This window comes from Mycobacterium sp. NGS40 (assembly GCF_059812735.1).
Map to the genome: position 1 here is coordinate 112,801 of NZ_JCALDG010000003.1, position 226,796 is coordinate 339,596.

Annotated in this window: 216 protein-coding genes, 5 pseudogenes and 1 riboswitch (2 of these 222 only partly in view); of the genes and pseudogenes, 129 read left to right on the forward strand and 92 right to left on the reverse strand. The window is 65.9% G+C overall.

Annotation, left to right across the window (positions count from 1 at the left end; all coding sequences use genetic code 11):
- Both AC5Y5O_RS06230 and AC5Y5O_RS06235 read right to left on the reverse strand, forming a co-directional pair.
- Positions 1–296 carry the start of a DUF2254 domain-containing protein gene (locus tag AC5Y5O_RS06230; RefSeq protein WP_096283551.1) on the reverse strand. The gene continues 1,021 nt to the left of window position 1, outside the view, so 296 of the gene's 1,317 nt are visible here — the first part of the coding sequence; its start codon is at positions 294–296; the stop codon falls past the left edge of the window.
- The gene (locus AC5Y5O_RS06235) at positions 293–463 is read right to left on the reverse strand and encodes a hypothetical protein (RefSeq protein WP_165796268.1); all 171 of its coding nucleotides are present in this window, start codon (positions 461–463) and stop codon (positions 293–295) included. Before AC5Y5O_RS06235 ends, AC5Y5O_RS06230 begins: the two co-directional genes overlap by 4 nt.
- 117 nt (positions 464–580) lie before the next feature.
- Between AC5Y5O_RS06235 and AC5Y5O_RS06240 the strand changes: the two genes are divergently transcribed.
- Positions 581–910 carry a hypothetical protein gene (locus AC5Y5O_RS06240; RefSeq protein WP_500024259.1) on the forward strand — a complete coding sequence of 110 codons (330 nt, stop codon included), beginning with the start codon at positions 581–583 and terminating at the stop codon, positions 908–910.
- 55 nt (positions 911–965) lie between these two features.
- Here the strand turns inward: AC5Y5O_RS06240 and AC5Y5O_RS06245 are convergent, their stop codons facing one another.
- Both AC5Y5O_RS06245 and AC5Y5O_RS06250 read right to left on the reverse strand, forming a co-directional pair.
- Entirely contained in the window at positions 966–1,805 is an 840-nt protein-coding gene (locus AC5Y5O_RS06245) for an SDR family oxidoreductase (protein WP_096283555.1), read from the reverse strand.
- Between the two features lie 41 nt (positions 1,806–1,846).
- Positions 1,847–3,148 carry a calcium:cation antiporter family protein gene (locus AC5Y5O_RS06250; RefSeq protein ID WP_500024260.1) on the reverse strand — a complete coding sequence of 434 codons (1,302 nt, stop codon included), beginning with the start codon at positions 3,146–3,148 and terminating at the stop codon, positions 1,847–1,849.
- A gap of 246 nt (positions 3,149–3,394) precedes the next feature.
- On the opposite strand from AC5Y5O_RS06250, the gene AC5Y5O_RS06255 reads away from it, so the two are divergent.
- Positions 3,395–4,003: a class I SAM-dependent methyltransferase gene (locus tag AC5Y5O_RS06255; protein WP_096283557.1), complete on the forward strand. Its 609-nt coding sequence runs from the start codon at positions 3,395–3,397 to the stop codon at positions 4,001–4,003.
- Here AC5Y5O_RS06255 and AC5Y5O_RS06260 read toward each other — a convergent pair.
- From AC5Y5O_RS06260 to AC5Y5O_RS06270, 3 genes are read right to left on the reverse strand one after another with little or no spacing between them, the layout of a single operon-like run.
- On the reverse strand, positions 4,000–4,818 hold the full coding sequence (locus AC5Y5O_RS06260; protein WP_500024261.1) for an SDR family NAD(P)-dependent oxidoreductase: 819 nt from the start codon (positions 4,816–4,818) through the stop codon (positions 4,000–4,002). The genes AC5Y5O_RS06255 and AC5Y5O_RS06260 overlap by 4 nt on opposite strands.
- A 9-nt stretch (positions 4,819–4,827) precedes the next feature.
- Entirely contained in the window at positions 4,828–5,238 is a 411-nt protein-coding gene (locus AC5Y5O_RS06265) for a nuclear transport factor 2 family protein (RefSeq protein ID WP_500024262.1), read from the reverse strand.
- Positions 5,239–5,245: 7 nt separating this feature from the next.
- Positions 5,246–6,289: a zinc-binding dehydrogenase gene (locus AC5Y5O_RS06270; protein ID WP_096283563.1), complete on the reverse strand. Its 1,044-nt coding sequence runs from the start codon at positions 6,287–6,289 to the stop codon at positions 5,246–5,248.
- Positions 6,290–6,385: 96 nt separating this feature from the next.
- Here AC5Y5O_RS06270 and AC5Y5O_RS06275 point away from each other — a divergent pair, with 96 nt between their 5' ends.
- Entirely contained in the window at positions 6,386–7,300 is a 915-nt protein-coding gene (locus tag AC5Y5O_RS06275; RefSeq protein ID WP_500024442.1) for an IclR family transcriptional regulator, read from the forward strand.
- 2 nt (positions 7,301–7,302) lie between these two features.
- Here the strand turns inward: AC5Y5O_RS06275 and AC5Y5O_RS06280 are convergent, their stop codons facing one another.
- Positions 7,303–7,878, reverse strand: a complete 576-nt coding sequence (locus AC5Y5O_RS06280; protein WP_500024264.1) for a carboxymuconolactone decarboxylase family protein — start codon at positions 7,876–7,878, stop codon at positions 7,303–7,305.
- 131 nt (positions 7,879–8,009) lie between these two features.
- On the opposite strand from AC5Y5O_RS06280, the gene AC5Y5O_RS06285 reads away from it, so the two are divergent.
- The 3 genes from AC5Y5O_RS06285 (at position 8,010) to AC5Y5O_RS06295 (ending at position 11,279) form a co-directional block, all read left to right on the forward strand.
- Positions 8,010–9,008, forward strand: coding sequence for a LysR family transcriptional regulator (locus AC5Y5O_RS06285; protein ID WP_500024266.1), 999 nt, complete (start codon positions 8,010–8,012; stop codon positions 9,006–9,008).
- 65 nt (positions 9,009–9,073) lie between these two features.
- Positions 9,074–10,462, forward strand: coding sequence for an MmgE/PrpD family protein (locus AC5Y5O_RS06290; RefSeq protein ID WP_096283571.1), 1,389 nt, complete (start codon positions 9,074–9,076; stop codon positions 10,460–10,462).
- Between the two features lie 52 nt (positions 10,463–10,514).
- Positions 10,515–11,279: a DUF2127 domain-containing protein gene (locus tag AC5Y5O_RS06295; RefSeq protein WP_096283572.1), complete on the forward strand. Its 765-nt coding sequence runs from the start codon at positions 10,515–10,517 to the stop codon at positions 11,277–11,279.
- Positions 11,280–11,282: 3 nt separating this feature from the next.
- On the opposite strand, the gene AC5Y5O_RS06300 is transcribed toward AC5Y5O_RS06295, so the two are convergent.
- Positions 11,283–11,888, reverse strand: a complete 606-nt coding sequence (locus tag AC5Y5O_RS06300) for a PaaI family thioesterase (RefSeq protein WP_096283573.1) — start codon at positions 11,886–11,888, stop codon at positions 11,283–11,285.
- A 600-nt stretch (positions 11,889–12,488) separates the two neighbouring features.
- On the opposite strand from AC5Y5O_RS06300, the gene AC5Y5O_RS06305 reads away from it, so the two are divergent.
- Positions 12,489–13,244, forward strand: coding sequence for a 5'-methylthioadenosine/adenosylhomocysteine nucleosidase (locus tag AC5Y5O_RS06305; RefSeq protein ID WP_500024269.1), 756 nt, complete (start codon positions 12,489–12,491; stop codon positions 13,242–13,244).
- Here AC5Y5O_RS06305 and AC5Y5O_RS06310 read toward each other — a convergent pair.
- On the reverse strand, positions 13,198–13,839 hold the full coding sequence (locus tag AC5Y5O_RS06310) for a CGNR zinc finger domain-containing protein (protein WP_243393726.1): 642 nt from the start codon (positions 13,837–13,839) through the stop codon (positions 13,198–13,200). The genes AC5Y5O_RS06305 and AC5Y5O_RS06310 overlap by 47 nt on opposite strands.
- 85 nt (positions 13,840–13,924) lie before the next feature.
- Here AC5Y5O_RS06310 and AC5Y5O_RS06315 point away from each other — a divergent pair, with 85 nt between their 5' ends.
- Both AC5Y5O_RS06315 and AC5Y5O_RS06320 read left to right on the forward strand, forming a co-directional pair.
- A complete protein-coding gene (locus AC5Y5O_RS06315) occupies positions 13,925–14,617 on the forward strand; it encodes an SDR family oxidoreductase (RefSeq protein ID WP_096283576.1) in 693 nt (230 codons plus the stop codon).
- A gap of 70 nt (positions 14,618–14,687) precedes the next feature.
- Complete coding sequence (locus tag AC5Y5O_RS06320; RefSeq protein ID WP_096283578.1) at positions 14,688–15,146, forward strand: SRPBCC family protein; 459 nt, start codon at positions 14,688–14,690, stop codon at positions 15,144–15,146.
- A gap of 23 nt (positions 15,147–15,169) precedes the next feature.
- Here the strand turns inward: AC5Y5O_RS06320 and AC5Y5O_RS06325 are convergent, their stop codons facing one another.
- From AC5Y5O_RS06325 to AC5Y5O_RS06335, 3 genes and pseudogenes are all read right to left on the reverse strand, one after another.
- Positions 15,170–15,901, reverse strand: coding sequence for a class I SAM-dependent methyltransferase (locus AC5Y5O_RS06325; protein WP_096283580.1), 732 nt, complete (start codon positions 15,899–15,901; stop codon positions 15,170–15,172).
- 124 nt (positions 15,902–16,025) lie between these two features.
- Positions 16,026–17,406: pseudogene (gene lipJ, locus AC5Y5O_RS06330) on the reverse strand (bifunctional lipase/adenylate cyclase LipJ).
- Between the two features lie 20 nt (positions 17,407–17,426).
- On the reverse strand, positions 17,427–18,038 hold the full coding sequence (locus AC5Y5O_RS06335) for a TetR/AcrR family transcriptional regulator (RefSeq protein WP_096283584.1): 612 nt from the start codon (positions 18,036–18,038) through the stop codon (positions 17,427–17,429).
- A 90-nt stretch (positions 18,039–18,128) separates the two neighbouring features.
- Here AC5Y5O_RS06335 and AC5Y5O_RS06340 point away from each other — a divergent pair, with 90 nt between their 5' ends.
- Entirely contained in the window at positions 18,129–19,097 is a 969-nt protein-coding gene (locus AC5Y5O_RS06340) for an oxygenase MpaB family protein (protein ID WP_096283586.1), read from the forward strand.
- Here AC5Y5O_RS06340 and AC5Y5O_RS06345 read toward each other — a convergent pair.
- Positions 19,094–20,083: an amidohydrolase family protein gene (locus AC5Y5O_RS06345; RefSeq protein WP_096283588.1), complete on the reverse strand. Its 990-nt coding sequence runs from the start codon at positions 20,081–20,083 to the stop codon at positions 19,094–19,096. The two genes, AC5Y5O_RS06340 and AC5Y5O_RS06345, sit on opposite strands and share 4 nt — an antisense overlap.
- A 212-nt stretch (positions 20,084–20,295) precedes the next feature.
- On the opposite strand from AC5Y5O_RS06345, the gene AC5Y5O_RS06350 reads away from it, so the two are divergent.
- The 3 genes from AC5Y5O_RS06350 to AC5Y5O_RS06360 all read left to right on the forward strand — a co-directional run bounded on the left by AC5Y5O_RS06350 (position 20,296) and on the right by AC5Y5O_RS06360 (position 23,694).
- The gene (locus tag AC5Y5O_RS06350; protein ID WP_096283590.1) at positions 20,296–21,087 is read left to right on the forward strand and encodes an SDR family oxidoreductase; all 792 of its coding nucleotides are present in this window, start codon (positions 20,296–20,298) and stop codon (positions 21,085–21,087) included.
- A gap of 116 nt (positions 21,088–21,203) precedes the next feature.
- On the forward strand, positions 21,204–22,295 hold the full coding sequence (locus AC5Y5O_RS06355) for an acyl-CoA synthetase family protein (protein WP_096283592.1): 1,092 nt from the start codon (positions 21,204–21,206) through the stop codon (positions 22,293–22,295).
- Between the two features lie 22 nt (positions 22,296–22,317).
- Positions 22,318–23,694 carry an aldehyde dehydrogenase family protein gene (locus AC5Y5O_RS06360; protein ID WP_500024275.1) on the forward strand — a complete coding sequence of 459 codons (1,377 nt, stop codon included), beginning with the start codon at positions 22,318–22,320 and terminating at the stop codon, positions 23,692–23,694.
- Here the strand turns inward: AC5Y5O_RS06360 and rpsR are convergent.
- Genes rpsR through rpmB form a run of 4 tightly spaced genes read right to left on the reverse strand, consistent with a single transcriptional unit; the run spans position 23,691 to position 24,646 of the window.
- Positions 23,691–23,939 (reverse strand): 30S ribosomal protein S18, encoded by a 249-nt coding sequence (gene rpsR, locus AC5Y5O_RS06365; RefSeq protein WP_096283596.1) that lies wholly within the window; start codon positions 23,937–23,939, stop codon positions 23,691–23,693. The genes AC5Y5O_RS06360 and rpsR overlap by 4 nt on opposite strands.
- Positions 23,940–24,245 (reverse strand): 30S ribosomal protein S14, encoded by a 306-nt coding sequence (gene rpsN / locus AC5Y5O_RS06370; RefSeq protein ID WP_096283598.1) that lies wholly within the window; start codon positions 24,243–24,245, stop codon positions 23,940–23,942. It abuts the gene before it with no gap.
- Positions 24,246–24,410: a 50S ribosomal protein L33 gene (gene rpmG / locus AC5Y5O_RS06375; protein ID WP_096283600.1), complete on the reverse strand. Its 165-nt coding sequence runs from the start codon at positions 24,408–24,410 to the stop codon at positions 24,246–24,248.
- Positions 24,410–24,646, reverse strand: a complete 237-nt coding sequence (rpmB, locus tag AC5Y5O_RS06380) for a 50S ribosomal protein L28 (protein WP_096283602.1) — start codon at positions 24,644–24,646, stop codon at positions 24,410–24,412. Before rpmB ends, rpmG begins: the two co-directional genes overlap by 1 nt.
- Before the next feature lie 111 nt (positions 24,647–24,757).
- On the opposite strand from rpmB, the gene mrf reads away from it, so the two are divergent.
- The 3 genes from mrf (at position 24,758) to AC5Y5O_RS06395 (ending at position 28,545) form a co-directional block, all read left to right on the forward strand.
- On the forward strand, positions 24,758–25,951 hold the full coding sequence (gene mrf, locus AC5Y5O_RS06385; protein WP_096283604.1) for a ribosome hibernation factor-recruiting GTPase MRF: 1,194 nt from the start codon (positions 24,758–24,760) through the stop codon (positions 25,949–25,951).
- A gap of 129 nt (positions 25,952–26,080) precedes the next feature.
- Positions 26,081–26,989, forward strand: a complete 909-nt coding sequence (locus AC5Y5O_RS06390) for an SDR family NAD(P)-dependent oxidoreductase (RefSeq protein WP_500024279.1) — start codon at positions 26,081–26,083, stop codon at positions 26,987–26,989.
- Positions 26,986–28,545 (forward strand): AMP-binding protein, encoded by a 1,560-nt coding sequence (locus AC5Y5O_RS06395; protein ID WP_096283606.1) that lies wholly within the window; start codon positions 26,986–26,988, stop codon positions 28,543–28,545. The genes AC5Y5O_RS06390 and AC5Y5O_RS06395 overlap by 4 nt, the downstream gene beginning before the upstream one ends.
- Here the strand turns inward: AC5Y5O_RS06395 and AC5Y5O_RS06400 are convergent.
- Together AC5Y5O_RS06400 and AC5Y5O_RS06405 are read right to left on the reverse strand one after the other, a co-directional pair.
- Positions 28,542–33,398: a cation-translocating P-type ATPase gene (locus AC5Y5O_RS06400; RefSeq protein ID WP_500024282.1), complete on the reverse strand. Its 4,857-nt coding sequence runs from the start codon at positions 33,396–33,398 to the stop codon at positions 28,542–28,544. The genes AC5Y5O_RS06395 and AC5Y5O_RS06400 overlap by 4 nt on opposite strands.
- 160 nt (positions 33,399–33,558) lie before the next feature.
- On the reverse strand, positions 33,559–34,587 hold the full coding sequence (locus AC5Y5O_RS06405; RefSeq protein ID WP_096283610.1) for a sigma-70 family RNA polymerase sigma factor: 1,029 nt from the start codon (positions 34,585–34,587) through the stop codon (positions 33,559–33,561).
- A gap of 173 nt (positions 34,588–34,760) precedes the next feature.
- On the opposite strand from AC5Y5O_RS06405, the gene AC5Y5O_RS06410 reads away from it, so the two are divergent.
- Both AC5Y5O_RS06410 and AC5Y5O_RS06415 read left to right on the forward strand, forming a co-directional pair.
- Positions 34,761–35,525: an SDR family NAD(P)-dependent oxidoreductase gene (locus AC5Y5O_RS06410; protein WP_096283612.1), complete on the forward strand. Its 765-nt coding sequence runs from the start codon at positions 34,761–34,763 to the stop codon at positions 35,523–35,525.
- A 26-nt stretch (positions 35,526–35,551) separates the two neighbouring features.
- Positions 35,552–36,289: a DUF899 domain-containing protein gene (locus tag AC5Y5O_RS06415; protein WP_096283614.1), complete on the forward strand. Its 738-nt coding sequence runs from the start codon at positions 35,552–35,554 to the stop codon at positions 36,287–36,289.
- A gap of 99 nt (positions 36,290–36,388) precedes the next feature.
- Here the strand turns inward: AC5Y5O_RS06415 and AC5Y5O_RS06420 are convergent, their stop codons facing one another.
- Positions 36,389–36,613, reverse strand: coding sequence for a hypothetical protein (locus AC5Y5O_RS06420; protein ID WP_036465859.1), 225 nt, complete (start codon positions 36,611–36,613; stop codon positions 36,389–36,391).
- Positions 36,614–36,656: 43 nt separating this feature from the next.
- A complete protein-coding gene (locus tag AC5Y5O_RS06425; protein WP_096283616.1) occupies positions 36,657–37,028 on the reverse strand; it encodes a nuclear transport factor 2 family protein in 372 nt (123 codons plus the stop codon).
- Between the two features lie 66 nt (positions 37,029–37,094).
- Between AC5Y5O_RS06425 and AC5Y5O_RS06430 the strand changes: the two genes are divergently transcribed.
- On the forward strand, positions 37,095–37,580 hold the full coding sequence (locus AC5Y5O_RS06430) for an SRPBCC family protein (RefSeq protein ID WP_096283618.1): 486 nt from the start codon (positions 37,095–37,097) through the stop codon (positions 37,578–37,580).
- Here AC5Y5O_RS06430 and AC5Y5O_RS06435 read toward each other — a convergent pair.
- From AC5Y5O_RS06435 to AC5Y5O_RS06460, 6 genes are read right to left on the reverse strand one after another with little or no spacing between them, the layout of a single operon-like run.
- A complete protein-coding gene (locus AC5Y5O_RS06435; RefSeq protein WP_279304242.1) occupies positions 37,577–38,737 on the reverse strand; it encodes an NDMA-dependent alcohol dehydrogenase in 1,161 nt (386 codons plus the stop codon). The two genes, AC5Y5O_RS06430 and AC5Y5O_RS06435, sit on opposite strands and share 4 nt — an antisense overlap.
- A 28-nt stretch (positions 38,738–38,765) precedes the next feature.
- Complete coding sequence (locus AC5Y5O_RS06440; protein WP_096283622.1) at positions 38,766–40,241, reverse strand: AMP-binding protein; 1,476 nt, start codon at positions 40,239–40,241, stop codon at positions 38,766–38,768.
- Positions 40,241–41,020 carry an SDR family NAD(P)-dependent oxidoreductase gene (locus tag AC5Y5O_RS06445; RefSeq protein ID WP_207768430.1) on the reverse strand — a complete coding sequence of 260 codons (780 nt, stop codon included), beginning with the start codon at positions 41,018–41,020 and terminating at the stop codon, positions 40,241–40,243. The genes AC5Y5O_RS06440 and AC5Y5O_RS06445 overlap by 1 nt, the downstream gene beginning before the upstream one ends.
- Positions 41,013–42,611 carry an AMP-binding protein gene (locus tag AC5Y5O_RS06450; protein ID WP_500024287.1) on the reverse strand — a complete coding sequence of 533 codons (1,599 nt, stop codon included), beginning with the start codon at positions 42,609–42,611 and terminating at the stop codon, positions 41,013–41,015. Before AC5Y5O_RS06450 ends, AC5Y5O_RS06445 begins: the two co-directional genes overlap by 8 nt.
- A gap of 1 nt (position 42,612) precedes the next feature.
- Complete coding sequence (locus tag AC5Y5O_RS06455; protein ID WP_096283628.1) at positions 42,613–43,362, reverse strand: GntR family transcriptional regulator; 750 nt, start codon at positions 43,360–43,362, stop codon at positions 42,613–42,615.
- Entirely contained in the window at positions 43,362–44,966 is a 1,605-nt protein-coding gene (locus AC5Y5O_RS06460; RefSeq protein ID WP_096283630.1) for a Vgb family protein, read from the reverse strand. Before AC5Y5O_RS06460 ends, AC5Y5O_RS06455 begins: the two co-directional genes overlap by 1 nt.
- Before the next feature lie 229 nt (positions 44,967–45,195).
- On the opposite strand from AC5Y5O_RS06460, the gene AC5Y5O_RS06465 reads away from it, so the two are divergent.
- The 8 genes from AC5Y5O_RS06465 (at position 45,196) to AC5Y5O_RS06500 (ending at position 56,979) form a co-directional block, all read left to right on the forward strand.
- Positions 45,196–46,053: an SDR family NAD(P)-dependent oxidoreductase gene (locus AC5Y5O_RS06465; protein ID WP_096283632.1), complete on the forward strand. Its 858-nt coding sequence runs from the start codon at positions 45,196–45,198 to the stop codon at positions 46,051–46,053.
- On the forward strand, positions 46,053–47,444 hold the full coding sequence (locus AC5Y5O_RS06470) for an aromatic ring-hydroxylating oxygenase subunit alpha (RefSeq protein ID WP_500024290.1): 1,392 nt from the start codon (positions 46,053–46,055) through the stop codon (positions 47,442–47,444). The genes AC5Y5O_RS06465 and AC5Y5O_RS06470 overlap by 1 nt, the downstream gene beginning before the upstream one ends.
- Positions 47,441–49,309 (forward strand): flavin-containing monooxygenase, encoded by a 1,869-nt coding sequence (locus tag AC5Y5O_RS06475; protein ID WP_096283636.1) that lies wholly within the window; start codon positions 47,441–47,443, stop codon positions 49,307–49,309. The genes AC5Y5O_RS06470 and AC5Y5O_RS06475 overlap by 4 nt, the downstream gene beginning before the upstream one ends.
- Entirely contained in the window at positions 49,306–50,241 is a 936-nt protein-coding gene (locus AC5Y5O_RS06480) for an SDR family NAD(P)-dependent oxidoreductase (protein ID WP_096283638.1), read from the forward strand. The genes AC5Y5O_RS06475 and AC5Y5O_RS06480 overlap by 4 nt, the downstream gene beginning before the upstream one ends.
- A gap of 128 nt (positions 50,242–50,369) precedes the next feature.
- Positions 50,370–51,512 carry a CaiB/BaiF CoA transferase family protein gene (locus AC5Y5O_RS06485; RefSeq protein ID WP_500024444.1) on the forward strand — a complete coding sequence of 381 codons (1,143 nt, stop codon included), beginning with the start codon at positions 50,370–50,372 and terminating at the stop codon, positions 51,510–51,512.
- A gap of 44 nt (positions 51,513–51,556) precedes the next feature.
- A complete protein-coding gene (locus AC5Y5O_RS06490; protein ID WP_500024292.1) occupies positions 51,557–53,269 on the forward strand; it encodes a thiamine pyrophosphate-binding protein in 1,713 nt (570 codons plus the stop codon).
- 29 nt (positions 53,270–53,298) lie between these two features.
- Positions 53,299–54,720, forward strand: coding sequence for an aldehyde dehydrogenase family protein (locus AC5Y5O_RS06495; protein WP_500024294.1), 1,422 nt, complete (start codon positions 53,299–53,301; stop codon positions 54,718–54,720).
- Between the two features lie 273 nt (positions 54,721–54,993).
- Positions 54,994–56,979 carry an acyltransferase family protein gene (locus tag AC5Y5O_RS06500; RefSeq protein WP_500024446.1) on the forward strand — a complete coding sequence of 662 codons (1,986 nt, stop codon included), beginning with the start codon at positions 54,994–54,996 and terminating at the stop codon, positions 56,977–56,979.
- 4 nt (positions 56,980–56,983) lie between these two features.
- On the opposite strand, the gene AC5Y5O_RS06505 is transcribed toward AC5Y5O_RS06500, so the two are convergent.
- The gene (locus AC5Y5O_RS06505) at positions 56,984–57,643 is read right to left on the reverse strand and encodes an O-methyltransferase (protein ID WP_096283646.1); all 660 of its coding nucleotides are present in this window, start codon (positions 57,641–57,643) and stop codon (positions 56,984–56,986) included.
- A 137-nt stretch (positions 57,644–57,780) separates the two neighbouring features.
- Positions 57,781–58,002: riboswitch (M-box (ykoK) riboswitch) on the forward strand.
- Positions 58,003–58,265: 263 nt separating this feature from the next.
- Here AC5Y5O_RS06505 and AC5Y5O_RS06510 point away from each other — a divergent pair.
- Complete coding sequence (locus tag AC5Y5O_RS06510; protein ID WP_500024297.1) at positions 58,266–58,481, forward strand: hypothetical protein; 216 nt, start codon at positions 58,266–58,268, stop codon at positions 58,479–58,481.
- A gap of 108 nt (positions 58,482–58,589) precedes the next feature.
- Positions 58,590–60,224 carry an NRAMP family divalent metal transporter gene (locus AC5Y5O_RS06515; RefSeq protein ID WP_500024299.1) on the forward strand — a complete coding sequence of 545 codons (1,635 nt, stop codon included), beginning with the start codon at positions 58,590–58,592 and terminating at the stop codon, positions 60,222–60,224.
- A 3-nt stretch (positions 60,225–60,227) separates the two neighbouring features.
- Here AC5Y5O_RS06515 and AC5Y5O_RS06520 read toward each other — a convergent pair whose 3' ends face one another.
- The gene (locus AC5Y5O_RS06520; RefSeq protein ID WP_500024301.1) at positions 60,228–61,181 is read right to left on the reverse strand and encodes an NADP-dependent oxidoreductase; all 954 of its coding nucleotides are present in this window, start codon (positions 61,179–61,181) and stop codon (positions 60,228–60,230) included.
- Positions 61,182–61,299: 118 nt separating this feature from the next.
- On the opposite strand from AC5Y5O_RS06520, the gene AC5Y5O_RS06525 reads away from it, so the two are divergent.
- Positions 61,300–61,887 (forward strand): hypothetical protein, encoded by a 588-nt coding sequence (locus tag AC5Y5O_RS06525; protein ID WP_243393728.1) that lies wholly within the window; start codon positions 61,300–61,302, stop codon positions 61,885–61,887.
- A gap of 9 nt (positions 61,888–61,896) precedes the next feature.
- On the opposite strand, the gene car is transcribed toward AC5Y5O_RS06525, so the two are convergent.
- Together car and AC5Y5O_RS06535 are read right to left on the reverse strand one after the other, a co-directional pair.
- The gene (gene car, locus AC5Y5O_RS06530; protein ID WP_500024303.1) at positions 61,897–65,466 is read right to left on the reverse strand and encodes a carboxylic acid reductase; all 3,570 of its coding nucleotides are present in this window, start codon (positions 65,464–65,466) and stop codon (positions 61,897–61,899) included.
- Positions 65,467–65,593: 127 nt separating this feature from the next.
- Complete coding sequence (locus tag AC5Y5O_RS06535; RefSeq protein WP_096283653.1) at positions 65,594–66,349, reverse strand: L,D-transpeptidase; 756 nt, start codon at positions 66,347–66,349, stop codon at positions 65,594–65,596.
- Positions 66,350–66,538: 189 nt separating this feature from the next.
- Here AC5Y5O_RS06535 and AC5Y5O_RS06540 point away from each other — a divergent pair, with 189 nt between their 5' ends.
- Positions 66,539–67,471 carry a LysR family transcriptional regulator gene (locus AC5Y5O_RS06540; RefSeq protein ID WP_096283655.1) on the forward strand — a complete coding sequence of 311 codons (933 nt, stop codon included), beginning with the start codon at positions 66,539–66,541 and terminating at the stop codon, positions 67,469–67,471.
- On the opposite strand, the gene oxc is transcribed toward AC5Y5O_RS06540, so the two are convergent.
- A complete protein-coding gene (oxc, locus tag AC5Y5O_RS06545) occupies positions 67,455–69,203 on the reverse strand; it encodes an oxalyl-CoA decarboxylase (RefSeq protein WP_500024306.1) in 1,749 nt (582 codons plus the stop codon). The two genes, AC5Y5O_RS06540 and oxc, sit on opposite strands and share 17 nt — an antisense overlap.
- Positions 69,204–69,433: 230 nt before the next feature.
- Here oxc and AC5Y5O_RS06550 point away from each other — a divergent pair, with 230 nt between their 5' ends.
- Complete coding sequence (locus AC5Y5O_RS06550; RefSeq protein WP_096283659.1) at positions 69,434–71,020, forward strand: FadD7 family fatty acid--CoA ligase; 1,587 nt, start codon at positions 69,434–69,436, stop codon at positions 71,018–71,020.
- Positions 71,021–71,039: 19 nt separating this feature from the next.
- On the opposite strand, the gene AC5Y5O_RS06555 is transcribed toward AC5Y5O_RS06550, so the two are convergent.
- From AC5Y5O_RS06555 to AC5Y5O_RS06565, 3 genes are all read right to left on the reverse strand, one after another.
- The gene (locus AC5Y5O_RS06555) at positions 71,040–71,510 is read right to left on the reverse strand and encodes a DUF2231 domain-containing protein (protein WP_096283661.1); all 471 of its coding nucleotides are present in this window, start codon (positions 71,508–71,510) and stop codon (positions 71,040–71,042) included.
- A gap of 43 nt (positions 71,511–71,553) precedes the next feature.
- On the reverse strand, positions 71,554–73,731 hold the full coding sequence (locus AC5Y5O_RS06560) for an elongation factor G-like protein EF-G2 (protein WP_096283663.1): 2,178 nt from the start codon (positions 73,729–73,731) through the stop codon (positions 71,554–71,556).
- 133 nt (positions 73,732–73,864) lie between these two features.
- Entirely contained in the window at positions 73,865–74,281 is a 417-nt protein-coding gene (locus tag AC5Y5O_RS06565) for a TIGR03668 family PPOX class F420-dependent oxidoreductase (protein ID WP_096283665.1), read from the reverse strand.
- Between the two features lie 157 nt (positions 74,282–74,438).
- On the opposite strand from AC5Y5O_RS06565, the gene AC5Y5O_RS06570 reads away from it, so the two are divergent.
- The 4 genes from AC5Y5O_RS06570 to AC5Y5O_RS06585 all read left to right on the forward strand — a co-directional run bounded on the left by AC5Y5O_RS06570 (position 74,439) and on the right by AC5Y5O_RS06585 (position 79,542).
- Complete coding sequence (locus tag AC5Y5O_RS06570; RefSeq protein ID WP_096283667.1) at positions 74,439–75,497, forward strand: S1C family serine protease; 1,059 nt, start codon at positions 74,439–74,441, stop codon at positions 75,495–75,497.
- 110 nt (positions 75,498–75,607) lie between these two features.
- Positions 75,608–77,392, forward strand: a complete 1,785-nt coding sequence (gene treS / locus AC5Y5O_RS06575) for a maltose alpha-D-glucosyltransferase (protein ID WP_096290791.1) — start codon at positions 75,608–75,610, stop codon at positions 77,390–77,392.
- Positions 77,389–78,741, forward strand: coding sequence for a maltokinase N-terminal cap-like domain-containing protein (locus AC5Y5O_RS06580; protein WP_096283669.1), 1,353 nt, complete (start codon positions 77,389–77,391; stop codon positions 78,739–78,741). Before treS ends, AC5Y5O_RS06580 begins: the two co-directional genes overlap by 4 nt.
- A gap of 102 nt (positions 78,742–78,843) precedes the next feature.
- Positions 78,844–79,542, forward strand: coding sequence for a YoaK family protein (locus AC5Y5O_RS06585; protein ID WP_096290792.1), 699 nt, complete (start codon positions 78,844–78,846; stop codon positions 79,540–79,542).
- A gap of 58 nt (positions 79,543–79,600) precedes the next feature.
- Here the strand turns inward: AC5Y5O_RS06585 and ag85C are convergent, their stop codons facing one another.
- The 5 genes from ag85C to AC5Y5O_RS06610 form a co-directional block, all read right to left on the reverse strand.
- A complete protein-coding gene (gene ag85C / locus AC5Y5O_RS06590; RefSeq protein WP_096283671.1) occupies positions 79,601–80,620 on the reverse strand; it encodes a diacylglycerol acyltransferase/mycolyltransferase Ag85C in 1,020 nt (339 codons plus the stop codon).
- A 220-nt stretch (positions 80,621–80,840) separates the two neighbouring features.
- Positions 80,841–81,668 (reverse strand): ABC transporter permease, encoded by an 828-nt coding sequence (locus AC5Y5O_RS06595; RefSeq protein ID WP_165796270.1) that lies wholly within the window; start codon positions 81,666–81,668, stop codon positions 80,841–80,843.
- Complete coding sequence (locus AC5Y5O_RS06600; protein WP_500024312.1) at positions 81,658–82,491, reverse strand: ATP-binding cassette domain-containing protein; 834 nt, start codon at positions 82,489–82,491, stop codon at positions 81,658–81,660. Before AC5Y5O_RS06600 ends, AC5Y5O_RS06595 begins: the two co-directional genes overlap by 11 nt.
- The gene (locus AC5Y5O_RS06605) at positions 82,488–82,943 is read right to left on the reverse strand and encodes a MarR family winged helix-turn-helix transcriptional regulator (RefSeq protein WP_096283675.1); all 456 of its coding nucleotides are present in this window, start codon (positions 82,941–82,943) and stop codon (positions 82,488–82,490) included. Before AC5Y5O_RS06605 ends, AC5Y5O_RS06600 begins: the two co-directional genes overlap by 4 nt.
- Before the next feature lie 58 nt (positions 82,944–83,001).
- Positions 83,002–83,499 (reverse strand): metallophosphoesterase family protein, encoded by a 498-nt coding sequence (locus AC5Y5O_RS06610; protein ID WP_096283677.1) that lies wholly within the window; start codon positions 83,497–83,499, stop codon positions 83,002–83,004.
- A gap of 35 nt (positions 83,500–83,534) precedes the next feature.
- On the opposite strand from AC5Y5O_RS06610, the gene AC5Y5O_RS06615 reads away from it, so the two are divergent.
- On the forward strand, positions 83,535–83,990 hold the full coding sequence (locus AC5Y5O_RS06615) for a MaoC family dehydratase (protein ID WP_096283679.1): 456 nt from the start codon (positions 83,535–83,537) through the stop codon (positions 83,988–83,990).
- A gap of 25 nt (positions 83,991–84,015) precedes the next feature.
- Here the strand turns inward: AC5Y5O_RS06615 and AC5Y5O_RS06620 are convergent, their stop codons facing one another.
- The 3 genes from AC5Y5O_RS06620 to AC5Y5O_RS06630 form a co-directional block, all read right to left on the reverse strand.
- Positions 84,016–85,308: an acyl-CoA dehydrogenase family protein gene (locus AC5Y5O_RS06620; RefSeq protein ID WP_207768438.1), complete on the reverse strand. Its 1,293-nt coding sequence runs from the start codon at positions 85,306–85,308 to the stop codon at positions 84,016–84,018.
- A gap of 128 nt (positions 85,309–85,436) precedes the next feature.
- Positions 85,437–86,138 carry a GAF and ANTAR domain-containing protein gene (locus tag AC5Y5O_RS06625; protein ID WP_096283682.1) on the reverse strand — a complete coding sequence of 234 codons (702 nt, stop codon included), beginning with the start codon at positions 86,136–86,138 and terminating at the stop codon, positions 85,437–85,439.
- Positions 86,139–86,253: 115 nt separating this feature from the next.
- Positions 86,254–87,342, reverse strand: a complete 1,089-nt coding sequence (locus AC5Y5O_RS06630) for a F420-dependent hydroxymycolic acid dehydrogenase (protein WP_096283684.1) — start codon at positions 87,340–87,342, stop codon at positions 86,254–86,256.
- Positions 87,343–87,531: 189 nt separating this feature from the next.
- Here AC5Y5O_RS06630 and AC5Y5O_RS06635 point away from each other — a divergent pair, with 189 nt between their 5' ends.
- Positions 87,532–88,137: a GNAT family N-acetyltransferase gene (locus AC5Y5O_RS06635; protein WP_096283686.1), complete on the forward strand. Its 606-nt coding sequence runs from the start codon at positions 87,532–87,534 to the stop codon at positions 88,135–88,137.
- Positions 88,138–88,140: 3 nt separating this feature from the next.
- Here the strand turns inward: AC5Y5O_RS06635 and AC5Y5O_RS06640 are convergent, their stop codons facing one another.
- A complete protein-coding gene (locus tag AC5Y5O_RS06640; RefSeq protein ID WP_096283688.1) occupies positions 88,141–88,815 on the reverse strand; it encodes a TetR family transcriptional regulator in 675 nt (224 codons plus the stop codon).
- A 69-nt stretch (positions 88,816–88,884) separates the two neighbouring features.
- Here AC5Y5O_RS06640 and AC5Y5O_RS06645 point away from each other — a divergent pair, with 69 nt between their 5' ends.
- The 4 genes from AC5Y5O_RS06645 (at position 88,885) to AC5Y5O_RS06660 (ending at position 92,802) form a co-directional block, all read left to right on the forward strand.
- Positions 88,885–90,003 (forward strand): ferredoxin reductase, encoded by a 1,119-nt coding sequence (locus tag AC5Y5O_RS06645; protein ID WP_500024316.1) that lies wholly within the window; start codon positions 88,885–88,887, stop codon positions 90,001–90,003.
- An 81-nt stretch (positions 90,004–90,084) separates the two neighbouring features.
- Positions 90,085–91,206 (forward strand): fatty acid desaturase family protein, encoded by a 1,122-nt coding sequence (locus AC5Y5O_RS06650; protein WP_096283692.1) that lies wholly within the window; start codon positions 90,085–90,087, stop codon positions 91,204–91,206.
- Between the two features lie 22 nt (positions 91,207–91,228).
- Positions 91,229–91,753, forward strand: a complete 525-nt coding sequence (locus tag AC5Y5O_RS06655) for an SRPBCC family protein (RefSeq protein ID WP_207768432.1) — start codon at positions 91,229–91,231, stop codon at positions 91,751–91,753.
- Positions 91,753–92,802: an LLM class flavin-dependent oxidoreductase gene (locus AC5Y5O_RS06660; RefSeq protein ID WP_096283693.1), complete on the forward strand. Its 1,050-nt coding sequence runs from the start codon at positions 91,753–91,755 to the stop codon at positions 92,800–92,802. The genes AC5Y5O_RS06655 and AC5Y5O_RS06660 overlap by 1 nt, the downstream gene beginning before the upstream one ends.
- A 71-nt stretch (positions 92,803–92,873) precedes the next feature.
- On the opposite strand, the gene AC5Y5O_RS06665 is transcribed toward AC5Y5O_RS06660, so the two are convergent.
- Complete coding sequence (locus AC5Y5O_RS06665; protein ID WP_096283695.1) at positions 92,874–93,977, reverse strand: DUF1214 domain-containing protein; 1,104 nt, start codon at positions 93,975–93,977, stop codon at positions 92,874–92,876.
- Positions 93,974–94,573, reverse strand: a complete 600-nt coding sequence (locus AC5Y5O_RS06670; protein ID WP_500024320.1) for a TetR/AcrR family transcriptional regulator — start codon at positions 94,571–94,573, stop codon at positions 93,974–93,976. Before AC5Y5O_RS06670 ends, AC5Y5O_RS06665 begins: the two co-directional genes overlap by 4 nt.
- A 28-nt stretch (positions 94,574–94,601) precedes the next feature.
- On the opposite strand from AC5Y5O_RS06670, the gene AC5Y5O_RS06675 reads away from it, so the two are divergent.
- Together AC5Y5O_RS06675 and AC5Y5O_RS06680 are read left to right on the forward strand one after the other, a co-directional pair.
- Positions 94,602–95,837, forward strand: coding sequence for a sulfotransferase family protein (locus AC5Y5O_RS06675; RefSeq protein ID WP_500024322.1), 1,236 nt, complete (start codon positions 94,602–94,604; stop codon positions 95,835–95,837).
- Positions 95,838–95,861: 24 nt separating this feature from the next.
- Positions 95,862–96,746 (forward strand): alpha/beta fold hydrolase, encoded by an 885-nt coding sequence (locus AC5Y5O_RS06680; RefSeq protein ID WP_096283701.1) that lies wholly within the window; start codon positions 95,862–95,864, stop codon positions 96,744–96,746.
- 1 nt (position 96,747) lies between these two features.
- Here AC5Y5O_RS06680 and AC5Y5O_RS06685 read toward each other — a convergent pair whose 3' ends face one another.
- Positions 96,748–96,960: a TOBE domain-containing protein gene (locus AC5Y5O_RS06685; RefSeq protein ID WP_096283703.1), complete on the reverse strand. Its 213-nt coding sequence runs from the start codon at positions 96,958–96,960 to the stop codon at positions 96,748–96,750.
- Between the two features lie 16 nt (positions 96,961–96,976).
- Entirely contained in the window at positions 96,977–97,594 is a 618-nt protein-coding gene (locus AC5Y5O_RS06690) for a TetR/AcrR family transcriptional regulator (RefSeq protein WP_096283705.1), read from the reverse strand.
- A gap of 129 nt (positions 97,595–97,723) precedes the next feature.
- On the opposite strand from AC5Y5O_RS06690, the gene AC5Y5O_RS06695 reads away from it, so the two are divergent.
- Positions 97,724–99,049 carry a cytochrome P450 gene (locus tag AC5Y5O_RS06695; RefSeq protein WP_096283707.1) on the forward strand — a complete coding sequence of 442 codons (1,326 nt, stop codon included), beginning with the start codon at positions 97,724–97,726 and terminating at the stop codon, positions 99,047–99,049.
- On the opposite strand, the gene msrA is transcribed toward AC5Y5O_RS06695, so the two are convergent.
- Complete coding sequence (gene msrA / locus AC5Y5O_RS06700) at positions 99,046–99,558, reverse strand: peptide-methionine (S)-S-oxide reductase MsrA (protein ID WP_096283709.1); 513 nt, start codon at positions 99,556–99,558, stop codon at positions 99,046–99,048. The two genes, AC5Y5O_RS06695 and msrA, sit on opposite strands and share 4 nt — an antisense overlap.
- A 128-nt stretch (positions 99,559–99,686) precedes the next feature.
- Between msrA and AC5Y5O_RS06705 the strand changes: the two genes are divergently transcribed.
- From AC5Y5O_RS06705 to AC5Y5O_RS06720, 4 genes are read left to right on the forward strand one after another with little or no spacing between them, the layout of a single operon-like run.
- Entirely contained in the window at positions 99,687–100,193 is a 507-nt protein-coding gene (locus AC5Y5O_RS06705) for a nuclear transport factor 2 family protein (protein WP_096283711.1), read from the forward strand.
- Positions 100,190–101,215, forward strand: a complete 1,026-nt coding sequence (locus AC5Y5O_RS06710) for an NAD-dependent epimerase/dehydratase family protein (RefSeq protein ID WP_500024326.1) — start codon at positions 100,190–100,192, stop codon at positions 101,213–101,215. Before AC5Y5O_RS06705 ends, AC5Y5O_RS06710 begins: the two co-directional genes overlap by 4 nt.
- A 10-nt stretch (positions 101,216–101,225) precedes the next feature.
- A complete protein-coding gene (locus tag AC5Y5O_RS06715; protein ID WP_096283715.1) occupies positions 101,226–102,065 on the forward strand; it encodes a class I SAM-dependent methyltransferase in 840 nt (279 codons plus the stop codon).
- A 42-nt stretch (positions 102,066–102,107) separates the two neighbouring features.
- Positions 102,108–102,488: a DUF427 domain-containing protein gene (locus tag AC5Y5O_RS06720; protein WP_096283717.1), complete on the forward strand. Its 381-nt coding sequence runs from the start codon at positions 102,108–102,110 to the stop codon at positions 102,486–102,488.
- A gap of 1 nt (position 102,489) precedes the next feature.
- Here the strand turns inward: AC5Y5O_RS06720 and AC5Y5O_RS06725 are convergent, their stop codons facing one another.
- Positions 102,490–102,879, reverse strand: a complete 390-nt coding sequence (locus AC5Y5O_RS06725) for a nuclear transport factor 2 family protein (protein ID WP_096283719.1) — start codon at positions 102,877–102,879, stop codon at positions 102,490–102,492.
- Positions 102,880–102,940: 61 nt separating this feature from the next.
- On the opposite strand from AC5Y5O_RS06725, the gene AC5Y5O_RS06730 reads away from it, so the two are divergent.
- Together AC5Y5O_RS06730 and AC5Y5O_RS06735 are read left to right on the forward strand one after the other, a co-directional pair.
- The gene (locus AC5Y5O_RS06730; RefSeq protein WP_096283721.1) at positions 102,941–103,852 is read left to right on the forward strand and encodes a DNA-3-methyladenine glycosylase family protein; all 912 of its coding nucleotides are present in this window, start codon (positions 102,941–102,943) and stop codon (positions 103,850–103,852) included.
- 74 nt (positions 103,853–103,926) lie between these two features.
- Positions 103,927–104,478: a Dps family protein gene (locus AC5Y5O_RS06735; RefSeq protein ID WP_096283723.1), complete on the forward strand. Its 552-nt coding sequence runs from the start codon at positions 103,927–103,929 to the stop codon at positions 104,476–104,478.
- Positions 104,479–104,480: 2 nt separating this feature from the next.
- On the opposite strand, the gene AC5Y5O_RS06740 is transcribed toward AC5Y5O_RS06735, so the two are convergent.
- Complete coding sequence (locus tag AC5Y5O_RS06740) at positions 104,481–105,917, reverse strand: chloride channel protein (protein ID WP_096283725.1); 1,437 nt, start codon at positions 105,915–105,917, stop codon at positions 104,481–104,483.
- A 78-nt stretch (positions 105,918–105,995) separates the two neighbouring features.
- Between AC5Y5O_RS06740 and AC5Y5O_RS06745 the strand changes: the two genes are divergently transcribed.
- From AC5Y5O_RS06745 to AC5Y5O_RS06785, 9 genes are all read left to right on the forward strand, one after another.
- Positions 105,996–106,979: a pirin family protein gene (locus AC5Y5O_RS06745; protein WP_096283727.1), complete on the forward strand. Its 984-nt coding sequence runs from the start codon at positions 105,996–105,998 to the stop codon at positions 106,977–106,979.
- Between the two features lie 2 nt (positions 106,980–106,981).
- Positions 106,982–107,617, forward strand: a complete 636-nt coding sequence (locus tag AC5Y5O_RS06750) for a TetR/AcrR family transcriptional regulator (protein ID WP_096283729.1) — start codon at positions 106,982–106,984, stop codon at positions 107,615–107,617.
- A 76-nt stretch (positions 107,618–107,693) separates the two neighbouring features.
- The gene (locus AC5Y5O_RS06755) at positions 107,694–108,647 is read left to right on the forward strand and encodes a class I SAM-dependent methyltransferase (protein WP_096283731.1); all 954 of its coding nucleotides are present in this window, start codon (positions 107,694–107,696) and stop codon (positions 108,645–108,647) included.
- 30 nt (positions 108,648–108,677) lie between these two features.
- Positions 108,678–109,619, forward strand: coding sequence for a class I SAM-dependent methyltransferase (locus AC5Y5O_RS06760; RefSeq protein WP_096283733.1), 942 nt, complete (start codon positions 108,678–108,680; stop codon positions 109,617–109,619).
- A gap of 24 nt (positions 109,620–109,643) precedes the next feature.
- Positions 109,644–110,579 (forward strand): class I SAM-dependent methyltransferase, encoded by a 936-nt coding sequence (locus AC5Y5O_RS06765; RefSeq protein ID WP_096283735.1) that lies wholly within the window; start codon positions 109,644–109,646, stop codon positions 110,577–110,579.
- A complete protein-coding gene (locus AC5Y5O_RS06770; RefSeq protein WP_096283737.1) occupies positions 110,579–111,496 on the forward strand; it encodes an SAM-dependent methyltransferase in 918 nt (305 codons plus the stop codon). Before AC5Y5O_RS06765 ends, AC5Y5O_RS06770 begins: the two co-directional genes overlap by 1 nt.
- A gap of 183 nt (positions 111,497–111,679) precedes the next feature.
- Complete coding sequence (locus AC5Y5O_RS06775; RefSeq protein ID WP_096290795.1) at positions 111,680–113,119, forward strand: aldehyde dehydrogenase family protein; 1,440 nt, start codon at positions 111,680–111,682, stop codon at positions 113,117–113,119.
- 54 nt (positions 113,120–113,173) lie between these two features.
- Positions 113,174–114,037: an SDR family oxidoreductase gene (locus AC5Y5O_RS06780; protein ID WP_096283738.1), complete on the forward strand. Its 864-nt coding sequence runs from the start codon at positions 113,174–113,176 to the stop codon at positions 114,035–114,037.
- Between the two features lie 152 nt (positions 114,038–114,189).
- On the forward strand, positions 114,190–115,056 hold the full coding sequence (locus tag AC5Y5O_RS06785; RefSeq protein WP_096283740.1) for a cyclopropane mycolic acid synthase family methyltransferase: 867 nt from the start codon (positions 114,190–114,192) through the stop codon (positions 115,054–115,056).
- On the opposite strand, the gene AC5Y5O_RS06790 is transcribed toward AC5Y5O_RS06785, so the two are convergent.
- Both AC5Y5O_RS06790 and AC5Y5O_RS06795 read right to left on the reverse strand, forming a co-directional pair.
- Positions 115,057–115,890, reverse strand: a complete 834-nt coding sequence (locus tag AC5Y5O_RS06790; protein ID WP_500024334.1) for a tyrosine-protein phosphatase — start codon at positions 115,888–115,890, stop codon at positions 115,057–115,059. It lies immediately after the preceding gene.
- Positions 115,883–117,103 carry an acyl-CoA dehydrogenase family protein gene (locus AC5Y5O_RS06795; protein WP_096290796.1) on the reverse strand — a complete coding sequence of 407 codons (1,221 nt, stop codon included), beginning with the start codon at positions 117,101–117,103 and terminating at the stop codon, positions 115,883–115,885. Before AC5Y5O_RS06795 ends, AC5Y5O_RS06790 begins: the two co-directional genes overlap by 8 nt.
- A 193-nt stretch (positions 117,104–117,296) precedes the next feature.
- Here AC5Y5O_RS06795 and AC5Y5O_RS06800 point away from each other — a divergent pair, with 193 nt between their 5' ends.
- The 4 genes from AC5Y5O_RS06800 to AC5Y5O_RS06815 all read left to right on the forward strand — a co-directional run bounded on the left by AC5Y5O_RS06800 (position 117,297) and on the right by AC5Y5O_RS06815 (position 120,707).
- Entirely contained in the window at positions 117,297–117,767 is a 471-nt protein-coding gene (locus AC5Y5O_RS06800) for a nuclear transport factor 2 family protein (RefSeq protein ID WP_096283744.1), read from the forward strand.
- 73 nt (positions 117,768–117,840) lie between these two features.
- The gene (locus AC5Y5O_RS06805; protein ID WP_096283746.1) at positions 117,841–118,950 is read left to right on the forward strand and encodes a Re/Si-specific NAD(P)(+) transhydrogenase subunit alpha; all 1,110 of its coding nucleotides are present in this window, start codon (positions 117,841–117,843) and stop codon (positions 118,948–118,950) included.
- The gene (locus AC5Y5O_RS06810; protein ID WP_096283748.1) at positions 118,951–119,286 is read left to right on the forward strand and encodes an NAD(P) transhydrogenase subunit alpha part 2; all 336 of its coding nucleotides are present in this window, start codon (positions 118,951–118,953) and stop codon (positions 119,284–119,286) included.
- Entirely contained in the window at positions 119,283–120,707 is a 1,425-nt protein-coding gene (locus AC5Y5O_RS06815) for an NAD(P)(+) transhydrogenase (Re/Si-specific) subunit beta (RefSeq protein WP_096283749.1), read from the forward strand. Before AC5Y5O_RS06810 ends, AC5Y5O_RS06815 begins: the two co-directional genes overlap by 4 nt.
- On the opposite strand, the gene AC5Y5O_RS06820 is transcribed toward AC5Y5O_RS06815, so the two are convergent.
- Positions 120,694–121,314: a TetR/AcrR family transcriptional regulator gene (locus AC5Y5O_RS06820; protein WP_096290797.1), complete on the reverse strand. Its 621-nt coding sequence runs from the start codon at positions 121,312–121,314 to the stop codon at positions 120,694–120,696. The two genes, AC5Y5O_RS06815 and AC5Y5O_RS06820, sit on opposite strands and share 14 nt — an antisense overlap.
- 70 nt (positions 121,315–121,384) lie before the next feature.
- Between AC5Y5O_RS06820 and AC5Y5O_RS06825 the strand changes: the two genes are divergently transcribed.
- A complete protein-coding gene (locus AC5Y5O_RS06825) occupies positions 121,385–122,614 on the forward strand; it encodes a cytochrome P450 (protein WP_500024338.1) in 1,230 nt (409 codons plus the stop codon).
- A 291-nt stretch (positions 122,615–122,905) separates the two neighbouring features.
- Here the strand turns inward: AC5Y5O_RS06825 and AC5Y5O_RS06830 are convergent, their stop codons facing one another.
- A complete protein-coding gene (locus AC5Y5O_RS06830; RefSeq protein WP_090598460.1) occupies positions 122,906–123,031 on the reverse strand; it encodes a hypothetical protein in 126 nt (41 codons plus the stop codon).
- Between the two features lie 172 nt (positions 123,032–123,203).
- On the opposite strand from AC5Y5O_RS06830, the gene AC5Y5O_RS06835 reads away from it, so the two are divergent.
- From AC5Y5O_RS06835 to AC5Y5O_RS06845, 3 genes are all read left to right on the forward strand, one after another.
- Entirely contained in the window at positions 123,204–123,839 is a 636-nt protein-coding gene (locus tag AC5Y5O_RS06835) for a TetR/AcrR family transcriptional regulator (RefSeq protein WP_096283751.1), read from the forward strand.
- Positions 123,840–123,928: 89 nt separating this feature from the next.
- On the forward strand, positions 123,929–125,221 hold the full coding sequence (locus AC5Y5O_RS06840) for an acyltransferase family protein (RefSeq protein WP_096283753.1): 1,293 nt from the start codon (positions 123,929–123,931) through the stop codon (positions 125,219–125,221).
- Positions 125,218–125,691 (forward strand): hypothetical protein, encoded by a 474-nt coding sequence (locus AC5Y5O_RS06845; RefSeq protein ID WP_096283755.1) that lies wholly within the window; start codon positions 125,218–125,220, stop codon positions 125,689–125,691. The genes AC5Y5O_RS06840 and AC5Y5O_RS06845 overlap by 4 nt, the downstream gene beginning before the upstream one ends.
- Here AC5Y5O_RS06845 and AC5Y5O_RS06850 read toward each other — a convergent pair.
- The 4 genes from AC5Y5O_RS06850 to AC5Y5O_RS06865 are packed head-to-tail and all read right to left on the reverse strand — an operon-like array spanning position 125,688 to position 128,779.
- A complete protein-coding gene (locus AC5Y5O_RS06850; protein WP_096283757.1) occupies positions 125,688–126,350 on the reverse strand; it encodes a response regulator in 663 nt (220 codons plus the stop codon). The two genes, AC5Y5O_RS06845 and AC5Y5O_RS06850, sit on opposite strands and share 4 nt — an antisense overlap.
- Positions 126,347–127,489, reverse strand: coding sequence for a MacS family sensor histidine kinase (gene macS / locus AC5Y5O_RS06855; protein WP_165796271.1), 1,143 nt, complete (start codon positions 127,487–127,489; stop codon positions 126,347–126,349). The genes AC5Y5O_RS06850 and macS overlap by 4 nt, the downstream gene beginning before the upstream one ends.
- Before the next feature lie 48 nt (positions 127,490–127,537).
- Positions 127,538–127,828, reverse strand: coding sequence for a YiaA/YiaB family inner membrane protein (locus AC5Y5O_RS06860; RefSeq protein WP_096283761.1), 291 nt, complete (start codon positions 127,826–127,828; stop codon positions 127,538–127,540).
- A 48-nt stretch (positions 127,829–127,876) separates the two neighbouring features.
- Entirely contained in the window at positions 127,877–128,779 is a 903-nt protein-coding gene (locus tag AC5Y5O_RS06865; RefSeq protein WP_096290799.1) for an alpha/beta hydrolase, read from the reverse strand.
- Between the two features lie 183 nt (positions 128,780–128,962).
- Here AC5Y5O_RS06865 and AC5Y5O_RS06870 point away from each other — a divergent pair, with 183 nt between their 5' ends.
- From AC5Y5O_RS06870 to AC5Y5O_RS06880, 3 genes are read left to right on the forward strand one after another with little or no spacing between them, the layout of a single operon-like run.
- Positions 128,963–130,063, forward strand: coding sequence for an NAD(P)H-dependent amine dehydrogenase family protein (locus AC5Y5O_RS06870; protein WP_096283763.1), 1,101 nt, complete (start codon positions 128,963–128,965; stop codon positions 130,061–130,063).
- A 16-nt stretch (positions 130,064–130,079) separates the two neighbouring features.
- On the forward strand, positions 130,080–130,823 hold the full coding sequence (locus tag AC5Y5O_RS06875; RefSeq protein WP_096283765.1) for a glucose 1-dehydrogenase: 744 nt from the start codon (positions 130,080–130,082) through the stop codon (positions 130,821–130,823).
- 25 nt (positions 130,824–130,848) lie between these two features.
- A complete protein-coding gene (locus tag AC5Y5O_RS06880) occupies positions 130,849–132,198 on the forward strand; it encodes an FAD-binding oxidoreductase (protein WP_500024344.1) in 1,350 nt (449 codons plus the stop codon).
- Between the two features lie 6 nt (positions 132,199–132,204).
- Here AC5Y5O_RS06880 and AC5Y5O_RS06885 read toward each other — a convergent pair whose 3' ends face one another.
- The 4 genes from AC5Y5O_RS06885 to AC5Y5O_RS06900 are packed head-to-tail and all read right to left on the reverse strand — an operon-like array spanning position 132,205 to position 134,996.
- Positions 132,205–132,756, reverse strand: a complete 552-nt coding sequence (locus tag AC5Y5O_RS06885; RefSeq protein ID WP_096283769.1) for a TetR/AcrR family transcriptional regulator — start codon at positions 132,754–132,756, stop codon at positions 132,205–132,207.
- Positions 132,757–132,803: 47 nt separating this feature from the next.
- On the reverse strand, positions 132,804–133,625 hold the full coding sequence (locus tag AC5Y5O_RS06890) for a thioesterase family protein (RefSeq protein WP_096283771.1): 822 nt from the start codon (positions 133,623–133,625) through the stop codon (positions 132,804–132,806).
- A gap of 20 nt (positions 133,626–133,645) precedes the next feature.
- Positions 133,646–134,464, reverse strand: a complete 819-nt coding sequence (locus AC5Y5O_RS06895) for an SMP-30/gluconolactonase/LRE family protein (RefSeq protein ID WP_096283773.1) — start codon at positions 134,462–134,464, stop codon at positions 133,646–133,648.
- A gap of 55 nt (positions 134,465–134,519) precedes the next feature.
- A complete protein-coding gene (locus AC5Y5O_RS06900; RefSeq protein WP_096283775.1) occupies positions 134,520–134,996 on the reverse strand; it encodes an SRPBCC family protein in 477 nt (158 codons plus the stop codon).
- A 143-nt stretch (positions 134,997–135,139) separates the two neighbouring features.
- Between AC5Y5O_RS06900 and AC5Y5O_RS06905 the strand changes: the two genes are divergently transcribed.
- The 4 genes from AC5Y5O_RS06905 (at position 135,140) to AC5Y5O_RS06920 (ending at position 138,950) form a co-directional block, all read left to right on the forward strand.
- Positions 135,140–136,024, forward strand: coding sequence for an acyl-CoA thioesterase (locus AC5Y5O_RS06905; protein ID WP_500024347.1), 885 nt, complete (start codon positions 135,140–135,142; stop codon positions 136,022–136,024).
- Between the two features lie 15 nt (positions 136,025–136,039).
- Positions 136,040–136,954, forward strand: coding sequence for an LLM class F420-dependent oxidoreductase (locus AC5Y5O_RS06910; RefSeq protein ID WP_096283779.1), 915 nt, complete (start codon positions 136,040–136,042; stop codon positions 136,952–136,954).
- On the forward strand, positions 136,954–138,135 hold the full coding sequence (locus AC5Y5O_RS06915; protein ID WP_096283781.1) for an acyl-CoA dehydrogenase family protein: 1,182 nt from the start codon (positions 136,954–136,956) through the stop codon (positions 138,133–138,135). Before AC5Y5O_RS06910 ends, AC5Y5O_RS06915 begins: the two co-directional genes overlap by 1 nt.
- 83 nt (positions 138,136–138,218) lie before the next feature.
- Positions 138,219–138,950, forward strand: a complete 732-nt coding sequence (locus tag AC5Y5O_RS06920; protein WP_096290800.1) for a ZIP family metal transporter — start codon at positions 138,219–138,221, stop codon at positions 138,948–138,950.
- On the opposite strand, the gene AC5Y5O_RS06925 is transcribed toward AC5Y5O_RS06920, so the two are convergent.
- A complete protein-coding gene (locus AC5Y5O_RS06925; RefSeq protein WP_096283783.1) occupies positions 138,919–139,608 on the reverse strand; it encodes a DUF427 domain-containing protein in 690 nt (229 codons plus the stop codon). The genes AC5Y5O_RS06920 and AC5Y5O_RS06925 overlap by 32 nt on opposite strands.
- 113 nt (positions 139,609–139,721) lie before the next feature.
- Between AC5Y5O_RS06925 and AC5Y5O_RS06930 the strand changes: the two genes are divergently transcribed.
- The 13 genes from AC5Y5O_RS06930 (at position 139,722) to AC5Y5O_RS06990 (ending at position 151,130) form a co-directional block, all read left to right on the forward strand.
- A complete protein-coding gene (locus tag AC5Y5O_RS06930; RefSeq protein ID WP_500024351.1) occupies positions 139,722–140,891 on the forward strand; it encodes a CaiB/BaiF CoA transferase family protein in 1,170 nt (389 codons plus the stop codon).
- Positions 140,892–141,055: 164 nt separating this feature from the next.
- Positions 141,056–141,631 carry a hypothetical protein gene (locus AC5Y5O_RS06935; RefSeq protein WP_500024353.1) on the forward strand — a complete coding sequence of 192 codons (576 nt, stop codon included), beginning with the start codon at positions 141,056–141,058 and terminating at the stop codon, positions 141,629–141,631.
- Complete coding sequence (locus tag AC5Y5O_RS06940) at positions 141,631–142,335, forward strand: NIPSNAP family protein (RefSeq protein WP_500024355.1); 705 nt, start codon at positions 141,631–141,633, stop codon at positions 142,333–142,335. The genes AC5Y5O_RS06935 and AC5Y5O_RS06940 overlap by 1 nt, the downstream gene beginning before the upstream one ends.
- 47 nt (positions 142,336–142,382) lie before the next feature.
- Positions 142,383–143,558: a cytochrome P450 gene (locus AC5Y5O_RS06945; protein ID WP_096290801.1), complete on the forward strand. Its 1,176-nt coding sequence runs from the start codon at positions 142,383–142,385 to the stop codon at positions 143,556–143,558.
- Between the two features lies 1 nt (position 143,559).
- Positions 143,560–144,528, forward strand: coding sequence for a zinc-binding dehydrogenase (locus AC5Y5O_RS06950; RefSeq protein ID WP_500024357.1), 969 nt, complete (start codon positions 143,560–143,562; stop codon positions 144,526–144,528).
- Entirely contained in the window at positions 144,525–145,271 is a 747-nt protein-coding gene (locus AC5Y5O_RS06955; protein ID WP_500024359.1) for an HpcH/HpaI aldolase family protein, read from the forward strand. Before AC5Y5O_RS06950 ends, AC5Y5O_RS06955 begins: the two co-directional genes overlap by 4 nt.
- Positions 145,268–145,672, forward strand: a complete 405-nt coding sequence (locus AC5Y5O_RS06960) for a nuclear transport factor 2 family protein (protein WP_500024361.1) — start codon at positions 145,268–145,270, stop codon at positions 145,670–145,672. The genes AC5Y5O_RS06955 and AC5Y5O_RS06960 overlap by 4 nt, the downstream gene beginning before the upstream one ends.
- Positions 145,669–146,391: an SDR family NAD(P)-dependent oxidoreductase gene (locus AC5Y5O_RS06965; RefSeq protein ID WP_500024363.1), complete on the forward strand. Its 723-nt coding sequence runs from the start codon at positions 145,669–145,671 to the stop codon at positions 146,389–146,391. The genes AC5Y5O_RS06960 and AC5Y5O_RS06965 overlap by 4 nt, the downstream gene beginning before the upstream one ends.
- A complete protein-coding gene (locus AC5Y5O_RS06970; protein WP_096283797.1) occupies positions 146,373–147,902 on the forward strand; it encodes a flavin-containing monooxygenase in 1,530 nt (509 codons plus the stop codon). The genes AC5Y5O_RS06965 and AC5Y5O_RS06970 overlap by 19 nt, the downstream gene beginning before the upstream one ends.
- On the forward strand, positions 147,899–148,822 hold the full coding sequence (locus AC5Y5O_RS06975; RefSeq protein WP_500024366.1) for an alpha/beta hydrolase: 924 nt from the start codon (positions 147,899–147,901) through the stop codon (positions 148,820–148,822). Before AC5Y5O_RS06970 ends, AC5Y5O_RS06975 begins: the two co-directional genes overlap by 4 nt.
- Before the next feature lie 78 nt (positions 148,823–148,900).
- Positions 148,901–150,094: an enolase C-terminal domain-like protein gene (locus AC5Y5O_RS06980; protein WP_500024368.1), complete on the forward strand. Its 1,194-nt coding sequence runs from the start codon at positions 148,901–148,903 to the stop codon at positions 150,092–150,094.
- Positions 150,095–150,172: 78 nt separating this feature from the next.
- On the forward strand, positions 150,173–150,637 hold the full coding sequence (locus AC5Y5O_RS06985; RefSeq protein WP_096283803.1) for an acyl-CoA thioesterase: 465 nt from the start codon (positions 150,173–150,175) through the stop codon (positions 150,635–150,637).
- A 52-nt stretch (positions 150,638–150,689) separates the two neighbouring features.
- Positions 150,690–151,130 (forward strand): SRPBCC family protein, encoded by a 441-nt coding sequence (locus AC5Y5O_RS06990; RefSeq protein WP_500024371.1) that lies wholly within the window; start codon positions 150,690–150,692, stop codon positions 151,128–151,130.
- Between the two features lie 84 nt (positions 151,131–151,214).
- Here the strand turns inward: AC5Y5O_RS06990 and AC5Y5O_RS06995 are convergent, their stop codons facing one another.
- Positions 151,215–151,910, reverse strand: coding sequence for a GntR family transcriptional regulator (locus AC5Y5O_RS06995; RefSeq protein ID WP_207768433.1), 696 nt, complete (start codon positions 151,908–151,910; stop codon positions 151,215–151,217).
- Between the two features lie 159 nt (positions 151,911–152,069).
- Here AC5Y5O_RS06995 and fadD5 point away from each other — a divergent pair, with 159 nt between their 5' ends.
- The 14 genes from fadD5 (at position 152,070) to AC5Y5O_RS07065 (ending at position 167,693) form a co-directional block, all read left to right on the forward strand.
- Entirely contained in the window at positions 152,070–153,716 is a 1,647-nt protein-coding gene (fadD5, locus tag AC5Y5O_RS07000) for a fatty-acid--CoA ligase FadD5 (protein WP_500024373.1), read from the forward strand.
- Positions 153,717–153,937: 221 nt separating this feature from the next.
- On the forward strand, positions 153,938–154,756 hold the full coding sequence (locus AC5Y5O_RS07005) for an MlaE family ABC transporter permease (protein ID WP_500024375.1): 819 nt from the start codon (positions 153,938–153,940) through the stop codon (positions 154,754–154,756).
- A gap of 13 nt (positions 154,757–154,769) precedes the next feature.
- Positions 154,770–155,639, forward strand: a complete 870-nt coding sequence (locus tag AC5Y5O_RS07010; RefSeq protein WP_096283811.1) for an MlaE family ABC transporter permease — start codon at positions 154,770–154,772, stop codon at positions 155,637–155,639.
- Positions 155,640–155,644: 5 nt separating this feature from the next.
- Positions 155,645–156,946: an MCE family protein gene (locus tag AC5Y5O_RS07015; RefSeq protein ID WP_096283813.1), complete on the forward strand. Its 1,302-nt coding sequence runs from the start codon at positions 155,645–155,647 to the stop codon at positions 156,944–156,946.
- A complete protein-coding gene (locus tag AC5Y5O_RS07020; protein WP_096283815.1) occupies positions 156,943–157,983 on the forward strand; it encodes a virulence factor Mce family protein in 1,041 nt (346 codons plus the stop codon). The genes AC5Y5O_RS07015 and AC5Y5O_RS07020 overlap by 4 nt, the downstream gene beginning before the upstream one ends.
- Positions 157,980–159,569: a virulence factor Mce family protein gene (locus tag AC5Y5O_RS07025; protein ID WP_096283817.1), complete on the forward strand. Its 1,590-nt coding sequence runs from the start codon at positions 157,980–157,982 to the stop codon at positions 159,567–159,569. The genes AC5Y5O_RS07020 and AC5Y5O_RS07025 overlap by 4 nt, the downstream gene beginning before the upstream one ends.
- Positions 159,566–161,179, forward strand: coding sequence for a virulence factor Mce family protein (locus AC5Y5O_RS07030; protein ID WP_096283819.1), 1,614 nt, complete (start codon positions 159,566–159,568; stop codon positions 161,177–161,179). Before AC5Y5O_RS07025 ends, AC5Y5O_RS07030 begins: the two co-directional genes overlap by 4 nt.
- Before the next feature lie 41 nt (positions 161,180–161,220).
- Positions 161,221–162,339: a virulence factor Mce family protein gene (locus AC5Y5O_RS07035; RefSeq protein WP_096283821.1), complete on the forward strand. Its 1,119-nt coding sequence runs from the start codon at positions 161,221–161,223 to the stop codon at positions 162,337–162,339.
- Positions 162,333–163,883, forward strand: coding sequence for a virulence factor Mce family protein (locus AC5Y5O_RS07040; protein WP_096283823.1), 1,551 nt, complete (start codon positions 162,333–162,335; stop codon positions 163,881–163,883). The genes AC5Y5O_RS07035 and AC5Y5O_RS07040 overlap by 7 nt, the downstream gene beginning before the upstream one ends.
- Positions 163,853–164,743, forward strand: a complete 891-nt coding sequence (locus AC5Y5O_RS07045) for an Rv1363c family protein (protein ID WP_500024377.1) — start codon at positions 163,853–163,855, stop codon at positions 164,741–164,743. Before AC5Y5O_RS07040 ends, AC5Y5O_RS07045 begins: the two co-directional genes overlap by 31 nt.
- A complete protein-coding gene (locus AC5Y5O_RS07050; protein ID WP_096283827.1) occupies positions 164,740–165,708 on the forward strand; it encodes an RDD family protein in 969 nt (322 codons plus the stop codon). Before AC5Y5O_RS07045 ends, AC5Y5O_RS07050 begins: the two co-directional genes overlap by 4 nt.
- Positions 165,705–166,262, forward strand: coding sequence for an Rv1363c family protein (locus tag AC5Y5O_RS07055; protein WP_165796274.1), 558 nt, complete (start codon positions 165,705–165,707; stop codon positions 166,260–166,262). The genes AC5Y5O_RS07050 and AC5Y5O_RS07055 overlap by 4 nt, the downstream gene beginning before the upstream one ends.
- Positions 166,229–166,954: a mammalian cell entry protein gene (locus tag AC5Y5O_RS07060; protein WP_096283829.1), complete on the forward strand. Its 726-nt coding sequence runs from the start codon at positions 166,229–166,231 to the stop codon at positions 166,952–166,954. Before AC5Y5O_RS07055 ends, AC5Y5O_RS07060 begins: the two co-directional genes overlap by 34 nt.
- Before the next feature lie 37 nt (positions 166,955–166,991).
- Positions 166,992–167,693: a YoaK family protein gene (locus tag AC5Y5O_RS07065; protein ID WP_500024380.1), complete on the forward strand. Its 702-nt coding sequence runs from the start codon at positions 166,992–166,994 to the stop codon at positions 167,691–167,693.
- Here the strand turns inward: AC5Y5O_RS07065 and AC5Y5O_RS07070 are convergent.
- From AC5Y5O_RS07070 to AC5Y5O_RS07085, 4 genes are all read right to left on the reverse strand, one after another.
- Complete coding sequence (locus AC5Y5O_RS07070; RefSeq protein WP_096283833.1) at positions 167,690–168,796, reverse strand: phosphodiester glycosidase family protein; 1,107 nt, start codon at positions 168,794–168,796, stop codon at positions 167,690–167,692. The genes AC5Y5O_RS07065 and AC5Y5O_RS07070 overlap by 4 nt on opposite strands.
- A gap of 79 nt (positions 168,797–168,875) precedes the next feature.
- Positions 168,876–170,300 (reverse strand): YhgE/Pip domain-containing protein, encoded by a 1,425-nt coding sequence (locus tag AC5Y5O_RS07075; protein ID WP_096283835.1) that lies wholly within the window; start codon positions 170,298–170,300, stop codon positions 168,876–168,878.
- 34 nt (positions 170,301–170,334) lie between these two features.
- Positions 170,335–171,054, reverse strand: a complete 720-nt coding sequence (locus AC5Y5O_RS07080) for a pirin family protein (protein ID WP_096283837.1) — start codon at positions 171,052–171,054, stop codon at positions 170,335–170,337.
- Positions 171,055–171,067: 13 nt separating this feature from the next.
- Entirely contained in the window at positions 171,068–171,931 is an 864-nt protein-coding gene (locus AC5Y5O_RS07085; RefSeq protein ID WP_500024383.1) for a MarR family transcriptional regulator, read from the reverse strand.
- 63 nt (positions 171,932–171,994) lie between these two features.
- Between AC5Y5O_RS07085 and AC5Y5O_RS07090 the strand changes: the two genes are divergently transcribed.
- Positions 171,995–173,134 carry an NAD(P)H-dependent amine dehydrogenase family protein gene (locus AC5Y5O_RS07090; protein WP_112741646.1) on the forward strand — a complete coding sequence of 380 codons (1,140 nt, stop codon included), beginning with the start codon at positions 171,995–171,997 and terminating at the stop codon, positions 173,132–173,134.
- Positions 173,135–173,219: 85 nt separating this feature from the next.
- On the opposite strand, the pseudogene AC5Y5O_RS07095 reads toward AC5Y5O_RS07090, so the two are convergent.
- The 4 genes and pseudogenes from AC5Y5O_RS07095 to acuR all read right to left on the reverse strand — a co-directional run.
- Positions 173,220–173,468: pseudogene (locus AC5Y5O_RS07095) on the reverse strand (hypothetical protein); the annotation flags it as partial.
- Between the two features lie 343 nt (positions 173,469–173,811).
- Entirely contained in the window at positions 173,812–174,453 is a 642-nt protein-coding gene (locus AC5Y5O_RS07100) for an SDR family oxidoreductase (RefSeq protein ID WP_016343728.1), read from the reverse strand.
- A gap of 208 nt (positions 174,454–174,661) precedes the next feature.
- Positions 174,662–175,645 (reverse strand): acrylyl-CoA reductase (NADPH), encoded by a 984-nt coding sequence (acuI, locus tag AC5Y5O_RS07105; protein ID WP_041927776.1) that lies wholly within the window; start codon positions 175,643–175,645, stop codon positions 174,662–174,664.
- A 14-nt stretch (positions 175,646–175,659) separates the two neighbouring features.
- Positions 175,660–176,292 (reverse strand): acrylate utilization transcriptional regulator AcuR, encoded by a 633-nt coding sequence (acuR, locus tag AC5Y5O_RS07110; RefSeq protein ID WP_016343726.1) that lies wholly within the window; start codon positions 176,290–176,292, stop codon positions 175,660–175,662.
- A 181-nt stretch (positions 176,293–176,473) separates the two neighbouring features.
- Between acuR and AC5Y5O_RS07115 the strand changes: the two genes are divergently transcribed.
- Entirely contained in the window at positions 176,474–177,055 is a 582-nt protein-coding gene (locus AC5Y5O_RS07115) for a TetR/AcrR family transcriptional regulator (protein ID WP_055576391.1), read from the forward strand.
- A 143-nt stretch (positions 177,056–177,198) separates the two neighbouring features.
- Entirely contained in the window at positions 177,199–177,894 is a 696-nt protein-coding gene (locus tag AC5Y5O_RS07120) for a cysteine hydrolase family protein (protein ID WP_226069240.1), read from the forward strand.
- Between the two features lie 75 nt (positions 177,895–177,969).
- Here AC5Y5O_RS07120 and AC5Y5O_RS07125 read toward each other — a convergent pair whose 3' ends face one another.
- Together AC5Y5O_RS07125 and AC5Y5O_RS07130 are read right to left on the reverse strand one after the other, a co-directional pair.
- Positions 177,970–178,197: an anti-sigma factor family protein gene (locus tag AC5Y5O_RS07125; protein WP_016343723.1), complete on the reverse strand. Its 228-nt coding sequence runs from the start codon at positions 178,195–178,197 to the stop codon at positions 177,970–177,972.
- A gap of 365 nt (positions 178,198–178,562) precedes the next feature.
- Entirely contained in the window at positions 178,563–179,045 is a 483-nt protein-coding gene (locus AC5Y5O_RS07130) for a YkgB family protein (RefSeq protein WP_041928033.1), read from the reverse strand.
- Positions 179,046–180,307: 1,262 nt separating this feature from the next.
- On the opposite strand from AC5Y5O_RS07130, the gene AC5Y5O_RS07135 reads away from it, so the two are divergent.
- From AC5Y5O_RS07135 to AC5Y5O_RS07150, 4 genes are all read left to right on the forward strand, one after another.
- Positions 180,308–181,792 carry an aldehyde dehydrogenase family protein gene (locus AC5Y5O_RS07135; protein ID WP_016343721.1) on the forward strand — a complete coding sequence of 495 codons (1,485 nt, stop codon included), beginning with the start codon at positions 180,308–180,310 and terminating at the stop codon, positions 181,790–181,792.
- A gap of 61 nt (positions 181,793–181,853) precedes the next feature.
- On the forward strand, positions 181,854–182,978 hold the full coding sequence (locus AC5Y5O_RS07140) for an alkene reductase (protein ID WP_016343720.1): 1,125 nt from the start codon (positions 181,854–181,856) through the stop codon (positions 182,976–182,978).
- Positions 182,979–183,367: 389 nt separating this feature from the next.
- Positions 183,368–183,715: an ArsR/SmtB family transcription factor gene (locus AC5Y5O_RS07145; protein WP_196760141.1), complete on the forward strand. Its 348-nt coding sequence runs from the start codon at positions 183,368–183,370 to the stop codon at positions 183,713–183,715.
- 316 nt (positions 183,716–184,031) lie between these two features.
- Entirely contained in the window at positions 184,032–184,817 is a 786-nt protein-coding gene (locus tag AC5Y5O_RS07150) for an HAD-IIA family hydrolase (RefSeq protein ID WP_165756133.1), read from the forward strand.
- A 1,474-nt stretch (positions 184,818–186,291) separates the two neighbouring features.
- Here AC5Y5O_RS07150 and AC5Y5O_RS07155 read toward each other — a convergent pair.
- Both AC5Y5O_RS07155 and AC5Y5O_RS07160 read right to left on the reverse strand, forming a co-directional pair.
- The gene (locus AC5Y5O_RS07155) at positions 186,292–187,134 is read right to left on the reverse strand and encodes an LLM class F420-dependent oxidoreductase (protein WP_232341735.1); all 843 of its coding nucleotides are present in this window, start codon (positions 187,132–187,134) and stop codon (positions 186,292–186,294) included.
- Between the two features lie 103 nt (positions 187,135–187,237).
- On the reverse strand, positions 187,238–187,984 hold the full coding sequence (locus AC5Y5O_RS07160; protein ID WP_087139732.1) for an SDR family NAD(P)-dependent oxidoreductase: 747 nt from the start codon (positions 187,982–187,984) through the stop codon (positions 187,238–187,240).
- A 313-nt stretch (positions 187,985–188,297) separates the two neighbouring features.
- On the opposite strand from AC5Y5O_RS07160, the gene AC5Y5O_RS07165 reads away from it, so the two are divergent.
- Positions 188,298–189,551: a bifunctional alpha/beta hydrolase/OsmC family protein gene (locus tag AC5Y5O_RS07165; RefSeq protein ID WP_016343715.1), complete on the forward strand. Its 1,254-nt coding sequence runs from the start codon at positions 188,298–188,300 to the stop codon at positions 189,549–189,551.
- An 864-nt stretch (positions 189,552–190,415) separates the two neighbouring features.
- On the opposite strand, the gene AC5Y5O_RS07170 is transcribed toward AC5Y5O_RS07165, so the two are convergent.
- The 4 genes from AC5Y5O_RS07170 to AC5Y5O_RS07185 all read right to left on the reverse strand — a co-directional run bounded on the left by AC5Y5O_RS07170 (position 190,416) and on the right by AC5Y5O_RS07185 (position 194,098).
- Positions 190,416–190,649, reverse strand: coding sequence for an anti-sigma factor family protein (locus tag AC5Y5O_RS07170; RefSeq protein ID WP_016343713.1), 234 nt, complete (start codon positions 190,647–190,649; stop codon positions 190,416–190,418).
- Positions 190,646–191,287, reverse strand: a complete 642-nt coding sequence (locus AC5Y5O_RS07175) for an RNA polymerase sigma factor (protein WP_016343712.1) — start codon at positions 191,285–191,287, stop codon at positions 190,646–190,648. Before AC5Y5O_RS07175 ends, AC5Y5O_RS07170 begins: the two co-directional genes overlap by 4 nt.
- 883 nt (positions 191,288–192,170) lie before the next feature.
- Positions 192,171–192,899: a creatininase family protein gene (locus AC5Y5O_RS07180; RefSeq protein WP_016343711.1), complete on the reverse strand. Its 729-nt coding sequence runs from the start codon at positions 192,897–192,899 to the stop codon at positions 192,171–192,173.
- Positions 192,896–194,098, reverse strand: a complete 1,203-nt coding sequence (locus AC5Y5O_RS07185; RefSeq protein WP_016343710.1) for an NsdA family TPR-like regulatory protein — start codon at positions 194,096–194,098, stop codon at positions 192,896–192,898. The genes AC5Y5O_RS07180 and AC5Y5O_RS07185 overlap by 4 nt, the downstream gene beginning before the upstream one ends.
- Positions 194,099–194,265: 167 nt before the next feature.
- On the opposite strand from AC5Y5O_RS07185, the gene AC5Y5O_RS07190 reads away from it, so the two are divergent.
- The 4 genes and pseudogenes from AC5Y5O_RS07190 to AC5Y5O_RS07205 all read left to right on the forward strand — a co-directional run bounded on the left by AC5Y5O_RS07190 (position 194,266) and on the right by AC5Y5O_RS07205 (position 197,788).
- Positions 194,266–194,607, forward strand: coding sequence for an SCO3933 family regulatory protein (locus AC5Y5O_RS07190; protein WP_016343709.1), 342 nt, complete (start codon positions 194,266–194,268; stop codon positions 194,605–194,607).
- 97 nt (positions 194,608–194,704) lie between these two features.
- Positions 194,705–196,151: pseudogene (locus tag AC5Y5O_RS07195) on the forward strand (FtsK/SpoIIIE domain-containing protein).
- Complete coding sequence (locus AC5Y5O_RS07200) at positions 196,144–197,634, forward strand: replication initiator (protein ID WP_016343707.1); 1,491 nt, start codon at positions 196,144–196,146, stop codon at positions 197,632–197,634. Before AC5Y5O_RS07195 ends, AC5Y5O_RS07200 begins: the two are co-directional and overlap by 8 nt.
- The gene (locus AC5Y5O_RS07205) at positions 197,627–197,788 is read left to right on the forward strand and encodes a hypothetical protein (protein WP_016343706.1); all 162 of its coding nucleotides are present in this window, start codon (positions 197,627–197,629) and stop codon (positions 197,786–197,788) included. Before AC5Y5O_RS07200 ends, AC5Y5O_RS07205 begins: the two co-directional genes overlap by 8 nt.
- A 319-nt stretch (positions 197,789–198,107) precedes the next feature.
- Here AC5Y5O_RS07205 and AC5Y5O_RS07210 read toward each other — a convergent pair whose 3' ends face one another.
- Complete coding sequence (locus AC5Y5O_RS07210) at positions 198,108–200,720, reverse strand: S8 family peptidase (protein ID WP_054585411.1); 2,613 nt, start codon at positions 200,718–200,720, stop codon at positions 198,108–198,110.
- A complete protein-coding gene (locus AC5Y5O_RS07215; RefSeq protein WP_041928031.1) occupies positions 200,717–201,673 on the reverse strand; it encodes an AAA family ATPase in 957 nt (318 codons plus the stop codon). Before AC5Y5O_RS07215 ends, AC5Y5O_RS07210 begins: the two co-directional genes overlap by 4 nt.
- A 641-nt stretch (positions 201,674–202,314) precedes the next feature.
- On the opposite strand from AC5Y5O_RS07215, the gene AC5Y5O_RS07220 reads away from it, so the two are divergent.
- Positions 202,315–203,085, forward strand: coding sequence for a GNAT family N-acetyltransferase (locus tag AC5Y5O_RS07220; RefSeq protein WP_226057913.1), 771 nt, complete (start codon positions 202,315–202,317; stop codon positions 203,083–203,085).
- A 164-nt stretch (positions 203,086–203,249) separates the two neighbouring features.
- On the opposite strand, the gene AC5Y5O_RS07225 is transcribed toward AC5Y5O_RS07220, so the two are convergent.
- The 3 genes and pseudogenes from AC5Y5O_RS07225 to AC5Y5O_RS07235 all read right to left on the reverse strand — a co-directional run bounded on the left by AC5Y5O_RS07225 (position 203,250) and on the right by AC5Y5O_RS07235 (position 206,764).
- Positions 203,250–204,689, reverse strand: a complete 1,440-nt coding sequence (locus tag AC5Y5O_RS07225) for a recombinase family protein (RefSeq protein WP_016343703.1) — start codon at positions 204,687–204,689, stop codon at positions 203,250–203,252.
- Positions 204,690–204,710: 21 nt separating this feature from the next.
- A pseudogene (locus tag AC5Y5O_RS07230) lies at positions 204,711–205,715 on the reverse strand (HNH endonuclease signature motif containing protein); the annotation flags it as partial.
- Between the two features lie 116 nt (positions 205,716–205,831).
- Complete coding sequence (locus AC5Y5O_RS07235; protein ID WP_500024388.1) at positions 205,832–206,764, reverse strand: DMT family transporter; 933 nt, start codon at positions 206,762–206,764, stop codon at positions 205,832–205,834.
- Between the two features lie 171 nt (positions 206,765–206,935).
- Here AC5Y5O_RS07235 and AC5Y5O_RS07240 point away from each other — a divergent pair, with 171 nt between their 5' ends.
- Positions 206,936–207,787, forward strand: coding sequence for a LysR family transcriptional regulator (locus tag AC5Y5O_RS07240; protein ID WP_500024390.1), 852 nt, complete (start codon positions 206,936–206,938; stop codon positions 207,785–207,787).
- A 9-nt stretch (positions 207,788–207,796) separates the two neighbouring features.
- Here AC5Y5O_RS07240 and AC5Y5O_RS07245 read toward each other — a convergent pair whose 3' ends face one another.
- Positions 207,797–209,215, reverse strand: coding sequence for an alpha/beta hydrolase domain-containing protein (locus tag AC5Y5O_RS07245; protein ID WP_500024392.1), 1,419 nt, complete (start codon positions 209,213–209,215; stop codon positions 207,797–207,799).
- A gap of 33 nt (positions 209,216–209,248) precedes the next feature.
- A pseudogene (locus tag AC5Y5O_RS07250) lies at positions 209,249–210,380 on the reverse strand (sigma-70 family RNA polymerase sigma factor).
- On the opposite strand from AC5Y5O_RS07250, the gene AC5Y5O_RS07255 reads away from it, so the two are divergent.
- The 4 genes from AC5Y5O_RS07255 (at position 210,379) to AC5Y5O_RS07270 (ending at position 214,664) form a co-directional block, all read left to right on the forward strand.
- On the forward strand, positions 210,379–211,167 hold the full coding sequence (locus tag AC5Y5O_RS07255) for an alpha/beta hydrolase (protein ID WP_500024453.1): 789 nt from the start codon (positions 210,379–210,381) through the stop codon (positions 211,165–211,167). The pseudogene AC5Y5O_RS07250 and the gene AC5Y5O_RS07255 sit on opposite strands and share 2 nt — an antisense overlap.
- A gap of 145 nt (positions 211,168–211,312) precedes the next feature.
- Entirely contained in the window at positions 211,313–212,062 is a 750-nt protein-coding gene (locus AC5Y5O_RS07260; RefSeq protein ID WP_096283853.1) for a DUF2786 domain-containing protein, read from the forward strand.
- Entirely contained in the window at positions 212,059–212,580 is a 522-nt protein-coding gene (locus AC5Y5O_RS07265) for a TIGR04338 family metallohydrolase (protein WP_096283855.1), read from the forward strand. Before AC5Y5O_RS07260 ends, AC5Y5O_RS07265 begins: the two co-directional genes overlap by 4 nt.
- Positions 212,568–214,664 (forward strand): beta-glucosidase, encoded by a 2,097-nt coding sequence (locus AC5Y5O_RS07270; RefSeq protein ID WP_207768434.1) that lies wholly within the window; start codon positions 212,568–212,570, stop codon positions 214,662–214,664. The genes AC5Y5O_RS07265 and AC5Y5O_RS07270 overlap by 13 nt, the downstream gene beginning before the upstream one ends.
- A gap of 35 nt (positions 214,665–214,699) precedes the next feature.
- Here the strand turns inward: AC5Y5O_RS07270 and mymT are convergent, their stop codons facing one another.
- Positions 214,700–214,855: a copper-binding metallothionein MymT gene (gene mymT / locus AC5Y5O_RS07275; protein WP_085222450.1), complete on the reverse strand. Its 156-nt coding sequence runs from the start codon at positions 214,853–214,855 to the stop codon at positions 214,700–214,702.
- A 200-nt stretch (positions 214,856–215,055) separates the two neighbouring features.
- Between mymT and AC5Y5O_RS07280 the strand changes: the two genes are divergently transcribed.
- Positions 215,056–215,721 carry an O-methyltransferase gene (locus AC5Y5O_RS07280; protein ID WP_096283857.1) on the forward strand — a complete coding sequence of 222 codons (666 nt, stop codon included), beginning with the start codon at positions 215,056–215,058 and terminating at the stop codon, positions 215,719–215,721.
- A 16-nt stretch (positions 215,722–215,737) separates the two neighbouring features.
- On the opposite strand, the gene ilvD is transcribed toward AC5Y5O_RS07280, so the two are convergent.
- A complete protein-coding gene (gene ilvD, locus AC5Y5O_RS07285) occupies positions 215,738–217,450 on the reverse strand; it encodes a dihydroxy-acid dehydratase (RefSeq protein ID WP_096283859.1) in 1,713 nt (570 codons plus the stop codon).
- A gap of 99 nt (positions 217,451–217,549) precedes the next feature.
- On the opposite strand from ilvD, the gene ricR reads away from it, so the two are divergent.
- The 3 genes from ricR (at position 217,550) to AC5Y5O_RS07300 (ending at position 220,353) form a co-directional block, all read left to right on the forward strand.
- A complete protein-coding gene (ricR, locus tag AC5Y5O_RS07290; protein WP_096283861.1) occupies positions 217,550–217,840 on the forward strand; it encodes a copper-sensing transcriptional repressor RicR in 291 nt (96 codons plus the stop codon).
- Positions 217,841–217,980: 140 nt separating this feature from the next.
- Entirely contained in the window at positions 217,981–219,225 is a 1,245-nt protein-coding gene (locus AC5Y5O_RS07295) for an MFS transporter (RefSeq protein WP_096283863.1), read from the forward strand.
- 117 nt (positions 219,226–219,342) lie between these two features.
- On the forward strand, positions 219,343–220,353 hold the full coding sequence (locus tag AC5Y5O_RS07300; protein ID WP_096283865.1) for a L,D-transpeptidase: 1,011 nt from the start codon (positions 219,343–219,345) through the stop codon (positions 220,351–220,353).
- On the opposite strand, the gene AC5Y5O_RS07305 is transcribed toward AC5Y5O_RS07300, so the two are convergent.
- Complete coding sequence (locus AC5Y5O_RS07305; RefSeq protein ID WP_243393729.1) at positions 220,350–221,390, reverse strand: carbon-nitrogen hydrolase family protein; 1,041 nt, start codon at positions 221,388–221,390, stop codon at positions 220,350–220,352. The genes AC5Y5O_RS07300 and AC5Y5O_RS07305 overlap by 4 nt on opposite strands.
- 463 nt (positions 221,391–221,853) lie before the next feature.
- Here AC5Y5O_RS07305 and AC5Y5O_RS07310 point away from each other — a divergent pair, with 463 nt between their 5' ends.
- The 5 genes from AC5Y5O_RS07310 to AC5Y5O_RS07330 all read left to right on the forward strand — a co-directional run.
- Positions 221,854–222,168, forward strand: a complete 315-nt coding sequence (locus AC5Y5O_RS07310) for a DUF485 domain-containing protein (protein WP_243393738.1) — start codon at positions 221,854–221,856, stop codon at positions 222,166–222,168.
- Positions 222,165–223,799, forward strand: a complete 1,635-nt coding sequence (locus AC5Y5O_RS07315) for a monocarboxylic acid transporter (protein WP_096283867.1) — start codon at positions 222,165–222,167, stop codon at positions 223,797–223,799. Before AC5Y5O_RS07310 ends, AC5Y5O_RS07315 begins: the two co-directional genes overlap by 4 nt.
- A gap of 23 nt (positions 223,800–223,822) precedes the next feature.
- Positions 223,823–224,629 (forward strand): TrmB family transcriptional regulator, encoded by an 807-nt coding sequence (locus AC5Y5O_RS07320; protein ID WP_096283869.1) that lies wholly within the window; start codon positions 223,823–223,825, stop codon positions 224,627–224,629.
- An 80-nt stretch (positions 224,630–224,709) separates the two neighbouring features.
- Entirely contained in the window at positions 224,710–225,285 is a 576-nt protein-coding gene (locus AC5Y5O_RS07325) for a TetR/AcrR family transcriptional regulator (protein WP_096290807.1), read from the forward strand.
- Positions 225,286–225,304: 19 nt separating this feature from the next.
- Positions 225,305–226,796 carry the 5' portion of a molybdopterin-dependent oxidoreductase gene (locus AC5Y5O_RS07330; RefSeq protein ID WP_500024399.1) on the forward strand. 746 nt of this gene lie beyond the right edge of the window, so the window shows 1,492 of its 2,238 coding nt (coding positions 1–1,492); it begins with the start codon at positions 225,305–225,307; its stop codon lies beyond the right edge, outside the window.

Below are 226,796 nucleotides of genomic sequence, written 5' to 3' on the forward strand. Positions count from 1 at the left end.
AGCAGGCGCGGGGAGAACTGGCTGCTGGCTAACTGCAATGTCACCACGGTCAGTGAAAATGTCAGCGACGTGACGGTGACCAGCGAGGTGGAGAGCGCGTCGAGCAGCGTGCGGGCCGCCCCGGCATCACCACCGAACAACGCATCGTTCAACCAGGGCGGCAGCGACCGACTCCACTGGGACTCCAGCCGGGGCAGCAGTACTCCCGCTGCCACTGCCGCGACGACTCCCAGGCATGGCAACGGCCACAATTGGGTGCGCAGGGTATCCCGCGCGGACGCGACCGCGTTTCTCATCGGCGGCCGTGCAGTTTCTCGTACGAGGGCATGTCCGGCGAATCGATACCGTCGCGGTCGACGATACCCAGTGCGGACTGCAGGGTCGATGCTCGGCTGGTCTCCGAGCCCAGCCGGCGTGGTCCCGCGGTCGGTGCGCCATCACGGTCGGTTGGCTGTGGGGCCATGGAGCGCAGACTCCCTGAGAAATATGTGTGGATAGTGAGCCCTTGTTTACAGCGTCGGCAGACGGCTATGCAACCAGGGAACTGCACATCCATCACCGCACTAGGAGGTGCTTCGCCATGTTTGTCATCATCGGGTTGATCGCCTTGGCTGCCGCGACAGTCGTCGGCGTCGCCGGGGTGCTGGCCAATGCGGGATCGGCCCATTTGCTTACCGATCACTTCACACTGCTGGGCTACCACGTCACCGGGTCGACCGGCACGCTGTTTCTCTACGGAATTGTCGTCGGTGCGGTGGCCGCGATCGGACTCGCGGTGCTGCTGGCCGGCGCCCGCGGTAGCACCGGTCGTAGCCGCGCCGCCGGCTCTGGTCGGCACCGTTTTTCCTTGCTGGGGCGCCGAGCCGCGGGAAGCCACACTGGCATGTTTCGCCACGCCGCCCGACACTGATCGCGCGCGGTACTGGCGCAGTGCTGGCAGCACGTGACTTTCGGCGAAATGAGCGTCAGCAGCTGCCGGCGGACACCCGGGCCCGCTCGGTCATCGAGGCGATCACCCCGCCGTCGTTGAGGATGTCGGTACCGGTGAGGTAGCCCGCTCTGGCACTGGCACAGAAGGCGAGTAGCTCGGCCATCTCCTCCGGCTTGCCCCACCGCGGGACGGCGGCATTGGCCACCATCGCCCCGGCCCCAGCCTGTTCCTCGAGCCGGCCCATCTCGGTGTCGATGGACCCCGGAGACACCGAGACGATGCGCAATCCGCGCGCGTTGAAGCGCTCGGCCTGAGACTGGCTGTACCACTTCACGAAACTCTTGCTCAACGCGTACGCGTAGCCGGATCGAGCTTCCTCCGGTATCGGGTCACACGCCGCCATCATCGCGTCCCAGAAGCCGCCGCCGTCCTCGAGCGCCGACGAGAACTGGGTCGTCGGAATCATTTCCGCGGGCAGCATGTGGGCCGCCATCGATGCCACATTGACGATCGCAGCCCCTTCGGCTGCGGTGGCATAGAAAGTCTCGTTGACGTTGACGGTGCCGATTGCATTGGTGCGCATCACGTACTCGGCGGAGCCCATGCTCGGGCTCACGCCCGCGGTGTGGATCACGGAGGAGAGGGTGCCGAGGCCGTTCGCGGTGTCGAGCAGTTCGCTGACGGCATCCCGGTCTGTCACGTCGCAATTGATCGCGGTAACGGTGACCCCGAGGTCTTGGAGGGTGGCGGCCGCATTATCGAGCCGGTCCTGCCTGATGTCGCAGAGGACCAGCGTGTGGTCGGCGCCGACAATTTTTGCGGTGGCCAGACCCATGCCGCCCGCGCCGCCCGTGATCACCGAGACTCGATTCATACCGCGACGTTATACGCAGCCCTTCGAGCCACGATCGCGTCCTACGTCGGGAGCGCCGCTTCCTCTGCCAGGTGGTGCGGATGACCGGAGTGCCGGACGGCCGTTCCGAGGAAAGGCGCCTTCAGCGTGGCCGTCAGGTAGCGGCGGTTGACGACCAGTCCGCCGACGGCGATCGCGGCGTAGACACCGCACAGCACCAGGCGCTCCGGGGTGGAGGTGAGCGGGAATTGGACGATGAACAACCCCAGTAGCGTCCAGGCGGCGGCGCGGCGGAAGCGCAGCGCCAGGATCACCGCGACGCCCATCAACGTCTGGCTGGCGGTCAGCAAGACTTCCTCGACCTGGCGGGAGTCGAGCTCCAGGGAGAAGCCGCCGCCGCCCAGCAGGTGGGCCACCGGCAGCGATCCGATCAGCAGCGTCCACTGGTTGACCTTGGACGAGATCAGCGTGGCGATGGCCGCGGTGCCCTTGCCGCGGCTGGCGAAGATCGTCGCGATGATGAACTCGGGTGCCTCGGAGGCCAACGGAGCGAGCCATTGCACCAGCAGGAATCGGTCGATGCCCAGCTCGGTGCCGGCCGAGACCAGATTGTCGGCAAAGGGCTTGGCGCACAGCAGGATCACGGCGCCGGACACCGCGAACAGGCTGACGACGATGATGCGGCGGGTCCGGTCCGAGAGCTCACCGAGAGCGGCGGCGGTACCGACCAGATCGGGCTCTTCGACGTCGCCGTGGCTGACCTTGTACAGGTAGAAGCCGAACCAGGCGAGCAGTGCCAGCCCCATCGCGAGATGGATCTCGCCGCCGACCGGGATCGCGAACGCGGCCAGTCCGGCGATCAGCAGGAATCCGAGTTCGACGCGATTGCCGGGCTCAAGCGTCAGGCCGGTGCTCTTGCCGGCACCGACCCGGCGCGCCGCGACGACGCTGACCAGCACCACGACCGGCCACCCCAGGCCCATCAACAGCCGATTGGATCCGGTCATATTGGCCGCCGCGTACTGCGTGTATTCCGGGTTGTGACCGGACACAAACGCGTAGTAGAGGTCCACCGCGTATTCGGGCAGCACAGCGACCAGAGCGAGCACCGCGATCGCCAGGCCGCCGGAGACGTCGATCTGCGCGGCCTCGGCGGCCCAGGCCAGCAGGAAACTGGCCGAGACCACCGCGGCGCCGAAGATCAGCAGGGCGACAACCGGGTCCGGATGCAGGCCGACGATCCGGACCACGACCGCGGGGGCAACGAAGATGCCGGTGATCAACGTCGAACGGAGGAGCGTCCGCCGCGGCGATCGTGCCGCCGCCGTCGGAGTCGAGCCGGCGGGCCTGTCAGTGGCGAGCATCGTCGTCCTTCGCTCGGGCTTCATCGCAATCTGGCTCGCGGCCATGGCTTGACCTGCGCGCCAAAGTTACCCTGCCTACCCTTATCCAGCAACGTTATGAGAGTGCCAATCGATGCCGATCGCTCGCCTATATTTGCTGGATAGAGGCATCAATCTAAATTGTTAGGCTCGACTAACTTCAGATTGTGGCAAATCGATCTAGTGCTCTTACGGGAACTCTTTGGGCGGTGGGCTAGGTTCGGGGGAGTGTCTGGTGCGTCTGTACGGCAGCCGTGGAACATCAACATCCACTACGACGCATTGCTGGAGTCGGGGGTTCCGCGTGACGCCCGCCGGGTCCTCGATGTCGGATGTGGCGACGGCTTCCTCGCCGCGCGGCTGGCCCGCCGAGTCCCTGAGGTCACCGCGCTGGATGTCGATGCTCCCGTGCTGCGCCGTGCCCAGGCCCGGTTCGCCGCGGCGCCGGTCCAATGGATGCACGGTGACGTGATGACGGCGGACCTGCCCGGCTTCGATGCGGTGGTGTCCAACGCCGCACTACATCATCTGGGCGACACCGGTCCGGCACTGCACCGGTTCGCCGACCTCATGCGCCCCGGCGGCACGCTGGGCTTGGTCGCGTTCGTGCGGCCGTCGCCGCGAAACGGCGTGTGGCACCTGACGTCGTGGGTGGCGTGCGCGGTTGTGAATCGCGTCAGGGGCAAGTGGGAGCACACCGCGCCGATCAACTGGCCGCCGTCGGCAACGCTGCGTCGGCTTCGGGCCGACGCCCGCACGGCGCTGCCCGGGGCGACGGTTCGCCGGCTGCTCTACGGTCGCGTGCTGATCACCTGGGTCAAACCCGTGGGCAGTTAACGATCCGGCCCCATCGCCGCGGCCGCGGCCGCCGTGAACATTTCGACGGCCTGCTTGCGGGTCAAGGACGCCATGAATTGTGCGGCGGCCTTCATGACGTCACCTGCCAGCAAGGTCGGGCCGTTGGCCAGGTTGTCGAAGGCCTCCGCGATGATGTCGTCGACCGAGGCGGCACCCGCGGGCACCTCGTCTGGCGAACCGATGTTGCCGCGACTGTATTCGAGTTCCCGCAAGGCGGGAGTGTTGGTCTTGCCGAGAATAAGTCCCAGGACGTCGACGCCCTTGTCGTGCAACTCGGCCCAGAGCGCTTCGGCGAAAACCATGTCGAACGCCTTCGTCGCACCATAGGCAACCATGTTGGGTCCGCCGGCCAATCCCGCGCCAGACCCGAAGATGACGATGCCGCCGCTGCCCCGCTCGACCATCGCCGGGGCGAAGTGATGGCACAGCTGCATCGGCACCATGCAGTTCCGGTAGACCATCGCCTCGGCGGCACCGATCGGATTGTCAAGGAATGGCTGGTAATTGGGATCCGCGCCGGCGCAGTACACCAAGAAACCGATCTCCAGGTCTCGGGTGGCTTCGGCCACTTTGGCGGCCGCGCCCGAATCCGCGAGATCGACTGCGAGAGTGCGGGTTTGGACATGGGACTCGGATTCGATCGCGGCGGCAACCTGATCGAGCACCGCTTGGCGGCGCGCAAGGAGTACGACGTTGACGCCGCGTTCGGCCAGTCCTGCGGCGAATGCCGCACCCACGCCGTCGGAGGCGCCGGCGACCAGCGCCCACGGGCCGTACTTCGCGGCGAATGTCATGAGCGCTCCCTACGGGCCGAACGTTGTGATGCGAACCTGCGTGAACCGGCGTCGTGCAATGCGCCAGCCATCGGCGGTCCGGACGATCTCGTCGTCGTAGAAGCCCCATGCGTTGACGCCGGATTGGTTGTCGCCGAACATGATTACCGCATCGATGTAGGTGCGGGCCGATGCCTTGTCACCGTCGAGTGTGACTGCAAGATTGGACAGACGATGCAGGGTGTGGCCCGCCAAGGCGTGCGTGGTGTCCATGAACTCGGTCACTTCGTCCACGCCGTGCCAGGTGCCGATCTCGCCATAGTCGAGCTCGCAGTTGTCGGTGAAGACGGTGCGAAACAGCGGCCAGTCGCGGCGATCGATCCCGGTGGCGTAGCGCACCAATAGATCGCAGATGTCCTGACGGTCTTCTCGTTCGGTCACGCCTGCCTCAATTCGGGTCTCCGTTCGGGTGGACCACGATGCGCGGCGGCCCGTCGGATCGGCGGGCGAGGTCCAGCGCGTCGGGTACGTCGTCGAGGCCGATGACCTTCCCGATGCTGGGGAGCGGATCCAGCGTGCCCGCCGCGACGGCCTCGAGGGTTCCGTACCAGTCCTGGGGATGCGGGCCGCCGCCGAATTGGATTGTGACGCCTTGGCGGGTCGCGGTGGTGATGTCCAGGGTGTCTCCGGTGTACCAGCCGCCCGCACAGTAGATGCGGGTCATCATCTCGGCGGACTCGACGATGTTCTGAATCAGGCCGGCGGCGCCCACACATTCGAATACCACAGCCGGCCCGGGCAATCCGCGCTCGCCGCGAGCCTCTCGGAATGCGTCCACCCATGACTTCTCCGCGGGGTCGACGACCACGTGCGCGCCGAAGCGGGCTCGGGCGAGTTCGCGGCGGTCGGCCTTGAAGTCGGCCACGATGATCGGTTCGACGCCGCGGGACGTCAGGGCGGCAACGGCCGACAGGCCGATCGCCCCAGCACCGACGACGACGGCGACCTCGCCCGGCTGGATGTCTGCCGATCGCACATAGAACTCGCCGACCGCGAAGGCGTCGACCAGCGCGACAGCGTCGCTGGCGACGTCACCGGAGACGGCCTTGGCCGCCGCCTCTGAAACCACCAGCAGCTCACCGAAACTCCCTGGTGCCTCGGGGTGTTGGCCGATGATCCGCACTCCGCCGGCGCCACCGTCGACCAGGCGTATCGGTATCGAGGTCACCCGGGTGCCCACGGCGAACTGATCCGAGCAGCCGGGTCCGTGCCCGATGACCTCGCCGACGAATTCGTGACCGAGCACGATGTCGCGATCGGTGTCGTACAACGAGCGTCCGGTCGGATCGTCGATGGCGAGCTCGGGGTGGTCCATGAAGTGCACATCCGAGGCGCAGATCGCGGTGCTCAACGTGCGCAGCAGCAGTTCACCGGGCCCGGGCTCGGGGTCGGCCGTCTCGCGGACCGTCAGCCGACCGTCTCTCAAAACCACAGCGCGCAAAGCGTCTACCTATTTTCTCGAATAATCGAGTTAATCTGTCGAATGTTCGCTATAACTGTAGGAATTCGGTCGCAAAGGAGTCAAGCCATTCGCGGATCCACCTCGGCGCCGACCGCGCGGGTACTCGATGTCGTCGAGTTGCTGGCACGGTCCGGAAACACGCGGATGCGTTTCTCCGACATCGTGCGTGAACTCGGTCTGACGCAGGGCACGGTGCACGCGATCCTCAAGACACTGTGCGATCGCGGCTGGGCGAGCCGCGACCCCGTCGCCAAGACCTTCTCGCTGGGCCCGGCGCTCGCCGTCGTGGGTGCGCGAATGGATACCGCTCGGCCGCTCGCGCACGCCGCGCGGTCGGCGGCGCTGCGAATTTCCCGCGAGGTCGGCTACGCCGGCTCGGTGGTCGAGCGGTTCGGTGACTCGTTGGTAGTCACGGCTTTTGAGGGCGATCCCGCCACCCAGCCGGCGGGGATACCGGGCGACCGAATCCCCTACGCGCCGCCGTTCGGCGTCGCGTTCGCCGCCTGGGACACCGACGAGGAACAGCGCGCGTGGATTCGCCGCGGCGCGGGCAGCAACGCCGATCGCGTCCAGCGCCTGGAACACGTCTTGGCGCACACCCGCGAGCGTGGGTTCGACGTCGACTGGACAACGCCCGCGCTGGCGCAGGCCGTCCAGGTGGTCGGCACGCTGGACAGCGACGAGATGCCGACCCCGGTGCGCCATATCCTCGACCAGCTGCTCGTCGAGTTCACCACGATCGGCTTCCTGTCCGACGACAACCCCGGTCGCCGCAAACAGCCCGTCGTGACCATCGCCGCACCGGTTTTCGACCACCGCGGCCACGTCGCCATGATGCTCGCCGTGCACCCACTGTCTCCGCTGAGCGCGCGACAGATCCAGGTCATCGGCAACAAGCTCACCGCGGAGACCACGGCGATCAGCGAAGCCCAGCAACATCCGCCGGTCGTGGACCTTGAGGAGCGTCGTACCGCGCGGTAGTTTCAGGCCGTTTCGTCGCGGCCCGGCACTCCGGCGTCGAACGCGTTGAGCGTGACGGCGACCATCGAGAAACAGCCCACCAGAAATACGATCTCGGCCGCCCCGTGCTCACCGAAACATCCGACGGCGACGCGATAAGTGGTCTCGGGCAGGGCGCCGCCGCGGCTGAGGGCGGCGGCCATGTCGTAGGCGACCCGCTCGTCGTGGGTCAGATCGGCGGGGCGTTCGCCGGCGGCGATGGTAGCGACCTTGTCCTCGGGCAGCCCGGCGCGATCGGCGAAGTACTCATGCCCGTAGATCGCATAACGCGCCTTGAACTTCGCGACGGTGACCAGGATGACGAGTTGATGGACCCGGCCCGGCAGCCGGCCATGCTCCCAGAGTGATCTGTTGAATGCCCAAGCCGGCGAGCCGAATTGGGGATAGTGCAGCCAGCCGTTGAACGGACCGATCAGCGCACCGTCGTTGCGATGGGCGACGAGTTCACCGAAGTCGCTGTCGATCGCGGCTCGCATGTCGGCGTACAGCAGCTGCTGTGCGCCGGTCAAACCGGTCGGCGGCAATGGGGCAAGGCGCACGGCTTTCTCCTCACGCGATCGCACTGACTGAGTCCAGTGAAGTGCCGGCACGCGTCCGCGTCCACGACCGGGTTGCGACCACTGCTAAGTTCCGCTTTCTACCGCAGGTCAAGCCCGCTTAAGCTCATTTCATGGAACTGCGGCAGTTGCGCTACTTCGTGGCGGTTGCCGAAGAGTTGCACTTCGGACGCGCTGCAAAACGTATCCACATCTCGGGACCGGCGCTGTCGCAACAGATCATCACGCTGGAGCGAGAGATTGGAGCCGAACTTTTCGTGCGCGACCGGCGCAGCGTCCGGTTGAGCGAGGCCGGACGCGCCCTACTGCCCGATGCGCGCAGGATGCTGGCCCTGGCCGATGACGCCAGGCGTCGGGTGCAACGGGCGGCCGCCGACAGCGTTCCGGTGCGGCTGGGCTACGTCAGCTGGCTGCCGGACGACCTCACCGCGGTACTGGGGGCAGCCATATCCCTGCGACTCGACGAGTGGGTGCTGCCATCGCACGTGCAGGCCGATCGAGTTGCAGAGGGTGCCTTGGATATCGCGCTGACCTGGGTGACCGCCCAGCAGGCAAGTGAGCGCGGACTCACGACATATCTGGTGCGCGCCGAACCACTGCCCGCGGTACTGCCCGGGGTGAGCTCGGCTGAACCCATTGCAGCGCAACAGCTTACAGTTCTCATCGACGCCGACGAGTCGGCCTGGTCGTCGTGGAACCGCTTCGCCGGGGAGTTCGCGGACGCAACCGGTGCGCGCATCGTGCGCATCGACGACGGCGGTGTCACCGGGGATGCGTACTACGCCCATGTGCGCCGGATTGCCGCGCCAATTCTCGCGTCGCCCAAGCGGCACACCGCGGTGCCGCCGCCAAGTCTGGGGCAGCGCCCGGTCACCGATCCGGTGCCGCTTTGGACATGGTCACTCGTGCGCCGGGAGAACGACGACCGGGCCGGGGTCATGCGGGTGGTCGAGGCACTGCTGACAGTGGCGCAGAGAAGCAGCTGGCGCACCCCTCCTGCGCAACGATGGTGGATTCCCGCCGACGATCCACACCGCGGCGTGCTCGACGGTTCTGAGCGGCGGCAGGAAGCCACGCCGAACACACCTAAGCGACTGGTCCTGGACGGCTGATCCGGGCCGCGCTTGAGTGAGAGGCAGCAGCGGAAGGACGAAAAGCCATGGCACATCGGTATGTTGTGGACGAACTGGCCGAGTTCGTCGTCGGCGCCACGCAGTCGGATCTCAGTACGCATCCGCGGGAATTGCTCAAACGCAACGTGCTGGACAGCATCGCCTGCGCGATCGGTTCGCTCGACGGTGAACTGATCCCGGCGATCCGGGAGCACGCCGGCCAGTTCAGCGGCGGCACCTCGGCGACGCTCGTCGGTGGCGGCCGCGCCTCGGTGGACCAGGCCGCCTTCTTCAACACCGTGCTGGTGCGCTACCCCGACCTGCTCGACACGTATCTGACCATGGGCGGCCTATGCCACCCGGCCGACAACTTCGGTGCGGTCCTGGCGGTAGCCGAGCACGTCGACGCCACCGGGGCCGACTTCCTGCTCGCCCTCGCGGTCGCTTACGAGGTCCAATGTCGTTTCAGCGCACAAGTTCCGGTGATGGCACGTGGCCTCAACCATGCGCTGCAGCTGGCGATGTCGGTCGCGGCCGGATCGGCGAAGTTGCTGGGGCTGGACGCGCAGCGCACCGCGCACGCCATCGCGGCCGCCACGGCCGACAATGTCTCCCTGGCCGTGGTGCACGCCGAACCGGTCTCGAACTGGAAGGGCATCTCCCCGGCCGTCACCGCCATGCGCGCGGTCTACACCACGATATTGGCCAGCCGTGGGATCACCGGGCCCAAGTCGTTGTTCGAAGGCCCGAACGGGCTCGTCCAACTCTTCGATCAGTCAATCGATTTCAACACCGCCGACCGCGGACTGACGGCGGTCGAACAGACCTATCTCAAGCAGTACTGCGCACTGATCCACGGACAGGCCATCATCGATGCGCTCTTGGCGATCCGGGCGGACAACAAGCTGCGCGGCGACGACGTCGCGCGGGTGACGATCGAGGTGTTTCAGACCGCCTACGACATCGCCGGTGGGGGAGCATACGGCGACAAGGATCATCCGCGGACCAAGGAGCAGGCGGACTACAACCTCAAGTACCTCAGTGCCGTAGCACTGCTCGACGGAGGAGTGGGTCCCGAACAGCTTGAGAACGAACGTGTTCTGCGCGGGGACGTGCAGGAGCTGCTGGCGCGAGTGGATGTCGTCGCGGCGGCCGACCTGACCGCGGACTATCCGCGCCGCACCGCGACGCGCGTACATGTCCATACCCGGGACGGACGGGAATTCAGCCGCGAGGAAAGCGATTACGAGGGATCACCGACCCGGCCGATGACGTGGCAGCGCGTGGTGGACAAGTTCGGATGGCTCGCCGAACCGTTCTGCGAACCCGCGCTACAGACCGACATCGTCACCGCCGTCGACCATATCGACGACATCGCCATCGCCGGGCTCACCGAACTGCTCGGCACGGTGAGTCCGGTAGCGCAACATTCGCGCAGCCGGCCGCGGTTCTGACATCTGTGCGCGCCCTCTTGCATCGTCTGCTGCCCGCGTTGAATGATCGGCCATGCGCAAAGATCGCGGCATCAACCGCTGGGAGTTGGTCACCTGCGCGCTCGCAGGCCATGTGACGTACGCGCCCGAGGAGCAGGGGCTTGCCGACCGGCTCAGTGGCATGACCGGACTCGGCGAAGTGTGGCGGTGCCTGCGCTGCGGGGAGTTCGTCGTCGGCGAGCCTCATGGCCGGGGCCACGCCGAGGACGCGCCGATGATCATGCGTGGCAAGGCTTTACGGCAGGCGATCATCATTCGTGCCCTCGCGGTTGAGCGCGTGTTCCGGGCGGTGGTGATCGCGCTCGCGGCGTACGCGGTGTGGACGTTCCGCGGCGCACGGGGATCCATCCAGGCCACCCTCGATCGCGACCTGCCGATTTTTCGGGCCGCCGGATTCAGGGTCGACCAAATGACGCTCGTGCACGAGCTGGAAAAGGCGTTGGCCGCCAAACCTTCCACGTTGGCGCTGCTGACCCTGATGCTGACCGCCTACGCCCTGGTCGAGATGCTCGAGGCCGTCGGCCTGTGGTTACTCAAGCGCTGGGGCGAATACTTCGCGGTGATCGCCACCTCGGTGTTCTTGCCGTTGGAGATCCATGACCTGGCCAAGGGCATCACGATGACGCGGGTGGTCACCTTCAGCATCAACATCCTGGCGGTGATCTACCTGGTGGTCTCCAAACGACTGTTCGGCGTGCGCGGCGGTCGCAGGGCCTACGACGAGGAACGACGCGGCGAGCAGCTCCTCGACGTCGAGCGGGCCGCTATGACGACGTGATGGTCACGCCCTGGGGGTGATGAAAATGCCCTCGGCTTCCACGGTGACACCGTCCGCGTCGGCGATGTGGCCGACGGAGAACGTCTTAACCCCTTCGATGCGGTCGACGTGTGCTTCGGCCCGCAGCAGACGACCGAGCGCGGTGCGGCGCCGGTAACGCAAAGTCAGAGTGCCGGTATAGGCGGGGCGGCCCAACTTGTGCGCCGTCGCCCCCAGCACGTGGTCGAGGATCAGGGCGGACACCCCGCCGTGCACGTGCTCCGGTGGGCCTTCGTAGGCCGCTCCGAGATTGAACTCCGACCACACCAGTCCGTCGGCCTCGTGATGCAGCACCAGCGGTGGGGCGACCGCGTTGCGCAGACCGACCACCGCATTTCCCCATGCGACGGTGTCGCCGTCCGGCGTGGTGTGGACGCCGAAGGTCCCCGGCCGCACCGATGCACTCAATTCGTCTGCGGCCCTGTCAATTTTGGCCTTTGCCGCCGCGACGGTCGCGGGGTCCGCTTCGGTCCGAATGCTGAGATCGACGAGCCGGCGCACCGATTCGGCCAGCGGGCCGTAAATCGATTCGAGCCGGCGGTAGTCAATGCAGAGCATCTCGTCAGACATATAGGAAACCTAACAGTCCGCTGGCGGCATGCCGCCGGCGGATGTGGCAGACTGGACCTGCCCAGCGTTGGGCTTAGGGGATTTCCCTTGTGGCAGCGGCATTTTCGCCGGCGTGAAGCTAACCGTTATCGTCGGGGAACACGATGGGCGTGGGCTCCCGCGTTTCTGCGCCGCAGACCGGATTAGTGCTGGTCACGGGCGTGGTGAGCGGGAATAGATGCCGTGGAATGTGCGCTACCACACAAGCCGGATTATCACCGCGTTTACCCGCTTGCTGCACACTTGTAAAACAGCTGGGGTGAAATTGACGAGTCGGCTGACTAGGCCGGCGAAGGAGGGGTCGAGACTGTGCCTACACTGCAGACCTTGATCAACCAGAGCTCCACCAACCTCGAGGTAGTTGCCCCGATCAAAGCCCGCGCCTGCGACGCACTGAATCTTGTGCTGAGGAACAGGTCGCGCGGGCAGGCAGATGGCTCCCGCGTCATGCGCAGGGGCGCGGAGCGCTGCTGACCCCCTGACCGGGCCGATACAATCGCCGACGGTGCCAGAGCCAATGGCCGGCGATTGGAGTTTCGAGTTGTCCCCCAACCCAGCGCGGTGACGGTCGGCGTCATCTGTGCAATCCCGCAAGAGTGGGCTTATCTGCGCAGTGCGTTGTCCGGGGCGCGGCGCGAACAGGTCGCACAGGTCACCTTCGACACCGGCGAACTCGGTGCACAGCGGGTGGTGTTGGCCGCAGCCGGCATGGGCAAGGTCAACACCGGTCTGGTGGCGACGTTGCTGGCTGATCGATTTCGTTGCCACACAATCGTTTTCACGGGTGTAGCGGGCGGACTGGATATACGGCTGCACATCGGTGACATCGTTATCGCCGACCGGGTGGTGCAGCACGACTTCGGGGTCATCGAAAACGGGCGACTGGAGCCCTACCAACCGGGGCACGTCCCGTTCATCAACGCGACCGAGCGTTTCGGCTACCCGGTAGAACCCGAACTCTTCGATCGCGTTACCCGTCGTCTCGAGGGATTCACCCTTCCGGTGCTGCCACCGGCGGCGGGCGGCACCGGTACGCCGCCGCAGATCAGCTACGGCACTGTCTTGACCGGCGACCAGTACCTGCATTGTGAGTCCACCCGCGACCGGCTGCACGAGGATTTCGGTGGCCTGGCCATCGACATGGAGGGCGGCGCGCTGGCCCAGGTCTGCGAGGCATTCGGGATCCCCTGGCTGGTGATTCGCGCGTTGTCCGACCTGGCCGGCGCCGACTCCGGCGCCGACTTCAACCAGTTCGTGCAGCAGGTCGCGATCAGCTCGGCTCGGGTCCTGCTGCATCTGTTGCCGGCGCTGGACTGAGCCGGTCGTCCTGCGCGGCGCGCTCGCGTTCGCGCCGCCGCGCCCGCGAGGCCCGCAGGTTGGCGACGTTGCCGCACGTCTTGGCATTGCACCAGACGCCGCTGTTGTTCTTCGAGCGGTCATAGAAGGTCGACGCGCACGGTTGGTGATGGCATTTCTTGAGGCGCCGCCAGGTGCCGTCGCGTTGGCCCAGCAAGATCTCGCCCCACAATGCCGAGGCCAGCCAGCGCCAGCCGCTGCCCGCGGGTTCCAATCGGACATCGCCGGTCTCGGACACCGCGAAGGACGCCGAGGTCGCCGTCATGCCCGCCCCGGCCGCTGCTTCGCCGCGCACCAGCTGCGCGATCACCTCGCGCAATGCGCGAAGCTTCGGCAGGTCCGCGTCCGTGATGGCAGGCGGGTCGGCGGGCACGCCGCGGACCTGTGACCAGGTCCGTACCGCGCCGCCCACCCAGTCCCGCGCGAGCGTGGCGTCGTCGAGTAGATCCGGGCTGTCGCGCTTCACGTCGATGGTGTTGAGGAAGTCCTGGACCAGGCCGAGGCCGCCGGGTGCGGTCGCGAGTTCGTACCGGTGTGACGCAGACCATGAAGACATAACCAAATGCTACTTGACTATGTCGATAGCGGCAATTACTTTGACAGGGACAAAGCTATTTCACCTCAGTCAAGGAGTACGGATCATGGTCAACATCGAAGGCTCGACGGTCGTGGTAACCGGCGGACAGCGCGGACTCGGCAAGGCCATCGTGGACGAGTTCCTGCGTCGCGGTGCGGCCAAGGTCTACGCCACTGCACGCACACCCAAGCCCAGCACCGACCCTCGTGTCGTAAGTGTCGCGCTCGACGTTACCAAGTCGGATTCGGTTGCGGCGCTGGCGATTACCGCCGCCGACGCCGACATCGTGGTCAACAACGCCGGGATCCTCGGTGCGGCGAAGCTGCTGACCAGTGACGTCGACGAAGTCCGCGAAGTGTTCGAGACCAACTACTTCGGTGCGCTGCGGGTGGCCCAGGCGTTCGCCCCGATCCTGGCCGAAAATGGCGGCGGAGCGCTGGCGGATATCAGCTCCGTGTTGGCCTGGGTGGGCGGCTTCGGTGGCTATGGCGACTCCAAGGCCGCGATCTGGTCGCTGACCAACTCGCTGCGGGTCGAGCTCGAGAAGCAGGGCACCCTGGTCACCTCGGTGCACCTGGCCTACACCGACACCGACATGACCACGGGGTTCGACGTGCCGAAGAACGACCCGCAGGACGTCGCCAGGCAAATCGTCGACGGCATCCGGGACGGCGAGGCCGAGGTGCTGGCCGACGAGCAAACCCGTCAGGCCAAGACGGCTCTCTCGGGACCGGCCGAGTTACTGCGCATCGGCTGATCATCAGCCGGTTTGGGGGTCGGCACGATGCCGGCCCCCATTGCCGTACGCAACGTGTTTGGATTGGCGTATGGCTGATACCGATCCCGAAGGCATTGTCAGCGCCACCCGCGTCATCTCGGCCAGCGCCGAGCGCATCTTCGAACTGATCGCCGAGCCAACCAGTCAGCCCAGCTGGGACGGCAACAACAACCTCGCCTCGGCGCCGCCCGGGCAGCGCGTCCGTGCGGTCGGTGACGTGTTCAAGATGACGCTGACCAACGGTGCCGTGCGGGAGAACCACGTTGTGGAGTTCATCGAAGGCACCAAGATCGCTTGGCGCCCAGCCGAACCCGGAAAGCAACCGCCCGGTCATCTGTGGCGCTGGGAGCTCAGCGAGATCAACTCCACGCTGACCAACGTCACCCACACCTACGACTTCACCGCGCTGGCCGACCCGAAGCGGCTGGAGAAGGCGCATTCGACGACGTCGGAGATGCTGCGCGATTCGATGGACAAGCTCGCGATGCTCGCGCAGCGCCTCGGGTAGCGTCCGGCTTGCCGGACTGAACCTCAGCCGTTTTTGGCGCGCACCCACTGGAGCGTGCCGACGTTTTTGACGCGCACGCTCACGAAGCCGTTGTCTTCGAGAATGTCGCCGATTTCGTCTTCGCCGAAGATGTGCGCGCCGATGTTGGGCAGCAGCCGCCACGCCCGTGCGGCACGCCCCGCGGTCGGGACCATGATGGCCAGCCGTCCGCCGGGTCGCAGCACTCGCGCCATCTCGGCCAGCGCGGCCGCCGGATCTGGAACCAATTGCAGTACCGCCATCGAGACCACCGCGTCGACGGTGTCGTCGCGCAGCGGAAGCCGTTGTGCGTCAGCCCTTATGAAGCCGACGTGCGGGCCTGCCTCGTTGCGCACGGCCCGGGCCAGCATCGCCTCGGAAATGTCGACGCCCAAGGCCAGTCCGTCCTTGCCGGCCGCGCGCGCCAGCGACGCGGTGACGGTGCCCGGCCCGGAGCCCACATCCAGCGCGGTTCCGCCCGGCGGGATGTCCAGCCAGTCGGCCGGGTGCTGCAGCGCGGCGATCAGCCGTCGGGAGAAAGCCTGCGCGTTGTCGTAAAGCATCGAGCCGATGGGCGATGCCCACGCCGCCTGGATCGGGCCGGTGTTCTTCGGGATGTCTTCGTCGCCGAGCAGATCGAGGTACCCCTTGCTGGCATCCGGAATCGCCGGCGGATCGGCAAGCAAATCCAGCGCACGGCGCAACGCGGGCGGAAGCGAGACGTGCACGTCGGTCATGCGTACTCCTTCGATCAAATGTCAAGCTGTACGCCGAAATCCGGGAGCCGCGACGCTGACAGCTTCCCCAACGCAGCCTACGCGCGGGCGCCCGGAGCCTCGACTCGCCGAGTGGTGGCGTTCGTCAGCGCTTGACGACCGCGTGCTCGCTTACCAAGGCGTACAACCGCCACTGGCCCGGCACGCCTTTGAGCGCGGTCTCGCCGCGGTCGGTGAACCTGTGCCGTGAGCCGGTGACGATGTCGCGCAGCGTCGACGACACCAAGACCTCGCTCGGGCCTTGCCTGGGCGGCGACCCGGGCGCAAATGTGCACCGCCATGCCGGCGATGTCGTCCTTGACGGCGCCGCCGCGCACCTCCACCTCACCCGCGTGGATGCCCGCGCGCACCTCGATGCCCAGCACCCGAACCGCGTCGACGATGGCGTCCGCGCACGCGATCGCCGCGCTCGGGCTGCTGAACGTGGCGACGAATCCGTCTCCGGCCGTGTTGACTTCGCGCCCGGAGAAGCGCTGCAGTTCCCGGCGCACGATGGCGTCGTGGTTGTCCAGCAGGTCGCGCCATCGATCGTCACCGAGCAGGGCGGCCCGCTCGGTCGAACTGACGATGTCGGTGAACACGATCGTGGTCAGCAGGCGTTCGGCGTCCGAGCCGCCGCGCAGGCCGGTGATGAACTCCTCGATCTCGTCGAGCATCGGAGCCGTGTTGCCGGTCCAGTACAGGGCATCTTCACCCGGTAACTCCACCAGGCGCGACCCGGCGATGTGCTCGGCCATGTAGTGCGCGTGGCCGATCGGGCTGAACTCCGGATTGTCGCGGTGCAGGATCAACGTCGGCGTGGCGATGCGAGGCAGGATGTCGCGCACGTCGGAGCGCCGGATGGTCTCGATGACCACGCGCGCCATGCTCGGGGATGCGGCGCGGTTTCCGGACTGGTCCCACCACGCGCGGAATGCGTCGTCGCCGGCGACCGAGGGCGCGATGATGCCCAGCATGTCGAAGCCCTGCTCGACGGCGTCCGGTTCGACCCCGACCGTCGTGTACGGCGTTGCCTCGACCTCGTCGGTGCCGATCGGGTAGTCAGGACCACGCATCGTCCTTGCCGCGCCGTTGAAGATCACCAGGTTGCAAACCCGATCGGGGAATTCGGCGGCGAGCACCAGTCCGGCCAACGAGGTGAAGCCCGGGGCGAAAACCGTCGCCCGCTCGCACCCCGCCGCGTCCATCACCGCGATCGCGTCCTGTGCCCAGGACCTGGGCCCGATCATGTCCAACGAGGGAACCCGCGACGACATGCCGATCCCACGCTGGTCGAACCGGATCACCCGGCTGAAGGATGCCAGCCGTCGATGAAAGCGGTACATCGACGGCTCACTGTCGACGCAGTCAATCGGAATGAGGGGGCCCGGCAGCACCAGCAAGTCGATCGGGCCATCGCCGAAGACCTGATAGGCGATGTCGAGTTCGCCGCAACTGGCGTACCGGGTCCGCGGAACCGGCGCCACGCCACCAGGTTAATGCAGGGCTACGACAAATCCGGGGCCGAGCCGCCGATGATGGGCACCAGGTACCGTCCGGCGTACTCCCGAACGGCGGTGTGGTCCGAGATGTCGAGCCGATCGGTGGGGAAGACGATGATCCCCAGCGCCACCCGCAGCAGCACGTCGGCGATGTTGGCCAGGTCGGCATCGGGAATGTCCGCGCCGCATCGGCGCAACGTGCGGGCGATCCCGGCGGCGAACTGGCTGATCGGGAAGACATGCGACCGCGAGAACAACCCGAACAGCTCGGGTTCGCTTTCCACGATGCGTGAGTACAGCGGGGAGTCCTGGACCAGCCGTACGCCCAGCGTGAACGCCTCGACAACTGCTTCGGCCGGAGTGCAGCCCGCGGTGGCCCGGTCCAAGGTCGCGAAGAACATCTCGCCCTCGCGGCGGACCACCTGTTCGACCAGGTCGTCCTTGGTGGGAAAACGCCGATAGAGGGTGCTGCGGCTGACTCCGGCCCGGGTGGCGACGTCCTCCATGTTCGCGCGGCGCACGCCGTAGGTCTCGAAGACCGCGCGCGCGGTGTCCAGGATGGTGTCGTCCGTGTCGCTGATGTCGACGAGGGTGCCGTCAAGGCTGTGTTTCCGCATGGACGACGACCTCCTCGGCAATGTTGGTGCCAGAATGCTACGTTGAAACAAAGATACAGTTTTGTGTCACTGATTCACGGGAGGTTGGGCATGACCGCCCAGAAGGACCAGTTGGCCGGCCCGACGGCCGGCGCCCGTTTCGACATCGGTGTTCGCGAAGCCGTCCCGGTGCTGGTCGAGGGACCGGTCGACGACGAGATCGCCGAGACCGCGCCGCGGCTGGGGCCCGATTCCCTGATCTGGAAGTTCTATGGCGATCACCGCACCCAATTCTTCGGGTTCCAGCGCGTCGCGGGTGTGGAGAACTGCATCGAGCAGCTTGCCCAGGGAGTGCTCGATCACTCGGTGATCTTCAGCGACACCTTGGGCCGCGCCAAGCGAACCGCGCCGCCGTTGATGAAGACCGTCTACTCCGACGATCCTTACGAGTGGGGTCGCAAGGTCCGCGACTTCCACAAATCGATCAAGGGCACCATCAGCGACGGCTCGCGCTACCACGCGCTCAACCCCGAGTTGTTCTATTGGGCGCACGCGACTTTCGTCGACCAGGTCATCTACAACACCGACACGTTCATCCGGCGGCTGTCGGAGGCGGAGAAGCAACGGATCTTCGACGAGGGCAAGGTCTGGTACAGCCTCTACGGCGTCAGCGGGCGCGGCCAGCCGCAGACCTATGCCGACTTCGTCAGCTATTGGGACGACATGCTCGAGCGGTTCGTGCCGCACAAGACCGTCCTGTACGGCACCGGCTACATCCGCAAAGGGATTCCGGGACCGCGTTGGATGCCCAAGGGCATCTGGAAGGTCTTGTCCGCGCCGCTGAACGCCTACACCCGTCTCGTCCTGGTCGGAACCATGCCGCCACAAATGCGCGAGGTGTGCCAGCTCGAATGGGATGCCAAGAAGGAGAAGCGGTTTCAGCGCTTTGCGGCGGTCGTGCGTGCGCTCAATCCGGTGCTCAACCGGTTTCCGCTCTGGTTCCTGTACACGCCGTGGGCGGTGACGGCGTGGCGGCGGGCGGGCGTCGATCCGCGCCGGCTGCACAACCGCGCCGGCTAGGTGATTCGCAGCAGCCGTTCGGCATTGCCGTGTGCGATCTTCTCGCGGTCGGCGCGCGCCAGCGTCGTCTGTTCGAATCCCTGGACGGCGTCGTAAGAGGATTCGTAGGGGTAGTCGATGGAGAACATCAACGCGTCGGCCCCGACCTCCAGCACGGCTCCGAGCATCACCGCCGGTGAAAACACGCCACTGTTGGTGAAGACGACGTTGGTGCCGAGGTACTCCGAGGGCGCGCGCCGCAGCGTGCTGGTCTCCGAGAGCGATGTCGAGGCGAAGCGGGAGTCGATGCGGCTGCGCTGGAACGGCAGAAACTCGCCCAGGTGCCCCAGGATCATCGTCGCCGCGGGATGGCGGTCGAATACGCCGCTGAACAGAATCCGCAGCGCATGCCCGCTGACCTCGGCGGCCCAGCTCCAGGTTGCACCGTACAGCTCGGGTCGCCCCTCGATGACCTGCCAGTGATCAGCCGGCGGTGCGCCGGGGTGCAAATACAGTGGCACGCCAAGAGATTCGACCGCCGCCCACAGCTCGTCGTATTCGGGCGCATCCAGGTAGCGACCGCCGGGTCCGGTGATGCAGTCGTTGACCAGCGCGCCGCAGAATCCGTCCTGGGTGACGGCGTGTTCCAGTTCAGTCACCGCCGCGGCGGGATCCTGCAAGGGCAACGCCGCGAATCCGCGGAAGCGGTCCGGATTTTCACCGATGGCCTTCGCCAGGTAATCGTTGGCGAAGCGCGCGTTGTCACGGGCATGTTCGGCGTCGATGTCGACCTGCAGACCGGGAGACGTCAGCGAGAGCACCTGGATGTCGATGCCGGCATCGTCCATCTCGGCCAGCCGGTGTTCGGCGAAGTCGGGGAGCCGCAGTTCGCAGCGCCGGGCCCATTCCGTCGTCATGCGCTTCTGCAGCTGCTGATGCTCCGTGGTGGGCTGACGCTCGGCCAGCTCGGGGATGAAAAATGCTTCCTCCAAGGCGATGTAGCGCATCGGCGTTCCTCACTGTCGGATTACTCTGTCTCCGTTCGACTCTGCACTCCGGCCAGCTATTTGTGAAATGAATATCCTGCATAGCGAGTATGTCTACGGCGCATACTGGGCGAGTTGGTCTGAAGGGTGGTGACTCCGGCGGAAACTCGTGGTTACCTCGAGGCATATCGAGGCATCCCGCTACGTCAGCCCGAGCGTGAGGAGCACAACCGATGGAAATGACGGGTAATACCGTTCTGGTCACAGGCGGCGGCAGCGGAATCGGCCGCGGTTTGGCGGAGTCGTTCCATCGGCTCGGCAACCAGGTAGTGATCGCGGGCCGCCGTCGCCAGCTGCTGCAGACCGTCGTCGAGGCCAATCCCGGCATCGGCTACCTGTCACTGGATCAATCCGACGCGGCCGACGTGAGGCGCTTTGCCGTCGAGCTGACGGACCGCTATCCCGACTTCAACGTCTTGGTCAACAACGCCGGCACGCAGCGCGTCGAGGACCTAACCGCCAGCAACGTCGGCCTGGCGGAGCAGAGCATCGCGATCAACCTGCTCGGCCCGATCCGGCTCACCTCTGCATTGCTCCCGGCGCTCCTCAGAAAGCCGCGCGCCACGATCCTCAACGTGACGTCCGGGCTGGCCTTCATGCCCAGCGCGCTCACACCGACCTATTGCGCCTCCAAGGCCGCGTTGCACTCCTACACGCAGTCGCTGCGTTTCCAGCTTCGTGACACCGCGATCCAGGTCATCGAGATCATTCCGCCGCATGTGCAGACCGCGCTGCAGGGCGACGAGCGCGGATTCGACCCGAGAGCGATGCCGCTGGACGACTATGTCGCGGAGACGATGTCGCTGCTACGGACGGAACCCCTGGCCGACGAGATCGTCGTGGAGCGTGTCAAGAATTTCCGCTACGCCGAACGCGACGGCACCTACCGCGACATCTATCCGGCCTTCAACGAGGCGATGACGGCCTGGCTGCGCAGTGCGAGCACCACCCAGGGTGCCCGCTGAAAACCTTACGGCCACACGGAATTCGCCGCGCCATGGGCTAACGTTCAGTGTTTGTATGCCCGGTGAGGTCCGAGCCTGCGTGGCGGGCGGAACCGGCATAAGACAGGATCGAGGGCATGGCCGATATCGACTTCTCGTTGTTGGACGTCCCGAGATCGGCACCGATCGACGACCCCGAGGCTTACCTGCGCGCGGCGATCGCGTGGCACTTCGGTGCGGACACCGGCTCCGCGTTTTGGCTGCGGACCGCCGAGACACTGGACTTCGACCCGTTGACGGACGTCAAGACCTTCACCGATTTGCGATTGTTCCCCAACCTGCTCAGCGAATTGCGCAATGTTCCGGTCGAGGATCTGATCCCGCGGGGATACGGCGCCCCGCCGCCGGTGCCGCAGGTTTTCGAATCCGGCGGGACCACCGGGGCTCCGAAACGTACTGCGCAGCTTCCCGATTGGGTCGCACAAGTCATCGAATGGCAAACCGAGGACTTCGCCACCGGCGGCTTCCAGCGGGGCCGGGGCTTCCTGTGCCTGATGCCGAGCGGTCCGCACGGCGTGGGCTTTTTCTCGCGGCTGGTCGCCGAGCGGCTCGGCTCGGCGTTTCACGCGATCGACATCGATCCCCGCTGGGTGAAGAAGATCGCCGCGCGCAATGCCGCCGGAGAAGTCGCGGCCTACGTCGACCACGTCCTCGAGCAGGCGGTTCACGTGCTGCAGACGCAGCACGTCGCGAACCTGCACGCCACTCCGCCGTTACTGGAGGCGATTGCCCGCAACGACGACCTGGTGGACTTGGTGAACGCCAAGATCCGCTATCTGTTGCTCAGCGGCGCGCACGTGGACGCGGACACGCTGGACCTGTTGCGCGACATCTTCCCCGAGACGACGATCACGATGGCGTTCGGCAGCACGATGATTCTGTCGCAGGCCGTCACCCGGACCGACGGCGACGCATTCGTCTTCGATCCGCGGACACCGTACGTCGTGTTCTGGGTGATCGATCCCGACACCGGAGAGCAGGTGCCCTACGGCGAACTGGGACAGGTGGTGATGAACCACATCAGCAAGGGCATGTTCCTGCCGAACAACCTGGAACGTGACATGGCGATCCGGATGCCCGGGCCCGCGGGCCAACTCAGCGATTCGGTCAGCGCGGTACGGCCGGTCGCCACTTTCGAGGGCGAGGCCGTCATCGAGGGCGTGTACTGAGGTGTCCGGTGAAACCCCAAGTGTGACAGCCGATTTAGTGCTACTCGACGCGCTCGGGCCTAGCGGCGAGTACCGGACCCGCAACCGTGAGATAGTGGCCACCACCGCAGGGGTGCCGGTCGCCGAACTGAGTTTGGTGCCAGCACTCTACGTGTCGCGCGCCATCGGCGCGCAGCGCAAGGTCGCGCCGCTGCCGGTCGCGGAGCGGGAAAAGGCATTGGCCGCCGCGGCCGACATCTTCCGGACCGCGCAGATCGGCGGCCTGGGCTTCGACGCCTATGTCGAACTGGCCAGCCGGATTTCGGGCGTACCGATCATGGTCACCCGGACCGGGGCCCGCAACGTCGCGGACGCCGTCGCGCACGCCTTCGATGCGGTGCGCCCGGCCCAGCCGATCGGCGCGGCCCGCGACTGGCGCGAAGAACGCACCCGTGCCGGCAGTGCGGTCTGGACACGGCGTGGCGAGATATTCGCGGTGCACGCCGCGGGAAACGGCCCGGGCGTGCACGGCCTGTGGCCCCAAGCGCTCGCCCTGGGCTACCGGGTCGCGGTGCGCCCGTCGCGGCGCGAACCGTTCACCGGGCATCGACTGGTTAGTGCCTTGCGCCAGGCTGGATTTCGGCCCGAGGATGCCGTCTTCCTGCCCACCGATCACGGCGGAGCCGACGAGATCATCCGCTGCGCCGACCTCGCGATGGTGTACGGCGGCCAGGACGTCGTCGACAAGTACGCCGTCGATCCGACGGTGATGGTGAACGGACCGGGCCGGGCGAAGATCCTGATCACCGCCGATCGCGATTGGCGTGACTACCTCGACCTGATCGTCGACTCGATCGCGAATCTCGGTGGTATGGCGTGTGTCAACACCACCGCCGTGCTCTACGAGGGCGACCCCGCCCCGCTGGCCGCCGCGATTGCTGACCGGTTAGCGGCGATCGAGCCACTGCCCACCGAGGACGAGCGGGCGATCCTGCCCACCCAGCCCGTAGACAAGGCGCAGGCGTTGGCCGGCTATCTGGCCACCAAGGCCGCCGGCACCACCGCGCTGCTCGGCGCCGACCAGGTCGTCGCCGCGTTGGGTGACGGCTATGCCGCGCTGCGCCCGGCCGTACATCTGCTGGCCGAGCCCGATGTCGACAAGCTCAACGTCGAACTGGCGTTCCCCTGCGTGTGGGTGTCGCCGTGGTCGCGCGCCGACGGCCTGACGCCACTGCGACAATCGTTGGTAATCAACGTAATTACCGGTGACGATGACCTGATCGACGACGTGCTGGCTGACCCCACCATCGGCAATGTCTACCGCGGTAACCACCCGACCTTCTACAGCGCGCCCGAGATCCCGCACGACGGATTCCTGGCCGACGTGTTGATGCGCAACAAGGGTTTCATCCGGGACTAGCGCTCGGCGATGTAAGGCAGCAGCGCCATCTCGCGGGCATTACGGATCGCGGTGGCCACCTGACGCTGCTGGCGCACCGTCAGGCCGGTAACGCGACGGGACCGGATTCGGCCCCGTTCGGAGAGGAACATCTTCAGCGTCGAAACATCTTTGTAGTCAACGTATTTGATACCGAGGCCGCTGAGCAGGTTCTTCTTCTTCTCGACCGGCTGGGTACGGCTTGGCCGGATCTTCTTGGCGGTCATCTACCAACTGGCCTTTCGTACGCCGGGAAGTTGCCCCTCGTGTGCCAGCTCGCGCACCCGCACCCGGGACAGGCCGAACTTGCGCAGGTGCCCGCGGGGACGACCGTCGACCGAGTCGCGATTGCGTACCCGCACCGCGCTGGCGTCGCGAGGCTGGCGGGCCAGTGCCCGTTGCGCGGCCAGCCGCTGTTCGGGAGTGCTTGCCGCAGAGCGGATGATCTGCTTGAGCATGGCGCGGCGCTCCGCGTAGCGGGCCACGATCGCGCGGCGCTGGTCATTCTTGGCGATCTTGGATTTCTTGGCCATTCAGCGTTCCTCCCGGAACTCGACGTGGCGGCGGATGACCGGGTCGTACTTGCGTAGCGTGAGCCGGTCGGGATCGTTGCGCCGGTTCTTGCGGGTGATGTAGGTGTAGCCGGTGCCGGCCGTGGAGCGCAGCTTGACGATGGGGCGAATCTCATTGCGCGCCATCAGATTCGCTGACCTTCGCGGCGCAGTCGCGCGACGACGGCCTCGATGCCGTCGCGGTCGACGACCTTGATGCCCTTAGCGCTGACTCGTAGCGTGATACGCCGGCCCTCCGAGGGCAGGTAATAGGTCCTGGTCTGGATGTTGGGCGACCACCGCCGCGAGGTACGGCGATGCGAGTGTGACACCGCGTTGCCGAAACTCACTGTGCGGCCGGTGACCTGACAATGCTTGGACATCACGCCTCCTCTCTGACGGTCGCCTTATTGAAAATCATTTTCGACAACGTCTGCTCGGCACTGTACCGTGGCGCAGGCGTTATTGAAAATCATTTGCAATAAGGAGTTGGGATGCGGACCCCGGTAGTGCTGGTTGCGGGTCAGGGCGACACCGACGCGGTGGCGGGGGCGTTCCTGCGCCGGCCTGCGACGGTGGTCGTCGAGCACCGGTTCGACGGCCACGTGGTGCGGCGCACGACGGCCATGTTGTGCAAGGGCGAGTTGACCACCGCCGAGGAAGCATTGGAGCTGGCGCACGGCTGCGTGTCCTGTACCGTCCGCAACGACCTGCTGATACTGCTGCGCAAGCTGGCCCGTCACGCCGGAGTCGAGCGCATCGTCGTGCATCTGTCGCAGTGGCTGGAACCCGAACCCATCTGCGTCGCGATCAACCACGTCCGGGTGCGTGTCGGCCCCGGCTACGCCGACGGCCCGGCAGCCCTGGACGTGGCGATCGCCGGGGTGGTGACGTGTATCGACGCCCACAGCTGGCTTTCCCGCGCGCTGGGCGAGGCCGTGCTGCGCGACGGTCGCACGATGGCCCAGGTCGTCGTCGGCCAGGCGGAGTTTGCCGACCTTTTGGTGCTGACGCGTCCGGAGCCCGTGACGCTGGCCGTGCTGCGCAGGTTGGCTCCGCGGGCGCGGATCACGGTGGGGCTCGAGCGCGTCGACATGGCGCTGGCGAACCTGGAGGACGACTCGCGACGGGGGCGCAGCGATCATCCGCATGGTTGGCTGCTGGCCGGCCGGCCGCCGCTGGGCGCCGAGGGAATGGTGCGAATCGTCGAGTTCAACGCCCGCCGCCCGTTTCACCCCGAGCGCTTGCACGCCGCCGTGGATCTGCTGTTGACCGGGGTGGTGCGCACCCGCGGCCGGCTCTGGCTGGCCAGCCGCCCCGACCAGGTCATGTGGATGGAGTCCGCCGGCGGCGGATTGCGGGTCGCCGGTGCGGGGAAATGGCTGGCGGCCATGACCGCGCAGGAGGCTGCCAAAGTCGACGCCGAACGGCGACTGTTCGCCGAGTTGCAGTGGGAATACCGCTTCGGTGATCGGCACACGGCGATGACCGTGCTGGTCTGCGGCGCAGAGCCGCCCGATCTTCTCGATGCCTTGCACGGGGCGCTGCTCACCGACGCGGAGATGGCGCAACCGCGCGAGTGGGGCGGCTACCCGGACCCGTTCGGCGACTGGCATGCGGACCCCTGCGACGAGTCCTCCCCGGGCTCCGAAGAAGTCGTGAGCGACGCCGACCGCCGGGAGTCGTGAACTCACACCTTCAGCCGGTACCGGGGTTCGCCCGGTGCGGGCGGTCTGGTAGCTGTAGGTTACGAGTCGCAAAGCGTTGGGAAAGCAGCGCTGCACCAGGACTCGGCACGCCATCTCGGTGAATGCGGTGTGAAGGTGAACTTGTTAAGCCAGGCCATTAAGACGGCGACGGACCGATTGGCCAACCCGGCGCGGGTGGGGGACCCCGACAAGCTGCGCGCCGCGGTTTCGGGCAAGACGGTGCTCGTCACCGGCGCTTCCTATGGGATCGGGGAGGCGACTGCCCGCAAGCTGGCCGCGGCCGGGGCGACGGTGCTGGTCGTCGCCCGCTCGGCGGAACGGCTCGACGACCTCGCCGCGGCGATCAACGCCGGCGGCGGGCATGCCTTCGCCTACCCGACGGACCTGAGCGACGAGGACGCCGTCCACGGACTGACCAAGCAGATCACCGAGAATCACGGCCCGCTCGACATCGTCGTCAGCAATGCGGGTAAATCGCTGCGCCGTTCGCTGCATCAGCAGTACGACCGCCCGCACGATTTCCAGCGCACCATCGACATCAACTACCTGGGGCCGATCTGGCTGCTGCTGGGTCTGCTGCCGGCCATGCGGGAAAACGGTGGCGGCCTCGTGGTGAATGTGTCGAGTGTCGGCGTGCGCGTGGTGCCGGGGCCGCAATGGGGCGCGTATCAGGCGTCCAAGGGCGCCTTCGATCGCTGGCTGCGCAGCGTGGCGCCGGAACTGCACGCCGACGGGGTGGACGTCACATCGGTGTACTTCGCCCTGGTTCGAACCCGGATGATCGCCCCGACGCCGATCCTGGGCCGTCTTCCCGGTCTGTCGCCCGGGCAGGCCGCCGACGCCATCGCCAAGGCGATCATCGAGCGCCCGCGCACCAACGAGCCGCCCTGGGTGTTTCCGGCCGAGCTGGTCTCGGTGCTGCTGGCAGGTCCCGCCGATTGGGCGGCCCGCGTGTGGCATCGTTCGCTGGCCAGCCGGTTTTTCGCCGACTCGCTCGGGCGAAAGGACCAGGGATGACCGACGGTGTGGTCGCCACGACGGCCCGGGCCCTGGTGTCGTCGCGGCTGCTCAGTGTGCCCACCCCGATCGCGGCGCTGCGGTTGATCCGCGAGCTGTATCGCGGCGGCACCAACCTGTCCACGCTGGTGGCCGTCGCGGCGGCGCGCTGGCCGGAGCGCACGGCGATCATCGACGACGACGGGGCGCTGAGCTACCGAGAACTGCAGTCCAAGACCGAGGCACTCGCGCACGAGCTCGTCCGCGACGGTGCCGGGCCGGGCGAGGCCGTGGGGATCATGTGCCGCAACGGCCGTGACTTCGCGGCGTCCGTGTTCGCCGCGTCCCTGGTCGGAGCCGACGTGGTGCTGGTGAACACGGAGTTTCGCAGCACGGCTCTCGCGGGTGCGCTGAGTTCGCATCAGGTCAGAAACATGTTCTGCGACAACGAGTTCACCGAACGAGTCGCCGAGGCCGCACCGTCGGTGGGTGTGATCGACCCGGCGACAGTGCCGACTCGGCCGGGCGCGCGGCGTCCACGCGTCGTCGAGTCCGGGCGGTTGATTCTGCTGACCTCGGGTACCACCGGTGTGCCCAAAGGTGTTCCGCGGATGCCGCGGATGAGTTCGGGCATCGGCGTCGGCATGACGATTCTCGAGCGCACCGGGCTGCGCGTCGGGTCGCGAATCGCGGTGGCGGTGCCGATGTTTCATGGCCTTGGCCTGGGCATGCTGATGCTCGCGGTCAGCCTGGGCGGCACGGTCCTGACGCGTCGGCGCTTCGATGCCGAGGCGACGTTGGCCCAGGCATCCCTGCAGCGCGCCGACGCGCTCAGCGTGGTCCCGATCATGCTGGCGCGCATCCTGGACTTGCCCAACCGGGTCCGGATGCGAAACCCGTTGTCGCTGCGGGTCGTGATATCCAGCGGCGATCGCCTCGACCCGAGCCTCGCGCGGCGGTTCATGGACACCTACGGCGAGATTCTCTACAACGGCTACGGTTCCACCGAGGTGGGGATCGGCGCCCTGGCAACACCTTTCGAACTGCGCCACGCCCCGGACACGGTGGGACGGCCCGTCGCGGGCTGCCCGGTTCGCATCTTCGACAAAAACGGCCGAGCGGTCGGGCCGCGGGTGACCGGCCGCATCTTCGTGGGCGGCGAACTGACGACCAAGGGCTACATCGGCGGCGCCGACAAGACCGTCATCGATCAGATGACCAGCACCGGCGATATGGGCTATCTGGACAACGCGGGCCGACTGTACATCGTCGGCCGCGAGGACGACATGATCGTGTCGGGCGGTGAGAACGTGTATCCGCGTGCGCTGGAAAACGCGCTCGCCGCGCACCCCGACGTCGCCGAGAATGCGGTCGTCGGGGTGCCCGACGAACAATTCGGCCGCCGGCTTGCGGCGTTCATCGTCGCCCGCGCCCAGCGTCAGATCGACGTGACGGCGTTACGGGAATACTTGAAGGACAAAGTTTCTCGTTTCGAACAGCCCAGAGACATCCACGTCGTCGACAGCATTCCGCGTAATCCCGCCGGCAAGGTCATCCGAAAGGAACTGGCGACCTAGGCCTGCGGTTCGTCTTCGTCCTGGCCGTCGGGCTGGATGACACCGATGGCCTTGTTCAGCCAGTTGGGCGCCAGCCACGAAATCGCGGTGGCACCGGCCGTGGCTCCCATCACGCCCGACCAGGCGACCGGTCCCAGCGGTGTGCACCCGAAGAATTGGCTGACCACCGGGGTTTGCACGATGCCGACCAGCACCCCGGCGCTGCCCAGTGCGGTCGCCACGACGAGCGGGCTGTGCTGGCGCGTCAGCAGTGTCTGGGCCAGCTGCGTGGTCACCAGTGCGGTCAAACCCATTGTCGCCGTCCGGCGTTCACTTCCAGGGGTCCACCGCCCGATCGTCCAGGCGGCTGTCGCGCCGGCAGCCGTCACGACACCGCGGGTGACGATCTGGCGCATCAGTGGCGCGTCGAGCGACGGCGTGGGCCCGGTCAGCACCGCGAGTCGGTGTGCGGCGCGCGCCTTTTCGGCCTGCTCTTCGGATTCGTACTCGGTCTCGTCGGGCTCGACGTACTGCGATGTGACGGCAACCGCGAGTGCGGGGAACATGTCGGTGAGCAGGTTCACCAACAACAGCTGACGGGTTCCCACCGGCGCGCGGCCCTGGCCGAACGCCGTACCGATGATGGTGAAAAGTACCTCGCCGACGTTGCCGCCGACCAGGATCGTGACAGCGTCGCGAACGCCGGCCCACATGCTGCGGCCCTCCACCAGCGCGTCGAGCAGCACCGACAGATCGCGATCGGTCAGGACGATGTCCGCGGCGCTACGAGCGGCCGACGAACCGCGGCCGCTCACGCCGATGCCCACGTCGGCCATCCGGATGGCGGCGGCATCGTTGGCACCGTCGCCGACCATTGCCGTCACCCGCCCGCAGCGCTGCAGCGCGGCCACGATCTGCACCTTCTGCTCGGGGCTGACGCGGGCGAACACCTGGACGTTGGAAACGACCTTGGCGGCGGCGTCCTCGTCCAGACCGGCCAGCTCGGCACCGGTGATGACCCGCGCGTCCGCCGGCAGTCCCAGCTGCCGGGCGATCGCCCGTGCGGTGATCGGGTGGTCTCCGGTGATCAGCACCACGTCGCGGCCGGCCGCCTCCAGCGCCTCGATCAACGGGCGCGACGATGCGCGCGCGGTGTCGGCCAGACCGACGTAGCCCAACAACTCCAGGTCCTGCGCGGTGGCATCGACGGCTTCGACGTCGGTGTCTTTGTCGTGGGTGGTCCCGTTGGGCCAGGGGCGTCGCGCCACCGCCAACACCCGCAATCCCCGCTCGGCGAGGCTGTGCACCACCGACTCGGCGTGTGCACGGTCGGCCTCCGGGTCGGCGAAACGGCAGCGGGGCAGCACCACTTCGGGCGCGCCCTTGAGCATCAGCACCGGTTTGTCGGCGTCCGCGCTCAGGGTGCCGATCGCGGCGGCATAGCCACGACTTGACTCGAACGGCACCTCGGCCAGCAGCTGCCAGCCCGAATTGTTCTTGGTGAGAAGGAAGCTCGCCGCGGTGACGATCGCCTCGTCGGTGGCGTGCGCGTGGCCCTGACCGTCTTGGGGCTGGGGGGACGCCCAGGCCGCCGCCCGCAGGACCGCGGCCGAGCGCGGATCCTCGGCTTCGGGGAAGGGATCGCCCGGTCGAGCATCGTGCGGCATCGCGCACAGCACACGCAGCCGGTTCTCGGTGAGCGTGCCGGTCTTGTCGAAACACACGGTGTCCACCCGGCCCAGCGCCTCGATTGTGCGCGGCGAGCGGACCAGCACCCCATGCGACGTCAGCCGCTGGGCGGCCGCGAGCTGGGACAACGTGGCCACCAGCGGCAGACCCTCCGGCACGGCGGCCACCGCGATCGCGACGCCGTCGGCGACGGCCTGGCGCAGCGAGGCGCGGCGCAGCAACGCCAGCGCGGTCACCGCGGCACCGCCGGTCAGGGTCAACGGCAGCACCTTGGACGTGAGCTCGCGCAGCCGGGCCTGGACCCCGGCCGCCGTCTCGACGTCGGCAACCGCCGAAATCGCCCGGTGCGCAGCGGTATTGACGCCGGTGGCCACGACGATCGCGCGAGCGCGGCCCGCGACTATCGTGCTGCCCTCGAACAGCATGCTCGCGCGCTCGGGGTCGTTGACGGCAACGGGTTCCACCTGCTTGTCCACCGGCAGCGACTCCCCGGTGAGCAGCGACTCGTCGACCTCGAGGTCCTCGGCCACCAGCAGGCGCGCATCGGCCGGAACCACCTCCGGGGCGGCCAGGTCGATGACGTCGCCGGGCCGCAGCGACTTGGCGGACACCGTGACCGTGCGGGTGGCGTTCTGGGCCGCCTCCAGGCGACGGCGGGTGGTGGCCACCGCGGGGACCGCGACCCGGCGCACCAGCTGGTCCTGCTCGGCGAACAGCTCGGCGGCCGCCGCCTCGGCCCGCAAGCGTTGTGCCCCACCGGTTATCGCGTTGGCCGTCATGACGCCGCCGACCAGCAGGGCGTCGATGTTGCTGCCGACGATGGCCGATGCGGCGGCTCCCACCGCCAGAATCGGGGTCAGCGGATCGGAGAGCTCGACGCGCGTCGCCGCGGCCAACCGCGCCAGGTTGTGCAGCGGGGCGCGCAGGCCGGCGAAGGGTGGGCTGTAGGACAGGTCGTCGAGGCGGCGACGCCACGATGGGGTCAGCGTTTCGACGGCCAACGGTCGCGACCCGCCGGCCAGCCGCGAGTACACGATCTCCGGGTCCAGCGCGTGCCAGGCGGTGAGCGGTTGCGGGGTCGGGTCGGGTAGACGCAAAACCCGGCTGGCCGAGAAGGTTCCGGCCACCAGCGCGGTGACCGCGGCGGCGTTGACCGGGTTGAGCCAGCGGCGGAAGCTGGCCGGGTTTTTGGGCCGCTCCTGCTCGCTGCCGGTGACCAGCAGCAGCCCGGCCAGCGTGGTGCCGCCCTGGGCAAGGTGAATCGCCGACTCGCTGGCCCCGCGGGCCACCGGAATCGCGGACAGGATCCGCACCGCGTCGGCCAGGTCGGTGCCGGTGATGATGTCCGCGGTCCACGGTGTGGCGGCGCGTGGATCATCAAGTGCCACACCAACATCGGCGATCGCCAAGGCGGCCAGCGTGTCGGTCGACGCGAAGTCGCGGTGCACCGCGGTGATCAGCAGCACCGGGCCGCGATCGGCTCGCAGGTCACGTACCACGGTCAGCAGCGGGGTGCCGGGCGGATGCGTCGCAGCCACGCTCGCGGTCAGATCCTCGGTGCCGGCCACGTGCCGCAAGACCACTCGGGCCCCGGTCCGGTTCGCCGTCTGCAGCAACGGGATCGCGTACGGGTCGACTTCCCAACCGACTTCGACCCTGCCGACGCATTCGCCGTCGACCATCAGGTCGGCGCTCTCGAGGCCCTGCGCCGGGGTGGCCGACGGCCCTTGCACCGGAACCCATCTCAGATGTGCACCGGTGGCGGGCAACTCGTCGGGATCGGGTTCGGGCGCCTCTTCACCGTGTAGCAGCGCGTCGGCGACTTCGTAGACCCGGTCGTCGTCCCAGCCGGGTGCCTCTCCGATCGACTTCAATACGGCGCGGTGGTCACCGCGCAGCGCCGCACCGTCGATGACGACCACCTTCACCCGGTCCAACCGGCGCAACGCACCGGGGTCGAGGACCAGCTGTCCGTCGTTGGCGAGCCCGCGACCCAGCGTCGAGGCGAACGCTTGGCGACCCATGTGCGCGGCGCGGGGTACCCCGGCCTCGATCGCGGCGGCCGCGTCTTCGGTGCCACCGCCGGCCACCAGCGCACTGGCCGCGGCGATCAACGAGCCGTTGGCCGCCGATTCGACATAGGCCTCCACCGGCCCGGCCATCGAGCCCTTCTCGGTGTCCATCGCGGCGTCGATGGCCCCGCCGACCACCACGTGCGAGGCTTCGCCCGCCGCCGCGGCGGCCCAGCTGTGCCGGGGCAGGTGCGACTTGGGTCCGGCCGAGGAGATGACCGGAACCACCGGAGCCTGCGGTCGCTCGGGAGAGGCCAGCTGCGGCTCCCGCTCCCGCCACACCCGACGGTGTGCCGCCGCCTCGGTGATCTGCAGGGTCCGCTGGGTCATATCGAGCAGCGGGGTGCCGAACGACTGGGTGAGGCCGTGCGCCGCCGCGGTGGTGGCGGCGAGCACGATGTCGGTGCCCACCCGCCCCAGCCGCGACTCCAGCACCGACACCATGCGCGGTTGATGGTTGATCAGGGCGGCCGCCGCCCGGGTGGTTTGCGGCGCCGCGGGCAGCCGGGTCACCCAGCCGGTGACGGCGGCCGTCATCGCGACCATGTCCATGGCCGCCGAGGTGAGCGGCACCAGAATCGCCAGCGGGTTACCCGGGTCCGCGAACGGCGCGGAAATCGGTACGTCGGACTTCGTGGAAGCCAGGTCGGCGGCAATGGCCGCCACCGTCGAGCGCACCTCGTCGAGGACGGCGTCGTAGTCCTCGGCGTCGTCGGAGAGTTCGAAAACCAGTCGGCCCAGCGATCCCTCGACATGGGCTTCGGCCACGCCCGGAATCCGGCGAACCGGTTCCTCGACGACCGCGGAGTACTCATACCAGCGCGAGAAGGGCAGCAGCGGATCCAGGTCCAGATGTACTCGCCGACCGCTCTGCCAGCGCACCGGCGGCGTGATGGGGGCGGGAGATCCGTTCGGCGAGGGGTTGATCCCGAGCGCCCGGGTGGTGGAGTCGGCCATCGACTGCACCACGGGCCCGGCAAGTTCGACGACCGGGCTCGCCAAGAGCTGCACCGCCCCCGCGGCGCCGGCGGCAGTGGACACGCCGGCTTTCACCAGCTGGGCTGCTCCGTCGGTGAGACCAGCGACCACGCTGGTTACACCCGGAATCTTCATTCGGTCATCCTTCAAATGCGTTCGTCGCGCTAATAATCCTGGGGTGCTGGGGACCTGTCCACATCTGCGGGCGACGGCAGGCCGTGCGATGACACCAACGGGTCTGGTGGGTGGGGATTCGCTGGGTTAACAGCGGGTGTAATCGCGTCCCCTGGGAAGTTTACCGGCTGGATGGCAAATCAAACGTCGCGAACAATGCCGGGTCGAGAAAAACGGTGATGGCGGCGATTCGGCCGGACGCCGCCGTGATGACGTGAATCGAATGGGCCCGCATAACGCCGTCGTCGGCGCGGCGGTACTCGGCCACGGCGGGTTGGGCATTCGCGGCAGTCCGGACCATCACAATGTCGCCGGGCGTCGTAAAGGCGCGTGCGGCAAGGAATTCCATCACGGTGTCGCGGCCGGTGAACCACACTGGCATCGGCGGCATTTCGAGTTTCACGTCGGCTTGCAGCAGCTCGGTCAGCGCGGCCATGTCGGCGTTTTCGAATGCCGCACAGTAACGGTCGAGCAATTCGCGGCGTTGGACATCGTCGGGCTCGGCCGCGTCGTCCTCGGACGGGGAGACCTCGGCGAGGCGGGCCCGCGCCCGCTGCAGCGCGCTGTTGACCGAGGCCGGGGTGGTTTCCAGGAGTTCGGCAACCTCGGCGGCGCTGAACTGCACCACGTCGCGCAGTATCAGGACGGCCCGCTGTCGCGCGGGGAGTTCCTGCAGCGCCGTCATCACGGCCAGCCGCACACTGTGCCGCGCCGTCACGGTGTCTTCCGGGGTCGCGAACGCACGAGTGTCCGGGATCGGCTCCAGCCACTGATGGGCGCCGGCCCCGGCGTCGAGATCGGCGTCCGGGTCGACCGAGCTGTCGCCCAGGCCGGCCGGCAGGACGCGCCGGGCGCGATTCTCCAGCGCGCGCAGGCATGCGGTGGTGGCGATCCGGTACAGCCAGGTGCGCAGCGCGGCGCGCTCCTCGAACGCCTGATAACCACGCCAGCCGCGCAGGTAGGTCTCCTGGACGAGGTCTTCGGCGTCGTGCACCGAGCCGAGCATCCGGTAGCAGTGCGCGATCAACTCGCTGCGATACGGGGCCGCGTGCTCGATGAAATCTTCCTGAGCCGGCACGGTCGCACTCCTATATCTCGCCGGGTGGGCCGAAACCCTACTCCTTCTGTAGAGACGTCGAGCCGGCGAAATTCATCGGTGTCGCGGCGATGAATTCGGTCGATGCGCCGTATCTGGACTAGTGGATGTCTAGCCACGCCGGCGTGATCTCCACGAACGTGCGGCCAGCCGCACACTCAAGCCCCAACGTGCGGCCAGCCGCACACTCGAGCGCCGGCAGCGACAGTTAGGAAGCGAGAACGGACATGAATAACCAAACCCACGCCGGCGACCTTGCCGGCAGCACCGCGATCGTCACCGGGGCGAGCCGGGGATTCGGTCGCGCCATCGCGACCGCGCTGACCGGGGCCGGTGTCGAGGTGGTCGGCGTCGCACGCACGGCCGCGCTGCTCGACGAGGTCCGTGGGCAACTCGGCGACTCCTTCGTCCCGGTGGTCGCCGACGCCGCCGATCCGGCCACGGCGAGTGCGCTCATCGACAAGTACACGCCCCGCACGCTGGTGTTGTGCGCCGGGTCTGCCCCGCGGATGAGCCCGTTGCAGGAACACAGCTGGGAAACCTTCAGCGCCAACTGGAATGTGGATGTCGCACAAGCGTTTCACTGGACCCGTTACGCGCTGCAGCGCCCGCTGGCGCCGGGCAGCTCGGTCATCCTGATGTCCAGCGGCGCCGCGGTCAACGGGTCGCCACTGTCGGGCGGATACGCGGGCGCGAAATCGACCGTCAAATTCATCGGCAGCTATGCCGCTGGGGAGTCGGACCGGGCCGGGCTGGGGATCACTTTCGTTTCGGTGCTGCCGCGCCTGACGGCGGCCACCGAGCTGGGCGCCGCGGCCGCGGCGGCTTACGCCGAGCGGCAAGGCGTCGATCTCGACACCTTCGTCGCATCGACCGGACCCGCGCTGACCGCCGAGCTGGTCGGCACGTCGGTATCGGCGATCGCCGGTGCCGGGCCCGGACAGCACGGCGCCTATCTGCTCACCGCGTCGGGATTGTCGTCCCTGTCCTGACACCAAATCGAAAGGCGGACAACGCAATGCACACACCACCAATCGTGTCGGCCCAGGAGTGGGAGGCCGAGCATCAACGACTGCTGGTCAAGGAGAAGGAGGTGCTGCGGGCCCACGATGCACTGGCGGCGATGCGACGGCGCATGCCCTGGCTGGCCGTGCAGGCGCGGTATCAATTTGACGGGCCCGACGGCATGGTGAACTTGCCGGCGCTCTTCGCAGGCCGGCGTCAGCTCGTCGTCTATCGCGCCTTCTTCGGACCCGACGTGCACGGTTGGCCCGACCATGCCTGCCGCGGCTGCTCGATGATCGCCGACCATATCGGGAACCTTGCTCATCTCAACGCCCGCGACACCACCCTGGTGTTCGTGTCGCGGGCACCCCAGCCCGACATCGAGCGCCTCAAGGAGCGGATGGGCTGGCAGATGCCGTGGTACACGATCACCGACAGCTTTGACGTCGACTTCGGTGTCCACGAATGGCACGGCACAAACGCGTTCGTCCATGAACGCGACCGGGTCTTCCGCACCTACTTCATCAACAACCGGGGCGACGAGGTGCTGGGCAATACGTGGAGCTTCCTGGACATGACGGCGCTCGGGCGCCAGGAGGCGTGGGAGGATTCGCCGCCGGGCTACCCGCAGTCGGCACCCTACGAGTGGTGGGACTGGCACGACGCCTACGGGCAGCACCAACCGTCGCGATGGTTCGGCGAACCCGATCCCAACGATCCCACCGATCAGCGGCCGCCGCGCGGCGACTAAACGGGTCCCCGAATTGCCCGGAATTAGTGCGAATAACACGAATGCGCGGTAGCCGTCCAACGGCTACTCGCGCATTATTTTCCGACGCGTGAATTCGTTCTACAAAATTCGGTGGTGCGCCCTGTCGACCTGGTACCCGGCCGGGAACGATTTCTCGATGACCTGCAGCTGGTGGTCCACCCGGGACTCCAGTTCGAGAACGACACAGCTATCGCCGAGGGATTTTGATTCGAGAACGATGTACCGCTGGCCACAATCGGTGATCGGGTCGCCCGAGTGCAATTTCTCGACCGCAACCGACTCCGGAGTTGCATCTGCCTCCATCCATGACACGTTAGGTCAATTCCGCGAATCAGGGAATAGACCGCTACGTGACGTCGGCGTGGCGCTGCTTGAAATAGACGCTGACCCGAGAGATCAGGCCGTCGTTGTCTTGCTCGAACAGGATGCACTCGGGCCACGTCGTCGCGACGTCATCGATCTCGAATGTCTCGGACAACTCGGCGTAGGACACCCGGGAGTCGACGTGGGAGACCCGCGCAACGTGTAACCGATGGCCCGCGAGATTGGTGCATACCTTGCGCAAGTAGGCGACGTAGTGCGCCTTGCCTTCAATGACATCGCAGAACGGGCCCTCCCGGGTCAGTCCTTCGTCGGCGATCGTGTCGGCCAGTCCCTGCCAGTCGTGAGCGGCCAGGCATTCCAGGTAGCGCTCGACCACTTGACCGTGCGTGCTCATGTCGCCTCCGCTCGCTGCTTGGGTCCACGGTAAGCGCGCCGCGGTGGCAGGGCTAGGTTCTTCGGTATGAGTTTGTGGACCGCGCACTCCGAACACGCGCTGTCAGAAGATGTGCCCGCCCCGCCGGATGCGGTGCGCGACTTCTACGTGGATTTGGACAGCGTCAAACTCGTGCACCCGCTGATCGTGTCGGTGGAGTCACTCGAGCGCAGCGAAACGCCGGATGGCTACCGGCAGACCTACCGGGTGGTCGATCGAATTCCGTTGGGGCCCTTCACCAAGGAGATTACTTACCAGGCGTGCCTGCACGTCCGCCATAGCGGCTACGTGCTCACCGAGGCCGATCAATCCCCGGGGGTGCGCCTGCGCGGAATGGTGAGCTTCGAGCCGATCCAGGAGCCGATAGTCGGCACCCGGCTCACCGAGCGGATCCGGATATCGGCGCCCCGGTTACTGGCCCCGATCACCCGGCGCGAGGGCGTCAAGGCGCACCGCAAGATGCTGGCCGGCATCCGGGAGCATTTCGAATCCGCCCGAGCGACGGAGGGTTAGACGCCGGCGAAGTCGATCACGCCGCGAATGTTGCGGCCCTCGCGCAGATCCGTCATCGCCTCGTTGATCTCGTCGAGTTGATAGTGCCGGGTGACCAACTCGTCGAGCTTCACCGCGCCGGCCTGGTACATCGACAACAGCAGCGGCACACTGGTGCGCGGATTCATGCCGCCGTACAGCGCTCCTTTGAGTTGCTTGGCCGAGAGCACCATCTCCTGCAGGACCAGCGGAACCATCGCCTCGGTGTACGGGGTGATGCCGGTGACCACGCAGGTCCCACCCTTGCGAAGCAACCTCATGGCCATGGGGATCAGCTCCACGTGCAGAACGCCGGGGGTCAAGACGACGCGGTCGGCCATCACACCTGCGGTGATGTCGCTCACCAGGGGTGTCGCCTCCTCGGCGGAGGCGGCGGCATGCGTGGCACCGAAGATCTTCGCCGAATCCCGCTTGTATTCAACGGGATCCACTGCGACGACATATTTCGCGCCGGCGGCGCGCGCTCCCTGCAGGGCGTTCATCCCGACGCCACCGGTGCCGATGACCACCACGGTGTCACCGGGTTGGGTGCCGGCCGTCACCGTCGCGGAGCCCCAGCCGGTGCTGACGCCGCACGATACGAGCGAGGCGGCATGGAAGGGGACCGCGTCGTCGATCTTGATGACGGATCTCTCCGTCAGGACCGCGTACTCGGCGAACGTGCCGAGTTGACCGTAGGCCATCAGGTTTTCGTCGCCGAGATGCCGGCGGCAGGTTCCGTCGGTCGGCATCTCTCGGGAGAACAGACTTGCGCCGGCATCGCAGATGTAGCTCTGCCCGTTCACACAGAACCGGCAATCCCCGCACGCGGGAATGAACGACATCGCCACCCGATCGCCCGGCCGCACCGTTGTCACGCCCGGTCCGACTTCTTCGATGACACCGGCGCCCTCGTGACCGCCGATCATCGGGAACCAGTCCGGCTCCGGAATTCCCGTCGCGGCCCGCACCTCGGCGGTCGGCAACACGTCGCCGGTGTACAGATGGTCGTCGGAGTGGCAGATTCCGGCGACGGCCATCCGCACCAGGACTTCACCGGCGCGGGGCGGGTCAAGCTCGATCTCGCTGATCTCCCAGTCCTGGCCGACTCCGCGAATCACAGCGGCACGACACTTCATTGTGTTCTCCTTGATCTTTCGTTGCGGCTTACTGCGCCAGGCTGGCGCGCAGTTCCCGCTTGAGCACCTTGCCGTAGCTGTTTTTCGGTAGCTCGTCGACGAATTCGTAACGCTTGGGCCGCTTGAAGCGGGCGATGCGCCGCAATAGATGTGCGTCCAAGGCCGCCGGGTCGACCGCACCGACGATGAACGCGACCACCACCTCGCCCCACTCGGCGTCGGGTGTGCCGACCACGCACGCCTCAGCGACGCCGGGGTGCTCGAGCAGCATCTCCTCCACCTCGCGGGGGTAGATGTTGCTTCCGCCGCTGATGACAACATCTTTCGACCGATCGCGCAGCGTCAGAAAACCGCGCGCGTCGAATGAACCCATGTCGCCGGTGTAGAGCCAGCCGTCTTTGAGCGTGGCGTCGGTCGCGTCGGGATTGCGCCAGTATCCGGACATGACAGCGTCGCCGCGGCAGACGATTTCGCCGATTTCGCCGAGTGGGGCCGGGTCGCCGTCCGCGCGCAGCACCGCGACCTCCATCCCCGACCGCGCATAGCCGACCGAACCCAGAATCGCGTCATCGTCGCAATCGTGATCGGGACCGCGTAACCCGGTGATCGTCATCGGGGATTCGCCCTGTCCGTAGATCTGCGCGAAGATCGGGCCGAATGCCGTGATCGCCCTGCGCAGGCTTTCGACGTACATGGGCCCGCCGCCGTAGATGATCATCTTGAGATTGGCCGGGCGGCCGCGGCCCGTATCGACCAGTCGTTGCACCATCGTCGGAGCCAGAAACGCACTGACGGCCGGGTGGTGTTCGCAGAGATCGAGGAACTCCGCGGGGTCGTAGGAACCCGATTCGGGCACCACCTGGCGGGCAGCGCGCAGCACGTACGGCAGGACATAGAGGCCGGAGCCGTGCGACATCGGCGCAGCGTGCACGAGGCTGCAGTCCTCGTCGACAGCGTCGATGTCGGCGAGGTGTGCGACGGACATCGCCGTGAGGTTGCGGTGCGACAGCATCGCCCCCTTGGATCGCCCGGTGGTGCCGCTGGTATAGAACAGCCACGCCAATGCGGCCGGGTCGGTGTGCGGCGGCGGCGCCGACGGACTGGCTCTGAACCGTCGTGAATAGTCCTCGGAATCAATGATTTCCGTGCGCGTGGTGGTGATTGGCGCGAGGTCGGCGCCGATCTTGGTGGAGGCGAACACCTGCGCGACGCCCGCATCCTGGAAAATTTGCGCCATCTCGAGCGGATGCAGCTTGAAGTTGACCGGGACGACGACGCATTCGGCGGCCCAGATCGCGAACATCAATTCGATGATCTCGGGGCAGTTGTGGGTCGCGATCGCGATTCGCGCATCCGCGCCGTGCTGCTGCCGGATCGACGCCGCCAGCCGTAACACCCGGTCGCGCAGCTCAATCCAGGTGTGGATCCGGCGGCTTCCGTAGTACACGGCGCCGCGATCGGGGAACCGGCTCGCAGCCTGATCGAGCAGCGCGAACAGGTTCATTAATCGGTCCACCGTGATTCCAGCGCGAAGTCCGACAGATACTTCGTCGAACTCCACCCGCCGTCCACGACGATCGTCTGGCCGTTGATGAAACTTCCGCCCGGCGAGCACAGGAAGGCCACGGTGCTGGCGATGTCGTCGATGCGGCCCAACCGCTGATGCGGGGTCATCTCGGTGTTGATTTTGCGGAATCGCTCGTCCCGCAACCGCTTCTCGACCATCGGTGTCACCGTCACCCCGGGCGCTACGGCGTTGCAGCGGATGCCCGACGCGCCGTACTGGCAGGCGATGTGGGTGGTCAGCGCGGTCAGCCCGCCCTTGGCGGCGGAGTAGGCGCCGCCGCGCAGGCCACCGACGACGGCGAATGTCGATGTCACGTTGATGATCGCCGAGCCCGGTGCCATGTGCGGCAGCACCTCGCGTGCGAGTCGAAACGGTGCCCGCAACATCAAACCCAAGAAGTAGTCCAGGGTTTCGTCGTCGGTCTCGTGCAGCGGTTTGGGGCTGCCCACTCCGGCGTTGTTGATCAGGAAGTCGATGTGACCCCAGCGCCGCACCGCGAGATCCACGATGCGTCGCGGTGCGTCATCGTCGGTCAAGTCGACCGCGAGCGTGGCTACCCGACCCGGATCGTTGATCGTCCTTTCGAGCGCGGCGAGCCGATCCGGGTCGCGGCCTGTGCCCAGGATCGCCATGCCCATCTCGGCGAGTTTCGTCGCGCAGCCCGACCCGATACCGCTGCTGGCTCCCGTGACGATTGCGACCTGCATCTCACTCATCCTCGGTTCCCGCCGCGGTCAAAGACGCTCGGATCTGATGCTTGAGGACCTTGCCCGCGTCGTTTTTCGGCAGGGCATCGGTGATCACGACCTGCTCCGGTGCCTTGAACTTGGCGACACCCTTGCTCACCAGCAGCGCAAGCAGGCTCGCGACGTCCGGGGCGGCGGTGTCGGCGGGAACGATCACCGCGCACGCCCGCTCGCCGGTGCGCTCGTCGGGCAGCCCGACGACCGCGATCTCGGCGATGCCGGGGTGGTCGGCGAGCAGGTCCTCGACCTCCTTGGCCGAGATGTTCTCGCCGCTGCGGATGATGACATCCTTGGCTCGGCCGGTCACGACCAGGTACCGGTCGTCTACCCAGCGCCCGAGGTCCCCGGTGCGGAAAAAGCCTGCGGCATCGAAGGAGTCGTCGCGCCCGTGGCGGTAACCGGTCAGCATCTGCGGTCCGCGCACGCAGATTTCCCCGTCACCGGCAGGTGCGGACTGGTGCGCGACGAGCTTGATCCGCGCGATCCCGGCTCTGCCATCGGTGTCCGCCGCGTAGTCGGCTTCGTCGGCCCCCGGAGCGCCGACCGTCGTGACGGGCACTTCCGTGCACCCGTACACCCGGGTCACCACGGCACGACTGAAATACGTCGCGGCACGGCGGATCAGCGCCGGCGACACCGACGCGCCACCGCAGATGAACACCTTCAAGTCGGGCAGCCGGGTCCCGGCTTGCTCGGCGGCAGACAACAGTTGCTGCAGAAATGGCGTGGCCCCGGCCATGTGGGTACATCGCTCGGCGTCCATCAGGGCGACGGCCTCCGACGATTCCCACCGGTCCATCAGCACCGCGGTCGTCCCCAGCAGGAGCGGGCATTCGAAGGCATAGATAGAGCCACCGATATGAGCGATCGGCGACGGGACCAGGAACGTGTCGCCCGGCGCGATCATCCAGTGGTCACGGATCTGACAGATCAGGGCGTGGATCGAATTATGAGTGTGCAGGACGCCTTTCGGGCGGGTCGTGGTGCCGGAGGTGTAGAGGATCATGCGCACCGAATCGGGATCCAGTTCGGGAAGCACCACATCCCGTGCCGGCTGCTCCGCCAGCAGGTCCGCGTAGGGAGTGTGCGAACGGCCGGCGCCGCGGACCACAACCACGGCCGGCGCCGGACTCATCGCGGCCGTCACCCGGTCGAGCATCGCCGCGTAGTCATGCCCGCCATATTGACCCGGGACGAAAATCATTGCGGCATCCGCGTCTTCGAGGATGAAAAGCAGATCGTGGTCGCGCAACGACGGCAGGATCGGGTTCACCACCATCCCGGCCAGCGTCGCGGCCAGATAGATGACAGCGGCCTCATGCCAATTCGGCAGCATGAACGACACGACGCTGCCCGTCGGCATCCGCGACAGCAGAGCGGTTGCCAACGCGCCGGCCTGCGTGTAAAGCGCGACACAATCCATCCGGACGTCCTTGTCCACCAAAACTATTCGCTGCGGCGATATTTCGGCGGCGGTGCGCAGCGAATCGGCCAGCGTGGTGCGCACCCAGAGCCCGCGGCGGTATGCCTCGGTGGTGTCCTGCGGGGCCCGCGCGGTCACCTCAACCGGCCTGACCAGCGACGCGACGCATGGTCATCGCGTACCGAAACCTCGACGACAGGTGAGTGTTGATCGTCACCTGAGCCACCTCGCCGTCTGAGGTCGTGTAGGTGCGGCGCATCTGTAGTGCAGCCGTCCCCGCTTCGACGCCCAGGCCGTCGGCCAGTTCCGGCGATAGCAAGACGGCGGCGATCTCCTGATGCAACGCGGCGACACTGACGCCGAACAGATCCTCGATCAGCGGGAAAATAGGGCCGGCATGGCGCTGCAGCAGCCTGCCGACCGCGGCGAAACCGCGGTTGATGTAGTACTCGGTTCGGCACATCGGCACCGGTGCGCCGTCGGCTTGCCGATAGCCGCGTACCGATAGCCACTGGGTGCCGGTCTCGAGTCCGGTCGCAGCGGCCAGCTCCTCGTCGATCGTCACCATCGCGTTGGATTCGATGGTCAGTTGCGCGCCGGCCGCGAACGCGAGGAGATCGTCGATCGACATCGCGTCCTGGGCATAGGAACTCGATGCCGGCCGGGGCACTACCCGAGTGCCGGCCCGCGGCCGGGATGCGACCAGATTGTCCTCGCGCAGTCGGCGCAGTGCTTCGCGGACGGTGTAGCGGCTGACCGCGAAGCGCTCGCACAGTTGGTGTTCGGTCGGCAGCTGCGAGCCCACCGGGTAGACGCCGTCGACGATCTCCTTGCGCAGCGTGCGTGCAATCTGTAAGTAGCGGTGGTCACCCGCGATGATCTGGGGCATCAGCCGCCGTCCTTGCGCAGTGCCAGCACGCTGCCGTCGCCGTCGGCCGAGAGGTAGATCGTCCCGTCGGCCGCGGCGGTGATCCCGGCGAACGGGCCCTGCGGTCCGGAAAACGGCGGCATGCCTAGCAACGGCTTGGGCGTGACGCCGGGCGGCGGACCGACCGGCAGCCCGGATGCGATCGTGCGCCGTGCGCTACTGGTCAGATCGAACGCGATCAACTCCTTAGCGCCGGCATCGACGACGTAGAGAACTCCGCCATGTATCAGAATGCCTTGCGGGCGTTGTAGATCCGTGACAACGGTATCGATTTTCGACCCGCTCACCCTGACCACTCGGCCCGCACCTGCCTCGGCGACCAGACAAGTCCCGTCGGCATCGATCGTGACGCCGACCGGCTCACGCAGGTCGGTGGCCAGCGCCTCGATACCGCCGGACCGCAGCGACAGCAACCGGCCGGTACCGAGCTCCGCAAACACCACACCGTCGGGGCTCATCGCGACACCGTAGAGCTGATCGAAACCGTCTGCCAGCAACTCGGATTCGTTCGTCTCGGGCCGGTAGACGCTGACCTGACCGCCGGAGGTCGTGACGACGAACTCGCCGGGCCCGCTGGCGACAACGCCGCGCAGGAATCCGGGATAGCCGGGGCTGAACAGCATGCCCGCGGTCTGCAATGACCCGTCGGGCAGCGCGACGTAAAAGTATGTGCCGTCGGCGATGTAGAGCTGTCCGTCGTATCCGACCGCGAGGTCCAGCGGCCAGTTGAGTCCGCCGGCCAACACGGATCTCGTGGTGCCATGCGGCGATATCTCGGTGATCTCGCCGGTGAAGTTGGAGACGAACAGCTGCTCGCCGACGAAGGTGCAGTTGTCCAGGCCGGGATTCAACTGGGCGAGCAGTTGCCGTTCCCCGTTGCGGGGATCGATGCGCAGCACCTGACCGCTGGCGACCTGGGTGGAAACGATATGGCCCTGCGCGTCGAATTTGACCGAATCGGGCACGCCGAGATCGCTCGCGACACATTGTGGTTCGCCGCCGTCGGGGTCGATGCGCCAGATTTCATTGGCGCCCATCACCGGGAAATACAGCAGGCCGTCCGGGCCGACCTCCATCGCGTTGGGGGAGGGCACGTTCTCCAACAGCACCCGGGGCGGTCCGCCCGCCAGGTCGAACTCCAGCAGCCGTCCGCCCGCACGGCATTCACCGATGAACAACCGGCCCCGGTGAAAGGTGATGCCATTGGCCGACGGCACGTCGTCACGCAGCACCCGCGTGCGGCCACTGGTGTCGCGCACGCTGACCCGGCCGTCCATCACCTCGGTCGCATACAGGTTGCCGTTGGCGTCGAATGCGACGTCGTCGGGCGCCACGATGTCGCCGCCCTTGGGGCTGGCGGTCACAAGCTCCCCGGTGCGGTGATCCAGCGCGCTGATCTGACTGCCGGTGACTTGGGCGATGTAGATGCGACCGTCCGGGCCGGTCCGCAACCCGTTGGCGCCGAACAACCGACTGGGCGCGGTGACTCGTTCGAGCTCCCAACCTTCGGCGACGTCCACCGGGTGCGTCGCCGGGTACCGCGAGGTGCGCGTTGAGATCGCCATTGACTCGCCGAGATCCTTCCGTCAGCCGTTGGGGCTGGACGTTATCAACTCGTCTTAGTCCAGACAATAGCCGCGTAAGCGTCCCGGCTCGACCTTGACAGCCAAGTCTGCCGATCGGAATAGTGTTCTCCAACGGGCAGAATCCGATGTTTTGTCCGGACAAATCGAGTGTGAGATCCGGCTGCGGACGATGACGACAGGACACGTCCAAGGCGGGCGAAAGCAGGTCATGGACGATCTTCTGGGGCGCCTCTTGGGATTGGAAGGCCGCGTCGTGGTGGTTTCCGGTGCCGGCGGCGGCGGCATCGGCACGACCGTCACGACCATGGCCGCCCGGGCCGGCGCCACCGTGATCGCGGTCAGCCGGTCGAAGGAAAACCTTGACGAGCACGTCTCGCCGCTGGCGGCCCAGGGGCTGCCCGTGGTGCCCGTCGCGGCCGACGCGGCCAGCGACGAGGGCATCGCCACGGTGATCGATCACGCGCGCCGCGCCGAGGGCAGCCTGTATGGGCTGGTCAACGTCGCCGGCGGCGCGCAGCCGTCGACGTGGATGCCGTCGACGCGGGTGACGCGCAGCGATTGGCGCAAGATCTTCGCCGACAATCTCGAAACGGCGTTCTTCATGAGCCAGGCCGTGGCGCGCGAACTAGTCGCGCAGCGACGGCCGGGGTCGATCGTGTCGATCTCCTCGATCAGCGGCATGAACACCGCTCCGTTTCACATCGCCTACGGGACGGCCAAGGCCGCGATCGTCGCGATGACCCGGACCATGGCCGTCGAGTTGGCGGACTCGGGAATCCGGGTGAACGCGGTGGCACCCGGCGTCACCGAGACCGCCGCGTCGCGCACTTATGTCGATGAGGACCCCGAGCGGGACCGGCAGGCAATCGCGATGGGCCGGCGTGGCCGGCCCGAAGAGCAGGCCGCCGCCGTCCTGTTCCTGCTGTCCGAGATGTCGAGCTATATCACCGGTCAGACGCTGCTGGTCGACGGCGGCCTGGACCTCAAGTGGACCCATCTCGGCGCCGACAACACGTCGCTGTTCCTCAAGGACGAATCCTTCCGCGCCGAGATTAGGAGGATGTGATGACCGACCTGGCCAAAGACACTGTGGCCGAAGAACTTTCGACACCGATGACCATCGGCGTCGAGGCATACATCTCCGAGGACTATGCCCGCGCCGAGCGTGATAAGTTGTGGCGCCGGGTCTGGCAGCAGGCCGGCCGCGTCGAAGAGTTGCCCGAGGTGGGCAGTTACCTCACCTACGACATCCTTGACGACTCGATCATCGTGGTGCGCACCGGGAGCGACGAGTTCCACGCCCACCATAACGTCTGCATGCACCGTGGCCGCCGGCTGATCGACACCCCAGAGGGCGCCAAGAACGCCTGCGCTCGCACCCGAAAGTCGTTCGTCTGCGGCTTCCACGGCTGGACCTATGGCCTCGACGGCGCGTGCACGCATATCCGCGAACAGCAGGACTGGCAGGAAGCGCTCACGCCCGACAACACCCACCTGCGGCCGGTCCGGGTCGACACCTGGGGCGGCTGGTTGTGGATCAACATGGATCCCGACTGCGAGCCGCTGGCTGACTACCTGTTTCCGGCCGCGAAGATCCTCGACCCGTTCGGCCTGGAAAACATGCGCTACAAATGGCGCAAGTGGGTGGAATTCGACTGCAACTGGAAGGTCGCGCTGGAGGCGTTCAACGAGACCTACCACGTCTACACCACGCATCCCGAGTTCAACCAGTTCGGCGAGTTCAAGGGCTGGGCGAAAGCACAAGGCAAGCACAGCAACATCGGCTATGACGCCCCGGACGACCTCGCGGCGACCAAGTCCAAAATCCGCCTCGGCACCGGCGCCGATCCCCGGGTGTCAACGGCGCAGATGCAGATCTACACGATGGAGGAAACCAACACCTCCACCACCGAGACGCTGGTGAACGCCGCCAAACGGCTGGTCGACGAACTGCCCGAGGGCACCCCGGCCGACAAGGTCCTCGAACATTGGCTGGCTTCGGCGCGCCGCGACGACGAGGCCCGAGGCGTGATCTGGCCGACGATTCCGTCCGACATCCTCGGACAGGCCGGCACCGCGTGGCAGATCTTCCCGAACTTCCAGATCGGGCAGGGCCTGACGGTCGCGCTGTGCTACGGCGCACGGCCGCACCCCAGCTACCACCCGGACAAGTGCATCTTTGAGGTGTCGGTCTTCGAGCTCTACCCGAAAGGTCAAGAGCCGCAGACGCAGTGGGAGTACACACCGGTCGGCGACCCGAGATGGCGGTCGGTGCTTCCGCAGGACTTCGCCAATATGGCCGCCGTCCAGCAGGGCATGAAATCGCTGGGCTTCCCGGGCACCAAGCCCAACCCATACCGGGAACGCAGCACGGTCAATCTGCACTATCAATTGTCGAGGTACATGGGTGCCGGTGAGCCCCAGGAGCTTTCAGGTAAGGAGCGCCCACGGGCATGACCCCCGGCACGGAAGAGCACCAAGACGGTTGCGGGCCCACCGAGGTGCCGCAGGACGTCGACATCGACGCGACGCGGGCCAAGTACGCCCAGGAGCGCGAGAAGCGCCTGCGCACCGACGGCGGCGCGCAGTATCTCGAACTCGACGACGACCTGGCGGACCTCTACGAGGTAGACCCGTACACCCCGGTGGCCGACCGCCCCCCGATCGATGCGGACATCGAGGTCGTGGTGCTCGGCGGCGGCTTTGCCGGGTTATTATCCGGCGCTTACCTGAAAAAGGCAGGCGTGCAAGATGTTCGGGTCATCGATATGGCCGGGGACTTCGGCGGTGTGTGGTACTGGAACCGCTTCCCCGGCATTCAGTGCGACAATGACGCCTACTGCTACGTCCCGATGCTTGAGGAACTCGACTTCCTGCCGAGCAAGAAGTTCGCCGACGGCGCCGAGATCTTTGGGCATTGCCAGGCCATGGGCAAACACTTCGACCTCTACGACGGCGCGATCTTCTCCACCCAGGTCGAGACCATGCGCTGGAACGAGGAGACCAAGCGCTGGCGGCTGACCACCAACCGCGGTGACGACATCCGCGCGCGGTTCGTGGTGATGGCGCAGGGCTCGTACAACAAGCCGAAGTTGCCCGGCATCCCCGGCATCAAGGAGTACCTGGCCGCAGGCGGCCACGCATTCCATTCGGCACGCTGGGACTACGACTACACCGGGGGCGATGCCAACGGTGGTCTGCACAAGCTCGCCGACAAGCGTGTGGCACTCATCGGCACCGGTGCCACCGGCGTTCAGCTGGTGCCGCATCTCGGCCGGGATGCCAAGCAACTGTTCGTGTTCCAGCGCACCCCGTCGTCGGTGGACATGCGCGCCAACACGCCCACCGATCCGGCCTGGGCGGCGACCCTGCAGCCCGGTTGGCAGGAGGAGCGTAAGCGCAATTTCCACAACTGGTCACCGTTTGTCGGGGTGGTCTTCGGCGAACCGGATTTAGTGTGTGACTTCTGGACCGAATTGGGCCGCAACATGACCGCGCGGATTGCCGCCAGCCCGGATCCCGCCTCGCTCGGGATCGAGGAGATCATGCGCATCCGGGAGGAAGAGGACTACAAGATCATGGAGCGGCTGCGGAACCGCGTGGCCGCGCTGGTTGACGATCCCGACACCGCCGAGGCGCTCAAGCCGTACTACCGCTTCATGTGCAAGCGGCCGTGTTCGAGCGAGACGTACCTGCCGGCGTTCAACCTGCCCAATGTCACGTTGGTGGACGTGTCGGAATCCAAGGGCGTGGAGCGTCTGACGGAGAAGGGCATTGTCGCGAACGGTGTTGAGTACGAGGTCGATTGCGTCGTGTTCGCCAGTGGGTTCGAGATCTCCACGGAGATTAGTCGCCGCTTCGCGGTCGACATCATCGAGGGCCGCGACGGGCTGTCGCTGTTCGATTACTGGCGCGACAGGTACCAGACGCTGCACGGCATGACCACTCGCGGATTCCCCAACCAGTTCTTCACCGGTTTCATCCAGGGCGGCGTTTCGGCCAACACCACCGCGATGTTCGAGCAACAGGCCGAGCACATTGCTTACATCATCGCCGAGGCGCAGAAACGCGGCGCTACCACCGTCGAACCTAGTCAAGAGGGCCAAGACGGTTGGGTCAATACGGTCGGTGAACTCGCGATCGACAACTCCGCTTTCGAGATGGCCTGCACGCCTGGTTATTACAACAACGAGGGTCAGGGTGGCGCCAAGGACAATGGTGCGTTCCTCGGTGATTTCTACTCGCCGGGTTTCTATGCCTTCGGCGAGCTGATCGCCGAGTGGCGCAACGAGGGTGATCTAGCAGGTCTCGAGCTTTCATGAGCGAGTTGCGATTCGACGACCGCGTGGCCGTGGTGACCGGAGCAGGCCGCGGGTTGGGCCGCGCCTACGCGCAACTGCTGGCCGCGCGCGGAGCGAAGGTGGTGGTCAACGACGCCGGTGGCAGCCTCGACGGCGCGGGGGTCGATGCCGGTCCGGCCGAACGGGTGGTAGAAGAGATCACCGCGGTCGGGGGAACGGCAGTCGCGTGCAGCGCGTCGGTTGCGACCCGAGAAGGCGGCGAGGTGATCATCGCGACCGCGCTCGAAAACTATGGCCGCATCGATGTTTTGGTGCACAACGCCGGCAACGTCCGGCGCGATTCGCTGAAGGAGATGAGCTACGAGGACTTCGACGCCGTCCTCGACGTGCATCTGCGCGGCGCGTTCCACGTGGTGCGGCCGGCGTTTCCGCTCATGTGCGCGGCGGGCTACGGCCGCATCGTGCTGACGTCGTCGATCGGGGGCCTGTACGGAAACCACAAGGTGGCCAACTATGCCGCCGCCAAGGCTGGGGTCATCGGATTGTCCAACGTCGCCGCGCTGGAGGGCGCCGCCGAGGGCGTGCGGTGCAACGTGATCGTGCCGGCCGCGGTGACACGCATGGCCGAGGGTATCGACACCTCGGCCTATCCACCGATGGGTGCGGAACTTGTTGCACCCGTGGTGGGTTGGCTTGCGCACGAGTCGTGCTCGGTGACCGGTGAACTGTTCATCGCGCTGGCGGGGCGGGTGGCCCGCGCGGTCATCGCGGAAAGCCCGGGCGTATGCCGGCCAGCATGGACGATCGAGGACGTCGGGAGCCATCTGGACGCGATCCGTTACGTCGAAGCGCCGCTGATCTTTCCGGTCGCTCCGGACGGCCACAACGAGCACATTCGCTACAGCTTCGACCTGGCTCAGAGGTCAAACGACCAAGGAGCGCTCCATGGCTAACCCGACGGGCCCACCGCCGCGTCGAGCGTGTGGCTTAGGTACACAATGCGGCTGGTTTTCGGGCATACGGCCCACACTCGGCGAGATAAGACACCAGGGAGCGCTTCGTGGCTAGCCCGACGGGCCCGATGACCGGGGTGCGCGTGGTCGATCTCACCGCAATGGTGATGGGACCCTACTGCACGCAGATATTGGCGGACATGGGTGCCGATGTCATCAAAGTCGAACCACCCCAAGGGGATAACACCCGCTACATCTCGGTGGGGCCGGCGCCCGGCATGAGCGGGGTATTCGTCAATGTCAACCGCGGCAAGCGCAGCGTCGTGCTGGACCTGCAGACCGAGGCGGGAGCTGATGCGCTGCGCACTCTCGTCGAGACCGCTGACGTATTCATCCACTCGATGCGCGCCAAGGCAATCGCGAAGCTCGGCTTCGGCTACGACGATGTCGCGGCGATCAATCCCGCGATTATCTACACCAATTGCTATGGGTATGGGCGACGCGGACCCGATCGCGACCGTCCCGCCTACGACGACACGATTCAGGCCGAATGCGGTCTGCCCGCGGTGCAGGAGCAATTGACCGGTGAGGCCGATTACGTCGGCACCATCATGGCCGACAAGATCGCCGGGCTGACGGCGCTGTACGCGACGACGATGGCGTTGTTCCACCGCGAGCGCACCGGACAGGGCCAAGAGGTCGAGGTCGCCATGTTCGAAACCATGGCCGCTTTCATGCTCGTCGAACACGCCAACGGTGCCATGTTCGACCCACCGCTGGGGCCGGCGGTGTATCCGCGCACCGTGGCGCCCAACCGCCGCCCGTATCGCACCAGCGATGGCTATATCGCCGCATTGATCTACAACGACAAACACTGGAACGCGTTCATGCAGGCCGTGCAGCCGCCGTGGGCCAGCGAGCTGTATTCGACGCTGGAACAACGTGCTCGCGAGATCGACACCATCTACGGGCTGGTCGCCGAGACGATGAAAGAGCGTTCCACCGCGGAGTGGCTGACGTTGTTGCGCCGACTCGAGATACCGGCCGCGCCACTGAACACCCCGGGCGCGCTCTTCGACGATCCGCATCTGGCCGCCGTCGGCATGTTCGAGACGGTGGACACCCCGCATGGGCCGGTGCGTTTCCCGGGCGTGCCCACCTGGTTCTCCCAGACGCCGGGTCGCGTCGCGGGGCCCGCGCCGGAGCTCGGCGCCCACACCGAAGAAGTGCTCGCCGAAATCGGCCTGGCCGTCGACGCGAACCAGGGATAGTGCTTAGTCAACGAAATGTGTTGCCAACAGAGGAGTTTCCAACGATGACCGTCCCCGTTTACCAGCGGATCCTCGACCTGTTCGAGGTCGAGGGCGTCAACACCCTGTTCGGCATCCCGGACCCGAACTTCGTCCACATGTTCGCCGAGGCGGACGCGCGCGGGTGGTCGGTGGTAGCCCCGCATCACGAACTGAGCGCGGGATTCATGGCCGAGGCGGCGTCGCGGATGACGGGTAACCCCGGACTGTGCATCGGCACCCTCGGCCCGGGCATGGCCAACATCGCCGGAGCGATCCAGTGTGCGCTCGTGGAGAATTCGCCGGTGATCTTCCTCGGCGGCCAGCGGGCCCGCGTCACCGAGCGCCGGGTGCGCCGCGGCCGCATCCAATTCGTGCAACAGGAGCCGCTTTTCGCCGCCTCCGTGAAGTACAGCAGCGCGATCGAATACGCCGACCAGACCGACGAGATCATTCACGAGGCCATCCGCAAGGCGATGTCCGGCACCCCGGGTCCGACCTACGTCGAGTTCCCCTCGCACGTCATCCTCGAGGAGCTCGACGTCGCCGAAGCGCCACCGCCCAGTACCTACCGGCTGGTCAACCAGGGCGCCGGCACCCGCGAGGTTATCGAGGCCGTCAAGCTGATCCGCGAGGCCAGGAGCCCGGTCCTGTTGGTCGGCCACGCCGTGCACACCACCCGTACTCAACAACAGGTCAGGGAGCTGGCCGAGCTGATGGCCTGCCCGGTGATCCAGACCTCCGGGGGCACCTCGTTCATTCCGGGACTGCAGGAGCGGACGTTCCCCTACTTGTTCTCCCCCGCGGCCAACGACGCCGTCGAGGAATCCGACCTGTGCGTCGCGCTGGGTACCGAACTCGGTGAGCCGATGCACTACGGCCGCACCCAGCACTGGGCGGGCAACGATGCGAGCCGCAAATGGGTTCTGGTCGAGCAGGATCCGACCGCCATCGGCGTCAACCGCCCGGTCGACGTGGCGCTGGTCGGCGATCTGCGCGGTGTCGTGCCGCAACTGGTCTCCGCACTCAAGGACGCTGCGCGCAAACCCGCACCCACGCTGGCGGCCCTGATCGAAAAAGATGCGAAAGAGCTTGCGGACGTGGCGGAATCGGCACCGTCTGGACGTTCGCCGATCCACCCGGCGCGCTACGTCGTCGAGGCCACCAAGGCGTTCAACGAACTCGAGGATGGCATCATGGTGCGCGACGGCGGCGCGACCGTGATCTTTCAGTGGACCTACTCGCAGTCCAAGCCGCGCGACGTCATCTGGAACCAGAACTTCGGCCACCTCGGCACCGGATTGCCCTACGCGATCGGAGCGTCCGTCGCCGAGGGCGGTAAGCGACCGGTGATGCTGCTGACCAGCGACTCCGCGTTCCTCTTCCATATAGCCGAGTTGGAAACCGCTGCGCGGCAGAACCTTCCACTGGTATGCGTGGTGGGCGTAGACCACCAGTGGGGCTTGGAAGTGGGCGTGTACAAGCGCACCTTCGCCCAGCCGTCGCCGCAGCCCGGCGTGCACTGGAGCAAGGATGTCCGGATGGACAAGGTCGCCGAGGGCTTCGGCTGCCACGGTGAGTACGTGGAGAAGGAATCCGAGATCGGCCCTGCGATCGCTCGCGCCTACGCCAGTGGCAAAGTCGGTGTTGTGCACGTGTGCATCGACCCCAAGGCCAACTCCGAGGAGATGCCCAAGTACGACCGATTCCGGACCTGGTATGCCGAAGGCACTCAGTAAGCGCACTTCGCCGAGAAAGGGATGATGTCATGCGCGAATACCTGAACTTCTACATCGACGGCAAGTGGGTTGAGCCGTTGGCGCCCAATCCGTTTGACGTGGAAAACCCGGCAACCGAGCAGGTGTCCGGCCAGATCTCGCTGGGTACGGCGGCCGACGTCGACGTGGCGGTCCTGGCCGCGCGGCACGCCTTCGCGAGCTGGTCGCAAAGCAGCCGCGAACAGCGGCTGGACCTGTTGCGGGCCATCCTCGCCGAATACCAGAAGCGCTCGAGCGACCTCGCCGAGGCGGTCACCGAGGAAATCGGCGCGCCGGCGACGCTGGCCGCGGGGCCACAGGTCTTCCTCGGGATCGGACACCTGAACACGGCCATCGAGGCGTTAAAGCACTTCGCGTTCGAGGAACAAAAAGGGGCCAGCCTGATCACCAAGGAGCCGATCGGCGTCTGCGGACTGATCACGCCCTGGAACTGGCCGATAAACCAGGTCGCCGTCAAGGTGTACCCGGCGCTGGCGACCGGCTGCACCGTCGTCTTGAAACCGTCTGAGGTAGCACCGTATTCGCCGTACATCTTCGCCGAGATCCTTGATGCCGCGGGCGTGCCGCCCGGGGTGTTCAACCTGATCAACGGCGACGGTGCGGGCGTGGGCGTCGCCCTGGCCAGCCATCCCGACATCGACATGGTGTCGTTCACCGGATCCACCCGCGCCGGTATCGAGGTGGCCAAGCTCGCCGCCCCGACCGTCAAACGAGTGACCCAGGAGCTGGGTGGCAAGAGCCCCAACATCGTGCTCGACGACAGCGGCTTCGCCGACGGTGTCCGCGCCGGTGTGGCCAACATGATGCCGAACTCCGGGCAGAGCTGTAACGCACCGACGCGCATGCTGGTGCCCAACTCGCGTATGGCCGAAGCGATCTCCATCGCGCGGGAGGCCGCTGAGCAGGTCACGGTGGGCCATCCAGATGCAGGGACGACGATCGGGCCGGTGGCGTCGAAGACTCAGTTCGACAAGGTACAACGGCTGATCCAGCGGGGCGTCGACGAGGGCGCGACCGTGGTGGTGGGAGGCCCGGGCCGGCCGGACGGGCTGGACCAGGGTTACTACGTCAAGCCGACGGTTTTCGCGCACGTCACCAACGACATGACGATCGCACGCGAAGAGATCTTCGGGCCGGTGCTGTGCATTCTCGGTTACGACGACCTGGACCAGGCCGTCGAGATCGCCAACGACACCGAATACGGGCTGGCGGGATTCGTCTCAGGAGCCGACCTCGACAAGGCACGTGACGTCGCCCGCAAGATTCGCGCCGGTTGGGTGACAATCAACCACGCCTTCGACATGAACGCGCCCTTCGGCGGCTACAAGCGCAGCGGCAACGGCCGTGAGTGGAGCGAGTTCGGCTTCCACGAGTACCTGGAAGTCAAGAGCACCCTGGGCTATTCCCCCTAGAAGGCCCCTGACAAGGCCTAACACTCTAGGCCGAAAACCGCGCACACCACCGCCGAAATCCGGCGCGTGTCTGCGCCGTATCCGACGCGGTCGCCCCTAAGCTTGCTGAAATCAAGAGGAGGGGCACGACGTATCGGCAGCAACTACCGCGCCGGGCACCGCAGTGGTCAGGGCGCGTTAAAAGCGGGCACTGAGCCGGACGGAACTGACTCCGCACCGGCAAGTTCTGCTGGGCAGAAGCGGTGGGTAGACCCCGTACGTCGTGTCGGCCGGCTGGCGATATGGGATAAACCCGAGCAGCGCAGCGGCATTCCCGCACTCGACGGACTGCGCGCGGTAGCGGTCGCCCTGGTGCTCGCGGACCACGGTGGCATCCCCGGCGTGAGCGGCGGGTTTCTGGGCGTCGACGTCTTCTTCGTGCTCAGCGGATTCCTGATCACCTCGTTATTGCTCGACGAGCTCGGGCGTACCGGCCGCATCGACCTCACCGGGTTCTGGATTCGCCGGGCCCGCCGGCTGCTTCCGGCGCTGGTGTTGATGGTGCTGGCCGTCGGCGCGGCCCGCGAACTGCTTCCCGCTCAAGCTCTTACCGGGTTACGCGACGACGCGATCGCGGCGTTCTTATGGGTGGCGAACTGGCGTTTCGTCGCGCAGAAAACCGACTACTTCACCCAGGGTGCGCCGCCGTCGCCGCTGCAGCACGCCTGGTCGCTCGGCGTCGAGGAGCAGTACTACTTCGTCTGGCCGGTCCTGCTGATCGTGGTCACCCTGCTGCTGGCCGCGCGGGCCAAGCGCTACTTCATGCGGGCCACGGTCGGCGATGTGCGCTTCGCCATCTTCCTGATCGCCACGCTGGGTGCGCTGGCTTCCGCGGCGGCAGCGATCGTGTTCGTCTCCGGCGCCACGCGTGATCGCATCTACTTCGGCACCGACACGCGCGCGCAGGCGTTGCTGGTCGGTTCCGCGGCGGCGGCTCTGCTGGTGCGGGATTGGCCGTCGTTGAACCGCGGCTGGTGCATGATCCGCAGTCGCTGGGGGCGGCGGGTCGCCCGGTTGCTGCCGATGATCGGAGTGGCGGGCCTGGCGGCGGCGGCGCACTTCGCGACGGGCACTGTCGGTGATTTCCGGCACGGCTTGCTGATCGGTGTCGCGATCGCGGCGGTCTTCGTGGTCGCCCCGGTGGCGTTGGAGCAGCGCGGCCTGGTCGCCCGCATTCTCGCCGCGCCACCACTGGTCTGGCTGGGCACCATCTCCTACGGCATCTATCTTTGGCATTGGCCAATCTTTCTGGCGCTCAACGGCGAGCGCACCGGATGGTCGGGGCTGCCGTTGTTCGCCGCCCGGTGCGGGCTCACGCTGGCGGTGGCCGCCGCGTCGTATTGGCTGATCGAACAACCCGTCCGGCGCTGGCGACCGGCCCGGGTGGCGCTGCTGCCACTGGCCGCTGCCACCGTGGCCAGCGCCGCGGCGATCACGCTGCTGCTGATTCCGGTCGGCACCGGAACCGGTCTGCGCGAGACCGGCCTGCCCCCGGGCGTTTCGGCGGTCGCCGCGGTGTCGAACGCCCCGCCGGGTGGCAGCCGTCCGGTCGGGCCGCGAAACCCCAACCGGCCGTTCACCGTTTCGGTCTTCGGTGATTCGATCGGGTGGACCTGGATGCACTTCCTGCCCCCGACACCCGGATTCGCGTTCCTCGACCACACGGTCATCGGGTGCAGCCTGGTTCGCGGCACGCCATACCGGTACATCGGCCAGACCCTGGATCAGCGAGCCGAATGCGATACGTGGCCGAGTAGATGGGCAGCGCAGATCAGTCAGGACCAGCCGGACATCGCGCTCCTGATCGTCGGTCGCTGGGAGACCGTGGACCGGGTCAACGAGGGGCAGTGGACCCACATCGGTGACCCGACATTCGACGCGTATCTCAACGCCGAGCTGGAGCGAGCACTCAATATCGTGAGCGCCAGCGGGGTTCGGGTAGTGGTTGCCACGGTGCCGTACAGCCGGGGCGGCGAGAAGCCGGACGGCCGCTTGTATCCCGAGGACCAGCCGGACCGAGTCAATCAGTGGAATGCCATGCTGCGCAAAACCGTTGCGCAGCACAGCGGCGTTGAGATCCTTGACCTGAACAAAAAGCTTTGCCCCGACGGCGTTTACACCGCCAAGGTCGACGGCATCAAGGTGCGCAGTGACGGTGTGCACTTGACCCCGGAAGGGGTCAAGTGGCTGACGCCGTGGCTCGAAGAGTCGTTGCGGTAGGCGCTTAATCGTTGGTTCGGCAGCTGACTTCCATGCTGTCGCTTTCCCGGACCAGGAAATTGAAGCTGGTGTAGCCGTTAACGGGGTCGCGCACGCGGTCGAGATACGGCGCCATGTCGGGCGCGCTGGCGTTGTCGGCGATCACCAAAGCGCCTGTGGTGAGCCGGGGTTCGAGCAATTTGAGCACCGGAAGATAGAGATCCTTCCAGCCGTCCAGCAAGACGAATTCGATCGGCCCGTCTTGGTCCACCAGCGTGGTCAACGCATCGCCTTCGAGAATGGTGATCACGTCGTCCAAGCCGGTCTCGGCGAACGTCTTCTTCGCGGCGGCAATCTTGCTGGCGCTGAGCTCCGTGGTCACCACGCGCCCCACGCCGTTGTCGCGGACGGCCGCCGCGAGATGAATGGCCGAGATACCGAACGACATTCCGAACTCGACCACCGTTATCGGACGGGTCGCGCGAACCAGTGCGTACAGCAGCCGGCCGGCGTCCGGCGTCACCGGGATGTAGAACTCGCTCATCGCCTCGGTGCGTTCGGCGGTGGTCATCGGGCGCTCGAGCTGACCTTGCCGCTCACGCAGCAGTGACATCTGGTTCTTCGTCTCTGTGTACATCCGGTCGAGCACGCTCTCGACGCGAGGGTCTTGCAAGGTTGTCGCCATGCCCTCGAGGGTATGCCTCGGCGACTTTTGCCCGGGCGGTGACCGCATGCTCCGGCGTGTGACCCAGAACACGGATCGTCGCAGTTGCGACAAAAGGGGTTTGACGAGCAGCGGGTGGCAGTGCCAGCATGGTTGGGCAAGCACCTCGGTAGGTGAGGCGTCTGCACGGACACAGGCCACTGACCCCGAACGTCGAGAGACGCCCCGGGTCAGGACAGCTCTTCCCGGACACAAGGGTTGAGCCCAAGTGGCTTCTGGACGAGGAGCGATCGCAAGCGCGGCGAAGCGCAGCGGGTCGCGACCATCGGTCGATCCAGATACGCCGTGCAGTGCCGAAGCTCCGACGAGAGGGGTGCGGCCGGCGGGCTCATGGCCCGGCATTCGTACCTCTCCCGCGTGTGAAACGTGGACACCCGCGCGTGTCATGGCCGTGAGGAGGTGAGGGCGAGATGAGTCCCGGCGATAGTTGCTATCCGAAATCCATCTTGAACCGATCCGGTTCCGGCATTTCTTTCTGCTGACGCAGCTCAAATTGGCTGTTCCGCAACCGTATTGACGGCGGCGAATGCGGGATGTATTTGGCGTGCCGGCGATCCGATCGGGCTTCCGACAGGGGAAGACCATGACTTTTGTTGTTGCGGACCGTATTCGCGGTCTTGGAAGGTTGCGCGGACGGTCGATGCTGCGTGCGGGTCGGCTGCTGACAAACAGGTTGTGCGCCATGCACATCCCGACGCCCGAAGAGCGGGCGAACCTGTATGTGTCGCTGACACCGATCGCCGTGCTCTCGTCCGCGCCCGGCGGACAGTCACCGGGCGGTGGGAAAGACCACCGGTGATGTGTTCCGCCAGCGGTCCCCAGCGGCGGGCGGGGGGTTGGTAGCCCGCCGCTGGGGCGCGTCGAACACCCGACTTTTGTAGCCCGACTTCGAGATAGCGAGAACGACATGACGTTGACTTCCACCCGTCCGCAGGCCGCGCTGGATTCCGCGCACACCGGCGACATCGTCGGAGCGTTCGGCCGCATCAAGCGCGATGACGCCGGTGCGTTGGGCGGCCGGTGGCGGCGGTTACGCACCCTGCTGGTGATCACCGGACCCGGATTGATCGTCATGGTGGGCGACAACGACGCCGGCGGCGTCGCGACGTACGCGCAAGCGGGCCAGGACTACGGGATGAACCTGTTGTGGACGTTGGCTTTGCTGATTCCGGTGCTGTACGTGAACCAGGAGATGGTGCTGCGCCTGGGTGCGGTAGCGCGAGTCGGTCACGCACGCCTGATCTTTGAGCGTTTCGGAAAGTTTTGGGGCGCATTCAGCGTCGGCGATCTGCTGGTCCTGAACGCCCTGACGATCGTCACCGAATTCATCGGTGTCGCCCTGGCGTTGGGATTCCTGGGCTGTCCGAAGATCGTCGCGATCCCCGCCGCCGCGGTACTACTGTTCGCCGTGGTCGCCGGCGGCTCGTTCCGGCGCTGGGAAGGGCTGATGTTCCTGCTGATCGCCGTGAACGTTGTGATGCTCCCGATGGTGCTGATGGTGCATCCGAGTCCGAAAGTGGCTGTCGGCGGTCTTGTTCCACAGTTCCCGGGCGGACTGAACGCAGGCGTCCTGCTGTTGATCATCGCGATCGTGGGGACCACGGTGGCGCCATGGCAGCTGTTCTTCCAACAGTCCAACGTGGTTGACAAGCGCATCACGGCACGCTGGATTCCCTATGCACGAGCGGATTTGATCATCGGTATCGTCGTGGTCATTGTCGGTGCGACGGCGTTGATGGCAGTCACCGCCTTTGGTCTGACCGCAACCGGCAGCTTCACCGATGCCGGTGCGGTCGCAAAAGGGCTGCGCCACCCCGTCGGCGTGCTGTTCGCGATCATTCTTCTCGATGGCTCGTTGATCGGTGCCAATGCGATCGGGCTGGCCACCACCTATGCCATCGGCGACGCGATGGGCAAGCGGCATTCGCTGCACTGGAAAATCAGCGAGGCGCCATTATTTTACGGAGGGTATGCCCTGCTGCTCGGGGCGTCGGCCGCGGTGGCGTTCAGTCCGGATCACATCCTCGGGCTGGTTACCCAGGGTGTGCAGGCGCTGGCCGGCATCCTGTTACCGTCGGCGACCGTGTTCCTGGTCTTGCTCTGCAATGATCGGGCGATCCTGGGACCGTGGGTAAACACGTTGCGGCAGAACGTCGTTGCCTGGGCCATCGTGTGGGCACTGGTGCTGCTGTCGCTGGCGCTGACGGCGGCCACGTTCTTCCCGGATCTGTCCACGGCAGCTCTCGAGGCAGGGCTGGCGGCCGGTGCGGCGGTCGGCGTGGTGTGCGGCGCGGTGGCGATCATCGGCGACCAGTGGTACAGCGACACTCGCGCGGCCAAACTGGCCTCGCCAGTAGGTCGTGCCGAAAGCCGGGCCCTGCGTCGGCAGGAACAGCAGTCTTGGCTTACGCCAGAGCTGAGCTCTCTTGCCCGCCCCGCTCTTTCGCCGATTCGCCGGACCGGGCTGTTGATCCTGCGCGGTTACCTGGTGCTGGCCGTCATATTCGTGATCGTCAAGATCGTGGAGGTTGGCGTCGGCTGACAACTACGGCGAACCATTGGGCAGCAGAACGATTTTGCCGTGTGTGTGCCGGCGCTCGAGTTCCTCGAAGGCGTCAGCCACCCGATCCATCGGGAACGTCGCCGCGATGTCGAAATCGACGGCGCCGCCGGCGACGAGATCGGCGACCTCGGTGAGCACTTCCGCAGTCGACGCGTCGGTGCTGCCTTCGGTCTTGGCGCCGACTTCGCCGGCCTTCTGGAAGGAGATGATCGTGTCGATGCGTTGCGGTGACACCCCGAGATCCACGGCGAGCTGGACGTAATCCGGGCCGAATAGGTCGATGAACGCGTCGATCCCGTTAGGCGCCGCCTCGCGCAGCCGCTCGGCCAACACTTGAAAATCACCGCCGTAGCCGATCGGAACGACGCCGTGCGCCCGCAGCCATTCGGCGTTGCCCTCGCCGGCGATGCCGAGCACGCGCGCCTGGTGCCGGACCAACAGCTGGACGACGAGACTGCCGACACCGCCGGCCGCCGCCGACACGGCGACGGTCTCGCCCGGCTGCGGTGCGACCGCGCGCACAGCAGCGTAGGCGGTCGCACCGACGACATAGAGCGAACCCGCTGCCTCCCAACTCAATTGCGCAGGCTTGCGGATCAACTGATCCACCCCGACGGCGGTGTGGGTGGCATGGCTCGATCGCCGGAAGCTGAACCCCAGCACCTCGTCGCCCACGGTGAACTCGGTGACCCCCGGACCGGTTGCCGTTACGACACCGGCGAGGTCGCTGCCTTGCCCGGACGGAAACGTGGCGGGGAACATCTCGTGCATCGCGCCCGATCGGATCGCGGCCTCGCCGGGATTGATGCCGGCGGCGCGAACCTCGACAACGACTTCACCCTGTCCGGGTGCCGGCATGTCGATATCTTCCACGTACAGCACGTCACGGCCCCCGTACCGGTCGAACCGTACCGCCCGCGCCACCGTAGCCGTCATCTCGATCTCCTCACCCAGTTGAATCGAAACCTGCGCCCGGCCCCTGGCCAGGATAGGCCCCTGCCGACTGGGCGTATGTTCATATGCGCCCACCCTGTTCTCGACCGAAAGGATGCCCATGCGACGCGCGCGTAGGACTGTCACCGGTTGGGTAGCCATCACCATGGTGGTCGGCATCGCGATCACCGGCTGCGGCAAGACGTCGGCCCCGCCATCCGGGAGCGGCACTACGTCGGCACCCAGCACCCCGGCGGGACCGCCCCCGGATTACAGTGCGTTGCTGATCCAGCCCGGTGACATCGGCGGAGATTTCACCGCGCCGCAACCCCCGGTGCTGAATTCCAACAACACGACCGGCGTTGCCCAGCTGTTCGTCAACGCGGACAACAGCCGGCGTATCGGGGACACCATCCTGGTCGTCGCCGATCCCTCGATCGCGGCCGCCGCCCTGGAGAACACCAAGACGAATTACGCGAAGAAGGTCACCGGCCCGTGGCAGCCCGTCGACGTCGGCACTAACGGCGCGATGATCTCGGGCGCGTCGCCGGATAACTCGCAGGCGATCGCGGTGTTGTTGTTCACCGAGGGCAGGGCGCTGGTCAACCTGGAATTCGACAGCGCTCCCAACGACCCAGTCGACCCGGCGGTTGCCACCGACGTCGGCCGCAAGCAAGCCGCGGCGGTCAAGAACGGTTTGCACGGTTAGCTTTTCGGGCTACACCAGCCCGAGCAGGCGCAGATCCGCGACGTATTTTTCGATCAGCCCCTCCGACAAGTGCGGAATGTCTTTGTCCGCACCGATTTTCGCTGCCCGCACCGCACCGCGGAACACATCCGTTGGCGCCGGCGCCCCACGCAGCGGTGCCTCGGGCTTGCGGTAGACGTCGAGCAACGCAAGCACCGAGTGCTGACGCTGTTTGTCCGGCAGCGCCCGCAGCGCCGTTTCGAAACGCCCGAACCATTCGTCATGGTCGTCGATGCGACGGATGTCGTTGCCACCGGCGATCAGCCAGTCCACGAAGACGTCCAGCGAGATGCCGTCGTCGTGCGGGTTCATCACGTCGAAGGACCGGTACTCTCCGGCCGCTGCCGTCTGCTCGCCCAGCGTGGTCACCGACTCGGCCACGAAGTCGGCCGGCAGACCGTCGTAGTGCGCCACCGCCCGGTTTCCTTGCGGGTCGGTCTGATAGAACGACGACGGCGCGATACCGGTCACCAGCAAGCTGAAGATCAACCGGGTGAACGCATCCGGGACATTGAGCTGGCCCGCGTACTGGCTGTGCGCGAGGATCATGTCGGACCGGAATACCGTGGCCGGCAACCCGCACAGGTCGTGCGCCTCCCGCAACAGCACCTCGCCGCCCCACTTGCTGTTCGCGTACCCGTTCGCATAACTGTCGTCGACGGGACGTACCGGGCTGACGGCGCGGATGTCGCCGTCCTCGGCGAACACGCTGGGATCCACCGACATGGCCACCGCAACGGTCGACATGTATGTGACCGGCTTGATGCGTGTCGTGATTGCCAGCCGGATCAATTCGGCGGTGCCCACGACATTCGGGCCGAACAGCTGGTCGTACGGCAGGACGTGGTTGACCAGTGCCGCGGGGTGCACGATCATTTCGACGTCTTGGGCGAGGCGCAGCCAAGTCGCTTGGTCCAAACCAAGATTCGGTTCGGAGATGTCGCCGACGATGACTTCGAGATGATCGGCGGCCAGCGTTCGGTACCGCTTCAGTAGTCCCGGATCACCACTGTCGAAAACAGCCTCCAGGCGTTTGGCGGCGGCTTCGGTGTCGGTGCCGCGGATGACGGTGATGAGCTTTCCGCCTCTATCGGCAAGCCGCTCAAGCCATTCCAAGGTGAGGAAGCGACCCAGATAGCCGTTGGCGCCGGTGAGCAGCACCGTATGCGGCGTGCCGGTGGCGTGCGGCAGCTTTGGGGCCGCGTTCAGGGTGGCGGCGTCGATGAACTTGTCGAGAGTGAGTTCGGACGCGCGAACTTCGCTGGCGCCGCGGCCATGCACGGTCGAGAAGGTGGGTCGCTTGGCGCCGGATTCACGTTCGGATTCCACATATTCCGCGAGTTGACGCAAGTCGGACGCCGGGCTGATGATCTGCCCCACCGGCACTTGCACATCGAAGATGTCCTGCAGCAGGTTAGAGAAGGTCAGGGCGGACAGCGAGTCACCGCCCAGCTCCAGGAACTGGGTATGCGGTTGCGGCGGACCGCCGGGCAGGCCCAGTAACGCCTGGGCGGCGCGCGTCAGCGTGTCGATGACCGGGCGGTCCGCCGCGCCTTCGCGCAGCGCGCGCAGCTCGGCGGTGCGGGTGGCGGCGAGCTCGGAGTAGAGGTCTTCCAGTCGTGCGCCGTAGTGTTCTTTCAGCTTGGGGCGCAGCAACTTTCCCACCCCCGACAGCAGTCCGTTGTCCTCGCTGAACGGCTCGGAGTCGACCAGGAAGTCGGCGGGCACTTCATAGGATTGCAGCTCGGCGAGTTTGGCGGTGCGGCGCAGGGATTCGTTCAGCGCTGCCTTGAGGCCGTCCGGATCGCCGGCGAATCGTTGCTCGGCTTCCCGGGTCGGGACCACGACCGCCACCAGGTAAGGCCGTTCGCTGTTGCCGTACACGAAGATCTGCCGCACCAGCGCGGCGCTGCTGAAGACGGCTTCCAGGCGTGCCACCGCGACGAATTCGCCTTGCGCCAACTTCAATACGTTGTTGCGGCGGTCGACGTAGACCAGACGATCCGGTCCGACTTCGGCCATCACGTCACCGGTGCGGTAGTAGCCGTCGGGGTCGAACGCATTCGCCGTCACATCGGGGCGTTTGAAATACCCGCCGAACGCGGTCTGCGACTTCACCAGCAGCTCGCCGCGCGGGTACGGCTTGTCGGTGTGGAAATAACCCAGCTCGGGCACGTCGATCAGTTTGTAGTCGAGGATCGGCGGCCGGCTCACCACACCGTCCTTGAATACCATCCCCACCTCGGTCAAGCCGTAGCCGTCGAGCACGTGGGTGTCCAAACACGATTCGATGAAGGTCTTCATCTCGGCGGCCAGCGGTGCGGTGGTGGAGAAGGCGGTGATCACGCGACCGCCCAGAAGTTGTTCGCGCAGTTCGGCTTTCGCCGCCGCGTCAGCAGCCTCGGGTTCGGCACCCTGACCGATCAGGCGCTCCACCGCGCTCTGGTAACGCTGGAAGAGCATCTCGACCACCCGCGGCACCATGCCCATCTCCGTCGGGCGCACCAGGTTCCAGTCGTCGAACAATGTGGAGAGGTCACTCTCCGGCACGAAATAGCTGGTGCCACCGGCTTGGAACGACGACGACAGCGGTATCCGTCCGCCCACGTGGTTCAGCGGCATGAAGTTGACGTTGAACACCGGTACATCAGCGAATTCGGGGTAGAGCTCGTTGGTCCACAGCTTCAAGATCATGCGCTCGGTGTACATCGCCCCTTTGGGCAGGCCGGTGCTGCCCGAGGTGTACATGATCATGGCCAGCCGCTCGTCGGTTTCGCCGGTGTAGGACGGCTCCGGTGGCAATGCACGGCCACGCTCGACCAATTCGTCGAAGGTCTCGACGGTGACCGCCATGCCGGCCTCGGCCAATTTCGCCTGCGCGCGCAGGAAGTTCTCCCGCTGATCGTCGATGTCCGCCTGATAGTCGAAGACCACCAGACGCCGCAACGATGTGCTGCCCAGCGCGGCCTCGACGGCGAGGTCCAGATACTCCGCCCCGGCGGCCAGCACCTGGGGTTCGATTTCGGTGACGATCGGCTGAAGCCGCGTCGCCGTTGCGTTGTGCTGCAGCGGCACCGCCACCAGGCCCAGGTAGCCGGTCACCAGGTCGAGCGTCAAGTACTCGGGGCTCGCGAAACCGAGAGTCGCGACCACGTCCCCCGGCGCCACCGGGGTGGCCTCGTCGCGCCGCCACGCCGTGGCGACGGCGCGCACGTTGGCCCACAGATCGCGGTAGCTGATCGTGTCGAATCGGGGGAGCAGCCGAGTGGTGGTGCGGCCGGTCGTAGGATCGGTGCTCAGCTCGCGAGCGCGCCATCCCAATGCGGGACGGTCGCCGTAGCCTTCGACGAACGTCTCCAGGATCTGCGGAAGCCGAAGACCGGGCCGGCGGGCCGCGGCCTGCAGCGCGAGATCCGGCCTGGCGTATTGATATTGCTCGTCGGTCGCCACCACACGCCTGATGCGCTCGGCCACTCGTTCTCGTGGGGTGGTCGTCACACTCGCGCTGGTGCCGTTGTCGCGCTTCGCATCAATAGTCATGACCAGCCCCAGGCTCTCGTTCGGACGACTCTCTAGCGCAAACCGTCGGCCCGCTACGAGTCTTCCACCCGGTCACTGTGACCGTGGCCACACCCAGCTCGAGGCCCTCCACCGGGGCCCGAAATGGTTACGCGACGACCTGAATGGGATCGCCGACGTTGACGTTGTTGAAGTACCACGCGGCGTTGTCCGGGCTCAGGTTGATGCATCCGTGGCTGACGTTGGCGTGGCCCTGCGAGTCGACGGACCAGGGTGCCGAGTGCACGTACACACCGCTCCAGGTGACGCGGACCGCGTACTGGGCGGTGATCTTGTATCCCTCGGGCGAACTCAGCGGGATACCGATCGTCCGCGAGTCCATCACGACGCTGCGTTGTTTCTCGAGGGCGGTGAAGTTACCGATCGGCGTCGGGCGGCTGGGCTTACCCATCGAGGCGGGCATCGTGCGCAGAATTTCCCCGTCCCTGCTCACGGTGAAGGTGTGCGCGGAGAGGCTGGCCACCCCCAGGAATGCGTCACCGGTGTCGAAGCCCGTTGTCAGCTCCTGCACGCCCACCGAAACGTGGCTGTGGGCAGGCCAATACTGGTTCGGAACCCATTGCACGACGTTGTTTTCGGGCCACTCGAAGTGTCCGGTGATGTTGCTAGGGGAGGCCACGTGGATGGAGCGTTCCACGGCGGACCGGTCGGTCACCGGCGCGGTGAATTTCACGACGACCGGGTGTGCAATTCCCACCACCGCGCCGTCGGCCGGCAAAATCGAGGCAATTGCGGGGGTTGGTGCCGGTACCGGGACCGAGGCGACCGCGTGGGAACCGGATCCCAACACGCCAAAGCCCGTGATCGCGACCATAACAAATAGATAACGAACCCCACGACGCATGGCGTCAACCCTCCGAGATGGTGCGATCAACACGACGATATTCTACTGGCAGTCTGATCATTACGGTTTTTAGCAAACAATGACACTCCGCCCGGTCTCCACGGTAACGATCGGATCAACGGATGAGTTCGATCGGCGGCGACCGGCTGACCTCAGCGGAATCGGCGCCGCCGAACCGAGGAGGTGCGAGTGCTCTTTCGTCAGCTGGAGTACTTCGTCGCGGTCGCCCAGGAGCGCCACTTCGCTCGGGCCGCCGAGAAGTGTTACGTGTCGCAGCCCGCGCTGTCCGCCGCGATTGCCAAGCTGGAACGTGAATTGAACGTCACGCTGATCAATCGCGGACACAGCTTCGAAGGCCTCACCCCCGAAGGGGAGCGACTGGTCGTGTGGGCCAAACGGATTCTGGCCGAGCACGACGCATTCAAGGCCGAGGTAGATGCGGTGCGATCGGGAATTACCGGAACGCTTCGGCTGGGCGCTGTGCCCACCGCATCGACAACGGCGTCACTGGTGCTGTCTGCCTTCTGCTCGGCTCATCCATTGGTCAAGGTGCACATCAATTCCCGGCTGGCCGCCACTGAACTGTACCGGCGCTTGCGGGAATTCGAGCTCGACGCCGCGATCGTGCACGCATCACACGATGATGCCCACGAGGTGGACCTGGTGCCGCTATATACCGAGCGCTACGTGCTGCTGTCGCCGGCGGATATGTTGCCGTCCGGCGCATCGACGTTGCGGTGGCCGGATGCCGCGCAGTTGCCGCTGGCCTTGCTCACCGCGGACATGCGGGACCGGCAAATCATCGACGAGGCGTTCGCCGGGCACGGCATCACCGTCACTCCGCAAGTCGAAACCGACTCGGTGGCTTCGCTACTCGCACAGGTCGCCTCCGGCAACTGGGCATGCATCGTTCCGCACACCTGGCTGTGGACATCGCCGCTGGGCGGCGAGATTCGTGCGGTCGAAATGGTCGATCCGGCAGTCAAGGCCGAGATCACGTTGGCCACCAATGCCTCCGGGCCCGGGTCGCCGGTCGCCAGGGCGCTCGTCGCCTGCGCGCATGAGCTTTCGCTGGACGAGTTCTTCAACGCCCAACTGATTGGGGTCACCCGTCGGCGCTGACCTTCCGGTTGGCCGCGCTGGTCGGGTTGAGACTCGCCAGGTGTCCGCTCTCCACCCCGGCCGCCGGGTCGAGTTCGCAGTCGATCAGCGACGGCCCGTTCGACGCGAGCGCCTCCGTGAGCGCCGACTGCAGCTCGGCCGGAGTGGTGACATGATATCCCTTGCCGCCGAACGCTTCTGCCAGTAGCTCATGACGTGCACCGGCGTTGAGCACGGTGGGGGCGGGGCTGTCGCCGGTAGGCTCTTCATCGCCGCGGTACACGCCGCCGTTGTTGAGGATGACGACTGTTACCGGCAGCCGGTAGCGGCAGATCGTCTCGATCTCCATGCCGCTGAACCCGAATGCGCTGTCGCCCTCGATCGCGACGACGGGCCGGCCCGTCTCGACGGCGGCGGCGATCGCGTAGCCCATGCCGATGCCCATCACGCCCCAGGTCCCGGTGTCCAGGCGGTGCCGCGGCAGCTCCATCTCGATCACGTTGCGGGCCAGGTCCAGCGCATTGGCCCCCTCATTGACCACATAGACATCCGGATTCGCTTGCAGCACTGAACGAATCGCGCCGAGTGCGTTGTAAAACCGCATCGGGTGCGGATTCTCGGCGAGCCGCTCGCTCATCTTGGCATCGTTTCGGGCTCGGCGATCGGCCAGCTCGTCGGTCCATTCCGTCGGCACCGTGATCGGCCGGGTGGCCAGACCGTCGCGCAATGCAAACATCACCGAACCGATGTCGCCGGCCAGCGGTGCCACGATCGGCTGGTTGCTGTCGAACTCCGACGCCGCGATGTCGATCTGCACGAACTTGGCGTCGGCGGCCCACTGCGGCGATTCGCCATGGCCGAGCAGCCAATTCAGCCGCGCGCCGACCAGCAACACCGCATCGGCGCGGGCGATGGCCAGCGAGCGTGCGGCCGCCGCGGACTGGCGATGCGAATCCGGCAATAGGCCCTTGGCCATCGACATGGGCAGGAACGGAATTCCGGTGGATTCGACGAAGTCCCGGATCACGCCGTCGGCCTGCGCGTACGCGGCGCCCTTACCGAGCACTATCAGCGGCCGGCGCGCCCGCGCCAGCACGTCCAGCGCACGATCGACCGCCTCCGGGGCGGGCAGCTGGCGCGGTGCGGGATCGATGACCCGCCAGACGCTTTCGGCCCCCTCGGCAGCGTCCATGGCCTGCCCCAGCACCGCGCCCGGGATGTCGAGGTAGACACCGCCCGGCCGGCCCGAGACCGCGGTGCGGATCGCGCGTGCGATCGCGAGCCCGATGTCCTCGACCCGCTCGACGCGGTAGGCCGCCTTCACGAAAGGCCGCGCGGCGTTGAGCTGATCCAGGTCCTGATAGTCGCCGCGCTGCAAGTCGACCAGCGCTCGATTGCTCGAACCCGAGATCTGGATCATCGGGAAGCAGTTCGTGGTCGCGTTGGCCAAAGCGGGCAGACCGTTGAGAAACCCGGGCCCGGAGGTCGTCAGGCACACGCCCGGGCGGCCGGTGAGAAACCCGGCCGCCGCGGCGGCGTTGCCGGCGGAAGTCTCCTGCCGGAAACCGATGTACCGCATGCCACAGGCCTGCGCGACCCGGGCAAGGTCGGTGATCGGGATGCCGACGATTCCATAGATCGTGTTGATGTCATTGGCCTTAAGGGCATCGACGACGAGGTGGAAGCCGTCGGTCAGGGCGGCGTCCGCCGCCTCGTCCGGCGCAGCGGCCGATGATGCCGAAAGTGTGGTCATTGCCCGACTCCTCGCGTGTCCATGCCTGTCATCCATCACTGTGGTCCGGGTCCCCGCCGCTGTCCAAGACCAAGCCGCTATGCAGCGATTCACGGTGATTATCGACCGCTGCTCAGCCAATCGATAGCCGCGGATTATCGATCGTGAGCTGAACAGTATTGGACGAACAGGGAGGTTTCTCTGCATCGTGCAATCAGGTGCTGATACACATGCGAGAAAGCGGAAGGACTATGGCGATGTCTGACTTGATCACCCCGGCGGCGGGGTTGACCGACGAATCCCCGAGCATCGCCGATCTGGTGGCGGCGGCCGCAATCCGGGAGCCGGAGGCGACGGCGCTCGTCGTCACTCCCGATCGCAGGCCGGTCAGCTACGGCGAGCTGGTGCGACTGGTCGACGACTTGGCCGGACAGCTCAAGGACGGCGGCCTGCGGCCGGGGGACCGGATCGCGCTGCGCTCAGGCAGCAACGCCGAATTCGTCGTGGGTTTGTTGGCGGCGTCCCGCGCTGGGCTGATCGCGGTGCCGCTGGACCCGGCGTTGCCCGTCGGTGACCAGCGTGCCCGCAGTGAGGTCGCCGGCGCGGGTGTGGTGCTTGTCGACGGCGAGGGTCCCGGTGACAAGGAGGAGCCGGGATTGGTGTGGTGGACGTTCGCGGTGACCGTCGGCGCTGACGGCGCCGCGTCGTCGGTCGACCTGGACGCGCCCGCGGCACCGAACCCGGACGCGGCGGTGCCCGAGGGCCTCCGCGACGACGACGCGATGATCATGTTCACCGGCGGCACCACCGGGATGCCGAAGATGGTCCCGTGGACACACACGAACATCGCCAGCTCGGTGCGGGCCATCATCGCCGCCTATCAGCTGGGCCCGGCGGATGCGACGGTCGCGGTGATGCCGCTCTACCACGGCCACGGTCTGATCGCCGCGCTGCTGTCGACGCTGGCATCCGGTGGGACCGTGCTGTTGCCCGCGCGAGGGAAGTTCTCGGCGCACACCTTCTGGGACGACATCAACGCCGTCGGGGCCACCTGGTACACCGCGGTTCCGACCATTCACCAGATCCTGTTGGAGCGCGCCAAGACGCAGCGACCGGAACGCGGAGGGGTCGCGCTGCACTTCATCCGCAGCTGCAGCGCTCCGCTCACCACGGAAACGGCTCAGGCCCTGCAAGACACCTTCGGCGCCAGCGTGGTATGCGCGTTCGGGATGACCGAAGGCACCCATCAGGTCGCCACCACTGACATCGAGCAAGACCAAAACCCCGCCGAGACAACAGGTCTCGTCGGAAAGTCAACCAGCCCGGAGATCCGGATCGCCGGGCCCGGCGGTGAATCGCTGCCGCCCGAGGCCGTCGGCGAGGTCTGGCTTCGTGGCCCGACCGTGGTGCGCGGCTACCTCGGCGACCCGGCGATCACCGCCGCCAACTTCACCGACGGCTGGCTGCGCACCGGCGACCTCGGGTCGCTGTCCCCCGCGGGTGACCTGAGCATTCGCGGGCGGATCAAGGAACTGATCAACCGGGGCGGCGAGAAGATTTCGCCGGAACGCGTCGAGGGCGTGCTGGCCAGCCACCCCGGCATCCTGGAGGTGGCCGTGCTCGGGCTGCCGGACACGATGTACGGCGAGACGGTGGCCGCGGTGATCGTCGCGCGGGGCACGACTGCGCCCAGCCCCGAGGAGCTGACGGAATTCTGCCGTGACCGGCTGGCGCCCTACGAGGTGCCGGCCACCTTCCTGCACACCGGCGAACTGCCGCATACCGCCAAGGGTTCGCTGGATCGGCGGGCCGTGGCCCGGCAGTTTGGCGGAGTCTGAGAAAGGCTGTGCGCCAACCTCACTGGCCCGACGTCACGTTCCCCCACGCGGCGCGCGCACCCGAATCACCGACCCGGTAGGTCTGCACCAGGGTGGCCACCGCCGCGATGACCACCAGCGCCCCGACCGCGGCGTGCAGGGTGAGTTTCATGTCCACACCGTGCGCCTCACGCACGTGCAGCACGGCCAGCGCCGTGACCGTCGCCGCCAGTGCCGCGACGATGTAGATCAGGGTGGAGCCGAGTTGCTCGTGGTTGGTGAGCACCGGCGTCTGAGCACCGACGCGAGCCGACAGCCAGACGCCCGCGGTGGTCGTCAACGGGGTCAGGACGAGCGTGCCCACCGCCAGCAACAGAACCAGCCAGATCAGCCGGCGCCGCGCGGCGGGCCACACCACGCACAGGATCGCCAGAACCGCCGCCAGCGGAGCCAGGACAACGACGAAATGATTGAGCAGGATATGGGCAGGAAGCCCATTGAACGTTGACATACGCGAATCCGGGGCTCCCAATCTGGCTGTTTATCAAGTGCTTTCAAACAGTAGCCTTCGCTCGGGTCGCAGCGGACTCCGGCATCGGTTCGTAGCGGGCAAACGTGCGGGTGAACGACGCTGCGCCGTGCGCCAGCGAACGCAGATCGATCGCGTATCGGGTCAGTTCGACCGCGGGGACCTCGGCGCGCACCAGCGTGCGGTCCTGGCCCGCGGTGTCGGTTCCCAGCACGCGACCGCGCCGGCCGGACAAGTCTCCCATCACCGCGCCGACGAAATCGTCGGGCACCAGCACCGCGATCTCGTCGATCGGCTCGAGCAGTGCGATTTTCGTCGCGGCGGCGGCCTCCCGCAGCGCCAGGGAACCCGCCATCTGGAACGCGAAGTCCGACGAGTCCACGCTGTGGGCCTTGCCGTCGAGCAGGGTGACTCGGATGTCGACCACCGGATATCCCGCGTGCACGCCCTTTTCCATCTGCGCGCGGACTCCCTTCTCCACGCTCGGGATGAATTGTCGCGGGACCGCCCCGCCGACCACCTTGTCGACGAACTCGAATCCGGAGCCTTCCGGCAGCGGCTCCACCTCGATGTCACACACCGCGTATTGGCCGTGACCGCCGGACTGCTTGACGTGGCGACCGTGGCCTTTTGCCTTGCCGCCGAACGTCTCCCGCAGCGGGACGCGCAGTTCCACCGCGTCCACGGTGACGCCGTAGCGGCTGGCCAGTGCCTCGAGCACGACGCCGGCGTGGGCCTCACCCATGCACCACAGCACGATCTGGTGTGTTTCCTGATTCTGCTCGATCCGCAGGGTCGGGTCCTCGGCGGCCAACCGGCCCAGCCCGACCGACAGCTTGTCCTCGTCGGTCTTGGCATGGGCCGCAATGGCGATCGGCAGCAGCGGTTCGGGCATCGCCCACGGTTTGAGCACCAGGGGCGCGGCCTTGTCGGACAGGGTGTCGCCGGTCTCGGCACGGCTGAGCTTGCCGATCGCGCAGATGTCGCCGGCCACCACCTCGGGTGCGGGTCGCTGCTGCTTGCCCAGCGGGAAGGACAGCACCCCGATGCGTTCGTCTTCGTCGTGGTCGGGGTGGGTGCGGCCGCGGGAGCCGTTGCCGTTGGTCTGCCCGAAGAAGGCCGAAAAATGGCCCGACACATGCACCGTCGTGTCGGGCCGGATGGTCCCGGAAAACACCCGGACCAGACTCACCCTGCCGACGTAGGGGTCAGACGTCGTCTTCACCACCTCTGCCAACAACGGCGCTGCCGCGTCGCACGCCAGCTCGGCGTGCGGAGCGCCATGCGGCGTAAACACCTCCGGCATCCGATGTTCCATCGGGGACGGGAACCCACGGGTAGCGACCTCGAGCAGTTCCAGGGTGCCGACGCCGGTGCCGCTGCAGACCGGGATCACCGGGAAGAACGACCCGCGGGCGACCGCGCGCTCCAGGTCGTCGATCAGCACGGCCTCGTCGATCGCCGCACCGCCGAGGTAGCGCTCCATCAGGGACTCGTCCTCGGATTCCTCGATGATGCCCTCGATCAGCGTGCCGCGCGCGTCCTCGATCCGGTCGGCGTCGCCGGGATCGGGCGCCTCGATGGTCCGGGTGCGACCGGAGTATCGGTAGCGCTGCTGCGACAGCAGGCCGATCAAGCCTTCGCAGGCCGGCGAGCCGATCGGCAGGTAGAGCGGTAAAACCTTGTCGCCGAACGCGTTTTGGGCGGCCTGCAGCGCTTCCAGGTAGTTGGCGCGGGCATGGTCGAGCTTGGTGATCACCACGGCGCGGGGCATGCCGACCTGGCTGCACTCCTGCCACAGCGACTTGGTCGGTTCGTCAATGCCGTCGCAGCCCTCGTTGGCCGCGATCACGAACAATGCGCAATCCGCGGCACGCAATCCGGCGCGCAGCTCGCCGACGAAGTCGGCGTAGCCGGGCGTGTCGACCAGGTTGATCTTGATGCCGCCGTGCGCCAGCGAGGCCACCGCGACGCCCACCGACCGCTGTTGGCGGATCTCGGCGTCGTCGTAGTCGCAGACGGTGCTGCCGTCGGTCACCGATCCCGCCCTGGTCAGCACGCCGCCCGCGACGAGCAGGGCCTCGACCAGCGTCGTCTTGCCGCCGCCCGAGGGGCCCACCAGAACGACGTTGCGGACATCGCCGGGACAGTTGGCGGTGGGAGCTGCTCCCGTGCCCACCGAAGCGTTCGCCTTGTCCGCCATGACCTTCCTCCAGTCCGCTCGGTCCGGCACGGTGTGTCCTAGCTCACACAACGTATTCAGGCAACCTTTCTCCCAACTGCCGCCCAATACAAGGCCACGGGCCGGCCACAATTGCCCGCTGCGACGCGCCGGGTCAGGCGTGCCAGCTCGACCAGCGGTGCACCGTGATCTCGATGACTGGGCCGTTGAGCGAAACCGATTGGTACTGAGGGTATTTGGCGCGCAACAGCCGGTAGCCGGTGTGCAGTGCCGCGCCGTCGGTATGGATGCGAGCCTCGCCGTCGGCCCGGACCCACCACAACTGCGTCCACTCGTCGGCGTAATGGTCAACGAGCAGGCTGACCTGCGCGTTGCTCGCGATGTTGGCCAGCCGGCGCAGCCGCTGCGTGCTCTTGGGTTTCGCGTCGATCGCGGTGTAGACCATGTCGCTGACGCCTTCATGGACCGCGAAGACAACCGGCACCAGGTGCGGTTTTCCGTCGGCCGAACTGGTCGCCAGCCGCGCCACCGGGGACCGCGTGAACCGAGCTTTGGGGTCGGATTCGCCCACTGAACCAGCTTAGAGCCAGCTAACGGGCGTAAAAGCCGATCAGCGTTCCGTGCGCCCTGAACTAGCTACCTGCATTACGGTGAGGTACACAAAATGTGCGGTCCAGACGTGGAGGCTGGGCCGCTTCTGGTTCGCACCCCAATCAGGGAGGTACGGGATGAGCAAAGGGCACCCCCGCTCGGTCTGGTGGTCATGGCTGGTCAGTGTGCTGGCTGTGGTGGGACTGGGTCTGGGCCTGAACACGGTGCCGGCAGCTGCATCGCCGTCAACCCTGGCGTCCGACCGCGTCCCCGACGCACCGATGTTCCCGCTGGACATCGCCGGCCAGGTCGGACCCGCGGTCGTCAACATCAGCACCCGGTTCGGCTACAACAACGCGATCGGGGCCGGAACCGGAATCGTCATCGATCCCGGTGGTGTAGTGCTCACCAACAACCACGTGATCTCGGCTGCCACTGACATCTCCGCGTTCGATGTCGGCAATGGCCAGACCTACGGTGTCGACGTGATCGGCTACTCCCGCACCGCCGATATCGCGGTGCTGCAGCTGCGGGGGGCCGGCGGCCTGCCTGCCGCCGCAATCGGTGGCGGCGTCGGGGTCGGCGAGCCGGTGACCGCGCTCGGCAACACCCACGGACAGGGCGGAGCGCCGAGCGTGGTGCCCGGACGCGTCGTCGCGCTCAACCAGACCGTCTCGGCCACCGACACCCTGACCGGCGCCGACGAGACGCTGGGTGGACTGATCCAGGCCGACACCGCGATCAAGCCCGGCGACTCGGGTGGGCCGCTGGTCAACAACGCCGGGCAGGTGGTCGGCGTGGACACCGCCGCCACCGACAGCTACAAGATGTCCGGCGGACAAGGCTTCGCGATCCCGATCGGTCACGCGATGGGCGTCGCCAACCAGATCCGCTCCGGCGCCGGGTCCAACACCGTGCACATCGGGCCCACGGCCTTCATCGGCATGGGCGTTGCGGAAAACGGCGGCAACGGTGCCCGGGTCCAACGCCTGGTCGACGGCGGTCCCGCCGCGGGGAGTGGCATTGCGCCCGGTGACATCATCACCGCGGTGGACAATGTGCCGATCAACGGTCCCACCGCGATGACCGACGTCCTGGTCCCGCATCACCCCGGGGACGTGATCACGCTGCACTGGAACTCCGGCGGCGCTCCCCGCAGCGGGCCTGTGACGCTGGGCGACGGGCCTCCGGCCTGATCGGGAAGCGCCCAAATGCCTGACCGGAGGCCAATTCGGTTGCTGGGAGGGCAGATTAGCGAGGTGGTTCCGATCTGCTCGCCTCGGGTACACGTGGCATCGTGGAATTGATGAACGACGCAAACGACGCCTCGAAGAAGGATTCGGAGCACGATCCCGCGGGAGGCAGCCACGTCGAGGGGGGTGTCGTCGAACACCCCAACGCCGAGGACTTCGAGATCGCGGCCTCGCTGCCGGCCGATCCGACCTGGTTCAAGCACGCGGTCTTCTACGAGGTGCTGGTTCGGGCGTTCCTGGACGGCAACGCGGACGGGTCCGGCGATCTGCGCGGGCTGCTGCAGCGCCTGGACTATTTGCAGTGGCTGGGGATCGACTGCATCTGGCTGCCGCCGTTCTACGACTCGCCGCTGCGCGACGGTGGTTATGACATTCGTGACTTCTACAAGGTGCTGCCCGAGTTCGGCGACGTCGATGACTTCGTGGCGTTGCTCAACGCGGCACACGAGCGGGGGATCCGGGTCATCACCGATTTGGTGATGAACCACACTTCGGATTCGCACCCGTGGTTTCAGGAGTCCCGCCACGACCCGGACGGCCCGTATGGCGACTTCTACGTGTGGAGCGATACCAGCGAGAAATACACCGACGCGCGCATCATCTTCATCGATACCGAGGAGTCGAACTGGACGTTCGACCCGGTCCGCAAGCAGTTCTACTGGCACCGGTTCTTCTCGCATCAGCCGGACCTGAACTACGACAACCCGGCCGTGCAAGAGGCGATGATCGACGTGCTGCGGTTCTGGCTGGATCTGGGTATCGACGGGTTCCGGCTGGATGCGGTGCCGTACCTCTTCGAGCGTGAGGGCACCAACTGCGAGAATCTGCCGGAGACCCACGCCTTCCTGCGGCGAGTCCGCAAGGTCATCGACGACGAGTTCCCGGGCCGGGTGTTGCTGGCCGAGGCCAATCAGTGGCCCGCCGACGTCGTGGAGTACTTCGGTGACCCCAGCACCGGGGGCGACGAATGCCACATGGCGTTCCACTTCCCGCTGATGCCGCGCATCTTCATGGCGGTGCGGCGCGAGTCGCGGTTCCCGATCTCGGAGATCCTGGCCCAGACGCCCGAGATCCCGGACATGGCGCAGTGGGGGATCTTCCTGCGTAACCACGACGAGCTGACGCTGGAGATGGTCAGCGACGAAGAGCGCGACTACATGTACTCCGAGTACGCCAAGGACCCGCGGATGAAGGCCAACGTGGGAATCCGCCGCCGGCTGGCGCCGCTGCTGGACAACGACCGCAACCAGATCGAGCTGTTCACCGGGCTGCTGCTGTCGCTGCCCGGCTCACCGGTGCTGTACTACGGCGACGAGATCGGCATGGGCGACGTCATCTGGCTCGGTGACCGCGACGGCGTGCGCACCCCGATGCAGTGGACCCCGGACCGCAACGCCGGCTTCTCCAAGGCCAATCCCGGCCGGCTTTATTTGCCGCCGAGTCAGGACTCGGTCTACGGCTATCAGGCCGTCAACGTCGAGGCGCAGCGCGACACCTCGACGTCACTGCTCAACTTCACCCGCATGATGCTGTCGGTGCGGCGCCGCCACGACGCGTTCGCGATCGGATCGTTCGAGGAACTCGGCGGCTCAAATCCGTCGGTGCTGGCGTTTCTGCGTCAAGCACCCGACGACGGAGACATCGTGCTATGCGTCAACAACCTCTCGCGGTTTCCGCAGCCGATCGAGTTGAACCTGCAACATTGGAGCGGCCACACGCCGATCGAACTCACCGGCCAAGTGGAGTTTCCGCGGATCGGACATCTGCCCTATTTGCTGACACTGCCGGGACATGGGTTCTACTGGTTCCAGCTGTGCGCATCGGAGGAGAACTCATGAGTCAGTCAGCCAAGCTGCCCTGGACCGAATGGCTGCCGCAGCAACGTTGGTACGCCGGGCGCAATCGTCAGCTGATCCGCGCCGAGGCCGGGCTGGTCGTTGCGTTGCGCGACAATCTCGAGCTGGTGCTGGTCGACGCCACCTACGCCAGCGGCCCCGCGGAGCGCTATCAGGTGCTGGTCGGGTGGGACGCCGAGCCGGTCACCGAGTACAACACGGTGGCCACCATCGGCTCGGCCGGCGACCGGACCGGTTACGACGCGCTGTATGGAACCGACGGTCCGCGGTTCCTGCTGTCGCTGATCGACCAGTCCGCGGCGCGCGACGCGGATGGCACCGAAGTGGTGTTTCGCAAAGAGCCCGATGCCACGCTTCCGCTGGAGGCGTGGCCGCGGGTCGCCGACGCCGAGCAGTCGAACACCAGCGTGATCTTCGATCGGGACGCGATCTTCAAGGTCTTTCGTCGGGTCAGCAGCGGCATCAACCCCGACATCGAGCTGAACCGGGTGCTGGGCCGCGCCGGCAACCCGAACGTGGCCCGGCTGTTAGGCACCTACGAGATTGCCGGGGACGACGGCGCCGAGGACACGGCATGGCCGCTGGGCATGGTCACCGAGTTCGAGGCCAACGCCGCCGAGGGCTGGGCCATGGCCACGGCCAGCGTCCGCGACCTGTTCGCCGAGGGTGACCTGTATGCCCACGAGGTCGGCGGCGACTTCGCCGGTGAGTCCTACCGGCTCGGGGAGGCCGTCGCGTCCGTGCACGCCACCCTCGCCGAAACCCTGGGCACCGCGCAGACCACCTTCCCGGTGGACAACGTGCTGGCCCGGTTGGCGTCGACGGCGGCGCTGGTGCCCGAGCTGGAAGAGTACGCGGCGACGGTCGAGGAGCGCTTCGGCAAGCTGGCCGGCGAGACGATCACCGTCCAGCGCGTGCACGGTGACCTGCACCTGGGGCAGGTGCTGCGCACCCCGGAGAGCTGGGTGCTGATCGACTTCGAGGGTGAGCCCGGCCAGCCACTGGACGAGCGACGGGCCCCGGATTCGCCGCTGCGCGACGTGGCCGGTGTACTGCGGTCGTACGAGTACGCCGCCTACGGGCCGCTGGTGGACCACGAGGGCGACAAGCAGCTGGCGGCGCGCGCCCGCGAATGGGTCGAGCGCAACCGCGCCGCCTTCTGCGACGGCTATGCGGCCGCGTCGGGAACCGACCCGCGTGATTCGGCGCGGCTGCTGGCCGCATATGAACTCGACAAGGCCGTGTACGAGGCCGGCTATGAGGCGCGGCACCGGCCGGGATGGCTGCCCATCCCGCTGCGGTCCATCGCCCGGCTGACAGCGGCCGATTGATTTTCGGCGTCGCATGTGTCGGGCAGGCCCGATACATGCGTTTCCTATGCGTTTCCAATGCGATCCGTGCGCGCGTCGACGAGCTCTGCTTGCATGGTTTCCGTGGCGAATGAAATCTTCAACAGCGAGACACGGCTGTCCTGGGTCTTAGGGGCGCTGGCGGGTGTGCTGGGTGCGACCTCCTTTCTTCATTCCGCCGGATACTTGGTGACCTTCATGACGGGCAACGCCCAACGTGCTCCGCTCGGGTTCTTCCGCGGCGAGGTGTGGCCTTCGGTGGCCGCGATGCTGCTGATCCTGTGCTTCGTTGCCGGGGTGGTGATCGCATCGGCCTGCCGCCGGCATTTCTGGGTGGCGCACCCACACGGACCGACCGTGCTGACCACCTTCAGTCTGATCGCCGCCACCTTGGTCGACGTAATCGATGAGGGCTGGAGTGAAAGCGATGTGGACTTCCCGCCAATCGCGCTGATGGCGTTCGGCATCGGCGCTTTGAACACTTCTTTCGTCAAGAACGGCGAGGTGTCGGTGCCCTTGAGCTACGTGACCGGCACGCTGGTCAAGATGGGCCAGGGCATCGAGCGACACATCGCCGGTGGTCGGGCTGCCGACTGGCTGGGTTACTTTCTGCTGTTCGCCAGCATCGTCCTAGGCGCCACGCTGGGCGGCTTCATCGGTTCGGTCGTCAACGGCACCGCGATGCTGGTGGCCGCCACCGCCGTGTGCGCTTTGACCACCGTCTACACCTATTTCCATCAGGACCGCCAGGAAGAGCTGAGAAAAAAGGACGCCAAGGAATAAGTGGCCTCGGCAGCAGCACTGATTGGTGCGGCTGCTGCCGAGGCCGACTTTGCCATGCTCAGCCGGCGGGAGCGGCGGCCGGGGCAGGTGGTGCAGCAGCGGGCGAGTTGAGCACCTGCAGCATGTCGGGCTTCATCGCCATCAGCTGCTGGTTCCAGTAGGGCCACGAGTGAGTTCCGTTGGCAGGGAAGTTGAACACACCGTTGCGTCCACCCGCTGCCACGTAGTTGTTCTGGAACTGCTCGTTGGTGCGCAGCGTCAGGCCCTCGAGGAACTTCGCCGGCATGTTGTCGCCGCCGAGGTCGCTCGGTGTGCCGTTACCGCAGTACACCCAGACCCGGGTGTTGTTGGCGACCAGCCGCGGGATCTGCAGCATCGGGTCGTTGCGCTTCCACGCCGGGTCGGTCGACGGACCCCACATGCTGTTGGCGCTGTAGCCGCCCGAGTCGCTCATCGCCAAGCCGATCAGCGTCGGCCACCAGCCGTCGGAGGGGTTGAGGAAGCCGGAAAGCGAAGCGGCGTAGGGGAACTGCTGCGGGTAGTAGGCGGCCAGGATCATCGCGGAGCCACCCGACATCGACAATCCCACCGCGGCGTTGCCGAACGGCGACACCTGCTTGTTGGCCTGCAACCACAGCGGCATCTCCTGGGTCAGGAAGGTCTCCCACTTGTAGGTGTAGTTCTGGCCGTTGCTTGCCGACGGCTGGTACCAGTTGCTGTAGAAGCTGGACTGGCCGCCGACAGGCATGATCACCGAAATGCCGGACTGGTAGAACTCCTCGAACGCCGGGGTGTTGATGTCCCAGCCGTTGAAGTCATCCTGCGCCCGCAGCCCGTCGAGCAGGTAGACCGCGTGCGGTCCGCCGCCCTGGAACTGGACCTTGATGTTGCGCCCCATCGACGGTGATGGAATCTGCAGGGTCTCCACTGGAAGACCCGGCTTCGAGAACGCCCCCGCAGTCGCCGAGCCGCCGACCACAGCGACCAGACCGGACAACAGGGCAGCGCTTACAACCGCGATCGCCAGTCGGCGCGGCAGAAATGTCGCAGCGCCACGCAACTTCCCAACGAATGTCATAGCGATAACCCATCCCAACTCTCATCTGCCGCGTCGCGCGGTGGAATCTGTTCTCGGGGAGTGAAACACAGACGTGGGATTCGAATCGCCTGTCACGGCCGGGCCCGCAGATCGCGGTTGGCTAACGATTCAGAGTCGCCGAGTTATCATCTCGTTAGGGTCACGATCGATCCTCGAACCGTGCCACCCTCTTGCGACGCGACCGCGTATGCGCTACCGCCTAGGCGACCAAGCGGCGCAAAAGTGTTGAGGCCGTGGCAATTCCAAGCAGCGCCGCCACGACCAGCACGACGAAGTCCAACAAGTTCAGCGGGGTGCCGATCAACAGCCCGCGCAACGCGTCGACCTCGTAACTCAGCGGGTTGACGGTGCTCAGCACACGCAGCCACGACGGCATCACATCGACCGGGTACAGCGCGTTGGACGCGAAGAACAACGGCATCGTGATGGCCTGTCCGATACCCATCAGGCGATCGCGATTGCGGACCAGTCCGGCCAGCGTCATCGACAGGCAGGCGAAGAACGCCGCGCCGAGCATCACGGTGACCATGGCCGCCAGGATGCGCAGCGGGTTGACGGTCAGACCGACGCGCATCAGGTAAGCCAACGCCAGCACCCCGACGACTTGGGCGACCGAGCGCACACCGGCCGCGAACGCTTTGCCGGTGATCAACGACGCCGCCGGCGCCGGCGTCACCATCAGTTTGGACAGCACGCCGGCGTCGCGGTCCCAAATGATCTGGATGCCATAGAAGATCGAGATGAACAGCGCCGACTGCGCGATGATGCCCGGGGCCAGGAAGGCCTGGTAGGACACCGATCCGGTGTTGATGACGCGCAACTTGCTGAAGGTGGTCCCGAAGATCAGCAACCACAGCGCCGGTTGCACCATCCGGGTGACGAGCTCGGTGCGGTCGTGCCGCAGCTTCTGCAGTTCGACGATCGCGAACGCGCCGACGCGCCCGAAGGTCGCGCTGACCCGCTGCCATCCGCGCGGTGCGCGCACCAGCGTGGTGGCCGGGAGTTCGCAGGTGTGATCAACTGGCACGGCTGGCAACCTCTCTGCTGGAACGGATTTCGCGGAAGTCCGACTTGGATACTGCCGAGGACGCGGAGTCGCCGCGCAGGTCCGTGGACGCAAAGTGGCGGAAGACGTCCTCGAGCGTCGCGCCGGGCGACACCTTCGACTTCAGCTCAGTGGGTGTGCCCACGGCGCGCAGGACGCCGCGATGCATCAGCGCGACGCGATCGCACAAGGCGTCGGCTTCCTCCATGTAGTGCGTGGTCAGCAGCACGGTCATGCCGAACTGGGCCTGCATGCTCTGCACCTGGTTCCACACGCCGTCGCGCGCGATCGGGTCCAACCCCACGGTCGGCTCGTCGAGCACCAGCAGCGACGGGCGATTGACCAAGGCCTGTGCCACTTCCAGGCGGCGCACCATGCCGCCGGAATAGGTGCCGGCCAGCCGGTCGGCCACATCGAGTAGTTCCATCGCGTCCAGCGCCTGACCGACCCGGTCGGCCCGCTCGCCGCGCGGTACCCCGTAGAGCCGGGCGAACCATTCCACGTTCTGTCGGCCGGTCAATGCGGGTTCGATCGAAAGTTGTTGCGGGACATAACCGATATTGCTGCGGATGTCGACGGTATCGCGCCGGGAGTCCATCCCGAAGATGCGCAACTCGCCGTGCTGCACGGGGGTTAGCGTGGTGAGCATCCGCACCAGCGTCGTCTTACCCGCGCCGTTGGGTCCCAGCAGGCCCATCGTCTCGCCGGGCCGCACCTTGAGTGTCAGGTCGTCGACGGCGGTGAAGTGGCCGTAGTGGAAGGTCAGGTGCCGGCAGTCGATCGCCATCGGTAATTTCGTCATCATTTCTCCTGTAATCTGCGGGCCACCATGTCGAGAACCTCCAACCCCTTTGTCAGAGAATCGATTTGGTCTTCATTGAGCCCACCCAGCACTTCGGACAGCAGCGCGCGCCGGACGGCACGCGATGCGTCGACTATCTGCTGGGTGGGCTCGGCGAGTCGTAGTTGACAGACGCGGCGGTCGGTCTCGTCGACGGTCCGGATCAGCGAACCGTTGGACACCAGCTTGGAAACCATCGTCGAGGCGGTGTTGGGGACCAACCCGAGTTCGGTCGCCGCCGCGCGGACCGAGATACCCGGGCGGCGTCCGACCAGCCAGAGCAGCTCCGACTGAGCCTCGGTGAACCGGGCGGAGTCCAGCCCCCGCCCGGCGGATCTGCGCAGCTGGCGGCGGAATCGGCCGACAACGCCGAATACTTCGCCGACCAGGTCGGGGTGCGATCTCAGTGCTTGCATATATACCTCTGTTTACGAGCTATATATGTGTGCGGGCTGTGCAGGGCCTTTATCTGGGCTACTTCTCGAGGTGGTGCAGCATGACCTCGGTCACTGCTCCGTGGTCGATGCTGGTCGTCATGTAGCTGCAGAACGGCTGGCGGCGTCGATCCGTCGGCGAGCCCGGGTTGAGCAGGCGCAGGCCGGACGGGGCCGTCGTATCCCAGGGAATGTGGCTGTGCCCGAATACCAGTACGTCGGTGTCCGGATAGAGCCGCGACATCCGGGCCTCGCGGCCGGACGCCGCACCGGTTTCGTGCACGACCGTGAATCGCACGCCTGCCAGCGTCACGTCCGCTCGCTCGGGCAGCCGCGCCCGCAACCGCGGCCCGTCGTTGTTGCCCCAGCAGCCGACCAGGCGCGCGGCCCTGGATTCCAGCTCGTCGAGCAATTCGAGCGCGATCCAGTCACCGGCGTGGATGACGACATCGGCCTGCTCGACCTCCTGCCACACCCGGGCCGGCAGATCGCGGGCGCGTTTCGGCACATGGGTATCGGCAATCAGCAGCAGCCTCACGAGTTCTATGCTTACCCGCGAGCAGAGGAGAAAGCATGCGTACCTTCGAGTCAGTCGCCGACCTCGCCGCCGCCGCGGGAGAGACCATCGGGCAAAGCGAATGGGTCACCATCACTCAGGAAGACGTCAACCTCTTCGCCGACGCGACCGGTGATCACCAGTGGATCCACGTCGACCCGGAACGCGCGGCCGCCGGTCCCTTCGGCAAGACCATCGCCCACGGCTACCTGACGCTGTCGCTGCTACCGCGGATGCAACACGACATGTACACCGTCAAGGGCATCAAGCTCGCAATCAACTACGGCCTGAACAAGGTTCGCTTTCCCGCCCCGGTGCCGGTGGGGTCGAAGGTACGGGCGACCAGTTCGCTGGTCTCGGTCGAGGACGTCGGCGGCGGCGCCGTGCAGGCGATCGTGTCCACCACCGTCGAGATCGACGGGTCGCCGAAGCCGGCCTGTGTGGCCGAAAGCATCGTTCGCTACATTTCCTGACGTCTGCTCGGCCGGAAAGTATGCGTCAGAACTCGGCGATCGCGTGCTCCAGTCGTTCGGCTAGCCGGGCCTCGGCTTCGGCGCGCCGGGTCGGTATGTGAGCCGACGGGAAAGGCGTTGTCACAGGCTGGTATTCACGCAGCGTGCGGCGGGCCACGGTCATCTTGTGCAGCTCGGTAGCGCCGTCGGCGATGCCCAGCGACTCGGCGGCCACCAGCATCTTGACGAACGGCATCTCGTCGGAGACCCCGAGAGCGCCATGCAGGTGCAGCGCGCGCTGCGCGACGTCGTGCAGCACCTGGGGCATCGCCACCTTCACCGCGGCGATGTCGCGGCGCACCTTCTGGTAGTCGTGATGCTTGTCGATCAGCCAGGCGGTGCGCAGCACCAGCAGCCTGAACTGCTCGATCTGGATCCAGCTGTCGGCGATCTTCTCCTGGGTCATCTGAAAGTCGCTGAGATGGCCATGCCGGGTCTTGCGTGACACGGCGCGCTCGCACATCATGTCGAAAGCCTTGCGCGCCAACGCGATTGTGCGCATCGCATGGTGGACCCGGCCGCCACCGAGGCGGGTCTGCGCGATCATGAACGCCGATCCTTCACCGCCGAGCACGTGATCGGCCGGCACCCGGACATCGTTGTAGCGGACGTAGCCGTGCGAACCGTGTTTCGATTCGCCGCCCACCCCGACGTTGCGGATGATCTCGATCCCCGGCGTCTCGCCCGGAACGATGAACAGTGACATCTTGTCGTAGGTCCGGGCGTCGGGCTTGGTGACGGCCATGACGATGAAGAACGACGCATGCTTGGCGTTGGAGGAGAACCACTTCTCGCCGTTGATCACCCAGTCGTCACCGTCGCGGGTGGCGCTCGTGACGAACATCCCGGGATCGGAGCCGCCCTGCGGTTCGGTCATCGAATAACACGAGGAGATCTCGCCGTCGAGCAGTGGCTGCAGATAACGCGCCTTCTGCTCGTCGGTGCCGAACAGCGCCAGGATTTCGGCGTTGCCGGAATCCGGCGCCTGGCAGCCGAACACGGATGGCGCCCAGCGGGAGCGTCCGAGGATTTCGTTGAGCAGCGCGAGCTTGACCTGGCCGAAGCCCTGGCCGCCGAGTTCGGGGCCCAGATGCGCCGCCCACAGGCCTTGATCCTTCACCTGTTGCTGCAACGGCCGCAGGATGGCCATCATCTCGGCGTTCTTCTTGTCGTACGGATCAAGGGCGACCAGATCGAGCGGTTCCAGCTCGTCGACCATGAATTTCTCGACCCAGTCCAGCTTCGCCTGGTATTCCGGGTCCGTTTCGAAGTCCCACACCGTGGCCACCCATCCCCCGGCGCACCGTCGCACCGGCATCTCAGCTAAAACCCGCAACGAGCTACCTCATCGTAGATGCGGTCCGTCGTACGGGCGTCAAGGGAGGCCGGTGGTCGCGCCGGCCGAACTCAGTCGCCGACGCCGCGGGTTTCTATGACCCGATCCGCGATGTCGACGAGTTTTGTTTGTTGCTCCTGAGATAGCAGCCGCAGCATGTCGAAGGCGCGTACGTCATCCACGTCGTAGCGTTCCATGATGATGCCCTTCGCCTGGCCAATGCGATCTCTGGACGACAGTGCTGATTGCATGTGTTCGCCGTGCCGCTCGGCCAAGATCGCCGCCGCGGCATGCGCGGCCAGCACCGATCCAATGGTTTCCGCTTCGGTGTCCCATACCCCCGCCTCGAAACCGAACAAGTTCAGCGCGCCGGCCGTGCGGTCCGCCGTGTACAGCTTGAATGACAGGCCGCTGAGGACACCGAGCTGCACGGCGGCCGGTGCGTATCGAGGCCACCGTGTCTCGCTACGGAGATCGTCGGCGCGAACAATCGTTTCTTGAAGAGCCGCCTCGGCGCAGGGTCCTTCGCCGAAATCTTGCTGGAGTTTGTCGAGCTGTCCAGCCAGGCCATCGGTGTCGGCAAGGGACTCGAACTCCCCGGCCTTCTTCACCAGCAACACTCCGGCGACGTCGGCTCCCGGAATCAACTCCACCGCTGCCTCGGTGACATCCCGGAGCACCTGGTCGAGTGCGCGCGGTGTGGCAATTGCGCGGGCCAGCTCGGCCATGCGGACGGCCAGCTCATGCCTTTCGTTCTGCTGCGAAGGATCCATGAGATCGCATTCTGCACGATCTGGCGCGCGGCCTGTACCCAGCGTTGGCCGCACGAACCGGCGGAAAGCGCAATGCGTTGCGCCACAGCGTAACGAAGCGATGCGATGAAAGCAGCTAGTGCAGCTTGGGCAGGACGTAGTCGCGATAGAAGTTGATCGCGGCGATGGGGTCGCCCTGTGGGAAGTGCAGAAACGGGATGGCCCCACCGTCGAGAACCCACTGCACGGCGGTGACGTGCGTGGCGGGGTCGGTGCCGACCGTCCAGTTGGCCAGCACTTTCTCGATCGGGTTCGCCTCGGCGGCACGCTGAATCTCGACCGGATTGGGTTGGTCGGCGGCCCCGGCGGTAAATCGCCACAAGGCAGCCGTGCGGGCGGCTTCTTCGGCATCGCCGACGACGGCGAATAACTCGGCTCGCTTGCCCAACGTCGCGGGATCGCGCCCGGCGGCGTGGGCACCGTCGTTCAGCGCGGCCAGCAGCTTCGGATTGATCAGATCGCGGGATTGAGTGATCCAGCCGTCGCCATATTGCCCTGCCAACCGTGCGCTTTTGGGTCCGCTGGCGGCGACGAAGATAGGCGGCGGGTTCGGTGGTATGTCGTAGAGCTTCAGCGAGTTGGTGTGAAAGTAGCGGCCCGCGAACGAGATTCGCTCGCCAGACCAAAGCTGGCGGATCAGTTGGATCGCCTCGACCAGCCGGTCGTGACGCTCGGGGTATTTGCCCCACATGTTGGTGGCGGCCTGCTCGTTGAGCCGCTCGCCGGTCCCGACGCCCAAGAACACCCGGCCCGGACTCAGGATCGCCAGCGACGCGAACGCCTGCGCCACCGTTGCCGGGTGGTAGCGGTAGGTCGGACACGTGACGCCGGTGCCGAAGGAGATATGGCTGGTGCTGTTGCCCACCAGCGCCAGCGTCAGCCACGGGAACATCGAGTGGCCCTCGTTGTCTTGCCACGGCTGGATATGGTCGCTGGCCCAGACGTATTGGAAGCCCGCCTTTTCGGCGGCCTGGGCCTGCAGCACCAGCTGGTCGGTGCGAAATTGCTCGTGCGACAGCGTGATTCCCACGCCCTTGGTCACCGGCGGCGGATTACTGGGAGAACCACGATGTTCGCTCGAGCATCCACCGGCCAATGCGCCGGCGCCGAGCACCCCCACGCCGGTGGCGATCTGCCCGAATGTCCGACGTGAGAGTCCGGTCATCGCACTAAAGTACCCCTCGTCTGCACCGTCACACCCGTGCTGTTGGGGCGGTGCTGCTGTGCCGGCTCGCGTCCGCGATCGGCGTGCTGTGGCTTTCGATCCTCGTGGTGCCGTCGCGGCGGTCACGGGCTTCACCATGATGTTCCAGGGGCCGTCGTCCTGGGCAGGTTTTGCCATTAGCCTGGCGTGATGGCCCCCCAGGCACGTCCGGCGCGCAAAGCCGATCTCCGCGAGTTGTCCGCCACGTTGAGCCGTGCCTTCTTCGACGATCCGGTGATGGCCTGGATATTTCCCAACAGCATGACCCGGACCACGCATCTGATGCGGATGTTCACCGCCATGACCCGCCACCATCATCTGCCCCAGGGTGGCGTCGAGGTGGCCGACGACGGATCCGGCATCGGCGCGGCTGCCCTGTGGGATCCGCCGGGTCACTGGCAGGAATCCCGCCGGGCCCAGTTCGCGATGACGCCGGCCTTCTTGAGAGTGTTCGGGTTGCGGACCGGGATGGCACGCGACATCCAGGAAATGATGAAGCGCGAGCATCCCGAAGAGCCGCACTGGTATCTGGCCGCGATCGGCAGCGATCCGACGGTCCGCGGCCAGGGCTACGGCCAGGCGTTGATGCGGTCGCGGCTGGACCGCTGTGATGCCGAGCACTGCCCGGCCTATCTCGAGTCGAGTAAGCCCGAAAACGTGCCGTACTACCTGCGTTTCGGCTTTGAGGTCACCCAGGAAATGCCCTTGCCGGGCGGCGGCCCACCGCTGTGGGCGATGTGGCGTGAACCCCGCTAGAGGTCAAGGGTTGCTTCGCCAGCCGGCGATGCCGATGGCGATCATGCGCAACTGTTTGACCGCGATCCGCCGGATGTCTTCGAGCGCCTCGGCGGTCTGGGCGTCTTCGATCGCCTCGGCGATCACGATCATCGAGTTGACGAACAGGGTCGCCAGCACGTTGAGGTCTTCTGTGCTCCACGCGTTGAGGCCCGGGAAGCGGGCCAGGTCGGTGGCCAACTCCGAGGTGATCAGCCGGATCTCGGTGCGGATCGCGTAGCGCAGCACGCTGAGCCCGCTGTTGCGCTCGCGGCCGATCAGACGCCAGTGCTCGCGGCGGTCGGCGACGCTGGCGATCAGGATCTCGACGGACGACTCGATCACCCGGTTCGGGTCGAGCTTGCCGGCGCGCGCGTCGCGCAGGGTGTCGCGCAAACTCCGGAACGACTCGTCGATCAGCACCAGCCCGAGCGCTTCCATCGACTCGAAGTGCCGATAGAAGGCCGCGGGCACGATACCGACCTCGCGGGTGACCTCACGCAGGCTCAGGGCCGAAAAGCTGCGGTCTTGCAGCAGCTTGAGTGCTGCGGCGATGATGGCGCGCCGAGTGGCCTCCTTGCGCTCTTCGCGTGAGGGGCTTTCTCGGGAACGCTCGCGGCCCGAACGGTGCGGCCGTGAGCTAGGAGTACGACCGTTCACTGTGTGAAGCCTACCACAGAGCTGCGGAAACCCTTGACTAGCTGCACCCATACGTCGCACGGTGTACATATGTTCACTCAAAGAAGTCAGACCTCGCGTCGGAACTTCGCCAAGACTTTCCGGAACCGCATCCTCGGTTCCGACCTGGTTGAACTGCTTACCGGCCCGCACGGTGTCGACCGCTACACCGAGCTGGTAGACCCAACCTGGACCCAGGGCGAAGCCCGCGCCAAGATCATCGACGTGCGGCGTACCACGCCGCGCAGCGTCACGCTCACCCTCGCCCCGAACGAGAGCTTCACCGCCAACCACACCGTCAAGGCCGGTCAGTACGTCAACGTCGCCGTCGAAATCGACGGCCGCCGGCACACCCGCTGCTATTCCCCGGCCAATGTCGAAGGCAGCGAAACCCTCGAGTTGACCGTCGGCCGTCATGACGGCGGGTTGGTCTCGAACTTCCTGTACGAACAGGCCCGCCGCGGCATGGTGGTCGGGCTCAGTGGTGTCGGCGGGGACTTCGTCCTGCCGGCGCTGGGCTCCTCCGAAAGGCCGCGGCGGATCCTCCTGATCTCCGGCGGCAGTGGCATCACGCCCGTCATGGCGATGCTGCGCACCCTGGTGGCCGAGGGGCACTTGCAAAACCAGGGGGCGGAAATCGCGTTCGTCCACTACGCGCGCACGCCTGCGGAGGCCTGCTACCGCGAGGAGTTGGCCGCGATGCCCGGGGTCCGGGTGTTGCACGGGTTCACCCGTTCGGGTTCGGGCGAGCTCGACGGACGCTTCGGGCCGCAGCATCTGGCCGCCGCGATGCCCGACCCGGATGCGGTATTCGTCTGCGGCCCAACGGCTTTGGTCGAAGCTGTCCGCGAGCATTGCGACACCGTGTACACCGAGAGCTTCGTGCCGCCGGCGATCACGGCTCCGTCGAACCCGTCGGGCGGACGAATCACGTTCGCGGACAGCGGAGTTGACGTCGTCGACGACGGTCGCTCGCTGCTCGAGCAGGCCGAATCGGCCGGCCTGACGCCGGAGAACGGATGCCGGATGGGCATCTGCCACACCTGCACCCGCCGGAAGGTCTCCGGCACCGTGCGCAGCCTGACCACCGGCGCGGTCTCGACCGCTCCGGACGAAAACATCCAGATCTGCGTGTCCGTCCCCGTCGGGGACGTCGACCTCGCGCTTTAAGGCGATCGCAAGCCCGGCGAAGCCGAGCGCAGCGGGTCGCCGCCAATTACACACAGAACGTAAACGATTGGAGGAGGAGCTATGTCACACGACAAGATCACCCTTACCCCTGAGCAGGCCAACGAACTCGGCCGTGAACTCGACGCCATCCGGGATCGCGTGATGGCGGACCTCGGCGCGGCGGACGCCGACTACATCCGTCGCGTCATCAAGACTCAGCGGGCGCTGGAAGTCGGCGGGCGCGCTCTGCTGTTCCTGCCGCCGGCCTGGCTGCTGGGCACCGCGATGCTGGGCGTTGCGAAAATCCTGGACAACATGGAGATCGGCCACAACATCATGCACGGCCAGTACGACTGGATGCGCGACCCGAATATCTCCGGGCGCTCGTTCGAGTGGGACACCGCGTGCCCGGCCGATCAGTGGCGGCATTCGCACAATTACATGCACCACACCCACACCAACATCGTCGGGATGGACCGCGACATCGGTTACGGCATCATCCGGATGAGCGAAGACCAGAAATGGACGCCCTACTTCATCGGTAACCCGCTGTATGCGTTCCTGCTGATGGTGCTGTTCCAGTACGGCGTCGCGCTGCACGAGCTGGAGACCGAAAAGATCCGCTCCGGCGAGATCCGGGTCTGGGACAAAAAGGACACCCTCAAGGAGATCTGGAAGAAGACCAAGCGCCAGACCCTCAAGGACTACGTCGCGTTCCCGCTGCTGGCCGGCCCGTTCGCGCCGTTCGTCTTCACCGGCAACATGACGGCCAACCTGATGCGCAACGTGTGGTCGTACATGATCATCTTCTGCGGCCACTTCCCAGACGGTACTCAGGAATTCACCGTCGAAGAGACCACGGACGAGTCGCGCGGCCAGTGGTACTTCCGCCAGGTGCTGGGTTCGGCAAACCTGACCGGTGGCAAGATCTTTCACCTGCTGTCCGGCAACCTGTCGCACCAGATCGAGCACCACTTGTTTCCCGACATGCCGGCGCGCCGGTATGCCGACATCGCGCCCGAGGTGCAAGAGATCTGTGAGCGCTACGGGATCCCCTACAACAAGGGGCCGTTGCTGCAGCAGTTCGGCACCGTGGTGCGCAAGATCGTCCGGCTGACCTTCCCGGACCCGGGCAAGCTGACGTCGTTGCTGCCGAAGATCAAGGCCGACAAGCCGGCCGACCGCGAGCCCGTCGCGGCCTGAGTCCCGCCCCGGGTGGGGGACAATGGGCGGCGTGGAGTGGACCGGAGCACGTTACGCCGACAAGCCGACCGTGGAAGTTTCGACGTGGATTGACGCCGATCCGGCCCGGGTCTGGAATCTGGTCTCGGATATCAAGCTGATGCCGACCCTGAGCAACGAGCTGCAGTCCGTGGAGTGGGCCGGCGGCGCCGACCGGCCGAAGGTGGGTGCCCGCTTCGTCGGCCACAACCAGCACGACGCGTTCGGCGAATGGAGCACCACCTCGCACATCGTCGTCTGCGAACAGCACCGGGAATTCGCGTGGGCCGTCGGCGATGCCGGGCATCCGTCAGCGATCTGGCGGTTCCGGCTGGAGCCCCGGGACGGCGGCACCAGCCTGAACTACTGGATGCAGATGGGACCAGGACGCTCGGGGCTTTCGGTGGCGATCGACTCCATGCCGGACAAAGAGGAAAAGATCGTGTTCGTCCGGATGCGCGAATTCGAGACCGCGATCGGCAAGACCCTGGCAGCAATCAAGAGGCTGGCCGAACACGGGGTGCGCTGATGCGCACCGCGACCACGGTCGAGTTGTCCGGCGGCAGCGACCAAGCCGGCCAGGTGGTGACGCTGGCCGTCGAAGCCGAAAAGCTGGGGCTCGACGTGTGCTGGGTGGCCGAGGCGTGGGGTGCCGATGCTGCGTCGGCGCTGGGCTACCTCGCGGCGCGCACCGACACGATGCTGCTCGGCTCCGGCATCATGCAGGTCGGCACCCGGTCGCCGGTGCTGGTCGCGCAGACCGCGATCACGCTGTCCAACCTGTCCAACGGGCGTTTCCTGCTGGGGCTGGGCGCTTCCGGGCCCCAGGTGATCGAGGGCCTGCACGGCGTCTCGTTCCGCCGGCCGCTGGCCCGCCTCGCCGAGACCGTCGACATCGTCCGGCAGGTGTTCGCCGGGGGCAAAATCTCTTACTCCGGCAACGAGTTTCAGATCCCTCGCCCCGGTGAGGCGGTCCCGATGCGGGTGTCGAACGCGCCACAGCACGCCATCCCGATCTACCTGGCCACGCTGTCGCCGGCGATGCTGCGGCTGACCGGACAGATCGCCGACGGCTGGCTGGGCACCAGTTTCGTGCCCGAGGGCGCCGCCGAGGCGTACTTCGCCCACCTCGACGAGGGCCTCACGGGTGCCGGTCGCACCCGCGCGGACATCGACGTCTGTCAGGGTGCCGAGGTCGCGTTCGCGGCCGACGAGGGCGAGCTGAGCGGCATGGTCGCCAGCCGCAAGAAGGAACTCGCGTTCAGCCTCGGCGGCATGGGGTCGTCCAGCACGAACTTCTACAACCAGGCCTACAGCCGGCAGGGCTGGGCCGGGGTCGCCGCTGCCGTGCGTGAGCGCTGGCAGGCCGGCGACCGCGACGGCGCCGCGGCGCTGGTGAGCGACGACATGGTGCTGGGCACCACGCTGATCGGCACCGAGCAGATGGTCCGCGCGCGCCTGGCGGTATGGCGCGATGCCGGCGTCGACACCGTGCGACTCTATCCGGCCGGCGACACGCTGGATGCCAAGCTGACGACGCTGGGCCGCGCGATCGAACTGGTCCGCGAGGTGGGTTGATTCAGTCCGAGCGTGGGGCCTATGGACGAATTCCGGCGGTTTGGGGTACTCAGGGCCCACACTCGGCGGGGTTAGGTGGTGGCGGTCGGTGCGTCGATGGCCTTGACGAGTTGCACCTCGGGCCGCTGCGGCACCCCGTCGGACAGGAACCACCGGAACGCCAGGTTGCCGAGTGGATAGCCCAGCGTCGTCAGTGAATTCGGGTGAGCCAGGATCTCTTTGGACAATACGATCGTCACGGAGCCGTCGCTGTTGAGCGCGGCGCTGTGGTTGTTGAGCGACGAGCGGGCGCCCTCGTCGCCGTAGGTGGCCATGAACTGGTTCCACACCACCAGGTTCCAGAACCGGCATGACGGCGGTCGATGCGTGATGACCAACGCCTCGTCGTCGTCGAGCACGAAACTGCCGTACGCATAGCAGGCGTCGCGGGCCGACCAGCCGAAGTTGGCATCGGGAACCTGATAGGGATCGGCGAATTGGTTTGCGGCGTGCGCGGTTTCGTGGCCCAGCCCGTGTTGGTCGTCCACCCGTGTCCCGACGGCCAACGGCACGATGGCGAACATGGTGCGCATCCAGGCCGCGGCCGCGCGCAGACTGGCTGCCGTCTCGGCGTCGCCATGCCGGATCGGCTCCGGCTCGTCGAGTGCCTCGATCTGCCATGTCACCGGGCGGCCGGTGGACGGGTCGGCCTGGTAATCGCGGGTCATCAGCACCACCGCGTCGGGTGTCGCCGGGAAATCGAAGGCGAAGTTGCCGTCGGCGTCGATGTCGAGATCGGTGTCGCGGACGATCGCGACGATGCGGTCCGACCACGCGCCCGGTGCGGGTTCGTTGTAGGCGGTCACCGAAAAGTACACGCTGTCACCCTTATTACCGCTGATGCGATACCGCCGCTTCTCATCGACCGGGCAGATGAAGTAATACGCGTCGGTGTTGTCGCCGCCCCAACGGCGATCGCGACGGAACGGGGTGTTGACGGCGACGAACTGCGGACGACCGGGCTCGGGGAACAGGTAGGTGTCGAAGGCGACGCCCAACGTGGTGGCCAGCATGCGATAACCGTCGGCAATGTGACGGTCGTCGGTCACCGCGCGGTCGCCCTCCAGAAAGGAGCGGTCGAGGTCACCGATGGTGGCCAGCAGCTCTTTCCACGCGGCTGTCGATTCGTGCGTCATGCGCTGATTCCTTTCAGGAGCAACGTGGTGGTGCGGTCCACCCAGGCGTCCGCACGTTCGGGGTCGAATTCGTCAGGGCGGGTGAGCAGGCCCATCAGGGTGATGCCGGCGATGGCATCTGTTATCTGGGAGGCGAGTTCGGAAGCCGTTGCGTCGCTGCGCACTTCGCCGCGAGCCGCGGCGCGTTCGAGCGACTCGCCGAGACCGCCGCCGGTGATGCCGGCGAAGCGTTTCAGCAGCGCCGAATGCAGGGTCGGATCGGCCGCCATCTCGCCGACCAGGCCGGGCAAGGCGGCCCGGGCGGCCGGTGTGGTCAGGAAAACCATTGCGCGACGGACCATTTCGCGCAGGTCATCGGGCAGCGAACCGGTTTCGGGGATCTCGGTGGCGGCGCCGATCGGGAACACCGCCTCGTGCACCAGATGCGCCTTGCTGGGCCAGCGGCGATAGATCGCGGGCTTGCTGGTGCCGGCGCGTTCCGCGATGGCCGAGACCAACAGTCCCGGATATCCGGTCTCGGCCAGCAGCTCGACGGTGGCGCGCAGCACCGCACCGTCGATGCGCGCGTCACGGGGCCGGCCAAAATCCACTACCATTACGAAACTCAGAGTAACATAAGTCGCCGTGACCGACGCCGTTCGCCTGGACGACCTGACCTTGCCCCGTTTCAGTGCCGAGGGTCAGCAGATCCTCGACATGATGGCCACGATGGCTCCGCAGTGCCCGCTGGAGTCCGACGCGTTGCACGCGCAGGCCAGCGCCGACACCGGCCTGCACGACTTCGGGCCCGACGACTACCGGGAGCGCCTCGAGGTCTACCTCGCCGCGGTGCGTGAGATCGACGGGCTGCACGGCGCCGGCATCGTCAACTTCTACGGCCAGCTGCTGCAGCTGCTCAAGAACCGTCTGCTGCTGACCGACCTATTGAAGCGGCATCCCGAGATCAACGACATCGAACTGCGCTCGCCGGTGGTGATCGCCGGGCTGCCCCGCACCGGCACCACGCACCTGCACAACCTGCTGGCCGCGCCGCCCACCTTCCGCACCATGCCGTACTGGGAAAGCAATGAGCCGTTCCCGTTGCCGAATGAGGTTGGCGCCGAGCCGGATCCACGCCGCGCGAGGATGGACGTCGCGGTCGGGGTGGTCAACATGGTGATGCCGCATTTCGCGCTGATGCATGAGATGACCACCGATCACGTGCACGAAGAAATCCAGCTGCTGGCCAACGACATCTCCACGATGCTGTTCGAGACGCTCGGCGAGGTGCCGCGCTGGCGCGATTACTACCGCACCCATGACCAGACACCCCATTACGAATACCTCGCCACTCAACTCAAGGCGATGCAGTTCCTGCGCGGGGGCAGACGCTGGCTGCTCAAGTCGCCGCAGCATCTCGAGCAGGTGCGGGTGCTGGATCGGGTGTTTCCCGACAGCATCGTCGTGTTCACCCACCGTGATCCGGTGCCGGTGGCGCTCTCGATGATCGCGATGATCACCTACTCCGCACGCATGCACCGCTCACCGGTGCCGGTGGCACAGATCGCCAACTCGTGGATCGACCGCCTCGATGCGATGCTCACCGCACTCGTGCGCGATCGCGACGCCATCGGTCCGGATCGCTCAATCGACATTCGGTTCAACGATTTCATGGCCGACGAACTCGGTGTCGCCGAGCGGGTCTACGCCCTGGCCGGCGAACCGTTCACCGACGAGGCACGCAAGCCCATCGCCGACTACCTCGCGAACCACCAGCGCGGCCGCTTGGGCAACGTGCAGACGTCGTTCGACATGTTTGGTCTGCAGGAGAGCGCGCTGCGCGAACGGTTCGCTCCGTATGTCCAGCGGTTCCTGGATTAGGCTCAGTGCGATAGCTTTTCAGGCATGGTCACCATGCCCGCGTTGGACGGAGTCGAACACCGGTACGTAGAACTCGGCGACGGAGTGACAATCCACGTCGCAGACGCTGGGCCGCCCGGCGGGCCGGCCGTGATGTTGGTGCACGGCTTCCCGGAGAACTGGTGGGAGTGGCATGAGCTGATCGGTCCGTTGGCCGCCGATGGGTATCGGGTGTTGTGTCCGGATCTGCGCGGCGCGGGCTGGAGTTCGGCGCCCCGCTCGCGCTACACCAAGGTCGAGAAGGCCGAGGATCTCGCCGGCGTGCTGGACCATTTGGGTATCGACAAGGTGAAGCTCGTCGCCCACGACTGGGGCGGACCGACCGCGTTCATCATGATGCTGCGCCATCCGGAGAAGGTGACCGGATTCTTCGGCATCAATACCGTTGCGCCCTTTGTGAAGTTGAGTCCGTCGGGGGTGCTCAACCTGTGGCGGCTGTGGTACCAGATTCCGATATCGCTGCCCGTCATCGGCCCCCGGTTGCTCAGGGATCCCAACTCGCGGTTCATGCGAATGTTGGGGCCCTGGGTCGGTGGCGGGTACTCGATTCCCGAGGAGAGCGCCAGCTTGTACCTCGAGTGCATGCGCGAGCCGGGCCACGCGGAGGCGGGCTCGCGGTGGTACCGCAGTTATCAGACCGGAGAAATGATGCGCTGGGTGCGCGGCCAGTACGCGGACGCTCGCGTCGACGTGCCGGTCCGCTGGCTGACCGGTACGCAGGATCCGGTGATCACGCCCGACCTGACCGACGGATATGAGGACCGCATAGGCGATTTCGAGGTGGAGCTGGTCGACGATGCCGGCCACTGGATCATCGCGCAACGACCCGACTTGGTGCTGGACCGGGTGCGCGCGTTCTTGAAACTGTGAGTTACTCGACGCCGATCGTGACTTCGGTCGACTTGATGAAAACCGTCGCGGGCTGACCGGCCTTGAGACCGAGGTCGAGCGCGGCGTCCTTGGTGACCGAGGAGGTGACGATCTGATCGCCACCGTCGAGTTTGACCTTCACGACCGCCATCACTGTCCCGAGTTCAACCTCGGTGATGGTCCCTTTGAGCTGGTTTCGAGTGGATAGCCGCATGCGACGAGGCTAGCTGCTACTGGCGAGGGCCCAGCAGCGCGATGCACGCGTCGACGGCCGGTTCGACGATCTCGCGGACGGCCTGGCCGTCTTCGACGGCGAGCGCGGTCAATTCGCGCAGCCCGCCGAGCAAGATCACGGCCAGCGGCGCGGTCAGTGCCGGCAGTTCGGCGCGCTGGAACCCGGGGCTGGCGCTGAGGTCGATCAACAAGTCGGACAACAGCTGTAGGCCGCGGCGCTGAACCGGTCGACCGACGGGTCCCAGCGACGGGAGCTCACGAATCCAGCTCAACGTAATCGCCGGCCGCGCTTCGATATAGGCGACGTAGGCCTCGACGGCTTGGCGGATCTGGTCATGCCAGTCGGTCTCCGGATCGACAGAGGCGGCGATGCGCTCACCGAGGTTTTCGATGTCGGCGGCCAGCAGCTCGAGGAAACATTCTTCTTTGCTGGCGAATTGGTCGTAAAACGTGCGTTTGGACGTGCGCGCGTGGCGCACCACGTCGGCGACGGTGCTGGCACGATAGCCGCGTTCGCCGATCGAGGTGGCAAGACCGTCGAGCAGCCGGAGCCGGAAAGGATCGTCTACAACCGCGACCTCAACCGCGTCTGTCACCGTCGTGGCGGATGGCATGTCTGGTGGCCCTTTCGGCGTTCACTCCCTTGTCAGGTTCGGTACCACAGAGTACCGTACACGGATAGATCTGTGGTACACCGCGGTACCAACCCCGGACCGGGGCAGATATTGGGGAGACGTAGCGCCATGAGTGAAGTAGTCACCGCCGCACCGCCGGGCTCCGCAGTCAGACTGCCACCCGCAGTGCGGGCGCCGAAGCTGTTGCAGGGCTTGGGCTTTGCGATTTCGCGACGACTGATGATGCAGCGATTGTCACGCCGCTACGGCAGCGTGGTCGCGCTGAAGCTGCCGATGTGGGGGCGCGTGATCGCGGTCAGCGACCCGCAGCTGGCCAAACAGATCTTCACCACCAGCCCAGACGAACTCGGCAACATCCAGCCCAATCTGAGCAGATTCTTCGGCTCCGGCTCGGTATTCGGACTCGAGGGCGACGACCACCGCCGCCGTCGGCGGTTGCTCGCGCCGCCGTTCCACGGCAAGAGCATGAAGAACTACGAGAACATCATCGAAGAAGAGACACTGCGCGAGTCCGCCGAGTGGCCGGAGGGCCAGCCGTTCGCGACGCTGTCGCCGATGATGCGAATCACGCTCAACGCCATCCTGCGTGCGGTTTTCGGTGCCGATGGCGCCGAGCTCGACGAGCTACGACGGCTCATCCCGCCGTGGGTCACGCTGGGCTCGCGCCTGGCCGCGTTGCCGAAGCCCAAGCGCGACTATGGCCGGTTCAGCCCATGGCACCGGCTGGATGAATGGCGGCGGCAGTACGACAACGTCATCGAGAAGCTGATCGCGGCGGAGCGGGCTGACCCGGACTTCGCCGATCGGGCCGATGTGCTCGCGCTGCTGCTGCGCAGCAGCTACGAGGACGGTTCGACCATGTCGCACAAGGAGATTGGCGACGAGCTCCTGGCCCTGTTGGCGGCGGGGCACGAGACCACCGCGTCGACGCTGGCGTGGGCATTCGAGCGAATCAGCCGGCATCCGCAGCTGCTGACGCAGCTCGTCGACGAGGCTGACGGCGACGGCAACGAGCTGCGGCAGGCGACGATCCTGGAGGTTCAGCGGTCAAGGACCGTGATCGATTTCGCCGGCCGTCACGTCTACCCGCAGACGTATCAACTGGGCGAGTGGGCGATTCCCCGCGGCTATTCGATCATCGTCGGCATCGCGCAGATACACGACAATCCGGACGTATTCCCCGATCCCGGGCGCTTCGACCCGCAGCGGTTCATCGGAAACAAACCGTCGGCGCTTTCCTGGATTCCGTTCGGCGGCGGCACCCGCCGCTGTGTCGGGGCGGCCTTCGCCAACATGGAGATGGACGTCGTGCTTCGAACGGTGTTGCGCCACTTCACCATTGAGACCACCGACGCCCCGGACGAGCGCTGGCACTCCCGCGGAGTCGCGTTCATCCCGAAGCACGGCGGCCGGGTTGTGCTGCGGCGACGCTAGGCGGACGCGCGACGAGGCAGCTTCCAGCCCGGGCGGATGTAATGGCAAGTGTATCCGCTGGGGTAGCGCTCCAGGTAGTCCTGGTGTTCGGGCTCGGCCTCCCAGAAGTCGCCGGCGGGACTGACCTCCGTTACGACCTTGCCGGGCCACAACCCCGAGGCCTCGACGTCGGCGATGGTGTCCAGCGCGATCCGCTTCTGCTCGTCGTCGACATAGAAGATCGCCGAGCGGTAGCTGGTGCCGCGGTCGTTGCCCTGCCGGTTTTTCGTTGTCGGATCGTGGATTTGGAAGAAGAACTCCAGCAGCGTGCGGTAGTCGGTGGCGGTGGGGTCGTAGACGATCTCGATGGCCTCGGCATGCGAGCCGTGGTTGCGGTACGTGGCGTTGGGTACGTTCGGGTCGCCGGTGTAGCCGACGCGGGTCGAGACCACGCCGGGCTGTTTGCGGATCAGGTCCTGCATGCCCCAGAAGCAGCCGCCGGCGAGAATCGCCTTTTGCGTGTCGGTCATGTCATTGCCTCATTTCGTTCGGGCCGAATGGCCGCAATCTCCCTCCGATTATCCTGATGTTCTCGACCACGTACACCCGCGAGGCGATGCCCTCGACAAACCACGGTAGAACGTGTTCTAGTTTTCGCGTGAACAGCCCGCAATTCTCCCGGAGCGAACTCGTCGACGCCTTCGCCGCATTCGAAGCGACTGTGGATGCGGCCGCGCAATCGCATGATTGGGACGCCTGGGTCCAGCACTACACACCCGACGTCCTGTACATCGAACACGCGGCGGGCACGATGCGCGGGCGCGACGAGGTTCGGGAGTGGATCAGCCGGACCATGGGCAGCTTTCCGGGCAGTCACATGGTGGCGTTCCCCTCGCTGTGGCACGTCATCGACGAGCCCACGGGCCGCGTCATCATGGAGCTCGACAACCCGATGCGCGATCCCGGCGACGGCACCGTCATCGGGGAGACCAACATTTCGATCATCACCTACGCCGGCGACGGCCTGTGGCGGCAACAGGAAGACATCTACAACCCGCTGCGCTTCGTGCAGGCCACGCTGAAGTGGTGCCGCAAGGCGGCCGAACTCGGCACCCTCGACGACGCGGGTGCGCAATTCGTGGCGCAGTACGGCGGCGCGCAGTGAGCGCCAAACCGAAACTTGTCATCGGCGCCAACGGTTTCCTCGGCTCGCATGTGACCCGCCAGCTCGTCGGCGATGGTGCGTCCGAAAACTTCGACGTGCGGGTGATGGTGCGCGAAGGCGCGAACACCCGCTCGATCGACGACCTCGACGTCACCCGCTTTCACGGCGACGTCTTCGACACCGCCACGCTGCGCAAGGCGATGGACGGTGTCGACGATGTGTACTACTGCGTCGTCGACACTCGCGCGTGGCTGCGTGACCCGGCGCCGCTGTTCCGCACCAATGTCGAGGGGTTGCGCAACGTTCTCGATGTCGCGACGGACGCCAACCTGCGCCGGTTCATCTTCACCAGCACCTACGCGACCGTGGGCCGACGGCACGGGCATGTGGCCACCGAAGCGGACGTGATCGCCTCGCGCGGGCTGACTCCCTACGTGCAGTCCCGGGTCCAAGCCGAAAACCTGGTGATGCGCTACGTCGCCGACGCCGGGTTGCCCGCCGTCGCGATGTGCGTGTCCACCACCTACGGCGACGGCGACTGGGGTGGGACCCCGCATGGCGCCTTCATCGCGGGCGCGGTCTTCGGCAAACTGCCCTTCCTGATGAACGGCATTCAGCTCGAGGTCGTCGGCGTCGACGACGCCGCCCGCGCCATGATCCTGGCCGCCGCGCACGGCCGCATCGGGGAGCGCTACCTGGTTTCCGAGAAGATGATGGCGCTCAACGATTCGATCCGGATCGCGGCCGAGGAGGCCGGTGTCCCGCCGCCGCAGCGGGCGATCTCGGTCCCGATGCTCTACGCACTGGCGGCGGCCGGCACCGTGAAGGCCAAGCTGACCGGCACCGACGCCCAGCTCAGCCTCACCTCGGTGCGGATGATGCGCGCCGAAGCGCCGGTCGACAGCAGCAAGGCGCGCCGCGAGCTGGGCTGGCAGCCGCGCCCGGTCGAGGAATCGATTCGCGAGGCCGCCCGGTTCTGGGCCGCGATGCGCACCCCCCGAACGGCCGCCCAACCCGAATAGGCTCGGTCGAATGGACCGGATTCGCGTCGATCTCAGCGGGCCGCCGCAGACGATGCTGGCGACGCTGTACGCCAAAGCGCTGGACGCCGACGCGCCCAACTCGATCCTGAGCGATCACTACGCCAAGACCGCCGTGGACCGCATCGAATACGACTGGGCCGCAACGACTATCGACGCGCGCCGCGCCCCGTCGGTCGCGGTTCGCACCGCGCACTTCGACAACTGGGCCCGCCAGTTCCTGGCCGTGCACGACGAAGCAGTCGTGCTGCACGTGGGCTGCGGCCTGGACTCCCGGGTGTACCGGCTCGATCCGGGCCCGGGCGTGCGCTGGTACGACATCGACTACCCCGACGTGATCAGCCTGCGCGAACGTGTCTACCCGCAGCGGGCCAACTGCCGGATGTTGGCGGCCTCGGTCACCGAACCGGCGTGGCTGCAGGAGATAGTCCCCGACCGTCCGGTGCTGTTCCTCGGCGAAGGCCTGACCATGTATCTGACCGAAGATGACGGGCTGGCGTTGCTGCGCCGCGTCGTCGATCGGTTCGCATCGGGTGAGTTGCAGTTCGACGCGTTCAACACGTTCGCCATTCGCACCCAGCGGATCAACGCGGTGGTCCGGCGCTCCGGCTCGACGCTGCACTGGGGCATTGACGGGCCCAGCGACATCGTCGACGCCGTTCCCGGGGTGCGCGTGCTGGCTTGGGAATCGGTCTTCGACAGCGATACGTTCGAGCTGGTTTCACCGTATGTGCGCTGGATCGCCAGGGCGATGGCGGCGGTTCCGGCGTTGCGTTACATGTCGCAATACCATCGCTACGCATTCGGGCCGGTTGATGCGGGGAAGTCTTGACCGCCTGACGGTGTTGCACCGATACGTCTGAGGAGGAAGAGCATGGCCCACAAAGAAATCTTGGAACCCAACGCGGGGCACCCGATCACCATCAGCCCGACCAAGGGACGTGTCCAGGTTCGCGTCAACGGCGAGCTCGTCGCCGACACCACCGCGGCCCTCGAGTTGCGGGAAGCGACGATCCCTGGGGTGCAATACATTCCGCTGGCCGACGTGGCCCAGGACCGGTTGACCCGCACCGAAACGGTCAGCTACTGCCCGTTCAAGGGCGACGCCAGCTACTACGCCGTCACGACGTCGGCGGGTGACACCGTCGAGGATGTGATCTGGACCTACGAGCAGCCGTACCCCGCGGTCGCCGAGATCGCCGGGCACGTCGCGTTTTACCCCAACAAGGCCGACATCAGCGTCACCGCCGAATAGGTCACCCGCCCAGCAGCTTGGCGTAGGCCCGGGTGTCGCTGTACTCGCGCATCGAGACGATCAGCCCGTCACTGGTCTCGAAGATGCACACAAACGGGGTGTCGTATTGCTCGCCGTTGGCATTGGTGCCGGTGGCATACGCCTCCACGACGACCGTTTCTCCTTCGTTGATGCAGCGAAGCAAATCGATGGTGAGCTCGACGGACTGCTTGCGCCGGTCGGTCACGCGGCGCAGGGCCTCCTTGTTGTAGGTCTCCCGGGTGAACAGGCTCCAATAGCTGAAGTCGTCGCTGAGCAACGCGAAACCCTCGTCGAGGTCGCCGCCTTCGCTCAGACTCTGGAGGAACATCCAGGCCAGCTCGGCGTTGGGAGCATCGAACGGCGTCATCACATCGCAATAGTGTCTTGGCAGGTAGTGGGCGGTCAATCAGAGTGGAAATCCGGAGTCTTCGGTGACGAGCACGCGAACGGTGACGTTTCCCGGGGCGGTCAGCTTCGGGCCCACCCTGGCGCCGCTTCGCCGCGGTCCCCGCGACCCCTGCTTTCGCCTCCCGGGTGATGCCACCATCTGGCGCACCAGCCTGCTACCCAGTGGGCCGGTCACCGCGCGCATCAGCCGCGCGGCCGCCGACGCGGCGCACTGCGAGGCCTGGGGCGACGGCGCCGAGCAGTTTCTCGAGCGGCTACCCGCACTGCTGGGTGCCGACGACGACGCCTCGGACTTCACCCCGGCACACCCAACGGTTGCCGCGGCGCAGAAACGCGTGCCGCACCTGCGCCTGGGCCGTACCGGGCAGGTGCTGGAAGCGCTGATCCCGGCGATCATCGAGCAGCGGGTGCCGGGCGCCGACGCGTTCTCCTCCTGGCGGAAGCTAGTGTCCAAGTACGGCACGGTGGCACCCGGGCCGGCGCCGGCCGGCATGCGCGTGCCGCCGTCGGCCGAGGTCTGGCGAAGCATCCCGTCATGGGAATTCCATCGCGCCAACGTCGATCCGCGCCGGGCCCGGACCGTCGTGACGTGTGCGCGCCGGGCGGCCTCACTGGAACGGCTGGCGTCACGGCCGGCGGCACAGGTGCGCGAAGCGCTGACGTCGCTGCCGGGCGTCGGGGAGTGGACGGCCGCCGAGACCGCGCAACGGGCGTTCGGCGATGCCGATGCCGTCTCGGTCGGGGATTACCACATCCCGAAGATGATCGGCTGGACGTTGCTGGGCCACCCGGTCGACGACGAGGGCATGCTCGAGCTGCTGGAGCCGATGCGGCCACACCGCCACCGGGTGGTCTGCGTGCTCTATGCCAGCGGACTGGCCTACGAGCCGAGACGCGGCGCGCGACTGCCGGTCCAGCAAATCCACGCGCTCTGACCAGCCGGTGTTTTCGAACCGGGTCATCGGGTACTCGTCGTGAAATTGCCGGTACGACACGCAGGGAGCGATCGATGACGCAGTTCACCATTCCGGGATTGACCGAAAAGCAGGGCGCCCGGTTGGCCGAGTTGTTGCAGAAGCAGCTGAGTACTTACAACGATCTGCACTTGACGCTGAAGCATGTTCACTGGAATGTCGTGGGCCCCAACTTCATTGGTGTGCACGAGATGATCGATCCCCAAGTCGATGCGGTGCGGGCTTTTGCCGATGATGTCGCCGAACGTATTGCGGCCCTTGGTGCTTCGCCCGAAGGAACTCCGGGCGCCATCATCCGGGACCGGTCATGGGACGACTATTCGGTTGGTCGCGACACCGTCCAGGCACACCTGGCGGCGCTGGATCTCGTCTACAACGGCGTGATCGAAGACATCCGCGAAGCCATCGACGAGACAGACGAACTCGACCAGGTCACCCAGGACATGTTGATCGGTCAGGCCGGACAATTGGAGAAATTCCAGTGGTTTGTCCGCGCGCATCTCGAAAGCGCGGGCGGCACGCTGACTCACGAGGGCAAGAAGACCGAAAAGGGTGCGGCCGACACGGCGCGACGTAAGAAGTCGTAGGGCTACTCGGGCGCGGCCTTGTGCGCGCGCTCGGCTTCGGCAGCCTCTCGGTTGAGGCGCTGTGCCTCGTAGATCGTGACGTTGGTGCGCGACATCAGCAACGACGCGATTCCCACCGCGATGATGGCTCCGGGCACCACCGAGAACGAGCCGGTCATCTCCGCGACCATGATCATGATGGCCAGCGGTGCCCGGGCGACGCTGCCGAAGCAGCTCATCATGCCGACCACGACGAAGATGCCCGGCCCGTTGGGTATTCCGGGCAGAGCGGCCAGATCGCCAAGACGCCAGACGGCGGCGCCGACGAAGGCGCCGATCACGATGCCGGGCCCGAACAGCCCGCCGGAGCCCCCGCTGCCGATCGACAGCGAGGTCGCGACGATCTTCGCCAGCGGCAGGACGAGGACGATCCAGAGCGGGATCTGCAGCAGGGCGGTGCGGTCGGCCGCCAGCTGCGCCCAGCCGTAGCCGCTGCCCAGGATCTCGGGGATCAACAGACCCAGCAGCCCGACCAGCAGGCCGCCCGCCGCGGGCTTGAGGACCGGCCCGCCCGGCAGTCGGCGGGTGAGCCGGACCGAGGCGTGAAAGATCCAGGCGTACAGGTAGCCGACCGCTGCCGCGACCAGACCGAGCACCACGAACCACAGCAGCGGCCATGACTTTTCGAAGCGGTACTCGGCGTCGATGTAGCCGAACAGCGGGTCGAAGCCCAGGAACGCACCGAGCACCGCGTACGCCGTCCCCGAGGTGATGAATCCGGGCAACAGGCAGCGATAGTCGAAGTCGTCGCGGTAGGTGATCGAGGCGGCCAGCACCGCGCCGCCCAGCGGCGCGGCAAAGATCGCGCCGATACCCGCGCCGATGCCCAGCGCGACCGCGATCCGGCCGTCCTCGTCGGACAGGCCGAGGCGCCGGGTCAGCAGCGAGCAGAAGCCGGCCGAGATCTGTGCCGTCGGGCCCTCGCGGCCACCCGAACCGCCCGAACCGATCGTCAGCGCGCTGGCGACCATCTTCACCAGCACCGCCCGGAAGCGGATCGCGCGGGGATCGGTGTGCACCGCCTCGATGGCTTCGTCGGTGCCGTGCCCGGTGGCCTCCGGTGCGAGCTTGGCCACCAGCAAGGCCGACAGCAGCGCCCCGGCCGTTGTCACCAGCGGAATAGCCCATGGCCGCGTGAAGCCGGCCGACCCACGGCTGCCGCCCTCGCCCACCGGCGTCGGGATGCGGTAGTCGGCCAGATAGCCCAGCAGGAAATCGCCGGCGTATTTCAGGACCAGATAGAACACCACCGCGCCCAGGCCCGAGATCACGCCGATCGTGATGCCCAGCGCGAACCACTTGGGCAGGTAGCTCGCCTGTCTGATCGATGCCCCGAATCGCCCGCCGGCGGCCGCGGCAGGAGCGACAGCGGGCTGGGGCTCGTCCTCCGTCGGCTCCACCGCGCCATCCTATGACAGAGCGGAATAACCGGACTCCGGTCCGGTTATATGGGTAGTTCTCAAATGAAGGAGGTTGATATGCCTGCCATCACCGCAGACACGTTGACATTGCCCAGGGTTGGCGCGGCCGCCCCGCAAGACACCGAACGCCCGGTCCGCTCGATCACCACGGGACCGCGCGGATACGAGGGCGAAGGGTTCCCCGTCGTCCGGGCATTCGCCGGAGTCAGCGCCGCCGCCCTGGACCCGTTCGTGCACATGGATCAGATGGGCGAGGTGGACTACGAGCCGGGCGAGCCGCGGGGTACCGACTGGCACCCGCACCGTGGCTTCGAAACCGTCACCTACCTGATCGACGGCAAGTTCGCGCATCAGGATTCCCACGGCGGTGGTGGGCTGATCACCGACGGCGCGACGCAGTGGATGACGGCAGGGTCCGGGATTCTGCACATCGAGACCCCGCCCGCCGAATTGGTCGAAAGCGGCGGCCTGTTCCACGGCATCCAGCTCTGGGTGAACTTGCCGAAGAAGGACAAGTTCGCGGCGCCCAGGTATCAGGCCATCGAAGCCGTCGACGCCAGGCTGCTCGCCTCCGACGACGGCGGGGCATTGGTCCGCATCATCGCCGGTGAGATCGGCGGTCAGGGCGGCCCGGGCGTCACATACACGCCAATCACACTGGCGCACGCCACAATTCAAAACGGAGCACGGCTCAACATTCCGTGGCGGCGCGATTTCAACGCGCTGGTTTACGTGTTGTCCGGCAGTGGGTCGGTCGGCCCGGTCGGTCATCCGATTCACCAGGGCCAATTGGCCGTGCTCGGACCCGGCGACCGGATCACGGTAGCGGCCGACTCGACTCAGGAATCGTCGTCGACCTCAGCAATTGATGTGTTACTGCTGGGCGGACAACCGATTCGCGAGCCGGTATTCCACTACGGGCCATTTGTGATGAACTCCCGCGCGGAATTGCTCCAGGCACTCGAGGACTACCAAGCGGGAAAGTTCGGCAACATTCCGCCAAATGCTTTAATGCCTACCCGAAGGGGTGGCACACTCTAACGGTGCCGTCCACGGCGAGGCGCCGGCCGGGCCGTCCACCCGCCGCGAAGGCAGACGAGACGCGCAAGAGAATCTTGCGCGCCGGTCGCCTGGTGTTCAGCGAACGTGGCTACGAGGGAGCCACATTTCAAGCCATCGCGGTGCGCGCCGATCTCACCCGGCCGGCCATTAACCACTACTTTTCCAACAAACGGGTGCTGTATCGAGAGGTGCTGAGCGAAACCAGCGAACTCCTCTTCGGGGCCGGCATCGCACAGGCGGACCGCGAGACGACCCTGATGGCCCGATTGACCGGGTTCATCTCAGCGGCGGTGGCGACGAATTCCGAGCATCCCGCGGCGTCGGCGTTTCTGATCGGTTCGATTCTGGAATCCCAGCGCCACCCCGAATTGAGCCAAGCAGAAAACGATGCGGTACGGATTTGTCGAGATTTCTTGACGCGTGTCATCAATGACGCAATCGAGCAGGGTGAGTTCGCTATCCCAATCGATGCCAATGCGTTGATCGAGACGCTTTTGGTGGTGCTGTGCGGCGCCGGGTTCTACGCCGGTTATGTCCAGAGCTACCAGGAGATGCAGGCCGTCACCGGCATGCTGGGCCAGTTACTGGAGGGCGCGCTGTTCAAGGGGCGGGACTGAGCCCGTTTTCGGGGGGAGTGAGATCGGGCACAAAGCGTATAGGCTAACTAACTTATTCGGGTAACATGGCCCGGAAATGACTGATCTCGACGACTCCTCCTCGTTGCAGCCGCCGCTTCCACCCTCGCTCCGGACCGCGGGCGATTCGTGGGCCATCACCGAGCTCGTCGGCGCCACCGCATTGGGTGTCGCGGCCGCACGCGCCGCGGAGACCGCCGGATCCGATCCGCTGATTCGGGACGATTTCGCCCGGAAACTGGTCTCGCCGGCCGGACCGGCATGGGACCGGTTGACCGACCCCGAGCTGGCCTGGCTGGACGGCGACGAGCAGGGCCAGCGGGGACATCGTCTCGGCATCGACTACCAGGCCGTGCGCACGCACTTCTTCGACGAGTACTTCGCCGACGCCACCCGCGACGGAATCCGGCAGGTGGTGATTCTGGCCGCCGGCCTGGACTCGCGGGCCTACCGGTTGCACTGGCCTGCCGAGACCGCGGTTTACGAGATCGACCAGCCGCAGGTGCTGGAGTACAAAGGCAAAATTCTGGAATCGCACGTGCCCACCGCCAGCCGGCGCACGGTCGCCGTGGATCTGCGCGACGACTGGCCGGCGGCGCTGACAGCGGCCGGATTCGACCGCACACAGCCCACGGCTTGGCTGGCCGAGGGCCTGTTGCCCTATCTGCCCAGCGATGCCCAGGACCGGCTTTTCGAGATGTTCACCGAGCTCAGCGTGCCCGGTAGCCAGGTCGCCATCGAGGTGTTCGGCATCAACGCGAGCAGCAACACCAACCGCTGGCAGCGGATGCGCGACCGGCTCGGCCTGGACGTCAACGTCCAGGCGCTGACCTTCCACGAGCCGGACCGATCCGACGCCGCCGAGTGGCTGACCCACCACGGCTGGCAGGTGAACGTCGTGAACAACCGCGACGAGATGGCCCGCCTGGGCCGCGCCGTCCCCGAAGACCTGGCCGACGATGCCGTCCGCAGCGCCCTGCTGCGTGCGCGCTTCGCCGGACCATCACACTGACCCGACCGCACAAGACCTGGAGCACCGCCGATGAGTTCACTTCGCACACATGACGACACCTGGGACATCAAAACCAGCGTCGGGAGCACCGCGGTCATGGTGGCCGCCGCCCGGGCCATCGAAACCGAGCAGCCCGACGCGCTGATCCACGACCCCTACGCCAGGCTGCTGGTGAACAACGCCGGGGCCGAGATCATCTGGGAGGCCATGCTCGACCCCGAGGTCGTCGCCAAGATCGAGGCGATCGACGAAGAATCCGCTGCTCGCATCCACCACATGCGTGGCTACCAGGCGGTGCGCACGCACTTCTTCGACGCGTACTTCGCCGACGCCATCGCCGCTGGGATCCGCCAGGTCGTGATCCTGGCGTCGGGACTGGACTCGCGGGCCTACCGGCTGGACTGGCCGGCCGGCACCACGGTCTACGAGATCGACCAGCCTCAGGTGCTGGACTACAAGTCGGCCACCCTTGCCGAGAGCGGCGCCACCCCGTCCGCCGACCGTCGTGAAGTGGCGATCGACCTGCGCGAGGACTGGCCGGCCGCGCTGCGTGCCGCCGGCTTCGACCCGGCTCAGCGCACCGCCTGGCTGGCCGAGGGATTGCTGATGTACCTGCCCGCCGAGGCGCAGGACAAGTTGTTCACCCAGATCGGTGAGCTGAGCCCGGCCGGCAGCCGCGTCTCGGCCGAAACCGCGCCTACGCACTCCGATGAGCGGCGTGAACAGATGCGGGAACGATTCAAGAAGGTCGCCGACGAGATCGGCATCGAGCAGAGCGTCGACGTCGGCGAGCTGATGTATCGCGACGAGAATCGGGCGGACGTCGCGGAGTGGCTCAACGGCCACGGCTGGCGCGCCACGTCGCAGAACTCGGTCGACGAGATGGAGCGCTTGGGCCGCAGGGTTGCCGGCGTCGAGCTGGACGACGACAAGGATTCGTTCTCCGATTTCGTGATCGGGGAGCGGTTGTAACCGGCGGCACGTTAAGTCCCAGTCATGCCTCGCAGCGCGGACGACACGTGGGACATCGCCACCAGCGTCGGCTCGACGGCGGTGACGATCGCCGCGGCGCGAGCCGTCGAAACCGAACAGCCTGATGCGCTGATCCGCGACCCGTACGCCAAACTGCTGGCCACCAACGCCGGTATCGGGGTTCTCTGGGGGGCCATGCTCGACCCGGCCGTCGCCGCCAAGGTGGAAGCGCTCGACCCGGAATTCGTGGCCGATCTCGCCCACATTCGCGGTTACGTGGCGGTCCGGACGCACTTCTTCGACCGCTATCTCGCCGATGCCGCGGCCGCCGGAATCCGGCAGGTGGTAATCCTGGCGTCCGGGCTGGACTCCCGTGCCTACCGCATGAATTGGCCCGACGGTACCGCGATCTATGAGGTCGACCAGCCCGAGGTGCTGGCCTACAAGGCCGCAACGCTGGCCGAAAACGGCGTGCGCTCGTCGACGGATCGCCGCGAGGTGGCCATCGACCTGCGGCAGGATTGGCCGTCGGCGCTGCGTGTCGCCGGCTTCGACCGATCGGCACGTACGGCGTGGTTGGCCGAGGGACTGTTGATGTACTTGCCCGCCGAGGCGCAGGACCGGTTGTTCACCCAGATCGGCGAGGTGAGCGCGGCCGGAAGCCGGGTCGCGGCCGAGACCGCCCCCGCTCGTGCCCAGCAGCGGCGGACGCATGTACACGAGCGCGTGAGCAAGTTGGCCGACGAGATCGGCCTGGTGCAAAACCCCGACGCCGGGGATTTGATGTATTTCGACGAGCACCGGGCGGATGTCGCGCAGTGGCTGAATGGGCACGGCTGGCGCGCGCAGCTGTGGCTGTCGGCAGAGGAGCGGCGCAGGCTGGGTCGTTGGAACGACAATCACCCGCGTGCCGACGAGCAGGACATTTTTTCCAACTTCGTGATCGGAGAGCGGTTGTAATGGCACGCACGGCAGACGACTCCTGGGACATCGCCACCAGCGTCGGGGCCACCGCGGTGATGGTCGCGTTGGCCCGTGCCGCCGAGACCGCCAGCGCGGATCCGCTGATCCGCGACCAATTCGCCGAGCCGCTGGTCTCCACGCCGGCGCTCGACGGCGTGCGCGAACAGGTGACGGCATGGTGGGCAGGTGCAGAGGACGACGATCCCGACGGCGCGGTTCGGGCCCAGGAGATGATCAACTACCAGGCGGTGCGCACGCATTTCTTCGATGCGTACTTCGCCGCCGCGGCCGCCGCCGGTATTCGCCAGGCGGTGATCGTGGCCGCCGGGTTGGATTCGCGCGCGTACCGGCTGGACTGGCCCGCCGGGACAACGGTTTACGAGATCGACCTGCCCAAGGTCCTCGAGTACAAGGCCGAGACGCTGGCGGGCTCGACGCCCATCGCCGTGCGGCGCCCCGTCCCCGTCGACCTGCGCCACGACTGGCCGAAGGCGTTGCGCGAGGCGGGCTATGACGCGAGCCAGCCGACGGCGTGGCTGGCCGAGGGGCTATTGCCCTTCCTTCCGGCGGCCGCGCAAGAAGCGCTGTTCGTCTCGATCGACGCGCTGAGCGCATCGGGTAGTCGGGTGGCCGTCGAGAATTTCGGAGTCGACGTGGACAAGCGCCGCGAAGCCGAAGAGCGGTGGGCCGAGCTGAAGGCCAAGCGCGAGGCGCGCGGCCAGGACACCTCGTTCAACCCGTTCGACCTCTGGTTCGAAGACGAGGGCCGGCCCGACTGCGGCGAGTGGTTCGCCACCCACGGCTGGACGGTGCAGACGGTCAACGCGCGCGAGGAGGCCACCCGGTTGGGCCGCGAGCCGCAAAACGACGACCGGCCCTTCGCGAACACCTTCATCACCGCAACCAGGGGCTGACCAGGCGGTTCGCCGGAGGGGCACCGGCCAAGGATCGGCTGCCGGCGCGATATTCGACCGCACCTGTTGGAGCTTCCCTTACCTCCCAACCGACCGGATGGTTAGGATCGCGGTTATCGCCCGTATGTGTCCGCGCGCACAGTTGTGGGCATTTCCGGGAAGGTGCGAGAGGGGAAGACAGCGATGACTACCGAATCGGTTGCACGCAAGACGTCCGAGTCCACCAACGGGGCTTCGTCGGGGCCGGGGGCCCGGCCCGCCGATATCCCCGCGACGGTGGCCCGGCTGCGCCAGACCTTCGCCACCGGGCGCACCCGAGACGTCGAGTGGCGCAAGCGCCAGCTGCTGGCGCTGGCGCGATTGATGGAGGAGAACGAGACCGCGATCAACGCCGCGCTCGCCGAAGACTTGGACCGCCACCCGTTCGAGGCGTTCATCGGTGACTTCGCCGGCACCGTCGGCGAGGCGAAGTACGCCGCCAAGAAGGTCCGCAAGTGGATGAGGCGCAAGTACGCGCTCCTCGAAGCGGCCCAACTGCCCGGCCGCGGCTGGATCCAGTACGAGCCTTACGGCACGGTGCTGGTCATCGGCGCCTGGAACTATCCGTTCTACCTGACCCTGGGTCCGGCGGTCGGCGCGATCGCGGCCGGAAACGCCGTGATACTCAAGCCCTCGGAAATCGCGGCCGCGTCGTCGCATCTGATGGCCGAGCTGGTCCCGCGCTACCTCGACAACGACGCCATCGCGGTGTTCGAAGGCGACGGCTCGGTGAGCCAGGAGCTGATCGCGCAGGGCTTGGACCGGGTGATGTTCACCGGCGGCACCGAGATCGGCCGCAAGGTCTACGAAGGCGCGGCGCCGCACCTGACCCCGTGCACGCTCGAGCTCGGCGGCAAGAGCCCGGTGATCGTGGCGGCCGACGCCGACCTGGACGTCGCGGCCAAGCGCATCGCCTGGATCAAACTGCTCAACGGTGGTCAGACCTGCGTGGCCCCCGACTACGTGCTGGCCGACGCGACGATCCGCGACGAGCTGGTGACCAAGATCGGTGCGGCCATCACGAAGTACCGCTCGCAAGGGCCGACCGGAATGCGGGTGGCCAATCAGCGTCAGTTCGACCGGCTCACCAGCTACCTCAACGGCTCGGGCGGCAAAACCACCGTCGGCGGCGGCTCCGACGCGTCGACCCTGCGCATCGAGCCGACGGTCGTCGTCGATCCCGACACGGACGGCCCGCTGATGGTCAACGAGATCTTCGGACCGCTGCTGCCGGTGATCACCGTCCAATCTCTGGACGACGCAATACGTTTCGTCAACTCGCGACCGAAGCCGTTGTCGGCGTACCTGTTCACCAGGTCGCGCGAGGTGCGCGAGAAGGTGATCCAGGAAGTCCCGGCCGGTGGCCTGGTGGTCAACCACCTCGCCTTCCAGGTCTCCACGGCCAAGTTGCCGTTCGGCGGGGTCGGCGCGTCGGGAATGGGTGCCTACCACGGCAAGTGGGGCTTCGAGGAGTTCAGTCACCGCAAGTCGGTGATGACCAAACCGACCCGCCCGGATCTGTCCAGCTTCACCTACCCGCCTTACACCGACCGGGCCCTGAAGATGGCGCGCAAGCTCTTTTGACACACTAGCTCGGGGGTCGTTCACGACCGTTGGTTAATTGCAGAGAGGAACCTGATGCCCGGAGTGCAGGATCGCGTCATCGTCGTCACCGGAGCCGGCGGAGGACTGGGGCGCGAATATGCGCTCACCCTCGCCAAGGAGGGCGCCAGCGTCATCGTCAATGACCTCGGTGGAGCTCGCGACGGCACCGGAGCCGGCCACAACATGGCCGACGAGGTCGTCAAGCAGATCAAAGACGCCGGCGGCCGGGCGGCGGCCAATTACGACAGCGTCGCCGAGCCCGAGGGCGCCGAGAACATCATCAAGACCGCGCTCGACGAGTTCGGCGCGATCCACGGCGTGGTGAGCAACGCGGGCATCCTGCGCGACGGCACCTTCCACAAGATGTCCTTCGAGAACTGGGACGCCGTACTCAAGGTCCACCTCTACGGCGGTTACAACGTCATTCGCGCCGCCTGGCCGCACTTCCGCGAGCAGAGCTACGGCCGCGTCGTCGTCGCCACCTCGACCAGTGGACTGTTCGGCAACTTCGGCCAGACCAACTACGGCGCGGCCAAGCTCGGGCTCGTCGGTCTGATCAACAGCCTGGCGCTCGAGGGCGCCAAGTACAACATCCACGCCAACGCCGTCGCCCCGATCGCGGCCACCCGCATGACGCAGGACATCCTGCCGCCCGAGGTACTCGAGAAGCTCACCCCGGAGTATGTCGCGCCGGTGGTGTCCTACCTGTGCACCGAGGAAAACCCCAACAGCGCTTCGGTTTTCGTGGTCGGTGGTGGCAAGGTACAGCGCGTCGCGCTGTTCCAGAACGACGGCGTCAACTTCGACAAGCCGCCGACGGTTGACGATGTCGCCGCGCAGTGGGACCAGATCACCGATCTGTCCGCGGCGAAGCAGGCCGACTTCAAACTCGGCTGAATGAGCCTGTCGTCGTGGGTGGGCGACCTCCCTTCGGCGAAGCGCTCCAACCGGATTCGCCTTACAGTGGACGAAGACCCAACCAACCCCAAGTCGCATAGCGACTGGACCTGACGGCTACTTGGCGGGGTCCAGGGAAAGGCAGCACAGTCATGTCTGAGGAGCTGACGCCGCATTTCGAGGACGTGCAAGCGCACTACGACCTCTCCGACGACTTCTTTCGTCTGTTCCTCGACCGCACCCAGATGTACACCTGCGCCTACTGGCTGGGTGGCGACGACATGACACTGGAACAGGCGCAGATCGCCAAGATCGACCTCTCGCTCGGCAAGCTGGACTTGCGCCCGGGCATGACACTGCTGGACCTCGGCTGCGGCTGGGGCGCCGCCATGGTGCGGGCCATCGAGAAATACGACGTCAACGTCGTCGGCTTGACGCTGTCGAAGAACCAAGCCAGCCACGCCCAAAAGGTGCTCGACGAAATGGACAGCCCGCGTTCCAAGCGGGTGCTACTGGAGGGCTGGGAGCGCTTTCACGAGCCGGTGGACCGAATCGTCGCGATCGGGCCGCTCGAGCATGTCGGCCTGGACCGCTACACGGCGTTCTTCGAGCGCGCGTACGAGCTGTTGCCGGCCGGCGGCACGTTCCTGCTGCACACGATCACCGTGCTGTCGGAGAAGGAAATCATCGCGTCCGGCTTGCCGCTGACTCCGGCGATCGTCGAGTTCAGCGACTTCATGAAGACCGAAATCTTCCCGGGCGGCTATCTGCCGACCATCGACATGGTCAAGGAGTTCTCGGCGAAGGCCGGCTTCAAGCTGAAGCGTCGCCAGTCGCTGCAGCGGCATTACGCCAAGACCCTGGACGTATGGGCCGCGGGCCTGCAGGCGCACAAAGCCGAGGCCATCGAGATCCAGTCCGAAGAGGTGTACGAGATGTACATGAAGTACCTGACCGGGTGCGCGAACCTGTTCCGCAAGGGCTACACGGACCTCAATCAGTTCACCCTGCGCAAGTAGTCAGGCTAGCAGTTCGCTGCGCAGGCGGTCTACATCGGTCCGCGTGACGCCCGCATCCCGCAGGTAGGCCTCCAGCGAGCCGAACTCGCTGTTGATGGTGAGGCGTGCGGCTTCCAGGTATTCGGGGCGCACGCCGAGGACACCGTCGGCCAGCCGGGCTTTGGTGAAAGTGACGACCTCCGGAGTCAATTCGACGTCGGAGCGCTGCTGGATCATCTCGTAGATGTGCTCGCGCAGTTGGGGTACCGCGGCGTTGCTGCGCAGGTAATCGGCGACGATGGTGTCCTCGTCGATGCCGATCGTCTCCAGTACCGTGGCGATCACGAAGCCGGTGCGGTCCTTGCCCGCGAAGCAGTGCGTGAGCACCGGGCGCCCCGCGGCCAGCAACGAAAAGACATGCTGCACAGCTCGTTGCGCGCCATTGCGGGTGGGGAATTGCCGGTATTCGTCGGTCATGTGGCGGATGGCGGCCTCGTTGACCTCTTCGTCGGTCTGGTGGGCCTCGCCCTCGAACAGTCGCCGAAACGCGGTCTCGTGCGGCGCTGCGTCTTCTGGGTCGTCGGTCGGCTCCTCGTCGCCGAGATCGGGAAACGGCAGCAGGTGAATGTCGATGCCATCGGGGACCAGCCCCGGACCGCGCCGGGCCACCTCACGCGCGGCGCGCAGATCGGCGACATCGGTAATCCCCAACTCGCGCAGCGTTTCCCGGCCCTCGTCGTCGAGACGGCTCAGCTCGCCGGACCGGAAGAGCCGTCCGGGCCGCAGCGCGGACACGCCGTCGGCGACATCGCGAAAGTTCCACGCGCCGGACAGTTCTCGCAACGCCTCAGTCATGCGGGGTCACCGCAGCTGCGAAGGCGGACTGCTCTCTGCCGATTTCGGTTCGGGCGATGGTTCGCATGTGCACCTCGTCGGGTCCGTCGAAAATCCGCATGGCGCGGTGCCAGCCGTAGAGCCGGGCAAGCACGGTGTCGTCGCTGACGCCGGCGGCTCCATGCACCTGAATCGCGCGATCGATGACGTCGCAGGCCACTTGCGGCGCAACGGCTTTGATCTGTGAGACCAGCAGGTGGGCGGCCTTGTTGCCGTGCTGGTCGATGGTCCACGCGGCCTTCTCGCACAGCAACCGAGCTTGGTCGATTTCGTTGCGGGACTGGGCAATTGCCTGCTGTACCAGACCCTGGTCGGCCAGCGGACGGCCGAACGCGATCCGGTTGTTCGCGCGGTGCACCATCAGGGCCAGGGCACGTTCTGCTCCGCCCAGCGCGCGCATGCAGTGGTGGATGCGGCCCGGTCCGAGCCGGGCCTGGGCGATCGCGAAACCGCCGCCCTCTTCGCCGAGCAGGTTGGTGGCCGGAACCCGGACGTTGTCGTAGATGATTTCGCAGTGCCCGTGCTGGTCCTGCCAGCCGAACACCGGGGTCGAGCGGACCACCGTCACGCCGGGGGTGTCCATCGGCACCAGCACCATCGACTGCTGCTGATGGCTGGCCGCGTCGGGATTGGTGCGGCCCATCACGATCAGGATCTTGCAGCGCGGGTCCGACGCACCCGAGGTCCACCACTTGCGGCCGTTGATGACGTAGTCGGCGCCGTCGCGCACGATGGCCGTTTGGATGTTGCGGGCATCGCTGCTGGCGACCGCGGGCTCGGTCATCGAGAAGGCGCTGCGAATCTCGCCGGCCAGCAAGGGCTCCAGCCATTGCTTGCGCTGCTCCTCGGTGGCGAACAGGTGCAGGGTCTCCATGTTCCCGGTGTCCGGTGCCGCGCAGTTGACCGCCTCGGGCGCGAGCTCCAGGCTCCAGCCGGTCAGCTCGGCCAGTGGGGCGTACTCGAGGTTGGTCAACCCGGACTCGGCCGGCAGGAACAGGTTCCATAGGCCGCGTTCTTTGGCCTTGACTTTGAGTTCCTCGATGACGGGCGGAACGGTGTGGTCATCTGCGCCGGCCTCGTGGCGGTAGCTGTCGTAGGCGGCCTCAGCCGGAAAGACAAACTCAGTCATGAAGTCGGACAACCGCTTGTGGTAGTCGGTGGCCTTAGCCGACATCGCGAAGTCCATGACCGTCACGATAGGACACGTGGGTAAGGGCGGCGCTCGCGGGACAATCGCTTCGATTCCCGGCCACCGCGGCGACACTGAAACCACGCAGATGACACGCCGCGGCTGGTGTGCAAGGTTTCAGTTTCGACGAACGCGACAACTCATATCGTTCGCGGTCGCGATCCAGCACGATGGACGTATGAGCGCCGCCGCCGAATCCCGTCCTCCGTTCCCGCCATTCACCCGCGAAACAGCGCTGCAGAAGGTTCAGGCCGCCGAGGACGCCTGGAACACGTGCGACCCCGAGAAGGTCAGCCTGGCGTACACGCCCGATTCGCAATGGCGCAACCGCGACGAACACGTCGTGGGCCGGGCCGACATCGTCGCGTTCCTCACCCGCAAGTGGCAGCGCGAACTGGACTACTCCCTGCGCAAGGTGCTGTGGGATTTCCACGACAACCGCATCGCCGTGCGGTTTCAGTACGAGTGCCACGACGCGAGCGGCCAGTGGTATCGCAGCTACGGCAACGAACTCTGGGAATTCTCGCCAGCCGGTTTGATGGCGCGCCGCGAGGCCAGCATCAACGACATCCGGATCGACGAATCGCAACGGCGCCACTTCGGGCCGCGGCCGGTGTCGGAACACGGCCAAGACATACCGCTTTGGTAACGGCCGCTAGGGTGTTCAACTCAACGAGGTTCGCATTAATGCAGCTGAGCTAAGGAAAGTAGATGTACGCGCCATGACAGATGCGCAGCTAGAGCCGGTCAAGGTCGGCGTTGTCGCCGAATCCGGGACGGATGAGCGCCGCGTTGCACTGGTACCCAAGGCGGTCGCATCCCTGGTGAGCAGTGGTGTGGCGGTGGTGGTCGAGTCCGGAGCGGGTGCGCGGGCGCTGCTTCCCGACGAGCTGTACACCGAGGCCGGCGCCACCATCGGGGACGCGTGGTCCGCCGACGTCGTCGTCAAGGTCGCGCCCCCGACTTCCGACGAGGTGGGCAAGCTGCGCAGCGGCCAGACGCTGATCGGCTTCCTGGCGCCGCGCAGTGCGGAGAACTCGATCGGCGCGCTCAAGGCGGCCGGGGTGCAGGCGTTCGCGCTGGAGGCGATTCCGCGCATCTCACGTGCTCAGGCCATGGATGCCTTGTCGTCCCAGGGGAACGTCTCCGGTTATAAGGCCGTGCTGCTGGCGGCTTCGGAGTCGACGCGGTTCTTCCCGATGCTGACCACGGCGGCGGGCACGGTGAAGCCGGCCACGGTGCTGGTGCTCGGGGTGGGCGTGGCCGGGCTGCAGGCGCTGGCGACGGCCAAGCGGTTGGGTGCGCGCACCACCGGCTACGACGTCCGCCCCGAGGTGGCCGACCAGGTGCGTTCGGTCGGCGCGCAGTGGTTGACGTTGGGCGAAAAAGACTTGGCCGCGGCCGGCGAGGGCGGCTACGCCCGCGAGCTGACCGACGAGGAACGCGCCCAGCAGCAACAGGCCCTGGAAAAGGCCATCAGTGGATTCGACGTGGTGATCACCACGGCGCTGGTTCCGGGCCGGCCCGCGCCGCGACTGGTGACCGCCGCGGCCGTGGAAGCGATGAAGCCCGGCAGCGTGGTGGTCGACCTGGCCGGGGAAACCGGCGGCAACTGCGAGCTCACCGAGCCCGGGCAGACGGTGGTCAAGCACGACGTCACCATCGCTTCGCCGCTGAACCTGCCGGCGACGATGCCCGAGCACGCCAGTGAGCTCTTCAGCAAGAACATCACGGCGCTGCTGGACCTGTTGATCACCGACGGGAAGCTGGCGCCGGACTTCGGCGACGAAGTCATCGCGGACTCGTGCGTCACTCGCAAGGAGGACTCCTAGATGTACGACGAGCTGTTAGAGAACCTCGCGATTCTGGTGCTGTCCGGGTTCGTCGGGTTTGCGGTGATCTCCAAGGTGCCCAACACCCTGCACACGCCGCTGATGTCGGGTACCAACGCGATCCACGGCATCGTGGTGCTGGGCGCGCTGGTGGTGTTCGGGGAGGTCGAGCATCCGTCGCTGGCGGTGCAGATCATCCTGTTCGTCGCGGTGGTGTTCGGAACCCTGAACGTCATCGGCGGCTTCATCGTCACCGACCGGATGCTGGGCATGTTCAAGGGCAAGAAAGCTCCGGCCGTGAAGGCCGAGAATGTGGAAGGGCCGGCCGCCAAATGAACTACCTGGTGACGGTTCTCTACATCATTTCGTTCGCGCTGTTCATCTACGGCTTGATGGGCCTGACCGGTCCCAAGACCGCGGTGCGCGGAAACCTGATCGCCGCGGTGGGCATGGCCCTGGCCGTGGCGGCGACCCTGGTCAAGATCCGGCACACCGAATCGTGGGTGCTGATCATCGCCGGCCTGGTCGTGGGGGTCGCGCTGGGTGTGCCGCCGGCGCGGATGACCAAGATGACCGCCATGCCGCAGCTGGTGGCGTTCTTCAACGGCGTCGGTGGGGGCACGGTCGCCCTGATCGCGCTCGCGGAGTTCATTGAGACGAGTGGCTTTTCGGCGTTCCAGCACGGCGAGTCGCCGACCGTGCACATCGTGGTGGCCTCGCTGTTCGCCGCGATCATCGGCTCGATCTCGTTCTGGGGATCGATCATCGCGTTCGGCAAGTTGCAGGAGATCATCTCTGGTTCGCCGATCGGCTTCGGCAAGGCCCAGCAGCCGATCAACCTGCTGCTGCTGGCCGCGGCGGTCGGATCGGCGGTCGTCGTCGGCCTGCACGCCCATCCGGGCACCGGTGGAGCGTCGCTGTGGTGGATGATCGGCCTGCTGGCCGCGGCCGGGGTGCTGGGTCTGATGGTGGTGCTGCCGATCGGTGGCGCCGACATGCCGGTGGTCATCTCGCTACTCAACGCGATGACCGGGCTCTCGGCCGCCGCGGCGGGTCTGGCGCTGAACAACACCGCGATGATCGTGGCGGGGATGATCGTCGGCGCCTCGGGTTCGATCCTGACCAACCTGATGGCCAAGGCGATGAACCGCTCCATCCCCGCGATCGTCGCGGGCGGCTTCGGCGGTGGCGGTGTGGCTGTGGGCGGTGGCGATACCGGCGACAAGACCGTGAAGGCGACCTCGGCCGCCGACGCCGCGATCCAGATGGCCTACGCCAACCAGGTGATCGTGGTGCCCGGTTACGGTCTAGCCGTCGCGCAGGCCCAGCACGCGGTCAAGGACATGGCGGCTCTGTTGGAGAACAAGGGTGTGACGGTCAAGTACGCGATCCACCCGGTGGCCGGCCGGATGCCCGGGCACATGAACGTCTTGCTGGCCGAGGCCGAGGTCGACTACGACGCCATGAAGGACATGGACGACATCAACGACGAGTTCTCCCGCACCGACGTCGCGATCGTCATCGGCGCCAACGACGTCACCAACCCGGCCGCCCGCAACGACGCCTCCAGCCCGATCTACGGCATGCCGATCCTCAACGTCGACAAGGCCAAGTCGGTGATCGTGCTCAAGCGGTCGATGAACTCCGGGTTCGCCGGCATCGACAACCCGCTGTTCTACGGCGAGGGCACCAGCATGCTGTTCGGCGACGCGAAGAAGTCGGTGACCGAGGTCGCCGAGGAACTCAAGGCTCTGTAGGGGCCCTCTGGGCGCGCGGTAGCGCGGCGACGACGGGACCGACCCACACGCCGAGCAGCCGGCGCAGTTCGGCCCCATCGCCGGTTGGCGGCGACAGGATGAACGACTGCAGCGTGCGCAGCACGATCTGCAGGATGTCTTCGATCGCGGCGGGAGCATAGCCCGACCATTCGACGTCGAGGCGGTCCAGAATCGAGCGGCCCAGCACGCGGGCGGTCTCGTTGGTGACCGTGACCTGTTCGGCGAACGCCCCGGTGCGCGACACCCGCAGCAGCAGGCCGATGTAGGGGTCTTTCGGCAGGCGCTCCAGCGTCAGGCAGATGCCCTCGATCAAAGCCGCCGCGGGGTCGGTCATCCCGTGTAGGGCCGTCGCCAGGTGGTCCATGAAGTCGTCGGTCGCGCCCAGCGCGGTCGCCTGGAGCAGTTCGTCGGTCGAGGCGAAGTAGTGGTAGATCGTCTGCCGCGTCACGTTAAGCGTGCGCGCGACATCGGCCAGCGTGGTCTGGTCGCCGCGCTCGTCGATGGTCCGGCGGGTGGCCGCCAGGATGCGGGCCACCGCCTCCTCGTCGGTGGCCGGCACGCTGCCACCCCATCCACGGGTCCGCACACCGCGACGATATCCGACGCGCGTCGCCCGGCAGGTCATACGTCATGCAATCATCTGTATGATCGGCGGGATGAGCACAACGACGTGTCCGTTCGGAGAGAACTTCGATTTCACCGATCCCGACGTATTGCTGGCCGGCCTTCCGGTCACCCAGTTCGCCGAGCTGCGCCGCACCGCCCCGGTCTGGTGGAACCCGCAGCCCGAGTCGATCTTCGACGACGGCGGCTATTGGGTGATCAGCCGCCACGAGGACGTCAAGGCCGTCTCCCGGGACGGCCACCTGTGGTCGACCAATCGCAAGGGCGCCGTCATGCGCCTTCCCGAAGGCGTCACCGCCGATCAGCTCGAGCTGACAAAGGCGTTGTTGATCAACCACGATGCGCCCGAACACACCCGCCTGCGCAAGCTGGTGTCGAGGCTGTTCACGCCGCGCGCGATCGCCCAACTCGAGGAGAAGCTGGCCGGGGCGGCGAAGGAGATCGTGCGTACCGCCGCGCTCAAGCAGGACGGCGATTTCGTCAACGACATCGCGATGAACCTGCCCCTGCTGGCGATCGCCGACCTGATCGGCGTGCCGGAGGCGGATCGTGCGAAGTTGTTCGACTGGACCAACGCGATCATGAACACCGACGATCCCGACTTCGACAGCGATCCCACCACCGCCAACGCCGAGCTGATGGCCTACGCCTACAACATGGCCGACGAGCGGCGCCGCTGCCCGGCCGACGACATCGTCACGCGCCTGATCCAGGCCGACATCGACGGGGACGCGCTGGGCGACGTCGAATTCGCGTTTTTCGTCATCCTGCTGGCCGTGGCCGGCAACGAAACCACCCGCAACGCCATGACGCACGGGATGAACGCGTTCTTCGACCACCCCGAGCAATGGGAACTGTTCAAGCGCGAGCGGCCGGCCACCGCGGTCGACGAGATCATCCGCTGGGCCAGTCCCGTGCACTGCTTCCAGCGCACCGCGCTCGCCGACGTCGAACTGGGTGGTGTCACCGTCCGCGAAGGCCAGCGGGTCGGGCTGTTCTACAGTTCGGCCAATTTCGACGAGGAAGTCTTCGACGATCCCTTCCAGTTCGACATTTCGCGCAACCCGAACCCGCATTTGAGTTTCGGTGGGAACGGCGCGCATTTTTGCATCGGCGCCAACCTGGCCCGGATGGAAATCAAGCTGATCTTCGACGAGCTCGCCGAGCAGATACCCGACATCACCAAGCTCGCCGAGCCGCAGCGACTGCGGTCGGGCTGGATCAACGGCGTCAAACGCCTCGACGTCGCCTACGGCGGCTGACCTGCGTGCGACTTCTCCGAGGGCGAGGGCGAGGGCGAGTCCGTGGGCGTGGGCGAGGGCGAGGGCGAGTGCGAGGGCGAGGGCGGGGTCAGCTTTTTGCCCGCCTCTGAGCGACAACCATGGCGCGCGACGCAGCCCGCTGGATTTTGTCGCTCGAAGGCGGGCATTTTAGGTGCCGCCCGTAGTAGTGATTGGTGTGACTGAGCCCGCCCGATTCGCTTGCAACACAAAACAAATACGGAATGCGACGCTGGCGGTGCCGCGATTTGTTCGGGACGCGAAAAAGTCTGGCTAGACGGGCGGGTAGGCGGGCGGCGGGTAGCCGTTTCCGTCCTGAACCCCGCGCAGGCCCCAGGTGAAATACTTCATGAAGAATTCGATTTCGTCGCTGCCGTCATAATCCGGACTCGGATCCATCGCCCCACCTCTGCACTCGCGACCAGTTCAAATATCCGAGTCTAGTCGCATCCGTGCCGGTGCGACAGGCGCCGATACCTCTAAACTGTCCAACCAGTTGATTGGTACTTTGCCTAGACCGGACCGAAGCCATGCCCATTCGGCCGCGTTGGCGCGACGATAGTGAGTAAAGATGTCATCGGACAGCATCACCCGCAACGGGTTGACGCGCCGCGAGGAGTTGCTGGCGGTCGCCACCAAGCTGTTCGCCGCCCGCGGTTACCACGGCACCCGGATGGACGACGTCGCCGACGTCATCGGCCTGAACAAGGCGACGGTCTACCACTACTACGCCAGCAAATCGCTGATCCTGTTCGACATCTACCGCCAGGCCGCCGAGAGCACCCTGGAAGCCGTCCACGACGACCCGTCCTGGACGGCCCGGGAGGCGCTTTACCAATACACCGTCCGGCTGCTGACGAACATCGCCGAGAACCCGGAAGGAGCGGCGGTGTACTTCCAGGAGGCGCCGTACATCACCGAGTGGTTCACCGAGGAACAGGTCGCCGAGGTCCGGGAGAAGGAAACCCAGGTCTACGAGCACGTGCACGGCCTGATCGACCGCGGCATCGCCAGCGGTGAGTTTTTCGAATGCGATACCCACGTTGTGGCGCTGGGCTACATCGGTATGACGCTGGGGGCCTACCGCTGGTTGCGCCCCGACGGCCGCCGGACTGCCAAGGAAATCGCCGCCGAGTTCAGCACCGCGCTGCTGCGGGGGCTGATCCGGGACGAGACGATCCGCACGGAGTCTCCGCTCGGGCCGTAACGGGCCTGATCGGTTTGAGTAGAACTACTCAGGCTTAACGCGTAGAACTGCGCGGGCCCTGGGGGTTGCTGCCCGGCAATGCTTTTCGAGTGCAAACACTTCCTAGCCCCGCCGAGCTGGCGGCCTCTACGCCGGCCGATCGCGACCGAGCCCTCGACGTCATCCGTATCGTGTCGCTGATCGGCGTCGTGGCCGGTCACACTGTGATGGCCATCAGTGTCATCCGCAACCACGTGCTGATCTGGGACAACCTGCTGACCACCTCGGTGGTGTTTCAGGCCCTCACCTGGATCTTCCAGATCATGCCGCTGTTCTTCTTCGCCGGTGCCGCCGCGAGCCTGTCGTCCTGGCGGCCCGGCGCCAACTGGGGCGGCTGGCTGATGAAACGCTGCACCAGGCTGTTCCGGCCGGTGTTCTACTACCTCGGATTCTGGGCGGTCGCGCTCACTGTGCTGTATCCCGTTCTGCCTCAACATATTTACGAACCCGTCGCCGGTGTCAGCATCCAGCTGCTGTGGTTCCTCGGCGCCTACGTGCTGGTGCTGGCCGCGATGCCGGCGATGGCCCGGATCACCACCCGCACCCGTTTCGTTGCGGGGGTGGCCGCGGTCTACGGGGCCATCGCCGCCATCGACGTCGTCCGGCTGCACTGGCCGGCCGCGTCGGCGCTGGGCTACCTCAACATGGCGGTCTGGCTCATCCCTGCCATGTTCGGTGTCGCGTACCGCCGCGGTCTGCTGACCGGGCGTGCCGCGCTGGTGACGGCCGCGGTCGCGTTCGCGGTCGACGTCGCTCTGGTGTGCTGGGGGCCGTACCAAATCAGCCTGGTCGGCACCGGGCATCACGGACTGTCCAACACCAGCCCGCCGTCGTTGCTGCAAGCCGGCCACGCCATTGTCCTGAGCGCGCTGGCAATCGCAGCCATGCCCGCGATCACCCGATGGGCGCAACGGCCACGCGTGTGGTGGTGGACCGCGCTCGGCAACTCCGGGGCGATGACGCTGTACCTGTGGCACATGCCCGCGCTGCTCGGCATGCACCTGCTCTTCGATCTGACCGGCCACCCTCGCTACCCCGGCCGACCGGACTACCCGGCCATCAGTGTGATGCAACTGATCCTGATGGTTGCCGTGGTGGCGGTGCTGTTCCTGGTGCTGCGGCCGCTGGAGAACAACCCGCTCGCGGGCTGGGACGGCGCCGGGGCGATCACCTCGGTCGCCCGGGGTGTGGCGGCGGGCCTGCTGCTGTGCGTCGCCGGGGTCGCGACTCTGGCCTCGATCAAGTGGGGGCTGAAGGACAATGGACTGATGTGCGTCGCGACGATGGTGACCGCGCTGCTGGGCGCTCGGGCGCTGGCCGCGACCGCTCGGGATCGGGCGTGACATCCCCGCAGCAGTCGGTCGCCACTGTGGCGGCCGGACTGCTCGCCCTCACCGGCGCGGCCGTCCATGGACTGGGCTTTGTCGCCTGCGACCTTGCGTTGGCCAAGCTGGTTCGCGGCCTGGGGTTCCTGTCTCCGCTGCTGCTGGCGGCACCTACCGGGATGGGCCTGCTGATGGTGGCATTGCTGGAGGCCGTATCGGCGGCCGGGCTGTTCATCGGCGCGGTCATCCTGTGGTGCCGCCGCCGCGGGGGCATCTGGGTCACCCTGGTGGCATCGGTGCCGGGCCTGCTGGCGGGCCTGTTGCTGGTGACGCACGTCGTCCCGGCGCCGCTGGTGTTCGGCAAGCAGATGGCCGGACTGCCCACCGGGGCGGTGGCGTGGGCAATCTTCTTATACAGCCTTGTCGCCACGATAGTTGTTGTAGCACTGTCTATTTCGCTGCCGAAGCAGCAGCCGTACCGGGCCTAGGGTTCGCTGTCCAGCCCGTGCTCGATCGCGTAGCGGGTCAACTCCACCCGATTGGCGACTTGCAGCTTCCGGAAGGTCGCTTGGATGTGGTTTTCGACGGTGCGGTGGCTCAGCGACAACCGCTCGGCGATCTGCTTGGCCGACAGTCCCTTTGCCACATGGCGCAACACTTCGGTCTCGCGTTCGGTCAGTCTGGGGCCGGCCGGCCCCGGGTCCTTGCTCTGGGCGATGCGCCGGTACTCGCCGAGCACCAGTCCGGCCAGGCTGGGGGTGAACACCGCCCGCCCCGCCGCGGTGGCTTCGACGGCTTGCGCCAGTTCGGCTTTCGAGGCGCTCTTGACGAGATAGCCGGTAGCGCCGGCCTTGACGGCCTCCAGGACGTCGTCGCGTTCATCCGAGGCCGAAAGCACCAACACGCGCGACGACGGTGAAACCGCCAGCAGCTCGGCCGTTGCCTGCGCGCCGTCGCCGTCGGAAAGGCGCATGTCCATCACCACGACGTCCGGCCTGACCACCGCCGCCCGGCGCCGGGCGGCGGCCACACTGTCGGCAGTGGCGACCACGTTGAATCCGTCCTCGGCGAGGTCGCGGGCAACCGCGTCGCGCCAGATCGGATGGTCGTCCACCACCATCACCGTCGCCGCGGTGTCGTCGGTCATTTGATCCCCCCGTCGCGCGGCACGCACAGTTCCCACTCTGTGCCTTCACCCGGGCGGCTGTGCAGTTGGGCACTGCCTCCCAGCGCATTCAGCCGTCCCACAATCGATTTCGAAACCCCGAGGCGTCCCTGTCGGGCGGCCTCCTCCAGCCGGCCGTCGGCGATGCCTACGCCGTCGTCGCGCACGCTGACCGTCACCGACTCGCCCAGATCTTCCAGCAGCACGAACGCGCGGGCCGCAGCGCCCGCGTGCGCCGCAACGTTGTTCAGGGCGTTGCCCACCGCGGCATCGAGCTCGGCGGCCACCCCGCGCGGCAACGCCACCGCCGTGCCCGGCACACTCAGCGATACGCGGTCGGATTCTCGGTGGCGCAGCAGCGTGCGCAGATCGATCGTGGACTGGTCCCCGTACTCGTCGATGGCGGTGGCGGTGACCCACCGTCGCAGCGCGCGTTCCTGCTCGCTGGCCAAGTCGGCTAATTCCGCTGTGGGGCCGCCGATTTCGTGTCCGCGCTTGGCGACCAGCGCCAGCACCTGGATGGCGCCGTCATGCACCTCGCGGGACAGCCGCTCACGCTCTTGCACCGCGGCGGACAGCGCCGCCGCGCGTTGCAGATCCGCGTGGGCGCGTCGCGCGGTTTGGGCGGCCAAACCTATGGCCATGCCGATCGCCAGCTCGATGATGATCGTGGCGTTGTGGCTCATGTTGAGGTCGAAGTAATTCTTGACCGCGAAATTGGTGGCCATCACCACCAGTCCGGTCAGCATGCCGCGGACGGGACCGAGCTGGATCGCGGCCGAGATCGTGGGATTGCTGGCCCACAATGTCGTCGGCCAGGTCTGGTTCTCCGAGGCCCAGTGATCAAACGTGACCACCCGGTTGGACCACATGAGCAGTACGACCACCACGATCTCGGCGACCACCCACGCCGGCCTTCGGCCGAAGCCGCGTATGTAGGCGATCGCGCAGACCGCGCTCCATCCGATCAGCACCGCGAACAGCACCCAACCCAGCGCCGGGCGGCGCAGGTCCGGGTTGATGGCGATCTGAAAGCCCAGCGCGTAAAGGCAACTCAGCAGCCGGAACACCTGCGCCGCGCGCCACAGCGGCGCCGTCGGATCGGGATTGGGGCGCGTCATCGCGCTCAGCATAAGTCGGCGGCGCCCCGGCGCGGGCTCGCCCGACGATCAGGTCGCGGTGGTGAACGGATTGTGTTCGGCGAACAGCTTCTCCATCCGCGCCTCATCCAGACGCACCCGCACGGTTGCGGCCTCCTGCTGATCGCGGATCACCTTTGCCAGGGTGAACGCGCTGGAGACGAGGAACAACACGGTGATGCCGAGGAACAGTCGCTGCCATGCGTCGAGCGGGAGATAGAAGATCCCGCCGAGCGCGCTGGCGAAACTGACTCCGAACGCGATCGCGGCCTGGATGAAAAACGCGGGGGTGTTCTTCGACGTGCCATTGGGAATTTCCATGTATCCCAGGATGCGAAAGCGTGGCCGCGCCGGACAGGGTAGGACTACTCAGATTCGGGTGTCTCGGCGCAGATGCTTGTCGAGGAACGCGATCTGATCGGCGACCACCCGTTCGAAAGCGTCGTCGACGTAGATCGCGAAATGACCCTCGGGGTAGGTGTGCACCTCGCCGCGCGGCGCCTTGGCCGCGTGGCGCAGGGTGGCGTCCGCCGGCGCCAGCGAGTCGTATTCGCACACGCAGAACAGGATGGGGCAGCCGATCTTCGGGGTGAGCAACCCGGGGCGGTAGGTGAAGATCTTCAGCGTGATGCGTGCCGCGATCTCGTTGCGCAGCTGGACACCCTCGGGGACCAGCCGCAGGTAGCCCGCGTAGGAGTCGGGCGTATTCATCAGGGCGACGTCGCCGGGCTGGCCCGCCGTGGCGATCATCACCGGAGGCCGGCCCAGCCGGGCGCCGACGATGTCGCGGATCGCGCGTGCGGCGATGCGCGCGGCGGCCAGCGGATGAGAGATCGTGCGCGCCGACGCCAGGCCGTCGGTGAACGGACATTGGGCGATGACCGCCGCGATGCCGGGCAGCCGGGCGGCCGTGGCGATCACATGACCACCCGCAAAAGAGGTGCCCCACAACGCGATCCGATGGTGGTCGATGCCGTCGAGGGTGCGGGCGTAGGCCACTGCGGCGGCCCAGTCGGCGAGCTGCATGTCGATGTCGAGGACCTGGCGCGGCTGGCCCTCGCTGTCGCCGAAGTTGCGGTAGTCGAAGACGAGGCAGGCGTAGCCGGCGGCGCTGAATCGCTCGGCGTAGGCATCCAGGCGCATGGTGCGCACCCCGCCCAGGCCGTGCGCAATCACCAGCAGCGGCGCATCGCCCGCGCCGGCGGGCCGATACAGCCACGCGCTGATCCGGTCGCCACCGGCGCTGAATTGCACATCTTCGCGCTGCGTCATCGGCACTCCATTCTGCTCTGCTCGCGAGCGTAAGCACACGGCGAGATTGCGCTCGATTTTTCGCGCTGCGCTTACGCTCGCGAGCGATCGCGCTCCCAGCCCGCACGACCCCGGTAGGCGGCTCAAAAATAGTGGACTAGTGTCTGGAAAAGTTTTCCAGGCTGCAAGGGACGGAGACTGAAGATGGTGATCCGCGTCGCGCACGTCGGTACCGGAAATGTCGGAGGCCTGGCCCTGGCCGAACTGATCACCAACCCGCAGTTCGAACTGACCGGCGTCAACGTGTCCACCCCGGAGAAGGTGGGCAAAGACGCCGGGGAACTGTGCGGCGTCGGCTTGGATGCCCCCACGGTCACCGGCATCAAGGCCGTCAACGACCTGGACGCCATCATCGCCGCCAAACCCGACTGCGTCGTCTACTGCGCGATGGGCGACACCCGGCTGCCCGACGCGATGGCCGACGTGATGCGCATATTGGCCGCCGGCATCAACGTCGTCGGGTCCTCGCCCGGGCTGCTGCAGTTCCCCTGGGGCGTGATGCCCGATAAATACATCGGCCGCGTGGAAGATGCTGCCCAGCAAGGCAATTCGAGCATCTTCATCAGCGGTGTCGATCCGGGCTTCGCCAACGACCTGATCCCGTTCGCTCTCGCGGGGACCTGCCAGCGCATCGAGCAGGTGCGCTGCATGGAGATCCACGACTACGCCTCGTACAACGGGACCGAGGTCATGGACTACATGGGGTTCGCCAAGCCGATGGACGAAATTCCGATGCTGCTGCAACCGGGCATCCTCGGCATCGCGTGGGGCACCGCGATCCGTCAGCTGGCCGCCGGCCTCGGCATCGAGGTCGACGAGATCAAAGAGTCCTACCAGCGCGAACCGGCGCCGGAGGATTTCGACATCGCGGTCGGCCGGGTGGCCAAGGGCACCGTGGCGGTGCTGCAGTTCGAGATTTCCGGCATGGTCAAGGGCCACCCCGTGATCGTGATCGAGCACGTCACCCGGCTGCGGCCCGACCTGCGCCCCGACCTGCCCCAGCCCGCCTCCGGCGACGGCTCTTACCGCGTCGAGATCACCGGCGAACCGTCCTACGCCGTCGACATCATTCCGAGCAGCCGCAAGGGCGACCACAACCACGCCGCGATCGCCGGCGCCGCGGGCCGCGTCGTCAACGCGATCCCGGCCGTGATCGCGGCACCGCCGGGCATCCGGACCACCCTCGATCTGCCGCTCATCACCGGCAAAGGCCTTTACGCACCAAGCACTTTGGTGACCACCTAACGAAAGGGGACCCTCCGTGGGTCGGGTAGACGGAAAAGTTGCACTCATCAGTGGCGCCGCGGGCGGTATGGGCGCCGAAGACGCTCGGCTGCTCGTCGAGGAGGGCGCCAAGGTGGTGATCGGCGACATCCTCGACGACCAGGGCAAGGCGCTGGCCGACGAGATCGGCGACTCCGCCCGCTATGTCCACCTCGACGTGACCCAGCCCGACCAGTGGGACGCCGCTGTCGCCACCGCGATCAGCGAATTCGGGAAGCTCAACGTGCTGGTCAACAATGCCGGCACCGTCGCGCTCGGCCCGCTCAAGAGCTTCGACCTGGCCAAGTGGCAGAAGGTCATCGACGTCAACCTGACCGGGACCTTCCTGGGCATGCGGGTGGCCGTCGAGCCGATGATCGCGGCCGGCGGCGGCTCGATCATCAACGTGTCGTCGATCGAGGGCCTGCGCGGCGCACCCATGGTGCACCCGTACGTCGCGTCCAAGTGGGGAGTTCGCGGCCTGGCCAAGTCGGCCGCCCTGGAGCTGGCGCCCCACAACATCCGGGTCAACTCGGTGCACCCCGGCTTCATCAAGACCCCGATGACCAAGCATCTGCCCGAGGACATGGTGACCATTCCGCTGGGCCGGCCCGGGCAGGTTCGAGAGGTCGCGACGTTCATCCTGTTCCTGGCCAGCGACGAGTCGTCGTACTCGACCGGCAGTGAGTTCATCATGGACGGCGGGCTGATCACCGACGTGAACCACAAGGACCTGTTCTGACGCCCGGGGTGCTATAACCGCGAACATGCCAGGCAGTCTCGGGGACCTCAGCGGGATCGTCGGGTCCAATCACGTCGTCACCGACCCCGACGTGCTGTCCGGGCGCAGCGTCGACCACACCGGCCGCTACCGCGGCAAGGCCAGCGTGCTGGTGCGTCCGGGTTCGGCCGAGGAGGTGGCCGAGGTGTTGCGGTTGTGCCGCGACGCCGGGGCCCACGTCACCGTGCAGGGCGGTCGGACCTCGCTCGTCGCAGGTACCGTGCCAGAGCACGACGACGTGCTGCTATCCACCGAAAGGCTTTGTGCGCTAGGCGATGTCGATACCACCGAGCGCCGAATCGCGGTCGGTGCCGGAGCCACGCTGGCCGCCGTGCAGCGCGCCGCGACCGCGGCGGGCCTGGTGTTCGGCGTCGACCTCGCCGCCCGCGACACCGCGACGGTCGGCGGCATGGCCTCGACGAATGCCGGCGGGCTGCGCACGGTCCGGTACGGCAACATGGGCGAGCAGGTCGTCGGCCTGGACGTGGTGCTGCCCGACGGGTCGTTGATGCGCCGGCACAGCCCGGTGCGCAGCGACAACACCGGATACGACCTGCCCGCGCTGTTCGTCGGTGCGGAGGGCACCCTCGGGGTGATCACCGCGCTGGATCTACGGCTACATCCGACGCCGTCGCATCGGGTGACCGCGGTGTGCGGCTTCGACGACCTCGACGCGCTGGTCGCCACCGGCCGCGCGTTCCGGGACGTGGACGGGATCGCCGCACTCGAGTTGATCGACGGCCGGGCCGGCGCGCTGACCGCCGAGCATCTCGGCATCGCCGCACCGGTCGAGGCGAACTGGCTGCTGCTGATCGAGCTGGCCGCCGACCACGATCAGACCGAACGGCTGGCTGACCTGCTCGCCGATGCACCGCTTTCCGCCGAGCCCGCGGTGGGCGTGGATATTGCTGCCCAGCAACGACTCTGGCGAGTTCGCGAATCGCTGGCCGAGGTGCTGGGCGTGTACGGGCCGCCGCTGAAGTTCGACGTGTCGCTGCCGCTGGCTGCTATCGCCGGATTCGCGGACGAGGCCGTCGCGTTGATCCGCGAGCAGGTCAGCGACGCCGTACCCGTGTTGTTCGGACATATCGGTGAGGGCAACCTGCACCTCAACGTGCTGCGGGTGCCGCTGGAGCGGGAGAAGGCGCTCTACGGGCCGATGATGGACCTGATCGCGCGGTGCGGGGGCAACGTCAGCTCCGAACACGGCGTCGGCAGCCGCAAACGCGCCTATCTCGAAATGTCAAGGCAGGCAACCGATATCGCGGCGATGCGGTCGGTCAAGGCAGCGCTGGACCCGACCGGCTACCTCAACGCGGCGGTGCTGTTCGACTAGCCAGGGCTAGTCGGCCGCGGGTTTGATGCCGACGGCGTGGCGCAGCTGGGCCAGGAACTGCTCGGCGTCGTCGCTGCGAACGATGTAGTGCGAGATGGCGATCCGGATCACCGTCGCGGCCTTGACCGCGGCGTTGGGCCCGGGCAGATGTCGTTGCAGGCCGTCGCGCATCTGCGGGATGACGTGGGCGAACTCGGCGATCGTGTGCTCGGGTTCGACGTCGACCATGCGCACGCCGGAGTACGAATGCTGGTACTCGACGATGAATCGCAGCACGGCGTCCAGTTTGTCGTACCCCTTGAGCCCCGCGGTGGCCCGCACCAGTCCGCTTTCGAACAGCTGGCGCTCATACTGCGAGAACGCGGTCAGCAGCTCCTCTTTGGACGCGAACCAGCGATACAGCGTGGGGCGCGAGACTCCGGCCTGGGCGGCGACCTCGGACAGGCTGAGTTTGGTCTTGCCGTTGCGGCCCAGCACCTCGGCCGTCGCCAACAGGATCCGCTGACGCGTCGAGGTGTCGGTCTCGGTCTCGGTTGTCGCCCCGGCCGGCTGGCTCATATCTGAGACTTTACGAAGTATTGCCGAACTAGCCACGCCGAATCCCCTCAGGTCTTAGGCGGACGCCGGCGCACCAGCACGGACTGCTGGATGGCGCCGACCGCGCCCTGCTCGTCGTACAACGTGCCGATCGTCGTCCCGATGCCGTCCGGTCCGTAGCTGGTTTCCGCCCGAATGCCGACCCAGTCCCCGTCGGGCACCCGAAACACGTGCACCGCCAGATCGGTGTTCAAGAACGTCCACTTGGTGATGTCGAGCTTGCTGCCGATGCCGTTGGCACAGTCGGCCACCGCGAACAACCGCTCCAGCTGCGTCATCGTCTCGCCCTGGACCAGGTCGACCTCCGGCTTGATCCACGATTCGCCCGGGCCCGGCGTCAGCGGCTCGGTCAGCCAGAGCCACTCCAGGCTGTGCACGTAGTTGCGGTCCCATTCGCGGGCCTTGAGATTACGGTTGCGCGCGTCGGTGCGCGGCGCGGGCAGTTCGGCCGCCGCGTGCGCGACGGCCTGAGTGTCCTGCTGCTGCAGCCGCCACCCGCTGGCCCGAGCGACGGGACGGGGCCGGCCGTCGGGGCCGGGAGCCAGCATCTCGGCGCTGACCAACTCGATCTGCTTGCCGCCGCGCTGCAGTTCGGCACGCACCCAGATGTCACCTTCCGAGGGCACGCCGCCCAGCAGGTCGATCACGACCCGGGACAGCCGGGTGTCGTCGCGCTGCTCGCAGCGTTCCAGCGCCCGCACCAGCAGCGCCGACACCGGACCGCCGTGCTGGATGGTCGCCGACCAGGTGCCGCGGGCCAGGTCGGTCGCCCGGAACTTCTCGCCCAACGCGTCGGCGGGGTCGATCAGCTCGTAGTACGAGTCGGTCACGTGTCTCCCTCTCGGGTGTCTCAGGGCAGCCCGGCGCCGGGCGTGGCGACCTGCACGGCGTCGAGCCGCGAGAGTTTGGTGCCCACCAGCCGCTGAGGATAGGCGTCGGTGCTCGACAGCAGAAACAGGATGCGCCGCTCGGGCCCGCCGAGCGCGCAGGCGATAGCGACCCGTTCGCCCATGTCGATGCGGTCGGTCACCGCGCCGCCCGCGACGATCCGCTCGAATTGGTGCGCCAGCGTCATCGACGTCCACACCCCGCCCTCGGCGTCCAGCGCGATGCCGTCGGGCGGCCCGTCCAGGCCGTCCGCGAAGACCTGCCGATCGTGCAGCGCGCCGGCGTCGTCGATGGTGAACGCGGTGAGCCGCCGGCCTGTCGATTCGGCGACGATCAGCGTCTTGCGGTCCGGCGTGATGACCATGCCGTTGGGGAAGTCGAGGTCTGTGGCGACGACGGTCGCGCTTTCGTCGGGATCGAGGCGCACGATCACGCCACCGCATCGGGCCTGGGATCCGATGTAGGCGCGGCCGCTGTCGTCGATGACCATGTCACCGAGGTTGGCCGGCACCAGGTCGGTGAGATCGGCGATCTCCACCACGGCTTCCCCGTCGTAGCACAGCACCCGCCGGTCCTCGGACGACGCGATCAATAGCGACCCGTCGGGACGAAAACCCAGGCCCGACGGCGAGTGCCCCGGCAGCGGCAGCGTGGTGAGCGCGCCGCCCAGGGTCGAGGTGTGTACCGCTTCGCCGAGCATGTCGGAGAACCACAACAGGCCCTCGAACCAGCGGGGGCCTTCGCCGAAGCAGAACCCGTTGGCCAGCACCTCGGGGATCATCGGCTCCAGCCTTTACAAAACACCGCAGAAGTGTCATGCACCCGCGGCGCCGGTGTCAATCCGCGGCCCGGGCGAGCTCCCGCGCGACGGCCGCGTGATACTCGTCGATCCGCGCCGGATTGGCCTGCTCGAACAGCTTGTCGGGCAGCGGGGCGTGCTTGGGCGCCTCAATGGTCATGGTTCGGGAAAACAGCGTGATGTCCTGGCCGGGCCGGGAGAACCGGTAGGACACCGTGATGCGACCCTCCAACCCGCCCTTACCGTCGCGGTCGTGACCAAGCCGGCCGATCGAGGTGAACACGAACTGGATAGGCCGCACGGCGACGGCCAGCTGCCAGCTGAAGACGCGGTCACCGTCGGGACCGGCTTCCTCCCAGGTGTCGCCGACCTTGAGCGGCAGCGGCGGCAGTTTGCCGATGTGGGCACTGCCGGGATAGGTCTTCGTCCAGTTTTCCGGGTTGGTGACGAAGTCGTACACGGTCTCGGCGGACTGGGTGAACGCGGTCTCTGATGTGCTCGTCACGATGCCCAATTACGTTGCCTCTCTGCGCTTTCCAGCGGCATGCAGGGGTGCTGCCCGCGGTGCTCGCCGGAGTCTTGTTAGCCAACCTTTACAAATCCTACTCAAAGTGTCACGCTGTGCCGGAAGCGGCCAACGTGAGAGGTGGATCGGATTTGACCACGGAATCTGAGCAGACTGAATGGACGGTTGCGGGCCTGCTGGATCTGTTTGATGTGCGGTCCGACGGGGACGACGACCGGTTCACCGGTGAGACCGGCATCGCCGTCGGCGACGAACGCCAGGTGGTGGAGGGCACTCAGGTGCTGGCCCAGGCGATTGTCGCGGTGGCCAAACGCTTCCCGGACAAGTCGGTGCGCTCGGCGCACGCGGTGTTCTCGCGTGCCGTGACGGTCGGCCCGCCGATCGAGCTCGTCATCGACGTGGTGTCCGAGGGCCGATCGACCGCGACCGCCGTGGTCGCCGTGCAGCAGAACGGGCGGCGTTGCCTGAGCATCACCGTGCTCGCCGACGTCCCCACCGACGACGTGATTCGCCACCACCTGACCAAGCCCGACGTGGCCGCCCCGGCCGACGCCCACCACTCGCCGATGCCGATGGTCGGCCGGGAGCTGCGGCTGGTCGACGTCGTCGACGTCAACAGCCCCGACGAGGTCGGCCCGCCGGAGCTGTATGCCTGGCTGCACTACGACCCGATTCCCACCCGAGACGATCTGGCCAAGGCGCTGCTGGCGTACTTCACCGGCCATCTCGGGATCTCCACCACGATGCGCGCGCATGAGGGCATCGGCACCGCCCAGGCACACCTGACCGTGTCCACCGCACCGATGAGCATCTCGGTGGCGTTTCACGAACCGGTGGACTGGACCGGCTGGCTGCTCTACACACATGAGAGCACCCAGGTCGGCGCGGGGATGTCGTACGTGCGCGGCACCGTGCATTCCGAAGAAGGCGAGCTGCTGGCCTCCTTCGCGCAGGAGGCGCTGATCCGGCCGCTGCGCACCAGCGACACCGCGATCGACTCGCGCGCCCGCTTCTGACGGCTGGGGATCCCGATGCGCTTCACGATCACTCACCCGATGCACAGCCACCCCTACAACCCGGAGCTGGCCGGCGGGGATGGCATCGGGAAGGTGGCCGCGGCCACCGAGGCGGCCGGCATCCACGGATTCGGTTTCACCGATCATCCGGCGCCGTCGCAGCGCTGGCTGGAGGCCGGTGGTCACGATGCGCTAGATCCTTTCGTCGCACTGGGTTTCGCGGCGGCCACCACGTCGACGCTGCGGCTGATCCCTAACATCGTGGTGCTGCCCTATCGAAACCCGTTCGTGGTGGCCAAATCCGGCGCCACCCTTGATCTGCTCTCCGGGGGCCGCTTCACGCTCGCGGTCGGCGTCGGCTACCTCAAGCGTGAGTTCGCGGCGCTCGGAGTCGGCTACGACGAGCGCGCCGAGCTGTTCGAAGAATCCCTGCAAGTGATCCGGGCTATCTGGAGCGGCGACGACATCACCTTTGAGGGAAAGCATTTCAGCGCCCGTGGCATCACCGCGCACCCGCGGCCACCGAGCAGCCCGCCGATCTGGATCGGCGGCAACACCACGGCGTCTCGTCAGCGGGTAGCGCAGTACGGCGACGGCTGGTGCCCGTTCCCCGCCCCGCCGCAGCTGGCGCAGACCGCCGGCACCGCGGTGATCGACTCGCTGGACAAGCTCACCGCCGGCATCGACGATCTGCGTCGCCGCTGCGATGCCGAGGGCAGGGACTGGTCGGCGATCGACATCACCTTCACCAACTTCGACGGCGGCAGCATCACCGACGACGACTTCAACGCCGACGCCTACCTCGAAGGCTTGGACAAGCTGGCGAAGCTGGGGGTCACCTGGGTCAGCGTCCACCTGCCCGGCGACGGCATTGGGCACGCGCTCGAGACCCTCGATCGTTTTCGCACCCTCGTGATCGACGCGGCGTAATGGACTTCTCCTACGTCGACCTCTCACCCGAGGACCGGGAATTCTTCGAGCACACCCGGACGTTCATCGCCGAACACGTCACCGACGAGGTGCTGCGCCGGGATCGTGAGACCGGTGAAAACTTCAGTGAGCCAGTGCATTTGGCGTTGGGTGCCGAGGGTTATCTGGCGTCGGATTTCAAGCAGGAGTCCGAGGGGGGATTCGATCCGGTGCGCCGGCGAATCTTCCATCTCGAGATCGGCCGTGCCCACACGCCGTGGTTCCACTGGGGCACCACCGCGGTCGTCGCGCGTTTGGTCAAGCAGTTCGGGAAGCCCGAACTCGTCGACGCGGTACTGCCGGGTGTGCTGTCCGGTGAGATTCGGCTATGCCTGGGCTATACCGAACCGGAGGGGGGTTCGGACGTCGCGACCTGCAGGACCCGAGCCGTACGGGAAGCGGATGGATCGAGCTGGGTTATCAATGGGTCCAAGATGTTCACCTCGAACGCGCAGAACGCCAAGTACGTCTTCCTGCTTACCAACACCGACCCGCAAGCGCAGAAACACAAGAGCCTGACCATGTTTCTGGTGCCGCTGGATTCCGACGGCGTCGAGATCCAGGGCATCCGCACGCTGGACGGCGACCGCACCAACATCGTTTATTACAGCGACGTACGGGTCGACGATCTCTACCGCATCGGCGAGGTCAATGCCGGCTGGAAGGTGATGCGGTTTGCCCTAGACGCCGAACACGGCATTACCGAAACCGAAGACCATGGCCTGCAGAATGTTTCGATGATGTCGGAGCACGGCCATCTGATGGCCGAGGCGGCCGACGGAGTCGCGGCGATTCTTTCCAAGCCGGATTCCAACGGGCGGCGCCCGATTGACGACGAGTCGACGAAATACCGGCTCGGGCGCGCCATGGCCCGCATCGAGGCGGCGCTGTCGACGCCCGGGATCTACGGACGCGTCGCGCTCATTCAGACCATGCGCGACGTCTCGCCGGAATTGATGGACATGCTGGGGACGGCATCGGCATTGCCCACCGACACAACGGGTTCCGCGGACAACGGGGCCGTCGAGTTCATCTTCCGCCACGGTGTGCCCGCCGGGATCTACGGCGGCACGATGGAGGTCTTCCGCAACATGATCGCCCAGCACGAGCTGAAGCTCGGGCGCCCCAGCTACGGCGGCTAGCAACTCTCTTTCAGCCGGGTCGCGTCATACGCTTGAGGCCGTGCTGCTCCGAGTGGACGGACGGCGGAAAGGTGGGCCGCGCGGTGGTCGTTCTGGTGGCCTTCTGTTCGTTCCTCACGACGTTGTCCGGCGGATACGCGGCGTTACGTATCGGTTCCTACCGATATCTCGTGCTCGGCCTGGCGGCCGGGCTGATGCTCGGTGCGGTGAGCTTCGACCTGCTGCCCGAAGCGCTGAGCCACGGCGACGTGTGGTCCCTGTACGGCATTCCTGCTCCGCTCGTGGCGTTCGTTCTCGGCTTTCTCGTGCTGCACATCGTCGAACACACCGTCGGCATTCATCGCGGTCAAACGATGAACGACGCGGTGATCGCCGACGCACCCAGCATCGGGTTGTTGGCCGCGGCGGGGCTGGTGGGCCACAGCGTGATGGACGGATTCGCCATCGGTGCAGCTTTCCAGGCGGGAGCCGGAGCGGGCACAGTGGTTGCGGTGGCGGTGATCGGCCACGACTTCGCGGACGGCTTCAACACGTACACGGTGACGTCGATCTATGGCAATGACCGCCGAAGGGCGCTGACCCTGCTGGTCGCTGATGCCGTCGCGCCGGTCCTCGGTGCGGCCCTCACGCTGCTGGTGACGATTCCCCATCGGGTGCTCGCGGTTTACCTCGGCTTCTTCGCGGGATTCCTGATGTACCTGGCGAGCGCCGACATCCTGCCGAAAGCACACACCGGGCATCGCACCGCGGCCACCTTGGCATGCACCGTCGGCGGGGTGCTGTTCATGTTTGCGATCGTGGCGCTGGCCAGCTGAGCGGCAATTCGGCGAACACGTCGGCACACGCGCCGTCGAAACTCAGAAAACCCTTGATGGGCAGGCTTTCCGGCGGTGGATCCGGATAGCTCCACGCGATGTCCTCGACATCGCCGATCGACCAGTACGTCGCGAATCCCTTGTAGTTGCAGTAACTCGTCGTGTCCGAAGGTCGCAGCAGACCAGTCTGCACATGCGCGGGATCGACGTAAAGCCTTGGTTCGAGCGCGGTCTCGAAAACGATCATGGTTTCGTCGGTATCGACCAGCACGGTGTCCGCGACGCTGACGCGCAGGCGACGCGTGGTGGGCCGGCAGTCGACCCGGTGATACGGGTTCGGCGGGTAGTGAACGAGTTCGCGGCCTTCCTCCAGCCAGGTGTCGACGGCATCCCACGGCACGTGCACGAAACCCGGTGCCGCCGATTCGGGTTCGGCGGGCAGGTCGCCGATTTCGTCGGCGCGGAACAGATAGCTCAGCGGGTGGCCCTGCCGGTGCACCATCAGCACCCGCTCGGTGTCGATCACCGGACGTCCGTCCTTGAACGCCTGCACGCGGCGCGGGTGTGGCTCGATGTAGATCACGCCAGCGGGCAGCGGGGGAGCGAACCGCCCGGCCGGATCGCGGCTGAGCGGACCATGCCCGGCGACCAGACTCATGGTGCCCAGGTTAACGCCGGCGACCGCTTCTTCGGGGCGATGGTGTCAGCTCAGGGTGAGCTGACCGGGGGCAAGTGCGCGGTCCGGTTGAGCCACGGAGTAGGAACGTAGCCATGGCGGGACCGGTGGAAGGCCTCAAAGTCGTCGAGCTCGGAGTGTGGGTGGCCGGACCGGCCGCCAGTGCCATCCTGGCGGACTGGGGTGCCGACGTCATCAAGATCGAACCGCCGGCCGGCGATCCGGGCCGCATGTTCGGCCGGATGCTGGGCTGCGACCTCGGGGTCAACCCGCCGTTCGAGCTGGACAACCGTTCCAAGCGCAGCATCGTCTTAGACCTGACCACCGACGACGGCCGCGACATCGCCTTCGAATTGCTGGCCGAGGCCGACGTTTTCGTGACCAACGTCCGTCCGGGCGCGTTGCAACGCCTCGGCTTCGACTTCGAGTCGCTGTCCGCCCGCTACCCGAGGCTGGTCTACGGCCTGATCACCGGCTACGGCCAGACCGGGCCCGACGCCGACCGGGCCGCCTACGACGTGGCCGCGTTCTGGTCGCGCGCCGGCGTGGCGCACCTGCTGACCCGGCCCGGCCAGACACCGCCGTTCCAGCGGGGCGGCATGGGTGACCACTCGGCGGGCATGACCCTGGCCGCGGCGATCTGCGCGGCGCTGCTGGCCCGCGAGCGCACCGGTAGCGGTCAGCTGGTGAGCACCTCGCTGTACCGGCAGGGCGCCTACACCGTGAGCTTCGACCTCAACACCTACTTGCTGACCGGTCAGCCGATCGCGATCGGCCAACGCGAGACGATGGGCAACCCCTGCATGAACAATTACGCCGCCGGTGACGGGCGGCGCTTCTGGATCGTCGGCCTCGAAGGAGACCGGCACTGGCCGCCGCTGTGCCGCGTCGTCGGCCACCCCGAATGGGTCGACGACTCGCGCTACAGCGACGCGGCCGCCCGCTTCGTCAACGGTCCGAAGCTGATCGCCGAGCTGGACGAAATCTTCGCCACTCGCTCGCTCGACGAATGGGCGCAGGCCTTCGCGGAAGAACCGGACTTCTTCTGGTCGCCGATCAACTCCCTCGAAGACGTTGTGGCCGACGAGCAGTTCCACGCCGCGGGCGGCATCGTCGACGTCCCCGACGGCGACGCCAGCGTCGCGATGGTGGCCACCCCGGCGGACTTCCACGGGACGCCGTGGGCACCGCGCTCACCGGCGCCGCAACTGGGGCAGCACACCGACGAAATCATCGCCGAACTCAAAGCCCGACGCCGCGGCTGACCACCTCGGGGGAGCTTTACAAATTTAGACAGAAGTGTCACGCTGGGGCATGAGTCGCGTCACCCCGGTGTGAGGCGGCGTCAGCCCTTGGGAAGCCCATGACAAGCGCTGCAGCTGCCTTGGAGCGAACGCACTCCGCGGTGTGGCGGTGAGGAACGGATTTGATGGTCACTCCGACGTTCGACATCGGCCAGAGCACACGCGTCAGTGCTGGACGAGCAACCCGCGGCAACGGTGAGTGTCTGCGGTATCGACTGGATGTGGTGGCTGCGAGCGCGGTCGACGTCGTGCACTCGGCCGGCGGTTGGCTCTATGACCGGGTGATGGCCGGCTGGGAGGTGACCGTCCTGCTGCCGGGCGGCTGCGACACCCGACCGCTGCGCATTCTGGGCGTCGCGGTGGTGGACACGGACAACGTCGCGACCGCGATGGGATCGACCAGTCACACCCTGGCCGTCAGCGCCGAGGCGTTCACCGCTGACGCCCGCGTGCGCGATAAGGTGCTCAAGTCCCTCGACGACCGGCTGACCGAAGTCGCGCTGTGGGGCGAGGGGTGGCCGTTGGGCGTGAACCGCGGCATGACCCGAGCCCAGCACGTGCTGTCGGCCGCGGCGCGCAAATTCAAGGGCTATGCCCTTGCGGCAGCGGGGATCCCGTCTGCCCTGGTCGAACCGACCGAGACGCTGTTGTGTGAGGCGAATTATTCGCGCGTCGACTCAGAGCCGGTGCGGCTCGACTGATGAAGAAGTATTACGGCCACACCCTGCTCTACCTGCACGAGACGATCTCGCTGGGATCGGGGTTAAGCGGCCGCTTCACCGAGGTTTTCACCGACACCTACCAGCCGATGATGGAAGCGCTGGGCGCCCGGCTGTTCGCGATGTGGGAAACCACGCCCTACAACGGGCACTGGCCGCAGGTCACCGTCATCTGGGAGATCGACGGATTTTCCGACTATGCGAGGATAGGCGCCGCCCAGGCCCGGGGAGGAGACCACGAGGCCGCGGCCGGCAAGTGGGCGGCGTTCCTGTCCGACATCGGGGCCTGCGGCGAGGGCCGGATCATGTACCCCGGGCCGAGGAACAAAACGCTGGCCCAGCTACGCGAAGCCAATTTCGCTGCGCCACTGGTGATTCAGGAGATCATGCAAACCAAGCCAGGGCGCCAGGACGACTACATCCGGGAGTTGGAACGGCTTTACGTCCCGTGGTCGGAGCGCACCGGCAAACGCTGGCTGGGATCGTTTACCACCACGTTCCGTTTCAACGAGGTCATCCACTACTGGGCGCTGGACGGCGGCTGGGAATGCTTCGCCAATCACTACCCCTCCTGGAAGGACAGCCCGCCCGCCGAGATCGTCACCTGGATGAGCGTGGCACCGGCATTGCGCGACGGCTGGGAAGACTCGATTCTGCAGGCTCTACCGCCCTCTCCGCTGCAGTGACCGCCCCCACCTCCGACTTCGCGTACGACCCCTTCGACGCGGACGTCATGGCAAACCCGTTGCCGTACTACCGAACCCTGCGCGATCACCATCCGGTCTATTACATGCCGCAATGGGATACCTACGCGCTGTCCCGCTTCGAGGACATCTGGCAGGTTCTCGAAGTCAACGACGGAACCTTCGTCGCGTCGGAAGGAACCCTGCCCCCGGCGACCGTGTTGGCCAAGCACAACAGCGGGCCGGTCGAGGATCCGCCATTGCACCCCTTGCCATTTCACGCCGTGTTCGACACCGACCTGTACGGCGAGATCCGTCGTTCCCACTCGGCGCCACTGCGGCCGCGGTCGGTCGCCGGCCTGGAGGCCAGGATCCGCGAGCTCGCCAACGAGCGCCTCGACCTGCTGCTGCCACGGGGGTCCTTCGACCTGACCCAGGACTACGGTGGCATCGTGGCCGCCTCGATGGTGTGCGACTTGCTGGGAATATCAACCGAACTCGCGCCGCAGGTGTTGGCCGCGGTCAACGCCGGAAGCCTCGCGGCACCCGGTGAGGGTGTCGACACCGCGCAGGCTCGGCCCAACTACCTCGAATACCTGATCCCCGTGGTGCAACGGCGCCGGGCCGACCAATCCGGCGCGCCGCTTCCGGTGGTCGACGGGCTGCTGGGTTACCGGCTGCCCGACGGCAGCGCCCTGTCCGACGTCGAAACCGCCACGCAGATGCTGTGCATCTTCATCGGCGGCACCGAAACCGTGCCCAAGATCGCTGCGCACGGCCTATGGGAGCTGAGCCAGCGGCCCGACCAGCTCGCCGCCGTGCGTGCCGATCCGGTCAACACCGTGCCGGTGGCCCGTGAGGAGATGTTGCGGTACTGCGCGCCCGCGCAGTGGTTTGCCCGAACGGCGCGGCGGCCCTTCACGATTCACGACCAGACCATCGAGCCGGGCCAGCGGGTGATCACGCTGCTCGCCTCGGCCAATCGCGACGAACGGGAGTATGAAAACCCCGACGAGTTCGTCTGGGATCGGCCCATCGCCCGCTCGCTGGTCTTCGGCCGCGGCCAGCACTTCTGCATCGGATATCACCTGGCCCGGCTGGAAGTCGCGGTGCTCGTTCAGGAATGGCTGCGCCGGGTGCCGGACTTCGCGATTAAGGGCCACGACGCGACCCGCCTGCCGTCCAGCTTCCAGTGGGGATGGAACCAGATCCCGGTGGAGGTCTGACGTGTGGTCCTACCGGATCATCGCCCCGTATGAGTTCGAGCGCACGTCGATCGTCGAGAAGAAGCCGGACGACCTGGCCGACGGGCAGGTGCTGCTGCGGTTCCTGGCGGCCGGGGTGTGCGGCAGCGACCTGCCGGGTTTTCGCGGCGCCCAGGGCAGGCTTGCCGGTGACGACGGCCGCAGCGCGGCCGAAAAGGACGGCTTCCCGATCCACGAAGTCGCCGGTGAGGTGATTGCCAGCCGGCATCCCGAACACCGGGTCGGCGATCGCGTGGTGGGCTGGGCTTCCGGGTTCGACGGGTTGATGGAGCGGGTCATCAGTGACGGCAACGGCCTGGCGCCCTACGACCCCGCGCTCACCGCGGCGCAGGCGGTCGGGCTGCAGCCGCTGGCGTGTGTCCTGTATGCCTGCGAGCAACTGCCGGACCTGGCGGGCAAGCACGTCGCGATCATCGGCCAGGGCTCGATCGGGTTGCTGTTCTCCTACGTCGCCAAGGCGGCCGGGGCCCGACGCGTCACCGGTGTGGACCCGGTCGACCGGCAAAGCCTCGCAAGGACATTCGGTGTCGATGAGGTGGTGCGTGCGACCAGCGACCGCTGGGTCAGTCGACTGGCGCCGACCGATCGCGCGGAGGTCGTCATCGAGGCCGTCGGTCATCAGGTCGCCACGCTGGGCCATGCCATCGAGGCCACCGCCCCCGGCGGCACGGTCTTCTACTTCGGCGTCGCCGACGACGAGGCCTACCCGATCAGCATGCGTCTCATGCTGCGCAACAACTTGACCCTGAAATCCGGTGTGACACTTGACCGGCGGCGGGTACTCGAGCTCGCCGGCAAGTTCGCCGCCGAACATCCCGAGCTACTCGGCTGCTATCTCACGCACAACTTCGGGATCGACGACGTGCAGGGCGCATTCGACCTGGCGTGCCGGCCGGTTCCCGAGCGCGTCAAGATCGCGATCGCACAGTGAGCGCCTTCCGCGACGCGCTGGCCAAGGCCGCCCCGATCTGGGGCGGCTGGGTCACTGGCCCGACGCTGATCGGGCCGGAGGAATTCGCCCGGGCCGGATATGACTACGTCGGATTCGACGCCCAGCACGGCTATCTCGACGACGCCGACATCGCCGGCATCCTCCGGCGCCTCGAGCAGGTACCCATCGCGACCGCGGTGCGGTTGCCCAATGCCGACCCCGCACCGATCGGGCGGGTGGCCGACGCCGGTGCCGACGCCGTCGTCGTCGCGATGGTCGAGTCGGCCGGCCAGGCCGCCGCGGCCGTGGCCGCGACCCGTTACCCACCGGCGGGCGTCCGCAGCTTCGGGCCGCTGCGCGCCAGCCTGGGGCTCGACCCCGCCGCCCACGAGGCGCGGGTGAGCGTGTTCGCAATGATCGAAACCGCGGCGGCGCTGGCGAACCTTGCTGACATCTGTGCGGTCGATGGGCTGGCCGGAATCTATGTCGGGCCAGCCGATTTGGCGATCTCGATGGGGCACCGGCCCGTCGGATCGACCCGGCAGCCCGAAGTGCTGGACGCGATCGTGCGGATCCACCGCGTCGCGACCGAAGCCGGACTGGTCACCGGGATTCACGCCAGTGAGGGCAAGACCGGTCACGCGATGGCGCAGCTCGGCTTTCGGATGATCACCCTGGCCGCCGAATCGGCGGCCCTGCGACGCGGGGCGATCGAGCATTTACGCGAAGCGACCGGACAGTGACCGACGAGCGCACCGCGATCCGCGAACTGATCGCCGCCTACGCACTCGCTCTCGACGGCGGAGACGTCGACGCGTGCGTGCAGCTGTTCACCGATGACGCGGAATTCCTGGTCTATGGACGGGCTTTCGCCGGACCCGAAGGGATCGCCACGATGTTCACCGATGCTCCCCGCGGGCTGCACCTGACCGGGGTGTCGCGCATCGACGTCGGCCCCGAAGAAGACACCGCGACCGCCCGCACGCAGGTCCTGTTCGTCAGGGCCGGTGATCTGCACCTGCGCCCCGCGCTCTACGACGACCAGTTGGTCCGCCGCGACGGTCAATGGCGTTTCCGGCAGCGCAGATGCCAGTTCGTCACCAGCCGCGGCCTGTCCGAAAGCCCGGAGGTCGCGTCATCATGAGCGTCGCACTCGTCACCGGAGCGGCCGGCGGCCAGGGCTGGGCGATCGCGAAAAGGCTTCGCGGCAACGGGTATTCGGTGGCGGCCTGCGACCGGCGCGCCGAGGACGTCGCGGCCGCTGTCGCGGAATTGGGTGACGACGAGGTGATCGCGATCGAACTGGACGTGACCAGCGAGCAGCAATGGGAGGCCGCCGTCGCATCGACGGTGGACCGCTTCGGGGGGTTGACCACGCTGGTCAACAACGCCGGGGTGCTGCATCGTGCCGCGCTGGGCGACGAGACAGTCGCGGATTTCGAAAATGCTTGGCGGGTCAACTGTCTGGGCGCCTTCCTGGGCATGCGAGCCGCACTCGCTCAGCTGCGGGAAGCCGAACACGCGGCGATCGCGAATATCTGCAGCACCGGAGCCATCCGCCCGTTCCCGGCGCACTGCGCCTACGGTTCGTCGAAGTGGGCGCTTCGGGGGCTGACCCAAACGGCGGCGGCCGAACTCGCGCCGTGGGGCATTCGGGTCAATGCGGTGTTCCCCGGGCCGATCGCGACCTCGATGCTCGACGATGCCACGCAGGCGCGGCTGACGGCGACGGCGCAGTTCGGGCGGCTGGGGCAGCCTACCGAAATCGCCGATGCGGTAGCCTTTCTGGTGTCGGAGGCCGCGTCGTTCATCACCGGTTCGGAACTGGTCGTCGATGGTGGGCAATGCCTACAAATCCGATGAGGACGACATTGTCGGTCGGCATCATCGGTGCCGGGCCGGGCGGACTGGCATTGGGAATCCTGTTGGATCGAGCCGGATTTCACGACTTCACCATCTTCGACCGCGAAGACGACGTCGGCGGCACGTGGCGGATCAACACCTACCCGGGACTGGCCTGCGACGTCAAGTCGCATCTGTATTCGTTCTCCTTCGACCTGAACCCGCATTGGTCGCGGTTATGGTCCGGCCAGCCCGAGATCCTCGCCTACTTCGAGCGCTGCGCCGACAAATACGGGTTGCGGCCGCATCTGCGGCTGCGCACCGAAATTCGTTCGGCGACTTGGGAAGAAGACGCACAGCAATGGTGTCTTACTACCAGTAACGGCGAAGAACACCGCTTCGACGTCGTGGTCTCCGCCGTGGGCCTGTTCACCCGGCCTCTTCTCCCGGAGCTCGTCGAGCAGGAGCCGTTCACCGGGACCGTGATGCACTCGTCGCAATGGGACCATTCGATAGATCTCGAGGGCGCGCGGGTGGCTGTGTTGGGTACCGGCTCGACGGCGTCACAGCTGCTGCCCGAACTCGCAAAGGTCGCTGCCCGGGTCTATTCGGTACAGCGCTCGCCGACCTGGATTCTGCCCAAGCCGGATCGGCACTACACCCGACGGGAGCGCTGGGCCTTCACTCATCTGCCGTTCGCCAAAAGGCTGTACCGGACCCGGCTGTGGCTGCGCAGCGAATCCAACATCTCGGTGATCGAGCACGGCAGCGAAAAGACGCAGGATTTCACCGCGATCGCCCTTGACTTGCTTGAAAAGACGGTCGCCGACCAGGAATTGCGGCAACGGTTGACTCCGGATCACCCGATGGGCTGCAAGCGGCTGGTGTTCTCCTCGGACTACCTGCCGACGCTGACCCGGCCCAATGTCGAGGTGGTGTCCAGTCCGGCCCGCTACCTCAAGGCCCGATCCTTCGTCACCGAAGACGGCACCGAGCGTGACGTCGACGTCGTGGTGTGTGCCACCGGCTACGCCGCCGCCGACTATCTCGGGCAGCTGGATGTCCTCGGCGAGGGTGGCACCACGCTGCGCGAGGTGTGGAGCGAGGGGGCGCATGCGTATCTCGGCATGGCCGTCCCCGGGTTCCCGAACTTCTTCATGCTGTACGGGCCCAACACGAATGTCGGCTCCAACAGCGTGATCTTCATGTTGGAAGCTCAGGCGCGTTACATCGTGCGGGTGTTGAAGTACCTGCGGCGCCGGGGCAAGACGTACGTGGCGGTGCGGCCGTCGGCGCTGGCGCGGTTCATCGTCAAGATCGACCGATGGATGGTCGGCACTGTGTGGACGACCCAGTGCAGCAACTACTTTCGGGCCGCTAACGGGCGCGTGGTCACCCAGTGGCCGCGCAGCGCGCGTAGCTTCTGGGAGATGACGCGCAGGTTCACGCCCGGCGACTTCGTATTCTCCAGTCATCCGCGCCGGCCCGTGTCCGCCGGTCATGGGGCCGTCAGCGCACCGGAGGCACGATGACGGACCTGGACGGAGCGCAACGCCTGCATCCGGTGCTGCGCGCGGTCGCGACGACTCGAACAGTCTTCTCCCCGGAGGCAATTCAGTCGATGCGCGGACCGTTCGACCAGCGCCGCCGTGACGCCGCGGCCATCACCGAGTTGCCGGGCGTGCAGATCACCAGCGACACCGCCGGCAACGTGCCGGTGCGCATCTATCGCGGCGGGCCGTCACCGGCACCGGTCGTCGTCTATTGCCACGCGGGCGGATTCGCGCTGGGCAACCTCGACACCGACCACCGGCAGTGCGCCGAACTCGCCCGCCGCGGCCGCTGCACGGTGGTGTCGGTCGACTACCGGCTGGCCCCGGAACACCCCTACCCGGCGGCACTCGACGACGCGATCGCGGTGCTCGAGTGGGTCACCGGCAAGGCGGCGGAACTGGATGTGGACATCACGCGGCTGGCGGTCGCGGGCAGCAGTGCCGGGGCCACTTTGGCCGCATCCCTGGTGCAGCGTTGCGCCGACGGGTCGCTGCCGCCCGTCGTGTTCCAGCTGTTGCACCAGCCGGTGCTCGACGATCGCCCTACCGCGTCGAAAGCGGAGTTTCGCACCAGCCCGGCATTCGACAGTGAGGCGGCCGAACTGATGTGGCGCTACTACCTGGGTGACCGGCCCGCATCGCCGGACACCGTGCCGGCGCGGCGTCCCGAATTAAAGCATTTACCACCGACTTTGATCACCTGCGCGGAGATCGACCCGTTTCGCGACGAAGCGATCGACTACGCGCTGCGGCTGCTGCGCGCCGGCGTGTCCACCGAATTGCACGTATTCGCGCGCACCTGCCACGGTTTCGATTCGCTGCTGCCCGACTGGTCGGAGTCCGAGCGGCTGTTCACGCTGCAGGGTCAGGCGCTGCACCGCGTCTGGTACGCGATCTGAGCCGGCCCGGCTCGAGATACCGGCGTAGGACCTTTGCCCCTACCCGTCAACGTGGCGGGTCGCGAACAATGACCCGTTATGAGGATCACCGGCTTACAGGTCGTGCCATTCGAGACCTTTGTCGACCGAATCTCGTTCGGCCAGTTGACTACCGATTACCGTGTGGTGCAGACCGTGACGAAGGTACTCACCGACGAGGGCGTCGAGGGTTACTACTTCGGGGGTCATTTCCATGGCGACCAGGACGGGCTGTTGCCCGGTGACCGGGCGCTGATAACTCAATTCTTGAGTCCCCTGCTCACCGGCCGGGATCCCTTCGACCGGGCGGAGATCTGGCGTCAACTCTGGGCCGCGAAACTACCGGAGAATGTCTGCAGCGTCATCGATCTGGCCCTTTGGGATTTGGCGGGCCGAGCCACCGGGCTACCCACGCGCAAGTTGCTGGGCGGCGCTCGTGACCGCGTCAAGGCCTACGCGAGCAGCTTCAACAATCTGGGCAGTCCTGACGAGTACGCGGCTCATGCCGCCGACTGCCGGCGTCAGGGTTATCGGGCCTACAAGATCCATCCGTACCACTATTGGAACCCTGCGACCCGCCAACCCGCCCTGCCGCGACCATCGTATGTGGACTGGGATCTACAGGTGTGCCGCGAGGTTCGGGCGGCGGTCGGAGACGACATGGTGCTCATGTTCGACCCGTGGGGCACCTACCAGACGTTCGAAGACGCCCTGCTGGTCGGCCGCGAGCTGGAACGGCTGGGTTTCTATTGGTATGAGCACCCGATGCCCGAGTACCGGGTCGAGTCATATGTGAAACTGGTTGACGCACTTGATATCCCGATCTGCTCACCGGAGATCGCCGAGGGCGGTGTCTATACTCGAGCGGACTGGATCTTGCGTCGTGCCTCCGACATCACCCGCATCGACGTCTTACGCGGAGGCATTACCGGAGTGATGAAGCTGGCCGGAATGGCCGAGGCCGTCGGCATGCGCTGTGAGCTACACATGAGCGGCTTCGGCAACTTGCAGGTCCTGGGTGCTACGAGCGACGACGTGTGCGAATACTACGAGCGCGGCCTGCTCGGGCCCGGGGTCCGCTACGACACCGTGCCGGCCTATCTTGACGCGTCGTGCGACCCGCTGGGCGCGGACGGATTCGTCGACCTACCGCGGGCACCCGGGCTCGGTTACCAGATCCGTTGGGATTACATCGAAAATCACCGCCTTGCCGACATAGCGGCCGAACCCGTCGCACCCCTGCACCCGAGGTAGCCGCCGTGAATCGTGGGCCGGCCGAACCAATCCGGTGCGGCACCGCCCACCGGGGTTCAAACATGTTGGAATACCAGCATGGCTCTCATTCCGCCGGCCCCAGAGCGGCTCACCAGCAGCGACTTCCCGGTGCTGTGGCCGGTGGGCACCCGGTGGGCCGACAACGACATGTTCGGTCACCTCAACAACGCGGTCTATTACCAGTTGTTCGACACCGCGATCAATGCCTGGATCACGATCGGCACCGGGCTTGACCCGACCACGATGCCGGCCTTGGGCGTCGTCGCCGAGTCGGGCTGCCGCTACTTCTCCGAACTGCAATTCCCGCAGCGTCTCGAGGTGGGTCTCGCCGTGACACGGCTGGGCCGCAGCAGCGTCACCTACCGGCTCGGCGTGTTCGATTCACGAGAGGGTCAACAGCCGCGGCCGGTCACCGCGCTCGGGCATTGGGTGCACGTTTACGTGGACCGTACTGGCCGCAAGCCCACCCCGATTCCCGACCCCATCCGGACCCTGCTGTCGACGGCCTGCGTGGCGGTTTAACCGAGAAAGCGCCAGGCGCTGGGGCTTTCGCGCGCCCGGCTATGCTTCTGCAATGCCCGTATTGAGCAAAACCGTCGAGGTCGAGACCAACGCCGCGGCCATCATGGCCATCGTCGCGGATTTCGAGCGGTATCCGGAGTGGAGCGACGGGGCCAAGGGCTGCTGGGTGCTGGCGCGCTACGACGACGGCCGGCCCAGCCAGATTCGGTTGGACGCCGCCTACCAGGGTTTCGAGGGTGTGTTCATTCAGGCCATCTACTACCCGGGACCGAACCAGATTCAGACCGTGCTGCAGCAGGGCGAGCTGTTCAAGAAGCAGGAGCAGCTGTTCAGCGTGGTGGAAACCGGCGCCTCGAGCCTGTTGACCGTTGACATCGACGTCGAACCGTCGATGCCGGTGCCCGCGCCGATGGTGAAGATGATGCTGAACAACGTGCTCGACCACCTGGCGGAGAACCTGAAGAAGCGCGCCGAACAGCTGGCCGCCGGCTGACGCCGCGAGGCTCGCCGACCGTGGGGCATATGTACGAATGGTAGTGAAAAAGTGTGCATATCCCCCACGCTCGACGCCCGCCGGCTAACCGAAAATCCCGGCCCCGTCCAGCATTTGGGTCAGTCGGTGCGCCGCATCGGTGAATTGCCAGACCGTGTGCTCGATCACCGCGGACGTATCCCGACGGCGCAGCGCGGCGATCAGCTGCCGGTGATTGTCGACCGCGGCGACACCCCACTGCGGATCGCCGGCGTACACCAGCACCGGCATATACCGCGCGGCGTTGAGCAGGAACCAGGCCAGCTTGATCCGACCGCTGGCCTGGTTGAAGACGCGGTGAAACGAGAACTCGATGCCCGCGATGGTCTCGGGGTCGCTGGAGCCCACGGCCGCGGCGAGCGAATTGTTGATCCGCTCCAGCTCGTCGATCTCGGCCTCGGTGATGTGTGAGGTGGCCGCCGCGGCCAATTCCCTGGCGATGGTGGCCTGCAGCCAGAAGATGTCGTCGATGTCCTGACGGGTCAGTGGCAGCACGACGTGGCCGCGGTGCGGCTCCAGCTGCACCATGCCCTCACCGCGCAGCTTCAGCAGAGCTTCGCGCACCGGCGTCACGCTGACCCCGAGTTCGGCCGCCGTCTCGTCGAGGCGTATGAAGGTGCCCGGGCGCAATGTCCCCGACATGATCGCTGCCCGCAGGTGACCCGCGACCTCGTCCGACAGCTGCGCTCGGCGCAGTTGCCGCCGCCTGCCGTGGGTTCGCGTAGATAGAGGTACGTTCACGTCGGTGGCCAGGCTTTCGAGGAGCGTTTTCAGGGAGTTTTCAGGGCGTATCGGGGCTTGTCATCAGGGCGGTAAGGCCATAGTGTGACCCACACAACACTATGTTTTATCAAATATCAACCTGTCGCAAGCGGTGCGCGAGTGAAGGGAAGGTATTAGTTGACCGCGCAACTTGCTAGCCACGAGGCACAAGCGTCGCAGCCGTCACACCCGACCGCGCAGCCGTATCTGGCCCGCCGGCAGAACTGGGTCAACCAGCTGGAGCGCCACGCCCTAATGCAGCCGCAGGCCGTCGCGCTGCGCTTCAGCGGGCGCACGCTAACCTGGGCTGACCTGCAGCGACGCGTCACCGCGCTGGCCGCAGCGCTGCGCCGCCGCGGGGTCGGCGCCGGGGACCGGGTGATGATCCTGATGCTCAACCGCCCGGAGTTCGTCGAGGCGATGCTGGCCACCAGCATGCTCGGCGGCATCGCGGTTCCGCTGAACTTCCGGCTCACCCCCTCCGAGATCGCGTTCCTGGTCGAGGACTGCGAGGCGCGGGTGATGGTCACCGAAGCGGTGCTGGCTCCGGTGGCCACCGGCGTGCGCGACATTGCGCCGCTGCTCGCCACCGTGATCGTGGCCGGTGGCTCGACGGACGACAACGTGCTCGGCTACGAAGACCTGATCGACGAGCCCGGCGACGCGCCCGAGCCGGTGGACGTCCCGAACGACTCGCCGGCCCTGATCATGTACACCTCGGGCACCACCGGCCGCCCCAAGGGCGCCGTGCTCACCCACACCAACCTGACCGGGCAAACGATGACCGGGCTCTACACCAACGGCGCCGACATCAACAACGATGTCGGTTTCATCGGGGTCCCGCTGTTCCACATCGCCGGCGTCGGCAACCTGCTCGGCGGGCTGCTACTCGGTCTGCCCACGGTCATCTATCCCCTCGGGGCGTTCGACCCGGGCCAGCTGCTCGACGTGCTCGCCGCCGAGAAGGTCACCGGCATCTTCCTTGTTCCCGCGCAATGGCAGGCCGTCTGCGCCGAGCAGCAGGCCCGCCCCCGCGACCTGAAGCTGCGGATCATGTCGTGGGGAGCCGCCCCCGCACCGGACGCGCTGCTGCGGGAGATGTCGGCCACGTTCCCCGGCACCCAGATCCTCGCCGCGTTCGGCCAGACGGAGATGTCTCCGGTCACCTGCATGCTGCTCGGCGAGGACGCGATCCGTAAGCGCGGGTCGGTCGGCAAGGTGATCCCGACGGTCGCCGCTCGCGTCGTCGACGAGAACATGAACGATGTGCCGGTCGGTGCGGTCGGCGAAATCGTCTACCGCGCACCGACATTGATGAGCGGCTACTGGAACAACCCGGAGGCCACCGCGGAGGCGTTCGCGGGCGGTTGGTTCCACTCCGGCGACCTCGTCCGGATGGACGAGGAGGGCTACGTTTGGGTGGTCGATCGCAAGAAGGACATGATCATCTCCGGCGGCGAGAACGTCTACTGCGCTGAAGTGGAGAACGTGCTGGCCGGCCACCCCGGCATCGTCGAGGTCGCGGTCATCGGCCGGGCCCACGAGAAATGGGGCGAGGTACCGATCGCGGTCGCGGCGATCACCGTCGAGCGCCTCACCCTCGGGGATCTGGACGAATTTCTCACCGAGCGCCTCGCCCGTTACAAGCACCCCAAGGCACTCGAGATCGTCGACGCGTTGCCCCGCAATCCGGCCGGCAAGGTCCTCAAGACTGAGCTACGGGTTCGCTACGGCACCGTCGGCACAACTCAAAATGAGGCTACTTCAAGGGATTTCACGTCATGAGAGGAAAGCTGACAGAAACTGTAACGTTTGCCCGTTGTTGACGAAGGGTTAATTGTGCGGATGCGGTTCACACCTGCTTGGCCATCGGGTACATTCCTGTGGTCTCCGTTACTACTTGCCAGTAGGGAGTCGGTGATCACACATGTGGGTCCGGGGCAAGGTGGCGGCGTGCGAGACGATTCGCCGCGCCGTGGGGCGGGTGGCGGCGGCATGAGGGGGCAGTGGTGACTTCGACGTCTGCGGGCGGGCGGGGCCCCTACCTCGTCGGCTATCTGCGCGATCAGCTGGAGACGCCGCTGACACTGATCGGCGGGTTCTTCCGGATGTGCGTGCTGACCGGCCGGGCGTTGTTCCGCCGGCCCTTCCAGTGGCGCGAGTTCGTCCTGCAGTGCTGGTTCATCATGCGGGTCGCGTTCCTGCCGACCGTCTTCGTCTCCATCCCGCTGACCGTGCTGCTGATCTTCACGCTCAACGTGCTGCTGGCCCAGTTCGGTGCCGCCGACCTGTCCGGCGCCGGCGCGGCGATCGGCGCGGTGACCCAGCTTGGTCCGCTGACCACGGTGCTGGTGGTTGCGGGGGCCGGATCGACCGCGATCTGCGCGGATCTGGGCGCGCGCACCATCCGCGAGGAAATCGACGCGATGGAGGTGCTCGGCATCGACCCGATCCACCGGCTGGTGGTGCCCCGGGTGATCGCCGCGACCCTGGTCGCCACGCTGCTCAACGGCCTGGTCATCACCGTCGGCCTGGTGGGCGGCTACCTGTTCGGGGTGTATCTGCAGAACGTCTCCGGTGGTGCCTACCTGGCCACCCTGACCACGATCACCGGGCTGCCCGAGGTCGTCATCGCGACCCTCAAGGCGGCGATCTTCGGCCTGATCGCCGGCCTGGTCGGCTGCTATCGCGGCCTGACTGTGCGCGGCGGTTCGAAGGGCCTGGGGACTGCCGTCAACGAAACCGTGGTGCTCTGCGTCGTCGCGCTATACGCGGTGAACGTGGTGCTGACCACGATCGGCGTGCGATTCGGAACGGGACATTGAGAGGGGGCCAGATATGACGAACGTCGCCGTACTGCGTGCCCGGTTCCCGCGGGCAGCTGAAAACCTGAACCGCTACGGCGGTGCCGCCGGCCGCGGGCTCGACGACGTCGGCCGGATGGCCTGGTTCGGGATGATCTGCATCGCGCACGTGCCGCATGCGCTGCGCAACTACCGCAAGGAAACGCTGCGGCTGATCGCTCAGATCGGCATGGGTACCGGGGCCATGGCCGTCGTCGGTGGCACGGTCGCCATCGTCGGCTTCGTCACGCTGTCCGGTAGTTCGCTGGTCGCCATCCAGGGTTTCGCGTCGCTGGGCAACATCGGCGTCGAGGCGTTCACCGGCTTCTTCGCCGCACTGATCAACGTGCGCATCGCCGCCCCGGTCGTCACCGGCATCGCGATGGCCGCGACCGTCGGCGCGGGCGCCACCGCCGAACTCGGCGCCATGCGGATCAGCGAGGAGATCGACGCCCTGGAAGTCATGGGCATCAAGTCGATCTCGTTCCTGGCCACCACCCGGTTCATGGCCGGGCTGGTGGTGATCATCCCGATCTACGCGCTGGCGATGATCATGTGCTTCCTGTCGCCGCAGATCACCACGACGGTGCTGTATGGGCAGTCCAACGGAACCTACGACCACTACTTCCGGACGTTCCTGCGCCCCGACGACGTGTTCTGGTCGTTCCTGGAGGCCATCATCATCACCGCGGTCGTGATGATCACGCACTGCTTCTACGGCTACAACGCCGGCGGCGGGCCCGTCGGCGTCGGTGAGGCGGTTGGCCGCTCGATGCGGTTCTCTCTGGTCTCGGTGCAGGTTGTGGTGTTGTCCGCCGCGTTGGCGCTGTACGGCGTCAACCCGAACTTCGCCTTAACGGTGTAGCCGCCATGACCCGACCCGGAAAGACGAACGCTTCGCGGACTCCGCCCTACAAATTGGCGGGGATCGGCCTGTTGGTCATCGGCGCGCTGATCTTCGTGTTGATCTACGGGCAGTTCCGCGGCGACTTCACCCCCAAGACCAAGCTGACGATGCTGGCATCGCGGGCGGGTCTGGTGATGGATCCGGGTTCGAAGGTGACCTACAACGGCGTCGAGATCGGTCGGGTGGCCACCATCTCCGAGATCGTCCGCGACGGCAAGCCGGCGGCCAAGTTCACCCTGGACGTCTATCCGCGGTACCTGAAGCTGATCCCGGCCAACGTGAACGCCGACATCAAGGCCACCACGGTGTTCGGCGGCAAGTACGTGTCGCTGACGACGCCGCAGAACCCGTCGCCGCAACGACTCGGCCCGTCGTCGACGATCGACGCGCGGTCGGTGACGACGGAGATCAACACGTTGTTCCAGACCGTCACCTCGATCGCGGAGAAGGTGGATCCGGTCAAGCTGAACCTGACGCTGAGCGCGGCCGCGCAGTCGCTGGCCGGCCTCGGCGACAAGTTCGGACAGTCGGTCGTCAACGGCAACGCGGTCCTCGACGACGTCAACCCGCAGATGCCGCAGATCCGCCACGACATCCAGCAGCTGGCCGGTCTGGGCGACACCTACGCCAACGCCTCGCCGGACCTGTTCGACTTCCTCAACAACGCGGTCGTCACGTCGCGCACGATCAATGCGCAGCAGAAGGATCTGGACCGGGCGTTGTTGTCGGCCGCCGGGTTCGGCAACACCGGCGCCGAGATCTTCGAGAAGGGCGGCCCATACCTGGCGCGCGGCGCCGCCGACCTGGTGCCCACCGCCCAGCTGCTGGACACCTACAGTCCGGCGATCTTCTGCACCCTGCGCAACTACCACGACATCGAGCCCAAGGCCGCCTCGTTCCTGGCCGGCAACGGGTACTCGCTGAACGCCCACACCGAGGCGCTGTCCGGGCTCGGTCTGCTCGCCAACCCCGTCTCCGCGGTGGCCACGATCGCCAGCCTGGTCGGCGGCCTGGCCGGGGTGGTCGGTGGGGCGCCGAACCCCTACATCTATCCCGAGAACCTGCCGCGGGTGAACGCCCGCGGTGGCCCGGGCGGTGCGCCGGGTTGCTGGCAGCACATCACGCATGACCTGTGGCCCGCTCCCGAGTTGGTGATGGACTCCGGCAACAGCATCGCGCCCTACAACCATCTCGACACCGGTTCGCCCTACGCCATCGAATACGTGTGGGGCCGTCAGGTAGGGGATAACACGATCAACCCATGAAAATCACCGGTACGCTCGTCCGACTCAGCATCTTCTCGCTGGTGCTGCTGCTCTTCACTGTGATGATCGTTGTGGTGTTCGGCCAGATGCGGTTCGACCGCACCAATGCCTACACCGCGGAGTTCAGCAACATCAGCGGGCTGCGGCAAGGCCAGTTCGTCCGCGCCTCCGGGGTGGAGATCGGCAAGGTCGACTCGGTGCAGCTGATCGACAGCGGCAAGCGCGTGCGGGTGAAGTTCAACGTGGACCGTTCGGTTCCGCTGTATCAGTCGACGACGGCGCAGATCCGCTACCTGGACCTGATCGGTAACCGGTACCTGGAGCTCAAGCGCGGCGACGGTGAAGGCGCGGACAAGGTGCTGCCGCCGGGTGGCTTCATCCCGCTGTCGCGCACCGCGCCGGCCCTGGACCTCGACGCGCTGATCGGTGGCTTCAAGCCGCTGTTCCGGGCGCTGGATCCGGAGAAGGTCAACACGATCGCGAGCGCGCTCGTCACGGTGTTCCAGGGTCAGGGCGGCACGATCAACGACATCCTGGACAACACCGCTCAGCTGACGAACGCGATCGGCGAGCGTGACCAGGCCATCGGCGAGGTGATCAAGAACCTGAACGTGGTGCTGGACACGACGGTCCGGCACCGCCAGCAATTCGACCAGACCATCAACAACCTCGAGGTGCTGATCACCGGGCTCAAGGACCACGGCGATCAGCTGGCCGGCGGGACCGCGCACATCAGTAACGCGGCCGGCACCGTGGCCGATCTGCTGGGCGAGGATCGCGCGTTGCTGCACAAGTCGATCAACTACCTGGACGGGCTTCAGCAGCCGCTGATCGACCAGCAAGACCAACTGCAGGACTACCTCAAGAAGGTGCCGAGCGCGCTGAACATGATCGGGCGCGCCATCGGGTCCTACGGAGACTTCGTGAACTTCTACGCCTGCGACATCACGCTGAAGATCAACGGTCTGCAGGGCGGTGGTCCGGTCCGCACGGTCCGGCTCTTCCAGCAGCCGACGGGTAGGTGCACGCCGCAATGAGAACGCTGGAACCGCCGAACCGGCTTCGGATCGGTCTGATGGGCATCGTGGTCACGCTGCTCGTGATCGGCGTCGGGCAAAGCTTCACCAGCGTGCCGATCCTGATGGCCAGGCCCGCGTACTACGGGCAGTTCACCGATTCCGGCGGGATCAACGTCGGTGACAAGGTGCGCATCGCCGGCATGGACGTCGGCAAGGTCGAGGCCCTCAAGATCGACGGCGACCACATCGTGATGAAGTTCTCGATCGGCACCAACACCATCGGCACCGAGAGCCGGCTGGCGATCCGCACCGACACCATCCTCGGTAAGAAGGTCATGGAGATCGAGGCGCGCGGCAACCAGCAGCTGAAGCCCGGCGCCTCGCTGCCGCTGGGCCAGAGCACCACGCCGTATCAGATTTACGACGCGTTCTTCGACGTCACCAAGGCCGCCTCCGGCTGGAACATCGACACGGTCAAAGAATCGCTGCACGTGCTGTCGCAGACCATCGACCAGACTTATCCGCACCTGAGCGCCGCGCTCGAGGGCGTCTCGAAGTTCTCCGACACGGTCGGCAAGCGCGACGCCGAGGTCAAGCACCTGCTCGCCCAGGCCAACCAGGTGGCCAGCGTGCTGGGCGACCGCAGTGAGCAGGTCGACCGCCTGCTGGTCAACGCCAAGACGCTGCTGGCCGCGTTCAACGAGCGCGGTCAGGCCATCAACGCCCTGCTGGGCAACATCGCCGCATTCTCCGAACAGGTCAAGGGCCTGATCAATGACAACCCGAACCTCAACCACGTGCTCGAGCAGTTGCGCACGATCAGCAAGATCCTGGTCGAGCGCAAAGACGACGTGGCAGCGGGTCTGACCGAGGTCGGCCACTTCCTGCCGTCCCTGAACGAGGCCATCGCGTCGGGCCCCTTCTTCAAGGTGGTCCTGCACAACCTGGCGCTCTACCAGATCATCCAGCCGTGGGTGGACGCCGCCTTCAAGAAGCGCGGCATCGACCCGGAGAACTTCTGGCGCAGTGCCGGTCTGCCGGAATACCGCTGGCCCGATCCCAACGGCACCCGATTCCCCAACGGCGCGCCGCCGCCGGCACCGCCGGTGCTGGAGGGCACACCCGAGCACCCCGGACCGGCTATCCCGCCCGGATCGCCGTGCTCCTACACGCCGGCCAACCCCGGCGGCAACATCACCGTCGGCGACGAGGGTCTGCCGCGGCCGTGGAATCCGCTGCCGTGTGCGGGTGCGGCCACCGGTCCCTTCGGCGGGCCGGGCTTCCCCGCGCCGGTCGACGTTGCGACGTCGCCGCCGAACCCGGACGGTCTGCCGCCGACCCCCGGCATCAATATCGCCGGGCGCCCGGGTGATCCGCCCCCGAACGTTCCGGGCACGCCGGTGCCATTGCCGACCCAGGCTCCGCCGGGCGCGCGCACTGAGAATCTGGGACCGGCCGGCCCGACGCCGCCGCCGTCGACCTTCGCTCCGGGTCTGCCGCCGGGTCCCCCGGCCCCGCCCGGACCGGGGAACCAGTTGCCGGCGCCATTCATCAACCCCGGCGGTTCGGGCGGTAGTGGTGTCACGGGAGGTAGCCAGAATTGAGCACCATCTTTGACGTCCGTAACGTCCGGCTACCGAAGTTCTCCCGGACGACGGCGATCATCGGAGCGCTGGTCATCGTCGTCGCCCTGGTCGTCGGCTATGTCGGCTACCGGCTGTTCGAGAAGCTGACGAACAACACCGTCGTCGCCTACTTCCCGGCGGCGAACGCCCTCTACAAGGGGGACAAGGTCCAGATCATGGGCCTGCGGGTCGGCTCGATCGACAGCATCGAACCGGTCGGCGACAAGATGAAGGTGACGTTCCACTACGAGAACAAGTACAAGGTCCCGGCCAACGCCTCGGCGGTGATCCTTAACCCCACCCTGGTGGCGTCGCGTGCGATCCAGCTGGAGCCGCCGTACAAGGGCGGACCGGTGCTGGGCGACAACGCCGTGATTCCCGAAGAGCGCACCCAGGTGCCGGTGGAGTGGGACGAACTGCGCAACAGCATCACCAACATCATCTCGAAGCTGGGTCCGACGAAGGAGCAGCCCACGGGTCCGTTCGGTGAGGTCATTTCGTCGTTCGCCGACGGCTTGGAAGGCAAGAGCAAGCAGATCAACACCGCGCTCAACAGCTTGTCGTCGGCGCTGAACGCGTTGAACGAGGGCCGCGGCGACTTCTTCGCGGTGGTGCGCAGCCTGGCGCTGTTCGTCAACGCGCTGCACGCCGACGACGCGCAGTTCGTCGCGCTGAACCAGAACCTGGCCGACGTCACCGGCCGGCTGGCCAGCGATGACGGCGCCTTGAACAATGCGCTGCAGCAGTTCGACAGCCTGCTGAGCACCGTGCGCCCGTGGCTGGACAAGAACCGCGAGGTGCTGACCACCGACGTCAACAACCTGGAAACCGCGACGAACACGCTGCTGCAGCCCGAGCCGCTGAACGGGCTGGAGACCGCGCTGCATGTGCTGCCGACGGCTGCGGCCAACATCAACCAGATCTATCACCCGTCGCACGGGTCGGTGGTCGCCATTCCGGCGATCACGAACTTCGCGAACCCGATGCAGTTCATCTGCAGCTCGATTCAGGCCGGCAGCCGGCTCGGTTACCAGGAATCCGCCGAACTGTGCGCGCAGTATCTGGCGCCGATCCTCGACGCGATCAAGTTCAACTACCTGCCGTTCGGGTTGAACCTGTTCAGCACCGCCGAGACGTTGCCCAAGCAGGTCGCCTATTCCGAAGATCGGCTGCATCCGCCGAACGGTTATAAGGACACCACCGTCCCGGGTATCTGGGTGCCGGATACGCCGACCTCGCACCGCAACACCCAGCAAGGCTGGATCGTGGCGCCGGGCATGCAAGGCCAGCAGGTCGGGCCGATCACCGCGGGCCTGATGACGCCGGAATCGCTTGAGGAGCTGATGGGCGGTCCCAATATCGAGCCCGTTCAATCCCAGTATCAGACGCCGCCGGGCCCGCCGAACGCCTACGACGAGAACCCGATCCTGCCGCCCATCGGGCTGCGGGCGCCGACGCCGATCCAGCCGCCGGCGCCGGGACCGGGCGTGATTCCGGGTCCCGTCGCCCCGACGCCCGCGCCGGTGGTCGCGGTGGCACCCAACGCCGGTGGGCCGCCGTCCGGCCCTGACTTCGGGGGTGGCCAGTGAGGATAGGGTCGAGCCTGATCCGGCGCCGGGCCTGGCAGGGCATGGTGCTGCTGGTGATCGCCATGGTGCTGAGCTCGTGTGGCTGGCGAGGCATCTCAAACGTGGCGATTCCCGGCGGTCCCGGCGACGGCCCCGGCTCCTACACCATCTATGTGCAGGTGCCGGACACCTTGGCGATCAACGGCAACAGCAAGGTGATGGTCGCCGACGTCTTCGTCGGGTCGATCAAGAAGATCGAGTTGAAGAACTGGGTGGCGACGCTGACGCTGGGCGTGAAGAGCAGCGTCAAGCTACCGAAGAACGCGATCGCGCGGATCGGCCAGACCTCGCTGCTGGGTTCTCAGCACGTCGAGCTGGCCGCGCCGCCGAACCCGTCGTCGGAGCTGCTGCGCAACGGCGACACCATTCCGCTGAAGAATTCGTCGTCGTATCCGACCACCGAGCAGACGCTGGCCAGCCTGTCGTTGATCTTGCGCGGTGGCGGCATCCCGAACCTGGAAGTGCTGCAGAACGAGGTCTACGACATCTTCCACGGGCGCGGCGAGCAGATCCGCTCCTTCATCGGCAAGCTGGACACCTTCACCGCCCAGCTCAATCAGCAGCGTGATGACATCACCCACGCGATCGACTCCACCAACCGGCTGCTGGTCTATGTCGGCGGCCGCTCGGACGTTCTCGACCGAGTGCTGACCGACATCCCGCCGCTGATCAAGCATTTCGCCGACACCAGGAATCTGCTGATCAACGCCGTCGACTCGGTGGGCCGGCTCAGCGGGGCCGCGGATCAGTACCTGTCGGCGGCGCGCGGCCCGCTGCACACCGATCTGCAGGCGCTGCAATGCCCGCTGAAGGAACTCGGCCGCTCCTCGCCCTACCTGATCGGTGCGCTGAAGCTGATCCTGACCCAGCCGTTCGACATCGACACCGTCCCGAAGATGTTCCGCGGTGACTACGTGAACATCTCGCTGACGCTGGACGTGACCTACAGCTCGGTCGACAACGCGTTCCTCACCGGAACCGGGTTGTCGGGCGCGCTGCGGGCACTCGAGCAGTCGTTCGGCCGCGACCCGGAGACGATGATCCCCGACGTCCGCTACACGCCGAACCCGAATGACGCGCCCGGCGGTCCGCTGGTGGAAAGGGGGGACCGGAATTGCTGACCCCGTTCATTCGACGCCAGCTGTGGGCGTTCCTGGTCCTGACGGTCGTCTCGTTGCTGGTGCTCGGCATCTACTACCTGCAGGTGCCCAGTTTGATGGGGATCGGCCGGTACTCGCTGAAGGCGGAGCTGCCGGCGTCGGGCGGGTTGTACCCCACGGCCAACGTGACCTATCGCGGCATCACGATCGGCAAGGTCACCGACGTCGAGCCGACCGACCATGGCGCCGAAGCGACGATGAGCATCGACAGCCGGTACAAGATCCCGGTCGACGCGGTCGCGAACGTGCACTCGGTGTCGGCGGTCGGTGAGCAGTATCTGGACATCGTCTCGTCGGGCAGCCCCGGCAAGTACCTTGCCGAAGGGCAAACCATCTCCAAGGGCACCGTGCCGGCCGAGATCGGTCCGGCACTCGACACCGCCAACCGCGGGCTCGAGGCGTTGCCCAAGGACAAGATCGGCAAGCTGCTCGACGAGACGGCGGAGTCGGTCGGCGGCCTGGGCCCGGCGTTGCAGCGCCTGGTGGACTCGACGCAGGCGATCGTCGGCGACTTCAAGACCAACATCACCAACGTGAACGACATCATCGTGAACTCGGGACCGGTGCTGGACAGCCAGGTGAAGTCCAATGACGCGATCGAGCGCTGGGCGCGCAACCTGAATACGCTGGCCGCGCAGTCCGCGCAGCGCGACGCGAACGTGAAAAGCATTCTGTCGCAAGCGGCGCCGACCGCCGATCAGGTCAACGACGTGTTCAGCGACGTCCGGGAGTCGCTGCCGCAGACGCTGGCGAATCTCGAGGTCGTCTTCGACCTGCTCAAGCGCTACCACACCGGGGTGGAGCAGGTGCTGGTGTTCCTGCCGCAGGGTGCCTCGATCGCGCAGACGGTGGCCGCGCCGTTCCCGAACCAGGCCGCACTCGACCTGGCACTGTCGATCAACCAGCCGCCGCCGTGTCTGACCGGCTTCATTCCCGCGCCGGAGTGGCGGGCGCCGGCCGACACCAGCATGCAGCCGCTGCCGTCGGGCACCTACTGCAAGATTCCGATGGATACCCCGGCCAACAGCGTGCGTGGCTCGCGCAACATCCCGTGTACCGATATCCCCGGCAAGCGGGCGGCCACGCCCCGTGAGTGCCGCGACCCCAAGCCCTACGTTCCCGCCGGGACGAACCCCTGGTTCGGTGACCCGAACCAGATTCTGACCTGCCCGGCGCCGGGAGCGCGCTGCGATCAGTCGGTGCGACCGGGCATGGTGATCCCCGCGCCGTCGATCAACAACGGCATGAACCCGGCACCTTCGGACCGGGTCGCGGGGACGCCACCGCCGACCAGTGACCCGTTGACCCGACCCGGGCAAGGTACCGTGCAGTGCAACGGACAGCAGCCCAACCCGTGTGTCTACACACCCTTTGGACCTCCCTCGGCGGTATACAGTCCCCAGAGCGGTGAACTGGTAGGGCCCGACGGCGTCAAATACTCCGTCGAAAACTCGACCAAAACAGGAGACGACGGATGGAAGGAGATGCTGGCACCCGCCGGCTGAACCCACCACCGATGTCGATGCTTAGTCGTCTACGTCGGAGACGGCCGAAGGAATCGGACGACGTCACCGACGGGACAAACCCCGAGGAGACGGCCGAGGATTCGCCAGAATCCGAGGTCGGAGCCGAGCAGACAAACACCGAGGAGACGGCCGAGGATTCGCCAGAATCCGAGGTCGGAGCCGAGCAGCCTGAGGTGACGGCGCCGGATTCGGCTGCAGTCGAGCCCGAAGCCGCGCCGGAAGCCCCGGAAGCGATCGCCTCGGAGCAGCCCGAGTCCTCCAGCGACGCCGCGCCCGATGATGGCGAACAGCCGGAAACCGACGGCGAGGACGCGACCGAGGCGGAGGCGCACCGGCGCCCCCCGTCGGCCCTGGGGCGCGGATGGCTGGCCGGCATCGCCGCGGCCCTGGTGCTGCTGGCCGGTGCCGTCGGCACCGGCGGTTACCTGGCGTTGCGGTACCACCACGAGAGCCAGGCCATCGCGCGCAACAACGCCGCGGCGCTCAAGGCGGCGATCGAGTGCGTGTCGGCCACGCAGGCGCCCGACACCAGCGCGATGATCGCCAGCGAGCAGAAGATCATCGAATGCGGGACCGACGCCTTCCGTGAACAGGCCATGGTCTACACCGGCATGCTCGTGCAGGCTTATCAGTCCGCGAACGTCCACGTCCAGGTCTCGGATGTGCGCGGAGCGGTCGAGCGCAACAACAAAGACGGTTCGATCGACGTGCTCGTGGCGATGCGCGTCCAGGTGGTCGCCGATCAGTCACAGAACGAGACCGGCTATCGGCTTCGGGTGAGAATGGCGCTGGACGAAGGCCAGTACCGGATCGCCAGGCTCGACCAGGTGACGAAGTGACGCTGGTGGTCGAGGAAACTCAGACCACGGCTCCCCAAGTGTCATCAGAGAATGCCTTGGCGCCGTGGCATATTCGCGTGTGCGCGTTTGCCGTCGACGTCCTGCCCGCCGCCGCGGTCGCGACCACCATGGCGTTGGTGTCGTTCACCGTGCCGCCGCAGGGCGTGTGGTGGTGGCTGAGCGTCTGTGTCCTCGGCATCGCCATCCTGGCGATGTTGGTCAACCGGCTGCTGCTGCCGACCGTCTACGGCTGGAGCCTGGGACGCGCTCTGTGTGGAATCGCGGTGCGGCACCGTGACGGTTCCGTCGTCGGCGCCTGGGGCCTGCTGCTGCGCGATCTCGCGCACCTGCTCGACACCGTGTCGGTGGTGGGATGGCTTTGGCCGCTGTGGGATTCGCAGCGCCGTACGTTCGCCGACATGCTGCTGCGCACGGATGTGCGAGGCTCGCAGCCGCCGCGGCCCGACATCATCCGGCGGTGGACGATCATCGCGGTGCTCACCGCGACCGGACTGTGCGTGGCGGGCGGGGCCGTGAGCTACGAGGTGGTCTACTCTCGCGATCAGCAGACCGACCAGACGCGGGCCGAGATCTCGATACAGGGGCCGAAGATCGTCGCGCAGATGCTGACCTACGACCCGAAGACACTATCCGACGATTTCAAGCGGGCCCAGTCGCTGGCGACCGATAACTACCGCGGCCCGCTCAAGGCGCAGCAGGACATCGTCCAAAAGGGAAACCCCGTCATCAACGAGTACTGGGTGACCGATGGCTCGATCGAATCGGCGTCGCCGGATCGGGCGACGATGTTGTTGTTCATGCAGGGCCGGCGTGGCGCGGCGCCCCAGGAGCGCTACATCACCGCGACCGTCCGGGTGAATTTCGTCAAGGACGCCGGCGGCCATTGGCTGGTCGACAACCTCGCCGTGCTGACCAAGCCGAAACCGCCGGGGAACGGAAAATGAGCCCCCGCCGCAGATTTGAGCCCGGCGAGGGCGCGCTGCTGGTCGCGGCGGATCCGCAGACGCAGCGCCGGCGATGGGAGCTACCCGTGGCGAGCACGGTCGCCGCGGTGTTGACGACCGTGGCGATCACGCTGTGCACCCTGATGCTGATCTCCCACGAATCCCGCGAGCACGATGCCTCCAAGACCCGCGAGGTGCTCAACTACGTGACGGGGTTCATGACGCAGTTCACCTCGCTTGACCCCTATCACGCCAACGACTACGTCATGCGGATAATGGCCCAGGCGACAGGCGATTTCGCCAAGCAGTATCACGACAAGGCCAACGAGATCCTGTTGCAGGTTGCCCGTGCGGAGCCCGCGACCGGCACCATCCTCGGCGCCGCCGTGGAACGGTGGAACGACGACGGCAGCGCCACCGTCATGGTGGCGACCGAGGTCACGTCCAAGTCGCCGGATCAAAAACAGGTATTCGAGAACACCAATCGTTGGACGGCAACTGCTACGCGGGAAGGGAATCAGTGGAAGATAAGCAGCCTGCTGCAGGTGATCTGACCGCCGAGGCGATCTCCGACGACGCCGCTGAACACGACGAAAACACCGCCACCGCAACGGAACCCGCCGAAAAGACCGACACGGTGGAGTCCGAAGAGTCCGATGCCGACGCCGACGCGGAGACCGACGATTCCGCCGCGGCGACCGAAGAGGGCGCCCGCAAGCGTCGCAAACTGCTGGCCGGCAAATGGATGGGCATCGTCGTTGTGGTGGCCGCACTCGTGTTCGTCGGTTCCGCGGCCTTCGCGGGCGCGGCAGTGCAGCCCTATCTGACTGACCGCGCTACGGCGGCAACCAAGCTCAACGTGGCCCGCACCGCGGCCAACGCGATCACGACGCTGTGGACCTACACCCCGGAGAACATGGACAGCCTCGCCGATCGTGCGTCGGCTTACCTCAGCGGTGACTTCGAGGCCCAGTACCGCAAATTCGTCGACGCTATCGTGGCTCCGAACAAGCAGGCCAAGATCACCAACCGGACTCAGGTCACCGGTGCGGCGGTCGAATCGCTCGATGGCCCCAACGCGGTCGTCATCGTCTACACCAACACCACCTCGACGAGCCCGCTGACCAAAGACATCCCGGCGTTGAAGTACCTGTCCTATCGGCTGTTCATGAAACGCGCGAACGGGCGCTGGCTGGTGACCAGGATGACGACCGTGACCTCCCTGGACCTCACGCCGCATCCGTAGTCCGGCCGAACCGATACCGCCGAAATATACTGCACCCGTGGCCACCACGTCGCCGGTAACCGAGCGATTCACCGTTGCGGCGTTGTTGCTGCTGACCTTCGCGACCGGGCTGGCCGACTCGATCAGTATCTTGGTCCTCGGCCATGTGTTCGTCGCCAACATGACCGGAAACGTGGTCTTCCTCGGCTTTTGGCTTGCCCCGCGTACCAGCATCGACCTGACGGCGGTGTCGGTGGCGCTGCCCACCTTCGTCACCACCACGATCCTCAGCGGGCGCTTGCAACAGTATTTCGGTGAGCGGGCCAGGAAGTGGATCACGACCGTGTTGGCCACGGAAATCCTGCTGCTGCTTACCTTGTCGATCCTGGCCGGTACGGGCGTGCTGCACTATCACGACAACACCAAGCTGATCATGATCGCGTTCCTCACGGTGACGTTCGGTCTGCAGCATTCGAGTGCCCGCCAGTTCGGCATCCAGGAACTGTCGACGACCGTCTTGACGTCGACGATCGTCAGCCTCGGCCTGGACAGCCGACTCTCCGGTGGCACCGGCGAGCGTCAAAAGCTGCGCTTCAGCGTGATTTTCACGATGTGCGCCGGTGCATTTCTCGGCGCCACGCTGTCGCGGTTCGTCATCGCGCCGGTGTTCGCGTTGACGGCAGCCGTGGTGGCGGCGAGCCTGCTGATTTTCCGGTACGGCGCCGCTGAGGCGAAAACCATTGCGGCTGAAGATCTTTAGTTGAAGGCCAGCCAGCTGGGCAGGGCGCGCTCGTGGGAATCGCACAGCACCTGACGGGTATCGCACGACCCGCGCGGCGAACCCGCGCCGGCCCACATACCGCCGGTGTCGCGCCGCAGCACGATCGCCGAGGACCCGCCGCCGTCCAGCAGGATCGCGGTATCACTGCCCAGTCCGCGGAACAGGTCCTGCATGTTGTCCGGCGTGTAGCTGCCGCCCTCGAAGATGTACATTTCGTCGCGCTGCTTGACGTAGGCCAGGGCGGTGCGCGCCGCGCTGGGGCCGCCGTCGTGCAGCTGTTGGGTCTGGCCCGGGGCCAGCAGCCCGATCCCGGACACCGCGACAAACTTCTCGTTCTTGTTCAGCAGGTCGGCGACCACCGGGGTGGCGGCGTCGTAGTCGTTCTTGCTGCGCGGCCACACCACGTACGGCGCCCCACCGGTCGGCAGGATCATCGTGGTCAGCGAGGACCAGCTCTCGCCGCCGCCGGACAGCCCCTGCTTGCCGGGGTAGGCCGCGGTACCGGTCACAGCCTGGTTGGCGCGGCCTTGCCCGTTCGTGTTGTCCACGAACGCACCCAGCGGTGAGCTGCAGCCGGTCTGACGCCACGAACCCGCCTTCTGCCCGCGCACGTCGAAAAAGTTGGCGTTGATCGCGATGGTCGGCTGCCCCATCCGCTGCCACGCCTGCAGTGGCGCGTAGAGCTCGGAGGCCTGCCATAGGCCTTCGCCGGTGCGGGCCCCGGGGTTGTTCTCGCAGCGCGCCTGGTCACCCCGGTGGGTGTCGACCAGCAGGTGCGGCGCCAGGCGTTCCGCCGCGTTCTTGATGATCATCAGGTGGCCGCCGTTGTTCATCTCGTACCAGCGGCCGCTGGCGTCCATCAGCGGCGTGGGGTGGCCGGGACCGAAGTTGTACACCAGATACGAGCCCTTGGTGGCGCCGATCGCGCTGGCGAGCAACTCACGGGCATCCGCGGCGTGCGCGACGGGCGGTGTGACGGCGGCGGTCAACAGCGTGCAGGCGAACGTCGTGAGGCTTGCCGCCAGTCGGCGCAACCTGGTGCGTCGTGTCAGCACGGCAGCCCTTTCGGCCCTTATGTGGATGCAACACTCACAGCATCAGTCACATTGGCCACACTGTCAACATAAATAACAAACGTGTGACACTTAGGCGGCGCCCGAATTACGTTTGCTCGCTTACGCTTTCGGCGTTGGGCTCGCTGGGGTCCGGGTGGCGGGCTTCGGCGTCGGCGGCCTGGCCCGAACTCTCGTGCTTACCGGCCTTGCTCGCCTGGTGCTGGGATTGGTGCACCTCGGCGATTGCCGCGCCGATCGCGCCGGGAATCCGGTGGAAGCCGCTGCGGTCGTACATGCGGGTGATGATGCCGCCGACTAGCAGGCCGATCACCAGCCCGATCGACGTCATCAACAACGCCTGCGTGAGGCCGGCCTCCCCGTCGCCGTTCAGATACAACAGGGACCGCACGCCCAGGAACACCTGGTGCATCGGCTCAAACTCGGCCAGCCAGCGGAAGAACGGCGGCACCGCCTCCAGCGGGACGGTGGCGCCCGCCGACGGCAAACCGAGGATCACGAAAACCAGCATGCTGAACAGCAGGCCCATCGAACCGAGCACCGCGATCAGCGAACTGGACGTCACGCCGACCGCGACGATCGCGAATACGCCGTAGGCCCACAACTGCCAGCCGAGCGTGATGGGCATGCCGAGTCCGTGGGCGATGGCCAGGTAGACACCCGACGTCAGCAACGCCAGCACCAGCATGATGCCCCACTTCACTAACAAGGTGCGGAAGCGAGAGATGTTGGCCTGCTCTGCAAATCGATACACCGGCCCCCATTCGGCGGGCACGTACCCGAGCAATGAGTCGACCAAGGTGGACACCACGATGCTGCCGGTGAACCCGGCCAGCAACAACAGCAATGCGTAGTAGAACGCCGACAGGCCGTTACCCGTGCCGTTGGGTAGCGGGTTGTACACGGTCGACTTGATGTCGATCGGGCTGGCCAGTCCCGCTTGCGACGCTCCGGTCAACGGCGCACCGCCGGTCTGCTCTGCGACTTGCGACGAAAGGTATTGTCCTACTTTGGTATTGGCAACGGCCATGGCCTGGTTCAGGGTCTGGCCGGCGATGCCGGCGCCCAGCGTGCCGGCGCGCGGGTTGGTGAAGATCGTGACCGAAGGCCGCTCGGCCTTGCCCGGCATCACCGCGCTCTCGCCGTACTCGCGCAAACTCGACGAGAACGTCGGCGGAATGACCAATTCGCCATACGCCTGTGCCCGGTCCAGCAGTCGTTTGGCCTCGTCGTGGGAGACCACGCGGATGTCGAATTTGTTCTTGTCCAGCGCGGACACCAGTCCGTCGACGATCTTCGGGCCGGCGGTTCCGGCGTCCTCGTTCACCACCGCGATCGGGAAGTGGCGCAGGTTGGTGGTGGGATTCAAGATGCCGCCCAGATACAGCGCGCACAGCGCCGACATGAGGGCCAGTGTGGCGCCGATCGGCAACGCCCAGAACTGCACGGTTCTCAGCGCTTTTGCGTTCCGCTTCGGATTCGGCACCGCGTGCCGCGGTTGGCCTTTCGACATCCCAGCTCCCGTCTGTCACGCCCACTCTATTGGTCTAGCCGCCCAGCTTTGCGTGCATCTCCCAGATCAGCAGCTCGGTCGGCTCGATCGCCGTCAGCCGCGAGCCGCCGCCGTCTGTGATGCGGGCGGCGTCGCCTTCGGCGAGTTGATCGGACCCGTCCAGGGTCAGCCGGCCGCGTGGTACGAAGATGTGCAGGTTGGGGGCGGCGGGGGTGGTGACGGTGTCGCCGGGTTGCAGCCGGGCGACGTGCAGGGCCGCAGCGCGGTTGTGCAGCGAGATCGCCGCGTCGCGCCCGGGGATGCCCGAGGCGATGGTCACGAGTTCGGCGCCGATGTGGCCGATCTCATGCTGCTGATAGCTCGGCGGTACTCCCGATTCGTCGGCGATGACCCACATCTGGATGAAATGCACTGGCTGCGTTGGCGAATCATTCTTCTCCGAATGCAGGATCCCGCTGCCGGCAGACATGCGCTGCGCCAGGCCAGGATAGATCACGCCGTGGTTGCCGGCCGAATCCTGGTGTGTCAATTCGCCTTCCAGCACCCATGTCACGATCTCCATGTCGCGATGCGGGTGGGTGTCGAATCCGCTGCGCGGAGCCACGACGTCGTCGTTGTTCACCACCAGCAGTCCGTGGTGGGTGTTATCCGGCTCGTAGTGGTCGCCGAACGAAAACGAATGTCTGGATTTCAGCCACGGCGTCGTGGTGACCGCCCGGTCAGCCGCGCGCCGAATCTCGGAGTTGGCAGGCACGACTTCAGCGTAATCACACCTGCGCGCCGAGCAGTCGCTGTGCGTGCTGCAGCGCGGTGTCGAGTGCGGGCAGCGTCAAATCGGCCGGGCCACCCAGGTGGATCTCGATCTGGTACTCCGGCTGCCCGTTCTGGCCGAAGATCGGCAGCACGACGAATTCTGTTGACGCCAAATTTGTTTCAAGCGTGTCGGTGACAGACTGCAGCGTCACCATGGTCATCAGCGTGGTGAGTTGCCGGGTGAGGTGTGCGGTCGGCTCCAGCGACGCGAGCAGCCCAGCCAGCCGATGGTGCAGCGATTGGTGCGTGTCGTCGAACCGCCAGGCGCCGTAGCCGCGGGATCGGATGTCGGCGAGTACTCGTTGATGCTGCGCGACTTCGTCGCGGGTCAGCCGCGGTGTCACCCGGTGCAGCCAGGCAGCCACGAAATCGTCGTCGCGCCAGGCCATCGCGACCAGGCCGAACGGGGGATCGATCGGGAAGTGCTGCCCGACGGCATGCGCGCCGTCGGTGCCATGGCCCACCGCGTCGACCGTGGTCAGGTGCCGGCCGCCGATCTTCGACATCGAGCAGCCCGCGCCGAGGGTGTGGTGCAGGAAGGTCAGTGCGTCACGGCCACGGTCCAACAGCGGAAACTGTGTGCGCAGACCGTGCACCAGGCCGAACAACCCGCTGCCCAGGCAGAAGCGCCGGTCCCCGCGCCGGGTGACCCAGGACCGGCGTTCCAGCTCGGATAGCACCAGCGCGCAGGTCGAGGTGCTGATCCCGCAAGTCTTCGCCAGCTCGGCCGAGGTTCGCCCGTCCGGCGAATCCGCGAGCGTGGCAAGCACGTCCATTACCCGCGCGGTGGGCGGCGACTTGGCGGTTGACGTACCCATGCCCAGCTCCCTACCATCCGTCCAAAATGTAAGAACAGCATTCCTAATATTAGGAGAATAGATGTGCTGAAGGTGGGAGTCTGGGGGCCGGGCTCGATGGGCGTCATCGCTCTGCGGGGCGTGATCGACCACCCCGAGCTGGAATTGACCGATCTCGTGGTGCACAGCGACGCCAAGGTGGGCCGCGACGCGGGGGAGCTGTGCGGAATCGCGCCCGTCGGCGTGGTGGCCACCCAGGATCCGGCACCACTGCTCGCGGGCGACGCCGACGCAGTGGTCTATGCCGCCGGCGCGAACCTGCGTCCGCTGGAGGCTGTCGAGGACATGGTGTCGATCCTGGGGTCCGGTAAGAACGTGGTGTCGTGTTCGGTGGTGCCGCTGGTCTTTCCCGACGCCGTCGACGGGGTCTTCACCGATCCGCTGCGCCGGGCCGCGCTAGCGGGTGGGGTGTCGTTCTTCACCACTGGCATCGACTCCGGATTTGCCAATGATGTTCTGCCGCTGCTGCTTACCGGAGTGTCGCGGGTGATCGAATCGGTGCGAGTTACGGAGATGTTCAACTACGCCACCTACCCGGACCGGGCGGCGGTGTACGAGATCCTCGGTTTCGGTAAGCCGCCGGAGTATCAGGCGTTCGCCGCGCAGCCGGGGGTATTCACCTTCGGCTGGGGCCCGGTGCTGCACCAGCTCGCCGCCGCGCTGGGCGTCAAAATCGACAACATCGAGGAGAGCAACGAACGCGTCCTCGCCGCCGAGTCGTTCGACACCCCGACCGGGCACATCGAGGCCGGAACGATCGCCGCGATGCGTTCGACGCTGACCGGATACGTCGGGGAAAAGCCGACTTTCGTCGTCGACCACGTGACGCGTATGCGCGACGACATCGCCGGAGACTGGCCGCAACCGCACATCAGTCTTGCGCCGAAAGACCTCGGCTTCGGACTGGCATCTGGCCGCGGTGTCTATCGCGTCGAGATCGAGGGCTCGCCGACCATGCGTTGCGAATTCGAAATGGCCGAGGACCACGACCACGATCTGGGTGCGCGCATCGCGGGCTCCTCGCGCATGGTCAACGCCATTCCCGCGGTGTGTGCGGCCGCACCCGGACTGCTGTCCGCACTCGACCTGCCGCTGATCACCGGGGCCGGTTTGGTCCGTTCGGTCGAAGGTCCGTCACCGGATAGTCGCCTGCTGGCCGGCTAGCGGCTCGCGTATCAGCGAATTCATCCATGCCGCACCCTGTTTGGGCTGCGGTACCGTGCCGACGGAGCCCGGCTTCGGTGACCACCTAGTTGTTGGTTGGTGGTGGTTGGGGTTGGAAGGGTTGGTACCACCACCAGTGGGCGCGTTCGCCGGTGGGTCCGGGGCAGGGTGGGACGTCGGGTGGGGGTTGGGTGGGCGGGCGTGCCAGTGATCCTGCGCTCAGTGGTCGGCCGTCCTCGTCGGTGGCGGTGAGCGCGTCGGCGGGTCCGGTGAGGGTGATCAGGCCGCGGTGATGGGAGCGGTGGTGATACGGGCAGAGCAGCACCAGGTTGGTTACAAGTCGTTGATCTACCTGCTTCTTGCCTGCATTCTCCCAGTATGGCGCTGGTGAGCGTGAGCAAAGCTGGGTGAGCGTCAACGTACGTACTGAAGCCCGTACACGATCTATGGGGTTGTGCCGCCTCCTCTGAGTGAAGTCTCTTCAGATGTTGTCATCGCCTGTGGAGCATGCAGCCAATGACGATCCGCTTGGCCTGCTCGTACACGACCTAGGCGGTCTAGTGCTCCCGCGAGGGTGAACTTGCGCCGCCCGACGCAGGCAGCGACCACAGGCCCAGAGTTCGCATTGCGCCTGGACTATCCAACTATCCAACGGCTCTTCCCGATCGCGTCCGGAATTACTGCCATGCAGGCTTGTCGGCGTCGGTGCCTGGCTTGTTTACTCCCAGTGAGCCGTGGAGTTCTTGTGAGGGATCGGTAATCAATCGTACGACGAGTGCCGCGATGCTTTTTCGGGATACCTCGGTGCCTTTGAAAGGTTCTCCTTTCTGGGTGATCTCGTAGTCCACTTCGTCTTTGTCTGTAAGCCATGCGGGTCTGATGATTGTGTAGTCAAGGCGCGAAGACTCGATCACTTTCGCCGCTGCGGCGTAGGTTTCGAGATAGCCGCCGTCGAGCATCCGGTGGTTCCAACGGCCAAACTCGCCGGGGACTTCGTCGTAGATCCCTAGCGTCGAGATCCAAATGAGCCTTCGCACGCGAGCGCCCTCAAGCGCAGTGACGACCCCACGCGCTTGGTCCACGATATCTTTACCGCCAAGGTTGGCATAGACGATGTCCTGTCCCTCGACCGCTTGTTTCAGGAGACTTCCGTTAAGGACATCACCTTCTACTGCCGTTGCGCGGAGGTCGGGCAAGTCGTGCAAGCGTTGGTCGTTCCGTAGGTAGAGGGTGAGATTCACGCTCTCGTCGTGGAGCAGTTCGCGTACTACGATTTGCGCGATTCTGCCTCCGGCACCAAGTACAAGAACTCGTGTCATGAATGCTGCTCCTTCCGTCGTCGTGTCTGGTGGGCGTTATAAGCGGCCATCAAGGTATTTCCTACTCGGCCAAGTCCGGCACGACAGATACTGGCGAGCTGGCGGCCCCTCGGTTGTGCTGATCGCATGCTGCGGGAGAGCACGTGCCTATCGTGCAGGTAACCCGTCAGCTCTAGCGACTATCCCGCACTGCTCCAGCAAAGGGGAGTTAGCGATTCACGTCAACGATGATGCGGCCCCTCACTCGGCCCTCAAGAAGATCTGTTGAAGTGGAGATAGCGTCAGTGAGGCCGATCTCGTGGCTGATCTCTCCTAGGTGTCCGGTGTCGAGGTCCCTGCTCAGCCGGCCCCACGCTGTGACGCGTTTGGCGTGGGGCTGCGTGACACTGTTGATACCCAACAGGCTCACTCCGCGCAGGATGAATGGCGCAACAGTGCTTGGGAATTCCATGCCTTGAGCCATGCCACACGCGGCGACGGCTCCCTCGGCACTGGTGGTGGCACACACATTAGCCAGTGTGTGGCTGCCCACGGAGTCGATAGCGCCGGCCCAGCGCTCGCTGCCCAAGGGGCGGCCCGGTTCGGCGAGTTCGGCTCGGTCGATCACCGTAGCCGCACCCAACCTCCGCAGATAGTCTGCCTCAGCGAGGCGGCCGGTTGCCGCGACGACCGTGTAGCCGTTGCTCGCGAGCAGCGTGACCGCGATGCTTCCGACGCCGCCACTGGCACCGGTGACGAGTACTTCACCGTCACTAGGGGTGACCCCGTGTTGTTCGAGTGCCATCAGGCAAAGCATCGCTGTATAGCCCGCAGTGCCGATGGCAGTGGCCTGCGCCTCGGTGAACGAGGGGGGGAGTGGCACTAGCCAGTCCGCCTGGAGCCGAGCGATCTGTGCAAGCCCTCCCCAGTGGGTCTCGCCCAGTCCCCAACCGTTCACCAGAACGTGATCACCGGGTTTGTAGCGCGCGTCATTGCTGGCCTCAACGACGCCGGCTAAGTCGATTCCCGGGACCATCGGGAAGCGACGGACGACGGGGCCCCTACCGGTGATGGCCAGGGCGTCTTTGTAATTGAGGCTGCTGTATGCGACCCGGACGGTCACTTGCCCCTCAGGTAGGTCGTCGCTGCCGATCCGCCGCATTTCCGCACGGTAGTCCGTGTTGGTCTTCTCAACCACAATCGCGCTGAACATCGTATTCCCTTCTCCTACGCGCGGGCACATGCGAGGAATCCACTGAAAAACACGTCGAGCGGTTCGACTGTCCGAGCGAGTTTGGTGCGCAATACCGCTCCCTCCCAACCGATCCAGAAGAACCGTGATAGCGCGGCGCAGTCGGTGTCGGCCGGAAGATCTCCTACGTCAACGGCCAGTCGCAGGCAGTCCTGTAAGCGCTGCTCCCAGTCCTCAAGTGTTTCTTCGAGTTTCGTGCGATAGCTCTCGGGAAGTGTCCGAACTTCTTGCCCAAGATTGCCAACAAGGCATCCACGATCAAACCTGTGTCTGGCCATTCCGGCTTTCGCGTCCTCGACGAAAAGGGTCAGACGTTGCAGTGGTGGCAGACTGTCGTCCAACAGCCAGCGATCAAGTTTGCGCGCGAAATACTCCGCGTAGCTCTGCAGCACCTCCAGACCGAATGCGTCTTTGCTGTCGAAGTAGTGATAAAACGAGCCCTTCGGTACATCGACGCGCTTGAGCACCGATTCAATACCTGTCGCAGTGAGGCCCTGAGCAGTCAGGATTTCCATCCCGCAGCGAAGCAATGCTTCCCGCGTGTCTTCGTGGTCACGGCTGACTTTTGGCGGCCGTCCACGACGAGGCCGGACAATGGAAGCGCTCATGTGATGAGATTAGACCGATTGTCTCTAAATGTCCACGGGGGCGTTCAGCGCCCGGTGAGTTCGTGCTGCGCAATGGCGCACAAAAAATGCTCACTTGACCGGATATGTGCGTCTGGACGCGCGTGGTCGAGTTGGTGCCGTGCACGGCCAAGGTCCCTGTTCGGTCAGTTACTCTGCTCCTGTGCCTCGCCCGGGGAACCCGGATATCCGCAGACGGTTACTCGCTAGTGGACTCGAGCTCTTCTATGCCCGTGGCGTCAACGCGACAGGTGTCAAGGAAATTGCCGATCGTGCCGACGTACCGAAGGCGGCATTCTACACGTACTACGAGAGCAAAGAAGCCTTTGTTGTCGCAGTGCTAGGCCAGTACTGGCTCGAACTTCAGGACCGGTCGGGATCCTTGCTGCTAGGTCGCGGGACACCGGTTCGCCGCCTGCAACGCTACTTCGCGGTGATTGCCGACGAGCACGAGCGCCACACCTTTATGCGCGGCTGCCTAATTGGCAATCTCGCGCTCGAAGTCTCAGCCACCAGTGCGTCGGTCCACGAAAAGCTACGCGGCATTGTTTGTGTTTGGGAGCACGAACTGGCCGCTGTTTTCACAGAGGGAACGCCTCAACGGCGTCGCGAAGTCGCAGGTTTGATTATCGAAGCGTGGGAAGGGGCAGTGCTTCGCGCCAGGATCGATCGCACCCGCGCTCCATACGACCGTTTCTCACGAATAACCTTGCCGCAGTTGGTGGGTTTGGTCGGCACGTCCTGAAGTCCCGCCTCCATCATCGAGGTCCGAAAGGCCGGACTTGTTGATATCCGACCGGTCGTCTATTTATACTTTCCGGGCGCTGCCGTGTGTCGCGCACTAGCGCCCGATAGGAAAGGGACTCCCATCCAATGTCGACTTCATCCGTGTACGACGAGCCCGCAGAGCCCGGACTTCCGCCATCTGGCTTCCAGCTTGACGTGACGCACGCTGCGCTCGTCGTGACTGACCCGCAGAACGACTTTCTCAGCCCCGATGGTGCAACATGGTCGGTGTTCGGCGCCAGCGTCGAAGACAACGACACTGTCGAGCACATCGACCAACTACTGTCAGCTGCCAAGAGCGCGGGGATCACGGTTGCGATCTCTCCGCACTATTACTATCCATCCGATCAGGACTGGCAATTCGGCGGACCGCTTGAGCGCTTCATGCACAGTGTCGGTATGTTCGCGCGGACGCATCCGCTGCAGCTGGAAGGGTTCGACGGTTCGGGCGCGGACTATCTCGAGCGGTACAAGAACCGCATCCTGGACGGAAAGACGGTGGTCGCTTCTCCCCATAAAATCGTGGGTCCGCAGTCCAACGATCTCGTACTTCAGCTTCGCAAACGCGGTGTGACCCAAGTTCTTCTGGCTGGAATGGCCGCGAATCTGTGCACCGAAAGCCATTTGCGTGAGCTGATCGAACAGGGTTTCGAGGTTGTCGTCATCCGTGACGCGACTGCGGGTGCACGGTTGCCCGAAGGCGACGGATACTTGGCCGCCCTGATTAATTTCCGATTCCTCGCCTCAGCTATCTGGACCACCGATCAAGCGGTGGCTGAGTTGGCGCAAGCCACCTAAAGACCGATGGGCGCTGACGGCAGCAAAGTTGGTGTATCCATTGTTGCTGAGCTGAACTCGGTTGCCCTGCGAAGCTCAGCGGCGCCGTTGGTGAAAGTGCGCCGATAACGTATCGCGCAGCGTGCGCTTGAAGCCGGCCACGGGGATCTGATTCAAGATTGCGATCGTCGATATGTATTGAGTGCGATAGTTTGCGCATCCGTCGCACTCGGACAGGTGCGTTTCGAGCCTCACGTGGTCGCTCGAACCGAGCGAGTCGTCCAGGTATTCGGTGAGTAGTTCGGCGAGTTCGTTGCATCTCATCTGTCTGCATCCTTTCATGTAGTACATGAGCGACCGGCTCGCCGGCGACCATGCTCCCCGGTGCTTGAGGAAAAATTCCCGAGGATGGCTTCGTTGCTCCGACTCCTCGTCCAGTTTCTCGTCGCCAAGGGACTGCGACCTTTCCTCCTATGAAAGTTCGCAGACAGCTCTGTGAACCTAGGTGACTGATCCTGGGAAGAGCCGATTCCTTTGTGTAAGAGGCCTTCCTGTAGGGGGCCTTCGGCGATCGGTGTCCTGACGTAGTCGCGTGCGAGGCGTGGCGTCGTGGGGCTTGCAAGTCGACAACTTGCACGAAGCCGCCCTCGTCACCCGCACGAAGCGAGGTGACGAGGGCGGCTTCGGCCTCAGCGGCGTGTGAGTGCATCGACCAGCGTCCAGGCAGAGATTCCGAGCAGTGCGACGTCCTTGATCAGGAACTGACCAGTCGACGACAACACCGGGAAACCTCCTGCTGATGCTTCGAATGCACCAGGCGTACTGAGCACGAATGTCAGTGTTGTGGCGAACATGCCGATGGCCATGAGGCTACCGATCGCTGAGAGTCGAGGGAACCACGGTTTGACGGCGAGCAAGACCGCGATTGCGATCTCGACTACACCGAGTAGCGACGAAAAGGTGGTGATCGAGAAAATGTCGTACAGCCAAGACATGAAAGGGCTGTTCGACACGAATGGCGCGATGCCGTTGGCTTCGTACTCTGTGAACTTCAGCATGCCGATCCAGGCGATGACGACGACCAGCCCGTACCGTGCCAGGCCCGCGCCGCCACGTGCTACTGGCGACTCTGGGCGCACGCCGGCTTGAATCTGCTCGCGGATGGTAGCGATCATGATGACTCCCTTGCTAGTTGGGTTGACTACACCACTGAGTGCTATGCACTTCGGAAAGCGTTACAGCGCTTCCGTTTAGGTGGGTGTGCCGTACGTCATAGTTCCTGCGGGGATCTTGTGGGTCGAGACCGACGACGCGGATTGCGAGGTCTCGCCCTCGACCATTTGGGTGCCCACGCCCTTCCGCGCGGCGCTGCGGTCGTCGACGCCAAGTTCCTTTAGTCGCGGTAACCCCAGAAGTCGGCTTATCCGCCCCGTGTCGGCGCAATCGACCAGCACAGCACGGACCATTTAGCAGCGCAGCGCGGTCAGGGAAAACGCCGGCGTGGTCTGTCGGCCCTCGTAGTGCCGATTTGCTGTGTCGCGACTAACGGCCGAACAGATTTGGCGACCAATCTGCTTTGAGCAAGGCGATGAACGCAACCCTAAACGCACTGACCGCCACCAGACAGTGCTGGGTCTCTCCAGTTTTGGGCGACCTTGAGAGGCTATCGACGGCTAGGAGCGATGGTCCGACCATGTTGCGCAGCAACCGTTTCAGGCGGTAGAACACCGAATGCAACACGGTGCACACCCTGGCGAGAACGACCGCGAGTGTTCGCACTGCAGGTTCATCGGGTTCTGCGCCCCATCGGACTACTTGCCGGGTGACCTGCAGGCCAAACCGCCGATGCTGACCGGGTTACAATGATTCTTGCCTTGGCTTAGGCATGGTACACATGACGAGGTCGACGATGCTCGGCAAGCTTGCGGCGTTGCAGCAGACCTCGGCCCAGGAAGTAGACGCTGCGCGAGAATCGATCAAGTGGCCACCGCACCGCCGGCTTGGCACCGCCTCCCAAGCACTTTGAACCACCCCGGGTTTGATGCGCGTCAAACCTGGGGTGGTTCACGGGTTTTCGTATCGTTGCCGATTTCATTCGACTGCGGGTTCCTGGCCGGATGGCACGGTCGAACCTGCGCAGTTCGGCGAGTCCCTATTGAGTGGGGATCGTCCGAGTTAAGCCGCGCAGCAGAGCGCACCTCAAGCACGGTCACGCACCGACGGCCACCAACCAGCCGACCCGGCGGTGTTAGCGCAGGAAGACACCCCCTTTACGCCCATCTGAATATCGCGCTATTGGGATATTGACGTATCTCGATATCTAGGTTAGGGTTGGTGGCACCACGTCGTCAGGGGTGGTGAACAACGAAATCACGGAAGAGGTTGAGCCGGTTGTACTTCCGGCCCGCCCGCCAATCAGAAGGAGAAGCGCGCCATGTCCACGTCCCAGTATGCTCCGGACCGCAGCTACGGAATGTTCATCGACAACCAATGGGTGGACGCGGAGTCCGGGGAGACGATCGAGAGTATCAATCCCGCGACGGGTGAGGTGCTGACTCGTATTCCTAGTGGAACAGCCGCTGATGTCGATCGCGCGGTCCAGGCGGCGCAGCGTGCGTTTGCGGGCTGGAGGGCGACCACGGTGACGGAACGGGCGAACGCGTTGAACAGGATCGCCGACCTGCTGGAGGCTGACGCCGAGCGTTTCGCGGTCCTGGAGTCGCTGGATGTGGGCAAGCCGATTCGCGAGTCGCGCGTTCTCGACGTGCCCATCGCCATTGATCACTTCAGGTACTTCGCCGGAGTGATTCGCAGTCACTCAGACGAGGCGGCCGTGCTTGATGAACAGACCCTCAGCCTCGTGCTGAGCGAACCGCTTGGTGTGGTTGGTCAGGTGATCCCCTGGAACTTTCCGTTGTTGATGGCAGCCTGGAAGATTGCCCCGGCAATCGCCACAGGGAACACCGTGGTGATCAAGCCATCGGAGATGACGCCGGTCAGCATTTCCGAACTGGCAAAGATTTTCGCGCAAGTTCTTCCCCCCGGTGTCGTCAACATCGTCACCGGCACAGGGCCGGTTGCCGGCCAGGCCGTGCTGGATCACCCGACGGTACAGAAGCTGGCATTCACCGGTTCCACCCGAGTCGGCTACACCGTCGCCGAAGCCGCAGCCAAAAGACTGGTACCAGCAACGCTGGAGCTGGGCGGCAAATCGGCGAATATCGTTTTCCCCGACGCGAATTGGGACAAGGCCGTCGAGGGGGCAGCCCTGGCGATTCTATGGAATCAAGGCCAAGCCTGCGAATCCGGAGCTCGCCTCTTCATTCACGAGTCGATCTACGACCGTTTTATCGACGAACTAAAAGCCAAGTTCACCACGGCCCGCGTGGGGGATCCCCTCTCACCAGACACCCAGGTGGGCTCGTTGATCAGCAAAGCCCAGCTGGAGCGCGTGTTGGGCTATGTAGAAACCGGTCGTGCTGAAGGTGCCACGGTTTTGACGGGTGGTCGCCGGCTCACTGGCGGGGACTACGATTCCGGATTCTTTGTCGAGCCGACAATATTGGTCGATGTGCGCAACGATATGCGCGTTGCATCGGAAGAGATCTTCGGCCCCGTTCTCGTTGTTATCCCATTCAAGGACGAGGATGAAGTTATCGCCTTGGCCAACGACTCAGAATACGGACTCGCCGGCACAGTGTGGACCCAAGACATCAACCGTGCACTTCGCGTGGCACGCGCGGTGGAGACCGGTCGGATGTGGGTGAACACGGCCCATGAGATCCCTGCGCATGCACCCTTCGGGGGCTACAAGAAATCCGGTCTGGGCCGCGAAGCCTACAAATCCATGCTTGACGCGTACACCCACAAGAAGAACATCTACGTGAGCATGAACGAAGCTCCGCGCGGACTGTTCTAAATCGCGTATCCCATCGCTGCACAAGATTGAAACCATCACACCAACACCGGAAAGAAAAGAAATGAAAGACTCAGTGCTGTTCACCGCTACCAAGCTCGGCCCCTATGAGGTCAAGAATCGCATCGTTCTTCCCCCGTTGACCCGTTCGCGCAGTTCGCAGCCCGGCAACGTACCCAACGAACTCATGGCGGATTACTACACGCAGCGCAGTGGTGCCGGGTTCATGGTGACCGAAGGTACGCAGATCGAACCGCGCGGGCAGGGCTACGCCTGGACACCCGGGATCCACAACCTTGAACAGGTTGCGGGTTGGCGCAAAGTCACCGATGCGGTTCACACCGCCGGTGGGGTGATCTTCAACCAGCTCTGGCATGTGGGACGGGTGTCGCACACCTCGTTGCAGCCCGACGCCGGCGCACCGGTCGCCCCGTCGGCCATCACCGCGGACGCCGTGAAGGTTTTCGTCGAAACGGGCCCGGGAGCCGGAGCGCTGGCGCCGCCGTCGCCGCCGCGGGCTCTGACGACCGGCGAGGTCAAAGACGTCGTGCAGCTCTACGCCGACGCCGCGCGCAATGCTCTCGACGCCGGATTCGACGGGGTGGAAATCCACTCAGCCAACGGGTACTTGGTCAACCAGTTCATGTCCACCCATACCAACCACCGCAACGACGAATACGGCGGTTCCCTGCAGAATCGCCTCCGGTTCCTGCGCGAGGTGGTCGAGGCAGTTGCCGGCGTCGTCGGTAAAGACCGTCTGGGTGTGCGGTTTTCGCCATTGTTCACCACCACTGGCGAAGACCGTGTCTACCTTGGCCTTGTCGAAGATGACCCCCATGAGACCTACATCGAGGCGGTAAAGATCCTCGAAGAGGTTGGCATCGCATACGTGTCGTTGGCCGAGGCCGACTGGGACAACGCTCCCGAAATGCCGGAAAGCTTCCGTGTCGCAGTGCGCGAAAACTTCAGCGGAACCATCCTACTGGCGGGCAAGTACACCGCCGAACGCGCAGTCCGTGCCATTGAGGCTGGCTGGGCCGACTTGATCGCCTTCGGCCGACCGTTCATCGCCAACCCAGACCTGCCCGAACGGATCGCCAACGACTGGCCGCTCAACACCCCCGACCCGAGCACCATGTACGGCGGCACCGAGAAAGGCTACACCGATTACCCCACCTACCGTAGCTAGTAACCGAACCACGTCTTGCCGTGCAGTCGATCAGGCTGCACGGCAAGACGAGTCGCACCTCGGATGCTCCGCGGCCCAGCCGAACCGCCTACGAGAAACGTTTCATGCGGACCCAACCGCGAAGCCGCCAACGAGGTACGACATGCGCCGACGACGATCACCGATGGGCCGCGCAGCGTTCTGGCCAACTACCCAGCGCATCGGCACAAACTCGCAGGTACGCTAGTCCCTATACACGACAGGATCCGCAACATGTCTGTTCTCCAGCTCCCGGTGTGTCGAACTAGCAACGCCGCCACTGGATGTAGGCCCACGTTTACTAACTACTGTGCAACATCCTTCAGATCGGCGGCCCACCCGCGTAGCATGACCACGAAAGGGATCATAAAATGCTGAGCACTTCACCTGAACGTACTAATTCCCAGAATTCAATAAGTATTGATGTCAACGAGGCATTGAAAGCCCTCGATAACCCTACCCGATTAACGATACTCAGTTGGCTCAAGGATCCGCGAAAAAATTTTCCCGAACAGGATATCGATCCACAAGAAGTCGGCGTGTGCGTGAGTATCATTCAAAAACATGTCGGCTTATCACAGTCGACAGTGTCGTCATATATGGCAGTTCTGCAACGCGCGCAATTGGTAACCTCCCGACGGATCGGGCCCTGGACATACTACAAAAGGCACGAAAAGAATATTGAGTCGCTGCTGGAAGCCTTGAATGCGCTGATTTAACCGCTGCGCGCTCTCCTTCGCTGACCAACTGAGCACGAGCCAGCCAGGTAATAGCCTGCGGTAAAATCGACAGCCGTCATTTCACTTTTAACTGAACACGCGAGGACGCGGGGCTACCATCATTAACTGAGACGGCTTGATATTGCTTCGCGCAGCCCAGCCCGGCATCCACGTCAACGCCATACCGTTACAGAGGCAACTCCACTATGTCACCAAGTTCTGACAAACAGATCGGCGCCGCCCCAATCGCTCTTCCCGAACGTTCTCGATACATCCGGCACATGCGGCAGGTCAGTCATTTCGCGGAGTATCGATGATGCCAACGCCTGTAGTATTCAGCGACCTGGACGGTACGCTATACGTTGGTGACGAGCTCGTTCCCGGCGCGCCTGAGGCTGTGACAAGACTCCGAAACATGGGTTGCACGCTCCGTTTTCTCACCAACACCGATACTGTGCCACCACAGACCCTCCAAGAAACACTGCGCGAGCGCGGATTCGACGTTCGTGTCGGCGAAGTTTTCACCCCCGTATCCGCTGCCCTGCAACTCTTTGAAGCAACGCGCGGCCGGATCAACGTATTGCCGGTGGTGTCAAGCGCCTTGCTTCCGACATTTGCCCCCTACCGCCACGCCGGCGGTGCGATCACCCATGTCGTCGTCGGCAACACTCACGACACGCTAACGCATCAGCTACTCGACTTGGCGTTTCGCGCTCTCGAGCGCGGTGCGACCCTTATAGCACTCCAAAGAGGGAAGTATCGAAAACGCCCCGACGGCAACCATATCGACACCGGTGCGATCACGGCAGCACTTGAGCACGCCACCGGCGTCACCAGCAAACTCCTCGGCAAACCATCACCAGAATTTCTGCGATCCGCCGCAGCGAGCGTGCCCGTCAAGCCGAACGCACTCTGGCTGATCGGCGACCAACCCGCCAACGATATTGCCATGGGAAACGCGGTAGGCGCACACACAATCCAGGTACGCACCGGCATGTATGCCGACCAAATCGACCTTACCCAGACACATCCCGCAGAAACCACTCTGGACTCCATCGTTGACATGCCCGCTTGGCTAACGCGCAACGAGCACCAGCACTGATAGCCATCTAGCCGTACGACGGTGCCTGCGCTGTGAGTGTGGTAGTAACCGGTGTACGCGGCTTTACGGCCCGTGCCGCCAGACGTGCTCATCCACCCCGCGCACCGCCACGCCATCCAAGCGGGCCTGGTCAGCGATGAGCAAACCGCTGGCCCACCGTCAGTTCGGCTGGGAGCGCCCCGCGGCGCCTTCGGCTCACACCGGACCGCCTATGACCGATCAACCGAAAGGACCGCTGGCACTGGGAAGCCCGTCCCACCCGGCGCCACGAGACCAGCAACCGCGACCCGCCCACAAGCCTGACCCCGTCAACTGCGACCCGGAGTCCGGCGACCATCGCCTTGGACGGAAATCGAGACTAAGACGCCCCAATACCATCTTCCTAGATATAGCGATATCGCGATATCTAGATTAGAATCGTAGGAGTGACGCTCCGATCGGCAATTAATCTGCGAGGGCCGCAACTGACGCGGTGCCCAGCGAAAGTCGCCCAGCTGCTACTTGCCGGGTCGGCGTGCGTCGCTGCGATAGTATTCGCCGCAACGGCGACAGCTGAGGATTCTGCTAGCGATGCTGGAGCTGAATCGCCCAGCATCAGAATGACACTCGGCGAGACGACGACCAAGACGACGGCTCCTTCTGAACCTCGCACGCCGTTCGCTGAGCCAGCCGTCAAGGCAATGGTGCCCTGCGGATTCACATTCGGCTGCTGAGCGTGCCCAAGAGACTGCCAAGCTCGTCCCAATCGATCCAAACGACAGACCCAGTCTAGCCACCCGGATCTTTCATCCGAAACCCGTGAAGTGAAAGGTGTTTCGTGATCAGCAAGGACATGCCTGAGGCTGGGCGCCCGTCGCTGATGGCCATGTCTAACGATTTGACCACCAAGGTGGCAATCGCCTTCGAGGCTATCGGTCAGCCGACGATGCTGCGACTGACCATGTCGATGACAGCGCAGCAGTGCAACAGCCTTCGATGCTGCGGTGTTGGACATATAGCATTGACCTGCAACTTATTTGGAACGAGATGCTGTAGCAGGGGCTGACCAGATAATCGACTGTGACCACACCGCAGTGGACGTTGGAGCCACTCTGGTCCGGGCAAGTGTAGATGCCGGTCAGCCGTATCAGGGACCGACTTGGTGCGAGGGCTCCCTCGTCGGGACACCTTGGCGCACTTGGTGTTCGATGTCGTCTTTCTTGGTCCACTGAGAAGGGTGACCGGGTAGATGCCCAGATTGCCGGCGGACTAGCTCGGTGAAGTTCGCCGAGAGCGTGGAGGCATCGACAATAGGGGTCGAGATGCCAGGGAAACGGAAGAAGTACGACTAGGAGTTCCGTGAGGGTGCGGTCCGGATCGTCGAAAAAACGGGTAGGCCGGATCGCCCAGGTTGCTCGTGACCTGAGCCGTATGAGGGCACGCTGGGTAGCGCGGACACGGGCGGCCCGCGAGGGTCGCGGTGAGCTGACCCAGTCTAGCTGTATGTATCGCGCCAGTGGATCATATCTTTGAGTTCGCGAAAGTCGAATCCGTCTGCGTTCGGGTGGATTTCAGTGGTAAAGAACGTTACCCCCATACTCGCAAATGCGTCGGCGTCGGCGCGGCCTGTCCAGTGCACTGCGCGTTCAATCGCCGACTCATCGCGCCCTACTACCTGTGCCAACTCGCCAAGCAGTGCATTCTTACGCCGGTACTCGGCGGGGCTGGCGAACGTATGCCAGATGTCGGCGTACCGTGCCACCAAAGGCAGCGTGCGGCGCACCCCCATGCCGCCGATGAGAATCGGGATGCTGCGTGTCGGAGCCGGTATCAGTTTGTCGAGCCGCTCGCTTATGCGTTTCAGGCTGCTCTCGAATAGGTCCATCCGTGACTTGACGGTACCGTACTCGTAACCGTAAACGACGTAATCCTTTTCATACCAACCGGATCCAATCCCCAGAATCAGGCGGCCATCGCTGATGTGATCGACTGTGCGGGCCATGTCAGCGAGAAGATCCGGATTGCGGTAACCGACACCAGTTACGAGCAAGCCGATCTCGGCGCGTGAGGTGATCTCGCCCCATGAGGCCAGCGACGTCCAGCCTTCGAAATTATTGACGTCGGGCTGCACGGGTAGGAGCTCGGGCAACCCGTCGGAGGTCGGGGCGGTTGCGGGCTTGTGGAAATGGTCGTAGCCGAAGATTGCGTCTACGCCGAGTTGTTCGGCGGTGATCACTGCGTCGCGCCAGGTGCGGTAGTCAGGGGTGTCTCCTGGCCACAGCTGCACACCGACGCGAACAGGCAGGTTCCGACGGTTAGACATATTGACATACCTCATATTTCAATGGGATGCGCAGGACACGCACTAATCGATGCGCGCCGCATTCGGCGCCCGTGTGATCGGAATTGATGGCAGCATGGACTGTGCAGTTAGCTGGTGTTCAGACGGCGGTGCGGCCGCCATCTACAGCGAGGGTGACCCCGTGGATGTAGCTGGCTTGGTCGCTCGCCAAGAACACAATCGAGTTGGCGATTTCTTCAGCCTGCGCGGGACGGCCCGCGGGAGCAGGGCCAACCAGTCCGCGAAGCCCCTCACCCATAGCAGCGGTGCCTTCGGTGAACGTCGGTCCGGGGCTGACCGCATTGACCCGTATGCCCCGCGGTCCGTACTCGGCTGCCCACGTTTTGGTGAGGGATACGACCGCGGCCTTGCTGGCGCCGTACAGGCTGGTTCCGACGTTTCCGTACTCGGCAACCATCGTTGTGACATTGACGATCACGCCATTGCTGCGTTCGGCCATCTTGGGGGCTAGTTCGGCAACCAAGAAGAACGGAACGCGGACGTTGAGATCGAACACCGCGGTGAAATCTTCTTCGGTCATCGATTCGGTGGGTCCGAACGGATAGACGCCGGCGTTATTCACCAGCACATCGACATGGCCGAGCCTTGTAATAGCGTCAGCAGCGAGCAGCCTCGCGGATTCGGCGTCGTGCAGGTCACTGCTGAGAAACTCGGCCTTGCCACCCGTGGCCTCGATCTCTCCTACTAGCTGTTGCCCACGCTCCGCGCTCCGGCCTGACACGGCCACTACGGCACCGTGACTAGCCAGAGAGACGGCAACAGCCCGCCCGATTCCGCTAGTTCCGCCGGTGATGAGAACGCGTGCCTCGGACAGTTGCACAGCCATCGTTCATCCTGCTTTCTTATGGTCGACCGGATTGTGTGCCGCGGCCAAGGTTTCTTCGTACGATCACATGCGACCAATGAGTGTGCGGACGACGGTCAAGCGTTACAACTCTCGGCCGTCCCGCAGAGTGCTATAGGGTTCAGCGTGGCGATGCTCGCGCTGGAACACCGTGTGTGCAGGGTCTGCTGGCAAGCCGATCCCGAGTGGAAGGACAAGTATTGCGTTCGTCGGGCTTAGCACCCCGCCCCCGCGATCTGGACACCGCGGGCGGACTGACACATCCGCCAGTTCTAGAAATGAGGAGGTCGTCCCGATGAGCAATTCAGAGCGCGTGACGTTCGCTGGCAGTAGCGGCTCGCTGTCTGGGCGACTGGAGACTCCAGAACAGCCACCCACGACGTGGGCGGTATTCGCACACTGCTTTACCTGCGGAAAAGACAACTCGGCTGCGGCGCGAATCTCTCGTGCCCTCACCGGCAGTGGTATCGGCGTCCTACGCTTCGACTTCACGGGGTTGGGGGACTCCGAGGGCGACTTCGCCGCGACAGGATTCAGTTCCAATGTCGATGACTTGGTGTGTGCAGCCGACTTCATGCGAGCGAGCCACGGTGCGCCAACGATGCTGATTGGGCACTCCCTCGGTGGGGCTGCGGTGCTTGCGGCGGCGTCGCGAATCGATGACGTCAATGCCATTGCCATCATTGGTACACCGGCAGATCCCGGTCACGTAGCGGGCCTGCTGCGCCAGTCATGCGACGACATCGCGGCAGGTGAGGCGACTATATCTATCGCCGGTCGCGAGTTCCGTCTGCAGCAGCAGTTCCTCGATGACATCGCAGCACAGCCCCAGCGGGAACGTATCCGAGCGGCCGACGCTGCACTCCTAGTGTTGCATTCGCCGACCGACCAGGTGGTCTCAGTCGACAATGCCCGAGAGATCTTCGACATCGCGCGGCACCCCAAATCCTTTGTGGCACTTGACGGCGCTGATCATCTGCTCAGCTGCCGTGACGACGCCGAGTACGCCGCTACTGTGATAGCTGCCTGGGCTGGCCGTTACCAGAAGCACCGTGCGAGCACAGGTCTGACTCGCAGCGACCCTCCGCCGGGTGACGACGGTGTCGTACGGGTCGCAGAGCGGGGTGATGCGAGAAATCTCACCCAGGACATCACGGTCGGTTCTCACCGCCTTGTTGCAGACGAACCTCGTCCGATCAGCGACGACATGGGCCCCACCCCGTACGACCTATTGCTCGCCGCGTTGGGAGCCTGTACGTCGATGACGATCAGGATGTACGCCGAACGCAAACAATGGCCACTGGAAAGCGTGGTTGTCGATGCCCGCCATTCCCGTGTCCACGCGCAGGACTGTGCCGGGCTCGACAAAACGAAAGGGTTCATCGATCGCATTGAACGCAACATCATGTTGCAGGGACCACTGAGCGCCATCCAACGCGACAGGCTCATGGAGATCGCCAGCAGGTGCCCAGTGCACCGCACTCTCCGCTCCGAAGTGGACATTCGCACGACCGGGCGACTCCGTGATAGTAATCATTCCCAGCTTTGACCAGCATCCTCCATCATCGGCGGAGTCGCCCGCGGAGCCCGAAGCACGAATCGTGGGGGCCGCGAACGCTTCATCGCATGAGCCCATTGCGTCCCGTTGGCGTAGTGCGGATTAATGTCCGGTACAGAAGTGGTAACAGGGTAGTTTGCGCGAATGCGCATCCGACCGGGCACCGTGGTGCGCCGGAACCCGCCCACAGGTAGCCTGAACCCCGCGGCGATGAGCTCGAAACGACTCACTTGTGTTGCTGTGCCGCAAAGTACGCCGATACTTTTTTTCACGAACGCGATATCGCGTTACTTCTCGGCGATCCCCGCACGCAACCGGGTGCCAACTCGGCACGCTCGACCGCGGTCAGTCACCATCCGGTGAAACCTGTGCGCATCGGTGGCAGCGCCGTCCCGGAGCCATTCGGCCGCCACCCATTTACGTAACAGGTGCTCGTGAACATTGAGTTCCCGGCCGATCTCGGCGACCGGCTGGGCCACCATCAATCACCCGCCGAGCGGTTTGAACCTTGAACTCCGCCGTAAACGACCGACGAGTCCTGGACATACCCCATCCTCCCAGCGGAACCCCGTGCCCCCGCTATCTCGGGTGTCCACTGAAACTGGGGAGGCTCACCACACGCCAACGCCCGGGTGACCAAGAGCGCAAGCATGCAAATAGTTGCGCACGAATAGGTTTGGTCAAGTTAATCCCGACGAAGCCCGCTGTGACCTTCGCAAGCCGATGCCCGAGTCAAACAGCGATAAATGCTACCAACAACTGTAGGCGCCAGCCCCGCGCGATCGCGCGTGCTTGCCAGGCGCTAGGACTGCATCATTTGGCGCGCAGGTGGCACTCTGTGGTTGTAACAGGGCGTCACCGCCAATCCTTGAAAACCTCAAGTAGCTGCGCGCGGAATTCCGGTGCCAACTCGCTTTCACGGATCCGGCCCAACGTGCCGATAGTGACCCGAAACTGCTGCAGGTAGTTATCGCATCCGTCGCATTCGAGCAGGTGCTCATCGAACCGTGCCCGCGTTTCGAGGTCGAGTGAGCCGTCCAGATAGGCAGTGACAATTTCGACGAGCTCGTTGCAATCGAGTGGGTTCACGACGCATCTTTCAGATAATTTTCGAGAGCCGCTCGAATCACCGCACGGCCACGATGAAGCAGTACCCGCTGGTTCGCAGCGCTGATCTCGAGTAGTGCACAGACCTCATCGGAATCGAGACCGAGCATGTCGCGCATCGTCACGACAATGCGCTGACGCTCGGGCAGCGTATCGAGATTGCGCTTGGCGACGTCGGTGAGTTCCCTGCTCAGAGCCGAGCCCTCAGGGGTGTCCGGGAAAGGCGTCGGTGTCTCCTCCGCCTTCCAGTGCCCGGGCAGCTCGTCGCCAGCAGCACGGAACCGCTCGGGGTCAACTGTGCCGCCGGTGAACGCTTTGATCTGAGTGTCGACGTGCCTGCGTTCCTTGAGCCCTCTAGCCTTGGCGATATTGACAAGAACCGTAAAAAGCCAAGTACGTAGGGACGACCGTCCCTCGAATCTGTCCAAACCCTTAAGGAGCGCGATCCACGTCTCCTGCACGACGTCCTCGGCATGCTGCTCACTCGGCACGTAACCACGCGCCACCCGCAGCATCGCCGGAGTGTGACGATCGACCAACCGAGCAAAAGCTCGATGGTCGCCGGCGCGAAGTGCAGCGACCAAAGCGCCCTCGTCTTCCGAAACCGTGGCTGCGGTCATGGTCACTCAGCGACTGTACTCTACCGGTATAGCGATGGCGCTACCGTCGGCTCAGCCATACCCGTCATACTTCTATTGACCGGGATTCCCAATCAGGTGCGAGCTGAATTGCCTACATTTCGGCAGAACTGCGCTCTCGAACGACTTGGTGAAATACCTGTAAAGTTCGGCCGGACGATGCGGCCGCGAGGTCTCGCCCTTGATAGCAGTAAAGAAAATTCTCACATCGCAGGTCATGGGTGGTGTTGATGGTTGTGCAGACGAGCACCGTCGAGCGACCTCGGCTGCGGACGTGGTGCGATCGTTGGCCCCCGGTGATGCTGCTGTCGCGGTAATGGTTGGCATTCGGGGTGACGGACAGGGATCGCGGCCCCGCGTTCGATCGTGTGGCGGCGGACGGAGGGCCAAGCGTAGTGACCGGCGCGGACGGGAGCGCCAGCGGACGGGAGCAGAGGGAGCGAAGCGAAGCCCGCAGGTAGCCGCCCCGGAATTCTGACAGCTGGTGTGGCTGCTGGGCGTGGGCCTCGTCGGGCCGACCAGGTAGAAAAGCGATGTGCAGGAGCGTATGAAGGTGCCCGACGGTGAGTGAACGCGTGGCCAGTCTGGCGAGGGCACCGTGTTCTGGCTCGGAGTGTTGACGCGCCTCGGGCGTGTGGGGATGCTGGTGGTGATTGAGTGCGGCCGCACCATCTTGTCCTGGTGTCCGCCCACAGGCATGCCCGTCGTGCTCTCGGGCAGCAGTGTCTGGCTGTTGCGGTCTGAGGCTTGTTTGAGTCGCCCCCTGTCGTCAAGGCTGAGGGCGACGCCTCATTTCGCAGGACGCACTGGGGACGTGTCGGAGCTTGCGCGTTGCAAGGGTTATGCGGTAGGGCCGCCGCGGTGTCTAGGGTCGGTCTGGCCCGGTGAGGATGTCGATGAGGGCGGCGGCGTTACGCCCGAGGTGGTCGAGTGCGGTGCGGCCTTTGGCTTGGCTGGCCCGTGAGGGATAGCCGATGACGCCGGTGGTGGTGTAGGCGGTGATGCCGAGAGTGGTGAGGTAGCGGCGGTCGACGGCCGTGTGATCGTCGTCGGGCCAGCCGTCGCGCAGGTAGTCAGGATGGGCGGCGAGCAGGATGGAGGTTTCCAGTTCGCCGGCGTGCATATCGTCGTGACTGCTGGTGGTGATGGCGGCGGCGGCGCGGGCCTCGGTCCAGTCTTCACGGCTGGGATAGAGCCCTACCCGCAGCGGACCGGCGTGCTGGTTGGCTTGCTGCACAACATTGGTCAATACGGCGTTGCCTCCGTGGGCGTTGACCACGATCAGCCCCCGTGTGCCGTGCGCGGCGAGGGACTGGCCGATGTCGGCGATGATCGCGGTCAGGGTGGTGGCGCTGATGCTGATGGTGCCGGGGAACGCGGCGTGCTCGTGCGAGCAGCCGAACGTTACCGGCGGCAGCGGCAAAACACTGTGGTGGTCGCTGATGGCGGTGGTGATGGCGCAGGCGATGAGGGTGTCGGTGCCCAGGGGCAGATGCGGGCCGTGCTGCTCGAACGCCCCGACCGGCAGCACCGCGACAGTACTGGCCGTGGCGGGGTCGGTGGTGGTGAGGTCGGGAATGATGTCGCGACTCACGACGAGGCTCCTTGGGTAGCTGTTGTGATGCGGGCGGCGAGTTCCTGCAGTACCGGGTTGGGGTCGTTGCGGCGGCGGTTACGCACGAGGGTGTTCGCCCGGGCGAGGTGGCGGTGCGCACGTTGCGAGGGCGCTGACTGGTAGGCCGGGATTGCGGTGTCGGCCAGCACCAGGGCGAGGCGGTATTCATGCACAGCGATGTAGGCGTGCAGCAACCGCATATCGGCCACGGCGCGGTCACGGTGCTGCTGCGAGGTCCAATGCGCGTGATGGGCGGCCAATAGCTCCAGCGCCTTCTGGTTGTTGCCGAGCCGCAAATGCCCGGCAGCGATATCACTGGCCACATAGGCCGCGTGAGCATAGGGGGCCCGATCACCGTCCACAGGGGCGATATCGCCGAGATCGAGCGCGGCGGCCGCATACCGGTAGAAACCCCGTTCGTCGCCGTTATGCAAGGCGGCCAGAGCCTGTTGGCGCGCGATGCTGGCCGTCAACCGTCCAGCATCGCGGCCCTCGACGAGTTCAGCGGCATCAGCGGCCAGATCGACAGCAAGGCTCGCCTCATTGGGGGCCAGGATGTTGGACTGGCGCATCAAGATCATTGCCTGGGTCTCGGGGCTGGCCATCCGCAGATGCAGAAACGCCTTATGCGTCAACGTTTGAGCGGCGGCCTGATCTCCGAGATCTTGAGCGATCCAGCCGGCCACTTCCGCGATGGTGCCCGCCGCTTCGGTGACTGCGCGTTTGAGCCGACGGGGTGCTGATTTGATGAGGGCTTCGACGGTGTCGAGATCGCGTTCCACCAGCGGGCGAGCATGCTGCGGGCCGAAGGCGTGTTCGGCGCGGATGTGGGCGGAACGCTGCTCGGTGATCACTGCGAGGACGTCCTCGTCGACAGGTAGCCGCAGCAATAACGGGTGTGGTAGCGGTGAGGCGATCGGCACGCTGAACAGTTCGTCGGGCTCGCGGCCGAACACTGCCGCCAGGTCGGTGCGCCACATGTCGCCGAACGCGCCACCACGTTCGATGCTGATGATCATCTGACGCAACGATTCGCGCGGCGGGATCTCCTCATCACCGCGTAGCCGGCGAACGTTTTCGACCTCGACAGCCAGCTCATTGAGGCTGAACCCGTACTCGATGCGCGCGTCGCGAAGCCGCTGCGCGTTGCGCGCGCGGTTCGGATCGACTGCGGCCATCTTTCGATCATGCCCGACACATCACCGCAGCTCAGCCCTGCCGTGCGCGTGTCGGGATGTTACCGGCTGTTACTAGCTGTCACTTTCGAGCCCCACCACCGGCGCGCTGTCCTGGGATCGCGGCACACACGACCGCACACCACAACCCAGAAAGGGACCACAGGACAATGCGTTTGAGAATCGATACGTCAGGTACCCGGTTCATCGTCACGCGGGCGGCCGAGCCGCGGCTGAACTTCGAGACGGGCAGCCCGAAAGTCGACACGGCCACGGGGATGCCGCTGTTCGCCACGCAGGTGTTGGCGTTGGATGACACCGGCGGTGAAGTCCTCAATGTCACGGTGGCCGGCGATCCGAAAGTGACGGTGACCCAACCGGTGTCAGTGGTGGGCTTGGTGGCCATCCCGTGGGCCCAGGGCGATCGCAGCGGGGTGGCCTTCCGCGCCGACGCGATCACGGCCGGCACGTCAAGTGCCGCGCCCAGTGAGCAGGCACGTCCGCAGAAGTAACCCCTAAGGGGGTGTGGGGCGCGGTGAGCAGAGATCATCGCGCCCCACCCCAGGGATTCCCGTCTGCGACACCACCCTTACGGAAGGCGCGCCTGTCATGGCATCAAACACGAAGAACACCAACAACACTGGATCCAATGACGATGACTGGCTGGGGGATCTGGTCATGTCACTGTTCACCGCGGCCGGATATCTGCTGTGGTGGGCCGTGCTGTTCCCGGCCATCAGCCTCCCGATCATCGCCAGCCTCGCCCTCGGCATCACCCACGGGCCCCGCGCGGGCCTGGTCTGCGCCGTCGTGTGCAGTGTCGCGTATGCGGGTTGGGCGTGGCTGGACCCCGTCTGGTTTCGCGCGTGGGTGACCGAACCGGTGCGCCGACGGTGGCTGACCTGGTCGCGCTACACCCGCGCCTGGGAATCGACCTGCACCCTGCACGGCCTGGCCGCCACCCTGGGCGACCGCACGCTGACCCCGACCTTGCGCATGGTGACGATCGGCCGGACCACCGATGTGCTGGTGGTGCGGATCGTCACCGGTCAATCGGTGGCCGATTGGCACAAACAGGCTGACGCGCTGGCCGCCGCGTGGCGCGCCGACCGGATCACCATCACCAGCACCGCGCCCGGCGAACTCAAGATCACGTTGATGCGGGGGGATGTGCTCGCCGACCCGATCGCGCTGCCGATACCCACTCCGGCCACCCCGGTGAATCTGGGATCGGTGCGGGTCGGGATCACCGAAACTCGCCACAGCTGGCAGCTACCGCTGCTGGGGCATCATGTGCTGATCGCCGGGGCGACCGGCGCGGGGAAAGGCTCGGTGTTGTGGTCGCTGATCGCCGGCATTAGCCCGGGGGTCAAGACGGGGCTGGTGCGGCTGTGTGTCATCGACCCGAAAGGCGGCATGGAACTCGGGGCCGGGGCACCGATGTTCACGGCGTTCACCCACGACGCCACCGACACCACCCTCGAATTGTTGCGCCAACTCGTGACGGTGATGCAAGCCCGCGCCAACCGACTCCGCGGCCACACCCGCTTGCACACCCCGACACCGGCTGAGCCGTTGTTCGTGGTGGTGATCGATGAAATCGCCGCACTGACCGCCTATGTGACCGACCGCAAGATCCGCACCGAAATCGAACAACTCCTCGGCTTACTCCTGTCGCAGGGCCGCGCGGTGGGGATCAGTGTGGTGGCCGCGGTGCAAGACCCGGCCAAAGACACCCTGCCGGTACGGCAGCTGTTCACCGTGCGGATCGGGTTGCGGCTGACCGAAGCCACCCAAACCACCATGGTCCTCGGCCAAGGCGCCCGCGACGCCGGTGCGGAATGCGACCGGATCCCCGACACCACCCCCGGTGTCGGTTACATGCTGATCGACGGCACCGCTCAGCCGCAGCGGGTGCGGGCCTTCCACGTCACCGACCTCGACATCACCACCCTCGCGCGCCGCTTCCGCCTCCCCGCCAGCCGACCCAACAGCACCCGCCCGTCGTACACCACTGACACCGGGCCACACCCCGAGCGAGGCGAGCGGTGAATAACTCGACACCGTCAGCGCAACTCGCACTGCCGGGAGTACCCGCAACAGTCGACACCGCGAAGGTGATCGGCGAGATGGTGCGCCGCGCCTCCTCAATGGGATACGAATCATGGTGGCGGCGAGCCGAATCGGTCGGATTCTGCGCCCACCCCATCCAACTGGTCGGTGCCGATGAGTACGGGCGGGCGCGGGTGGTGTGGACGCGGTGCAACAATCGCCGCGCCCACATCTGCCCGTCCTGCTCGGACCTGTATGCCCGCGACACCTGGCAGCTGGTCCATGCCGGTGCCGCCGGTGGCCACCACGACATGCCCACCACCGTGGCGGACCGACCACAAGTCTTCGTCACCCTCACCGCCCCCAGCTTCGGGGCCGTCCACACCGTACCGAGACAAGTAAATAGCACAGAGACAGCGTGCCGAGATCACCACCGCCTCGGCGGCTACCGACGCTGCCCGCACGGAAAACGGTTGTGGTGCAGCATTGTCCACGACAATGGCGACGACCTGGTGGGTCAGCCGATCTGTGCCGAGTGCTACGACTATGTCGGTCATGTGTTGTTCACCTGGCACCTGCCCGAACTGTGGCGCCGGTTCACCATCGCCCTGCGACGCGCACTGCGACGACAACTGAGAACCACAGATGTGGATGCGGATGCGGTGCGGGTCAGCTTCATCAAAATTATCGAACTGCAAGCCCGTGCCATCCCCCACGTCCACGCTCTGATTCGGCTGGACCCACGCGACGAACCTGATGAGTCTGACTGGGAATCACCGGTCAGTGCAACTGAACTCGCCACCATCATCCAACACGCCGCCCGCACCGTCACTCTCACCGTCGACGATCCGTGCGCTGATGGCGCAGTGCGCGTGATCGGCTTCGGCACTCAAATCGACACCCAACCCGTCACCGCGCCCGAGAAAGCGATGAATGACACCTCACCACAAAATGATTCGTCACAGGGTAGGTCGCTGTCCGGCCGGCGGGTGGCTCGCTATCTCGCTAAGTACGTCACCAAATCCTTGGCCGACCTCGGAATCAGCGCACGCCGCCTCTCGACCGAAGCCATACCGGACCTGGCGGTGTCCGACCATGTGCGAGCCATCCTGACCACCATCAGCCACCTCGCCGACAACGGACTATCCGGGATTCGACGCTGGTTGCACACCCTCGGGTTCCGCGGCCACATCACCAGCAAATCCCGCCGCTACTCCACCACCATGACCGCCCTCCGTGAACGCCGCACCACCTGGACCCGCGAACAACGCTCGAAAAACACTGCACACCAGCATCATCCGCCGCGCTGGGACGATGACGCCGATGATCTGGTGGCGTGGGAATTCGACCGCGCCGGCCACGCCAGCCTCGGTGAGCGCACGCTGATCATCAGTGCCTCCCTGCGGCGCATCCAGCAGCGTCATACCGCGCGCGAGGCGCGACAACAGCAGCGTCGTGATGCCCCCAGCGAGGTGCCCGATGGCTAGCGTGCAGGCATACACGGCGGACGGGAGGAACGAAAAATATTATAGTCGTGACGAATTCACCGCGTGGCTCACGCAATCGTGCGAACGTCAACAGCTCGCGGTGACCATCACCAACCCCGCCGTCCTCGCCGATATCGCCACGCTGCTGCGCTAAGACTAAGCCACGGCCGACACCTCCGCGCGTTGGTGCCACGCATCGTTGGCCAATTGACGATGCTCCTCGCCTGGTCACATCAGCGCAATCACGTTGGCTGACAGTTGATGTCAATGTCGGCGTCGGGGGCGGTCAACCAAGGGTTGAGCCTTGACGCCAACTGCCAGCCAGCGCACACTCAAACCGCGACCAGCCAGGAGCGCAAACTGTTCTTCGCGGGCCGGCACTCTCCGCCAGAGATGTGCTCCTATCCGCTCACGATGCTCGGCCTCGGTGGTTGTGTCACGAGCCCCTGGTTTAGCGCCGGCTTTCGTTGGCGTCAGCCCTGTACCCGCCCGCGGGCACGGTCACGGGCCTGTTCGCGCAGCCTGGCTCGCACCTCATCGTGGATGGTGGTTGAGGTTTGCTCAGCAGTCTCGACAGAAACGACAAGCGCGTATCGAACTTTCTTGCCGGCCCGGAGTCGTTGAGCGTCGTCCATGCACTCGACATGGATGGGGAACATATCTCCTTCGCCGAACACCATTGCGCTTGTGCCCTGGATGATCTCGTGCTGAAGACTGCCCCTCCTGACGGTGTTGTGCTCGGCGCCAGTGCGATCTCCGCCGGCGAGGTCAGTATCAGGGGTGGCGAAGTACACTTTTGCGCCCCGGTACCGGGTGAGCTGGCCGACGGTGGGCACCATGTATGCGAGGGTGATCGTAAAGCGGTGCCATTCGGCTCGTGCCCGAAGAGATGGCGGCAGCGGCAACTGGTAGGTGTGACGCTCGTTGCGTGCTATGAGCCCGCCAGCGGTGAGTACTGCCCTGTTCGTTGCGGCCGTGCCGAGTCGCGCGACGTCTACTCGGCCGTAACCGAGAAGCGCAGTCAAGTGACGGCGCGCCTGCTGATTATCCAGGCCGAGTTCGCGGCGGAGCCTTGCGTCCCACTCACCCCAGCTACTCGCGTGGGCGAGCATCGCCCGCACGAGCAATGGATGGTACTGCCCGTCAGGTAACGGCGTTTCCTCAGCGCCGAGCTCCACGGATTCGAGGATGTCGAACAGTCGGCTGGCTTCACGGGTCACCAACGCTGTGGCGTTACTCGTGCCCGTGGTGAACACGGTGTTGTTCGTCGCGCCCGCGCGGCCGGGGGCTGCGACCTGAAGACCGGGTCCTGTGGCGGCTGTGGAGGCGATCTCAACGCCGACCGTTTCTTCGCCGGAAAGGGCGATTGGACGTGTGTAGAGCGCGCGGCCGCCAACATGGTGAAGATCCGGCTTAACGGAGCGATCGACACCAGGTCCGGTCGCACCGTAGTGGGCCGGAGCTCCCGGCAGCGTGATATCCCAGACCGTGTCCGGGATATCAATGTCGCCGAAACCGTCGTCATGGGTTGCACCGACGGTCAGCACATTGAGTGCATCCCCTGGAGGCAGAATGCCTCGCAGGATGGTCGCGTCGTAAACAGCACGTGTGGCGGCGATGCGTGCAGTGGCGGGATCGTCGGCGGAGTCGGCAGGGATTGTGATTGGGTCCAGGTGATTGCCCGCGCTGACAACAAACAGCAGGTTGTAGGTGTGGGCCAGCCAGTCGAGCAGGCGTCCCACCGGACTCATTCGCCGTACGAGCGCCCTGGCCTGGGCGCCGATGGAAAGGTTGATGATGCGCACACTGGGCGCGGTGGGATCGCCGCCAGCCTCTCCTTCAACGATGCGCCGGACTGCTCGGTGGAGCAGATCAATGAACAGACGGTTCGGGAGTAGCTCCTCAGATCCTGCGGCAAGCTCATGGGGACGCATGATGGGCCGCACGTACAGCGGTCGATCTAGCGGCTCACCGGGCACAGACAGATCGCCGTGAATTATCAGCGACGCCATCGCAGTGCCATGATGACGTGAGGACAATGGGTAATTCTCGCCAAGTCCGTCGGGGTCATCGACCAACAGCCTTCCGGCCAGCACGGCGTGATTGGAGAACGGCAGCCCGTCCATCAGCGCGATCCGAGGAAGCCCATCGACACGCTCACCGGGCGGCAACTGCACCGCCGCCACAGGGTCAAGAGTAGGCGGCGTGACACTCATCGGGATAAACGGACTGACGAACATGACCTCGTCAGTGGTGAGCAGCCGGATCGACTCGGCACCATCGTTGAGCACAGAATGAACCTGCTGTACGGGCAACTCGGCCAGCAGTGCATGATAGTGGATGTCAGCAATCTGGGCACGGTCGAGGATGTGCCCGCCGCTCGTTGTGATGGTCTGTGCCACATGGGCCTCGGCCGTGGCGCGTTGGGCGGCATCCTGCCGATACCACAGCTCCGCTTCTACCAAGACTGAGCTCACGGACTCGCCCACGACCTGCAGGGTTTCTTGCCACCGCTCCCGCAGGCCGGTCTCACGGATCCGATCCTCAGGCCCCCAGCGGCGGATCGCGGTTAACTGCTGGAAGGCATCCTTGAACTTTCCCAACCCGCGCTCGAACGACGCCGACGGATCGCGCTGCCACAAAGCGAACAGCCGCAGCAACTCATCGATGGCCCTGGCGTTGGACATCACCAGATAAAGCGAATGTGAGACCGGCTTGTCGGTACGACCCACATCGCGTTCGGTCATGTAGAAGTCATCGTCGGGATCAGTCCGCTCGCCGAGCAGCTCCGAGAGAAACTCTAAGCCGTCGATCTGGTTGATGGCGTTACGAAAATCTTTGACGCTGCCTGCAAGATCGAACACAACGACCAAGGCGGGATCGACCTCGTCAGGGGTATCCGCGCCCAGACGCGCACGCTCGGCATCGAATGCTGCGACCAGTTCACGGAATTGCGGTGTCAGACGCTGTCCCTGCCGGCCCGCACCCGGTTTGGACAGGCGCGGCATGTCCCGCGTGGGCTGGGCAGGCCGCTCAGAAACAACCGGCGGACCGAAAGCCAGCAAGGGACGCCGCTGTCCAGTCACTCGCCGACCTGACCACGCCGGTGCTCAAGTCGTTCTTGAACGATGCGGCGCAGATTGCTGTCCGGCAACTCCAATACGGCCCGACGCCGTACGTCCAACGCGAACTCCTCCAGTTCGGCGTAACTCGCCCCAGCGAGCTTGTCCGCGAGTGTCCTCGGCGTAAAACCCAAGTCGCCACCCAGGCGCACGGCCAGCCGCTCCAGGAACCGAGTGGCTTGAGAGCGGCTGGGCGCTTCGAGCTCGGCGCGAATCTGGAAACGCCGCCACGCCGCACGATCGAGCAACTCGCTGTGATTGGTCGCACCAACGAAGAGCACATGCGCCGGGAGCCCGTCGATCTGAAGCAACAACGTAGAAACAACCCGTTTGATCTCGCCTGTCTCGTGGGCGTCAGAGCGCTCCTTAGCAATCGTGTCGAGCTCGTCGAAAAACAAGACACACCGGCGAGTACGGGCGAATTCGAAGGCACTGTCAAGCCGGGCGGCGGTCTCGCCGAGGAAACTCGACACGACCCCTTCGTAGCGAATCACGTAGAACGGAAGCATCAACTCCGCCGCGATTGCTTCGGCGACACTGGTCTTACCATTGCCCGGCGGTCCGGACAGCAGCAGCCTGTTGCGCGGTTCAATCCCATAGCTGCGCAACAGCTCGGCCCGCTTCTGCTCCTCAATCAGCTCAGACACAACACGCTTCGGGACAGGGGCGAGCTCCAAATCGTCCAGTCGACGGTTTGGTACGACTTCATGCACAAGGTCGCGAATCGCCGCGGCACGATCGTCGCGGACCAGGCCCTGCCCAGTAGTGGTGATGAGCTCAGAAAGGCGATCGGCGAGCAAATGGTGCTGGTTGGCGCGTTCTTCAGCGATCACGGCCTCGACGAGAACGCGGAAGCGATCCCGATCGCCACGTCGCTCGGCCTCGACGAGGTCAAGCAGGAGGTCAGCACGCGCCATCTCGGCCTCCTTCAAACCCTCGAACGCCGCCTTTGCCTTGATCCTATCGCCGGTACTTTCGACGCTATCGCGCCGCGCCGACAACAAGCTGCTCCAAGCCGCCGCACCACGCAGGCGGAAGCACGAACGATCGCGGAGATAACTTCCCTAGGCGTACTGCGTCGATGGAATGTTTCCACCTCAAGAACGTTCGAACACTGAATCGCGGACACCGCGATCGTCGGGCTGTACCCTCCAAATTCGGCTGTAGATTGTCGATGGGTGCAGGACCGATCAAGCGCAGTTATACGTAGGTCCGGGTTTGACTCAGTCACTGTTTGTCGGATATTTCTGGGCGCTGGGCTTGCGGGCGTGGGTCGGGCGAGTCGGCTGCAGGAAGAGTCCTTTTCACCGGTCGGCGCGACTTCCCGCGAAGCCGTGGATGATCAGGCGCAAATCCGTTGTCGGGCCGCGCTGGTAGGAAGTCGCATATGAGCGAATTCACGATTCGAGAGGCGCATGCCGCCGACGTGGGTCAACTGAGCAAAATGACGCTGTCTTATGTTGGTTTGGATTATCCATGGGACTTGCTCCTAGGAGGCGGCCGCAGGGCCGATGAACCACTGGCGCTGGTTGGTAGCGACAGAGAGGGAGTCTGCGCCATGATCGCAGTCGGACCACCCGTAGCAGACGTGCTGTGGGAACGCGCTCCGGGGACTGTCGATGTTGGCGATGCGCCATGGTGGAAGGTCCGCGTCCTCGCATCGCATCCTCGCCGCCGCGGGAGTGGCGTCGCACGAGCATTGCTTGCCGAGACACTGCGGCGGCTACCTCGCGGTCACATCGGCTTGTACGGCAACGTTGAGACCAGCAGGCGTGATGCTATCGCTTGGTATCGGCGCCAGGGTTTCTATATCGGGCCGGTATCAGGTTTAACGTTTGTCGAGCGACCGGGTCGCCCGAACTCAATTCGCATTATGCCCACTCCTAACGAGGTCGTCTTTCGGGGCTACCGCAGCGTTCTTTGTGATGCGGTAGACGGCCACCCGCGGCGTGACTGGGAACTTAAGACTGCTCGGGCGGAATATCGGTTCACTGTCGATATCTACGCTCGGAGTTCGCAGCCAGCGCGCGATCTAGGGTATCGGTTATATGCCCGTCGCATTTCCAGCAATGGAAGCAGTGCGGCATGCGTGCATGCCCTGATGGGGCCACGACCCATGTTTGTGTGGGGCTGGGATCCTGACCACGCCCGCGTCTGTTACGACTGTTCGACAGATCACTTACACGCCGTTCAGAAATACGACACCGCAACGTTATGTGACGGCTGCGGCCGGCACGATTCGGATACCCGGGTCTCGTGGGCGACCGATGATGAGCACTTACTCATCGTCGCATCTGGCTTATGTCCACGATGTCGCGCTGGCGACTAAGCGACCGGGTATTCAGACGGCAGTGCCGACTCCCATCCGAAGAGGTGCACTCTTGTCGATTTGCGGCGTCTGTGTCTGTCATCGCCCTGACCGTGTGTTGGTGGTCGGCTGGTCGAGGGTGTGTTGGCAGTGCTAGAGACACAGCCGTTGTGTGGGATTCGTTGTCACAGGCGCCACTGGGGTTGGACACGGTTGATGTCCAATTTGCGGGAGCCGGGCGTGCCGGGTGCGATGACGGCGTGGTCGAGCACGGATTTGATGATGGCTTGTTGGCGGTCGATGTCGAGGTCGTCCCATTGGCCGCGTAGCATCTCGCCGGTGCCCACCAAGTCCACCACGGAACTGGTGTCGGTGGCTTTGGCGATGTCGCGGCGGGCTTGGGTGATGCGGTCGGTGATGGGGTCGCGGGCAGCGATCCATTCCCGCGCCGACACCGCCCCCTCGGCATAGAGTGCAGCGAGCTCATCCAGGCGGGCCTGGTCAGCTTCCAGTTGCGCGGCCAACGCAGCCACGTCGGCATCGACTCTGGCTTTACCGTTCAGGGCGTCGGCTAGCTGCGGGGAATCCAACCGGGTCAGCACCGCGTCAGTCAACAGTTCCTCGACTGGTCGCGCGACCACCGTCAGTCGTCCGCAGCCGCCGTGGTCGGGGCCCTTCAAACACACGTAGCGCCGCACCCGGTTGGTCGGATTGTTATGGCGGGCTTGGGAAAACAAGCGGTTCCCGCACCGTCCGCAGCGCAGCATCCCAGACAGCAGGTAAGTGCGTGGGGCGCGCGTCTTGGTCACCGAGCGGGCAGCCATCCGGGCCAGGATGCGGTCACGCTCGGCGGGGGTGATGACCGCTGGCCACGCCGCGGGACCGATCACCTCCCCGTGATGCTCGCGCAGCCCGGCGATCCGCCCCGAGGCCAAAATGTTGCGGACCGTGGTGGTCTGCCATGACGTGGACGCAGGCGGGGCGATCCCGGTGTCGTTGAGCCAGATCGTCAACGACCGGATCGACGCCCCGGCCAGGTAGCGGTCGACCATCTCCCGAATGACTTTGGCTTCGGCGGGGCGGACAGTGATTTTGTCGTTCTCGTAGCCGAACGGCCGCGCGGGGCCGTGCGGTAATCCTTGTTCGGCGTTCTGCAGCATTTTGCGGCGGATACGGGCGGACTTGCGGCCGGATTCTTTGGCAGCGAACGCGGCGAAAATCCGGGCCATGAACAACCCATCATCGTTGCCGAGGTCGATGTCAGCGGTCACGGTAGCGACATCGCGCACCCCGACCGACTCACACAGGGTGACGAAGTCTTCCAACTCGAGCGGGCGCCGGTGCAACCGGTCAAGGTTGTAGACGATCACCGCGTCCCGCGCACCGGATTTCAGGTCATCGAGCATCCGGGCGTACTCGCGGCGCGGCTTACCCGAATACGCCGACACGTCGTTGTCGACGTACTCATCACCGACCGGCCAGCCCCGGTCGGCGGCGAGTTTGCGGCAGTCCTGCACCTGCCGGGCGACCCCCAGCCCGGTGCCCTCCGCATCGGCGGAGATGCGGGCGTAGATCGCAGCCGACCGCACCCCGACGCGCTGACCAGGAGTCTTCGCCTTCGCCATGAGGGTAGTTTAGCGACATTTCAGCTTGGCTAGTTCGGTGGGGCCGCCGTCTTCCCAGTGCCGGAGGTGGTGGGCGTGCAGGCCGCGGGTGGCCCCACACCCGGGCACCACGCAGCTGCGGTCTCGATGCTCCAGGGCGCGGCGCAGCCGCCGGTTGATCACCCGCGTCGCACGCCCGGCACCGATAACCTCGCCGTCACGTTCGAACCAGACCTCGCAGGTGGCATCACAGGTCAGGTAGCGCCGTTCGGCGTCGGTCAGCAGCGGACCCAGATGCAGTGCGGCGGCACGCTGCTGCACGTCGAGGTGCACGACCACGGTGGTGTGCTGCCCGTGCGGGCGGCGGGTGGCTTCACTATCCCAGCCGGCCTCCACCAGCCGCATCAACGCGTCGATGGTGTTCGGCAGCGGGGGCCTGTGCTCGGGGTCGCTTTCGGCGTGGTCGCGTTTCCATTCGGCGAAAAGCGCGTCACGGTGTGAGGCCAGCGCGGCGTCGAACTTCGCGGCGTCTAGGTGGGGGAGTTTGATCCGCCAACACGTGAACTCCTCGTCCGAGGTCTGGGTGATCGAGGGCGCCGGTTCGGGCCGCGGGTCGGGCTGGGGTCGTGGTTCGAGTTTGACCGCGGTACGCAGCTGGCGGACCGTGGCGACCTCGGCCAGCGCCGCATAGTGCTCATCAGATCCCTGACCGGCGCCGGCGGCGATGACGCCGACCTGATCCAGCGACAGCCGACCCTCGGCCATCCCGGCCGCACACCGCGGGAATTCCTCGAGCCGGCCCGCGATCGTGGTGATCGTGTGGGCATTCGCCGAGGACAGGGCCAGCTTCCAGCCCAGCAACGCCGCCACTGAGCGCGCACCGGTGGCCCCGCACAGCTCGTCGCGCTCGATCTCAGCGGCGATCTCCACGATGCGCCCATCAATGGCATTGCGCTGACCGGCCAACTCCGCCAACTCCTCGAACAACACCCCCAGACGGTCGGGCGGGCGCGATTCAACGACGCTCGACAAAGCGGTCAACGACATAACGACATCATCGCAGCGGGGTACGACAAGTTTCGCCGTCGAACCGGGCGCGTGAGGTGCCGTCATTGTCTGTTGAGCGGCACAGCCTGATCCGCCGCCAACGGCGATCGCCGTCACTACTCGGCCGCTGTGCAACTCACCATGTTGCGTGCCGCGGGCGCGAATTCCGGCTCGGGGCTCGGTGTCTGGGCGCGGTGCCGGCCGGCGGCCCGGCTGTTCAGCCAGCACGCCAAGCCACCGGCGAGCAGCCCGATCGCGACTCCGACGTCCGGGCGCTGACCCAGCATCAGCCAGCTCAGCACCGCGGCAGCCGCGGGGATGATCGCGAACAGCATCGCCACCGCCGCCGCGCCGTGAATGCTGATGGCGCGCAGGTAAATGCTGACCGCGAGCGTCGCATTGAACAGCACCATGGCCGCGATCGCGGCCGCGGCTTTGCCCGCATCGTGCACGGCGAACGGTGTCAGCATCGCCAGCGCCGCCGCGGGAATGAACGCCACGCAGTTTTGCACCGCACTCATCGTGCGGAAGTCGACGCCCTTGCAGAACCGCTGCTGATACACCCCACCGGCCGAAAGGCCAAGCAGCCCAAGCAAAAGCAGCAACATGACCGGGTCGACGCCGTGCATGCCCATCAGTCGCCGCGCACAGGCGGCCAGTACGGCGGCGACGCCGAGAACCAGGGCGACGATCCGCAGCCGGCCAAGCGGCTCGCACAGGAACAGCGTCGCCAGGATGGCCGTCATTACCGGATTCATCGCGATCACCACCGCGCAGAGCACCGCGGACGCCCCGAGCAGCAAGGCCTCGTACAGGCAGCAGAACTGCACGGCCTGGATCAGCAGGCCCGCGACGATGACGTGACCGAACTGCGCGCCGCGTGGCCACGACGCGCGGGCCAGCAGGGCCCACGCCGCGAGGATGACGGCGGCGAAGCCGAAGCGCAGCACCAGCACGGCCATCGGGGTCATTTCGGCCACTGCGAGCGCACCGATGGGATACCCGATCGCATAGGTCAGCGTCACCGCCGAAGCGGTACTCAAAGGCATGCGTGGCAGGTGCATTCCACCATGCTCGCGAACGGCCACCTATTAAGTCCAACGATTATTGGCGATCAGGACCGATTTCGATTACTTATCGGTCATCCGCACGTGAACGGGTATTTACCGTCCCAACCCTGGATTATTGATCATTTATGCTGATCGAACTAGGGTGACGGCATGGCACAGGTACTCGATATCGCGCCGCTGCGCAGCCTCGTGGCGGTGGCCGACTGTGGCGGATTTCACCGCGCGGCCGCCGCGTTGCACCTGAGTCAGTCCGCGGTCAGTCAGCACTTGCGAAAAGTCGAGAGTGTGGTCGGCGAGCCGGTGGTGGAGCGCTCCGGGCGAGGCGTCTTGTTCACCGAGATGGGGCAGCGGGTGCTGCGGCATGCACGCACGATTCTGGCGGCGCACGACGCAGCGCTCGACGATCTCGGCGCGACCGAACAGAAGGTGCTCACGGTCGGCGCCACCGAGCACGGTGCGGACGTGATGCTGCCCGCCCTGACCCGCGTGCTGGGCGAACGCCTGCCCGACCGGCGTCCGCGATTCCGGCTGGACCGCAACGTTTCCCTGGCGGACGCGATCGACCGCGGGCTGGTGGACTTGGCGATCATGCTCGACGGATCCGGGCTGGATCGTGCCAATGCTTCGGGAATCGTTCAACTGCAATGGGTTTCAGCACGGACATTCAACTTCCAGCAGGCAGGGCCACTGCCGCTGGTGATCTATGCCGAACCGTGCACCCTGCGCGAGCCGGCCTTCGCGCTGCTCGAGAAGCATCGTGTCGACTACGAGGTCGTCGCCGAATGTGGTGATCTGGCCGGTCTTTACGCAGCGGTGCGCTCGGGTCTCGGGTTGGCTCTGTTGCCAAAGATCGACAAGCTTCCCGACGGCGTGTGCCCGGCCGAGGGCCTGCCGGCACCCAATGTCGCCTCGATCCTGGTGCGTGGCCGCTCGGGTATCGACCCCGAGGTGCTGAGCACCGTCGACGCCGCGGTGCGCGACGTGCTGGCCGTCGAAAGATGAACGCGGACTTCAGGAATCGTCGCCGGGGTAGATGGCGCTGGCCAGCTCGAGGATCTCGGCACGGTCTGCGGGCAGGATGAAGCCGGACTGGATGGCTGAATCCAGCGCCGCCATGAAACTGCCCAGGTACTGCGCGGCCCCGCCCGGGTAGAGCCGTCGCACGGTGGCCTCGTCGAAGGGCTCGCCGGAACCGAAGATCGCCGACATCACGTTCTCCGGCGCGTTGTCCCAGGCGCCGTCTCCCGACGTCCGGGCCAGCGGCACGTCTACCCACGGCGTCCGCAGGCCGCCCCTTGCGAGGCCGTTGCCATCCAGAATCGGTTGGGGCAGCTCGGCTTCGGTCATCTCGATGGGAGGGGCAGCGGGCGCTGTCTGACCGGTCTGGACCCAAGTGGTCAGCGCCGCGATCGCGGCCTGCACGACATAGTGATGCTGCGGCGCGAAATTGATGTAATGGTCGAGTTGCTGGCCCATCAGCATGTTGGTGGGTGCATAGGCGGCCACGATGTCCTGCAGTGGCGCCGAGCCGGTGTCGATCGGTGCCACCTGGATCGTGTAGTTGTCGGCGTGTGCGGCACCGGCGATCTCCCAGACCCGCAGCCGCTCGTTGTCGGGTTGCCGGGCGAAGTAGTAGCCATGCCGCACGGCACCGAACAGGTCGGTTTCGGTGATGATCGTCAGCAGTGGCACGCGCAGGTCGGCGCGGAAGTTGACGGCTTCGGGCACGTTCACCTGAAATTCGTCGAGCACCGAGCCGCCGTCCAGCGGTGCGGCGGAAGCGAATCGTGAATGCACCAAGAAGCCGTCGTACGCTCCGGCCAGCGGATCGACCGCGTTGACGTAGCTGGTCAGGAACATCGCCGATTGCGATTCACCCAGGGCGACAAGGTGTTCGGGCCGCAGGCCGCGCAGGATGTCAGCACTGCGTGCCAGCTCACCGGTCTGCGAGAAGATGTCGAAGCTGAACGCATCGCCCGGGTGACTCAGTGCCGCATACCGCGTCGGGTCCTGGCTCTTGAGCGACATGTCGAAACCGAGCAAGCTGGCACCGCCGTCCACCCCGACCTTCTGCGCCGAGACCGCGACGTAGCCGTAACCCGACCGGATGATTTCGCGGTGCGCCATCATCCACACCGCCGGCGCGTCGATGCCGCCACTGACGTTGAGCCACTCGACCAGCACGGTCCCGTTGAACCGCGCCGGATCAGACGGCGTGAGCGCGACGACCCGCGTCGTGTAATCGGCGGTGCCGGAAGGTGTTACGGTCCACCGGCCGTCGGGTTGCAACTCCGAGGCCGGCGCGTACGACGTGGCCGTGCCCGAGACGAAGAACTCTTCGGCGACATAGCCGAGGTCGCCGATATCGAAGCCGCCCAACAACAAGAGCGGCTTGCCGGACACCGGCGTGATGCTGGGGGATTCCGTCATGGGCGCAACCCTTCTCGATCGGGGTCCGCCCCGTCACAGGGAGCGGGGCAGCCCGAACTTCGTGAACAAAGTGTCGTCCAGAAATGCAACCACATGCGACACCCCGTCGGTGCGGACATCGAGCACGTGCAGCTGGAACGGCACGTGCTGCGTGCCGGCCCGCATGTACATCGCCGCGGCGGGCTGCCCGTTGGCGATCAGCGGGATCATCCGCATGTCGCCGGGGAGTTCGGCGGGGCACTGTTGATGAATCAGGGTGATGATGGCCCGCGGACCTTGGTACCAACCGGTGTACGGCGGCATCTCCCAGACCGCTTCGGCGGTGAACAGCGCGACCAGCCGGTCGATGTCGTAGGACTCGAACGCCGCGATGTAGCGGGCCAGCAGGTCCTGCGCTTCGGACGAATCCGGCGGCGCCAGGCGGTCATTCGAGCTGGGCCCGACGGTTTCCAGCTGGGTCCGGGCCCGCTGCAGCAGGCTGTTGACTGCGGTCGTGGTGGTACCGATCGCGTCGGCCACCTCGGCGGCCTTCCACTGCAGCACGTCGCGCAGCAGCAGCACCGCCCGCTGCCGCGGTGAGAGGTGCTGCAGCGCAGCGACAAACGCCAACCGCACCGATTCGCGCGAACCCACGATCACCGACGGGTCGGCCGGATCCTCCGTCGTGTCGGGCAATGGTTCCAGCCACGGCACCTCACGGCGTTCCACCAGCTCGGCCGTCGGATCCGAGCTGGGCCCGCCGAGCCCGGTGGGCAGCGGCCGGCGCGTGCGGCCCTCCAGCGCGGTCAGGCAGGTGTTGGTGGCGATGCGGTGCAGCCAGGTGCGAATCGAGGACTTGCCTTCGAACCGGTCGTAGGCCTTCCACGCCCGCAACAGCGTCTCCTGCACCAGGTCTTCCGCGTCGTGCAGGGAGCCGGTCATCCGGTAGCAGTGCGCCAGCAGCTCGCGGCGATACGGCTCCGCATGAGCCGAGAAATCGCCGTGGCCCCCGCCCGTTGCGGGGATTTCTGCGTCGCCGGAATTCTCCGCGAGCACGCTCACCCGACTGAGCCTACGCAGCGCCTCGGACAACAGAGCCGCAGGAGCCATTACGCTGCCCCTAATGACTAGGACGACCCGTGACCCGCACTGAACGGAACTTCGACGGCCTCGGCGGCGTCCGCATTGTGTACGACGTCTGGACGCCGGATACCCCGCCGCGGGCCGTGGTGGTGCTGTCGCACGGTCTCGGCGAATATGCGCGCCGCTACGACCATGTCGCCCAGCGCTTCGAGCAGGCCGGCCTGGTCACCTACGCGCTGGACCACCGCGGGCACGGCCGCTCCGGCGGCAAACGCATGCTGGTGCGCGACGTGTCGGAGTACACCGCCGATTTCGACACCCTGGTCGGTATCGCCACCCGCGAACACCCCGGCCTCAAAATTATCGTGCTCGGGCACAGCATGGGCGGCGGCATCGTCTTCGCCTACGGTGTCGAGCGCCCGGACAACTACGACCTGATGGTGCTGTCCGGGCCGGTGGTGGCCGCGCAGGACGCGGTGCCCGGGCTGGTGGCGTTCGCCGCCAAAGTCCTGGGCTCGGTGCTGCCCGGCGTGCCGGTGCAGGACCTCGACGTCGACGCCATCTCCCGTGACCCCGCCGTGGTGGCCGCCTACAAGGCCGACCCGCTCGTCTACCACGGAAAGATCCCGTTCGGTGTCGGCCGGGCGATGCTGGAAGTCAGCGAGACCATGCCGCAGCGCGCGCCGGCCCTGACCGCTCCGCTGCTGGTGGTGCACGGCGAATGCGACCGGCTGGTGCCCGTCGCCGGAAGTCGTCGACTGGTCGCATGCGTGGGATCCACCGACGTCACGCTGAAGGTCTACCCGGGGCTCTACCACGAGGTCTTCAACGAACCGGAGCAGGATCAGGTGCTCGACGACGTCGTCGCCTGGATCACCGAGCGCCTGTGAGCGTTGAGCGAATTGTCGGGATGCTCCCGTAGTTTGGCGCTATGACCCGCGCCGGCGACGATGCAGAGCGGAGCGATGAAGAGGAGCGGCGCTATGACCCGCGCCGGCGACGATGCAGAGCGGAGCGATGAAGAGGAGCGGCGCTATGACTGACGACAAAATGTTGGCGCGCATCGCCGCGCTGCTGCGTCAGGCCGAGGGCACCGACAACGCGCACGAGGCCGATGCCTTCATGACGGCCGCGCAACGGTTGGCGACGGCGGCGTCCATCGACTTGGCGGTCGCCCGTTCGCATTCGTCCAACCGCTCGGCGGCCCAGGCGCCGACGCAGCGGACCATCACGATCGGGGCGGCCGGCACCAAGGGGCTGCGGACCTACGTGCAGCTATTCGTGCTGATCGCATCGGCCAACGACGTGCGCTGCGATGTGGCGTCGAATTCGACGTTCGTCTACGCCTACGGGTTTGCCGAGGACATCGACGCCAGCCACGCCCTCTACGCCAGCCTGGTCGTCCAGATGGTGCGCGCCTCGGACGCCTACCTTGCCTCGGGCGCGCACCGGCCCACCCCGACGATCACCGCCCGGCTGAACTTCCAGCTGGCCTTCGGGGCACGCATCGGCCACCGGCTGAGCGAGGCGCGCGAAGAGGCCCGGCGCGAGGCCACCAAGGACAGCAGCCGCCGGCCAGGAACCGCTATCGCATTGCGGGACAAAGATATCGAGCTGCACGATCACTACCGCAAGGCGTCCAAGGCGCGCGGCACCTACCAGGTCAGCCGGGCGACAGCGGGATACTCGTCGGCGGCGCGGCGCGCGGGTGATCGGGCCGGCAAGCGGGCGCGGCTCGGCAACAGCACCGAACTGCCCGGAGCGCGGAGCGCGCTGGGCACGTGACCGCCGGGGAGGCGCCGAAGCGGGATACCCAGCGCGCCAAGGTGTATGCCGCCGAGGAATTCGTCCGCACGTTGTTCGACCGTGCCGCCGAGCACCGATCGTCGGCCGTGGAATTCTTCGGCACCCAGTTGACGCTGCCGCCGGAAGCGCGATTCGGCTCGGTGGCGTCCGTACAGCGCTATGTTGACCAGGTGCTTGCGCTGCCGGCGGTACGCGAACGGTGGCCCGAGGTGGCGCCGCTGAGAGTGCGCCCGCGCCGGGCCGCGACCGCGGCTCATTACGAAAACTACGAGGACACAGGCATTATCGCGGTTCCCGACCGTCACACCGCCGACTGGGCGCTGCGCGAGCTGGTGGTGCTGCACGAAGTCGCACATCACCTGTGCCAGGTGCAGCCGGCACACGGTCCGGAGTTCGTCGACACGCTCTGCACGCTGGCGCAGTCGGTGATGGGACCGGAGCTCGGGCATGTGTTGCGGGTGGTGTACGCCAAAGAAGGGGTGAAATGGGCGAATTAGCCGATCCGGACGCCCGGGCCCGCGACGTCGAGAGCCGGATGACCGACGACGAACGCTTCACGTTGCTGGTCGCGGTGATGGGAACGTCGGAACTGTGGCCACTGCCGGACGACCGCATCCCGCCCGGCACCCCGATGAGTGCGGGCTACGTGCCGGGGATTCCCCGGCTTGGTATCCCGGCGCTGCGGATGAGTGATGCCGGGCTCGGCGTCACCAATCCCGGCTACCGCCCGGGTGACACCGCGACCGCGCTGCCGGCCGGCCTGGCGCTGGCCGCCGGTTTCGATCCGGCGCTCGCGCACGCCGCCGGCGCCGTGATCGGACGCGAGGCGCGCAGCCGCGGATTCAACGTGCAACTGGCGGGCGCGATGAACCTGGCGCGCGACCCTCGCAACGGCCGCAACTTCGAATACGTCTCGGAAGACCCACTTTTGACGGCCACGATCGCCGCCGCATCCGTCAACGGAATCCAGCAGCAGGGCGTCATCTCGACCGTCAAGCACTACTCGCTGAACTGCAACGAGACCAACCGGCATTGGCTGGACGCGGTTATCGACCCCGACGCGCATCGCGAGTCCGACCTGCTGGCATTCGAGATCGCGATCGAGCGGTCTGCGCCCGGTGCCGTGATGACCGCCTACAACAAGGTCAACGGTGACTATGCCTCGGCGAACGGGCTGCTGCTCAACGACATCCTGAAAGACGCTTGGGGATATCGGGGTTGGGTCATGTCCGACTGGGGCGCCACACCCGGCTGGGAGTGCGCGCTGTCCGGCCTGGACCAGGAATGCGGTGCCCAGATCGACACCGTGTTCTGGGGTGCGGAGGCATTCACCGAACCGCTGCGGTCCGCCTACGCCGACGGAAAACTGCCCAAAGACCGCCTGTCCGACATGGTTCGGCGGATTCTGCGTTCGATGTTCGCGGTCGGAATCGACCGGGACGCTCCCGAGCCGGATATGGCCGCCCACAACGAGATTGCGCTGCAGATCGCCCGCCGGGGCACCGTGCTGCTGCAGAACCGCGGAGTGCTGCCGCTGGCACCCGATGCCCACATCGCCGTGATCGGCGGCCACGCGCAGCTGGGAGTTCCGACGGGCTGCGGCTCGAGTACCGTCGTTCCTCCCGGCGGCTACGCGCAGGTGGTCCCGATCGGGGGAGCGGGTCTGACCGGAGGCACCCGAAATCTCTACCTGTTGCCGTCCAGCCCGGTCGAGGAACTCAGGAAGCAATTGCCCCACGCGCGGCTCGAGTTCGATCCCGGCCTCAGTCCGGCCGAAGCGGTGCTGGCCGCGCGGCGGGCCGACGTAGCGATCGTGTTCGGGATCCGGGTCGAGGGCGAGGGTTTCGACGGTGCCGACTTGTCGCTGCCGTGGGGTCAGGATGAGGTCATCGCCGCGGTCGCGGCCGCCAACCCGAACACGGTGGTGGTGCTGGAGACCGGTAACCCGGTGGCGATGCCGTGGCGAGATTCGGCGAGCGCGATCCTGCAGGCGTGGTATCCGGGCCAGGCCGGCGGCCAGGCGATCGCGGAGATCGTTGCCGGACAAGTGAATCCATCGGGGCGCCTGCCGATCACGTTTCCGGACGGACTGGACCAGACGCCGCGCCCGGAGCTGCCCGACCTCGGCGCCGCGTTCGGCACGCCGACCGCGATCGACTACTTCGAAGGAGCCGAGGTCGGTTACCGGTGGTTCGCCGGTCAGGGTCACACGCCGTTATTCGCGTTCGGTCATGGCTTGTCCTACACCAGTTTTGAATACCACGACTTAGTGGTCACCGGTGGTGACACGGTCACGGCGAGCTTCAGCGTCGTCAACACCGGCCAGCGGAGCGGGGCCGATATTCCACAGTTGTATCTGACTCACCAACGCCTGCGGTTGCTGGGATTCGAGCGGGTCGAGTTGGACCCGGGTGCGACGTGCCGGGTGACGATCTCCGCGGATCCGCGCTTGCTCGCCCGCTACGAACGCGGCAGCTGGCGGATCGAGCCGGGCCAGTACCAGGTGGCGGTCGGCGCCTCGGCGGCCGCGGTTCGGCTGACGGCCGAGGTCGAGCTGGCCGGTCGTGCGTTCGGGCGCTGATTGGCACGTCGAACGCGACGACCGGCCGGCTGGATTTACTTGACGGGCACCAATGCTTCGCCGCAGGAGCAGCGGTAGTCCTCGTCCGCGCCCGAGCAGTGGCATGCGACCTCGATGCGGACGCGACATCCGCATCCCTCGTGACCGCACGTCAGCTGGGTCCCCTCGTCGTAGTGCGCCATGTGAATCACCCTTGTCTGTTACGGGATCCCGGTTGGTTCACCGCAATCCAGTGGATACCTTCCGTGGTTGCCCGACGATCGGGCCGCCACGCTCAATGTATACCCCATACGGGTATCTGGTAAAGCCTCGGCGTTGGGTCCGTTATCGATTGGATGCGCGACCAGGTGCGAGACGGCGGCCGGCGCCGCGTGCGGCTAGCGTGGATCGCATGACCGACGAACCCACCCCGCAAGACGTCGACGCCTTCTTGGACAGCACCGTGATCGGTGACGATCCGGCCTTGTCCGCGGCGCTGGAGGCCAGCAACGCCGCCGGTCTGCCGCAGATCGCGGTGTCGTGGCAGCAGGGCAAGTTCCTGTCGCTGCTGGCCGGTGCCATCCAGGCGCGGCGCATTCTCGAAATCGGCACCCTCGGTGGCTTCAGCACCACTTGGCTGGCGCGTGCGGTGGGCCCGGACGGACAGGTGGTGACGCTGGAATTCGAGTCCAAGCACGCCGACGTCGCATGCGCCAATCTGAAGCGGGCCAACGTCGTCGATCGGGTCCAGGTGGTTGTCGGCCCGGCGCTGGAAACCCTGCGGACACTGAACGGCGACCCCTTCGACTTCGTGTTCATCGATGCGGACAAGGAGAACTATCCCAAGTATCTGGAGTGGGCGATCAAGCTGACCCGCGTCGGTGCACTCATCGTGGTGGACAACGTAATTCGGGAAGGCGAAATCCTGTCACCGGATTCCGATGATGAGAAAGTGGCCGCCACCCGGGAGACGCTGCAGCTGATGGGTGAGCACGCGCAACTGGACACCGCGGTGATTCAGACGGTCGGAGCCAAGCACTGGGACGGCTTCGCCATCGCGTTGGTCAAAGAACTCTGAACCCCGCTCGCGGCGGTTAGCCGCAGACCGCGCCGATCGCGGCCGAGCTGACCAGCTTGACGTACTTGGCCAGCACGCCGGTCTTGTAACGCGGCGCAGGAGGGGTGAAACCACTTTGGCGAGAAGCGAATTCGGTCGCGTCGCCCAGCACGTCCAGGGTGCCGCCGGCCACGTCGAGCCGGATCCGGTCGCCGTCGCGCAGGAATGCGATCGGTCCGGCGTCCACTGCCTCCGGTGCGATGTGTCCCACGCACAGGCCGGTGGTTCCGCCGGAGAACCGGCCGTCGGTGAGCAGCAGCACGTCTTTACCCAGCCCGGCACCCTTGATCGCCCCGGTGATGGCCAGCATTTCGCGCATCCCGGGCCCGCCCTTGGGGCCCTCGTAGCGGATCACCACCGCGTCACCCTTGGTGATGGTGCCGTCTTCGAGCGCGTCCAGGGCGGCCCGCTCGCCATCGAAAACCCTTGCGGTGCCTTCGAACACGTCGGAGTCGAAACCGGCGGACTTGACCACCGCCCCCTCCGGGGCCAGGCTCCCACGCAGGATCGTGATCCCACCCGTCGGGTGGATCGGATCGCTCAGCGCGCGCAGCACCTTGCCGTCCGGATCGGGCGGCTCGATGGCGGCCAGGTTCTCGGCCAGGGTGTGGCCGGTCACCGTGAGGCAGTCGCCGTGCAGCAGCCCCGCGTCCAGCAGTGCCTTCATCATCACCGGGACGCCGCCGATGTGGTCGACGTGCGACATCACGTGCCGGCCGAACGGCTTGACGTCGGCCAGGTGCGGCACCTTGGACCCGATCCGGCTGAAGTCATCGAGCGTCAGCGCGACCTCGGCCTCGTGGGCGATCGCCAGCAGGTGCAGCACCGCGTTGGTCGAACCACCGAACGCCATCACCACCGCGATCGCGTTCTCGAAGGCTTCCTTGGTGAGGATGTCGCGGGCGGTGATGCCGCGGCGCAGCAGTTCGATGACGGCCTGTCCGCTGCGCCGGGCGAACCCGTCGCGGCGGCGGTCGGTGGCCGGGGGAGCGGCACTGCCGGGCAGTGACATGCCCAGTGCCTCGGCGGCGCTGGCCATCGTGTTCGCGGTGTACATCCCACCGCACGCGCCCTCGCCGGGACAGATCGCGCGCTCGATGGCGTCGACGTCCTCGCGCGACATCAACCCACGCGAGCAGGCGCCGACGGCCTCGAACGCATCGATGATCGTCACCTCGCGCTCGCTGCCGTCGGAGAGTTTGGCCACGCCCGGCAGGATCGAGCCCGCGTAGAGGAACACCGACGCCAGGTCCAGGCGCGCGGCGGCCATCAGCATGCCGGGCAGCGACTTGTCGCAGCCGGCCAGCAGCACCGAGCCGTCGAGTCGTTCGGCCTGCATCACGGTCTCGACGCTGTCGGCGATCACCTCGCGGGACACCAGGGAGAAGTGCATGCCTTCGTGGCCCATCGAGATGCCGTCGGAGACCGAGATGGTGCCGAATTCCAGCGGGTAGCCGCCGGCGGCGAACACCCCCTCCTTGACCGCCTTGGCCAGCCGGTCCAGCGAGAGGTTGCACGGCGTGATCTCGTTCCAGGACGAGGCGACACCGATCTGCGGCTTGGCGAAGTCTTCGTCGCCCATGCCTACGGCACGCAGCATGCCCCGGGCGGCGGTCTTCTCCAGACCGTCGGTGACGTCACGACTACGGGGCTTGATGTCGGCTGTTGCCGCCTCGGTGTGCAGGGCCATTGATCAAGTATGCGCGGCCAGGACAAGCCAATTTCACGGGCAATACCCCGCTGGGGTATAGGGTATCGTGGAGGTTTGACACGCCGCAGAGAGGCTGAGATGACGACTCCACACGGATACTCGCAGCAGAAGGACAATTACGCCAAGCGGCTGCGGCGCATCGAGGGCCAGGTGCGCGGCATCGCCAAGATGATCGAGGACGACAAGTACTGCATCGACGTGCTGACCCAGATCAGCGCCGTGAACAGCGCGATGCGGTCGGTGGCGCTGAACCTGCTGGACGAGCACCTCGGACACTGTGTGACCCGCGCCGTCGCCGAGGGCGGCAGCGACGCCGACGAGAAGCTCGCCGAGGCATCCGCGGCCATTGCGCGTCTCGTTCGTTCCTGATCGGTGACGTAGTTGAGACCGGTGTTGCGGTCCTAAGTTGGCCGAACCCGTTGTTGAGGTGCGTACGGTAAGGCAGTGTGATCGCATTAGGCACGACAACCCAGGAACTGGGGAGCCCGGCCGATACCGTATCCCACGCCATGACTGCCGAAACCGGAACAGCCGCCGCCACCGCGCGAACGTGGACGCCACGGATCGCCGTGCAGCTGGCGGTGCTGGCAGCGGCGGCCTTCATCTATGTCACGGCCGAGATCCTGCCGGTGGGCGCGCTGTCGGCGATCTCCCGCGACCTGCATGTCAGCGTCGTCTACGTCGGCACCCTGCTGACCTGGTATGCGCTGGTCGCGGCGCTGACGACGGTTCCGCTGGTGCGCTGGACCGCGCACTGGCCGCGCCGGCGCGCGCTGCTGCTCAGTCTGACCTGCCTGACCGCCTCGCAGGCCATCTCGGCGCTGGCACCCACCTTCGGGGTGCTGGCGGCCGGACGCGTGCTGTGCGCGTTCACGCACGGCCTGCTGTGGGCGGTGATCGCCCCGATCGCCACCCGGCTGGTGCCGGCCAGCCATGCCGGCCGCGCGACGACCTCCATCTATGTCGGGACCAGCCTGGCTCTGGTGGTCGGTAGCCCGCTCACGGCGGCGTTGAGCCTGATGTGGGGCTGGCGGCTGGCGGTGGTGTGTGTGCTGGTAGCGGCCGTCGTCGTGACGATCGCCGCCCGGGCGATGCTGCCGCAGATGGTGCTCACCGAGGACCAGCTGGCCTGCGTCGGCCCGCGGTCGCGTCACCACCGCAACCCGTGGTTGATCACGGTCAGCCTGCTCGCGATGGTCGCGGTGACCGGCCATTTCGTGTCCTACACCTACATCTCGGTGGTCATCCGCGACGTCGTCGGCGTGCGCGGACCGAACCAGGCCTGGCTGCTGGCCGCGTATGGCTTGGCGGGCCTGCTGTCGGTGCCCCTGGTGGCACGGCCGCTGGACCGGCGGCCCCGGGGCGCCATCATCCTGTGCATGGCCGGGTTGACCGTCGCGTTCGTGGTGCTGACCGCGCTGGCGTTCGGCGATCGCACCACCACCGTGGCGAGCGCGCTGATCGGGACCGCCGCGATCGTGCTGTGGGGCGCGATGGCCACCGCGGTGTCCCCGATGATGCAATCCGCCGCGATGCGCAACGGCGCCGACGACCCCGACGGCGCGTCCGGGCTGTACGTGACGGCGTTCCAGGTGGGCATCATGGCCGGCTCACTATCCGGTGGCCTGTTGTACGAGCACAGCGTGGCCACGATGCTCACCGCATCGGCGGGTTTGATGGGAATCGCGCTGGTCGGAATTGCCGTCAATCGACGGATGCTCGACGTTGCTCCGGCAAGCTCACGCGATTCCTAGCTAGGCAGTTCACCGGGCCTAAATGCGGCCGAAACGGTGCCGTGGACGGCCCGGATTAGGTAGCTGGTGGCGGCGCTATGCCACACTGGGGACCAGTAACTGACTGGAGGTACGCATATGTCGGGCTGGACGAGGGCAAGCCTCTTCGCGGCTCTGAACGCAGTCGGCGTCGCCGCCGTGCTGGTGCTCGGCGCCGGCCCCGCACTCGCCGACCCGGACCCGGTTCCCGCCGACCCGAACGTGGTCGCCGCGCCCCCCGCGCCGCCGCCGCCGTTCGAACTGCCGCCGTTGCCAGGATTGCCACCTCCGCCGCCCGGAGACGCGCCGCCACCGCCGCTGTGGGCGCCGCCCGGCGTCGTGGCGGCCGCGGCCGGTGCCGCCGACGGTCAGGACCCGACGCCGTTCACCGGCACCGCGCCGTTCGGGACGCCCACGTTCGTCCCGAAGACCGGATCGATGGTGGGTGTCGCGCAGCCGATCATCATCAACTTCCCGGGACGGGTCGACGACGCCGGCGCCGCCCAGGCCGCCGTGCACGTCTCGTCGATCCCCCCGGTCCCGGGCAAGTTCTACTGGATGACTCCGACCCAGCTGCGCTGGCGCCCGATCAACTTCTGGCCCGCCAACACCGCGGTCAACATCGACGCCGGCGGCACCAAGTCCAGCTTCCGGACCGGCGACCAGCTGATCGCCACGGCCGACGACGCGACGCACCAACTCACGGTGACCCGCAACGGCACGCTGGAGAAGACGATCCCGATGTCGATGGGCATGACGGCCGGTAACCACCAAACCCCCAACGGCACCTACTACGTGCAAGAGAAGATGCCCTCGGTGGTGATGGATTCCTCGACCTACGGGGTTCCCGTCAACTCGACCTACGGCTACAAGGTGACCGTCGAGCTGGCCGTCCGGTTCGACAACGTCGGCGACTTCGTGCACAGCGCGCCGTGGTCGGTGGACGATCAGGGCAAGCGCGACGTCAGCCACGGCTGCATCAACATCAGTCCCAGCAACGCCAGGTGGTTCTTCGACAACTTCGGTCCCGGGGATCCGATCATCGTGAAGAACTCCAGCGGTGGGTCGTACAAGAAGAACGACGGCTCCAGCGACTGGATCACCAACTAGCCGGCCGGGGCCGCGCCGAGATTGTTCGTGACGACGACGCGGGCCTCGGTGGCCGAGTCAGTCTGATTCGGTTGGCTTGCCTGGTGATTCGGGCGCAGGATCGCCGGGCGCGTCATGTCGACCGACAGGCTGAAGATGTCCGCACGGTTGTAGGTGCCGACGATGTCATGGGCTTGCTTGGCGACGACCTCCTTGCGCAGGTCGACCTCGGCGTGCAGGATTCCCTCCGCCTGGGTCATCGGACCGGCCACGATCCGGCCGTCGGGGCCGATCGCCATCGCGGCGGGAGGTGTTGCCGTCAAAGCCTTTTCGATGCGGGTGTCGCCGCCGGCGACCGCCCTCACGGCGGTGTCGTCCAGTGTCGTCGCCGCGACGACGACGAATACCTTGCCCTCGAACGCGTGGGCGGCGCTGCGCAGCCGGATGAACTCGCAGAGGTCGTAGTCGAAGTCCTCGGACCGGCCGTCGAACGGCCAGGCCGGCGGGTAGGTCGCGATATGCAGCCGTTCCCCCTGGGCGAGCAGGGTGAATCTCGCTAGCGTGTTGGTGTTTTCGCCACAAATGAGAGCGCCCAGGTACCACCCGTCGAGCTCGACCGGGCGCAGGTCGTGAGCGTCTCCGTGTGACCAGGTGAGGCGTTCGTACCAGGTGGCCACGAGCTTGCGACGGTGATTCACCAGCCGCCCGTTCGGGTCGAACACCAGGTTCGAATTCCAGAGTTGGCCCAGGCTGTCGGGATTGCGTTCGTTTACTCCGACCGACAATGTCACCTTGTTCGCGCGGGCGATGCGGCCGAGGCGCTCCGTCTCGGGACTGGGCACGACGATCGACTCGGCGACGAGGCGTTCGTGCCATCCGTGTTGATCGATCGGCGGCAGAACGGCATTCCAGATCGGGAATCCGGCGAGAAACGCCTCGCCGAACACGACCAACTGCGCTCCGTCGCGGGCGGCGGTTGCCACCAGGTCCTCGACTTTGTCGATGCTGGCTCGCAGGTCGAGGAAGACGGGCGCCGCGTTCACGGCGGCAACAGCCACTGTCGGGAGTCGAAGTGATGACATGTCGTGACCCTTCTCGAGATTGTTGTGATCGATCGACAATGTTTCCAGTCCGGCCCGGTGCGTGATGACCACTCTATCGATTAACTGTCAATCGCATTGCCTTGAGCAAGAATTCAACCTGATTGTCGACATTTCTCGACAACGATGGTCACTGGGAGCTTCTGTCGACCAGGTGATAGGCAAAGGCTTTCACCGATGAGTTGCCGACGGTGGTTAGCCACTTATAGTGATGCACAACACTATTCGATCCGCTCGATTTCCTAAGTCGACCCTTTTCGGCAGACCACTTGTGCTGAATTCGGAGGTTCACGTGTCACAGCCAACAGCGAGCAGCCAACAGCAACGTGGGCCCACCCCGCCTATCGCGCCGCTGCAGCAGTCCAATAACGGTCATTCAGAGGGTGATTCGACAGCAGGCCGCGGCGCGGCGCGAGCGGCCTTGGGGCTCGAGGACTTCGTGCGCATGCAAGCCACCGCGGAGTTTCAGGATCTGCGGCACCGGCTGCGCCGATTCGTCTTTCCGATGACGGGGTTCTTCCTCGCGTGGTACCTGGCCTACATGCTGCTCGCCACGTATGCGCATTCATTGATGGCGACCAGGGTGCTCGGCAACGTCAATCTCGGTGTGCTGCTTGGCTTCGGCCAGTTCGTCACGACTTTCGGAATCACCGTGGTCTACCTGCGCTTCGCCGGCCGGATCCTCGATCCGCGGGCCGCGAAGATCCGCCACGAACTCGAAGGAGCGAGCGCGTGACCTCGACCCTTGCGGCTGTTGGCAACGTCGGCAACCCACTGGTCAACATCGCGGTCTTCGGGGTGTTCGTCGCGGGTTCGATGGCCCTGGTGGTCTGGGCCGGTCGAACCACCAAGCGGCCCAGTGATTTCTACACCGGCGGCGGTGAGTTCTCCGGGGCGCAAAACGGATTCGCGATCGCCGGTGACTACCTGTCGGCCGCGTCGTTCCTCGGCGTGTCCGGCGCCATCGCGATCTACGGTTACGACGGATTCCTGTACTCGATCGGCTTTTTGGTGGCATGGCTGGTGGCGCTGCTCCTGGTCGCCGAGATGCTGCGAAACACCGGCCGCTTCACGATGGCCGACGTGTTGAGCTTCCGGCTGCGGCAGCGTCCGGTCCGGATGGCCGCCGCCGTGTCGACGCTTACGGTCTCGCTGTTCTACCTGCTCGCCCAGATGGCCGGCGCCGGTGGGCTCGTCGCGTTACTGCTCGAAGTGCGCAGCCGGGCCGGTCAGTCGACGGTGGTTGCGGTCGTCGGTGGGTTGATGATCGCCTATGTGCTGATCGGCGGCATGAAGGGCACCACGTACGTGCAGATGGTGAAGGCCATTCTGCTGGTGACCGGAGCCGCGATCATGTTCGCACTGATCGTGATCGCGGTACGCGGCGACTTCTCCCGGCTGCTCGCCAATGCCCAAGCGGTGGTTGCCCATTCGGCCAACGAGGCCGTCGCCGGTCGCGATATCCTCGGTCCGGGCGCCAAGTACGGCGCCACGCACATCACCCGGCTGGACTTCCTGTCGTTGGGCATTGCCCTGGTGCTGGGAACGGCCGGCCTGCCCCACGTGCTGATGCGCTTTTACACGGTTCCCACCAGCATCCAGGCCCGTCGCTCGGTCACCTGGGCGATCGGTTTGATCGGAGTCTTCTACCTGTTCTCGTTGGCCATCGGTTACGGCGCCGCCTGGCTGGTCGGACCTGACGTGATCCTCGCGACCGCCGGGAAAGAGAACTCCGCCGCGCCGTTGCTGGCATTCAAGCTGGGCGGAACGGTATTCCTCGGCGTGATCGCCGCCGTCGCATTCGCCACGATCCTGGCGGTGGTGGCCGGCCTGGCGATCACCGCAGCCACCTCGTTCGCCCACGACATCTACGCCGGCGTGATCAAACGGGGTGCGGCCTCCGAGGAACAGCAGGTTCGGGTGTCGCGGGCGATGGTCGTCGTAATAGGCATCCTGGCCATCGTTCTCGGAATCCTGGCGATGGGCCAGAATGTGGCGTTCCTCGTGGCGCTGGCGTTCGCCGTCGCCGCGTCGGCGAACCTGCCCACGCTGCTGTACTCGTTGTTCTGGAAGAACTTCAACACCCTGGGCGCCTTGTTCAGTATCTACGGCGGGCTGCTCAGTTGCCTGGTGCTGATCATCTTCTCGCCGGCGGTATCCGGAAATCGCTCGGCGATGTTCCCGCGCCACGACTTTGCATGGTTTCCGCTGGCGAACCCCGGCATCGTCAGCATTCCGCTGGCGTTCGCGCTGGGGATCATCGGCACTTACCTCGGGCGACGCCGGCCCGAGGATCCGGCCAAGCAGGCGGAAATGGAGGTTCGATCCCTGACCGGCGTCGGCGTGGAAAAGGCCCTTGTGCATTGACGGTCCATTGACGGAGAGACGCCATGTGGGCAGAGCTGGTTGAGGCGGGGCTGGAGCCGAAGGAGGCCCGCTTCTACCTGGCCGCCCTCAACACAGACTCGGCGACCGTTGCCCAGCTCGCCGAGGCGTCGAAGATCAGCCGCACCAACGCATACGACATCGCCAAACGCCTGGCCCGGCGCGGCCTGGTGTCGCTGATCGAGGGGGGCAGCCATCGCGAGGATCCGCACGCCAGCGGACGCCCCAGAACCATTGTGCGAGCGGCAGATCCGCAGCGCCTGCTGGACGAATGGGGGCAGCGGCGCCGGGTACTGGAATCGGTGGTGCCCCAACTGCGCGCCTTTCATGCCAAAGCCGGCACGACGCCGCGGGTGCGGTACCTGGACGGCGCCAGTGGAATCCGGACGGCGTTGTTCGAGACCCTGGACTGGCCTTCGCCGCTGCGCGCCGTGCTGTCGATGCGCGACCTGTTGAGCGTGCCCGGGGTCGAGGCGATGGAGGAGTACATCTCCGGCCGGCGGGAGCGGCAGTTGTGGCTGCATGTGCTGCGGTCACCCGAGAAGGACCTACCGGGCGGCTGGCCCACCAGTTACGACGACTACCGCCGCACCCGGTATGTGCCCACCGAGTACGTCTTCACGATGTCGATGATCCTCGGCGATGTGTCGGCGGCGATGATTTCGTCCAGGCGGGAGAACTTCGCCTTGGTGGTCGAGAGCCTCGAGTACGTCGAGATGCACCGCAACCTGTTCGAGGTGCTGTGGGCCGCTGGTAGTGAAGGGGCCGCAGATCCGCGCCCGCGCGATGCCCCGAGCAGTCGCAGCGGCTGATGCCGACCGATTTCACGCCGAGAGCTTTCGCCGGCCGGGGGCTTATGTATAGCATCATACATAAGCCGAAAGGGGTGGCGATGCGCAGTCCACGCGAGCGGATGGTGATCTCCGCCGCGCTGTTGATCCGGGAACGCGGCGCTCACGCCACCGCGATCTCGGACGTGCTCGAGCACAGTGGGGCGCCGCGCGGTTCGGCCTATCACTACTTCCCGGGTGGCCGCACCCAATTGCTCTGCGAGGCGGTCGACTACGCCGGCGAACACGTCGGCGCCGTCATTGATAAGGCCTACAGCAGCCTCGATTTGCTGGACACGCTGATCGACAAGTACCGCCGCCAGTTGCTCGACAGCGACTACCGCGCGGGCTGTCCGATCGTGGCGGTCTCCGTCGAATCCGGCGACCAGCAGGACCGCGAGCGGATGGCACCCGTCATCGAACGGGCGGCCGCGGTGTTCGACCGCTGGAACGGCCAGGTCGCGCAACGCCTGATCGCCGACGGCATACCGGCGGTGCAAGCCAGCGAACTTGCGGTGCTGACCATCTCGGCGCTCGAGGGCGCCATCGTGTTGGCCCGGGTGCGGCGCGACGTGGCGCCGCTGGATCTCATTCACCGTCAGCTGCGCAACTCGCTGCTGGCCGCCCTGCAGAAGTAGCTCGAAAGGAAGTCCCGCGATGGCCGCTGAGTGGCAGTCGACCGCATGCATCCTCTGCGAATGCAACTGCGGCATTGTCGTACAAGTCGAAGATCGCACGCTGTCGCGCATCCGCGGCGACAAGGCCCACCCCGCCTCGCAGGGCTACACCTGCAACAAGGCGTTGCGGCTGGACCACTACCAGAACAACCGCGCCCGCCTCACCTCCCCGATGCGCCGCCGCCCCGACGGCAGCTACGAGGAAATCGATTGGGACACTGCGATTGTCGAGATCGCCGAAGGTTTCAAACACATCCGTGACACCTACGGTGGCGACAAGATCTTCTACTACGGCGGCGGTGGGCAGGGCAACCACCTGGGCGGCGCATACAGCGGCGCCTTCCTCAAGGCTCTGGGGTCGAAGTACCGGTCAAACGCTTTGGCGCAAGAGAAGACCGGCGAAGCCTGGGTGGACGGGCACCTGTACGGCGGCCACACCCGCGGCGAGTTCAAGCACGCCGAAGTATCGGTGTTCGTCGGCAAGAACCCCTGGATGTCGCAGAGCTTCCCGCGCGCCCGGGTGGTGCTCAACGAGATCGCCAAGGATCCCAGACGTTCGCTGATCGTGATCGACCCCGTGGTGACCGACACCGCGAAGATGTCCGACTTCCACCTGCGGGTGCGACCGGGCACCGACGCCTGGTGTCTGGCCGCCCTGGCCGCCGTGCTGGTTCAGGAAAACCTGTGCAACGAAGCGTTTCTCGCCGAGCACGTGCACGGCGTTGAGGCCGTGCGGGCCGCGCTGCGCGACGTCCCGATCGCCGACTACGCCCAGCGCTGCGGCGTGGACGAAGAACTGCTGCGTGCCGCGGCGCGGCGCATCGGCAGCGCCGAGAGCGTCTCGGTGTTCGAAGACCTCGGGATTCAGCAGGCACCGAACAGCACCCTGAGCTCCTACCTGAACAAGCTGCTCTGGATCTTCACCGGCAACTTCGCGAAAAAGGGTGGCCAGCACTTACATTCGTCGGTGGCCGCATTGTTCAGCACGGTGTCGGGCCGGACGCCCGTCACCGGGGCGCCGGTCATTGCCGGTCTGATTCCCGCCAATGTGGTGCCCGAGGAGATCCGCACCGATCACCCGGACCGGTTCCGGGCGATGATCGTGGAGAGCGGTAATCCCGCGCACTCGTTGGCCGATTCGACCGCGTGCCGGGAGGCTTTTCAATCCCTGGAACTGATGGTAGTCGTCGACGTCGCGATGACCGAGACCGCCCGACTGGCGCACTACGTGTTGCCGGCGGCGTCCCAGTACGAGAAGACCGAGGCGACGTTCTTCAATTTCGAGTTCCCGCACAACGGCTTTCACCTGCGCCGGCCACTGCTCAAACCGCTGGAGGGAACACTGCCCGAGCCGGAGATCTGGGCTCGGCTGGTGCGGGCGCTCGGTGTCCTCGACGACGCGGAGCTACGGCCGCTGCGTGCGGCCGCCGAGCAGGGCCTGCAGGCGTATGCCGAAGCATTCCTGACCGCCG

Bases quoted from the DNA above. Each gene is read 5' to 3' on its own strand.
- AC5Y5O_RS06805 (WP_096283746.1), top strand. From the start codon at position 117,841: ATGACAGATGCGCAGCTAGAGCCGGTCAAGGTCGGCGTTGTCGCCGAA.
- rpsR (WP_096283596.1), bottom strand. From the start codon at position 23,939: ATGACCGCCAAGAAGATCCGGCCAAGCCGTACCCAGCCGGTCGAGAAG.
- AC5Y5O_RS06685 (WP_096283703.1), bottom strand. From the start codon at position 96,960: ATGCGGCTATCCACTCGAAACCAGCTCAAAGGGACCATCACCGAGGTT.
- AC5Y5O_RS06925 (WP_096283783.1), bottom strand. From the start codon at position 139,608: ATGAGTCTGGTCGCCGGGCATGGTCCGCTCAGCCGCGATCCGGCCGGG.
- AC5Y5O_RS06815 (WP_096283749.1), top strand. From the start codon at position 119,283: ATGAACTACCTGGTGACGGTTCTCTACATCATTTCGTTCGCGCTGTTC.
- AC5Y5O_RS06785 (WP_096283740.1), top strand. From the start codon at position 114,190: ATGTCTGAGGAGCTGACGCCGCATTTCGAGGACGTGCAAGCGCACTAC.
- AC5Y5O_RS06915 (WP_096283781.1), top strand. From the start codon at position 136,954: ATGGACTTCTCCTACGTCGACCTCTCACCCGAGGACCGGGAATTCTTC.
- AC5Y5O_RS07205 (WP_016343706.1), top strand. From the start codon at position 197,627: ATGGCTAGCGTGCAGGCATACACGGCGGACGGGAGGAACGAAAAATAT.
- AC5Y5O_RS07125 (WP_016343723.1), bottom strand. From the start codon at position 178,197: ATGAGATGCAACGAACTCGCCGAACTACTCACCGAATACCTGGACGAC.
- AC5Y5O_RS06465 (WP_096283632.1), top strand. From the start codon at position 45,196: ATGGACGATCTTCTGGGGCGCCTCTTGGGATTGGAAGGCCGCGTCGTG.
- AC5Y5O_RS07235 (WP_500024388.1), bottom strand. From the start codon at position 206,764: ATGCCTTTGAGTACCGCTTCGGCGGTGACGCTGACCTATGCGATCGGG.
- AC5Y5O_RS06300 (WP_096283573.1), bottom strand. From the start codon at position 11,888: ATGTCTGACGAGATGCTCTGCATTGACTACCGCCGGCTCGAATCGATT.
- AC5Y5O_RS06395 (WP_096283606.1), top strand. From the start codon at position 26,986: ATGACCGACGGTGTGGTCGCCACGACGGCCCGGGCCCTGGTGTCGTCG.
- AC5Y5O_RS06755 (WP_096283731.1), top strand. From the start codon at position 107,694: ATGACTGATCTCGACGACTCCTCCTCGTTGCAGCCGCCGCTTCCACCC.
- AC5Y5O_RS07175 (WP_016343712.1), bottom strand. From the start codon at position 191,287: ATGACCGCAGCCACGGTTTCGGAAGACGAGGGCGCTTTGGTCGCTGCA.
- AC5Y5O_RS06765 (WP_096283735.1), top strand. From the start codon at position 109,644: ATGCCTCGCAGCGCGGACGACACGTGGGACATCGCCACCAGCGTCGGC.
- AC5Y5O_RS06235 (WP_165796268.1), bottom strand. From the start codon at position 463: ATGGCCCCACAGCCAACCGACCGTGATGGCGCACCGACCGCGGGACCA.
- AC5Y5O_RS06660 (WP_096283693.1), top strand. From the start codon at position 91,753: ATGCGCACCGCGACCACGGTCGAGTTGTCCGGCGGCAGCGACCAAGCC.
- AC5Y5O_RS06455 (WP_096283628.1), bottom strand. From the start codon at position 43,362: ATGCCCCAGATCATCGCGGGTGACCACCGCTACTTACAGATTGCACGC.
- AC5Y5O_RS06695 (WP_096283707.1), top strand. From the start codon at position 97,724: ATGAGTGAAGTAGTCACCGCCGCACCGCCGGGCTCCGCAGTCAGACTG.
- AC5Y5O_RS06535 (WP_096283653.1), bottom strand. From the start codon at position 66,349: ATGCGTCGTGGGGTTCGTTATCTATTTGTTATGGTCGCGATCACGGGC.
- car (WP_500024303.1), bottom strand. From the start codon at position 65,466: ATGACTATTGATGCGAAGCGCGACAACGGCACCAGCGCGAGTGTGACG.
- macS (WP_165796271.1), bottom strand. From the start codon at position 127,489: ATGACGCGCCCCAATCCCGATCCGACGGCGCCGCTGTGGCGCGCGGCG.
- AC5Y5O_RS06930 (WP_500024351.1), top strand. From the start codon at position 139,722: ATGGCGGGACCGGTGGAAGGCCTCAAAGTCGTCGAGCTCGGAGTGTGG.
- AC5Y5O_RS06870 (WP_096283763.1), top strand. From the start codon at position 128,963: ATGGTGATCCGCGTCGCGCACGTCGGTACCGGAAATGTCGGAGGCCTG.
- AC5Y5O_RS06550 (WP_096283659.1), top strand. From the start codon at position 69,434: ATGGCGATGTCTGACTTGATCACCCCGGCGGCGGGGTTGACCGACGAA.
- AC5Y5O_RS06555 (WP_096283661.1), bottom strand. From the start codon at position 71,510: ATGTCAACGTTCAATGGGCTTCCTGCCCATATCCTGCTCAATCATTTC.
- AC5Y5O_RS06325 (WP_096283580.1), bottom strand. From the start codon at position 15,901: ATGACCGACGTGCACGTCTCGCTTCCGCCCGCGTTGCGCCGTGCGCTG.
- AC5Y5O_RS06580 (WP_096283669.1), top strand. From the start codon at position 77,389: ATGAGTCAGTCAGCCAAGCTGCCCTGGACCGAATGGCTGCCGCAGCAA.
- AC5Y5O_RS06400 (WP_500024282.1), bottom strand. From the start codon at position 33,398: ATGAAGATTCCGGGTGTAACCAGCGTGGTCGCTGGTCTCACCGACGGA.
- AC5Y5O_RS07270 (WP_207768434.1), top strand. From the start codon at position 212,568: ATGGGCGAATTAGCCGATCCGGACGCCCGGGCCCGCGACGTCGAGAGC.
- AC5Y5O_RS06440 (WP_096283622.1), bottom strand. From the start codon at position 40,241: ATGAACCTGTTCGCGCTGCTCGATCAGGCTGCGAGCCGGTTCCCCGAT.
- AC5Y5O_RS06975 (WP_500024366.1), top strand. From the start codon at position 147,899: ATGACGGACCTGGACGGAGCGCAACGCCTGCATCCGGTGCTGCGCGCG.
- AC5Y5O_RS07190 (WP_016343709.1), top strand. From the start codon at position 194,266: ATGCGTTTGAGAATCGATACGTCAGGTACCCGGTTCATCGTCACGCGG.
- AC5Y5O_RS07300 (WP_096283865.1), top strand. From the start codon at position 219,343: ATGTCGGGCTGGACGAGGGCAAGCCTCTTCGCGGCTCTGAACGCAGTC.
- acuI (WP_041927776.1), bottom strand. From the start codon at position 175,645: ATGTTCAGCGCGATTGTGGTTGAGAAGACCAACACGGACTACCGTGCG.
- AC5Y5O_RS06445 (WP_207768430.1), bottom strand. From the start codon at position 41,020: ATGAGTGAGATGCAGGTCGCAATCGTCACGGGAGCCAGCAGCGGTATC.
- rpsN (WP_096283598.1), bottom strand. From the start codon at position 24,245: ATGGCCAAGAAATCCAAGATCGCCAAGAATGACCAGCGCCGCGCGATC.
- AC5Y5O_RS06625 (WP_096283682.1), bottom strand. From the start codon at position 86,138: ATGGATCCTTCGCAGCAGAACGAAAGGCATGAGCTGGCCGTCCGCATG.
- AC5Y5O_RS06560 (WP_096283663.1), bottom strand. From the start codon at position 73,731: ATGGCGGACAAGGCGAACGCTTCGGTGGGCACGGGAGCAGCTCCCACC.
- AC5Y5O_RS06295 (WP_096283572.1), top strand. From the start codon at position 10,515: ATGCGCAAAGATCGCGGCATCAACCGCTGGGAGTTGGTCACCTGCGCG.
- AC5Y5O_RS07240 (WP_500024390.1), top strand. From the start codon at position 206,936: ATGGCACAGGTACTCGATATCGCGCCGCTGCGCAGCCTCGTGGCGGTG.
- AC5Y5O_RS06310 (WP_243393726.1), bottom strand. From the start codon at position 13,839: ATGTCTTCATGGTCTGCGTCACACCGGTACGAACTCGCGACCGCACCC.
- mrf (WP_096283604.1), top strand. From the start codon at position 24,758: ATGCGGACCCCGGTAGTGCTGGTTGCGGGTCAGGGCGACACCGACGCG.
- AC5Y5O_RS06885 (WP_096283769.1), bottom strand. From the start codon at position 132,756: ATGAGCCAGCCGGCCGGGGCGACAACCGAGACCGAGACCGACACCTCG.
- AC5Y5O_RS06770 (WP_096283737.1), top strand. From the start codon at position 110,579: ATGGCACGCACGGCAGACGACTCCTGGGACATCGCCACCAGCGTCGGG.
- AC5Y5O_RS07280 (WP_096283857.1), top strand. From the start codon at position 215,056: ATGACCGACGAACCCACCCCGCAAGACGTCGACGCCTTCTTGGACAGC.
- AC5Y5O_RS06645 (WP_500024316.1), top strand. From the start codon at position 88,885: ATGTTCACTCAAAGAAGTCAGACCTCGCGTCGGAACTTCGCCAAGACT.
- AC5Y5O_RS07010 (WP_096283811.1), top strand. From the start codon at position 154,770: ATGACGAACGTCGCCGTACTGCGTGCCCGGTTCCCGCGGGCAGCTGAA.
- AC5Y5O_RS07245 (WP_500024392.1), bottom strand. From the start codon at position 209,215: ATGACGGAATCCCCCAGCATCACGCCGGTGTCCGGCAAGCCGCTCTTG.
- AC5Y5O_RS07135 (WP_016343721.1), top strand. From the start codon at position 180,308: ATGTCCACGTCCCAGTATGCTCCGGACCGCAGCTACGGAATGTTCATC.
- treS (WP_096290791.1), top strand. From the start codon at position 75,608: ATGAACGACGCAAACGACGCCTCGAAGAAGGATTCGGAGCACGATCCC.
- AC5Y5O_RS06630 (WP_096283684.1), bottom strand. From the start codon at position 87,342: ATGACCGGACTCTCACGTCGGACATTCGGGCAGATCGCCACCGGCGTG.
- AC5Y5O_RS06780 (WP_096283738.1), top strand. From the start codon at position 113,174: ATGCCCGGAGTGCAGGATCGCGTCATCGTCGTCACCGGAGCCGGCGGA.
- AC5Y5O_RS06510 (WP_500024297.1), top strand. From the start codon at position 58,266: ATGACTTTTGTTGTTGCGGACCGTATTCGCGGTCTTGGAAGGTTGCGC.
- AC5Y5O_RS06260 (WP_500024261.1), bottom strand. From the start codon at position 4,818: ATGACATTCGCCGCGAAGTACGGCCCGTGGGCGCTGGTCGCCGGCGCC.
- AC5Y5O_RS06315 (WP_096283576.1), top strand. From the start codon at position 13,925: ATGGTCAACATCGAAGGCTCGACGGTCGTGGTAACCGGCGGACAGCGC.
- AC5Y5O_RS06570 (WP_096283667.1), top strand. From the start codon at position 74,439: ATGAGCAAAGGGCACCCCCGCTCGGTCTGGTGGTCATGGCTGGTCAGT.
- AC5Y5O_RS07055 (WP_165796274.1), top strand. From the start codon at position 165,705: ATGAGCCCCCGCCGCAGATTTGAGCCCGGCGAGGGCGCGCTGCTGGTC.
- oxc (WP_500024306.1), bottom strand. From the start codon at position 69,203: ATGACCACACTTTCGGCATCATCGGCCGCTGCGCCGGACGAGGCGGCG.
- AC5Y5O_RS06420 (WP_036465859.1), bottom strand. From the start codon at position 36,613: ATGGAGGCAGATGCAACTCCGGAGTCGGTTGCGGTCGAGAAATTGCAC.
- acuR (WP_016343726.1), bottom strand. From the start codon at position 176,292: ATGAGCGCTTCCATTGTCCGGCCTCGTCGTGGACGGCCGCCAAAAGTC.
- AC5Y5O_RS07260 (WP_096283853.1), top strand. From the start codon at position 211,313: ATGACTGACGACAAAATGTTGGCGCGCATCGCCGCGCTGCTGCGTCAG.
- AC5Y5O_RS06490 (WP_500024292.1), top strand. From the start codon at position 51,557: ATGACCGTCCCCGTTTACCAGCGGATCCTCGACCTGTTCGAGGTCGAG.
- AC5Y5O_RS06415 (WP_096283614.1), top strand. From the start codon at position 35,552: ATGCACACACCACCAATCGTGTCGGCCCAGGAGTGGGAGGCCGAGCAT.
- AC5Y5O_RS07220 (WP_226057913.1), top strand. From the start codon at position 202,315: ATGATCGCAGTCGGACCACCCGTAGCAGACGTGCTGTGGGAACGCGCT.
- AC5Y5O_RS07165 (WP_016343715.1), top strand. From the start codon at position 188,298: ATGAGCAATTCAGAGCGCGTGACGTTCGCTGGCAGTAGCGGCTCGCTG.
- AC5Y5O_RS07145 (WP_196760141.1), top strand. From the start codon at position 183,368: ATGCTGAGCACTTCACCTGAACGTACTAATTCCCAGAATTCAATAAGT.
- AC5Y5O_RS06245 (WP_096283555.1), bottom strand. From the start codon at position 1,805: ATGAATCGAGTCTCGGTGATCACGGGCGGCGCGGGCGGCATGGGTCTG.
- AC5Y5O_RS06790 (WP_500024334.1), bottom strand. From the start codon at position 115,890: ATGACTGAGGCGTTGCGAGAACTGTCCGGCGCGTGGAACTTTCGCGAT.
- AC5Y5O_RS06480 (WP_096283638.1), top strand. From the start codon at position 49,306: ATGAGCGAGTTGCGATTCGACGACCGCGTGGCCGTGGTGACCGGAGCA.
- AC5Y5O_RS06340 (WP_096283586.1), top strand. From the start codon at position 18,129: ATGACCGCCCAGAAGGACCAGTTGGCCGGCCCGACGGCCGGCGCCCGT.
- AC5Y5O_RS06495 (WP_500024294.1), top strand. From the start codon at position 53,299: ATGCGCGAATACCTGAACTTCTACATCGACGGCAAGTGGGTTGAGCCG.
- AC5Y5O_RS06940 (WP_500024355.1), top strand. From the start codon at position 141,631: ATGAAGAAGTATTACGGCCACACCCTGCTCTACCTGCACGAGACGATC.
- AC5Y5O_RS07160 (WP_087139732.1), bottom strand. From the start codon at position 187,984: ATGGCTGTGCAACTGTCCGAGGCACGCGTTCTCATCACCGGCGGAACT.
- AC5Y5O_RS06825 (WP_500024338.1), top strand. From the start codon at position 121,385: ATGAGCACAACGACGTGTCCGTTCGGAGAGAACTTCGATTTCACCGAT.
- AC5Y5O_RS07215 (WP_041928031.1), bottom strand. From the start codon at position 201,673: ATGGCGCGTGCTGACCTCCTGCTTGACCTCGTCGAGGCCGAGCGACGT.
- AC5Y5O_RS06690 (WP_096283705.1), bottom strand. From the start codon at position 97,594: ATGCCATCCGCCACGACGGTGACAGACGCGGTTGAGGTCGCGGTTGTA.
- AC5Y5O_RS07045 (WP_500024377.1), top strand. From the start codon at position 163,853: ATGGAAGGAGATGCTGGCACCCGCCGGCTGAACCCACCACCGATGTCG.
- AC5Y5O_RS06240 (WP_500024259.1), top strand. From the start codon at position 581: ATGTTTGTCATCATCGGGTTGATCGCCTTGGCTGCCGCGACAGTCGTC.
- AC5Y5O_RS06600 (WP_500024312.1), bottom strand. From the start codon at position 82,491: ATGATGACGAAATTACCGATGGCGATCGACTGCCGGCACCTGACCTTC.
- AC5Y5O_RS06670 (WP_500024320.1), bottom strand. From the start codon at position 94,573: ATGGTAGTGGATTTTGGCCGGCCCCGTGACGCGCGCATCGACGGTGCG.
- AC5Y5O_RS06525 (WP_243393728.1), top strand. From the start codon at position 61,300: ATGCGACGCGCGCGTAGGACTGTCACCGGTTGGGTAGCCATCACCATG.
- AC5Y5O_RS07295 (WP_096283863.1), top strand. From the start codon at position 217,981: ATGACTGCCGAAACCGGAACAGCCGCCGCCACCGCGCGAACGTGGACG.
- AC5Y5O_RS06990 (WP_500024371.1), top strand. From the start codon at position 150,690: ATGCCCGTATTGAGCAAAACCGTCGAGGTCGAGACCAACGCCGCGGCC.
- AC5Y5O_RS07150 (WP_165756133.1), top strand. From the start codon at position 184,032: ATGCCAACGCCTGTAGTATTCAGCGACCTGGACGGTACGCTATACGTT.
- AC5Y5O_RS07075 (WP_096283835.1), bottom strand. From the start codon at position 170,300: ATGTCGAAAGGCCAACCGCGGCACGCGGTGCCGAATCCGAAGCGGAAC.
- AC5Y5O_RS06635 (WP_096283686.1), top strand. From the start codon at position 87,532: ATGGCCCCCCAGGCACGTCCGGCGCGCAAAGCCGATCTCCGCGAGTTG.
- rpmG (WP_096283600.1), bottom strand. From the start codon at position 24,410: ATGGCGCGCAATGAGATTCGCCCCATCGTCAAGCTGCGCTCCACGGCC.
- AC5Y5O_RS07225 (WP_016343703.1), bottom strand. From the start codon at position 204,689: ATGGCGAAGGCGAAGACTCCTGGTCAGCGCGTCGGGGTGCGGTCGGCT.
- AC5Y5O_RS06895 (WP_096283773.1), bottom strand. From the start codon at position 134,464: ATGATCCCCGAGGTGCTGGCCAACGGGTTCTGCTTCGGCGAAGGCCCC.
- AC5Y5O_RS06680 (WP_096283701.1), top strand. From the start codon at position 95,862: ATGGTCACCATGCCCGCGTTGGACGGAGTCGAACACCGGTACGTAGAA.
- AC5Y5O_RS06715 (WP_096283715.1), top strand. From the start codon at position 101,226: ATGGACCGGATTCGCGTCGATCTCAGCGGGCCGCCGCAGACGATGCTG.
- AC5Y5O_RS06735 (WP_096283723.1), top strand. From the start codon at position 103,927: ATGACGCAGTTCACCATTCCGGGATTGACCGAAAAGCAGGGCGCCCGG.
- AC5Y5O_RS06435 (WP_279304242.1), bottom strand. From the start codon at position 38,737: ATGAAGTGTCGTGCCGCTGTGATTCGCGGAGTCGGCCAGGACTGGGAG.
- rpmB (WP_096283602.1), bottom strand. From the start codon at position 24,646: ATGTCCAAGCATTGTCAGGTCACCGGCCGCACAGTGAGTTTCGGCAAC.
- AC5Y5O_RS07185 (WP_016343710.1), bottom strand. From the start codon at position 194,098: ATGGCCGCAGTCGATCCGAACCGCGCGCGCAACGCGCAGCGGCTTCGC.
- AC5Y5O_RS06650 (WP_096283692.1), top strand. From the start codon at position 90,085: ATGTCACACGACAAGATCACCCTTACCCCTGAGCAGGCCAACGAACTC.
- AC5Y5O_RS06470 (WP_500024290.1), top strand. From the start codon at position 46,053: ATGACCGACCTGGCCAAAGACACTGTGGCCGAAGAACTTTCGACACCG.
- AC5Y5O_RS06830 (WP_090598460.1), bottom strand. From the start codon at position 123,031: ATGGATCCGAGTCCGGATTATGACGGCAGCGACGAAATCGAATTCTTC.
- AC5Y5O_RS06515 (WP_500024299.1), top strand. From the start codon at position 58,590: ATGACGTTGACTTCCACCCGTCCGCAGGCCGCGCTGGATTCCGCGCAC.
- AC5Y5O_RS06970 (WP_096283797.1), top strand. From the start codon at position 146,373: ATGCCTACAAATCCGATGAGGACGACATTGTCGGTCGGCATCATCGGT.
- AC5Y5O_RS06250 (WP_500024260.1), bottom strand. From the start codon at position 3,148: ATGCTCGCCACTGACAGGCCCGCCGGCTCGACTCCGACGGCGGCGGCA.
- AC5Y5O_RS06410 (WP_096283612.1), top strand. From the start codon at position 34,761: ATGAATAACCAAACCCACGCCGGCGACCTTGCCGGCAGCACCGCGATC.
- AC5Y5O_RS06425 (WP_096283616.1), bottom strand. From the start codon at position 37,028: ATGAGCACGCACGGTCAAGTGGTCGAGCGCTACCTGGAATGCCTGGCC.
- AC5Y5O_RS06350 (WP_096283590.1), top strand. From the start codon at position 20,296: ATGGAAATGACGGGTAATACCGTTCTGGTCACAGGCGGCGGCAGCGGA.
- AC5Y5O_RS06980 (WP_500024368.1), top strand. From the start codon at position 148,901: ATGAGGATCACCGGCTTACAGGTCGTGCCATTCGAGACCTTTGTCGAC.
- AC5Y5O_RS06910 (WP_096283779.1), top strand. From the start codon at position 136,040: ATGCGCTTCACGATCACTCACCCGATGCACAGCCACCCCTACAACCCG.
- AC5Y5O_RS06430 (WP_096283618.1), top strand. From the start codon at position 37,095: ATGAGTTTGTGGACCGCGCACTCCGAACACGCGCTGTCAGAAGATGTG.
- AC5Y5O_RS06760 (WP_096283733.1), top strand. From the start codon at position 108,678: ATGAGTTCACTTCGCACACATGACGACACCTGGGACATCAAAACCAGC.
- AC5Y5O_RS06720 (WP_096283717.1), top strand. From the start codon at position 102,108: ATGGCCCACAAAGAAATCTTGGAACCCAACGCGGGGCACCCGATCACC.
- AC5Y5O_RS07025 (WP_096283817.1), top strand. From the start codon at position 157,980: ATGAGAACGCTGGAACCGCCGAACCGGCTTCGGATCGGTCTGATGGGC.
- AC5Y5O_RS06945 (WP_096290801.1), top strand. From the start codon at position 142,383: ATGGCAAACCCGTTGCCGTACTACCGAACCCTGCGCGATCACCATCCG.
- AC5Y5O_RS06865 (WP_096290799.1), bottom strand. From the start codon at position 128,779: ATGACGCAGCGCGAAGATGTGCAATTCAGCGCCGGTGGCGACCGGATC.
- AC5Y5O_RS06605 (WP_096283675.1), bottom strand. From the start codon at position 82,943: ATGCAAGCACTGAGATCGCACCCCGACCTGGTCGGCGAAGTATTCGGC.
- AC5Y5O_RS06285 (WP_500024266.1), top strand. From the start codon at position 8,010: ATGGAACTGCGGCAGTTGCGCTACTTCGTGGCGGTTGCCGAAGAGTTG.
- AC5Y5O_RS06835 (WP_096283751.1), top strand. From the start codon at position 123,204: ATGTCATCGGACAGCATCACCCGCAACGGGTTGACGCGCCGCGAGGAG.
- AC5Y5O_RS07100 (WP_016343728.1), bottom strand. From the start codon at position 174,453: ATGACACGAGTTCTTGTACTTGGTGCCGGAGGCAGAATCGCGCAAATC.
- AC5Y5O_RS06850 (WP_096283757.1), bottom strand. From the start codon at position 126,350: ATGACCGACGACACCGCGGCGACGGTGATGGTGGTGGACGACCATCCG.
- AC5Y5O_RS06985 (WP_096283803.1), top strand. From the start codon at position 150,173: ATGGCTCTCATTCCGCCGGCCCCAGAGCGGCTCACCAGCAGCGACTTC.
- AC5Y5O_RS06665 (WP_096283695.1), bottom strand. From the start codon at position 93,977: ATGACGCACGAATCGACAGCCGCGTGGAAAGAGCTGCTGGCCACCATC.
- AC5Y5O_RS06655 (WP_207768432.1), top strand. From the start codon at position 91,229: ATGGGCGGCGTGGAGTGGACCGGAGCACGTTACGCCGACAAGCCGACC.
- AC5Y5O_RS06475 (WP_096283636.1), top strand. From the start codon at position 47,441: ATGACCCCCGGCACGGAAGAGCACCAAGACGGTTGCGGGCCCACCGAG.
- ricR (WP_096283861.1), top strand. From the start codon at position 217,550: ATGACGACTCCACACGGATACTCGCAGCAGAAGGACAATTACGCCAAG.
- AC5Y5O_RS06810 (WP_096283748.1), top strand. From the start codon at position 118,951: ATGTACGACGAGCTGTTAGAGAACCTCGCGATTCTGGTGCTGTCCGGG.
- AC5Y5O_RS06355 (WP_096283592.1), top strand. From the start codon at position 21,204: ATGGCCGATATCGACTTCTCGTTGTTGGACGTCCCGAGATCGGCACCG.
- AC5Y5O_RS06345 (WP_096283588.1), bottom strand. From the start codon at position 20,083: ATGCGCTACATCGCCTTGGAGGAAGCATTTTTCATCCCCGAGCTGGCC.
- AC5Y5O_RS07035 (WP_096283821.1), top strand. From the start codon at position 161,221: ATGGTGCTGCTGGTGATCGCCATGGTGCTGAGCTCGTGTGGCTGGCGA.
- AC5Y5O_RS07020 (WP_096283815.1), top strand. From the start codon at position 156,943: ATGAAAATCACCGGTACGCTCGTCCGACTCAGCATCTTCTCGCTGGTG.
- AC5Y5O_RS07325 (WP_096290807.1), top strand. From the start codon at position 224,710: ATGCGCAGTCCACGCGAGCGGATGGTGATCTCCGCCGCGCTGTTGATC.
- ilvD (WP_096283859.1), bottom strand. From the start codon at position 217,450: ATGGCCCTGCACACCGAGGCGGCAACAGCCGACATCAAGCCCCGTAGT.
- AC5Y5O_RS06965 (WP_500024363.1), top strand. From the start codon at position 145,669: ATGAGCGTCGCACTCGTCACCGGAGCGGCCGGCGGCCAGGGCTGGGCG.
- AC5Y5O_RS06520 (WP_500024301.1), bottom strand. From the start codon at position 61,181: ATGACGGCTACGGTGGCGCGGGCGGTACGGTTCGACCGGTACGGGGGC.
- AC5Y5O_RS06795 (WP_096290796.1), bottom strand. From the start codon at position 117,103: ATGTCGGCTAAGGCCACCGACTACCACAAGCGGTTGTCCGACTTCATG.
- AC5Y5O_RS06880 (WP_500024344.1), top strand. From the start codon at position 130,849: ATGCCAGGCAGTCTCGGGGACCTCAGCGGGATCGTCGGGTCCAATCAC.
- AC5Y5O_RS06485 (WP_500024444.1), top strand. From the start codon at position 50,370: ATGACCGGGGTGCGCGTGGTCGATCTCACCGCAATGGTGATGGGACCC.
- AC5Y5O_RS07320 (WP_096283869.1), top strand. From the start codon at position 223,823: ATGTGGGCAGAGCTGGTTGAGGCGGGGCTGGAGCCGAAGGAGGCCCGC.
- AC5Y5O_RS06505 (WP_096283646.1), bottom strand. From the start codon at position 57,643: ATGGCGACAACCTTGCAAGACCCTCGCGTCGAGAGCGTGCTCGACCGG.
- AC5Y5O_RS06615 (WP_096283679.1), top strand. From the start codon at position 83,535: ATGCGTACCTTCGAGTCAGTCGCCGACCTCGCCGCCGCCGCGGGAGAG.
- AC5Y5O_RS06775 (WP_096290795.1), top strand. From the start codon at position 111,680: ATGACTACCGAATCGGTTGCACGCAAGACGTCCGAGTCCACCAACGGG.
- AC5Y5O_RS06335 (WP_096283584.1), bottom strand. From the start codon at position 18,038: ATGCGGAAACACAGCCTTGACGGCACCCTCGTCGACATCAGCGACACG.
- AC5Y5O_RS06460 (WP_096283630.1), bottom strand. From the start codon at position 44,966: ATGGCGATCTCAACGCGCACCTCGCGGTACCCGGCGACGCACCCGGTG.
- AC5Y5O_RS07015 (WP_096283813.1), top strand. From the start codon at position 155,645: ATGACCCGACCCGGAAAGACGAACGCTTCGCGGACTCCGCCCTACAAA.
- AC5Y5O_RS07155 (WP_232341735.1), bottom strand. From the start codon at position 187,134: ATGAGGTATGTCAATATGTCTAACCGTCGGAACCTGCCTGTTCGCGTC.
- AC5Y5O_RS07140 (WP_016343720.1), top strand. From the start codon at position 181,854: ATGAAAGACTCAGTGCTGTTCACCGCTACCAAGCTCGGCCCCTATGAG.
- AC5Y5O_RS06935 (WP_500024353.1), top strand. From the start codon at position 141,056: ATGGTCACTCCGACGTTCGACATCGGCCAGAGCACACGCGTCAGTGCT.
- AC5Y5O_RS06320 (WP_096283578.1), top strand. From the start codon at position 14,688: ATGGCTGATACCGATCCCGAAGGCATTGTCAGCGCCACCCGCGTCATC.
- AC5Y5O_RS06745 (WP_096283727.1), top strand. From the start codon at position 105,996: ATGCCTGCCATCACCGCAGACACGTTGACATTGCCCAGGGTTGGCGCG.
- msrA (WP_096283709.1), bottom strand. From the start codon at position 99,558: ATGACCGACACGCAAAAGGCGATTCTCGCCGGCGGCTGCTTCTGGGGC.
- AC5Y5O_RS06800 (WP_096283744.1), top strand. From the start codon at position 117,297: ATGAGCGCCGCCGCCGAATCCCGTCCTCCGTTCCCGCCATTCACCCGC.
- AC5Y5O_RS07085 (WP_500024383.1), bottom strand. From the start codon at position 171,931: ATGGGTACGTCAACCGCCAAGTCGCCGCCCACCGCGCGGGTAATGGAC.
- AC5Y5O_RS06860 (WP_096283761.1), bottom strand. From the start codon at position 127,828: ATGGAAATTCCCAATGGCACGTCGAAGAACACCCCCGCGTTTTTCATC.
- ag85C (WP_096283671.1), bottom strand. From the start codon at position 80,620: ATGACATTCGTTGGGAAGTTGCGTGGCGCTGCGACATTTCTGCCGCGC.